This is a genomic window from Alteriqipengyuania abyssalis (assembly GCF_019857185.1).
In the GTDB taxonomy this organism is placed as follows: Bacteria; Pseudomonadota; Alphaproteobacteria; order Sphingomonadales; family Sphingomonadaceae; genus Alteriqipengyuania; species Alteriqipengyuania abyssalis.
In genome coordinates this window covers 442,970-671,060 of the sequence record NZ_JAHWXP010000002.1, presented here as the reverse complement: position 1 = coordinate 671,060, position 228,091 = coordinate 442,970, and the positions used below count along the sequence as shown (strand labels likewise).

The following is a 228,091-nucleotide window of genomic DNA, read 5'->3' as shown; positions in this document are numbered from 1 at the left end:
AGAGAGCATGCCCGCGCCGATGGGGCACGCCTTCCGCTACGTCAATCACTCACCCGCCGCCGAACGAGCCGAGCAGGAAGGCGAGCACCGCGCCGATCGCGGTGGCAATACCCGCCCAGTAATCGTCCTCGCGAAAGGCTTGCGGGAAGACTTCGATCGCCAGGCTGGCGATCACCGCCCCTGCGGCGAAGCAGCGGATTGCGCCCAGATGCGTCTCGCTCGCGCCTTCGAGCAAGAGGTTGCCCGCAATTGCCGCAGCGGAGAGCAGCACGGCGGTGCCCGCCCACAGCGCGAAGATCTTGCTCCGCGACCGGCCGTCGCCGCGCATTTCCTTCGCGCCGCCCGCCGCCTCGGGCAGGTTGGACAGCAGGATCGATCCGGCCAGCGCGGCGACCTCCATCGGCCCCGCGCCGATCAGCGCGACGCCCAGCGCGAGGTTTTCCGGAATCCCATCGAGCGTGATCGCAGCCAGCAACCCTCCGCCCGAGCCGCCGCCCCATTTTTCCTTCACCAGCCAGTCGGCGAGCGTGAACACGCCCGCGCCCGCCAGCACGGCGAGCCCTGCAACCATCAGCGATCCGCGCTCTATCGAAGGCTGGATCAGTTCGCTGGTGACGGACAAAAGCAGCGCGCCCCCGGCCAGCGCGACCAGAAAGCCCTCGGTCTTCTTGTTCAGCGGCGCATAGAGCCCCCAGGCCGCGCCCAGCAGCAGCGCACCAGAGACGACCGCAACCACGATCAGTGTCATCATCATCGCTACACTTACGGCTCTACCCGGACAAAGTGCCCGTCCGGCACCGCCCACCTCGGGGAAAAGCCGTGTTTTTCCTTGCCGAAAGGTTTGGGAATCGCGCCATCAGCGCCTATATTCGCCCGATGGACGAGAACACGAAGAATGGCCGGAATACCGGCGAATATGGTGCGGATTCGATCAAGGTGCTCAAGGGCCTCGACGCGGTTCGCAAACGCCCCGGCATGTATATCGGCGACACCGACGACGGTTCGGGCCTGCACCACATGGTGTTCGAAGTGTCGGACAACGCCATCGACGAAGCGCTGGCGGGCCACTGCGACCTCGTCCTGATCGAACTCAATCCCGACGGCAGCGTCTCGGTGGAAGACAATGGCCGCGGCATTCCGGTGGACATGCACAAGGGCGAAGGCGTCTCCGCCGCCGAAGTCATCATGACCCAGCTGCACGCGGGCGGCAAGTTCGAGAACACCAGCGACGACAATGCCTACAAGGTCTCGGGCGGGCTGCACGGCGTGGGCGTGTCGGTGGTCAACGCGCTGTCCGAATGGCTCGAACTGGTCATCTGGCGCGACGGCAAGGAGCACTGGATGCGCTTCGAGCATGGCGATGCGGTCGCCAGCCTCGAAGTGCGCGGGGACGCCCCCCCGGTCGATGCGAACGGCGACGAGAACGGCCTGAAGAAGGGCACGCGCGTCACCTTCAAGGCCAGCGAAGAGACGTTCAAGAACGTCACCGAGTTCGATTTCGAGAAGCTCGAGCATCGCTACCGCGAACTCGCCTTCCTCAACTCGGGCGTGCACATCAAGCTGCGCGATCGGCGGAGCGAGGACGTTGTCGAGCACGACCTGTTCTACGAGGGCGGGATTGCCGCCTTCGTCAGCTATCTCGACCGCAACAAGGATGCGCTGATCCCCGAGCCGATTTCGGTCTCGGCGGAGAAGGACGGGATCGGGATCGACGTCGCTCTCGAATGGAACGATTCCTATTACGAGAACGTGCTCGCCTTCACCAACAACATCCCGCAGCGCGACGGGGGCACGCACCTGGCGGCCTTCCGCACCGCGTTGACCCGCACGCTCAACAACTACGCTGCGTCCTCGGGCCTGCTGAAGAAAGAGAAGGTCACGCTCTCGGGCGAAGACATGCGCGAAGGGCTGACCGCAATCGTTTCGGTCAAGCTGCCCGATCCCAAGTTCAGCTCGCAGACCAAGGACAAGCTAGTCTCGTCGGAAGTCCGCTCCCCGCTGGAAAGCCTGATGGGCGACAAGATGACCGAGTGGCTGGAGGAAAACCCCAACCACGCCAAGACCATCATCCAGAAGATCGTCGATGCCGCCGCCGCCCGCGAAGCCGCACGCCGCGCGCGCGAGATGAGCCGCAAGGGCGCGATGAGCGTCGCCAGCCTGCCCGGCAAGCTGGCCGACTGCCAGGAACGCGACCCGAGCAAGTGCGAACTCTTCCTGGTCGAGGGTGACTCGGCCGGCGGCTCTGCCAAGCAGGGCCGCGACCGCAAGACGCAGGCGATTTTGCCGCTGAAGGGCAAGATCCTGAATGTGGAACGCGCGCGGTTCGACCGGATCATTTCATCCAAGGAAGTCGGCACGCTGATCCAGGCGATGGGCACCGGCATCCGCGACGATTTCAACCTCGACAAGCTGCGCTACCACAAGATCGTCATCATGACCGACGCCGACGTCGATGGTGCGCATATCCGCACGCTGCTGCTGACCTTCTTCCACCGCCAGCTGCCCGAGATCGTCAAGAACGGCCATCTCTTCATCGCGCAGCCGCCGCTGTACAAGGTCGCGCGCGGGCGCAGCGAGGTGTACCTGAAGGACGAGCGCGCGCTCGACCGCTACCTCGTCGCCGAAGGATTGCAGGATCGCGTGCTCGACAGCCCCACCGGCGTGCGCGCCGGGGCGGACCTTTCCGCGCTGGTCGATCACGCGCTGCGGATGCGCAACCTGCTCGCCTACGCGCCGCGCAAGTACGACACCGCGATCGTCGAAACGCTGGCAATGGCGGGCGCGTTCGATCCGGAAAACCTCGCAGCCGCCGACGCGCTCGACCGCGCGGCAGCACGCCTCCAGATGGGCGACACCGAAGCCAAGTGGAGCGGCGAGCGTTCGCCCGATGGGGGGATCATGCTCAGCCGCCTGTGGCGCGGGGTGACCGACACGCACCTGATCGAGGAAAAATTCCTCGAAAGCGCCGAAGCGCGCAAGCTGCACAAGGTCGCCGCCGAGAACCTCGACGCCTACGAAAGCGCGGCAAAGCTGGTGAAGCCGAGCGCGGTCGAGGATGCTCCCGAGGCCGACAGCGAAGATGACGGCGGCACGCCCGATCTCTCGGCCACCGCAGGACAGGGCACGATCATACGCCCGACCCAGCTGTTCGACGCGGTGATCGCGGCTGGCCGCAAGGGGCTGTCGGTCCAGCGCTACAAGGGTCTTGGCGAGATGAACGCGGAACAGCTGTGGGAGACCACGCTCGACCCGGACAACCGCGCGCTGCTGCAGGTAAAGATCGAGGATGCCGACGTAACCGACGAGATCTTCAGCCGCCTGATGGGCGACGTGGTCGAGACCCGGCGCGAGTTCATTCAGGACAATGCGCTGAACGTCGCGAACCTCGATATCTGACCTGTGTCAGGCGGGTGCGCCCTCGCGCGCGCCCACCAGCAGGCCCCAGCCGCGCTGCTGCGGACGCACACCGTTGAGCAGCCACAGCGCCAGTGGGCTGCGGCGGATCATCCGGTGCGCGGCATAGGGCAGCGCGAATGCCCCCAGGCAGATCGCGACCCACGCCAGCAGCGGCGGAACCGCGGCGGTGATGCACAGAATCGCCAGCCCGACCACGACCGGGTGGTGCAGCAGGTAGATCGTGAAAGAGGCGTCGACCAGCCGGTCGACCCGCGCGGAAGGCTTGCTGAACAGGCGCAGCAACAGCGCGAGGATGGTCTGCACGAGGCACACCGACGACAGGCCGTCGAACAGGATGTCGAGCGCGATCCCGATCGTCGAGCGGTCCTCCCACAGGCCGACATGCAGGACCAGCGCGAGCAGCCCGATGATCGCCACCGCCGGATCGAACCGGGCGAAGCGATTCCACAGCGCGGGCGACCGGCGCAGCGCGACACCCAGCGCAAAGAACGGCAGGAAGATCGCCAGCGAGCGCAGATCCAGATATCCGCCGAGCAAGCTCAGATCGCTGTGGAGCAGATGCTCCACCACGGTCAGGCCCAGCTCGTACACCGCCAGCGCTGCTGCCAGCGCGATCACCGGCGGCGCGGCGAAGGATCGCGCGCGCGCGACCAGCGGCCACACCGCCGCCAGCAGCGCGCACAGGATCAGCAGCGTGGGCAGGAACCACAGGTGCGCCAGCGGATGGGCTGCGGCAGCGGGATCCACGATGCCGCGCGGCGCATACTGCAGGATGGCCGCCTGCAGCGGCAGGATGATCGCCATCCCGGTCAGCAGCGGCACGCCCAGACGCTCGGCCCGGCCCTTGAGCCACGCGCCGCGAGAGCGCCGCTCCAGCAGCATCGCGGCAAAGAACCCGGCGATCAGGAAGAACCCGGGCATGCGGAAATCGCTCAGCAACGGCGGGATGACGGCTAGCACCGGATCGCGCGATCCGCTCATCACCAGCCAGTGTCCGCCCGCAAAGGCGAGGCTCGCATGGAAGGGAATGCCCAGCAGCATGAACAGCGCGCGCGCGGCGTCGAGATGGTGGTAGCGCTGCGCGCCGGAGGGCGACTCGGGGTCCATGGATCGCCCTTGTACCGCCCCCGACGCAATGTCGCGCGCGCGAAATGCACCGTCTCCGGATAGGACGATGCGCGCGCCAATCCCTACCGCCGCTGCTCGACATGCGCGCGGGGAAGGTCCACGGCGCTGGTCCATGGATCATGATGCAATCATCCTCGGCGCTGGGGCCGCCGGACTGTTCTGCGCAGCCGTCGCAGGCCAGCGCGGGCGGCGCGTGCTGGTGCTCGAAAAGGCCGACGCGGTGGGGAAGAAAATCCTCATCTCGGGCGGCGGACGGTGCAATTTCACCAATCTGGGCGCGGGGCCGGAGAACTACCTTTCGGCCAACCGCCATTTCGCCAAGTCTGCGCTGGCCCGCTACACGCCGCGCGATTTCCTCGATCTGGTCGAGCGCCACGGGATTGCGTGGCACGAAAAAACGCTCGGCCAGCTGTTCTGCGACGGGTCGGCGAAACAGATCGTCACGATGCTGCTGGCCGAGTGCGAAAAGGGCGGCGTCGAGATCCGCACCGGGCAGGAAATCGGCAGGATCGCGCGCGACGAGGCAGGCTTCTCGGTCGAGGCGAATGACGAAACCCACCGCGCGCCTGCGCTGGTCATTGCCACGGGCGGCCCGTCGATCCCGAAGATGGGCGCGACCGGCTTTGCCTATGATCTCGCGCGCCAGTTCGGCCTCAAGGTGGTCGAGCCGCGCCCCGCGCTCGTCCCGCTGACGCTGGGCGGCGAAGATGTGCTGTTCCGCGAACTGTCGGGCGTCTCGGCCCCGGTCGAAGCCACCGCCGGCCAAGGCAAAACGGCTGCGAGATTCCGCGAGGCCGCGCTGCTGACGCACAAGGGCCTGTCCGGCCCCGCGATCCTGCAGGCCAGTTCCTACTGGCGGCATGGCGAAGTGCTGCGGATCGACTTCCTGCCCGACCTCGCCCCCGGCTGGCTGAGCGAACGCAAGGCGAAGTCCCCGCAGGCGAGCATGGCGCAGGTGCTGCGCGAGCATCTGCCCGAGCGACTCGCGGTCACGCTGGCCGAGCGGCTCGGCATCTCCGGCCCGCTCCAGGGCATGTCCGACAAGGCGCTGGTCCAAGCGGAGGAGCGGCTGCGCGGCTGGCAGTTCCACCCCAACGGCACCGAGGGCTTCGCCAAGGCCGAGGTTACCGCAGGCGGCATCTCCACCGCCGAGCTTTCCTCGCAGACGATGGAGGCCAAGAAGTCCCCCGGCCTGTTCGCGATCGGCGAGGCGGTGGATGTGACCGGATGGCTCGGCGGCTACAATTTCCAGTGGGCCTGGGCGAGCGGGCAGGCCTGCGGCGAGGCGCTGTAGCGCGCGCCCTTCGGGCCGGAACGCTGCACTGGTTCTTGAACTTGCAACAGCACGCGCGCATGCGGGGCGGATGACCGCAAAACGCATTCTGCTCGCCCTCGCGCTCCCGCTCTATCTGGGTGCCTGCGCCACCGTCCCCGACCAGCGCGCAGCCGAGCCGGTTACCATCGGCATCGTCGGGCTCAACGATTTTCACGGCAATCTGGAGCCGATCACCCGGCCCGTGAAACTGGGCGACGGACGCGAGGCGAAGGCCGGCGGCGCGGCCTGGCTGGCCTCTGCGGTCGATGCGGTGCGCGCGAAGCACAAAAACACGATGGTGATCGCAGCCGGCGACCTGATCGGGGCGAGCCCGCTGGTCTCCTCGCTGTTCCTCGACGAGCCGACGATCGGCGCGATGAACCGCATCGGGCTCGATTTCAACGCTGTCGGCAATCACGAATTCGACAGGGGCTGGCGCGAACTCAGGCGCGTGCAGGATGGCGGCTGCGAGAAGCTGACCCTGCGCGATCCGTGCGCGGTAGAGCCCGATTTTGCCGGCGCGGACTTCGCCTTCCTCGCCGCGAACGTCGCGATGGAGGATGGCGGCACGCTGTTCCCCGCCTACGGGATCAAGACGTTCGAGACCCCCGCGGGCGAGATAAAGATCGGCGTGATCGGCCTGACGCTGAAGGAAACCCCCACGCTGGTGACGCCCAGCGGGGTCGACGGGCTGACCTTTGGCGACGAGGCGGCGGCGATCAACCGCACCTTGCCGCTGCTGGAAGAACAGGGCGCGGATGCGATCGTGGTCGCGATCCACCAGGGCCTGTACACCGATGTCGGCTTCAACGACAAAAGTTGCGGCGGCGTTGCCGGGCCGCTGATCGACATTCTCAAGCAGGTCGATCCGCGGGTAAACCTGGTCCTCTCGGGCCATACCCACGCCGCCTATGTGTGCGATTTTTCGAAGATCGACCCGGCGCGCAGCTTCCTCGTCACCAGTGCAGGCTATGGCGGTTCGCTGCTGACCGACATCACTCTCGATTTCGATCCGGCGACACATGATGTGGTGGGCGTCACCGCAGACAACGTCGTGGTGCAGAGCGCCGCGCCGCAAGACGCGAACCCCGACTTCGCCACACTGATTCCGCGCAGCGACCTCATCGAATATGTCGCGCGCTACAGCAACGCGGCGAGCGCGGCGGAGCAGCGCCCGGTCGGCCGGATCAGCGGCAATCCAGCAGCGCCCGGCCCCGCGACCGAGGAAACCCAGCTGGGCAATTTCATCGCCGACGCGCAGCTTTTCGCGACCCGCGACGCGGGCGCGCAGATCGCCTTCATGAACAATTCGGGCATTCGCGGCGCGGGGCTGGAGTCTGCGGCGGACGGCACGATCACCTTCGGCAGCATCTATTCGGTCCAGCCCTTCGGCAACACGCTGGTGACCAAGACCTTCACCGGCGCACAATTGCTCGCGCTGCTCGAACAGCAGTTCGACGATGATGGTTTCGTGCAGACCTTCAGCCCGTCCGAAGGGTTCGCGCTCGTCTATGACATGAGCCGCCCCGTCGGATCGCGCGTCGTCTCGGTCACGCTCGACGGCAAGCCGATCAATCCCCAAGCCGATTACCGCGTCACGATGAACAGCTTCCTCGCCGCGGGCGGCGACAGCTTCACCGTGTTCAAGGATGGCACCGACGTGGTCACCGGCCCGGTCGATCTGGACGCGATCGAGGCCTACCTGGCGGGCAAGGACATGGTCGCGCTGCCAGCTACCGGGCGGATCACTGCGGTCGAGTAGGCAGACTGCCCGGGCCCACGGGGCGGGCGATCGCCCCGCCCGGGCCGACCTTCAGGCAACCGATTTTCCTACCTGCGTCCGGGGCGCTAGGGTGCGGACGGCTCTTTCCCATCGTCGTCCCTCACCCTCACAAATCCGCACCGCGTGAAAACCGTAAAAGCGTCACCCGAATGCAGACATCCCTCTGATTTCACGGAGACTTTGCAGAGTGCCACATGGGTGACACGTGTCACCCTTGTCAGCCACAGCGTCGCTACATCCGGAAGACACCGAAGCGCGGGCGATCCTCGATCGGCGCTTCCAGGCAGGCGGCGAAGGCGAGGCCCAGCACGTCGCGAGTCTGCACCGGGTCGATCACCCCATCGTCCCACATGCGCGCGGTGGCGTAGTAGGGATTGCCCTCGTCCTCGTACTTCTGACGGATGGGGGCCTTGAACTCCTCGGCCTGCTCCTCGGTCCACGAATCCGCATCGCGGTGGACCGTGGCGAGCACCGAAGCGGCCTGTTCGCCGCCCATCACCGAGATGCGGCTGTTGGGCCAGCTGAACAGGAAGCGCGGGGAATAGGCGCGGCCCGCCATGCCGTAATTGCCCGCGCCGAAGCTGCCGCCGATCAGGATGGTGACCTTGGGCACGCTGGCGGTGGCAACGGCGGTCACCAGCTTCGCACCGTGCTTGGCGATGCCTTCCGCCTCGTACTTGCCCCCGACCATGAAGCCGGAGATGTTCTGCAGGAACAGCAGCGGGATGCGCCGCTGGCAGGCGAGTTCGATGAAGTGCGCCCCCTTCACCGCGCTTTCCGAGAACAGCACGCCATTATTGGCGAGGATCGCCACCGGCATGCCCCAGACATGCGCGAAGCCGCACACCAGCGTGCTGCCATAGTCCTTCTTGAATTCGTGGAACTCGCTGCCGTCGACCAGCCGCGCGATGACCTCGTGCACGTCGTAGGGTGCGCGGACATCCTCGGGGATCAGCGCGTAGAGGTCTTCCGCGTCGAACTTCGGCGGCACCGGCTCCTGAAGGTCGATATTGGTCGCGGCATCGGTGTTGGCACCCAGATGGCTGACGATATCGCGCACGATGGTCAGCGCGTGTTCGTCGTTCTCTGCCAGATGGTCGACCACGCCGGATTTCTTGGCGTGCAGGTCACCGCCGCCCAGATCCTCGGCGCTGATTTCCTCGCCCGTTGCGGCCTTCACCAGCGGCGGCCCGGCGAGGAAGATCGTGCCCTGATTGCGCACGATCACGCTCTCGTCGCTCATCGCGGGCACATAGGCCCCGCCCGCGGTGCAGCTGCCCATGACGCAGGCGATCTGCGGAATGCCGAGGCTGCTCATCTGCGCCTGGTTGAAGAAGATGCGCCCGAAGTGCTCCTTGTCCGGGAAAACCTCGGCCTGATAGGGCAGGTTCGCGCCGCCGCTGTCGACCAGATAGATGCACGGCAAGCGGTTTTCCTGCGCGATTTCCTGCGCACGCAGGTGCTTCTTGACCGTCATCGGGTAGTAGGAGCCGCCCTTCACGGTCGGATCGTTGCACACGATCATCACCTGCCGCCCGGACACGCGCCCCACGCCGCAGATCATCGAGGCGCCGTTGACGTCGCCTTCGTACATCCCATTGGCGGCGAGCTGGCCGATCTCGAGAAAGGGCGAGCCGGGATCGAGCAGCCGCTCGACTCTTTCGCGGGGCAGCAGCTTGCCGCGCGAGACATGCCGCTCGCGATGCTTCTCGCTCCCGCCCAGCGCAGCCTCGGCGACCTTTTCGCGCAATTGCTGCGCCAGCGCCTTGTTGTGATCGAAGCGCGCCTTGGCATCGGGCGCTTCACGGTCGAGCATCGAGGTGAGTACGGGTGCGGTCATATTTTCAATCTCAGCGTTTCTTCACGAACTCGGCGCGCAGCACTAGGCCCTTGATGCCGGGGTATTTGCAGTCGATCTCCTGCGCGTCGCCGGTCAGGCGGATCGATTTGATCAGTGTGCCCTGCTTGAGCGTCTGGCCCGCGCCCTTCACGTCGAGGTCCTTGATCAGCGTCACCTGGTCGCCGTCGGCAAGCAGGTTGCCGACCGCATCGCGCACTTCGACGGTGTCCGCCGCAGCCTGCTTTGCCGCCAGCTCCGAGGCGGGCATCCACTCGCCGCTTTCCTCGTCGTAGACGTAATCTTCGCTATCGCTCACCCTGCGGCTCCTATCAGTTCGCGGCCGATCAGCATCCGCCGGATTTCATTGGTGCCCGCGCCGATGTCGAGCAGCTTGGCGTCGCGCATGTAGCGCTCGACCGGCCAGTCGAGCGTATAGCCCGCCCCGCCCAGCGCCTGCACGCTCTCCGCCGCGACGCGGAACGCGTTCTCGCTCGACAGCAGGATCGCGCCCGCCGCGTCGAAGCGGGTGGTCTGGCCCGCATCGCAGCTCTTGGCCACGGCATAGGTGTAGGCCCGCGCCGATTGCAGCGCGACGTACATGTCCGCGACCTTGGCCTGCATGAGCTGGAAAGACCCGATCGGCTTGCCGAACTGCGTGCGCTCGCGAAGATAGGGAATCACGGTGTCGAGGCAGGCCTGCATGATGCCCAGCTGGATGCCGGAGAGCACCACGCGCTCGTAATCGAGCCCGCTCATCAGCACGCCCACGCCGCCGCCGACCGGGCCCATCACGCGATCCTCGGGGATGCGGCAGTCGTCGAACACCAGCTCGCTCGTCGGCGAGCCGCGCATGCCGACCTTTTCGATCTTCTGGCCGATCGAGAAGCCTTCATCGCCCTTCTCGATCAGGAAGGCAGTGATCCCGCGCGATCCCGCCTCGCTGTCGGTCTTGGCATAGACCACCAGCGTATCGGCATAGGGCGCGTTGGTGATCCAGAACTTGGTCCCGTTCAGGCGGTAGCCGCCCTCGACCGCGTCGGCCTTCAGCTTCATCGAGACAACGTCCGAACCCGCGCTTGCCTCGCTCATCGCCAGCGAACCGACGTGTTCGCCACTGATCAGCCCGGGCAGATACTTCGCCTTCTGTTCCTCGTTGCCCCAGCGGCGGATCTGGTTGATGCACAGGTTGGAGTGTGCGCCGTAGCTGAGCCCCAGCGAAGCACTCGCCCGGCTGACTTCCTCGACCGCGATCACATGTTCGAGATAGCCGAGGCCAAGCCCGCCATCCTCGGGATCGACGGTGATGCCGTGCAGGCCCAGCTCGCCCATCTGCGCCCACAGCGCGTCCTTGGGAAACCAGTCCTCGCGGTCGATCTTCTCTGCCAGCGGAGCGATCTGCTCGTCGGCGAAGCGGCCGACGCTCTCGCGGATCATCTCCGCGCTTTCACCAAGCTGGAAGTCGAATTCAGGGGTTGCGCGCATGGGGGTATCCTTCTGTTTGCGGGTGCGCATAGCAAGCCCGCGAGCCCCCGCAAACCGGCCGGCAAAGTTTAACAAATATCATGCAATATAAACCTTTGGTGGCGGAACCGGTGCTGATGGTTATATCCTGTCGCTGACGGGATCATGGACACTCTTTTCGAAACCAAGAGCGCGGACGCGAATCGTCCGGATGCAGCGGCCAGTGCGCCGGGGGACCGCGCGCGTGAGCTTGCGCCCTTCGGTATCGATTCGCTGGAAGACGATTTCGAGCTCGAATCGATCGCCGCCTTCGCCGCGAAACTGTGCGGCACGCCAAACGCAAGCGTGACCATCGTCGAGGAACGCCGCCAGCGCTTCCTCGCCCGCCATGGGCTCGAAAGCAACGAGACGCCGCGCTCGGTCAGCTTCTGCGCCCATGCGATGCAGGGGGACGAGCTGTTCGTGGTGCCCGATGCCACGAAAGATCCGCGCTTTGCCGATAATGATCTGGTCACGGGCGAGACGCACCTGCGCTTCTATGCGGGTGCCCCGCTGGTGACCGAGGACGGGACCGAGCTGGGCGCGCTGTGCGTGATCGACACCGAGCCGCATCCCGAGGGCCTGAACGAATTACAGCAGGAGGGGTTGCGTGTGCTCGCCCGTTCCGCCGTGCGCCGCTTCGTCAACGAGCGCGAGGCACTGCGTTCGCGCGACCAGGCGAAGGAGCGCGCGCGGATGCTCAATCTGGTGCTCGATTCGGTGCCGGGCATCGCGTGGTCGGCCGACGAGGATCTGACCTTCGATTTCTTCAACGCACGCTGGGACGAAGTCACCGGAGCCACCCCGCCGCGGTCAGCGGACGACTGGCAGGCGCATATCCACCCGGACGAGTTCGACCAGAGCCGCCTCAAGCTGCAGGAGGCGGCGCGCGCCAAGCAGGTTTACGAGGACGAGTGGCGGCTGCGACTGGCCGACGGATCATACCGCTGGGCGCTGAGCCGCGCGGTGCCGATCCAGCTGGGCAATGGCCGCTGGCGGTGGGTCGGCACGATCATCGATATCGACGATGCGCATCGGCTGTCCGAAAGCCGCGACCTGCTCGCGCGCGAGCTGTCGCACCGGATCAAGAACATCTTCGCGGTGGTCGCCAGCCTGATCACCCTGTCCGCGCGGCGCGATCCGGACCTGCGCTATTTCGCGCAGGAGATGACCGACAAGATCGCAGCGCTGGGCCGTGCGCATGAATTCGTCGCGCCCACCGGGATGGTCCGCGAAAATACGCTTCATGGCCTGCTCGATCAGATTTTCGCGCCGTATAATTCGCAGCATGAACAGCGGATCACGGTGACCGGCTCCAACCCCACGATCCAGGGGCGCGCGGCGACCCCGCTGGCGCTGGTGTTCCACGAACTGGCGACCAATTCGGCGAAGTACGGCGTGCTCGCGAACGAGGAAGGCGTGGTCGACGTCACCATTTCGCAGGCGGATCACGACATGCTGCGGATCGAATGGCACGAACCCGGCGTGGCTCCGCTGGAGACCGGCGGCGAAGGCTTCGGTTCGCGCCTGCTCAAGATGAGCGTCGAGGGGCAGATGCAGGGGCGGATCGACCGCCAATGGAGTGAGGACGGCCTGTCCGTGGTGCTCGACCTGTCGCTCGCCGCGCTGGCAGGATAACGGCCCGCCGCATGGCAGCATCGCTCACGTTCGACAGCGTCACCAAACGCTATGATACGACCGAGGCACTGGCCGGTATCGACCTGACGATCGAGGCTGGCAGCTTCGTCGCGCTGGTCGGCGCATCGGGATCGGGCAAATCGACCCTGCTCAAGACCATCAACCGCCTGGTCGAACCGACCACCGGGCGCGTGCTGCTGGATGACGAAGACGTCACCACGCGCGATGCCACCGCGATGCGGCGCCAGATGGGTTATGTCTTCCAGCGCATCGGCCTCTTCCCCCACATGCGCGTGGGCGAGAACATCGCGATCGGCCCGCGACTGGTCGGCGACAACCTGAGCCGGGAGCGGATCGGCGAACTGCTCGAACTGGTCGATCTCGACCCCGCGATGGCCAGCCGTCTGCCCGAGGAACTCTCGGGCGGCCAGCAGCAGCGCGTGGGCGTGGCCCGCGCGCTCGCGGGCGATCCCGATCTGCTGTTGATGGACGAACCGTTCGGCGCGCTCGACCCGGTCACCCGCGATGCGCTGGGCACCCGCGTGCGCGATCTGCACGACCGGCTCGAACTGACGACGCTGATGGTTACGCACGACATGGCCGAGGCGCTGATTCTCGCCGACCGCGTGCTGGTGATGGATGCAGGGAAGATCGTCGCCGACGAAACCCCGCAGGCACTCGCCAGCGGTGGCGGCGGAGAGGTCGCGCAGGGGCTGGTCGCGGTTCCGCGGCACCAGGCCGAACGGCTCAAGGAGCTGGAGAGATGAGCGGCGTGTGGACCGCGCTGATGGGGCTTGGCGGCGTGCTCGCCCAGCATGTCATCCTGGCTGCCTGCGCGATCGGCCTCGGCATCGCGGTCGCGCTGCCGCTGGCGGTGTGGGCGAGCCGGAGCCAGGCGGTCTCGCGCGCCGCGCTGGGCTTTGCCAGCCTCGTCCAGACGATCCCCGCGCTCGCGCTGCTGGCGCTGTTCTTCCCGATCCTGCTGAGCCTGCGTGCGGTCTTCGGCGAAGACCTCCCCACGCTCGGCTTTCTGCCCGCGCTGCTTGCGCTGGCGCTCTACGCGCTGCTGCCGATCCTGCGCAACGCGGTGACGGCGCAGGCCAATCTCGACCCCGGGGTGATCGAGGCGGCCGACGGCGTGGGAATGAATTTCTGGCAGAGACTGCGGCTGGTCGAGGCACCACTCACCGCGCCCTATATCATGGCGGGCATCCGCACCGCCGCCGTGTGGACCATCGGCGCGGCGACGCTTTCGACCACCATCGGTCAGCCCAGCCTGGGCGATCCGATCTTCGCCGGGCTGCAAACGCAGAACTGGTCGCTGGTGCTGGCGGGCTGCATCGCCAGCGCGGGGCTGGCGATCATCGCCGACGCGCTGCTCGGCACGATCGAAGCAGGCTTCCGCCACCGTGACCGGCGCCTGTGGTTGGGCGGTGCGATTGCGGTCGCCATCGGGGTCGCAGCGGCCTTCGTCAGCCAGGTCGACTGGAGCCGCGACGACGGACGCGACACGGTGGTCATCGGGACCAAGCAGTTTTCAGAACAGCTGATCCTCGGACGGCTAGTGGGCGCGCAGCTGGAGCAGGCGGGCTACAACGTCGAATATCGCGAAGGCCTGGGCTCGGCAGTGGTCGCGCAGGCCGTCGCCGATGGGTCGATCGACCTCTATTTCGACTATACCGGCACGATCTGGGCCAACCAGATGAAGCGGACCGACAACCCGGGCCGCGATGCGATGTACGACGCGATCCGGAAATGGGAGCGCGAGGTGCAAGGCTCCCGCGTGCTCGGCAAGCTGGGGTTTGAAAACGCCTATGCCTTCGCGATGCGTGAAGATCGGGCAGACGAGCTGGGCATTCGCACGATCGAGGATCTGGCGCGCGCAGCCCCCCGGCTGGTGGCGGGCGGCGATCCGGAATGGTTCGAACGGCCCGAATGGTTCGCGGTGCGCGATGCCTATGGTCTGAAATTCGCCAACCAGCGCAATTTCTCGCCCACCTTCATGTACGACGCGCTCCGCTCCAGCGAAGCCGACGTGATCACCGCCTATACCTCGGACGGTCGGATCGCCGCCGATCGCCTGCGCGTGCTCGAAGATCCGCGTGAGGCACTGCCCAGCTACGACACGCTGATCATCCTCTCGCCCGAACGCGCGAACGACGAACGGCTTATCAATGCGCTGCGCCCGCTGCTGGGCACGATCAACGTCGAGGCTATGCGCGAGGCAAACTTTTCGGTCGACCGCACCGATGGCGAGAAGAAGACGCCGCAGGAGGCGGCGCGCTGGCTGGCGGAAGAAGTCGGGCTGGAATAGCGGGTTTCCAGATCGGGCCGGTCAGCCCGCGTGGGAAAGCCGTCAGGTCAGGGCCGCGTCCACACCTGCGTCTGGCAGAAGACCGTCACGCAGCCTTTCACCTCAAGCTTGTTGGGGCCCTTACGCTGGATCACCGAGCGGTAGGTTTTGCCGGACTTCGGATCGTAGATTTCGCCGCGCCACTCGTCGCCGTCCTGCCTGAAGCCGGTCAGCACCGGCAGACCCATCAGCTTACGACTGCGCAGCGACTTGTCGTTATTGTGGATGTCGCGCTGATCGGCCCCACCGGGCGGCGTCTTGAGAAATTTGGTGATCTTGCCGCACACGCTGCCGCCGCAATCGCCGATTGTGACGACCGCGTCCTTGTCCTGCGTTACCCATTGCCCGCCGATCGGATCGGCGGCCAGGGCGGGAACGGCGAGCGCGGCCAGACCGGCGGCACCTGCGAGCATGGCGGGGAGAAGTTTCTTCATAATGGCCAAACATCTATCAGAACACGGCGTTCCGCAAGATGAACGGCCTGAAGGCGAATGTCAGCCCGGCCCGGCGCCTGCGGGCCATTCAGGGTGGGCAATCGCCAGCACCTTGAACAGATCGCCCATCTGTTCGCCCGAAACCAGCCTATGGCGCGCAGTTTCGATCTCGCCTGCGCGCTGCGGAGCGGCCTTGGCCAGCGCCGCCGCGCGCGCATCTATCCCGAGCGCGGACAGGAACGCGCCCTGCGTTGCGCTGCCCAGCACCCGTGCGCCCTCCCGCTGCGCGACCTCGGCCAACGCGGCGAAATCGACATGTGCGGTCAGGTCCGCCGCACCCGGCGTTGCCAGCGGATCGACCTTCTCGTGCCGCGCGATCGCCTGCAAGGTCGAGCCGGTGCGGGGGGTGAGATGGCCGTAATCGATCATCAGCGCCGCCCCGCCCTGCGCCGCGAGCCGCTGCGCGACGTCCTGCAGGATCGCGGCCGCCGCAGGGCATGTCTCCACGATCGTGCCGACCTCCGCATCGGCGCGATCGGCGGGGACCACGCTGTCCATCGGCTGATCGCCTGCGACGAAGCGGAAATCGTCGTCTTCCGACAAGCCGACCATGCGCTCGCGCCAGCCTTGTTCTGTACGCACCAGCTGGCGGACCGGCAGCGCGTCGAAGAACTCGTTCGCCACCAGCAGCAGCGGGCGGCCATCCGGCAGGCTGGTCGGGTCGTCGTGGAACCGCGCGCCAGGCACGGCTGCGGCCTGCAATGCCCGCAGCGGCGGCGATCCCTCGACGAAGTGCACCTCCGGCTGCAGGCCGAAGCGCGCCATGCTGCGCAGCGCGTCCGCCGCCAGAGTGCCCCGACCCGGCCCCAGCTCGACATAGATCGCACCGGGCGGACTGCCCGCGCGGGTCCAGATGTCCGCCAGCCACAGGCCGATCAGTTCGCCGAACATCTGGCTGATCTCGGGCGCGGTGGTGAAGTCGCCCGCGCTGCCCAGCGGATCGCGCGCGGCGTAATAATGCGCGTTGCTCTCCCCCATGAAGCGCGCGACCGGCATGGGTCCATGCGTCGCGATCAGCCGCCGGAACCGTTCGCCCAGATCGCTGTGCTCGCTGCGCTCGGTCAGGATTCGCTCGCCGCGGGCGCATCGACGCGGCCCGTCTTGTTCTGCATCGCGTAGACGATCACCACGATCCCGACGAGGATCATGGGGATGCTCAGCCACTGACCCATCGACAGCCCGGTCCGCATCGCGAATTCGGTCAGCTGTGCATCGGGCTGGCGGAAGAACTCGTTGATGAAGCGAGCGGTCGCGATTCCGGCGGTGAACACGCCGACCAGCAGGCCGGGCTTCCAGCGAGCTTTGGTGAGCCAGAACAGCGACAGCATGATTGCCATCATTGCCAGCCCTTCCAGCCCCGCCTGATAGAGCTGGCTGGGATGACGCGCGAGCTGGCTGGGGTCCGAAGGGAAGACCATTGCCCACGGCACATCGGTCGGGCGGCCCCACAACTCTCCGTTCACGAAATTGGCGAGTCGGCCGAAGAACATTCCGAAGGGCACGTTGACCGCGATGTAATCCGACACGCGCAGCCAGTTGAGCTTGTTGCGATAGCTCACCCACAGCAGCGCCAGAACCACGCCGATCACCCCGCCGTGGAAGCTCATCCCGCCATCCCACAGGCGCGGCAGACCCCATGGCATCCAGCCTTCATGGCTGAAATCGACGAACAGTTCGGGGCGGTAGAAGATCGCGTAACCCAACCGCCCGCCGAAGATCACGCCCAGCGTACAGTAGAACAGCAGGTCGTCGACATGGGCCTGATTCATCGGCGTGCCGGGCGCCTTGATCATCCGCGACAGGTGCCAATAGGCGAGGACAATGCCCGCGATATAGGCCAGCGAGTACCACCGCAGCGTGAAGAAGCCGAGGTCGATCCCCGGCGTCAGGCCAAGGTCCGACCAGTAAATCGGCTGGTTTGCAGCTTCTGCCAGTAGTGACAGCATTCCATCGACCCCTTAGAGATGCGCCCGAACGATCCCGCCTTGCGCCAACGCGGGTTGCATTGGCACAGGCGGATGTCAGAAAAAAGGACATTGCTCGCACGGCCACAGCGGTCGGCGGGTCACCCGGAGAGAGGAAATCAATGGCGACCGAGCTCGACACTACGCTGGATACGATCATGGACGGGCTGGTTGCGCCCGGCGGCCCTGCGGAGACCGTGCCGTTCACCCGCAACGGCGTCGCCATGCCGGCGTTCAAGAACGCGCCGCCCAGCCTGGCGCACTATTTCGCCCACTACTGCAACGAGCACCGGGACAAGGAATTCCTCGTCGATGATGGCTGCCGCCTGACCTTCGGCGAAGCCTATGATGCCGCGCGCCACGTCGCAGCGGGGCTGCTGTCGCAGCACAAGCTGATCAAGGGCGACCGGATCGGGATCGCCGCGCGCAACTCGGCCAACTGGATCATCGCCTATATGGGGATCACCATGGCCGGCGGATGTGCTGCGCTGGTCAACGGCTTCTCCAGCGGCGAGGAAATGGCCGACGCGCTCAAGATGGTAGGCTGCCGGATCGTGCTGGCCGATCGCAAGCGGGCCGAACGGCTCGAAGGCACGACGCACGGCGCGCAGATCGTCCCGCTCAAGCATGACTGCAATCCGGCCGATGGGCTGGAAGCGGTCTGGGGCGATCCCGCGGCGACCGCGCTGCCCGAACTCGGGCCGGACGACTACGCCACCCTGCTGTACACCTCGGGTTCGACCGGGCGGTCCAAGGGGGCCTATTCGGACCATCGCGGCGTGATCCACGGCACGATGAGCTACGTCATGCAGAGCCTGATGGCGCTCACCTACCTGTCGGGCAAGGGCGAAGCACCGTCGTTGCAGCCCTGCGCGCTGGTCGCTGTGCCGCTGTTCCACGTGACCGGCGAAATTCCGGTCTTCCTGCAAAGCTTCGCACTGGGTCGCAAGCTGGTGCTGATGAAGAAGTGGGACGCAACCGAGGCGCTGCGCCTGATCGAGGCCGAGAAGGTGACCTATTTCACCGGCGTGCCGCTGATGAGCTACGAAATTGCGACCCATCCGGACCGCGACAAGTACGATACCTCGACCTGCACGTCTTTCGCCGCAGGCGGCGCGCCGCGCCCGACCGACCATGTCGAGAAGATCCACAAGGCCTTCCCCGGCGGGTTCCCGCTGCTCGGCTATGGCCTGACCGAAACCAACGCGATCGGCTGCGGCAATTTCAACGAGAACTACCTGGCCAAGCCGACCAGCACCGGCAAGGCCAGCCGCCCGCTGGTCGATCTGGCGATTCTCGACGATGCGGGCAACAAGTTGCCGACCGGCGAAATCGGCGAGGTTTCGATCCGTACGGTCGCCAACTTCCTTGGCTATTGGGACAATCGCGAGGCGACGCAGGAAGCCTTCACCGAGGATATGTACTTCCGCACCGGCGATCTCGGCCGGCTGGACGAGGACGGCTATCTGTTCATCGTCGATCGCAAGAAGGACATCATCATCCGCGGCGGCGAGAACATCAGCTGCCTCGAGGTGGAAGAGGCGATCTACGCGCATGACGACGTTGCCGAATGTTCGGTCTTCGGCCTGCCCGACGACCGCTACGGCGAGATCGTCGGCGCGGTCTACCTGACCCGCGACGGCGCAAGCCTGAGCGAGGCGGAGCTTGCCGCGTTCCTCGAAACGCACCTTCCGCCATTCAAGCGGCCCGCGCATATCTGGCAGGAGCATGGCAGCCTGCCCCGGCTCGGCACGCAGAAGATCGACCGCAAGGCGCTGCGCGAGCAATACAGCAAGGACTTCGCCGCCGCTTGAGCGCTCCGCCACTCTCCAACCAGCGCGCCATCGTCGACCGGCGCAAGCTCGCCCAGAGAATCGGTGAAACGATCGGCGAGGCGGACGGCGATGGCCGCAGCGCGCGTGACGCGGTGCTCGCCCTGCTGCGCAAGGCGTTGGAGAACGGGCGGACGGAACTTTCGCGCCGGCTGGCCGAACATCCCTCTGCCGGCCACGCGCAATGCGGGGGGCAAAGCTTCCTGATCGACCAGCTACTGCGGCTGATCCACGATTTCGCGAGCGACCACCTTGCCCCCGTGCCAGAGGGCAAGCGTGCGCGGGCGATCACGCTGGTCGCGGCCGGCGGCTACGGGCGCGAGGAACTGGCCCCGCATTCCGACATCGACATCGCCTTCTTCGTCGAGCAGGCGGACGACCCGCGTACGGTTAAGCTGATCGAGGCGATCCTCTACCTGATGTGGGATCTGGGGCTGACCGTCGGCCATTCGGTGCGCACGGTGGACGACATTGTGAGCATGTCGAAATCCGACGGCACGATCCTCACCTCGCTGCTCGAATGCCGTTACCTGTGGGGCGATGAAGCGCTCTACGAAGAGGCACGGCGGCGCTTCTACGCCGAGGTCGTCGACGGGACCGAGCGGCAGTTCGTCGCCGACAAGCTGCGCGAGCGCGATGCCCGGCATAAGCGGATGGGCGACACGCGCTACGTGGTCGAACCCAATGTGAAGGAGGGCAAGGGGGGCTTGCGCGACCTTCAGGCGCTGTACTGGATCGGCAAGTATATCCACCGCGTGCGCGACGCCGCCGAGCTGGTCGACGCAGGGCTTTTCACCAAGGCCGAATATCGCAGCTTCCGCCGCGCGGAGGGCTTCCTGCTGGCAGTGCGCTGCCACTTGCACGAAATCACCGGCCGGGCGGAAGACCGCCTCACCTTCGACCTGCAGAAGGAAATCGCGCGGCGGATGCATTTCGCCGACCGGCAGGGCAAGGCTGCGGTCGAGCGGTTCATGCAGTACTATTTCCTGCAGGCGAAGCGGGTCGGCTCGCTGACCGGCGTGTTCCTCGGCCAGCTGGAAGAGCAATTCGCGAAGAAGCGCGCTCGGCGCGGCCTGCTCGCCGGGTTCAACGCGCGCCCGCGCATGGTCCGCGGCTACACCGCCTTCGCCGGCAAGCTCGCCGCGCCGGGTGACGACTGGTTCCGCAAGGACCCGATCCGCCTGATCGAGATCTTTCAGGTGGCCGAGTCCGAGCAGCTCGAGATCGACCCGCGCACCATGCGTCAGGCCGATCGCGACAGCGGGCTGATCAACGACGAGGTGCGCGAATCCCCGCGCGCCAACGCGCTGTTCCTCGATCTGCTGTGCGGGCGTAACGACCCCGAAACCGTGCTGCGGTGGATGAACGAGGCGGGCGTGTTCGGCCGCTTCGTGCCCGATTTCGGGCGGGTCAACGCGCAGATGCAGTTCAACATGTATCACCACTACACGGTGGACGAGCATACCATCCGCGCGATCGGCTTCCTCAACGCGATCGAGAAAGGCTCGCTCTCGGAGGAGCATCCGCGTGCGAGCAGGGAGATCCACCGGCTCAAGAGCCGCCGCGCGCTGTTCGTGGCAACGCTGCTGCACGACATCGCGAAGGGGCGCGGGGGCGACCACTCCGTTCTGGGTGCCGAAGTGGCGGAGAAGCTGTGCCCGCGTTTCGGCCTGACCGAGGATGAAACCGCGCTGGTCGCCTGGATGGTGCGCCAGCATCTGCTGATGAGCCACACCGCCTTCAAGCGCGACATCGCCGACCCCAAGACGGTCGAGGATTTCGTCGCCGAGGTCCAGACGCTGGAGCGGCTGCGCCAGCTCGCGATCCTGACTGCGGTCGATATCCGCGCGGTGGGGCCGGGCACGTGGAACAGCTGGAAGGGACAGCTTCTGGGCGAACTCTACGACCTCTCGCACGAGCGGTTGCGGCTGGGCCACGCGACCAGCGGGCGCAAGGGCCGCGTCGCCGCCAAGAAGGAGGCGGTCCGCGCCGAACTGGGCGACAAGGCCGCGCTGATGGACACGCATGAGAACCTGTTCACGGCCCCCTACTGGATCGCCGAACCGCCCGACATCGCCGCGCGCAACATCGTCCAATATACGGTCGCGCGCGAGCTGGGCGAGGCACTGTCGGTCCATTGCGAGGCGGACGAGGAACGCGGCGCGACGCTGGTTACCGTGATCGCGGCGGACCATCCGGGCATCTTCATGCGGATCGCGGGCGCGATCCATCTGGTCGGCGGCAACATCATCGACGCGCGCATTCACACCACGCGCACCGGCTATGCGGTCGACAATTTCCTGGTGCAGGACCCGCTCGGCCGCCCCTTCGGGGAGGACGACCAGCTTGCCCGGATCGAGCGCAGCATTGCCGACGGGCTGACCGGCGGCGTGCAGCTGGTGCCCAAGCTGGCCAAGCGCCCGCTGCCTCGGCGCGGCGCGGGCGCGTTCGAGGTGCGGCCCTCGGTCGCGTTCGACAACGACGCCTCGCACCGCTTCACGGTGATCGAGGTCGGCGCACGCGACCGCCCCGCCCTGCTCAACCGGCTGGCGCGCGCGCTGTTCGAACAGCACGCGATGATCCGCTCCGCCCACATCACCCACTACGGCGAGCGCGCGGCGGACACCTTCTACGTAACCGATCTGACCGGCGACAAGATCACCGACCCAGGCCGCCTCGAGGCACTGCGCACCGCGCTCTCCGACGCGGCCAGCGACGAAATGCAGGCCGAGCTGGAGCCTGCTTAGGGTCCGGTGGGACGCTCGCTTGCGCAAAACGCAAGTTGATGAAGCACATGCAGCGCAGTGCGTTTGAAAGAGCGCGCCTGGAAGCGGCGCGAATTACCATGTGAAAGAGCGGGCCAGCGACGCGAGCATCGGGTGCGCGAGGAGGAAAATGCGGGTGTGGGGATTGGGGTGGGAAGGAGGATGGCGGGTTTGCGAGCTCAAAGGCGCCGTTCGAGGCTCGCATCTTCAATACTGAAAGCGGTCGTTCGACCCGCCGGATTTCGCAGGCCGATGCTGCCGGGCGTTGACTATAGCTGCCCATCTGTCTCTGCAGCGAGGAGAGGCGCGATCTGTTCTTGCCAGACATGAAACAGCGGTCGGCACGTTAAGCCAAATATGAACCAGCATCCAAATATCGTGGAGTGATGAAAGAAGGCACCCCAAGGCAGCTTCCCATGCGCCGCCTCATTTCGGAGGGCAGGCCCCGGCCTGAAATTAAATAAGATATCGATCTCGTCGACGACATCCTCACCTAGGATGGCTTCGAGCTCCCCGCGGTTGACCTCGAGCAGTTGTGAAAGCGCGCGGTCGCCCTGGATCAAATCCTGCTCGATTTTGGACGGGTCGCGGTTCGAGAGCATGAGAATGTGGCGCAGGGAGTTCTCGAGTTGCGGCAGCAGGAGATGCGCCGCAGTAGCGTAGTCGCCTTGGAACATGCGCGCGAACCCCATGGCGAATAGTGGTTCCCGTCCTGGGGGCACGAACACGCTCGCCTCCGCGATCGGCAAAAGGTGGCGTTCCTGTATCGAGATGCGCTCGACGAGGGAAAGCCGCGCAGGTTCGATCTTTCCTCGCACCTGCTGGAACATGAGCACATCCATGTATCTAGCCCCCTCGGCCCTGAACCAGTTCTCGGAGGGACTCCCGTCGGAGGGCATGGCCGGCGCACGGGCAGCCTCACGACCCTCGGCGTCGTAGTAACTCGACGAGATCATCGCTCCAAGCGGATCCTTCCGAGCGAGCTCCAGGACGGTGTCGCGAAGTTCCTGTTTTGATGGCGCCTCACTCATATGGTAGAATTGGACACAGGCGTCCGCGAAGGAAATGCCAACGAAAAGAGCTTCGATCTCACGCCTTGTCTCGCTCAGATCCATGGGCGTCGTGAAAGAGCCGAAGTCATCCTGAGCAGCCATCTGAAACGTTCGAAGCTCGTTTCTTAGCTGCTCAATCCGGTCGCGTGTTCCGGACAGATGACGCATTTCACCAAGCGCGGCCTTCGTCCAGTGCGCTTTCACGGCGGGCTGGTTCGACTCATCTCGCATCTTGAGCGTCTGTTCAGCAGCCTCAACCCGGCAGCGGTTGGCGTCGTCCTTGTTGTTAAGTCGATCGTGACTGCTTGCGGCGATGATCCACACGCGCTTCACCGCTTCCGGATAGGTTCCTGGCGGGGCGTTTCGTGCAAGTTCTTCGGCATCGCGCGCGACCTGACTTGCCTCCAGGATGCCGTGCCAGATTCCGAGCTCAGCAATCTTGACGAAGACGACATAGTGGCAGCCCGCTAAGGCAGCATCATAGCAAGCCTGTAAGGTTTGGCGGACCAAGACGGGGATGTCGCCGCGCTTCTTGGTCAGACGTGTCAGCGCAGTCGCGCGTGCAAGAGGCTCGACCACGTCCATGATCGAATCCGCAGGTCGAGATGGACGCGGCTTGATTGTGTCATCAAGCCTTCCTCGGGCGATCTCACAATAAGCATCGATAGCCGTCGCAGCCGCTTTCCAGTGCTTGCGACTGTTGTAGAATACGATGTCACCAACCTTCGCGCGCAGATGCGGGTTGGGCAACGTCTCGACGATCTCTGCCAAGATGGCTGACTGCTCGCCGACAATATCGTCGGGTATCATGCTTCGACGGCCGTCCATGACGAGCTTGGCCGTGAAGGGGTTCGCCTCGTCGTCGGGGCGGACTGCTATAAACATGATGGAAGCGAACAGCTCGAGCGCATCGGCGCGATCTACGTCACCTGCCTCCGTTGCTACTTTCTCGGATGCGCGCAGCTGTTTTTCGACTGCATCGTCGTCTTGATCAGCGACCGCCGCGAGAACTGCGCCAAGGTCGGTCTTCGCGATCATCTCGGCTGTGACAAGTCTTCGGGCGGGTGCGGCCTCATCCCGCTCGCCCTCACTTGAATCTACCAGATCGTCTTCATTCGTTTCATTGGCCATGATTCTCACCTGAGAGGATCATGGCTTCCGAGATTGCGGCGATCAACAAAAAGCGGGCTGAAAGCACAGGGGCGAAAGTGATGAGGTTGCAGGTCCGTACCTTTGCGCTCTTAGAGTGTCCGCTTTGGCAAATGTCACCCTAAAAGCCGTCTGTCACTTAGCGGCACAATAGCCGCCCCTACCCCATCACCCCCGCTCACCAAAAAGCGCGGACCCCACACGGATGTGGGTCGCGCCGAGCATGATCGCGGTCTCGTAATCGCCGCTCATCCCCATGCTCAGGCCCCAAGCACCCGGTTCGGGCTCGTGCCGCCGCGCCAGTTCGCCGAGCAGTGCGAAGAACGGCGCGGGCTCCTTGTCGGCGGGCGGAATGCACATCAGCCCGAGCAGCGGGATGTCCGCCTCGCGCGCCTGCGCGATCAGGTCGGGCAGGTCGGCAATCGCGCAGCCGCCCTTCTGCTCTTCCTCACCGACATCGACCTGGATGAAGCACGGCACGCGCCTGCCCAGCTTGTCATACGCCTTGGCGAGCGCCTTGAGCAGACTCGGCCGGTCGAGCGAGTGAATGACGTCGAACAGCGCAGCGGCATCTTCCGCCTTGTTCGATTGCAGCTGGCCGATCAGGTGCAGCTCTACATCGGGGTACTGCTCGCGCAGCGCGGGCCACTTGTCCTGCGCCTCCTGCACCCGGTTTTCACCGAACAGGCGCTGGCCTGCTTCCAGCATCGGTTCGATCCGCTCGACCGGGTGGGTCTTGCTGACCGCGATCAGGTGGACCTCTTCCCGCTCGCGCTTGGCGATTGTGCAGGCGCGGGCGATCCGCTCTTCGACGTGTGTAAGGGCTGCTGCGCTATCCATCGCGCGCCGCTATAGCGGCTGGACGATGCCGATCCAGCCCCGACCCGAAGAACTGCCACGTCTGTGGCTGATGTCAGATGCCCGCAACGACGCCGTGCTGGAAGATGCCCTGGCGCGCCTGCCGGAAGGCTCCGCGCTCGTCTTCCGGCACTATCATCTGGGCAGCGTGGCGCGGCGGGAGCGGTTCGAAATGCTGCGCAGCATTTGCCGCAGCAAAGGCCTGCGCCTGATCCTGTCGGACCGCGCGTCGGAGGCGCGTGCGTGGGATGCGGATGGTGTCTACGGCCCGCCCGACAGGCTCGGCGATGCTGCGGACATGCTGCGCGTCACGACCGCGCATGATGCCGCCGAGCTTGCCGCTGCCGGGGCCGCAGATGCGCACGCCGTCATGATCTCCCCCGTGTTCGCCACGCGCAGCCACCCCGGCGCACCCGCATTGGGTCCGGAGGGCTTCCACGATCTCGCGCGGCGCACGTCAGTGCCCGTTGTCGCGCTGGGCGGGATGACGGCAGAGCGCGCCCGCGACCTTGGCGTCGTGCGCTGGGCGGCGATCGACGGGCTTTCCTGAGGCTCGCCGCGGCCCAAAAGCCTTGACCCGGCACCAGCCGAGGATTCATGATGCGTTCCTGTATTCCCCCCGCCCTTCCCTCGGGAGACTTCGCAATGGCCAGCAAGGCACTCGTTACGACCGAACAGGTCGACTGGCGCGACGCGCTGCGCCACTCGGTCAAGCGCGCGCTGCAGATGACCGGCGCGGTGATCCTGCTGGGCGCGATGCTGTTCCTCGCGCTGTCGCTGATCAGCTACACCCAGACCGACCCCAGCCCCTCCACCGCCGCCGCGCCAGACGGGCCGATCGGCAACTGGATGGGCACTGCCGGAGCATGGGCGGCGGAACGTGCGCTGTTCCTGTTCGGCTGGATCAGCGTGCTCGCCCTGCCGCTGCTCTATATCGGCGCGCGCGGGCTGTGGCGTGCGGCGAGCGACGACGAGACGGTCGAGCGGCACACGCGCTGGTGGCGCCCGGCCGCCGCGCTCCTGCTGGCGATGACGCTGCTCTCCACGGTGGCCGCGCTGACCTTCGCCGATGCAGCGATCGCGCTGCCTGCGGGGGCAGGCGGACTGACCGGGCTGCTCGGCGCGACTCTGACCGAGGGGATCGCGACGCGGCTGGTCGGGCCGGCGGCAGGCTGGCTGATCCTGGCCGTCGCACTGGTCTTGCTGGCCATTGGGACGACGCTGGTTGCGCGGGTCTTCGCGATCGACTGGCGCGGGCTGCTGACCCTGCCCAGCCTGCCCCGCCGGACGCAGCGCGAGCGGGCGGAGCCTGCTCCGGCCAGACCCAAGCCTGAGCGGCGCACGGCGAAGCGCGCCCCGGTCGACGAACCCGCGATGGAAGAGCCTGCTGCCGAGCCTGCCGCAGCCCGCCGCGCGCCTAGGATCGTCGACCCCAAGGTCGCCCCGCGCAAGGCCGATGGCCACGCGATCACGCGGCAGAAGGACATGTTCGCCGCGTTCGACCTGCCCAGCCTCGAACTGCTGTCCGACCGAGGGGAGGCCAATGTGGTCCCGCTCGACCGGCAGGCGCTGGAGCGCAATGCGCGGCTGCTCGAATCGGTGCTCGACGACTTCAACGTGAAGGGCGAAGTCACCGCCGTGCGCACCGGCCCGGTGGTGACGATGTACGAGCTGGAGCCCGCGCCCGGCACCAAGGCCGCGCGCGTGATCGGCCTGTCGGAAGACATCGCCCGCAACATGAGCGCGGTTTCCGCGCGCGTCAGCACGGTGCCAGGCAAGACCGTGATGGGCATCGAACTGCCCAATGCCGAACGCCAGATGGTCGGCTTCAAGGAGCTGGCCGCCTGCGCCGACTTCGTCGATGCGCCGGGCGACCTGCCGATCATCCTGGGCAAGGACATCGCGGGCGAACCCGTGATCGCAGACCTTGCCGCGATGCCGCACCTGCTGGTCGCGGGGACCACGGGCAGCGGTAAATCGGTCGGCCTCAACACGATCATCCTCTCGCTGCTCTACCGCTTCACGCCCGCCGAGTGCCGCCTGATCATGGTCGATCCCAAGGTGCTGGAGCTCAAGAGCTACGAGGATATTCCGCACCTCCTCTCGCCCGTCGTCACCGAGCCGGAGAAGACCATCCGCGCCTTGAAGTGGACGATCGAGGAGATGGAGCAGCGCTATCGCAAGATGAGCGAGGTCGGCGCGCGCAACCTGACCGGCTTCAACGAACGCGTCCGCGCGGCCAAGGCCAAGGGCGAGCCATTGGGGCGGCGCGTACAGGTCGGCTACGATCCCGAAACCGGCGAGGAGATCGTCGAGGAGAAGGAGCTCGATTACGAAGAGCTGCCGCTGATCGTGGTGATCGTGGACGAACTTGCCGACCTGATGGCGGTGGTCGGCAAGGACATCGAGATCCTGATCCGTCGCCTGACGCAGAAGAGCCGCGCGGCGGGCATCCACCTGATCATGGCGACGCAGCGCCCTTCGGTGGACGTCATCACCGGCGTCATCAAGGCCAACCTGCCCACCCGGATCAGCTTCAAGGTCACCAGCCGGATCGACAGCCGCACCATCCTGGGCGAACAGGGCGCGGAAACGCTGCTGGGCAAGGGCGACATGCTGTTCAAGCCCAATATCGGCAACCTGACCCGCGTCCACGGCCCGTTCGTGAGCGACGAGGAAGTGGAGGCCGTGGCCGAGCACTGGCGCCAGCAGGGCTCGCCTGCCTATGTCGACGCGGTCACCGAAGAACCGATGGACGGCGGCGGCGGCTTCGCCTTCGAGGACGAACTGACCGCGAGCGACAATCCCGAAGAGCGCAAGTACCGGCAGGCATGCCAGGTCGTGTTCGAGAACCAGAAGGCGAGCGGCAGCTGGCTCCAGCGCCAGATGGGCGTGGGCTACAACACCGCCGCCAAGTGGATCGAGCGGATGGAGAGCGAAGGCCTGGTCGGCCCCGCCAATCACGTCGGCCGCCGCGACGTCTACCGCGACAAGGACGGTAACCCGCTCTAGCGCTGACACACCTGACACACTGTCCTGGGGGAGAAAATCTCGCCCCGTGTGAGGCGAGATTCCGGCGAAGGATCGACAGTGTGAAAGAACCGCGCTCAGGCTAGCGCCGCGGGAGCGTGTAGGACAGCGCGCACGTCATGCGACCGAGCGGCGTAAACGCGCACGCCGCAGTCGGTCAGCCCCCGATCCCGTCGAGCCGCGCGACAGCCTCTTCCGGCAGAGCGAGATTGGCCGCAGCCACGTTCTGCCGCAGGTGTTCGACCGAACTCGTGCCCGGAATCAGCAGGATATTGGGCGAGCGCTGCAGCAGCCAGGCGAGCGCGACCTGCATCGGGGTTGCGTCCAGACCCTGTGCCACGCTTTCCAGCGCTTCCGACTGCAGGGGATCGAACCCACCGAGCGGGAAGAACGGGACATAGGCAATGCCCTCGCTCGCAAGATGGTCGATCAGATCATCGTCGCCGCGATTGGCGAGATTGTACATGTTCTGCACGCACACGATCTCGGTCATCGAACGCGCCGCTTCGACCTGTTCGGGCAGGGCGTTGCTGATCCCCAGCGCGCCGATCCGGCCCCGTTCCTTCAGCGCGATGAGCGGTTCGAGCATCGGCCTCACATCACCGGGGGTAGGCCCCGCGTCGCCGCCGCCGAACATCAGACGCAGGTTTGCAATCTCGATCCGCTCGATCCCGAGGTTGTCGCAATTGCTTTCGACCGCATCAATCAGTTCCTGCGGCTCCATCGCCGAAATCCACGCCCCCTCGTCGTCGCGGAGCGCACCCAGTTTGGTCACGATCGTCAGATCATCCGGAACGGGCGCAAGCGCATCGCGGATCACGCGGTTGGTGTGGTGCGGGCCGTAAAAATCGCTCGTATCGATATGGTCGATGCCGAGCGCGAGTGCTTCGCGCAGCACGGCGATCGCGCCCTTGCGGTCCTTCGGCGGGCCGAACACATGCGGTCCCGCAAGCTGCATCGCGCCGTAGCCCATCCGGTGGACGGTGCGGTGGCCCAAGGCGAATGTGCCCGAATTGGCGACGGCGTTGTCTGTCGTAAGCATTGGCAGTTCCTTTATTCCTGATTGGTGTGGGGAGCCGGAGCCAGTGCGGCCGCGAGCACGTCGCGCAGCGGTGTGGGTTTGCGGCCGAGGAGGGTTTCGAGCGTCGGATCGACCGTGGTGAAATCGCCCCGGCGAGAGGCGCGGAATGTGCCCAGCAGCATTTCGGCGTAGTGCTCGGGCACGCCGGCAGCGACCTTCGCCGCTTTCCATTCCGCGTCCGAAACGACGGTATGGCGAATCTCGCGGCCCGTGATTTGCGAGGCGAGTTCGGCAATCTCGCTCATGGTCCAAGCGCGCGATGCCGTCAGCGGCGGGGTTGCCCCGTCGAAGGTCGCCTCGCCCGCCAAGAGCGCCGCGTCCACCCCTGCCAGATCGTCGCGCGCGGTCCAGCAGACCGGGCCATCCTCGGGCACGCGCAATTCGCCGCGCTTCAGATCTTCGCCGATCATCTGGAGACAGCTCTCGGCATAGAAGCCATGCCGCAGCGCCGTGAACGGCGTGCCGCTCGCCTCGAGGTCCGCCTCGCTCCCGGCGTGCTGGTCGGCGGGCGGAAACGGCGATCCCTCGCGCGCGCCGGCATGGGAGGTGTAGAAAATGCGTTCGACTCCCGCGTCGCTGGCCGCAGTGATCGCATTGCGGTGCAATGCGCGCGCCTCCTCTCCGAGCTTGTCGACCGAGACGATCTCGATCCGCTCGATCCCCGCGAAAGCGCCGGGCAGACTGGCCGGATCGGCGAAGTCCGCGCGCCGCACGGCGACCCCATCGGGTGGCGAGAGCGCCCCCGGCTCGCGCGAAGCGGCAATGATCTGCGCCGGTCCCATGCGGTCCGAAAGATGTTCGACGATACCGCGACCAAGGTGACCATTGGCGCCTGTGACGAGGATCATGGCTGCGCTCCTTCCGCTGATATGACCTGTTTGTTATCAGTGATAACAGGCATACGCAATCGACGCTATCATTGTTCCCGTATCGTCGATAATGATTGGCCATGACGATGGACGAAGCCACCGACACCGCTACCGATACGGACACCAGGCGGGCAGTGCTCGACGCCGCTGCCGAGCTGATTGCGAGCGGCGGAACCGCGGCACTCACGACGCGCGCGGTCGCGGCGAAAGCGTCGATCCAGCCGCCCACGCTCTACCGCATATTCGGCGACAAGCGCGGGCTGCTCGACGCGGTGGCGCAAGACCGGCTGGCGCGGTTCGTGGCGGAAAAGGAAGCGCATCCGCCGCATCCCGATCCGGTCGAGGACTTGCGGCAGGGGTGGAGCCGCTACGTCGCCTTCGGGCTCGAGAATCCGGACGTATTCGCGATCATGAACGAGATCGGCTCACCTTTGGCGCAGTCGCCCGCGTCGCTGGCCGGGCTGGCAGCTTTGCGACGCCGCGTGGCGCAGATCGCGCGGGCGGGCCGGCTTCGTGTCGCGGAAGAGCGGGCCGTCGCACTCATCCATGCGTCCGCGGTCGGCATCGTGACCACGTTTCTGGCCCTGCCACCGGCCGAACGGGACGAGCAGATGCTCAGCCTCGCCCGCGATGCGGCCATTGCTGCGATCGTGGACGAGACGGCAGCTTCGCAAGCATCCGGCCCGGTGCCGCACGCCATCGCCCTGCGTGCGCACCTTGATGACACCGCCGGGCTTTCGACGGCGGAAAAATCGCTGCTGCGCGAATGGCTGGAGCGGCTGATAGAACGCTGAGGAATATCCTCGCGGCGCAAAACCACGAGATTGACGCGTCATGTGGGTGCAGAACGTGAGCCAGAGGAGCGGCCGCTGGCAAGCTGAGTGCCCCTCACACATGCCCTCCGTGCAACCCGCGTAGCCTTCATCGCAATTGCGCTCTGCGCGCGAAACCTGCATCGCCCGGCATCAAGTCCCACCCCACTTGCACAGGATCGGCGCGGAAGCGCCGGGAGGCGAGAGATGAAACTCGAGATCAACGAACATGCCGCATGGGTGTTCAAGTCCGGCTGGAAGGGGCTTTGCCCGCGGTGCGGCAAGGGCAAGATGTTCAAGTCGTGGCTCAAGGTCAGCGACAGGTGCGACGTGTGCGGGCTCGATTACCGCTTCGCCTCGCCCGACGATGGGCCTGCGTTCTTCTCGCTGTGCTTCGTCGCCTTTCCGCTGGTCTTCCTGATGGTCTGGGTGCAGGTGGCGCTGGAGCCCCCGATATGGCTGCTGCTGATCATCGCGGTGCCGCTGATAAGCCTCGGCTGCCTGCTGCCGCTGCGCCCGATCAAGGGCTGGCTGGTCGCCTCGCAATATGTGAACCGCTCGGTCGAGGCGGGGACGGAGAAGCTGTGGGCGGAAATGCACGCGCGCGAGGACGAGCAGAAGCACGGCCAGCGCCGCGACTGAGCGGCACGCGCCCCGCCCGCGCGCTCAACCGCCGAACCAGCGCCTGAGGCCGGCCGATCGCAGGCCGATCGCCACGCCGGCAATCACCAGCACCGCCGCGACACCCGTCGCGATGGCAACCGGCTCCGCGCGCTGTCCGCCCGCGGCGTAGATCGCCGAAAGCGCCCACAGGAACACGATCGCGTAGAACGGATTGCCCCGCCCCCTGACGAGCGCGAGACAGGCGATGATCCCGCCGGTCAGCACCACCAGCGCCGAAATCAGCGGCGCGGCCTCTCCGCCATCGACGCCGTAGAACAGCAGCGTGGCGGCAATGTTGACGATGGTTGCGGCAGTCAGCCACGCGGCCAGCGCGCTCAATGGCAGGACCGCGAGCCAGCGCTCGCCGGTCGAAAACTTCGGCTCCCAACGGGCGAACACGCGGTAGATCGCGATCAGGCAGGCGAGCGTGGCGGCGATGATCGCCACCGAAAGCACCGCCAGCCCGAAGCCCTGGGTGTAGAGCGCCCAGACCGCATTGCCGAGAAAGGCACCCGCCGCAGGCAGGCGTATGCGCAACAACAGCGCGTTCGTCCGCTGCGAGGGCCGCGCCTGATAGATCGCGAAGATGATCGTCCCCGCGAACAGCGGCCCCCAGATCGAGAATGCCCAGCCCGCAGGCGTGATCAGCGTGCGGACCGCGTTCGACTGCGAGCCGATCGGATCGCCGATCCCCAGCGCTGGCAGCGAGGTGGTGAGAAACTGGAGAAGCGCCGCGAGGATCACGGCAAGGACGACGGCCGGATGGCCTTCGATCCGGGTTTCGCTGGGTTCCATTATGTCACACGCTCTGCTGTTTCGAATCTGTGAACCCGCGTTCGCCGGGCATTGCAAGCGGATCTATCAGGTCGTCGATGAACAGTGCCAGCAGCATGGTCTGGTTGGCGACCCCGGCCTTGGCATAGACCTGGCTCAGCTGCGATCGCACCGTACCCTCGGCACTGCCGCGCAGGCGGGCTATGTCGGGAATCGTGCTGCCCTTGATCGCGAACAGCGCGACCTCGCCTTCCGAGCGGGTCAGGTTCCATTCGGCGAAGCGCAATTCGATCAGCTGCGCCATCGCGCCGCGCGCCATGCCCAATGCCTGCTCGCTGCGCCGCGCATCGGCCAGCAGGCGCTGCGTGTAGCGCGCGCCGAGGATGGTGCCCGCCAGCAGGGCGATAGCGATGATGCATTCCATGATCGGTTCGACGCCGATGCCCGAACGCATCTGCGCCGCGATGTCGTCGATCCCGTCGCCGAGGAAATAGAGCGCGGCGATCCCCTGCAACGCCACGAAGGCGGAGGCGGCGAGCGCGGCCCGGCGCTGGTTTCGTCCCGATCGCGTGGCCTGTCGCGGGGTCTGGGGCAAGGTTGCAACACTCCTAAGCACACGCGGGAACAGCGCCGCATAAGCGCGTGCTTATAGATTAGGGCGCGCCGCCGTCCAACCTGTCGCCACGGCACGAAAGCGGGCCGGGCAGATGGAGATGGCGAGATGACGCGAGACGCAATGATCGAAACCGCGGCGAAGGTGCCCGCGGTCACCCTGGGGTTCTGGATCATCAAGATCCTCGCGACCACTCTGGGAGAGACGGCGGGCGACACCGTGAGCATGAGCTGGCTGGGCGAAACCTCGGTCAGCGCCGGACAATCCGGTCTGAACGGCTATGTTGTCGGCACCGCGATCTTCGGAGCAGCGCTCGCGATCTTGGCCTTCTTCCAGATCCGCGCCCGACGGTTCCACCCCTGGCTCTACTGGGCGACGATCATCGCCTCGACCACCGCAGGCACGACGCTGGCGGACTTCGCGACGCGATCGCTCGGCATCGGATACCCGGGCGGATCGATCCTGCTGTTCTCGCTGGTCGTCCTGTCCCTGATCGCGTGGCACCGGACGCTCGGCGGGATTTCGGCGGCCTCGGTCCATACCCGCGAGGCGGAGCTGTTCTACTGGATCACGATCACCTTCTCGCAAACGCTGGGCACCGCGCTGGGCGACTGGGTCGCGGACGGGCCGCTGGGCTATCTCGGCGCGGCGGGTATCTTCGGCGGCGCGCTCGCGCTGGTGGCACTGGCGCACTACACCACGCGCATCTCCAAGCCGCTGCTGTTCTGGTCGGCCTTCATCCTGACCCGCCCGCTGGGCGCTGTGGTCGGCGATTTCCTCGACAAGCCGGTGGCGCATGGCGGCCTCGAACTGAGCAGGCTGGCGGCATCGGCCGTGCTCGCCGCGGCGATCGTGCTGCTGGTAACGCTGCTGCCGCAGCGGCCCGAGACGGTCACGCAGCAGGAGCGGCTGGCGAGCTGACCCGTCGCGCCAAGGCACACGAAAAGGCCGCCACGCTCGACAGGAGCGGGCGGCCTTTGTGTTAGCCGTGGTGGCGGTGGGCCTTACTCGGCCGCTTCGCCCGGCGTGCCGTTGGCGGTCTGCGCCTCGGCCCGCTCCGCCTCGAGCACGCTGTCGTTCTCGAGATCGGCGGCGGTCAGCTTGGGGTGCTGTTTGATGCGGCTGGCCATTTCTTCCATCGTGCCGGCAGGCAGCGCGACGAGGCCGATCTTGGCCAGCGGACCATCCTTGCTCCACATGTCCATCCACTGGTCGAGATAGGCCTGAAGACCCGGAATCGCCTGCAGGTGGGCCAGCTTGACGTAGATGTAGAGCGGGCGCGCGCCCGGGTACTTGAAGCTCGCGATGTTGTCGTAGGTCGGCTCGACCCCGTTCATCGGCAGGCCCTGCACCTTGCCCTCGTTCTCTTCGAGGTAGGAATAGCCGAAGATGCCCACGGCGTTCTTGTTGCCCTGGATCTTCTGGACGATCAGATTGTCCTGCTCGCCCTGGTCGACATATTTGCCGTCGCTGCGGACCTCGGTGCAGGTCCGCTCGAACGCGTCCTCGTCGCTGTCCTTCAGGGCTTTCATCGCCGGGTCGGTTTCGCAACCCGCGGTCAGGACCAGTTCCTTCAGCGCATCGCGCGTGCCGCTGGTCGACGGCGGGCCGTAGACCAGGATCGGGGTCGCGGGCAGCGAGGGGTCGACATCGGCCCAGGTCTGGCTGGTCTGTTCCTTGCCGTAAGGATTGGCGGCGAGCGCCTTGTACACGATTTCCGGCGTCAGGTTCATCATGATCCCGCCCTGCGCGCTGGCAAAGGCGATCCCGTCGAGCCCGACCTGAATCTCCGTAATCTCGTTCACGCCGTTCGACTGGCAGGTTTCGAACTCGCTGACCTTCATCCGGCGCGAGGCATTGGCCATGTCGGGCGTATCCGCGCCCACGCCCTTGCAGAACAGCGCGATGCCGCCGCCGCTACCGGTCGATTCGATCAGCGGCGAACGCATGCCGGGATTGGCGCGCGAGAAGCTCTCCGACACCAGCTTGGCGAAGGGATAGACGGTGGAGGATCCGACCGCGCGGATCGATTCGCGGGTGCCGCCGCCGCTGTCGCACCCGGTCAGCATCAGGCCGGCAGCCGCCGCCATCGCCAGAACATGCGTGATTTTCATTGGGAAACGCCTTTCTCTCAAATTGGTAAGGCCTGCAGAGCCGGGACGGCTAGAGTGCAAGTGTGACACTCATATGACCACCCCGGTGGCGATCGCTCATCCTCGTCCCGTCGCGCGCCTGCCCGCTTTGCCTTGCCGTGGACCGCGCGCCAACCTAACGAGCGCGACGTAACGGAAAAAAGGCTTTTCTCACTCATGCGCATCGGATGCCCGAAGGAAATCAAGAACCACGAATACCGGGTCGGGCTGACCCCTGAAAGCGCCGGCGAGCTGGCGCGCCACGGCCACGAAGTGTGGATCGAAAGCGGTGCCGGCCTCGGCATCGACGCGACCGACGCGGAGTACAAGGCCGCCGGTGCGCGGATCGTCGACGGGCCCGACCCGATCTTCGCCGAGTGCGAGATGGTGGTGAAGGTGAAGGAACCCCAGGCGGTCGAGCGCAAGAAGCTGCGCGAAGGCCAGATCCTCTATACCTACCTGCACCTCGCGCCCGACCGCGAACAGACGGTCGATCTGGTCGATGCGGGCGTCACCGCGATCGCTTACGAAACGGTCACCGGGCCCAACCGCTCGCTCCCGCTCCTGAAGCCGATGAGCCAGGTGGCCGGGCGGATGAGCGTGCAGGCAGGGGCCACCGCGCTCGAGAAAGCACATGGCGGGCGCGGCGTGCTGCTGGGCGGCGTGCCGGGCGTGATGCCGGGCAAGGTCGTGGTGATCGGCGGCGGCGTGGTCGGCTTCAACGCGGCGCAGATGGCCGCGGGCGTCGGCGCGGACGTGACCATCCTCGACCGCGATCCCGAAGTGCTGGAGCGGGTCGGCACCCATTTCGAAACCCGCGCCAAGACGCGCTTCTCCAACGCCGCCAACCTGCATGACGCCGTGTGCGAGGCGGATCTGGTGATCGGCGCGGTGCTGATCCCCGGCGCGGCTGCGCCCAAGCTCGTCACCCGCGAGATGCTGCGCGACATGCAGAAGGGCGCGGTGCTGGTCGATGTCGCGATCGACCAGGGCGGCTGCTTCGAAACCAGCCAGGCGACCACCCACGACAACCCGACCTATGTGGTCGACGACATCGTCCACTACTGCGTCGCCAACATGCCGGGCGCGGTCGCGCGCACCAGCACCTATGCGCTCAACAACGTGACCCTGCCCCACGCGCTGCAGATTGCGGACAACGGCTGGAAGGCCGCGATGCGCGCAAATCCGCACCTCGCGGAAGGGCTCAACGTGTGGGACGGCAAGGTCACCTACAAGGCGGTGGCCGAAGACCTAGGATACGAATATGTTCCGGTCGAAAAGGCGCTTGCCTGACACGACAATGACCTGAGCGGGAGAGAGACGATGGGCATCCAGCAACCGGTGAATTCGGGCTTCGGCCGGACGAGTGAACCGCAGGAGGTGCTGGACGGCATCGATCTCTCCGGCAAGGTCGCGATCGTTACCGGCGGCTATTCGGGCATAGGGGGCGAGACCGTGCGCGGGCTCGCCGGGGCGGGCGCGAGAGTGATCGTGCCCGCGCGCGACCATGCCAAGGCGGTGGGCAACCTCTCCGATGTGGCTGGCGACGTCACCATCATGGCGATGGACCTCGCCGAGGTCGCCACGGTGCGCGCCTTCGCTGCCGAGTTCATGGCGCAGCACAACCGGCTCGACCTGCTGATCAACAATGCCGGGATCATGGCCTGCCCACTCACCCGCGTCGGCCCCGGATGGGAGCAGCAGTTCGGGGTCAATCACCTCGGTCACTTCGCGCTGGCACAGGCGCTGATGCCGCTGCTGGTCAAGACTGCCGCTCTGCCCGGCAGCGACGTGCGCGTGGTCGCGCTGTCCTCCACCGGTCACAAACTCTCGGATATTCGCTGGGACGATCCGCACTGGAACGAGGGCGAATACGACAAGTGGCAGGCCTACGGCCAGGCGAAGACCGCCGACGCGCTGTTTGCCGTGGGCATGAACACGCGGCTGGCCGAGCACGGCGGACGCGCGTTCTCGGTCCATCCCGGCGGGATCATGACCCCGCTACAACGCCACCTCGACACGGAGGAGATGGTCGCAATGGGCTGGATGAACGAGGATGGCGAACCGTCCGAACGCGCGGCGAAGATGTTCAAGACCCCGACGCAGGGCGCCTCGACCACGCTGTGGGCCGCGACCAGCCCTGCGCTGCGGACACGCGGCGGCGAGTATTGCGAGGACTGCGACATCGCCGCACTGGCCGACGCGGACGAGCCCAGCCGGTTCGACAAGGTGCAGACCTACGCGGTCGACGAAGCCAGCGCCGAGCGCCTGTGGGCGATGAGCGAGGAGATGGTCGACGGCGCGTAGCCAGACATCAAAGGATGGGACGCCTATCGATCCGCGGCGATCTGCGCCTGCCACTGGGCAAACCGCACGGTCCAGGGATTGTCGGGGTCGATAAGCTCGAGAAGATCGCTCATCAGGCCGACGTCTTGTTCCATCGGCCCGGCCAGCAGGACAACGATCCCATCGCCGTCGGTCCGGTCGATCACCGCCAGCGTCAATTGCGACCAGTCGCCGCCCTCGTGCCCGATCCAGTGAGACTGTGGGCCATCGACGCGGAGCATGCCAAGGCCGTAACCCTGTGCGAGCGGGCATTGGGTCGGTGCCAGCGTGCAATCGACAACTGCCTCGGTTCCGCGGTCGGTAACGATCCGGTCGCGCTCTTCGGCCAGCGCGTCATCGTAGCCATCTGCGGAACCGACCGAAATCAGGATCCGCGCCAAATCTTCCAGTGAGATCTTGAGGCCACCGGCTGCTGACCAGTCGCCTGCGGGCCAGCAGAACCCGGGGCGGCAATCGGGCCGCAGCCATTCGCCCTCCGGCGTGCGGTTCCAGACCATCGCCGGGCCGACCTGCTCTTCGAAGCCCACGACCGCGTCGTCGATGCCCAGCGGCACCAGCAGATAACGCTCGACCATCTGCGGGTAGGTGAGGCCGGTCTTACGTTCGAGCGCCCGGAAGAGATACTGAAACCCCTCGCCGGAATAGCCGTAGCGGGCGCCCGGATCGGCTTCGAACGCCAGCTTCCCGTCGGCCCGGAAGAAGCGCCAGTTGGGAAAGCCCGTCTTGTGGGTCAGCACATGGCGGGCGGTGAGCATCTGGAGCCGGGGGTCTCCGGCAAGATCGGGGTCGGTCCAGTAATCGGCGAGCTTCATGTCGAGCGATGCGTCGCCGGCCGCGACCATCCGCAGGAAGGTTTCTGAGGCGATCATCTTGGAGACCGAGGCGACCTCGAACCGGCTGGCCGCATTCACGGCAACCCCTTCGCGCTCCTGCCCGAAATAGTATTCGCGATAGAGATGGCCGTCTTTGATGATGCCGATCGCGGCCGCCTGCGGGCGATGCTCGGCAAGGACGCGTTCGAGGGCCTCTCGCTGGGCGCGCATCCCGGCATCGACTTCGCCGACAGGAACTCCACCGGGTGGAGACGGCGTGGCGCAGCCCGCCGACATGAGGGATGCGCCGAGGAGGACGAGCAGCGAACCTGCGGTTCCGGGAATGAATTTGTTCACCCCCCATCCCTGCCCCTTGCGGCCCGCAATCTTCCCATTTTTCCGTGAAGAGACCCTGGCCGCCGGTGAACGATCCTAACGCACCAGTGCGCGCAGACGCTTGCCCCCGTCACGGCTGGTGGTCACCGTATCCCGATTCGCAAGATGGATTTGCAGACGCCCGTTGCCCGCCGGCTCGGTCCGTTCGATCGCACCGAGGCGGACGAGATGCGAGCGGTGGACGCGAAGGAGTTCGGGCGAAAGAGTCTCTTCGAAATGGTCGAGCGACTTGGTGGACATGAAGCGCGCGCTTCGCGTCACGATCTCCGCATAATCGCCCGCGCCGGATATCCTGACGATCTCGTCGGGCGAAATGCGGACCATCTCGTTGCCCTGACGCAGGAGGAGGTGCTCGGCCTCGGCGTCGGACTCCGAATCGGGCGAACGCGACGCGATCGATCGCGCATCGCGTTCCGCCCTCCACGCGCGATACAGGATCAGCATCCCATACATCATCGCGCCGTAATGGAGCTGCCAGACCATCGTGTTCTCGGTAAAGGCCCGCGCCGCCACGCCGTCTCTGAGCCAGCCGCCGCCGATCGCAAATCCGGCGAGGACGAGGGCGTACCAGCCGAAGGTGAACAGGATCGCGAGGATCACGTGTGCCACCATGCGCACCGCCAGTTGTCGCCGCGCGGGTGCAAGAGCGTCGAGTATCGCCGACGCGATGGCGAAGCAGGCAAACAGCGCCGCGACATTGACCGCTGCGGAATAGAGGTGTCGGGCGTCTAGGCCCGCCGCGATCGTCATCGTGATCGCGTAGATCGCGAAAATTCCAAGCGCGCTCAGCGCGGGAAACGCGCGGGTGTCGATCATGCGACCGTGATAGCCTTGCGGAACGGTGAGGCAATGGATTGCGGTTCACAGGTGCCGCGCAATCCCGAAACGCATGCGCCTCAATTCAACCGAGTCGAGCGCAGGGGATGAATCAGCGACCCGCCATGAACGGCGCCGCGATTTCCGCGGTAACGCGCGCGGGACGCAAGGTTTGGGCATCGAGCATCGCCCAGCGGGTGAGCGCGGAGACGAGCACCTTGCCTGCATCGTCCACGAACTGCACCTCGCGGTCGAACTGCGCGCCGCGCGGTTTGCCCGAAACGCGGGTGCTGCCGTGCGCGACCTCGCCTTCGCGGATGTTGCCGCGATAATCGATCTCGTGTCGGGTCACGACCCAGATGTATTTCTCGCGGTGTTCGTCGGGCGCGACCGCGTGCCAGTGCGACACCGCGATGTCCTGAATCCAGCGGACCCACTCGGCATTGTTCACATGGCCGAGTTCGTCGATGTGCTCAGGCGCGGCGGTGTAGTCGCGCTCGAAGGCCCAGCTATTTTCGGAAGTCTCGTCGCTCACGCCATCCTCCTCATGCGGCCTCCAGCCTGGCGTCCGGGTCGACGCCGATGCTGCGCAGGTCCGCTTCCGCCTGCGCGGTGGTGGTGAACACGAAGCTTTCCATCCCCACCGCCTTCGCGCCTGCCACGTTCTTGGGCAGGTCGTCGAAGAACACGCATTCCTCCGGCACCAGATCGTAGGTCTCGGTCAGCCAGGTATACATGCGCGGATCGGGTTTGAGCGTGGAGTGATCGGCGGAAACGCATGCGCCATCGAACAGCGGCCAGAAGTCGTAGCGCCCGCGCAGGTAGGCGACGATTTCGTGCACATTGTCGGTGATCGCGTAGATGCCGTAGCCGCTCGCCTTGAGGCGGCGCATCAGCCTGGGTGTCTCCTCGATCAGCACGAGGCTTTCGAACAGCGCGGAGACCAGCCGGTCGCAGGTCTTGCGGTCGAAGCCGTGGCGTTCACCGAACATGCGCTGCGTCTCGGTCAGGCTCATCGCGCCGCGGTTGAGCGCGCGGAAGATGTCGCCGCCGAACAGGTCCTGGCTGGTGATCCCGGCGGGCAGATCGTGACCGAAGGCGAGCTCGACGATCGTCTGCGGCTCCCACCGGACGATCACGTTGCCAACATCGAAGACGACGTTGCGGATGGGCGTGGTGCGCTGGGTCATGAGGGGCTCGCTGAGGCTGGAGGGTTCTGGTCTCAGCCGGTCCCATAGAAGCGCGGCGCGCGCCGATCCACCGCTCAGTGGGCCACCGCCGCGCATCCCGGATCTGCGCGGTCCACGCGGGCGAGCATTGCGCACAGATCGCCCTGCGGATCCTCGGTGCCCTGATAGACGAAGGCCTTCACCTGCGCCGCCAGCTCCTCATCGCCACTCTCCGCGACCAGCTGGCCGAGCCAGTCGTCGACCGAGACGACACCGTCGCCGCCCGCATCCTCGCGGTTGGCGGCGACCAGTGCGGCGATGAAATCGAAGAAATCGCGCCCGCCATTCTTCTGCGCCGCGCCTTCGGCGATCATGCCGAGCACTGTGCCGCAGGCGTAATTGGCGTCGTAATCGCGGCGCTCACTCGCTCCGGCCAGCGGCTTGTCGACCGACAGCGCGAGGCAGGTCTGCCATTTGTTCGCGAGCGTCGTGCCGGCGTCGTAATCGGGGTCGATCCGCTCGATCAGCCGGAAGGCGAGCAGGTCCGCACCGCCCTCCATGATCCAGGCATCAGCGTCGGTTTCGTATCCGACCGTCTGGCCGAGCCAGAAATGCGCGCCTTCGTGGGCGATGAACCAGCGCATCCCCTGCAGGGCCTGCGTGCTCTCATTGACCAGCCCCTCGCCCTCCAGCCGTACGGTCAGCAGGCCCGGAAGCACGCTGCCGCCCTGGCTGTACAGCTCGGGGGTCGGCCCTGCCCAGCTGGACAGCACCATGGGCTTGCCGCCGCCCGCCCGCTCGCCCAGCCGGTCGGCATAGATCGCGAAGGTCTGCGGCAGGAAGTCGAGCATCTCGCGGCGCAGCCAGGCGGGCGTCTGCGGGTCGATGATTGCGGTCAGGTGATCGGTGCTGATCGGCTGCGGATCGCCGAAGACCACGTAGGTGGAATCGTCGCGCGTGGTCGCGCTGTCGTAGGGCAGGCCCTGGTAAAGCAGCGGGCCATCCGCATCGCGGAAGATCATCTCCACGACCGGCCCGTCTTCGGCCATCTCCTGCGTATCGCGCAGCCACGGCATGACCGAAAAGTGGCCGGTAAACAGCGCCAGCGTGCCGTCGGTGAACTGCAGCGCGGGGTCGTAATCGGCCATCAGATCGTCGGCGAAGGGCACGAAGCGCACGGTCACCTCTTGCGGCAGCGCCCCGCCATCATCGGCCAGCAGCACGTCGGTCTCGTCGATCCGCTGGAGCGAGACGCCGTCGGTCGCGACCGTCCAGCTCAACTCGCGCCAGCCCGTGTCCTGCCGCCGCGCGCGGTTGGAGCGGGGGAAGGCCCAGCCCTGCGCATCGCGCGGGAAATGGAACGTCGCACTCCAGCCGTCCGCGTCGTGCAGCACCTCGACGCGCACGGGCGCTTCGTCGGACACCTCCTGCGCAGAGCTGACGGCAGGAAACAGCAGCGCGATCAGCGCGCCGACGACAACCAGCAGCCGCGTCATGTTACTCGCCCTCGACCACGCCCATCTGCGTCAGGATGAAGGCGAATTCCTCCGCCGTTTCGTACAGCGAGGCGAAGCGGCCGGACTTGCCGCCGTGTCCTGCGCCCATGTTGGTCTTGAGCAGCAGCGCGTTGGTATCGGTCTTGGTCGCGCGCAGCTTGGCGACCCACTTGGCGGGCTCCCAGTAGGTGACGCGCGGATCGTTGAGGCCGGCGGTGACCATGAGCGGCGGGTAATCCTGCGCCACCACCTGATCGTAGGGGCTGTAGCTGAGCATGTAGGCAAATGCCTGCTTGCTCTCGATCGGGTTGCCCCATTCGGGCCATTCGCCGGGCGTGAGCGGCAGATCCTTGTCGAGCATGGTGTTGAGCACGTCGACGAAGGGCACATCGGCGACCACCGCGCCCCACAGGTCGGGATCGGTGTTTACCACCACGCCCATCAGCTCGCCCCCGGCGCTGCCGCCGCTGGCGCTGATCTTGCCCTTTTCGGTGTAGCCCGCGTCGATCAGGCCCTTGGCCACGTCGACGAAGTCTTCGAACGTGTTGGTCCGCTCGTTCAGCTTGCCCTGCAGGTACCAGCGGCGGCCCAGATCGTCACCGCCGCGGATATGCGCGATGGCGTAGGCCATGCCGCGATCGACCAGGCTGAGGCGGCTGGTCGAGAAGCCCGGCGGCACCGCATAACCATAGGCGCCATAGGCATACAGGTGCAGCGGGCCGCCCATCGGCCTGTCCTTGCGCATCACCACGCTGACCGGCACCTGCGTGCCGTCGCGCGCGGTGATCGTGAGCCGCTCGGTCTTGTAGAGCGTTGCGTCGTAGCCGCTCGGGATTTCCTGCTGCTTGAGCAGTTCGAGTGCACCGGTCTTCACATCGTAGTCGTAGACCGAACCGGGCGTGACCATGCTCTGGTACGACAGGCGCAGCTTCTGCACGTCGTATTCGGGATTGTTCGACAGACCCGCGACGAAGCTCGCCTCGGGGAAGCGAATTGGGGTCATGTCGTCCGCGTCGTCGTAGGCGCGCAGCTGGATCTGATCGAGCCCGGCGAGCCGCCCTTCGGTGACGTAGAAATCCTTGAACAGCTCGAAATCGGTCAGGTAGAAATCGTCCGAGCCTTCGATCAGCGTGGTCCACTCGCTTGGCGCTGCGAGCGTGGCGGTCGCGAGGCGAAAGTTGATGTGATTATCGTTGGTGTGGACGAACAGCGTGCCGTCGCGCACGTCGACGTCGTACTCCACGCCCTTCTGGCGCGGTCTGACCAGGATTTGTCCGCCGGTCGGATTGTCGGCGCTGACCAGGCGGATTTCGCTCGTCTCGTTGTCGCCGGTCGCGATGACCAGCCAGTCTTCCTGCGCGCTCAGCCCGGTGCCGACACTGAAGCTTTCATCGGCTTCCTTGTAGAGCGTCACATCGCTCGCAACCGGCGTGCCGATCACATGGAGCTTGGCCTCCAGCGTGCGCCATTCTTCGGTCGACGGGCCGTAGACGAGCGCGCTGTCGTTCGCGACCCAGGTCAGACCGCCGCGCAGGTTGGTCAGCTCGTCGGGCAGCAGTTCACCCGTCGCGAGATCCTTGATCCGCGCGGTGTAGCGTTCGGACCCATTGTCGTCGGCGGAATAGGCAAGGAAGCGCGCATCCTTGCTGATCGAGAACGAGCCGAGACGGAAATAGTCCTTGCCTTCCGCCAGCTGGTTCTCGTCCAGCAGCAGCTGTGCTTCGCCTCCGCCAACCGGCTTGCGGTAGTGCAGGCGGTATTCCTTGCCCTCTTCGAATTCGGACCAGTAGAGCCAGTCGCCATCCTTCTGCGGCACCGTGGAATCGTCTTCCTTGATGCGGCCCTTCATCTCCTCGAACAGCTCATCCACCAGCGCCTGATGCGGGGCCATCTGCGCCTCGAACCACGCATTCTCCGCCTTCACGTAGGCAAGCACGTCCTCGTCATCGACGGTGGGGTAGGACGGGTCCTTCAGCCAGTGATAGGGATCGGTGAGGGTGATCCCGTGGGTGGTAAAACTGTAATCGCGCCGCTCCGCAACGGGGGGAGAGGTCGGCGCCTGTTCGCTCGAATTATCGCTCACGCTGGTGTCGGCTCCGTTGGATTGCGCCACTGCGCCGACCGGCAGGGAGAGCGCGGTCAAGGCGATTGCGGCGGTGAAAAGCTTGCTCATTGATGTCGGTCCCCCTGTGCGCGATGGCTCACGGCTTTGAAAGCCTTGCGTTGCTGGGGTATGACCCCAGATCGGGGGCAGAGCCAGACACTAGAACCACAGGATCGACAAAATGCTGATGCAGACCCACGAAGCCCGACTCTCCGCCCTGCGCGAGGAACTCAAGCGGCGGGGTCTGGACGGATTCTTCGTGCCGATCGCCGATGCGCACATGAGCGAATATGTCGGCGAGGATGCGCAGCGACTGCGCTGGCTGACCGGCTTCGGCGGCTCCGCTGGCAGCGCGGCGGTCCTCCTCGACAAGGCGGCGATCTTCGTCGACGGGCGCTACACCGTTCAGGTGCGCGACCAGGTGGAAGAACGCCTGTTCGAATATCGCGGCGTGCCCAAGGACAATCCGGCGAACTGGCTCGCCGAGAATGCCGGTGAAGGCGCGAAGATCGGCTACGACGCATGGCTCGCGACGCCGGGCTGGGTCCGCTCGACCAGCGCTGCGCTGGAGAAGGTCGGCGCGAAGCTGGTCCCGGTCGACGGCAACCCGATCGACGCCGTGTGGCAGGACCAACCCGCGCAAAGCGATGCCGAGGCGCGCGTGCATACGGACACGCATGCCGGCCGCAATGCGCAGGAAAAGCGTGCCGCGATCGCCGACTGGCTGGGCGAGGAAAAGCTCGACGGCGTGGTGCTGAGCGCGCTCGATTCGGTCGGCTGGGCGTTCAACATCCGCGGCGGCGACATCGCGCACACGCCGGTGACCATGGCCTTCGCGCTCGTTCAGCAGGACGGCACGGCGCAGCTCTTCATCGACGAGAACAAGGTCGGGCCCGAGCTCAAGCAGCACCTCGGCAATGCGGTGACCATCCGTCCACGCAGCGAGTTCGAGAGCGCGCTGGGTTCGTTCGAAGGCAAGCGGATCGCGCTTGATCCCGAATATGGCGTGGCAGCGATCGCGCAGGCGCTCGAAGAGGGCGGCGCGAAGGTGGTCGAGACGCGCGATCCCACCATTTTGCCGCGCGCGATCAAGAACGAGGCCGAGATCGACGGCCATCGCGATGCGCAGGCGCGCGACGGTGCGGCAGTCTCCCGCTTCCTCGCCTGGATCGAGGCCGAAGCGCCTTCGGGCGAGGTCGACGAACTGACGGCGGCAGCCAAGCTGCTCGAATTCCGCAGCGTGGACGGCGGGCTGAAGGACACCTCGTTCGACACCATTTCGGCCGCCGCAGGCCACGCCGCGCTGCCGCACTACAAGGTGGACGAGGACAGCAACATCACCATCCCTCCGGGCAGCATCTTCCTGTGCGATTCGGGCGGCCAGTATATCGGCGACGAGCGCGCGGGGACGACCGACATCACCCGCACCGTGTGGGTCGGCAGCGCCGACGGCAAGGCCGAGCCGAGCGCGGAAATGAAGGACCGCTTCACCCGCGTGCTCAAGGGCCATATCTCCATCGCGCGCGCGGTCTTCCCCGAAGGCACCACCGGCGGCCAGCTCGATACGCTGGCGCGCATGCATCTGTGGGAAGCGGGCTGCGACTATGCGCACGGCACCGGCCACGGCGTCGGCAGCGCGCTCGGCGTGCACGAAGGCCCGCAGCGGATCGCCAAGACCACCGGATCGCAGGGCGGCACGATGGAACCCCTCGCCGCGGGCATGATCTGCTCGAACGAGCCGGGCTACTACAAGGCGGGCGAGTACGGCATCCGGATCGAGAACCTCGTCCTGATCGAGGAGCGCGCGATCGAGAACGCGGACGAGGGCACGTGGTTCGGGTTCGAGAACCTGACCTGGGTGCCAATCGACCGCGCGCTGATCGACATCGACCTGCTGACTCCCGAAGAACGCGACTGGGTCGACCACTACCACGCCTGCTGCCGCGAAATTCTCAAGCAGCGCGTCGCCGAGACCGGCGACGAGCGGGCGGCCGACTGGCTGGAGCGGCACACCCAGCCGCTCTGAAGCCGGCTTGCGAATCGGCATTTGTTCTTGTAATGTTCCAACTCTGAGGGTCGCTACTCGGGAGACAGGACGATGATCGGTTACGTCACGCTGGGCACCAACGACCTGCAGGGCAATGCGCCCTTCTACGATGCCATCGCGAAGGAGATGGGCGTGGGGCGGATGATGGACTTCGACAGCTTCATCGCGTGGGGCGAGCCGGGCGGCGCAGCAGGCGTGGCGCTGACCAAGCCCTACGACGGCAACACGGCGACCGTCGGCAACGGCACGATGGTCGCCTTCGAGGCGAAGGATAAGGAACAGGTCCGCCGCCTGCACGAGATCGCGCTGGCCAATGGCGGCACCGACGAGGGCGCACCCGGCCCGCGCGGCGATGCGGACGAGAACGGACTGGTGTTCTACGCCGCCTATTTCCGCGACCGCGACGGCAACAAGCTCAACGCCTTCTGCATGTCACCCGCCGATGGCTAGGGCGCGCAGGCTGGCCGAACACCCGGTCCACCTCGGCCTCGGCGCGACCGCGGTGGCGCAGCCGGCCTTTACCGGCATGGACTGGTACGAGGATTACGGACAGCGCAATGCGAGCGACGGCGCCGAAGGGCGGCTGGTCTCGCTGCACAGCTTTTCCGAAAGCTGGGACAGCTGGGAAATGCATCCGAAAGGCGACGAACTCGTGGTGTGCACCGCAGGTTCGATCACGCTCACGCAGGAACATCCCGACGGGCGTGTGGAGCAAGTGACGCTCGGCCCCGGCGACTATGCGATCAACCCGCCGGGCGTGTGGCACACCGCCGATGTCGAGGCGGAAGCGACCGCACTGTTCATCACCGCTGGCGAGGGCACGCAGCACCGCCCGCGCTGAATGCCCTGCGAGACCCGGGCTCCCGCCCCGCTCCATTGCACCCGGGTGAACGGGGCACCGATCCTGCGACAATCCGTTACAAAGACGCCGGTTCGTGGCAAACCCGCGCGACAATGCGCGGGTAGAAGAGGTGTCATGAGCTGCGAGGCGGGTTTTCGATCTCCCCAACCCCCTGCCCGTCTCGCAGCTCTTCCACCAACAGGAGCACCCCCGATGAAAACCCCCATTCTCGCCCTCGCAGGCATTTCGCTGCTGGCGGGCACCGCCGCGCTGGCCCAACCCGGCGACCGCAGCCCCGGCCCGATGACCCGCGCCGAAGTCTCCCAGAAAGCCGCCGAGCGCTTCCAGAAGATGGACCTGAACAAGGACGGCGTGCTCGATCTCGCCGACCATGAGCTGCGCCGCGAACAGCGGATCGCGCGCCTCGATACCGACGGCAACGGCGCGATCAGCAAGGCCGAACGCGATTCTGCCCGCGAAGCTCGCCAGGAACGGCGCGCCCAGCGGATGGCCGAACGCGGACAGAGCGCCGATGCGGGTGAACGTCGCGGGCGTGGCAAGCATCATCGCGGGATGCGCGGCTGGCATCGCGGCGGCGGCATGATGGCCAAGGCCGACACCAATGGCGATGGTCGCCTGACGCTGCAGGAGTTCCAGGCCCATGCGCTGGCCCGGTTCGACCGCGCCGATGCGAACAGCGACGGCACCGTGACCCAGGCCGAACGCAAGGCCGCGCGTGAAGCGATGCGCGCCCAGATGGCCGAGCGCCGCGAAGCGCGCCGTGCCGAGCGTGCAGGCCAGTAACCCGATGACGATGGCCGCGCACGCAGCCGACACGGCCGTCACCATCCTGCTCGTCGATGACGAGCGCACCTTGCGCGAACCCCTGGTCGACTATCTCGTCGGTCAGGGGTTCGTGGTGCTTGAGGCGGACAGCGCAGCGAGCGCGCGCAGCATTTTGCGCGAGAAGAAGGCCGACCTCGCGCTGGTCGATATCATGATGCCGGGCGAGGACGGCCTCTCGCTGACCCGCCACCTGATCGAAACGCAGAACCTGCCCACCATCCTGCTAACCGCGATGGGCGAGGCGACCGACCGGATCGTCGGGCTGGAAATCGGCGCGGACGATTACGTGACCAAGCCCTTCGAGCCGCGCGAGCTGGTCGCGCGGATTCGCTCGGTCCTGCGCCGCGCGGGCCGCACCGCTGCCGGGGACGAGGGCGAGGACGCGCATTACCTGTTCGAGGGCTGGCGGCTCGATCCGCTCAAGCAGCGACTGACCGATCCGGACGGCGCGGTGATCCCGATCTCGACCGCCGAGTTCCGCATGCTGCGCGCCTTTCTCGATCACCCGCGCGCGGTGCTCGATCGTGATCGCCTGCTCGACATGGTGCAGGGGCGCGAGGCGCATCTGTTCGACCGCGCGGTCGACAACCAAGTTTCGCGCCTCCGCCGCAAGATCGAGGACGACAGCAAACAGCCGCATTTCATCCAGACCGTGCGCGGCGGGGGCTATCGCTTCGCCGCCGATGTCACCCGGGTGCCGGGCTGAAACCATTGGCACGCGTCTTCCCGAAAAGCCTGTTGGGCCAGAGCCTGCTTGCGATCGCGGTCACCCTGCTTATCGGGCAGGCGGTTTCGGGCCTGCTACTGTACCGCGCGGCGCAGGATCGGCGCGATGCGGCGACCGTCAATGCCGCCGCGTTCCACCTGCTGCGGATGGTCAACCGCGAAACCGATTCGCCGCGCGACATCCGCCGCGCGCTGCGGCGCGCAGAGCCTGAGGGACGGATCGATATCGGGCGCGGCAGGGGCGAGCGGCGACGCGGCCTTCCTCCGCGCCTCTCCGGCATGATTGCCGATGCTTCACCACTGCTGCCCGGGGAGCGGTGCGCAGCGGGCGAGGAGGCGCAGCTGCGCGAGATACTGGCACGGCAGGGCGTCGCTGCGGAGACGCTCGTGGTCACTATCCGCCCCGTTGCACAAGATACGCTGCTCGCCTCGCTTGCGGACGAATTCCCGCGCTTCCGCGCCCGCTGGCGCGATGGCCTGAGCGAGCGCGAGGTGATGGTCGCCGCGCTGCGCATGCCGGGCGAGAGTCGCTGGATCGTCGCGCGCGCGCTGCGCCCCCCGGTGGAGGCGGGCGTGCTGTGGCTGATCGCGGCGCAGACCGTGCTGCTGTTTCTGGTGCTGCTCGCCGCGACCTATCTGGTGCTGCGCCGGATCACCCGCCCGCTCGCCCGCCTGACCGAGCGGGTCGAGAGCTTCGCGCGCACGCACGAGGCACGCGAACCGCTCCCAGAACGTGGGCCGGAGGATGTCAGCCGGCTGATCGCGGCGCACAACCTGCTCGAAAGCCGGATTGCCGCGCTGCTGAACGAGAAGGATGTGATGCTCGGCGCGATCGGGCACGATCTCAAGACGCCGCTCGCCGCTCTGCGGGTGCGGATCGAATCGGTTACGGACGAAACCCAGCGCACGCGGATGGCCGAGACGATCGAGGATCTGCGCCGCTCGCTCGACGATATCCTCTCGCTCGCGCGGATCGGACGCGCGAAAGACCCGCCTGAGGCGACCCAGCTCGCCGCGCTGGTCGAAAGCGTGGTCGAGGAGTTCGAGGACATGGACCGGCCCGTCGCCATCGCGCACACCGATCGGATCGTCGCCCCGGTGCAGGTCACCTGGCTGCGGCGCGCGCTTCGCAACCTGATCGAGAATGCGCTGCGCTACGGCGGCACCGCGCAGGTCTCGCTCACCCGCGAGGGCAGTGCTGCGGTGATCGCGGTGGAGGACGAAGGCCCGGGCATCCCGCCGGAAGACATGGCCGCGATGCTCGAGCCTTTCAGGCGGGGCGAGGCGAGTCGCAATCGCGGGACCGGCGGTGCCGGGCTCGGCCTCACGCTGACCCGCGCGATCCTTGCCGAACATGGCGGAGAGCTGCGGCTCGCCAACCGCACGCAGGGCGGCCTGCGCGCCGAGATGCGGCTGCCGCTTAGTTAGGTATTACGGGGCCTAACGCATCAACCCGCCGACGAGGTTGCGCACGAAGCTGCCGACCACCGGTCCCGCTAGATCGGTCGCGATCGAACCCGCAGCCGAGGTAACACCCGAGGCCATCGGATTGGCGCGCGATTTCTTGCCCAGCACGGTGCGCGCGGCCATTCCGGCGGCAGAGCCAGCCGCGACCTTGGTGCCGCGCGAGATTGCCTTGCCCCAGATGCTGGTGCTCTTGCGCTCCCGCTTGCGGACCTCGGCTTCGCCCTTTTCCTCGACCTCGGCAGCGGTTGCGGCGGCATCGACCATCTTCTGCGCGATCACTTCCGCCGCGCTTTCGCGGTCGACCGGCATATCGTACTTGCCCGCCAGCGGGCTCGCGCCGAGGATCACCGCACGCTCGCCCGTCGATAGCGGGCCAAGGCGGCTTTGCGGCGGCTTGATCAGCGTGCGCTGGACTACGGACGGCGCGCCATCCTCGCCCAGCGTGGAGACCAGCGCCTCGCCCGTTTTCAGCTCGGTGATCGCGGTCGCGACGTCGAGCTCGGGATTGATCCGGAAGGTCTGCGCCGCGGCCTTGATCGCCTTCTGGTCGCGCGGGGTGAAGGCGCGCAGCGCGTGTTGCACGCGGTTGCCGATCTGCCCCGCAACATCGTCGGGAATGTCGATCGGGTTCTGGGTGACGAAGAACACGCCCACGCCTTTCGATCGGATCAGGCGCACAACCGTCTCGATCGTATCCTGAAACGCCTTGGGCGTGTCGTCGAACAGCAGGTGCGCCTCGTCAAAGAAGAACACCAGCTTGGGCTTTTCCGGGTCGCCCACCTCGGGCAGCGTCTCGAACAGTTCGGCGAGCAGCCAGAACAGGTAGGTCGCGTAAAGCTTGGGGCTGCGCATCAGCTTGTCTGCGGCGAGGATGCTGATGAACCCGCGCCCGGCGGCATCGACGCGGAAGAGGTCGTCCACCTCCAGCGCAGGCTCGCCGAAGAACTTATCCGCCCCCTCGCTCTCGAAAGTCAGCAGCGCGCGCTGGATCGCGCCGATGGAGGCCTTGGTGACGCGGCCATATTCGCCCGAGACTTCGTCCGTATGGTCCGCCGCCCACGCGAGCAGGCTGCGCAGATCCTCGAAATCGAGCAGCAGCAGGCCGTTATCGTCGGCATGGCGGAAGACGATCTGGAGCACGCCCTCCTGGGTCTCGTTCAGGTCGAGCAGGCGCGCGAGCAGCAGCGGGCCCATTTCGGAGACGGTGGTGCGCACCGGATGGCCCTGTTCACCGAACAGGTCCCAGAAGATCACCGGGAAATCGGCATAGGCATAATCGTCCATCCCCAGCTCGGCCGCGCGGCCTTCCAGCTTGTCGGCATGCTTGAACTTGGCCGAACCCGGCACCGCGAGCCCCGCGAGATCGCCCTTCACATCGGCAACGAACACCGGGACTCCGGCGGCGGAAAAGCTTTCGGCGAGGCCCTGCAAGGTCACCGTCTTGCCCGTACCGGTCGCGCCCGCGATCAGGCCGTGGCGGTTGGCGCGGTCGAGCCGCAGCTCCTGCGCCTCGCCATCCTGGTTGCGCCCCAGAAAAATCGTGCTCACGCCGCCGACACCCTTCTCTCACAATCGTTCGACGGTCTTCGCGGGGCACCTGCGAAGCGTCAAGGTGGTTCCAATTCGCGGACGCTTCGATAGAGCGGATCACGAATGGCAACGGCGGACCCCTTCATCCTGCTCGACGATGCGCGGCCTGCGCATGATGGCGGCGCACGCCTGTTCGAAAGACCGGTCGAGGTGTTCCGCGCGCTGCGCCCGGACGAGGTCGAACAAACGCTGGCCGCGGCACAGGCCGCGCAAGGGACACGCGGCGGCACGCTGGCAGGCTACCTCGCCTACGAGGCGGGGCTGGCGTTGGAGCCGAAGCTGCATCCTATGGCCGATGCGCGCACGGGCGCGGCTGGGCCGCTCGTGTGGCTGGGGCTGTTCGATGCCGAGCAGAGAATCGCGGCGGACGCGGTCGGGGACTGGCTGGCCCAGAGCGCGCCCGGCCCCGCTACGCTGGGCCCGCTCGACCCGGCAATCTCTCCCGGCGAATGGCAGGAACGCTTCGCCGCGTTGCAGGAGAATATCGCGGCGGGCGACATCTATCAGGCGAACCTCACCCTGCCGCTGACCGGCGCATTCCGCGGCGATCCGCTGGCGCTCTATGCGAGCCTGCGCAAGGCCTCCAGCGCAGGGCACGGCGGCGTCGTGTGGGATGGCAGCCACGCGGTGGTCAGCCTCTCCCCCGAATTGTTCTTCGAACTGGCCGATGGCGGCCTGACCGCGCGCCCGATGAAGGGCACCCGCCCCCGGCACGCGGATGCGCAGGCCGACCGGGCAGCGGCGCAGGAGCTGGCCGACTCGGAGAAGGACCGCGCCGAAAACCTGATGATCGTCGATCTGATGCGCAACGATCTCTCGCGCATCGCCGTGCCCGGGTCGGTGCGGGTCGACGAGCCGTTCAAGGTCGAGAGCTTCCCCACCGTGCACCAGATGGTCAGCACGGTGCATGCGCAGATGAAGCCGGGCACGGGCCTTGCGCAGATCGTCGCGGCGCTGTTCCCCAGCGGATCGATCACGGGCGCGCCGAAGATCCGCGCGATGGAGATCATCGACCGGCTGGAGCGCGATGCGCGCGGGCCCTATTGCGGCGCGATCGGCGCGTTCGATGCCGATGGCAGCGCCAGCTTCAACGTCGCGATCCGCACGCTGCGCCTCACCCCGACCGAGAATGGCCACGGCACCGCCGTGCTGGGCGTGGGCGCAGGGATCGTCGCGGACAGCGATTCGCTGGGCGAATGGCGCGAAGCGCAGATCAAGGCGGGCTTCGCGCGCGCCAGCAGTCCCGAATCGCGCGCGCCCGCCTTCGACCTGATCGAGACGATGCGGTTCGACCCCGAAGAGGGCGTGCCCCTGCTCGAAGGGCATCTGGCGCGGATTTCCGCCAGCGCGAGCGAGCTGGGCTTCGCGTTCGATCGGCACGCCGCGCGCAACCAGATTCAGGCGCTGTGCTTCGACCTCGCCGATCCGGCGCGCGTGCGGCTGGTCTGCGCGCGTTCCGGTACGACCGCGATCGAGGTGTCGCCGCTGCCCGTCACGCCGAGCGAGCCGCTCGACTGCATCGCCCTCCCCCTGCCGGTCGATCCCGGCGACTGGCGCCTGCGCCACAAGACCACCGACCGCGGGTTCTACGCCGATGCGCTGGCTGCCGCGCGAGGTCTGGACGCGCACGAGGCGCTGCTGGTGCGCGACGACGGGCTGGTCACCGAAGGCAGCTGGACCAGCGTGTTCGTCGAGCGCGACGGCGTGCTGGCAACCCCGCCGCTCGCGCTCGGCCTGCTGCCCGGCGTGCTGCGCGATTCGCTGATCACCGAAGGCCGCGCAATTGAGGCCGAACTCACGCTGGACGACCTCGGACACGGGTTCTGGATCGGCAACGCCGTGCGCGGGTTGATGCGCTCAAGACTCATATAAAAAGCCCCGATTTCACATGACCGATACGACCATCCCGATCCTCTACGAAGACGGCGAGGCATTGGTGATCGACAAGCCCGCAGGCCTGTCGATCGACCGCCCGCGCAAGGGCGGGCCGTGCCTCGACGATTATCTGGAGCAGCTCAAACTGGGCTTCCAGCGCCCGCCGAGCGCGGTCCACCGGCTCGACACGGATACCAGCGGCTGCCTGCTGCTCGCGCGCAATCCCAAGGCGCATAAACGCTTTTCCGCCGCGTTCGAGGCGCAGCAGGTGACCAAGGTCTATCACGGCATCCTTGCGGGAATTCCTGCGCAGGAAGAGGGCGTGGTCGAACTCGCGCTGTCCAAGATCAGCAGCGCGGAAAAGGGCTGGCGGATGATCCCGGCGAAGAAGGGCAAGCCTTCGGTCACCGCGTGGCGGGTGGTCGCGACGCACGAGGGCCGCGCGCTGGTCGAGTTTCGCCCCGCGACCGGGCGCACGCACCAGATTCGCGTCCACGCGGCAAGCGGGATCGGCATCGCGCTGGTCGGCGACCCGGTCTACGGCACGAAGCAGGGCGCGCCGCGCACCATGCTCCATGCCAGCGCGCTGACGGTTGAGCGCGAGGGCAAGACGGATATCGCCGCGACCAGCCCGCTCCCGGCGGATTTCCAAGCGCTCGGCTTCGGCGGCGAAGGGCCGGATGCTCCCTGACGATCTGATCTCTCGCGCGCATGCGCTGGCGGAGGAACGCTTCGTCGCAGGCTCCGGACCGGGCGGGCAGAACGCCAACAAGGTCGCCACCGAGGTGCAGCTGCGGGTCAACGCCTACAAGCTGCGCCTCTCGCCCTTCGCGTTCCGGCGGCTGGGCGAAGTTGCGGGCAGCCGGCTGACCGATTCGGGCGACATCCTGATCGTCGCGCGAGAGCACCGCACGCAGGAAGCGAATCGGGCGCTGGCGCGCGAAAAGCTGGAGGATCTGCTGCGCGAGGCGCATCGCCGGCCCAAACAAAGGGCCAAGACCCGGCTCAACCGGGTGGGCAAGACCCAGCGGCTCAAGCAGAAGAAGGCGCGCGGCGCGGTCAAGGCCAATCGCGGGAAGCCCAGCCGCAGCGACTGGTAGTGCGACTGCTTGCTTGACTTTTCCGGGTCTCGCGGCCAATAGCGCGTGCGATCGGGCGGTGCCGCGTGCGCCGCCTGTTGTTTTTTCACCCGATGCACATCGTGACGCTCCTCTGGGGCAAACCACCGATGGCCGGGCCTTTGAACTGGCAGGATTGAGTTATGGCGAAGCCGACGACCGTCAAGATCAAGCTCGTGTCGACCGCGGACACCGGCTTCTATTACGTGACCAAGAAGAACCCGCGGAACATCACCGAGAAGATGACCTTCCGCAAGTACGATCCCGTCGTGCGCAAGCACGTCGAGTTCAAGGAAGCGAAGATCAAGTAAGGGTCGGGAAGCCGCCGACGGCTTCTCCGGTGCCGATTCGTCTGACAATGGCGGAACCGGCACGCTCACGCACGGTTCACTCCGAAACCATTACGGAGGCCGTCATGACGACCACTTACAAAGCACTTCGCCGCCCGCTCGCCGGGCTTGCCAGCATTGCCCTGATTGCCGGTGCGCCGATCACCGCAGCGACCATCGCCCTGCCCGCCCCTGCGCTTGCGCAGGCGGGCGGTACGCTGGACGATGCGGTCGCGGCGCTGCGCGGCATCGAGACCATGCGCGCCAGCTTCACCCAGACCGACCGCAGCGGCCAGACCGTTCGCGGGACCATGACGCTCAAGCGGCCGGGCAAGATTCGCTTCGAATATTCGAAGGACGTGCCGCTGCTGATCGTGTCCAACGGCAAATCGCTGACCATGGTCGATTACGAGGTCAACCAGGTGCAGCGCTGGCCGATCAGCAATTCGCCGCTGGGCGCGCTGCTGGACCCCAATCGCGACGTCAAGAAATACGGCAAGCTGCGCAATACCGGCAATCCCAACGTGCTCTCGGTCGAGGTGCGCGATCCCAAGAAGCCCGAATACGGCGTCATCACGCTGATCTTCGTGCGCAAGGCCGGTGCGCCAGGCGGGTGGGAGCTGACCAACTGGGTCTCGCTCGATGCCCAGAACAATCGCACCACGGTGCGGCTGGCGAATCAGCGCTACGGCGTGTCGGTGAGCGACTCCACGTTCACCTATAAGGACCCGCGCCGCGCATCCCGTCGCCCCCGGTAAACCGTTCGTCGAGCGATGCCCCGTATGAGCGATGGAATGACCGTCACGTTCATGGGCAAGCAAGGCTGGGGGACCTAGTTTCATTCTTGCAAGGCCTGATGAACCAGCGGGTTTCCCCCCTGTTGCCCCGCGGTTCCCCTCAAACACAGGCCTTGTCGCAAGCGTGACGAACGCGCGTAAGGAACCCCCGTGCCACAGCCCCCGGCGCGGGGGTTTTCTGCGCCTCCCACACCCGGCAGTGGGCAGCGGCACGCGCCGACCCGGCGAATCACGTCCAGACGCGAGCCGAAGGCGAGGGCAAGGGCGACCGGCCGCCGACCGGTAGGTCGCCGCCGCGGAGGTGGTGCGCGCCAGCGCACTCACCGCGAGCGAAAGACACTCACTCTTCCCAGCCGAATGCCTTGCGCATGATATCGGCGACCACGTTCTGCTCGATCACGCCGTGGACCCGCTGCGATCCCGGGCCGGTGGCGAACAGCGCGACATCCTCGCCCCCATGGGTTTCGGAGCCGAGCGGAACCAGCGACTGCTGCTGCGCCTGCGCGCCCGTCTCCGGCTCGTCGCGCTCTCCCTTCACCGCGCCCGGGCCATTGGCATAGCCGAGCGTGGTGTACGGCTGGCCGTCGTCTGCAATGACGGCCTCGTCATTGGCCGCACCGGGATGATCCTCGTCCCCGCTGGCAGGCGGATGGACCAGGCCCAGGATCGGATTGCCCCGCTTGGGATAGCCTGCGATCGTGAACACGTGGCTGTGATCGGCGGTGACAAGGATCAGCGTCTCGTCCGGATCGGTATTGTCGACCGCGTACTGGATCGCGCGGGCGAACTCGATCGTCTCCTCCAGCGCGTAGCCTGCCTTGCCCGCGTGGTGGCCATGATCGATCCGGCCACCTTCGACCATCAGGTAGTAACCTGCCCGATCGTCGGACAGACGGCGCAGGGCCTCGGCGGTCATCTCGGTCAAAGTCGGCTCGCTCGTGTCCGGCTTGCGGTCGAGCTGGTAGGTCATGTGGCTGGGCGAAAAGAGCCCCAGCACCGGCTTGTCGAGCGGTGCTTTGCGCATCGCCTGCGTATCGGCCACGAAGGTGCCGCCCGTGCGCGCGGCCCACTCGGCGGGCAGATTGGCCCCGGCGTCCTTGCGTTCGCCACCTTGACCGGTGCCCAGGAACTTGCGCGATCCGCCGCCCAGCGCGAGGTCGAAGGGGAATTCGACCAGCTGCTGCGCGAAGTCGGTGCACCCCAGCGCCTGCTGCTCGGCCGGCATGTCGGCGTCCGATTCCCAGTTGCGATCCGGGTTGTGACCGTAGACCGCCGCTGGAGTCGCATGGGTCAGCCGCGCGGTGCTGACGATGCCGACCGCCTTGCCATGCTCGAGCGCCTCTTGCGCGACCGTTTCCATCCCGTGGCCCTGCGCCGCAGCGCAATCGCCGCGCGGCACGTCGGGCGCGGTGTTGATCACGCCGATGCGCGTCTTGGTGCCGGTGTTGAGCGCGGACGCGGTGCCCGCACTGTCAGCGACCTGCGCGTCAGTGTTGTAGGTCTTGACCAGCGCGACATTGTCGAACTTTTCGAAGCTGAGCGAATTTTCCTCGCCCGTTTCGCCCCTTTGCTGCCCATCCAGAATGCGCGCGGCAGTGATCGTGGAAATGCCCATCCCGTCACCGACGAACAGGATCACGTTCTTCGCCTTGCCCTGCGCCACTTGGCCCTGCGCCACTTGGCCCTGCGCCACAGGCGCGGCGGACTGCACCGCCGGGTCCGCGCCGTAATAATTGGTGGTCGAGCTGCACGCCGCCAGCGGCAGCGCGATCAGCGCAAGGGCGGCGGCCCAGCGCCGGTGCGGGCGGGCGGAATGGCGGATCATGGCAGGCTCCCTCAAGCGAATGGCTGAAACGAATGGCCGAATCGGCGTTCCCATGCCCCTCGCCGAGGAATGAGACAAGCGTGCGACCGGTTGGCGCTTGTGATTCGTGCGCCTTGCGGGGGCCGGACCCCGCGCCTAAGTCCGCCGCCATGGTTTCTGTCACCACCTGGAATATCAACTCGGTCCGCCTGCGCATGCCGCTGGTCGAGCAGTTTCTCACCCAGCACGCCCCCGACGTGCTGTGCCTGCAGGAGATCAAGTGCGTCGAGGAGCAGTTCCCTGCCAAGGCGTTCCGCGATCTCGGCTATGATCACATCGCGATCCACGGGCAGAAGGGCTATCATGGCGTCGCCACGGTCAGCCGCCTGCCGTTCAGGGAAATCTCCCGCTACGATTGGCAGGATAATGGTGAGGCACGCCACATCGGCGTACAACTGACCGATCCCGCGCATCAGGGCATGGTGATCGAGAACGTGTACGTGCCCGCAGGCGGCGACGTGCCCGACCGGGAGGTGAACGCGAAGTTCGGCCAGAAGCTCGACTTCCTCGAACGCATGGCCCGCTGGGCCGACAAAATCGACCAGCCGACGCTGATCGTGGGCGACTTCAACATCGCCCCGCTCGAAAGCGATGTGTGGAGCCACAAGCAGCTGCTCAAGGTGGTCAGCCACACGCCGATCGAAGTGGAGGCGCTGCAACGCTTCATGGACGCACACGGTTGGACCGATATCGGGCGCGAGCACGTGCCCGCGCCGGAGCGGTATTACAGCTGGTGGAGCTATCGCAATCCCAACTGGCAGACCAACGACAAGGGCCGCCGGCTCGACCACATGTGGGCCAGCCCCGATCTGGCGAAGCAGGCCACGCGGCACCGCATTCTGGAAGAGGCGCGCAATTGGGAGCGACCTTCGGACCATGTCCCGCTGACGACGGAGTTCGAACTCTGAGCGCGCAGGGCGCCGGCGGCAGCGCCCGCGCGCTGGCGCAGGCGATCGATGCCCTGCGCCATGGCTGGCCGATCCGCGTGGATGGCGGGCCCGTATTGCTGCCGGTCGAGACTGCGGCAGAGCCCGATGCGAGCGGCGCGCGGATGCTGATCGCCGCGGCGCGCGCGCAGACGCTCAAGCTGGCCAACCAGCGTGAAGCCGCCGTCCCCCACGCACCGGTGCTGATCGAGGGGAGCGAACGCTTCACGCTCGATCTTGCACGCGCGGTGGCGGACCCGGCGCTCGACCTTGCCAACCCGATGAAGGGCCCGTTCCGCGCGGTTGCCCTGCCCGAGGCCCAGTGGCCCGCGACCGCGCTGGAGATCGCCCGGCGCGCAGGCGTGCTGCCCGCCTTCATGATCGACCCGGCACCGTGCGAAGAACCGCTCGATGTGACGAGCGCCGATCTTGCCGCATTCTCCGCGCCTGAGACGCTGCGGATCGCGGCACGCTCCCGCCTGCCGACCGCTGCGGCCGAACAGGCCGAGATCGCGGTTTTCCGCTCTCCCGCAGACCTGCGCGAACATGCCGCGCTGATTATCGGGCGGCAGAACGCGGACCGGGTGCCGCTGGTGCGCCTGCACTCCGAATGCCTGACCGGCGACGTGTTCGGCAGCCTCAAGTGCGATTGCGGCCCCCAGCTCGATGCCGCGCTCGCCACTTTCGCGCAGGAAGCGGAAGACGGCGGCTATGGCGTGGTGCTGTACCTGCGGCAGGAAGGGCGCGGCATAGGCCTCGTCAACAAGCTGCGCGCGTACCAGTTGCAGGATCAGGGGCACGACACGGTCGAGGCGAACCTCCGGCTCGGCCTGCCCGACGAGGCGCGAGACTTTCCCATTGCGGGACGCATGCTTTCACTACTGGGGATTCCACGCATACGTCTGCTGACCAACAACCCGGCGAAGGTTACCGCGCTGGCCGAATCAGGCATCACCATCGTCGAAAGGGTTCCCTTGAGCGCGGGCATCAACCCCCACAACACACGCTATCTTGCGACCAAACGCGATCGTTCCGGCCACCTCTTGCCATGAGGTTGCCGACCATCCGGGAAGAGGTCGAAAAAGACATCCCGGCGATCCGAGCCCTCTCCCGCGCAGCCTTTGCGCGGGCGCAGCGGCCGCGGGGTAACGAGCCGGAGATCGTCGACGCGCTGCGCCGGGACGGAGACCTGGCGCTGTCGCTGGTGGCGACCAATATGGACGAGGCGGTGATCGGCCACCTCGCGTTCTCGCCGGTCACGATCTCGGACGGGACGCAGGGCTGGTACGCAGCCGGGCCGATCGCGGTGATGCCGACCCGGCAGCGCACGGGGATCGGTGCGCATCTTGCGACCCAGAGCATCGTCTGGCTGACGGAGATGGGTGCCAAGGGCATCGTGCTGGTTGGCGATCCGGGCTATTACGCCCGCTTCGGGCTTCATCCCGATCCGGACCTCATCCTGCCGGGGGTTGCGCCGGAGTTCTTTCAGGTCCGCATGCTGGCAGAGGGCCCGCGCCCCAAGGGCACGGTGACTTACGCGCCGGCCTTCGGCGAGATGCCAGGGAAGCTCTAGCGCCGCTGGAAGGGCGTGAGGCCGGCACCCAGCCGGTTGTCGTCGATCCGGAGGTTGGCCCCGGTCCAGTCTGCCACGAAGGCCGACTGGCGCGACAGCGAAGGCACGAAGCGCGCGTCGTTGCCCGCGATCACCAGCCCGTCTGAACTATGGGTCTGCTCTTCGGCACCCACTGCGATGAACGCGGAGTAGTTCTCCTTGTCCTCGCCCTGGACGAACCAGTTATTGGTGATCTGACCGCGCGCGCCCTGCGGCAGGTCGATCATGTAATTGGTTTCGCGGCCGTTCGAATCGTCGAAGCTGGAGGCCGCGATCTCGACCATCGCCGCGCGCGCCTTCACGTAATGGCCTCCGGTGCCCTGTTCGAACCGGCTGCGGGTCACCCGCAGGTGCCCGATATCGCCGGTATAGATCGAATGGGCGCAGCCGCCCGAATTCTCGCAGGTGCCCAGCCGGGTGAAGGTTGAACGGTCGACCACCAGCCGCATCTGATCGTCATGGCCGGTCAGAATGCCCTGCTGGCTGTCGCGGAACCAGGAATTGGCCACGGTCAGCGTGCCCGCTTCCTGGCGGATGCCCGCGCCATTGCCGTCCGCGACCGCGATATTGCTGAAGATCAGGCCCGAAACGCTCGCCTCGGTGCCGCGCAGGACCAGCGCCGCCTTGCCTTCGCACGCAGCGCCGGTGAACTCTGCGCTGCCCGGCTCGGTCGCGAGGTAGGCGATCCTTCCCGCCTGCTGCACCGCGCACTGGCGATAGGTGCCCGGCGCAATGGCAATGCTGCCCTCGCCCGATCCGATCGCATCGACGGCGGCCTGCAAGGTGGGGTAGCCACGATTGGTCTCGACCACGACGAAGGGCGCGGGCACCGGCTGCGCCATCAGCGCGGCCAGCGGGATCAGCGCGATCGCCGCCACCGCGACCAGCGTGGCCAGAAGCATCGACGGTCGGCCAAGCACGGGCCGGTCGACGAACGTGGGGCTGATGCGGTCGCTATCGTGGGTCATGGGCGACAGGCGTAAGATAGAATGGTTAACAAGCCGCAAAGCCTTTGCGTGCTGCATGGGCCGCATTTCCCTTTGCCCCGGACGCGCTGCTCTGCTTAGTTTGCGCCAGCGCGCGCGGCGCATGCCTGCCGCCCCGCGCGGCATATTCCAACGGAGGATCCGCACATGAAATTCACGACCCGGATGGGGCTGGCTGTGGTGACCGGCGCGAGCGCGCTGGCGCTGGCCGCCTGTGGCGATTCGAACGACGCGAGTGACGAAGTCGTCGCCGAGGATGTCGAGGTCGTCGCTGACGACGCGATGGACGGCGTAGCCGACGAGCCGATCGAGGACGACTCGGCCATGCCCGAAGCGCCGCCGCCCGCCCCGGCGAGCGAAGGTCCTACCGCCGAAGAACGCGCCGAGGCCGATCGCGAGAAGATGCAGAGCGATGCCGAGGCAGCTGAAGCCGCAGCCGCCGACATCCAGGCTGAACTTGACAACATGAAGACTGAAAACTGAGTATGACTCGGGGCGGCCCGCATTCCGGGTCGCCCCGGCTTTCTGCCGCGATTAGAATATAAGGGATGATCATGTCGGGAATGGATGCCGAGGTCTTCGACCAGTTTATCGAACAGCTGTGGCGCTACGTGCACGAACGGCTGATTCCTGCTGAGAAAGACGTGATCGCGGCGAACGCGATTCCCGAAGATATCCTCGACGAGATGCGCGAGATGGGCCTGTTCGGCCTGACTATGCCCGAGGAATACGGCGGCGCAGGGATGAACACCTCGCAATATGTCGAGACGATCCGCGTCCTCTCCTACGCGCTGCCCGCCTATCGTTCGATCACCTCGATCAACCTCGGCATGGTGTGCACCGCGCTCAAGAAGTCGGGCACAGAAGCGCAGAAGGCCGAGTGGCTGCCGCGCCTCGCCGCGGGCGAAATCGCCTGTTTCGGCCTGACCGAGCCGGGCAGCGGCAGCGACAGCGCCGCGATGCAGACCACCGCGGTGAAGGATGGCAACGGCTATCGTCTGAACGGCTCCAAACGCTACATCACCAACGCGCCCTTCGCGAAGCTGGGCCTGATCATGGCGCGCACCAGCAAGGAGCCGCTGCCCAAGAACGCGCACGTTTCCGCCTTCCTGGTCGATATGGAAAAGGCGGGCGTTACGGTGGGCAAGCCCGACAAGAAGATGGGCCAGGAAGGCAGCCAGATCGCCGACATCTATCTCGACGATGTGCATGTCGATGGCGATGCGCTGCTCGGCGGCGAGGAAGGCCAGGGCTTCCGCACCGCGATGATGAGCCTGGACAACGGGCGGCTTTCGGTTGCGGCAGCAAGCGCGGGCTACGCGCGCCGCATCCTCGACACGGCGATGCGTTATGCCCAGGACCGCAAGGCGTTCGGCGAACCGATCAACCAGTTCCAGCTGATCCAGGCGATGCTCGCGGATAGCGAGGCGGAAATCTACGCTGCCGAATGCATGCTCAAGGACGCGACCGCCAAGGTCGATGCGGGCGAGCCCTCGCTGCTGCCCGCCGCTTCGACCAAGCTCTTTGCATCGGAAATGTGCAACCGGGTCGCCAACCGCTGCGTGCAGATCCATGGCGGAGCGGGCTATCTGGCGGAATACGAGGCGGAGCGGTTCTATCGCGACAGCCGGATTTACACGATCTACGAAGGGACCAGCCAGATCATGCAACTGGTGATCGCCAAGGCCATGCTCCGCAATTTCGCGGCCGGGGGCCAGGCATGAGCGAACTGCGCCGCGCCGCAATCGTCTCCCCACTGCGCACCCCGGTCGGGCGCTTCCTCGGCACGCTGACCCCGCTGGAGGCAGGTCCGCTCGCCGCGATCATCATCAAGGCGCTGGTCGAACGCTCGGGCGTCAATCCCTCGCGCGTGGACGACGTGGTATTCGCGCAGGGCTATGGCAGCGGCGAAGCGCCCGCGATCGGACGCTGGGCCTGGCTCGCCGCCGACATGCCGATCGAGACGCCCGGTTTCCAGCTGGACCGGCGCTGCGGGTCGGGCCTGCAGGCGGTGATCGAGGCGGCGATGATGGTCCAGACTGGCGCGGCGGACTGCGTGCTGGCCGGCGGCGTCGAGTCGATGTCCAATGTCGAGCATTACACGACCAAGGCGCGCCACGGTGCGAAGATGGGCGATCTCTCGCTCTACGACCGGCTGACGCGCGGTCGCCTGATGAGCCAGCCGATCGAGCGGTTCGGGGTGATCTCCGGCATGATCGAGACGGCGGAGAACCTCGCGAAGGACTACGACATTTCGCGCGAAGCAGCGGACGAATACGCGGTCGCTTCGCACCAGAAGGCTGCCGCCGCGTGGGACGCAGGCAAGTTCGATGCGCAGCTGGTGCCGGTCGATGTGCCGCAGCGGCGCAAGGACCCGATCCGCTTCGACCGTGACGAGGGCTTTCGCCCCGATGCTTCGATGGAAACCCTCGGTGGACTGCGCGCGATCGAGAAGGACGGGATCGTCACAGCGGGCAATGCCAGCCAGCAGAACGATGCCGCCGCCGCGTGTCTGGTGGTCACCGAAGACAAGCTGGACGAACTCGGCCTTGAACCGCTGCTGTGGTTCGAAGGCTGGGCCGCCGCCGGGTGCGATCCGGCGCGCATGGGGATCGGCCCCGTGCCCGCGACCGAACGCCTGTTCGCCCGTACCGGCAAGGGCTGGGATGATATCGACCTCGTCGAGCTGAACGAGGCCTTCGCGCCGCAGGTGCTTGCCGTGCTCAAGGGCTGGGGCTGGAGCGAGGACGATTCGCGCCGCGACATGCTCAACGTCAACGGCTCGGGCATCTCGCTCGGCCACCCGATCGGCGCCACCGGCGTGCGCATTCTCGCGGATATGGCACACGAGCTGCACCGGCGCGAAGGGCGTTACGCGCTCGAGACGATGTGCATCGGCGGCGGACAGGGCCTCGCCGCGCTGTTCGAACGCGCGGCCTGATGGCGAACGACTGGTCGGACTGGATCGGGCGCGAGGCGCGCGCTGCCGAACGCCTCGACGAGTCGCTGGCGGCGCGCTGGCTCGCCACGCTCGACCTCACTGCGCCTGAGGGTGCCGCGTTGCCGCAGGGCGTCCACTTCGCCCTGTGCACGCCGCAGGCACCGACCGCGATGCTGGGCGAGGACGGGCATCCGGCAAGGTCGGACGATCCGGCAAGCCTCTACCCGCCGATCGACCTGCCCCGGCGGATGTGGGCGGGCAGCGAGATCACGTTCCTGCGCCCCTTGATGCTGGGCGACCGGATCGACAAGCTCAGCCGCGTGGTCAGCCTTTCGGAAAAGGAAGGGCGCAGCGGTCGGCTCGCCTTCCTGGAGCTGGAGCACGAGATCGCGGCCAATGGCGAGCCCGCGATCCGCGAGCGACAGACGCTGGTCTATCGCGAGGCCGCCGCGCCCGATGCGTCGCTGGTGCCGCCGGTAGTGGGCGAAAAGCTGTTCGATCCCCAGGCGTGGGACCGGGTTCAGACGATGGTGCCATCCGAAGCGCTGCTGTTCCGCTTCTCCGCACTCACCTTCAACACGCACCGGATCCATTACGACGCTCCCTATGCGCGCGAGGTGGAGCGCTATCGCGGGCCAGTGGTGCACGGACCGCTGCTCGCGACTTTGCTGCTACAACTGGCGGCAGATGTCGCGGGACCGGTCGGCTCCTTCGGTTTCTCCGCGCGTTCGCCCGCGATCGTGGGTGACACGCTTCACCTTGCCGTTCGCGAGCAGGGCGATACGCTGGAACTCGCCGCGCTCAACGATGCAGGCGCGGTGTTGACCACGGCCCACGCAAGCCGCTGAGTCTCCCGCGGTTCGTCGTTAAAATCGGCATAAATTGTTTCGTTACCCGCGAAGTGCTATCTGCACAGGCATGGAAGCAGTACTCGAACGCAAGCCCGATTTTTCCCAGATACCCGTCATGCCCGACGACGTATTCACCGCGCCGCTCAAGCGGCCGGCGCATGTCGGCGAGGACTGGCTGGAGCCCAAGCAGACCGAGTACGACAGTGAAGACGACCGGATCTGGGACGATCTGTTCGCCCGCCAGATGGAAATCCTCCCCGGACGCGCGGCGACCGCTTTTCTCGAAGGGCTGGAGCGACTCGATCTGGGTGCGGGCGGTGTGCCCGAATTCGGTGAGCTGTCAGAGTCTCTGAACAAGCTGACCGGGTGGAGCGTGGTGCCCGTGCCGATGCTGATCCCAGATCACATCTTCTTCTGGCATCTCGCCAACCGGCGCTTTCCCGCAGGCAATTTCATCCGCACGCGCGAAACCTTCGATTACATCCAGGAACCCGACGTGTTCCACGATGTGTTCGGCCACGTGCCGATGCTGACCAATCCGGTGTTCGCCGATTACATGCAGGAATATGGCCGCGCGGGCTGGCGCGCGATGAAGCATAACCGCCTGAAGGCGCTCGGCGCGCTGTACTGGTACACGGTCGAGTTCGGGCTGATCATGGAAGGCGGCAAGGATCTGCGCGCCTATGGCGCAGGCATCCTGTCAGGCCCGACTGAAGCTGTGTTCTCGGTCGAGGCAAAAAGCCCCAACCGAATCATGCTCAACGTCGATCGCGTGATGCGGACCGATTATGTGATCTCGGACCTGCAGCCGACCTATTTCGTGATCGAAAGCTTCGAGGATCTGTACCGCAAGACGGTGGAGCGCGATTTCGAGACGCTTTACCAGAAGCTGCCGCCGTCCTTCACCTACGCCAATTCGGCGGTGATCGACGTGGACAATGTGGTCAATGTCGGCACGCAGGAATACCTGCTGCGCGGCGGGCGCGGCAGCAGCGCACGGCCCGTCTAGCGCTCTGCCCGCCCGCACCCGGCGCGGCACCTTTCGGACAAACAAAAACCGGCCCCGAATCGCTTCGGGGCCGGTCGAAAATCATCCGACGGATGAGCTGCGATTACTCGGCAGCTGCGGTTTCGTCGGCGGTTTCTTCTTCGGCGGTCGCTTCGTCAGCGGCGTCGGTCGCCATGGTGTCTTCAGCCATCGCGTCGTCGGTTGCTTCGGTCGCCATCGCGTCTTCAGCCATCGCATCGTCGGCGGCGTCGGTCGCCATCGCGTCTTCAGCGGCGGTGTCTTCGGTGGTGGTGTCTTCGGCGGTTTCGCCGCAAGCAGCAACGCCCAGGCCCAGAACGACGGTCGACGCGATCAGAGCGGCTTTGAAAGTCTTCTTCATGATTCTTCCCCTAGATTGGTTGGGGGTTCCGCATAGCCACGTTTTCGCCACACGGATACCCTGAATTTGCCTCAATCAGGACGGGATATGCAGTTTTCTGCGGATCAGCGGCGGGCGTGCGCGGCCGCAAATGACACAATTGCCAGCACGGCCAAGCCTATGGCGATCGCCACGAGCAGCGCGTTGGCCCCCAGCGACTCGATCAGCGAGGCTTCGCTAACGGCCATTCCCGACACCACCGTAGCCCCTGCCCCCAGCGCGATTCGCAGCCATGCCGAGCGGGCATCATCGGCACCGGTGACAAGCGCGACGATCCAGCCGATGACGCCGCCGCTACAGATGAGGATCAAAAAGCCCATCGCTCGATTCAACAAAAGTCAGGTTTCTGCACTTTTGTCGAACAGGTGGACGCGGGCTTGGTTCCCGCCTGTTTACCCCGCCACCCGCAGCAAAGCGCGGTTCTGGTGGCCGGGGGCAAGGGCAAGCCCCTCGTGGGCTAGAATGCGAAGAGCCAGATCAGCGTGACCGAACCGATCAGAATCCGGTACCAGGCGAAGGGTGCGAAGCCCCGCTTGCTGACATAGGCCACGAACGCCCGCACAACGACCAGCGCGACCAGGAAGCTCGCGACGAAGCCCAGCGCAATATGCGTCCAGCCGATCGTCGCGGTCCCTGCGAGCAGTTCCGGCTCCTGAACAATCTTGACTACCGACGCACCGAGCATGGTCGGCACCGCGAGGAAGAACGAGAACTCGGCCGCAGTCTTGCGCCCCACGCCCATCGCCAGTGCGCCCATGATGGTCGCGCCCGAGCGGCTGGTGCCGGGGATCATCGCAAGGCACTGGACGAAGCCGATTCCGATCGCCGTCTTCCACGACAGCGCCTCGACCCCCTGCTCCTCGCGCGTGGGGATGGTCTTCTCCAGCACGAGGATCGCGATCCCGCCCACGATCAGCGCGATGGCGACCACGGCGGGGCTTTCCAGCATCGCGTCGATCACGTCGAGGATCAGCAGCCCGATCACCGCCGCGGGCAGGAAGGCGAGCAGGATGTTGCGCACGAACAGGATCGCCTTGCGCTCTCCGCGCAGCAACCCAGTGCCCATGGTCCAGAAGGTTTTGAAATAGGTCACCACCACCGCGAGGATCGCGCCCAGCTGGATGATGATGTTGTACTGCCGCCACAGCGCGGGGTCGTAGCCGAACCACGCCTGCGCGAGGATCAAGTGACCGGTCGAGGAGACCGGCAGGAACTCGGTCAGCCCTTCGAGGATGCCGAGCAGGATCGCGGTTACGATGGTGTCCATGGGCGACACGCTCAAAGACAAGGGGCCGCGCAAGTCAAGCTCGCGCGGCCCCACAGTGTCAGGATGACAGGCTTATGCCCGCTTACCAGATCCGGATCCGCTCTTCGGGCGGCAGGTACAGATCGTCCTGCGGGGTCACGTTGAACGCGTCGTACCACGCATCCATGTTGCGCACGATGCCGTTGACCCGGAACTCTTCCGGGCTGTGCGGATCGGTCAGCAGGCGGGTGCGGGCCGCCTCCTCGCGCTGCTGGCTGCGCCATACCTGCGCCCAGGCGAGGAAGAAGCGCTGGTCGCCGGTCAGCCCGTCGATCACCTTGTCTTCCTTGCCATTGAGGCTGAGCTTGTAGGCGCGGTAGGCGAGGCTGAGCCCGCCGAGGTCGCCGATATTCTCGCCCAGCGTCAGGCGACCGTTCACGCAGGTCTCGCCATCGTCGAGCGGGCAGTAGCTGTTGTACTGCGCGACCAGCGCATCGCCCAGCTTGTCGAACGCGGCGCGGTCGGCGTCGGTCCACCAGTTGCGCAGCATGCCGGTGCCGTCGGACTTGGAACCCTGATCGTCGAAGCCGTGGCCCATTTCGTGGCCGATGACGCCGCCGATCCCGCCATAGTTCACGGCCGGATCATTGCTCAGCGCGAAGAACGGCTGCTGCAGGATTGCGGCGGGGAAGACGATCTCGTTCTTGGTCGAGTTGTAGTAGGCGTTGACCGTCTGGGGCAGCATGAACCACTCGGTCCGGTCGATCGGGCCGCCCAGCTTGGAAAGGTTGTCCTTCCACTGCCAGCGGGCCGCAGCCATCCGGTTGGCGATCGGATCGCCCGGAGTGATGGTGAGCCCCTGATAGGTTTCCAGATTGTCACGGTAGCCGATCTTGGGATCGAAGCTGTCGAGCTTGTCGAGCGCTTCTTCCTTGGTCGCCTCGCCCATCCAGTCGATCTCACCGATCGACTGGCGCAGCGCGACGCGCAGGTTGGCCACCAGGTCTTCCATCGCGGCCTTGTTCTCCGCCGGGAAATATTCCGCGACGTAGGACTTGCCGAGCAGCTCGCCCAGCAGGCCTTCGGTCTCGTCGATCGCACGCTTCCACCGGGGGCGCTGTTCGGGCGTGCCCTGCAGCACCTTGCCGTAGAACGCGAAATCCGCCTCGTCGAAGCGCGAGGGCAGGACCGAGGCGTTGTTTTCGAGAAATTCCTTGATCGTCCAGGCCTGCAGCACCTCGACCGGGGTGTTCACCGCCAGCTCCATCAGCGCGGGCGTGCCGCCGCCGATCTTGTCGAGCGTCTCGTCCGTCAGGCCGAGCTCCTTCGCCTGCTCGAGGCTGGGCGGAAGGTCGCCGACGATGAATCGGTCGGTGTCGGCAAAGCCGCTCGCGGTGAGCAGCGCGGTCAGCGGGAAGCCACCCGCCAGCGCGCCCAGTTCTTCAGGCGTCAGTGCGTTGTAGGTCAGGTCGCGGTTGCGGCGCGTCGCGCGGTCCCAGGAGACCTTGCGGGCGATGCTGTCTTCGAAGTTGTAGACCGACTGGGCCATCGCGGCAGGATCGTCATAGCCTGCCTCTTTCAGCAGGAAGGTCAGGTATTCGCGATACTTGGCCTGGATCTCGCGGCCCTTGTCCGTCTCGTCGAGATAGTAGTCGCGGTCCGGCAGGCCGAGGCCGCCCGATCCGACATAGACCGAATAGCGGGTCGGCTCTTTCGAATCGACGCTGACGCCGCCGCCCATCGGCGAGGAATAGCCCGGCGTGCCCCACAGCGTGGCGAGCTCCGCCAGCGTGCCCGCATCGCGGATCTTGTCGAGGTAGGGCTGCGCAGGCGCGAGCCCTGCGGCATTGATCGCGTCGGTGTCGAAATAGGAATTATAGGCGTCGACGATACGCTTCTCGTCCGAAGTCAGCTGCGCGGCGGGCTTCTTGAGCAGGCTGTCGACCAGCGTGTTCACATCGCTGGTCGATTTCTCGCGCAGCAGGTTGAACGCGCCGAAGCGGCTGTATTCGGGCGGCAGCGGGTTCGCATCGAGCCACTTCTGATTGACGTAGGCGAAGAAGTCGTCGCCCGGATCGATCGTGTCGGACAGCAGCGAGGTGTCGACGCCCCATTCGCCGAAGCTCATGGTCGGCGTGGCGGTTTCGCCCTCGGTCGAGCCATTGTCCTGCAACAGCATCTCGATCCCGTCGGGCGCGTCGCCCTCATGGGCGGCGGCGGGCGCGGCGATCGCCAGCGCGGCGACGCTAGCGGTGGCTAGGAAGGTTCGGATCATGATTATGCCCCTTGTTCAAAGATTTGCTTCTATCGCCGCCCGCGATGAACGGCGGATTGCGCATGGTGCCGTCATACGCCCATGCGGGCCAGGTACAGCGACGCTCGTCGGGCCGAGTCTGTCGCTCGTCGATTGAGGCAGCGCCGCAATCAGGCGGTGTCGCTGCGCGGCGCGTCGAATTGCAGCTTGGCCAGCTGCGCATAGAGCCCGCCGCGTGCGACCAGTTCGGAATGGGTGCCCTGCTGCACGATCCGGCCACCGTCCATCACCACGGTCCGGTCCGCCTCGCGCACGGTGGCGAGGCGGTGCGCGATGACCAGCGTGGTCCGCCCGCGCATCACGTGGGCGAGCGCTTCCTGCACCAGCCGCTCGCTCTGCGCGTCGAGCGCGCTGGTCGCCTCGTCGAGCAGCAGGATCGGCGAATCGCGCAGGATCGCCCGGGCGATCGCGAGTCGCTGCTGCTGCCCGCCGGACAAGCGCGTGCCGTCCTCGCCCAGATTGGTGTCGAGACCCTGCGGCAGCGCTTCGATAAAGTCGGCCGCATTGGCGAGGCGCGCGGCCTCCCAGATCTCCTCATCGCTCGCATCCCAGCGGCCGTAGCGCAGGTTGTCGCGCGCATTGCCGGAAAACAGCGTGCCGATCTGCGGGACGAAGGCCATCCGCTCGCGGATTTCAGCCGGATCGGCGCTCGGCAAGGCAATCCCGTCGAGCCGGATCGTGCCCTCGTCCGGGTCGTAGAACCGCTGGGCGAGCATGAAGAGCGTCGACTTGCCCGCCCCCGAAGGGCCGACCAGTGCGACGGTTTCGCCGGGCTCGATCTCCAGCGTCAGGTCGTCGATCACGACCTCGCCGGGGCGGCTGGGATAGGTGAAGCTGACATTGCGGAACGACAGGCTGCCGCGCGCGGGCACGGGCAGCGGCTGCGGTTTGGGCGGCGGGGCGATGGCAGGCTCCGCGTGCAGCAGTTCGGCCAAGCGGTCCGCCGCGCCTGCGCCGCGCAGCAGGTCGCCATAGACCTCGGTCAGCGACCCGAACGCGCCCGCGACCAGCCCGCCGGTAATCACGAAGGCGGTGATCGTGCCGCCGGTGATAGCGCCTTCCGACACAGCGATGGCCCCGCGCCACATCACCAGCGTGATCCCGCCGAAGATCAGCACGATGACGATGGAGGTCATCGCCGCGCGCAGCAGGATGCGGCTCTTGGCACTATCGAAGGTCCGCTCCACAACGCCGGCGAAGCGCTTGCTCTCGCGCTTTTCCTGACCGAAACTCTGGACGATCGGCATCGCGCCAAGCACTTCGGTGACATAGGCGCCGACATCGGCGACCCGGTCCTGGTTGGAGCGCGAGACCGTGCGGATCTTGCGCCCAAAGAACACGATGGGCGCGAGCACCAGCGGAATCCCGATCAGCAAGCCCAAGGTCAGAGACGGCGCGAGATAGAGCAGAAACAGGATGCCGCCGATCGCGGTCAGGCTGTTGCGCAGCGCGACCGAGACCGTCGTCCCGACGACCGTCTCGATGATCGCGGTGTCTGAGGTCATCCGGCTCGAAATCTCCTTCGGGCTGTTTTCCTCGTAGAAGCTCGGCGACTGCCGCAGCAGGTTTTCCTGGACCTTCAGCCGGATATTGGCGACCACCCGCTCGCCCAGCCAGCTGACGAAATAGAACCGCAGCGCGGTGCCGATCCCGAGCACGACGACAATCATCAGCAGGTATTCGAAGGCGTGCGCGATCTGCTCGGCCCCGGCACCGCCACTGAAGGCATCGTCGACGATCACCTTGAAACGCCAGGGGATTGCCAGCGTCGCGGCGGCGGTGGTGATCAGCGCGGCGGCGGCAAAGGCGATCTCTCGCGGGTAGCGGGCCGCCTCGCGATAGACCATGCGCAAGGGAGCGAGCGAGCGAGCCTTGGGCGGGCCGGCCGCGTCGTCCGGTACGCCACCCCGCCGTCGCCGGCCTTTGTGAGTCTGATCTTCGCGAGCCATGTGTGCTCCCGCCTAGCCGCCCGGCCGAGGGAAATCCACGGTCGATGGACACCTCATCCACCTCGTACGTTGGCTATAGTACATTGTGCGTTGCACAACGGCATGAACCCGGGCAGGCTATCGGCCAACCCGGAGGCGATTTTCGCCCCGACACTGAATGTAAGAGGCTCCCCGTGCTCTACCACGCCTATGAACTGCAGGCCGCCTGGCTCAACAGCGCCAGCGCCATGGCCTCGATCGGCTCCGAACTGCTGACCAATCCGCGCAACCCGATGGCCTATACCGGCATCGGACCGATCGCTGGCTCTGCACTGGAGGTGTTCGCGCATGCAACGATCCGGCGCGGCAAGCCGGAATTCGACATCGAAAGCGTCACCGTGAAGGGCAAGGCCGATCCGGTGTCCGAAACGCTGGTGCTTCACCGCCCCTTCGGCGATCTCAAGCGCTTCCGCCGCGCGAACCTGCCCGACGATGCGCCTGCAGTGCTGATCGTCGCCCCGATGAGCGGCCATTTCGCCACGCTGCTGCGCGGCACGGTCGAGCGGATGGTCGAAAATGCCGAGGTCTACATCACCGACTGGCACGATGCGCGCGACATCCCGCTCGCCGAAGGGCGCTTCGATCTCGACGACTATATCGATTACATCGTCGAGTTCCTGCAGGAGATCGCGCAGCGCAACGATGGCAAGGCCGCGCATGTGGTCGCGGTTTGCCAGCCCTCGGTTCCCGCACTCGCCGCGACCGCGCTGATGAACGGCGCGAAGGACAAGGCCTCACCCAAGACGCTGACCATGATGGGCGGGCCGATCGACACGCGCGAAAGCCCGACCACGGTCAACGACATGGCGATGAAGCGGCCGCTCAGCTGGTTCCGCCAGAACGTGATTGCCACCGTGCCCGCCCAATATGCGGGCAGCGGGCGGCGCGTCTATCCCGGCTTCATGCAGCTGGCGAGCTTCATGAGCATGAACCTGGGCGGCCACATCCTCTCGCATTACGAGATGTACAAGCATCTGGTCGCGGGCGACGATGACAGCGCGCAGCAGACCAAGGATTTCTACGAGGAATATCGCAGCGTCTGCGACATGACGGCGGAATTCTATCTCCAGACGGTCGAAGAAGTGTTCCAGAAGCACTCGCTGCCCAACAACGAGCTGGAGCATCGCGGCAAGGTGATTGACCTGGGCGACATCACCACTACCGCGCTGCTCGCGGTCGAGGGCGAGCGCGACGATATCTCGGGCATCGGCCAGACGAAGGCCGCACTGCCGCTCGCGCGCAACCTGTCCGAGAAGAAAAAGCGCTACTACCTCGCAGAGGGCGCAGGCCATTATGGCATCTTCAACGGCAGCAAGTGGCGCACGAAGATCGCGCCGGTGGTCGAGGAGTTCATGGGCGAACACGGCTGATAGAGCCGCAGCCGGTCGGGCGCGCTAGGCTGCGTCTGGCTTCGGCGTTCGCTTGAGGACGCGCCTCACGGTCCGCCCCACGACCACGATCAGCACGATGCTGAGCACCAGCAGCACGGCGGCGATCACCGCCGCGATCACCGGGTTGGCGAAGGCCAGCGCGAGCAGGCCGACGGTGGCAACATCCTCCGCGGTCGAGGCGACGACATTGCTGACCGGTTCGGGACTGGTGTTGATCGCGGCGCGCGCGCTCGCCTTGCCCGCATGGGCAGCGAAGGCCGCCCCGCCGCCGAGCAGGAAGGCGATGACCTGCCATGTCGGATCGGACGGATCGACAATCGCCAGCGCCAGCAGCGCGCCCCCGACCGGTCGGATCAGCGAATGGACCGCATCCCAGATCGAATCGAGCCACATGACCTTGTCGGCGAGGAATTCCATCACCACTCCGACGCCTGCGACGCCCAGCACCCACGGATTGGCGAGGACATCGAGCACCTGAAGCTGCTCGGGTAACGGCACCCATCCGGTCCGCATGGCGAGCCCGGTGACCAGGATCGTGGCGTAGAGCCGCCAGCCCGACAGCAGGCTGACACTGCCCGCAAGACCGAGGAGTTCGATGATGCCCATGGGCGCGCTATAGCACGATCACTCGGTTTGCATCAGCGGGCGTTGCCCACGGTCGCCGGTTGGCTCTCGGTGCAGTCGAACCCTGCGGCGGCACGGTCCGCGAACTGGCGGGCGCGAACATTCGCCTCTCGCGCGCTCCCTGCCACCTGCGCAATGGTGCAGCCCGGCTGCTGTGCCGTCCCGATCCGCTCGACCATCAGCACGGTGCGCCCCGCGCCTTCGGGGGTGGCGTCACTCAGGCGGTAGATGATCGCGAAGGGCACGCCGTCCTTCATCCGCCATTCGATCGTGTCGGGTGGATCGTTGAAAGCGCCCAGAGACTGAAACGCCTCGTTGCGCACGCCCGCGTCGATGTCGAAGCGTCCATCGCCGTCGTCCACGAACAGCGAGACGCCGCGATAGGCGGGGCAGGTCCGCTCCGCCCACTGGCCCTCCTCGCTTTCCGAGTCGGTCACCTCGCAGGCCGCGAGATCAAGCGGAGTGTAATGCGATGAAAATTCGTCCGAATTGGCTGCTGGCGTGTCCCCATCAGCCACGCCTGGCGACGATGAGGCGGGCGTGAGCCCTTCGCCGGTCTGCGCGGGCGCGGCGGCGTCTTCGTCCGGCTCGCCTTGTCCCTGACAGCCCACCAGCGCCATCGCGGCGAGCGCCAATCCGATCGTCCTCACCATCATAGAAACCTCCACCCGCCTTCCGCCCAAACGAAAAGGGCGGCGCCCGGTTTCCCGAGCGCCGCCCATGTTCCGCACATTCGCGAGGCGTCAGAGGACTTCGAAAATCCCCGCTGCGCCCATGCCGCCACCGACGCACATGGTCACGCAGACATACTTCGCACCACGACGCTTGCCTTCGATCAGCGCGTGGCCGACGCAGCGTGCCCCGGTCATGCCGTAGGGGTGGCCGATCGAGATCGAGCCGCCATTGACGTTGAGGTCTTCGTCGGGGATGCCGAGCTTGTCGCGGCAGTACAGCACCTGCACCGCGAAGGCTTCGTTCAGTTCCCAAAGGCCGATATCGCTCATCTTGAGGCCGGTGCGTTCGAGCACGGCGGGAATCGCGAAGACCGGGCCGATGCCCATTTCGTCGGGCTCGGTGCCCGCAACCGCCATGCCGACATAGCGGCCGAGCGGGGTCAGGCCGCGCTTTTCGGCCAGCTTTTCTTCCATCAGGATGCTGGCGGACGAACCGTCGGACAGCTGGCTGGCGTTACCGGCAGTGATCGTGCTGTCGGGGCCGAGCACGGGCTTGAGCGACTGCAGCCCTTCCAGCGTGGTCTCGGGCCGGTTGCCCTCGTCCTTGGCGACGGTCACTTCCTTCTCGGAAACCTCGCCGGTTTCCTTGTCCTTCACCTTCATGGTGACGGTGACGGGCACGATTTCGTCGTCGAACTTGCCCTCTTCCTGCGCCTTGGCGGTGCGCTGCTGCGAGCGCAGCGCGTATTCGTCCTGCGCGTCACGGCTGATGCCGTAGCGCTGGGCGACCGTTTCGGCCGTCTGCAGCATCGGCATGTAGACCGCGTTGTGCATCGCCATCAGTTCGGGATCGGGCATGACGCGCATTTCGGGGGTCTGGACGAGGCTGATCGATTCCTGCCCGCCGCCCGCGACGATATCCATGTTGTCGACGATGATCTGCTTTGCAGCGGTCGAGATCGCCATCAGGCCCGACGAGCACTGGCGGTCGATCGTCATGCCCGAGACGCCGATCGGGCAGCCCGAACGCAGCGCGACCTGGCGGCCGAGGTTGCCCGCCTGCGCACCCTGCTGGAGCGCGGCGCCCCAGATCACGTCGTTGATTTCGCCGGCTTCGATCTTGGCGCGCTCGATCGCGGGGGCGAGCGAGTACGAGCCGAGGGTCGCGCCCTTGGTGTCGTTGAAGCCGCCCTTGTAGGCGCGGCCGATGGCGGTGCGTGCGGTGGAAACGATGACTGCACTACGGGTCATGGGAAGGGTCCTCTTGCTGAGTCCCAGCGAAAGCCGGGACCTCTTAATTCTTGCTGCCTGGTCGCGTGAGGTCCCGGCTTTCGCCGGGACCTCACGCCAGGGATTTAAACGAAGAACATCGTCATCCATTCGCAGATCAGGGCGGGCTTATCCTCGCCTTCGATCTCGATCGTGATCTCGACCGTCTGCTGCCACTGGCCGGGGCGCTTCTCGGTCATCTCGAGCAGCTTCCAGTGGCCGCGGATCTTCTTTCCGCTCCGCACCGGGTTGATGAAGCGCGTCTTGTTGCCGCCGTAGTTGACGGCCATCTTGATACCGTCGGGCTTGGGCAGGTCTGCCTCGGCGCTGAGATAGGGAATCATCGACAGCGTCAGGAAGCCGTGCGCGATGGTGCCGCCGAACGGCGTCATCTTGGCCGCTTCCTCGTTCACGTGGATGAACTGGTGGTCGCCGGTTGCCTCGGCGAACTGGTTGATCCGTTCCTGGCTGATCTCAACCCAGGGGCTGGTGCCGATCTGTTCGCCGACCTTTTCAGCGATATCCTGCGGGCTCATGCGCGCCTCTCCTTTGCGTGGATTTGTGCGCGCTCCATGCCGTATGCCGGGCGCTAGCGCAATGGAGCCGGGCCTGTCGCTACGGCATCGGGAGCGGCGGCGCGCCGCTGTGCGGCCAGCCGCTCTCCCACAGTGGCACCCTGCGGCGAATCATAGCGCTTCGCATAGATTGCCAGCGCGATCTGGAGCCCTGCCAGCATCATGATGAAGGGCTGCCACGCGATCCCCTGAAACAGCGCCCCGACCAGATAGATCAGCTGCGCATATTGGAGCGCGATGGCCAGATGGCCGAGCCATTCGACCTGTGGGTCTGCCCGCCTGCGCATTCGCCGCCGGACCAGTTCCATCTGCAACAGGCCCAGCGCCTGGAGCAGCAGCCACGCGATCAGGCCGGGCCAGCCCTGTTCGCCCAGCATCTCGAAGATCGCCGAGTGATAGGCGCGACCCTCGTCCACCACCTTCTCGAACCGGGTGGTGGTCATGTTCCCCTCGCCCGTCGTCTGCGGCATGCGATAGGTGAAGCTGTTGGCGCGATAGGCCTCGAACCCGCCGCCCAGCGGCCGGTCCCTCGCGTAGTCGATCGTCCATTCCCACACCGCCATCCGGGTCGAGGCGCTTTCGTCCTCCTCCGCAGTCATCATCGTGGCCATGCGGTCGGCATAGGATTGCGGCAGGAACGGGAAGGCTGCGACGCACAGCAGCACGCCGCCGACCGCGAGCAGCAGCTTGTGGCGGCTTTCGCGCAGGATCAGCAGGCCGAGCATGGCAATGCACAGCAGGCCAGTGCGCGCCTCGGTCCCGATCGGGATCAGCAGGCAGGCCCCTGCCAGACAGGCCGCGAAGATCTTGACCGGCAGGCTAGGGGGAAAGATCGTTCCGTAGCGGGTGAACCAGTAGATCAGCGGAATGATCGCGATCGCCACGGTCGAGATGGTCGAGCTCTCGTAGATCCCGCTATTATCGTTCACGAACAGCGACAGCGTGCCGTAACCGCCGCCGCCGAACACGGTCTTGATCCCGCCGGAAATGATGATCGCCCCGGCCGTCAGCACCATGATCAGCGCGGCGGCTTCGAAGCGCAGCTTGGTGGTCACGGTGAACGGCAGGAAGATCGCGAACACCAGCGTCTTCCACACCCAGTCCCACTTGGCGAGCGCGGGCTCGGTAAATTCGGCCCCCTGCAGCGTGAACCAGCTCCACACCAGCAGGAACGCCAGTAGCCCCTGACGAAAGGTGAAGGTGAGCTTCGTCTTCTTGTCCATCAGCAGCCAGCCACCGAAGGCCGCCGCGAAGGCGATCAGCGAGACCGGCACGCTGGTGATGATCCCAAAGCCCATTTTCTGCGGGGCGAGGATATCGACATAGAGATAGGCGCAGACCCACAGGAACGGGCGCTTGAGCCCGAACAGCAGGAGAAGGCCGAAAAAGCCGAGGAGAAACAGGTCGGTCATGCCGCCGCGTCGCCCGTGCCTCCCTGGTCGAGCGGCGGATCTTCATCGAGATCGTCGCGCAGCATTAGCCGATAGGCCGCCAGCAGCAGCAATCCGTGGATCGAAACGATGACGGCCATATCGATCACGGCGTGAATGCTCCATCGGGCAGGTGGCAGGCACGGAGGTTTCCGGGCCATCTGGCAGCCGCGCTATCAGGGGCGAGTTGACGCGACGTTAAGGACACCGCGCTAGGCACAGCCTGCCATGCGCGTCCTTCACGTCCTCGACCACTCACTGCCGCTGCACAGCGGCTACGCCTTCCGCACCCGCGCCATCATGCGCGCGCAGCTGGCGGCGGGGCTGGATGTGCGCGGGCTCACCGGTCCGCGCCACAGCGCCGACGGCCCGCAGGCGGAAACCTGCGAAGGGCTCACCTTTCATCGCAGCGAGGGTGCGGCAGGCGGCCCGCCGCTGATCGGCGAGTGGCGCGAGGTGCAGGCGCAGGCCGATGCGATCGTGCAATTGGCGAAGGAATGGCGGCCCGATGTGATCCACGCGCATTCGCCTGCGCTGTGCGGCCTCGCCGCAGTCAGTGCGGGCAGGAAGCTGGGCATCCCCGTGGCGTACGAGATTCGCGCCTTCTGGGAAGACGCAGCGGTCTCCAACGGGACCGGGCGCGAAGGGTCGGCCAAGTACCGCCTGACCCGGCTGCTCGAAAACCATGTCGTGGCCCGCGCGGACGCGGTCTTCACGATCTGCGAGGGGCTGCGCAGCGATCTGGTCGGACGGGGATTTCCGCCGGGCAAGATCGGCATTTCGCCCAATGCGGTCGACCTGACCCAGTTCGGCGAGCCCGCGCCGCGCAACGCCGCACTCGCCGCCCGACTCGGCCTCACCGACGGCCCGGTGATCGGCTTCATCGGCAGTTTCTACCCTTACGAAGGGCTCGACGATCTGATCGCGGCGCTGCCCGCGCTGCAAAGTCGCCACCCGGATGCGCGCCTGCTGCTGGTCGGCGGCGGGCCGGATGACGCCGCTCTGCGCGCACAGGCAGACGGATCGAGCGCGATCGACTCGATCATCTTCGCAGGCCGCGTCCCGCATGGCGAGGTGGCCGATTACTATTCGCTGATCGACATTCTCGCCTTCCCGCGTAAGCGCAGCCGACTGACCGAGCTGGTCACGCCGCTCAAGCCGCTGGAGGCAATGGCGCAGGGGCGAGTCGTCGCCGCCTCTGATGTCGGCGGGCACAAGGAACTGATCGATCACGGGCGGACCGGGCTGCTGTTCCCCGCCGACGATCCGCACGCATTGGCCACCGTGCTCGGCGACATGCTCGATCGGCAGGACGAATGGCCCGCGATCCGCGAAAGGGCGAGCAAGTATGTTGCGCTCGAACGCGACTGGGCGATAAATGCGCAGCGTTATCAAGCCATTTACCATCGCCTGCTAGGCAGGCCTTTGGATCGGTCGCCCGAAGGCGCGGCGTGGGCAGTTCCCGCTGGGAGAGTCCGCGCCAGCCAGGGCGGCACGCGATAGAGGACAAGCAGGGTGACCGAGAGCGATCACACCGCACAGACACACACCGGCAAAGCTGCCGGATTTACGCACAGCACGGCCTTCGTCGTCATCGTCGGCCTGTGGTTCGCCGCGCTGTTCGGCGGCGGCTGCCTGCTGCTGCCTCCGGTATTGTTCGACGCGGCATTTTCCGGCGCACCGCCGTTCGGCCCGAACACGCGCATCGTCTTTGTCGCCGCCGCTGCCGTCATGGGGCTGCTGCTGGGTCTGTTCATCGCGAGCCGCGTGCGCAGCGATGACGAGCAGGCCCCGCGCTCCATCGAAGCCAGCGCCGAACCGGAGCGCAAGACCCGCAAGAGAAAGGCGCGCGCGCCGCTCGATATTCGCGCGGCGCTCGGCATGGTGCGCGGCGTCGAAGACGAAGACGCGGACGAGGTGGCCGAGGAGAAGAAGCGCCCCGCCCCGCCGCCGCAAGACGCCGACTACGAACTGACCGACGAGATCGGCCCGCCGATCGACGATCCCTATTTCGCCTCGGCATGGAGCGATTCGGGTAGCCACGATGCCGATATCCCGACCGGCGAGACAGAGGATGCCGAGCAGGACGAATCCGTGCCGCTGCCCGGGCACGATCCGCAGGTCTTTGGCGCTGACGTGTCCTCGGACGACGGGAGCGACGACGCATGGCCGGTCGAGCAGGAAATCGCTCAGCCGACGCCCGTCCCGCAACCCTCGCGCTACAACCCTTTCGCCGATTTCGTCTCGAAGGAAGAGCCGGTGGACGCAGAGCCGCGCCGCAAGGAAGCGCCCGCCGCCCAACCGCTGTCTTTCGCGCCCGCTGCACAAGCACTGCCCCCCCTCGACCTCACGCAGATCGAGCTGATGATGTCGCGCCCCACCGCGCCGCCTCCTCCGCCGGTCTGGCCCACGCCGCGTGCCGAGGAGCCTGAATTGCAGGAGCTGGGGGTTGCCGAACTGGTCGAACGTCTCGCCCGCGCCCTGCAGGGTGAGGCCGAGGCGCAGGCTGGCCATGGCATCCCGCCGCGCACCGGCGCACATCGCCACGAATCGGCGCTGGCGCCGAAATCCGTGCCCGATGAAAGCGATATCGACCGGGCGTTGCGCGTGGCGCTGGACCGGCTGACGCGACTCGACGACGTCGCCTGAGCGCGCGCGGAGTCGCTCAGGCGATCTGCCAGTCGACCGGGCCTAGGCCGACCTGTTCCAGAAACGCATTGGCGCGGCTGAACGGCTTCGAGCCGAAGAACCCGCGATGCGCCGAGAGCGGGCTGGGATGCGGCGAGCGAATCACGCAGTGGCGCGTCGGCTCGTTCAGCTCCGCAATCCGCGACGCTTTCTTCTGCGCATGGCTGCCCCACAGGATGAACACCGCCGGCTGTTCGCGCGCCGCCACCGCCGCGACGCAGGCATCGGTGATCGCGTCCCACCCGCGCCCCGCATGGCTGCCCGCATTGCCCGCCTCGACGGTCAGCGTGTTGTTGAGCAGCAGCACGCCGCGCCGTGCCCATGCGGTCAGGTCGCCCGACGCGGGTGCCGGGATACCGCAGTCGTCCGCCAGTTCCCGGAAGATGTTCCGCAGCGAGGGCGGATGCGGCACGCCATCGGGGACGGAGAAGCTCAGCCCCATCGCCTGCCCCGGCCCGTGATACGGGTCCTGCCCAAGGATGACGACCTTGACCTGGTCGAGCGGGGTCAGCTCCAGCGCGCGCAACCGGCAGCCCTGCGGCGGATAGATCGCCTTGCCCGCTGCTTCCTCCGCGCGCAGAAAGCCGCCCAGCTTGCGCGCCTCCGGCGTGGCGAGCACCGGGGCCAGCGTGTCTTGCCAGCTATCGGGTAGGTCTTGGCCCATGCCCCCTCGCTATTGGTCCGGGGGCGCAGAGGCCAGATGCCCTTCCCCTCTTTCCCCAATATGCCTAGGGAACGCGCAAGGGGCGGGCTGGCACCAGACGAAGAAAGTTCTCCATGGCCGTATATTTTCACGAGGAAGACCTGCCCGAGGGCGTGCTCGCCGAAGGCGCGGTGGCGGTCGATACCGAGACGATGGGTCTCATCACCCGGCGCGACCGGCTGTGCCTCGTGCAGATCAGCGATGGCAAGGGCGACGAACACCTGGTCCGCTTCGGCGTCGACAGCAGCTTCGATGCGCCCAATCTCAAGGCGGTCCTCGCCGATCCGGCGCGGACCAAGCTGTACCACTTCGGCCGCTTCGATCTCGCGGCGATCGAGTACTGGCTCGGCGTCACCGCCGCCCCGGTGTTCTGTACCAAGATCGCGAGCAAGCTGACCCGCACCTATACCGACCGCCACGGGCTCAAGATGCTGGTCAGCGAACTGCTGGGCGAGGATATCTCCAAGCAGCAGCAAAGCTCCGACTGGGGCGCGCCCAAGATCAACGACGCACAGCGCGAATATGCCGCGTCGGACGTGCGTTACCTCCACCGGCTGCGCGATATTTTCGAAGAGCGGCTGGCACGCGAAGGGCGCACCGAAATCGCGCAGGCCTGTTTCGATTTCCTGCCGACCCGCGCGCGGCTGGACATTGCCGGCTGGCCCGACACCGACATCTTCAGTCACGAGTAAGCCCGGTTAGGGTCTGAACCCATCATGCAGCACGATCAGGTGGAAGAAACGAGCGAGGCAAGCCGGCAGCGCCGCGGGCGGCAACGCCAGGCCGCGCCCGGCGGGTTTCACGATCGCCTGATCAAGATCCTCGCGGTCGCCCTGCCGATGGCGACCGGGGTGATCGTCGCCTTCCTCGTGATCGCCCCCTTCTCGCCGCGCGACGAGGTTTCCTTCGTGCTCGATCGCGACAAGGTGCAGGAAATCGACGAGCGGCTGAGGATCGACAACGCGACCTATCGCGGGTCCGACAATCAGGGCCGTCCCTTTTCGCTCACCGCGCGCGAGGCAGTCCAGAGGTCGAGCAAGGAAGGGATCGTGCGGCTGGACACGGTCATCGCCCGGATCCTGCTGCAGGGGGGGCCCGCGCAGCTGCGCGCGGAGGGCGGCGCGTACAAGATTTCCGACGAAGTGCTCGATGTGACCGGCCCGATCATCCTCAACGCGGCCGATGGCTACAACCTGGTCGCGCGCGGCGTTTCGGTCGATCTGCGCGACCAGACTCTTGTGGGCGACGAAGGCGTATCGGGCGCCGTGCCCGCGGGCACCTTCTCCGCCGACACCCTGCGGGTCGATCTGGAGACCCGAACGATAACGCTTGACGGCGATGCGCGCCTGCGCATGGTGCCGGGCCGATTGGAGACCATGCAGTGATCCCGCACCTCATCCGCCAAAATTCCCGGCTGGCCGCCCGATCCGGCGTGGTCGGCTTCGCGCTGGCCGCGTGCACTCTCACCGGTATCCAGCTGCATGCGCAGGCGATTGCGGCGCACAATTCCAACGCGCCGGTCGATTACGCCGCCAACCGGATCGAGCTGCAGGACCGGCAGAACCGTGTGGTCCTGTCGGGCAATGTGGTGATCGAACAGGCCGACCTGCGGATGACTTCGGCGAGCACCATCGTCGACTATTCGGACGCCGGATCGCTCAGCATCCAGCGCATTTCCGCGACCGGCGGGGTCACCGTGACCCGCGGCAACGAAAGTGCGCGCGGCAATGTGGCGGTGTACGATTTCAATCGGCGGGTGATCACCATGACCGGCGATGTCCGGCTTAAGCGCGGATCAGACACGCTCAATGGCGGGCGGCTGACGATCGATCTGCGGACCGGTCTTTCCAGCGTGGACGGTGCCGGCGGATCGGATAATGGCGGCCGGGTGACCGGCTCCTTCTCAGTCCCCGAGGACTGATTTTCCTGTACCTACGGCTCCAGAGCGGGCCCCTACCGCATTAGATTAGCGCGAAGCGACTCGCGCGATCCACGCGATTTCCTGGCTCAGAAGCAGTTCGGCCTGCTGGCTGTTGGCGAGCAGCGCCTGATGCAGCGCGGTCAGGCGCGAGACCAGCCGGTCGAGCCGTTTGCCACGCCAGATCCGCAGCTGTTCCGCCAGATCGCGCTCGTCCTTGAAGAAGATCCGCCGCGCGCGCTTTTGCGCATCGACGAAAGAGCCGACATCCTCGCCCGGACGCATCCGTGCGGAAAGCTGCGCCAACTGCGCCGCGCGCCGCTCGAACGCCAGCGCCACGCCGACGGGGTTGAGCGCCAGCGTATGAAGCCGCGCCAGTTCGCCGGGCAGCCGCTTGGCATGACCGCCCAGTGCCGCATTGACCAGCGGCATGAAGCCGTCCTCCTCGCTCGACGCGCCGATCGCGTCCCATGCGGCGGCATCGGCGGTCTTGGGCGTGTCGGGCGCTGCATCGAGGTATAGCGCCAGCTTCTCCACCTCGGCCTCGGCCAGCCGCCGGTCGAGGCCGGAGGCGCGGGCGATCCGCTGCGCCAGATCGCCGCCGAGCCGCAGCCCCGCCCGGTCGGCGAGATCGCGCACGGTGTTGGCCATGTCGCCCAGATTGGGCGGATAGAACATCGCGACCAGCGTGCCCTTCGCACCCGCCACCAGCTTCGCGCTGCGCGACTTGTCAGTCGCGTTGACCGCAATGACGAGCACCGGGCACGCCTCGCCCTCTGCCTCCAGATGGAGCTTGAGCGCATCATGCGCTTCCTCGCCGGTGGCGCGCACCAGAATGTGGCGCGCATCGCCGAACAGCGAGCAAGAGCGCGCCTCGTCCGCCAGCCTTACGGGATCGCGGCGCAGTTCCGCCCCGGACAGATCGACCCGCTCTCCCGCATCCGCCAGATTGCCCACGATCGTCGCGGCTGCGGCGGAGGCGGCGCTTTCGTCGGGCCCGCACAGGAAGAAGGTGTGGCACTCGCGCGCCGCCTGCCCGGCGACCCGGCCGAAGGTGTTCTGATTGGCCTTGAGGGATTGCTGACGCGCCGCCGCCATGCGTCCGCGCGCCTCAGTCTTGCGCGCGCAGCGTCAGCGAGACTCGCGTCACGATCTGGTCGGCGACGACCTGGGCCAGCCGTTCGAGCGCCGCGCGCTCTGCGGCGATGGTGGCATAGTCGCTCGACACGACGTCGATGCCTGCATCCGAACCGGCGGTCGAATCGAGCAGGATCGCCCCGCTCGACAGGTCGACCAGCTGATAGCGCGCGCGCAGCGTGCGCCGCTCGCGGCTGACGGTTTCGTCGCTCAGCAGGCCGAGGCTGCCCAGCTCGTCGTCGAGCAGGATATCGAGGCGATAGCGCGGGGTCTGGCCCGCCGGGCCGATCGACAACCGATCTTCCAGCGCGGTGGCGACCAGCCAGCCGTCGCGGCCCTCGATCGGGGCGATTTCGATAGCCGAAAGGTCGGCAATCGCCGCCTTGCCATTGGCTCCGGCATAGATCGGCTGGAGCCCGCAGGCCGAAAGCGCGAGCAGCGCGAGAAAGGCAAACGCGAATCGCATCAGGTGACGATATTCACCAGACGGTCGGGCACCACAATGACCTTGCGGATCTCGGCTCCGTCGATCGAGCGCTGGACCTTGTCGCTGGCCAGCGCCAGTTCCTCCAGCGTCTCTTTCGATGCGCCCTTGGGCACGGTCAGCGTGTCGCGCAGCTTGCCCCTGTGCTGAACCGCAATGGTCACCTCGTCCTCGACCAGCAGGCTCTCGTCGACCTCGGGCCACGGCGCGTTCGCGATGAGGCCCAGCTGGCCGATGGAATGCCACGCCTCTTCGGCGAGGTGCGGCATCATCGGCGCGACCAGCTGGAACAGCGTCTGGATTCCCCGGGTGCGCGAAGCAGACGGCGCGGCTTTTTCGAGCGCACCGACCAGTTCGTAGAGCTTGGCGACCGCCTTGTTGAAGTGCAGCGCCTCGATCGTTTCGGCGACGTCGTGCACGCTGCGCGCGGTCTTGCGCGCCAGATCGGCATCCTCGCCCTGCGCCGCCGGATCATGTTCGCCGACCAGACGCCACACCCGCTGGACGAAGCGCGCGCAACCTTCGATGCCGCTTTCGGACCATGGCAGATCGCGTTCCGGCGGGCTGTCGGACAGCATGAACCAGCGCACGGCGTCGGCGCCATATTGCGCGATGATCGTATCGGGATCGACCACGTTGCGCTTGGACTTGGACATCTTGACCACGCGGCCGATGCTGACCGGGAAGCCGTCTTCCTTGAGCACCGCGCTCTTGGCGTCGCGCGCGATTTCTTCGGGCGCGAAATAGACCATCCGGCCCGAATCGGGCTCGCGCCGGAAATAGGTCTCGTGCGTGACCATGCCTTGCGTGAACAGGCTGGCGAAGGGCTCGGTAAATTCGACCATGCCCAGCCGGGCGAGCGCCCGGGTCCAGAAGCGTGCGTAGAGCAGATGCAGGATCGCATGCTCGATCCCGCCGATATACTGCTCCACCGGCAGCCACTTGGCGACCTCTTCCGGTTCGAACGGGCGATCCGCGGGCTGGCTGGCAAAGCGCAGGAAATACCAGGAGGAATCGACGAAGGTGTCGAGCGTGTCGGTTTCGCGCACTGCCGCGCCGCCGCATTTGGGGCAGGTGGTGTTCTTCCAGCTCTCGTGCCGGGCGAGCGGATTGCCCGGGGTCGCAAAGTCGATATCCTCGGGCAGGGTCACCGGCAGATCGGCCTTGCGCACCGGCACCACGCCGCAAGCATCGCAATGGACGAAGGGGATCGGCGTGCCCCAGTAACGCTGGCGCGAAACGCCCCAGTCGCGCAGGCGCCAGACGGTCTTGCCCTCGCCCCAGCCTTCGCGTTCCGCCCGGTCGATTACCCACTGCTTGGCGCTGTCGACGTCCATCCCGTCGAGCGGGCCGGAATTGACCAGCACGCCCTCGCCCGGCTCCGCGGTCGTGCCCAGCGGGCGGTCCGCATCGGCGGCGCTGACGCCGACCACGCGCAGGATCGGCAGGTCGTATTTGCGCGCGAAGTCGAAATCGCGCTGGTCGTGGCCGGGCACGCCCATCACCGCGCCGGTGCCGTAATCCATCAGCACGAAGTTGGCGATGAACAGCGGCAGCTCGCTGCCCAGCAGCGGGTGGCGCGCGGTCAGGGCGGTCAGATACCCCTTCTTTTCCGCCGTTTCGAGGTCGGCAGCAGTGGTCCCGCCGCGTTTGCATTCCTCGATGAAGGCAGCCGCGCCTGGATCCTTCGCGGCAACCGCCTGCGCGATCGGATGATCGGGCGCGACCGCGACGAAACTCGCACCGTAGATCGTGTCGGGCCGGGTCGAATAGACCGCTACCCGCCCGCCGTCCGAGAGATCGAACGCAAGCTGCAGGCCCCGGCTCTTGCCGATCCAGTTTTCCTGCATCAGGCGGACCTTGTCGGGCCACTTGTCGAGGCTTTCGAGCCCGTCGAGCAGCTCTTCGGCGAAATCGGTGATCTTGAGGAACCACTGCGCAAGCTTGCGCTTCTCGACCTCCGCGCCGGAGCGCCAGCCACGGCCTTCGATCACCTGCTCGTTGGCGAGCACGGTCTGGTCGACGGGGTCCCAGTTGACCTCGCTTTCCTTGCGATAGACCAGCCCTGCCTCGAACAGGTCGATGAACAGCGCCTGCTCGTGCCCGTAGTACTCGGGCTCACACGTGGCGAGTTCGCGGCTCCAGTCGAGCGCGAAGCCCAGCCGCTTGAGCTGGGCCTTCATCGATTCGATGTTCTCGCGAGTCCACTTGCCCGGGTGGACGCCCTTTTCCATTGCCGCGTTTTCCGCCGGCATGCCGAACGCATCCCACCCCATCGGGTGCAGCACCTCGTGTCCGCGCATCGCCTTGTAGCGCGCCAGCACGTCGCCCATCGTGTAGTTGCGCACGTGCCCGATATGGATCCGCCCCGAAGGGTAGGGAAACATTTCGAGCACGTAGCTCTTGGGCCGGTCGCTGGCGCTGTCCGCACGGAAGCACTCGGCCTCGTCCCATGCCTTCTGCCAGCGCCCGTCGGCACTCGACGGGTCGAAACGCGTGTCGTTCATAGGTACGTCTTTTCGCGAAACAGGCGGATCAGCTCGAAATCGCCTGGCGGCGCAGTTCGCGCGCCTTGGTCAGAATAATGTCTTCCAGTTTCTGCACGGTCGCGGCCTGTACCGGCGCATCGACCCAGGTGCCGCCCTGGTTGACCTGCCGGCTGGCAGCGACGCGCAGGGCATCGGCGCGCAGATCCTGGTCGAGGATGGAGATGGTGAGCTTGACCCGCTCGCCCGGATTCTCGGGATTGGCGTACCAGTCGGTCACGATCACGCCGCCTGCACTGTCCGCCTGCAGCAGCGGGGCGAAGCTGATCGCTTCGAGGCTGGCGCGCCAGAGATAGGAATTGACCCCGATGGTGGTCACCTGGCTCGCTGCCAGATCGGCATCGGGCAGTTCGTTACCGCCGCTCGCGCAGGCGGCAAGCGCGGCGCACGCCCCGGCAAGCAGGCCGCAGCGAATCGCGGTGGAGGCGGAACGGGTCGAGGAGCGGCGCTGGATCATCTGTGCTGGCTTTCCACTGAAACTGGCCCGGAAAAATCGTAAGGGCCCCATGAGAATGGCGTAAGGATCGGTCGGCAGACCGCGCGTGTACAGCCTCTATCGCCGCGCAACGGGCGCAGCAAGTGCGCGCCTGCCTTGCCACGTAAAGCAGCGCCACGCGGCTTTACGCATCATGAACCCGGATTACGATTGTGTGCCGCGTGCAACACCTGACATGCAAGTGCGCCGGGCCCTGTGGAAAAGCTAGCATCCGTCCGGGCGCTGTCCTAGTGTTCAGGGGAACCATTGGTCTGGGCAAAGCGCTTCCAGCTTTGTTCATCCTGCCGTAAATCGTGCGGCGCTAGAGTGAGTGTAATGAGCGTCAAGGTCGCCTCAGGACTACGCAAGCTGATCGTGCCCGCCTTGGGCGGCGCGCTGGCGCTGGTCGCGATTCCGGTGGTTGGCGTTGCTCTGGCAGAGGCCACGTCGCCCACGCTCGTCAGCACCATCGGCGAAAACGCGGGTCGTTTCACGCCCGCCTCGGTCGACCCTGCGCTCGCCCGCCGTGTGGCTGAACGCTACGCCGCCCGCCAGCAGCCGCTGCCTTTCACCCCCGCCGCAGGCAAGACGATTCCCGATCGCATGGTGACCGTGGCCGTTCGGGTAGACAATGATTTGGCGCGCGCCGTTTCGGTCCGCTCGGCAATCGAAGCAGCCCGTGGCGAGCCCGGTCGCCGCGATATCGCCATTGCGCCCTCTGCGTTCGACCTGGGCGTTGCCCGTGGATACCAGAGCTTCGCGAAGCCTGCGGCCGAGCTGCCCAAGTCCGTGTCGCGCATTTCCGTGCCCGACCTGGCCGAGTTCCGCCCGTCGAAAGGCGCGAAGGAAGAACCGAGCCGCTTCCAGCCGCGGGTCTCGATTGATCAGGACCGGATGCGCGGTCGTACTTCGCGCACCCTCGATGGTCGCAGCGATCGCGAAGTCGACCTTGGCGGTGCCTACCGCGTCACGCGCAATTTCGACGTGACCGCAGGCGTCCGCCTGTCGGACGAGAGCGACCGTCTTTCGCCGCTGACCAATGGTGCGGAAGACAGCCAGTCGGTCTACATCGGAACCCAGCTGCGCTTCTGACGCCCGGCAGATCCTCGCGCACGCGACGCGGCGCAGAACTCTTCCCCTATCTGTTTTGCTTTGCCCGCCGCTGCGGGTGGGCTACGTCGGCGTGAATAAGATAAGAAATACAGGGGAGAGAGAGAATGGCACGTGTCGCTGTGGTGACGGGTGGAACCCGGGGTATTGGCGAAGCGATCAGCCTTGCGCTGAAGGAACAGGGCCGCACGGTCATCGCCAATTATGCCGGCAATGACGAACGCGCGCAGGAATTTGCGACTCGCACCGGAATTGCCGTGATGAAGTGGGACGTGGGCGACCATGAGGCCTGCCTCGAAAACATTTCGCGAATCACCGAAAATCACGGCCATGTAGAAATTCTGGTCAATAATGCCGGAATCACCCGCGACGGAACGCTGGCCAAGATGAGCTTCGACGACTGGAACGAGGTGATGCGGGTCAATCTGGGCGGCTGCTTCAACATGGCCAAGGCGTGCTTTCCCGGCATGCGCGAGGGCAAATGGGGGCGGATCGTCAATATCGGGTCGATCAACGGTCAGGCGGGCCAGTACGGGCAGGTCAACTACGCCGCCGCCAAATCGGGCATTCACGGCTTCACCAAGGCGCTGGCACAGGAAGGCGCGCGCTTCGGCATCACGGTCAACGCGATCGCGCCCGGCTATATCGATACCGACATGGTCGCCGCGGTCCCGGAAGAGGTGCTGGCCAAGATCGTCGCCAAGATCCCTGTCGGCCGGCTCGGCCACGCGGAGGAGATCGCGCGCGGCGTCGCCTTCCTCACCGCCGACGACGGCGCCTTCGTCACCGGATCGACCATGAGCATCAATGGCGGGCAGCACATGTATTGACGGCGCGCGGGCGCGCCGCGATGGCGCGCCCGCATCCGCTCAATTGATGAAATAGCCGACGACCCGCCAGCTGCCGCCGTCCTCCTGCTCGAGCGTCACCGATTCGGTCACGCCCTTGCGGTTTGCAAAATCGCTCCGGAACTGGACCACGCGATAGCCGCGCGGCGGCGCATTGACCGACTGATAGCCGACCGCCTCGCGTTCCATCACCGCGCCCAGCGGAACCCGTGCCGCCTGCGAGGCAGCCTCCCAGCCTGCGACCGTGTTCTGCTCCCGGAACTGCTTTCCGGCCGCGGCGAAGCTGGCGCTCCAGTCGCTCGCGTCGACCATGGCGAGCCATGCGCGCGCCGCCTCCTCGGTCGCGTGATCGAGCGCCACCTGTTCGGGCGGGCTGTCTGTCACGGGCGGTTTATCGGCCGCCACAGCGGCCAGGGCGAGTGCAAGAATAAGCGACATGAGAAGACATCCTCCGATGATCCAGCCGCGCAGCTTGCTGGCGGCACGGGGGCCGGGATGGCGCCCGTTCGATGGATCGAAGGTATCGGCGCCCTCCGCCGTGTTGGCTTCCCCCAACGGATTGTGCCCAAGGATTTCGGGGCCTTCATCTTCGAGCAGAATCCGCGCCGCCTCCCGGCTGCTGGTGACCGCAAGCTTGCGCCGCGCCGCACGCAGGCGATCGTTGACCGTATGGACCGACCGGTCGAGCTCGCGCGCGATCGACTTCGCGTCGTGGCCGCGCAGCATCAGGCGCAGTGCCTGCTTTTCCTTTTCGGTAAGTGCCTGGAGCCCCTCTTGCATGACGGGTTAGTCTAGGCCGCCAAAGGGTTTCCAGACACCCCAAATTCTTGGGGGCACACCATCCGAAGGGCTTACCGGGATTGCTCTTGCAGAAAACACCGCGCACACCTGACGCATGGTCCTTACGAGAGAGCGCGCCGGGTTTCCCGGCCTATTCGCCCTGTGCCTCCTCGGCCTTTGCGCGCTGCTGGTCTCGACAGCGGCGACTGCAGGACCGGTTTCCAGCCGGGTCTACGAGCCCGTTTCGCTCGCCGACACCCAAGTGGAATTCCGGGGCGAGCCGCCACAGGCGATCACCGTGCAAACCGCAGACGGTTTGACGCTTGCAGGGGCCTACTGGCCACCGGACGAGGGCGTGGACCAGATCGTGGTCGTGTTCCAAGGCAATTCGTACAACCACCTCGTCATGGCGGTGCGTGCCGAGCCCTTGCGGGTCGGCGGGCGCGGGGTGCTGCTCGCCTCCTATCGCGGGTTCGGCGACAATCCGGGCGAGCCGTCCGAGGCCGGCCTCTATCGCGATGCAGAGGCATGGATTGCGCAGGCGCGCACATTGCAGCCCGATGCCCGGCTCTACCTCTTCGGCTTCTCGCTCGGCGGTGCAGTCGCGCTCGAGATGGCCGCCCGACACGACGTGACCGCGGTAGCCACAATGGGCGCGTTCACCAGCCTCAAGGATGCGGCACCCGCTCTGCTGCGCCCCTTCGTGACCGAGCAATACGACAATCTCGAAACCATCACGCGCGTGAATGAGCCGATCCTGCTGCTGCACGGGACAAAGGACGAGACGATCGACCCGCGCATGGCCGAACGGCTGGAGAAAGCCGGCGGTGCCAACGTCACCCGCGTCAATCTGACAGGAGGCGGACACTGGGTGCCCCTCGATTCGCTCGCCGAGAAGATCTGGCAGCAGTGGGAAGCGGCGGAGGCGGAGAATCCTGCGGTAGCCGGGAAGGCCCCATGAAATATCATCCGCCCGTCAAACGATCGGTCGAGATTGCCGGCCATAAGACCAGCATCACGCTGGAGCCGGTTTTCTGGGAGATGCTGCGCGATGCCGCCCGCGCGCGCGGCGTGCCGGTCAACGCGATCGTCGCGCAGATCGACGCCGAGCGGCTCGATGCGGCCGAGCCCACCGGCCTCGCCAGCGCGATCCGGCAATGGTTGGTTGGCCGCTTGCAGGCCGGGTAGTCGTACTTACGAAAATAAACCCGCTTGCAGGATCCCTCTGATTGGATCAGCCTTGCCGGAGGGTCGCCCACCTCGGGGGAATGGGCTGTGAGAAAATCAAGGACACACCATATCGGCAGGGCGCTGCCCGCCGTGATGCTGGCATGCATGATCGTTCAACCTGCGGCGGCGCAGGAGTTGAGCTACCGCCTGCCCGACGGAGCGGCCCTTGCGGGATATTCTGCGCGCATCACGCAATGCCCCGACGCGAACGGCGAGAATACGCAGATCGTCCACGGCCCCGCGATCCGGGGGAGCTACACGCCCGGGCCCCACGTGCGACTCAACGCCAACAGCTCGTTTCTGGCGAGCAAGTCGATCGCACTGGAATACTTCGAGGACGGGACGCTCAAGACGATCAATTCCGAAAGTGCGGGGACCGGAGGCGAGGTGCTGGCGGCCATCCTGAAGGTCGCAGCGGGGATGGTGGGCCTGAAGTCCTCGCTATTTGACGCTCCGGCACAATGCACCGCGAAGATCGAGAGCCTGGTGGCCGAGCGCCAGAACGCGGCCGAGAGTATCGCCGGGCTGGAGGCCCAGCTGGCGCGGGGCGATGTGTTGAGCGCGCAGGCCAAGGCTCTTTACGAAGGCAACACCGCGCGGCTGGTCGAGATCGACAAGGCGCTGACGATCACGGTCTCGAAAAAGTTCGCGCCGACTGGCCCGAGCGATCTGCCTAACGGATCGAGGACTGCGCTTGGTCGACTGAAGATCGAGGATTGGTTCGACGGAGGGAAGGTGCCGGCGGTCTCAGGCCTTCCGAAAGAGGTGTGCGTATCTGCGAAACTCGGTGACGATGCGAGGGCACAGATCGCGCGTGGCGGAACCGCGAACCCGCCCTTTGATGCGAACCTGCGGCAGGACCGGTTTATCTACCGCACACCGCTGCCATTGCAGGTCACGGTCTACACGGGCGACAGTTGCGACGCAGCCGAACCGGTCAAGACGGCATCCGTGCTGATCCCGCAGCTCTCCCCGTTCCAGGCACTGCCCATCTCGGCGAAAGTGCTGGGCAAAAAGAGTCTCTCTGCGGAATTCACCAAGGAAGGACGTCTGGTGAAGATCAAGTATTCCGAAGGCGGCACGGGGTCGGACGTTGCAGCCGCGCTTACCGGAGCGCTCGCCGCCGCAGAGACGTTACGCGACGCGGAAACGGCGTCGCTCGCGCGTGAAGTTGCCCGGATCAAGGCGCAGAACGAGCTCGATGCTCTGCGGGAAGCGGCCGACGGCGACGGGGGCTAGGCGCGCCCGCCGCCGGTCGGCGTCCAGCGCTAGTACTTTGCGGTCGCGTCGCTCGCCGGGAAGGTCTCGTCGAGCGCCTCGTCGGTGCGGCTCATCTTGTCGCCCTTGGTCGCCGTGGCGGAGGAGCCTGCGTTGCGCACGCCTCCGCTCGGCTGGCCATCGGCAAAGGCGACGCCGTTCTCGTCCTTGTGGTTCTTGTAGGCCTTGTAGCCGAGATAGCCGAGGCCACCGAGGATTGCGGTTCGAATCAAACCCATGTCACGTCTCCAATAATATTCTTATCTGGCGAACGTGGGAGAACGGGTTTGGGTCCGAATAATCGGCGCTAGTCGTCGCCGACCCGTTCGATCTGCGCGCCGATCGCCTGCAACTTCTCTTCCAGCCGCTCGTACCCGCGGTCGAGGTGATAGATCCGGCGGATCTGGGTCTCGCCCTCGGCAGCGAGCGCGGCGATCACCAGGCTCATCGAGGCGCGCAAGTCGGTCGCCATCACTTCCGCGCCGGTCAGGCCCGGCTGGCCCTGCACGATCGCGGTGCGCCCCGACACTTCGATATTCGCGCCCATGCGGCTCAGTTCGGGCACGTGCATGTAGCGGTTTTCGAAGATCGTTTCGGTCAGCACGCTGGTGCCCTCGGCCACGGTCAGCAGCGCCATCAGCTGGGCCTGCATATCGGTCGCAAGGCCCGGATACGGCGCGGTGGAAAGGTTGACCGCCTTCAGCTTGCCATCGGCTGCGATGTTCACGCCCTTGGCATCGCTTTCGACATGAACCCCAATATTGCGCAGCGCGTGGAGCGTGGCGGACATGTCGTCGGCCTTGGCCCCTTCGAGGCGCGCCTCACCGCCGGTGATCGCTGCGGCGCAGGCGTAGGAGCCGGCCTCGATCCGGTCGGCCATCACCTTGTAGGTCGCCCCGTTGAGCCGCTTGACCCCGTGGATGACCAGGTCCGACTGGCCGATATTCTCGATCTCGGCACCCATTGCGACCAGTAGGTTGCACAGGTCGATGATTTCCGGCTCGCGCGCGGCGTTGCGCAGGGTCGAGGTTCCGTTGGCGAGCACCGCCGCCATCAGCGCGTTCTCGGTCGCGCCGACCGAGACGACGGGGAAGTCGAACTCGCCGCCCGGCAATCCGCCATCGGGGGCGTGCGCGCGGACATAGCCCTGCGCCAGCTCGATCCGCGCGCCGAGCGCTTCGAGCGCCGAAAGATGCAGGTCGATCGGGCGGTTGCCGATCGCACAGCCGCCCGGCTGCGACACGGTCGCCACGCCGGCACGCGCGAGCATCGGCCCCAGCACGAGGATCGAGGCGCGCATTTTGCGCACCAGATCATAGGGCGCGGTGGTCGAGGTCAGCCGCGTCGCTTCGAAGGTGACCACCCGGCCGAAGTCATCGGGCCGCGTGCCTGCGATGTTCACCGCCACGCCGAACTGCGTCATCAGGTGCTGGAAGCCGTCGATATCCGCCAGCCGCGGAAGGTTGCGCAGCGTGAGCGGTTCGTCGGTCAGCAGCGCGCAGGGAATCAGCGTGAGCGCGGAATTCTTGGCACCGGAAATCGGGATCGTGCCGGAGAGCCTTTGCCCTCCGATAATGCGTAGTTTGTCCATGCCTTCGTCGTGTAGCGGTCGCGCGCGCCAACACAAGCCGCACTCGCGCGCACGCACCTGCCGCTAACCATTGTTGGCTTTGGCGGCGCGGCATTGACCGACCCGCTAGCCATCCGCATACCCCTGCCTCATGGCGCACAAACCGATCCGCAAAGCCGTTTTCCCCGTTGCCGGTCTCGGCACCCGCTTCCTTCCCGCGACCAAGGCGATTCCCAAGGAAATGCTGGCGATCGTGGACCGCCCGCTGATCCAGTACGCGGTGGATGAGGCGCGGGAGGCGGGGATCGAGCAGATGATCTTCGTCACCGGGCGCGGCAAGACCGCGATCGTCGAACATTTCGATATCGCGTTCGAGCTGGAACAGACGATGGAGGAGCGGGGCAAGGATCTCTCGATCCTCGATTCGACCCGCGCCACGCCCGGCGACATCATCACCGTCCGCCAGCAGGTGCCGCTGGGCCTCGGCCACGCGATCTGGTGCGCGCGCGCGATCGTGGGCGACGATCCCTTCGCGATCTTCCTGCCCGACGAACTGATGATCGGGAACGAGGGCGGCACGGGCTGCATGAAGCAGATGGTCGACGCCTACGAAAAGGTCGGCGGCAACGTGATCAGCGTGCTGGAAGTGCCGCAGGAAAACGTATCGAGCTACGGCGTGATCGATCCGGGCAAGGAAGACGGCACGCTGACCGAGGTGAAGGGCCTGGTCGAGAAGCCGCCGGTGGCCGAAGCTCCGTCGAACAAGATCCTCTCGGGCCGCTACATCCTCCAGCCCGAAGTGATGCGTGTGCTGGAAAATCAGGGCAAGGGTGCAGGCGGCGAAATCCAGCTGACCGACGCAATGGCGCGGATGATCGGCACCCAGCCGTTCCACGCGGTCACCTTTGACGGCGCCCGCTACGATTGCGGCAGCAAGACCGGCTTCGTCGAGGCGACACTGGCGCTGGCGCTGCAACGCCCCGACATGGGGGATGAGGTTCGCGCGATGGCGGAGCGCCTGCTCAAGGCGTAATGCCTGCGCCAACCCCGGGGCGGGGTCGACGATTTTCCTACCGTGGAGCGCTTTGCTAGGGCGAAATCCGCTCTTTCAAACCGTCAATCATCCACGCGCGCCCGCCTGGCGACTGGGCTGGGCGTTAATGCGCCCCCGAAACAGGCACTATGTCGCCCTGGCCCGTTCGAGCCGGAAAAAAATCGCCTGTTCCCAGTGACCTAGGGCGATGAGGCGGAGGGTGACACCCGGGTGACGCGTGTCACCCTGTCACGGCCTCGGCCTTCCGCGCATATTCGTCACGCAGTTCGCGCTTGTAGAGCTTGCCGTTCGCCTCGCGCGGCAGATCGGGCCGGAAGTCGAACTGGCGGGGCATTTTGACCCGGCTGAGTTGAGGCTCCAGATAGGCGCGCAAGCTCTGTTCGAACGCGTCTCCGGCCTGCGCCATGTCGACCGGCTGGATCACCGCGACCACGCGTTCGCCCAGATCGGGATCGGGCGCGCCGATGACCGCCGCATCGAGTACGTCCGGATGCGCGACCAGCAGGTTCTCGATCTCCTGCGGATAGATGTTGACCCCGCCCGAGATGATCATGTGGCTCTTGCGGTCGGTCAGGAAGATGAAGCCGTCCTCGTCGACATGGCCGATATCGCCCAGCGTCATCCACCCGCGATCGTGCATCGCCTCCTCGGTCTTTTCCGGGTCCTTGTGGTAGCTAGGGAGGGTTTCGTTCTCGAAGAACAGCAATCCCGTCTCGCCGGGGGGAAGTTCGCTCCCGTCGGGCGCGCAGACATGCACCTTGCCGTGGACCATGCGCCCCACCGTGCCCGGTCTGGCGAGCCAGTCCTCGCTCTTGACCAGCGACATGCCGATCATTTCCGACCCGGCGTAGTATTCCTGGATGATCGGCCCCCACCAGTCGATCATCGCCTGCTTGATCGGTACCGGACACGGCGCGGCGGCGTGGATCGCACGAGCGTGGCTGGAGAGGTCGTAGCGGGTCCGCTCTTCCTCGGGCAGCTTGAGCATCCGCACGAAGTGGGTCGGCACCCACTGGCTGTCGGTCACGCGGTATTTCTCGATCGCGGCGAGCGCGCCCTCGGGCGTGAACTTCTCCATAATCACCACCGTCCCGCCGAGACGGTTAACCGTGGTGCACCAGCCGAGCGGTGCTGCATGATAAAGCGGCGCGGGCGAGAGATAGACGAGGCTGCCATCGGTCGGCATGCCCACCCCCATTGTCGCGAGGCCGACCAGCGCGTTGGGCGCGGTAATGTCCTCGCTCGGTGGCGGAGGGGGCACGATCCCCTTGGGTCGGCCGGTCGTGCCCGAGGAATAGAGCATGTACTGGCCCGGTACGGGATCCTCGATCACCTCGGCAGACTGCGCCGCAACCTCCTGCTGAAAATCGTCGCCGTCGACATCGACGATCCGCAAATCGGGCGCGATCTGCGCCAGCTCCTGCGCGACCTCGGCAAAGGCGGGCGAGGTCAGCAGCAGGCTGCACTCAGCATCGGCGAGGATATAGGCGATTTCCGGTGCGGTCAGCCGGGTGGAGATCGGCACCAGCATCGCGCCCATCCGCTGCGCTGACCACACGATCTCGAGATAGAGCGGGCGATTCTCCAGCAGCAGGCCCACGTTGGTGCGCCGCCCGATGCCCTGCGCGCGCAGCCAGCGAGCCATGCGATTGGCGAAGGCCTCCAGCTCGCCATAGGTGACCTGTTCGCCGGACGTGGCATTGATGATCGCGGCATGGTCCGGCCGCGCCGCGGCATGTGTTATCGGATGCATATGTCTCTCCCGCCGCGCAGTCTTTCGAATGGACAGGGAGCACGCAAGAAAAAAGGCGGCACCGAAGCACCGCCTTTTCGTAAAACTCGGTTCTGGAGGAGGCCGGAGGCTTACTCTTCCTCGTCGCCGCCGCCGATGCCGCCGGGGCCCATCGCGAGACGGAAGGCTTCCTGCGCTTCGGTCTCCACCATGAAGGGGCGCGGGTCGACCGCGCGGCCGTCGATACGGACTTCGTAGTGGAGGTGCGGGCCGGTCGAGCGGCCGGTCGAGCCGACATAGCCGATCAGGTCGCCCTTGCGGACCTGCTGACCGTCGGCGACGATGATCCGCGAGAGGTGCGCATAGCGCGTCTCGATCGCGTTGCCGTGGCCGATCTGGATATAGTTGCCGTAGCTGCTGAACCAGTTGGCGCGTTCGACCGTGCCGTCGGCAGTGGCGTAAATCGGCGTGCCGCTCGGCGCGGCAAGGTCGATACCCTTGTGGTTGGCACGCTTGCGCAGAACCGGGTGGTCACGCATGCCGTAGCCGCTGGAAACACGGGCATTTTCAAGCGGCATCCGCGAGGGGACCGAAACGGTCGGGATCGCTACCGCCGGGGTGGTCCGTTCCACATCCAGCGTCTGCCAGCTGGCGAACAGCTGTCGGAACTGCGCGTCGCCATTGCCGAGCGGGCTCTGCGCCTGCTCGGCGGCGTCCGAGACATCGACCGCTGCCGCGGCGCTGCTGCTGTTGGCTTGGGCGGGGGTGGCTGCGATTGCGAAAGCGGCACCGCATACGAGGCTGGCGCGCAGGAAAAAGCGATCAGTGGTCAGCAAAATGTCCGTCCCTCTGTCGGCGGCGAAGCATCCTGCTCCGCCCGTTCCGATCCCTGGCGTATCTTCGATCCGTGAGATCCGCCGAGACCCCTAAAAAATGACGGGAACCACTCCCGCCCTCGTCTGTTTAGTTTGATAGGCCGGTCCCGGTTTACTTGCCAAGCGGGTCTTGGGCCCTGCGCGACGGACCGGCTGCATTGCGGGTTGAGTCGTTGAACCGCCGCTTAATCCACCCCGAAAATAGTCGATTAACCTCCCGAAGGTCCGCTTTTCTGCGGCTGCTTGGCGATTCTGTGCAGGCTGCGGCGAAATGCCTTGCGCGGTTCGTCGCGCGGGCAATCAGGCGGTCAAGCGAATGCGGAGCCTTTTGCACCGCATCCGCCCTGCAGAGATTCAGAGTGCCTTGACCGCGGCGAGCACGTCTTCCGCGTGACCCGCAACCTTCACCTTGGGCCAGATACGCGCGACCCTGCCCTGCTCGTCGAGCAGGTAGGTGCTGCGGACCATGCCCATGAAGGTCTTGCCGTACATCTTCTTCTCGGCCCAAACGCCCAGTTCGTCTGACAGCCCGCCTTCCTCGGCATCGGTTGCAAGGTCGACCGTCAAATCGTGCTTGGCGATGAAGTTCTGGTGCTTCTTGGTCGAATCCTTGCTCACGCCGAGCAGCGCACAACCCGCCGCCTCGAATTCATCCTTAAGTGACGAGAAGTCCTTCGCCTCGGTGGTGCAGCCGGGTGTGTTGTCCTTGGGGTAGAAGAACACCACCAGCTTGCGACCGCGATAGTCGGACGGCTTCACGCTCTCGCCGTCGTGCCGCACCATCGCGATATCGGGCATCTGCTCGCCTTCGGTCACGCTCATCGCTCATATCTCCAGTCGTTCGTCGAACATCGTCTGCCAGGTTCGCGCGACCTCCTGCCGCGCCTCGGCCATGCGGTGCAAGAGCGCATCGATATCCGCGCACCCGCACGCCCGCGCGAGCGCTTCGCCCGATGGGCCCTGCGACACCGCGAGATCGGGCGCGAGCAGCCGCGCGGCGACGATCAGCCGGGTGAGAAAGTCGTGCGCCTCGGCAAATTCGCGCGTCAGCGTGCCCGCGTGGACCAGCGTTTCGCACACCTTCGCCAGCCGCGGGTCGAGCGCGACGCGATCGCGCAGCTGGATGAAGTGGAGGATGAACTCGATATCGACCAGCCCGCCGCGCAGCAGCTTGGCGTCAAGCGGGCCCTTGGCCGGCTTGTGCTCCGCCATGTCGGAACGCATTTTCAGGATGTCCTGCCGCAGCGTGACCGGATCGCGCGGCGCGCACAGCACGTCGCGGATAATCTCCTCTACCTGGGCGCGCGCGGAGAAAGAGCCTGCGACCACGCGGGCACGCGCCAGCGCCATATGCTCCCACGTCCATGCCGATTCGCGCTGGTAGCGGGCGAAACTCTCCACGCTCACCGCGAGCGGCCCCTGCGCGCCCTGCGGTCGCAGCCTGGTGTCGATTTCGTAAAGCGGGCCTTCGGCGGTCGGGACGCTCATCGCCACGCTCACCCGCTGGGCGAGGCGATTATAATAGCGCGTCGCGCTGACGGGACGCTCACCGTCGCTCTCCGCCGCGTGGTCGCCGGTGAACAGATAGATGATGTCGAGGTCGGAGGCATGGGTCAGCGCCTCTCCGCCCAGTCGCCCGAGGCCGAGGATCACCATCTCGCTGTCGGCGATGCTTCCGTGGGTCCGCGCGTAATCCGCCACCGTCCCATCGAGCGCAGCCTGCAGCGCCGCCTCAGCCACGGTCGCGAACCCGGTCGCGATTTCGAGCGGGTCGTGCACCCCGCCGATCAGCTGCACGCCGAGGGCAAACCGCTGTTCGCCGGTGACCACCCTGATCCGGTCGAGCAGCGCCTCGTAATTACCCTGGGGCTCGGCCCGCATCATCCGGCGACGCAGCGTGGGGACGCTCTCGGGAAGGTCGAGTGCGGAGCGATCGATCAGCGCGTCGAACAGGGCCGGGCGTAGCGCGAGATCGTTGGCCAGCGGCGGGGCAAGCGTGATGATCGAGAGCAGCTGGTCGAGCAATGCCGGGCGCGCTTCGAGCAGGCGGAACAGGTTGATCCCGCTCGGCAAGGCTTCCAGCAATCGCTCCAGCCGCACGATCGCGCGATCGGGTTCGGACGAAGCGGCCAGCGCGTCGAGCAGTGGGGGCAAGATACGCCGGAAAGCGTTCTGCGCATCGGTGCTGCGCAGCGCGCGGTAGCGCCCGTCGAGCCAGCCGGACACGCGATCCGCCATCGCCGATTCGTCCGCCAACGGGCTCGCCGCAACCAGTTCGCGCACCGGGCGCTGCTTGGCGGCGCCCGTCTCGCTCGCTTCGAGCAACCGGTCGAACGCCTGCGCGGTGGCGCTCATATGCGGTTCGAGGTCGGCCAGCAGGCCTGCGCCATCGGCAAACCCGTCGAGATGCGCAAGCCGCTCCAGCGCCTCGCCTTCGGGCACGGTGTGGGTCTGCCGGTCCTCCATCATCTGGATGCGGTGTTCGACTACGCGCAGCCGGGCGTAGGCATCGGCGAGCTGCGTTGCGACGTCCTGCTCGACGATATCCGCGCGGGCGAGCGCATGCAGCGCGGCACGCGTATCGCTGCTGCGCAGACGCGGAAGGCGCCCGCCGTGGATCAGCTGGTGGGTCTGCGCGAAGAACTCGATCTCGCGAATGCCGCCCCGCCCGCGCTTGAGATCGAAGCCGGGGCCAAGCTTCGGCTCGCCGCCATAGGCCTCGCGAATCCGCACGCGCAGCTGGGCGATGTCGTCGATCGCGCCGAAATCCACGCTCCGCCGCCACACGAAGGGGCGAATGCTGGCGAGAAACCGCTCGCCCCGCTCCACGTCCCCCGCCGCCGAGCGTGCGCGGATGAACGCGGCGCGCTCCCACGCCAGCGCCGCGCTTTCGTAATGCGAGGCGGCTGCGTTGACCGACACAGCCAGCGGGGTGACCTCCGCCGCCGGGCGCAGCCGCAGGTCGACCCTAAAGACGTAACCTTCGTCGGTATGATCGGCGAGCAGGCGGACGATATCGCGCGCCATGCGCTGCGCCGTTTCGGCAGGTGAAGAGCGCTCGCCATGCGCGAGCACAGCAGGATCGAACAGCAGGATCGGGTCGATATCCGAACTGTAGTTGAGCTCGCCCGCACCATGCTTGCCGAGCGCGAGCGCGAAGAATCCATCGACACTGTCCATCGTCGTGCGCGCGCGCGCCGCCTCCGCGATCGCGCGGTCGAGCGAGCGGTCGGCAAAGGCGGAGAGGCGCGCCATCACCTCATCCAGCGACAACACCCCGGCCAGATCGCCGATCGCGAGCGTCAGCGCGAGGGCCAGCCGCTCTCGCCGCAGGGCAACGCCGATATCCGCGCCATCGCCCGCGTGCGCACAGTAGTCGAATGCGGCATCCAGATCGCCCGCCGCCAGCAGAGCGGCCAGCTCCGGCAGGCGTTCGAGGCTGCGTGCAAGGAAGGGCGCGTTGCGCTGCGCCCGGTCGATCGCGGATTGCCATTCGCCAGCCATTGGTTTGCCCTGCCCGTTGCCTCGGGTGGTGGCAAGCGCACTGTGGCAGCCCTCTCGCTTGCCCTGCGGCGCACAGTTTGCAACAAGCGCGCCGAAGCGAACTCCCCGGAGAACCTGAGATGAAACGCATTCTTGTCGTGGCGGCCGCCGCCCTCGCCCTTGCCGGTTGCGATGCCGCCGTATTGTCCGGTTCGGACGGGAATGACGACACGCTCGACATTCCAGAGATTGCCGATGGCGACATCTCCGAAAAGACGATGGTCGATGTCACCCGCGAGCTGTCGTCCGACGAGTTCGAAGGCCGCATGCCCGGCTCCGAAGGCGAGAAGAAAACCGTCGAACTGCTGACGCAGCGGTTCGAGGCGGCCGGCCTCCAGCCTGGAAACGACGGCAAGTGGACGCAGGACGTCCCGCTGGTCGAAATCACCGGGAGCGATTTCGCGCCGCTTTCCATCACCGGCGGCAAGGACGGCGGGATGGCGTTCGAATATGGCAAGGACTGGGTCGGTGTAAGCTATCGCGAGACCCCGCGCACCCGGATCAACAACAGCGAACTGGTGTTCGTCGGCTACGGCATCAACGCGCCCGAGCGCGGCTGGAACGATTACGAAGGGCTCGACATGAAGGGGAAGACCGCGGTCATCCTCGTCAATGATCCCGATTTCGGTGCCGAGGATCTCGAAGGGCCGTTCAACGGCAAGGCGATGACCTATTACGGGCGCTGGACCTACAAGTTTGAAGAGGCCGCCCGGCAGGGAGCCGCAGCCGCGCTGATCATCCACGAGACCGAGCCTGCCTCCTACGGCTGGAACGTCGTCGAAAGCAGCTGGTCGGGCCCGCAGGCCTACCCCCAGCGGGGCGAGAACGCGCCGGCGCTGACCGAGATGAACGGCTGGATCCAGAACGATGTCGCGCAGAAAATCTTCGCTGCGGCGGGCAAGGATCTCGCCAAGCTGAAGGAAGCTGCGCGCAAGAAGGATTTCAAGGCGGTGCCGCTGGACGTGCAGGCGTCGACCAGCTTCGCCAACGAGACCCGCGAATACATGTCACAGAACGTGATCGGTATTCTTCCGGGCACCAAGCGGCCTGAGGAATACGTGCTCTACACCGCGCACTGGGATCACCTTGGCCGGTGCACGCCTGCCGATGACGGCGACGACATCTGCAATGGCGCGGTGGACAATGCCACCGGCACAGCAGCGCTGGTCGCGCTGGCCGAAGCGCAGGCGAAGGCGGGCGCGGCGGATCGCAGCATGGTGTTCCTCGCGGTGACCGCAGAGGAACAGGGCCTGCTCGGCTCGACCTATTACGCGCAGAACCCGGTCTTCCCGCTCGACCAGACGGTTGGCGGGGTGAACATGGACGCCTTCCTGATCGCTGGCCCCGCGCGCGACGTGACGGTGGTCGGCCCGGGCAAGTCGCAGCTGGACGAGTTCCTCAAGGCCGCGCTCGATAGCGATGGCCGGATAGCGACCGACAATCCCAATCCGGAAGCGGGGTACTACTACCGTTCCGACCACTTCCCCTTCGCCAAGCAGGGCGTACCGATGCTTTATCTCGACGGCGGTGAGGATCTGGTCGAAGGCGGGCGTGAAGCCGGGGCGGCGGTTGCCAAGGAATACCGCGACAACCGCTACCACGGCCCCAAGGACGAGTTCGACGAGAACTGGGACTGGTCGGGCGTGATGGCCGATCTTCAGCTCTACTACCGTCTCGGCCGGATGATGGCGATGTCGACCAGCTGGCCCAACTGGGTCGAGGGTGACGAATTCCGCGGCATTCGTGACGAAAGCTGCGCCGCGACCAACGCAGGTTGCTGATCGGCTCGTGACCCAGGAGCAGGTGCGCGCAATGCGGCTCCCCGCAGAGTGGGAGCCGCAGGACTGGCTGTGGATCGGCTTCCCGCATGATCCCGACGAGTGGGGCGATGCCTTCGCCCCCGCGCAGGAGGAGATCGCAGCCTTCGCCAATGCGGTGGCCGAGAGCGGGCAGGAGGTCCGCCTGCTGGTCCGCGATGCCGCCAACGAAGGGCGGGCGAAGGCGCTGGTGACGGGCGCGGTCGATCTCGAACGGCGCACCTATGGCGATGTCTGGCTGCGCGACACCGGCCCGCTGACCGGCTTCGACGGCGCCACGCGCCGCGCGGTGCGCCCCGGCTTCAACGGCTGGGGCGGCAAATACCTGATGAAGGGCGACGAGGCGATCGGGGCGGAACTCGCCGGGGACGAGGGCCTGCCGCTCGACCGGCCCGACTGGATCCTCGAAGGCGGTGCGATCGACACTGACGGACAGGGCACGGTCCTGACCACCGAGCAATGCCTGCTCAACCCCAATCGCAATCCCTCGCTAAGTCGCGAGCAGATCGAGCAGCGGCTGGCGCGCGATCTGGGGCTGGATCGTGTGGTGTGGCTCGGCGACGGGCTGCTCAACGACCATACCGACGGCCATGTCGACAACCTCGCGCGGTTCGTCGCTCCGGGTATGGTCGCGCTGGCCGAGCCCTTCGGCAGCGACGACCCCAACGCGGATGTTTATGCCGACGCCAAGGCCCGGCTCGAAGCCGCGGGGCTGACGGTCGCGGCGATACCCTCACCCGGCCTCGTCACGCGCGGGGACTGGGTCGAGCCTGCCAGCTACGCCAATTTTCTGATCGCCAGTTCGATTGTCGCGGTGCCGACCTTCGGTGTGCCGCAGGACGAAGGCGCGGTCGCGGCGATCGATGCGTTGTTTCCGGATCGCTCAGCGATCGGCCTGCCGATGCGCGCGGTGCTGGCGGGCGGTGGCGGCTTCCATTGCGCCAGCATGCAGATGCCCAGCGCTCCGACGCGGTAGGACTTTCTTAAGGCGCGCCCGCCAAGCTGGTGCGCATGACCCGCCCCATCGCCATCGCCCGCCGGTTCGAGGCGCTTTCCGCCGCCCGCACGATCATCGTATCGGCCTGCGCGATCGCGCTGATCGTGGCCGAGCGCTTCGTCCCGGTCTTCTAGACGACCAGCTTGAGCAGCGCGGCCAGCGCCGCTGCCGCCAGCACCAAGCCTACGAAAATACGCCACGCACGGTCGGACACATGCCCGTCCGCCTTGCGCCCCAGCCATGTGCCCAGGATCACGACCGGCAGCAGCATTGCGCCCAGCAGCGCCAGCCGCCATTCCATTCGCCCGAGCGCAATGCCCGATCCGATCCCGATCAGCGCTGCGAAGGTGAAGATCAGGATCATCGAGCTTTTCGCCATCTGCCGGGGAATCGCACGCCCGACATAATAGGGCACCACCGGAGGCCCGGGCATCCCGGCAAAGCCTGTCAGAATACCGGTCGCCACGCCGGTCAGCCCGGTGGTCACCATGCCGGGCCGCTCCGGCTCGCGGACCGGGAACAGCATCGCGACAAAGGCGGAAAGCGCGACCAGCGCAATCAGCAGGCGCGCGATGTTCGGCGGAGTCGCGGCGAGCAGCGCGAGCCCCGGCAGCGTGGTCAGCAAGACCAGCACGATGATCGTCCACACGCTGCGCTCCGCCTCGCGCAGCAGGCGCGGCAGTTCGAGCCCGCCGATCAGCAGCGCGACCACATTGGTGGTCAGCACCGCCTCGACCGGGCTCAGCGTCAGCGCGAGAACCGGCACCAGCAGGATCGCGAGCCCGAAGCCCGCCAGCCCGCGAATGAACGCGGCCGTGAGCCCCGTGCCCAGCGCGACTGCGAGTTGCAGCCAGGTGAAACCGGCGAAGATCTCCAAGGGGTCAGTCGCGCAGATCAGGCGGGGTGGCGCCGTCGCGCAGCATCGCGATCGCCTCGTCGAGGCTCATCACCCGCTGTTCCTTCTCGCCCAGCGTGCGGACCGCGACCGTGCCTTCCTCCGCCTCGCGCTTGCCGACCACCAGCAGGTGCGGGACCTTGGCGAGCGAGTGCTCGCGCACCTTGTAGTTGATCTTCTCGTTGCGAAGATCGCTCTCGGCGCGAATTCCTGCCGCCCGCAGCTTGGCCAGCGCTTCACTGGCGTAGTCGTCCGCATCCGAAACGATCGTCGCGACCACCGCCTGCGTCGGCGCGAGCCACACGGGCAGCTTCCCGGCGAAATGCTCGATCAGGATGCCGATGAAGCGTTCGTACGAACCGAAGATCGCGCGGTGGAGCATCACCGGGCGGTGCTTCTCGCCATCCTCGCCGATATAGCTCGCGTCGAGCCGTTCGGGCAGAACGCGGTCGCCCTGGATCGTGCCGACCTGCCAGGTCCGCCCGATCGCGTCGGTCAGGTGCCATTCGAGCTTGGGGGCATAGAACGCGCCTTCGCCGGGCAGCTCTTCCCAGCCGTATTCCTCGTTCATCATGCCCGCTTCGGCCACCGCATCGCGCAGTTCCTGCTCGGCCTTGTCCCAGTCGGCATCCGAGCCGAAGCGCTGTTCGGGGCGCAGCGCCAGCTTGATCGCGTATTTGAAGCCGAAGTCGCGATAGACCGCGTCCGCCAGCTCGATGAAGGCGCGCACTTCCTCGACCACCTGTTTTTCGGTGCAGAAGATATGCGCATCGTCCTGCGTGAACTGGCGCACGCGCATCAGCCCGTGAAGCGCGCCGTGCGGTTCGTTGCGGTGGCAGCAGCCCATCTCGCCCAGCCGGATCGGCAGTTCGCGATAGGAGGTGATGCCCTGCTTGAAGACGAGCACGTGCGCGGGGCAGTTCATCGGCTTGAGCGCCATCCAGTCGGCGTCCTTGGACACCAGCTCGCCCTCGTCCTCGGTATTGGGCACCTCGTCGGGGATGACGAACATGTTCTCGCGATACTTGCCCCAGTGGCCGGACTGCTCCCACTGGCGCGCGTCCATCACCTGCGGGGTCTTGATCTCGCGATAGCCGGCACCGTCCATCTTGCGGCGCATGTAGGCTTCGAGCTGCCGCCAGATCTTGTAGCCTTGCGGGTGCCAGAACACGCTTCCGTGCGCCTCTTCCTGAAGGTGGAACAGGTCCATCTCGCGGCCCAGCTTGCGGTGGTCGCGCTTGGCGGCTTCCTCCAGCCGGTGGAGATGCTCGTTCAGCTGCTTCTTGTTGAGCCAGCCGGTGCCGTAGATGCGGCTGAGCATCGCGTTCTTCTGGTCGCCGCGCCAGTAGGCACCGCTCACGCGCGTCAGCTTGAACGCCTGTGGGTCGAGCTTGCCGGTGCTGGCAAGGTGCGGCCCGCGGCACATGTCGAGCCAGTCACCCTGGCGGTAGATCGTCAGTTCCTCGCCCTCGGGAAGCTCGGCGGCCCATTCGGCCTTGAAGCTCTCGCCATGGTCCTTGAACCACTGGATCAGCTGCTGGCGGGTCCACACCTCACGCTCGAGCGGCGTATCCGCCGCGATGATCCGGCGCATCTCCTCCTCGATCTTCGGCAGGTCTTCCTCAGTGAAGGCCCCGCGTCCCTCTGCGGGAGCGAAGTCGTAGTAGAAGCCGTCATCGGTCGCCGGGCCGAAGGTGATCTGCGTGCCGGGGAACAGGTTCTGCACCGCTTCGGCCAGCACGTGCGCATAGTCGTGCCGGGCCAGTTCCAGCGCCTCGTCGACATCCTTGCTGGTCACCAGCGCAAGCTCCGCGTCGCCTTCGAAGGGCCGCGTGATGTCGCGCAGTTCGCCGTTCACGCGGGCAGCGATCGCCGCCTTGGCGAGACCGGGGCCGATCGCGGCGGCGACATCCGCCGGAGTCGAGCCTTCCGGCATTTCGCGCACGGAGCCGTCGGGCAGGCTGATCTTGAGCAGTTCGGTCATTGTATCGTGCTTTCGTCCGAGCAGTGTTCGGGAGAATGAGGTTCAAGCGCCTATGGTCGGCACAGCGCGGCTAGGCAACGGTGCTCTCGCCGCAAGTATTGCGAAGCAGGGCCAGGTCGGCCTCCTCCATGCCGCCCCGCTCGCCAGACAGATTGCATTCCACATAGGCCGCCAGCGCCTGTGCATCGGCGAGCGCGTTGTGCGGCACCGCACTCGCGCCAGCGGTATCGAAGCCGGGCAAGCTGAGCAGCAGGCAAGCATAGCGGAATGGATCATTGCGCTTGCCCTGATCGCGCAGCAGCATGCGGTTGAAGTGCACAAGGTCTTCGGGCCAGTCGGCGATAAAAACATGCGGACCTTCCTCTTTCCTGAGGAACTTCTGCATTTTCTTGACCGCCTGCAACCGCGTGACCGGCTCCCGGTCGAAATACGGCACGACATGCTCTTGCACCCACGGCACGATCAGCTCGTGCGCATGCAGAACCTCGTAGAAATGCACACCATCCTGACGGACGAGCGCAAGGCTCAGCAGCTGGCCGTCGGTGCCGTTGAATTCGGTGTCGATGTAATACCGCATGGGATCCCTGCCGCGCCGTCAAATCCGGTTGCAGGTTCGGGAAGCCGGCGCAGCGCCACCCGAACCCGGGTGGCGGTAATCGCGTCTCAATACGCGACCATCCGCCCCCGGTTGCCCGAGGTCGTGGTGGTCGTAGTCGAGGCGATCACGATGGCCATGGGCCGGAATATAGGCCGCAAGCGCGCGAGGTCCAGCACGATATTTGACAAGGGCGCTTTCATATATGGAAAGGGTGGTTGACACAGCGCGTGAGTCGTGACAAGTATGCTTTCCATAGAAGAAAGGAACCTTGACCATGAAAGCCATCGCACCTGTCCTCTGGGGCGCCGCCATCATCATCGTCGCGCTGCTCAACATCGCCGACGTGCTGCCCGACTGGGCGACCATCGCCGCCATTCTGACCCTGCCGTTCCTGGCAGTCGCCACCGGCACGCGCTGCAGCCTGAGGAAGTCGTCGTGAGCGAGGCGGCCCGGCTCCCGCTGCGTCGGCGCCCGGCCTTCTGGGCTGCGGGCATCTTTGTCGCCTTCGGGATCATCTCGGTCCTGCGCATGACCGATGCGATAGGCAGCACTACCGGTTTCATCCTGATGGTGATCGCGATGCTGCAGATCGTTCCGCTCACCCGGGCGAGCCTCGCCAAGCAGCGCTCCACCGGTCATCTCAGCCCGGCGATCGTTCGCTACACCCGCCGCTTCCTGCTTGCCAGCTTCGGCTACATGCTGGGGCTCGGCATCGCGGTGACGATCGCGGACCGGGTCGATCTGAGCGAGATCGAGAGCTTCCTGATCGCCTTGCTGCCCGTCATCCCCGTGCTGGGCATGATCTGGACCATGGCGCGCTACCTGATCGAGGAAGAGGACGAGTTCCTGCGTCATCGTGCGATCATGGCGAGCCTGTTCGGGCTCGGCGGAGTGCTGACGCTGGGCACTTTCTGGGGCTTTCTCGAAACGTTCGAAGTGGTCCCGCACATCTGGGCCTGGTGGGTCTTTCCCGTCTGGGCGATCGGCATGGGGCTCGGCCAGTGCTGGATGGCGCTGGCGGACCGGCGCGCCAATGATGGCCTGGGCGACGAGTCATGAAGAACCGCCTCAAGGTCCTGCGCGCCGAGCGCAACTGGAGCCAGCAGGCACTCGCCGAGGAACTCGGCGTCAGCCGCCAGAGTGTCAACGCGATCGAGACCGGCCGCTACGACCCCTCGCTCCCCCTAGCCTTCCAGATCGCCGAGGTGTTCGAACTCACGATCGAAGAGATTTTCCTGCGGGACTGAGCCCGCCACCAACCAAGGACCAGACCGATGAAACGATTCTGCCCGGCCATCGCGACCGCAACCCTTGCGCTCGCCCTGATGGCACCTGCCGCACCGGTCTATCACGCCCATGCCCAGCAGGCCGCCCCGGCCGACGACGCGGTGCAGCACGACCACATCCGCACCCGCCTCTACGGCAGCACCGGCCCTGTGGTCGTGCTGATCCCCGGCATGTCGACCCCGGCTGCGGTGTGGGACGACACGGTCGCCTCGCTGGCCGACGACCACCGCGTGCTGACCGTCGAGGTGCGCGGGTTCGCAGGCGAACGGGGCACAGCGAACGAGAGCGCGGGGGTGATCGACGGGATCGTGGCGGACATCTCCGCCGATCTCGCCGCCCGCAATCTCGGCCCTGCCACCATCGTCGGCCACAGCCTTGGCGGGCTGATCGCGATGGAATTCGGGCTGGCCCATGCGGATCAGGCGAAGAGCCTCGTCATTCTCGATTCGCTGCCCTTCTTCGGCATGGTCTTCGCGCCCGACATGACGCTGGAGAAGGTCGAGCCGCAGGCGAAGCAGATGCGCGACATGATGATCGCGGGAGCCGAGCAGATGCGCGCGGCGGGCCTTGCCAACGCCACCAGCGGCGCGGGCGCGGCGGGCATGTCGATCGACGAGGCGACCCGCGTGCGCATCGCCAACTGGTCGCTCGACGCCGAGCCGCTGGCGGTCGCAGAGCTGGTGTACGTGGATACCATGACCGACCTGCGCAGCGAAATCGCAGGCCTCGAGATGCCGGTCACCGTCGTCCACATGGCCAACGGCCAGTACCGCGAGATGGCGATCGAGCGCTACGCGACCGACTATGCCGCGCTGCCCGGCGTCCGCCTGGTGCCGGTCGACAACTCGCTGCACTTCGTCCAGCTCGACCAGCCGGAGATCGTCCGCGCCGAAATCCGCGCGGCCGCCGCCAAATAGCTAACCTTACCCCATGGCGAGCGTGTTCGACCCGAGCGCGCTCGCCATATTGTGCGTGCCGCCCAGCGCGGTGCCGCGCTGGCGCACACCCGAGACGAAGCGCCATTCGCAGCTCGCCGCCTGCGGGGTCAGCTCGACCGCCATGTAGCCACGCCGCGAGGTATCCGCCCATTGCAGCTGCGGGTTGGCGTCGACCAGAGCGCGCTCCAGGAACGGCGTCGGGATCTGCGGCAGATAGCCTTCGAAGCCGGGCGAGGTCACCGAAGACACGCCGAACTCGACGCCCACCGGCGTGCCGTCCTGCGCGAGGTCGAACGCCCAGCCGTTATGCGTATCGCCTGCCAGCACCACCAGATTGGCATCGGCGGCCAGCGCGGCGTCGAACACCCGCTTGCGCGCGGCGGGATAGCCGTCCCACGCGTCCATGTTGAACGGGATGCCCGCAGCAGAGGCCATCGCCCCCGCCATCAGCCGCTGGCGCAGCGCATCGGGCATCGACTTGGGCAACGCGTCCGCCAGTCCGGTCGGCGTGTTGAGATTGCCCATCAGCACCTGCTGGACCAGCACCTGCCAGCGCGTGCCGCTGCGGGTCGAGGCTTTCAGCCCGTCGGCCAGCCACGCCTCCTGCGCCGCACCCATCATCTGGCGCGACGGATCGGCCCAAGCGCCATCGTGGAACGCCTTGAGCGCAGCCATCATCTCTTCGGGCGTGGACTTGCCCGCCAGCACCTTCGCCACATCGAGCTGCTCGGACCGCGCGGTGAGCCGCGTTTCGAGCCGGAACAGCGTGGCGAGATCGCCGACCTGATAGGCCTTCCACGGATCGTCCGAGACCGGCAGCCATTCGCGATAGGCGCGCATCGCGGCGGCCTTGCGCGCGTCCCACGGCCCTTCGGTTTCGGGCTGGTGGTTCTCCGCCCCGCCTTCCCACGAATCGTTCGCGGTCTCGTGATCGTCCCACACCAGGATCATCGGATAGAGCTGCGTCAGCCGCTGGAGGTCCGGATCGGCGCGATAGGTCGCGTGGCGCAGGCGGTAATCGGCCAGCTGCACGATCTCGTTCTCGGGCGCGTCTACCCGGCCCGGCACGATCTGGTCGGGGGTCGGGTAATGCTGTGCGTCGTATTCGTAGTAATAGTCGCCCAGATGCACCAGCAGGTCGAGGTCGTTGGCCTGGGCCGCGTGGCCATAGGCGTTGAAATAGCCGAAGCCGAGGTTCGAGCAGGAGAACACGCCCATCCGGAACCGGCCGGTCGGCCCCTGCGGCAGGGTGCGCGTGCGCCCGGTGGCGGAGCGGGAGCCATCCGGCCCGATGAAGCGGTAGTAGTACCAGCTATCGGGATCGAGCCCGCTGACCTGCGCCTTGGCGCACCAGTCCTTGCCCGGCGTGGCGAGGGTCTCGCCCTCCGCCAGCACGCGGGTGAATTCGGCATTGTCACTCACCTGCCACGCCAGCTTCGCCTCGTTCGAGCCGACGAAGCGGGTCCACAGCAGCACGCCGTCCTGGCTCGGTTCGCCGCTGGCGATGCCGTGGGTGAAGCCCTTCGCGCCAACCTGCGCGGAGAGCGGCATGGCGAGCAGGCCGGCCCCCATGATGCCACCCGCAAGCAGGCTGCGGCGATCGAGTGAAAGGGCGGAGCGGGCAGTGCCGCTGGCGGGGGGAGGAGCGAGGAGGTTCGACATGGCATCCGCCTAGACCGGGTTCGTGAAACATCCGAGACACGGCCTGTCGCAGACCGGCAACGTCTGACACACCTGACACACTGTCCAAAGGCAAAAAAACCCAGCCCCCGCCCAGCCCTGCGTTCAACCGCCACGCGAAGCGCAGGAACAGGGTCGGCAAGGGCGGGCGCAACTGGCATGGCCCCACTGCTAGCGCGGCGGGTGCAAGTAGGAAAATCCGGTGCAGGTCCGAGCGCGCTGATCCGCCCGCGGGGAATGGACAGGCCCCTGCCCCGCCCGTACCGCACACGGATGAGCGACTATCATGCAATGCCCGACGGGCGGCGGATCGCCTACCGCCTGACGCAAGGCTCGGGCACCGCGCCCGCGATCGTCTTCCTGCCCGGCTACATGTCCGACATGGCGGGATCGAAGGCCAGTGCGCTGTTCGACTGGGCGGAAGCGAACGGCCACACCTGCCTGCTGCTCGACTATTCGGGTTGCGGCGAATCGGATGGCGACTTCGCCGATGGCACGCTGTCACGCTGGCGCGACGAGGTGCTCGCGCTGATCGAGACGAAGCTGAGCGAGCCGGTGGTGCTGGTGGGATCGTCGATGGGCGGCTGGCTGATGCTGCTGGTCGCGCTGGAGCTGACCGCCAGGGCCCCCGACCGGTTGGCCGGGCTGGTCGGCATCGCCGCCGCCCCCGACTTTACCGACTGGGGATATGACGACGCGCAGAAGGCGCAGCTGGCACGCGGCGAGACGGTGCTGGAAGATAACCCCTACGGCCCCGAGCCGACCCCGACGCATGCCGGGTTCTGGGCCGATGCGCGCCAGCACCTGCTGCTGGGCGCGCCGATCCCGATTACCTGCCCGGTCACCCTGCTGCAGGGCCAGCGCGATGCGGAGGTGCCGTGGGAGACCGCGCTGCGCCTCGCCGAGCGGCTCGATTCCGACAAGGTGCTGGTTCAGCTGGCAAAGGATGGCGACCACCGCCTGTCGCGCGAAGAAGATGTTGCGCGGCTGCTGGCCACCGTCGGGCAGCATCTGCTGACCGCATGATCGATGCCGCGATCCTTGCGGGCACTCGTGCGACCATCTAACGGCGGCGATGGAGAGGCAGTGCCGTAACGGCACTGATGCACAACCAATGTCCCGGCAAAGCCGGGCGCGGAAGACAGGACCGATACATGGCAGCCGACCACAGGCAGTCCGAAGCCGATTTGTTGCAGCAACTGGCCACCCGGATGCGCGAATCCCTGCTGCCGGTCGACCGGCCTTTTGACGAGGGCGAGATCGAGGCCGCCGCATCGCTGGTGCTGGAGACCGCCGAGCAACGCCAGCCGGGCGAGCCTGCCATCGCGATCACCAGCGTCGAATCCGGCACCCGCAGCAAGCTGCGGCTGGCGCTGGTCAACGACGACATGCCGTTCCTGGTCGATTCGATCTCCGCGCAGGTCGCCGAGTTCGGCCTCTCGATCGACCGGCTGGTCCACCCCGTCTTGCGGGTCGAACGCGATGCGCAAGGCAAGCTGGAAGACCTTCCCGGCAAGGGCAGCAACGCCCCGCGCGAATCGATGATCTTCCTCGAAACCGACCATGCCGACGACGAGGTGCAGGGCGAGCTGGAGCAGGCGCTCACCGCAACGCTCGCCGATGTGCGCGCCGCGGTCGCCGACTGGGAGGCGATGCGCAAGGCGATGCAGCACGACGCGACCAACCTTGCCGACAAGGAAGGCTCCGCGCTGCTCGACTGGCTGAGCGGCGGGATGCTGACCCAGCTGGGCCATCTGGTCCGCCATGCCGACGGGCGCGAGGAAAACACGCTGGGCATCTGCCGCGCCAGCGCGCGCGAAATCCTCGCCGACCAGTCCTACGCCCGCGCGTTCGACTGGTTCGACGATCCCGCCAACGCGACCGCGCGGATGCCGCTGATCGTCAAGGCCAACCGCGTCTCCAACGTCCACCGCCGGGTTCCGCTGGACCTGTTCCTGGTCCCGATCCGCGAAGGCGGCAAGGCCGAGGGCAAGACCGTGGCGATCTCGATCCATGCCGGTATCTGGACCAGCGCCGCGCTGACCACCGATCCGCACGCGGTGCCGCGCCTGCGCCGCCAGCTGGGCGAGCTGATGGACCAGCTCGAATTCGATCCGGGCGGCCATGCGGGCAAGGCGCTGGTCCACGCGCTGACCGCGCTGCCGCACGACCTGCTGATCGGCTTCCGCGACGAGGACGTGCGCCGGATCGCGACCACCACGATGACGCTGAACGATCGCCCCCGCCCTCGGGTCGCGGTGGTCGAGGCGCCGCTCGCGCGGCACCTGTTCGCCTTCGTGTGGCTGCCGCGCGACATGATGTCGACCGAGGTGCGCCACCAGATCCAGGCCCTGCTGGAAGACCAGACCGGCTCCACCCTGCTCGACTGGAGCGTGGAGATCGAAGGCGGCGCGCTCGCGCTGCTGCGCTTCGTGCTCGATTTCCGCGAAAGCACCACCGCCTATCGCGAGGAAGACATGCAGGCGCGCGTGCAGGAAATGCTGCGCGGCTGGTCCGAAGCGGTCGAGACCGAACTCGCCAAGGCCTTCGAGGAGAAGGACGCGCAATCGCTGGCGCAGCGTTACGCGGACAACTTCCCCAGCTTCTACCGTGCCGATAGCGGCGCGGGCGAGGCCGCGCTCGACATTGCGCGGATGCGCGATCTGGCAAGCCACGCGGGCGAGAGCGGCGATGACGCGCCCGACGAACGCGGGGTCCGCCTGCGCCGCAGCGAGGCCCAGCACGGTGGCAACCTGCGCCTCAAGATCTATCAGCACGAAGGCACGCTGCCCTTGTCGGAAGCGGTGCCCGCGCTGGAGAACTTCGGCCTCAAGACGATCAGCGAAGTGCCCACGCTGCTGGACGGCGGCGCGCTGGGTGCGATCCACGACTTCAACTGCGACCTAGGCCCCGGAGTCGACCCGGCGGAGCTGCTGGCCCGCGCGGAGCCGATCGAGACCGCGATCGCGGCGGTGCTCAACGGCCATGCCGAAGACGATGCGTTCAACCGCCTGGTGCTGAGCGTGGGGCTGGATGCGCGCGAGGCGGAATGGTTGCGCGCGATCTATCGCTACCTGCGCCAGACGGGGATGAGCTTCACGATCTACACCGTGGTCGATGCGCTGGCGAAGGCCCCGGCGGTGACCCGTGCGCTGATCGACCTGTTCGTCGCCCGCCACGACCCCGCGTTCGAGGGCGATCGCAAGACGGCCGAAAAGACCGCGCAATCCGCGATCAAGGACGGCTTGCAGAACGTCGCGGCGATCAACGACGACCGGCTGCTGCGGCTCTATCGCAGCGTGATCGAGGCGATGCTGCGGACCAATGCGTTCGCGCTGCATCCGGGGATCGCGCTGTCCTTCAAGTTCGATTCGGAAAAGGTGCCGGGCCTGCCCAAGCCGATCCCGTATCGCGAGATCTTCGTCTATTCGCGCCGGGTCGAAGGCATTCACCTGCGCGCCGGCCCGGTCGCGCGCGGCGGGCTGCGCTGGTCCGACCGGCGCGACGACTTCCGCACCGAAATCCTCGGCCTGATGAAGGCGCAGCGGGTCAAGAACGCGGTCATCGTGCCGACCGGCGCGAAGGGCGGCTTCTACCCCAAACAGCTGCCCGACCCCGCGCATGATCGCGATGCGTGGGCCGCCGAAGGCAAGGCGAGCTACCAGATCTTCATCCGCTCGCTATTGTCGATCACCGACAACATCGTCGAGGACGAGGTGGTTCACCCCGAAGGCATCCGCATCCTCGACGAGGCGGACCCCTATTTCGTCGTCGCGGCGGACAAGGGCACGGCGAGCTTCTCCGACGTCGCCAACGCGATCGCGGAAAGCGCGGACTTCTGGCTCGACGATGCCTTCGCCAGCGGCGGCAGCCACGGTTACGACCACAAGGCGATGGGCATCACCGCGCGCGGCGCGTGGGTCTCGGTCCAGCGGCACTTCCGCGAAATGGGCGTCGACGTGCAGAGCGATCCGGTGAAGGTCGTGGGCTGCGGCGACATGTCGGGCGACGTGTTCGGCAACGGCATGCTGCTGTCGAGGTCGATCCGGCTGGTCGCCGCGTTCGACCACCGGCACATCTTCATCGACCCCGATCCCGACGCCGAGGCAAGCTGGCAGGAACGCAAGCGGCTGTTCGACCTGCCCCGCTCCAGCTGGGACGATTACGCCAAGGAACTGATTTCGAAGGGCGGCGGGGTGTACCCGCGGACCGAGAAATCGATCACCCTGTCCAAGGAAGCACGCTCCGCGCTCGGCGTAGACCGGGCGGAGTTCGATCCTGAATCGCTGATCTCCGCCATCCTCAAGGCGCCTGCCGACCTGCTGTGGTTCGGCGGCATCGGCACCTATGTGAAAGCCGAGAGGGAGAACAACATCCAGGTCGGCGACCCCGCCAACGACGCGCTCCGCATCAATGGCGAAGACCTGCGCGTCAAGGTGATCGGCGAAGGCGCCAACCTCGGCGTGACGCAAGCGGGCCGGATCGAGTTCGCGCTGAACGGCGGGCGGCTCAACACCGACTTCATCGACAACTCGGCGGGCGTCGACTGCTCGGACAACGAGGTCAACATCAAGATCGCGCTCGCCGCGGCGCGCCGCGCGGGCGAATTGTCGGAGGAAGAGCGCAACACGCTGCTGTCCGAAATGACCGCCGAGGTTGCCGCGATCGTTCTGGAAGACAACCGCCTCCAGGCGCTCGCCGTGTCGATCGCCGAACAGGGCGGAGAGCAGGCGACCGCATCGACCATCCGCCTGATCGAGACGCTGGAAGATGCCGGCATGCTCGACCGACGGACCGAGGGCATCGGCGAGAACGAGGTCTTCACCCGCCGCGCGGGCGAAGGCATCGGCCTGACCCGGCCCGAACTCGCGGTGCTGCTGTCGAGCAGCAAGCTGACCCTGCAAGACGCGATCGAGGCGGGCAGCCTGACCAGCGATCCGGAGATGGAAAGCACGCTGTTCACCGCCTTCCCGACCCCGCTGCGCACGCGCTTTGCCGAACAGATCCGCCAGCACCGCCTGCGCAACGAGATCATCGCGACCGCGCTCGCCAACCGGATCGTCAACCGGATGGGCATGGTCCATCCGTTCGAACTGGCGGAGGAAGAGGGCGTCGGCCTGCACGAGGTCGCGAGCGCCTTCGTCACCGCCGACCGCCTGTTCGACGTGACCAAGATCTGGGAAGCGCTGGACGAGGCCGCGATGCCCGAAGACGCGCGCCTCACCCTGTTCGACCGGGTGGCGATGGCGATGCGGATCCAGATGGCGGACGCGATCCGGGTGTGCGGCGACACCGCCAGCCCGAGCGCGATCGTCGAGGACCTGCGGCCCACGCTCGACATCTTGTCGCAGGGCACGGTCAACCTGCTGGGGGCGGAAAGCCGCCAGCGCTCCGCCCGGATGCGTGCCGAATTCGCCAAGGCCGGCGCGCCGGAGGATATCGCAGCCGCGGTCGCCCACCTGTTCGACCTCGATGGCGGGATCGGCCTCGCCCGGCTGGCCAAGGATCTGGACGTGGACCCGCGCGAGCTGGCCCGGGCCTTCACCGATCTGGGCGGCGAGCTGGGCCTCGACTGGGCGCAGGGCACCGCCGCTCTGATGAGCCCGTCCGACGTGTGGGACCGTCTGCTGGTCGCCGGGCTCGCCCGCGATTTCCAGCACATGCGGCTGGAATTCCTGCGCCGCATGTTCGCGCAGGACGACGATCAGGCGGGCGATCCGGCGGCGATCGTCGCCGCGTGGCTCGAACGGCACGAGGCGGCGGTTCGCCAGTTCCGCGGCATCATCCGCCGCGCGCAGGCGCAGAACCCGGTCGCCCCCGCCACGCTGGCGCAGATTGCCAGCCAGGCGCGCAACCTGCTGGGCCGGTAAGGGGAGCGAGGGGATGAGCTTTGCGGATGTCCTGATCGTGGGCGGCGGCCACGGCGGCGCGCAGGCCGCGCTAGCGCTGAGGCAGCGCGGCTTCGAAGGCTGCATCACGATCGCAACCCGCGAGGCGCATCCCCCTTACGAGCGGCCGCCGCTGTCCAAGGATTATCTCGCGGGGGAGCGCCCGTTCGAGAAGATTTTGATCCGCCCAGAAAGCTTCTGGGCGGAGCGCAAGATCGACATCCGCACCCGCACCCCGGTGGTGGCGATCGATCCGCAGGCACGATCGGCCGAACTGGGCGATGGCAGCACGCTCGATTACCACACGCTGATCTGGGCCGCGGGCGGCGATCCGCGACGCCTGCCGTGCGACGGCGCGGATCTGGACGGGGTGCATTCGATCCGCACCCGCGGCGATGTCGACCGGATTCGCGCGCAGCTGGGCGGCGGGGTCAAACACGTCGCGGTGATCGGCGGCGGCTATATCGGGCTGGAAGCAGCGGCGGTGTTCCGCAAGCTGGGCCTGCCCGTCACGGTGATCGAGCGCGAGGACCGCGTGCTCAGCCGGGTGGCCGGGCCGGACCTGTCCGCCTTCTACGAGGCCGAGCATCGGCGGCAGGGCGTCGAGCTGCTGCTGGGCCACAATGTCGAATGCCTGCTGGGCGACGATCAGGGCCGGGTGCGCGCGGTCGCGATCGAATCGGGCGATGGCAACCGCAGCGAGATCGAGGCCGATCTGGTGATCGCCGGGATTGGCATCGTCCCCGCAGTCGGCCCGTTGCTGGCGGCGGGCGCGGCGGGCACCAACGGCGTCGATGTCGACGATTTCTGCCGCACCACGCTGGACGATACCTACGCGATCGGCGACTGCGCGGCGCATTCCAACCCTTACGCGGACAACCGCGTGATCCGCCTCGAATCGGTCCAGAACGCGACCGACATGGCCAACACCGTGGCCCGCCACATCACCGGCGAGCCCGAGGCGTACAACACCGTCCCGTGGTTCTGGTCCAACCAGTACGATCTCCGGTTGCAGACGGTCGGCTTCTCCCGCGACGACGACGATACGGTGCTGCGCGGCGATCCGGACAGCCGCAGCTTCTCGATCGTGTATCTGCGCGAAGGCCGAGTGGTCGCGCTCGATTGCGTCAACGCCACGCGCGACTATGCGCAGGGGCGGCGATTGATCGAGGCGCGCAGCGAGCCCGATCTGGACGCGCTCGCCGATCCCGAGGTGGCGCTGAAGACGCTGCTTTAGGTACCTCACTCACGATATAATCGTCACCCCGGACTTGATCCGGGGTCCCGCTACCTTTGAGAACGCCGCACGAAGAAAGCGGGATCCCGGATCAAGTCCGGGATGACGGGACGGGGGCGGTGTGCATGAGCCGCGCCGCCGCCCACTGTGCCGCTTCCGCCACCACCGGATCGGGGTCGCTCAGCAGCGGCTCGACCTGCGCCAGCAGCGCGCCCTCCCCGCTATTGCCCGCCGCGATCAGGCAGTTGCGCACGAAGCGATCGCGCCCGATCCGCTTGATCGGCGACTTGCTGAACAGCGCGCGAAAACCCGCATCATCCAGCTGCAACAGGTCGGCGAGCGCCGGGCGCACCAGTTCGGCGCGCGGCAGGAAGGCGCGGTTGGCCGCCGCGCTGCTCGCGAACTTGTTCCATGGGCACACGCTCAGGCAATCATCGCAGCCATAGATGCGGTTGCCCATAGCCTCGCGGAATTCCTCGGGGATCGGCCCCGAATGCTCGATCGTGAGGTAGGAGATGCAGCGCCGCGCATCGATCGTGTAGGCGTGGGGAAAGGCGTCGGTCGGGCACGCATCCTGACACGCGCGGCACGATCCGCAGCGGTCCTCGTGCGGGCCGTCGGGCGTGAAGGGCAGCGTGGTGTAGACTGCGGCGAGAAACAGCCAGCTGCCGTGTCCCATGCTGACCAGATTGGTGTGCTTGCCCTGCCAGCCCAGCCCCGCGCGCTGCGCCAGCGGCTTTTCCATCACCGGCGCGGTGTCGACGAACAGCTTCATCCGCGTCTCGCCCAGCCCGCGCTTCTCCGTCTCGGCGACCAGCCAGCGCGCGAGCGCCTTGAGCGCTTTCTTGAGCACGTCGTGATAATCCTGCCCCTGCGCATAGACCGATATGCGCGCGCGGTCTTCCGGCTCGGCCGCGTTCAGCGGATTGTCCGCCGGGGCGTAGTTCGCCCCCAGCGCGATCACGCTGCGCGCCTCGGGCCACATGCCCTGCGGGCCGCTGCGCACGGCAGGATCGCGCTCCATCCAGCCCATCGACCCGTGGTGGCCCGCCTCCAGCCATGCAGACAGCCGCTCGGCCATACGCGGATCGTCATGCGCGTCGGCAAAGCCGATGCTGGCAAAGCCCAGCTCGCGCGCCTTTTCGACGAGCTCGGTTTGCAGTTGGTCGATTTCAGAGCGTTCGCTCATCGACGGGCTTGCTCCTTCATGCGGACCACGGCACGCTCTGCGGTGATGACCGACCTGCTAGACCAAGCGCCCGCCAGCGACAAACCCGCCGACAAACCTTTCGAAAGCCACGACTATGCGATCGAGGCGCGCGGGCTGGTCAAGCGCTTCGGCGAGACGCTGGCGGTGAAGGGCGTGGACCTGACCGTGCCGCGCGGGGCGATCTACGGCATCCTCGGCCCCAACGGCGCGGGCAAGACCACCACTTTGCGCATGATCCTCGGCATTATCGACCCCGACGAAGGCGTGCGGCGCATCTTCGGCGAGGATCGCCCGCAGCGGATCGCGCGCCGAATCGGCTACCTGCCCGAGGAACGCGGGCTCTATCCGGCGATGAAAGCGCCCGACGCGATCGCCTTCATGGGATCCTTGCGCGGCCTGCCCCGCGCGGAGGGCCGCAAGCGCGGCATCGCGATGATGGAGGAATACGGCCTCGGCCACGCGGTCGACAAGAAGATCAAGGAATTGTCCAAGGGCATGGCGCAGACCGTCCAGCTGCTGGGCACGCTGGTGCACCGGCCCGAACTGGTGATTCTGGACGAACCGTTTTCCGGCCTCGACGCGATCAACCAGGGCAAGCTGGAAGGGCTGATCCGCCAGCTGGCAGCCGATGGCACCACGGTGATCTTCTCGACCCACGTGATCCACCATGCGGAACGCCTGTGCAGCGATGTCGCGATCATCGCGGGCGGGCAGGTGCCCTATGCCGGATCGGTCGAGGTCGCGCGCGACCGCCTGCCCCCGCAGGTGCGGCTGGAGACCAAGAACGAGAGCGGCGCGTGGCGCAATGCCCTGCCCGCCAGCGCCACGCGCGACGGCGATGCGTGGATCTTCGAAGTGCCGGACACCGGTATCGAGCCGCTGCTGCGCGCGCTTATCGAAGGCGATGCAGGCATCCGCTCGCTCTCGATCGAGCGCGCCGGGCTGCACGACGCCTTCGTCCAGATCGCGGGCGAGGCCGCGGCCGAGGCGATGCGAAGCGATGCCCCCGCTGAGGAGGTTGCGGCATGAGCAGTTCGGCACGTCTCTCCCTGTGGCAGGCTGCATGGGTCATCGCCCGCCGCGACTTTACCGCGATCGTGTTCAGCAAGGTGTTCCTGCTGTTCCTGATCGGCCCGCTGTTCTTCCTCGGGATTTCGGCAGGCGGCGGCTATGTCGGCGCGATGGCGGCGGACAGCGCGGACGAGCCGCAGCTCGCAGTCGCGTTCACGCCCGATGCCAACGCGGCGATCGAAAAGGCGCGCGACGAGCTGGAGCCGCTGGTCGGTATGCCCGAGGTGACGCTGGTCGATCGGGCCGACGGGGCCGATCCGCGCGCGCTGCTGGAGGACGAGGACCGCAATCTGCTCGGCGTGCTGTCGGGCAGCCTCGCCGATCCGCTGCTGACCGGGCCGAAGGAAGACGTCGAGCGGTGGGAAGGCGAAGTCGCCCTCATGGTCGGCGCGGCGCGCGGCGAAGCGATCCCGCAGGCGAACATCGCGATCGACATGACCGACGGCGCGATCAACCGCCAGACCGCGCAGGATGCGACCGCGCGCGCAGGGATCGTCATGCTGTTCATGCTGACGATCTTCCTCGCCGGCATGGTCCTGTCCAACCTGGTCGAGGAGAAGGGCAACAAGATCATCGAGATCCTTGCCGCTGCAATCCCGATGGACGCGGTGTTCGTGGGCAAGCTGTTCGCGATGCTCGGCGTCAGCCTGGTCGGGCTGACCGTGTGGGGCGCGGCCGCCGGGGTGATCCTGATTCTCGGAGCGGGCGCGCTGCCCGTCATCCCCCCGCCCGCGGTCGGCTGGCCGCTGTTCTTCGCACTGTTCGTGATCTATTTCGCGATGGCCTACCTGCTGATCGGGTCGGTGTTCCTTGCGGTCGGCTCGCTCGCGCCGACCGTGCGCGACGTGCAGACGGTCAGCATGCCTGCCACGATCCTGCAGCTGGTGATCTTCTTCCTCGCCAATTTCGCAGTCGGCCAGCCCGGTTCCGCGCTGGAGATCTTCGCCGCGATCTTCCCGCTGTCGAGCCCGTACATGATGGTCGCGCGCGCAGCGAAGGAAGGCATCCTGTGGTGGCACCTCGCCGCGATCGCGTGGCAGGTGCTGTGGGTCGCGATCTTCGTGAAGATCGGCGCCAGCCTGTTCCGCGCCAAGGTGCTCAAGTCGGGCACCGCCGGGCGCGAGAAGGGCGCGGGGCGCAAGGGACTTCTGGGGCTGTTCGGCAGCGCCTCCAATCAGTCCTGATTAGGAACCTACCTTGACTTGAGCCCAAGGTAGGGCAGGATGCCCCTCACGTCACGGTGCGCCCATGCAGGCGCGCCGGACGCGAGAGAGGAATGCCCATGGCTACCATCGCCCAATCCCCCGCTGGCACGCACCAGTGGAGCCGATCGCCCAGCCCGCACGAAGCGCTGGAGGCGCACTACGCGGCTAATCCGGACACGCGCCCACCGCATCCGCACAAGTGGGACACCAGCCGCAGCGACATCTATTTCGAGAATCGGTGGGAGCCGATCTTCAAGGAGATGCGCGCGGCGGGCCCGGTGCATTACATCCCCGAAAGTCCCTTCGGCCCCTACTGGTCGGTGGTCGGCCACAAGGCGGTCCAGCATACCGAGGCGTTGCCCGAGATCTTCTCCTCAAGCTGGGAATATGGCGGCATCACCATCCTCGACGATCTGCCCGACATCCCCGAAGAAGAGCGGATGCGGCTGCCGATGTTCATCGCGATGGACCGGCCCAAGCATACCGGCCAGCGCAAGACCGTGGCCCCCGCCTTCACCCCGGCGGAGATGAAGCGGCTGGAAGACGACATCCGCCAGCGCACCGGCGAGACGCTGGACGCGCTGCCGCGTGGCGAAGTGTTCGACTGGGTCAACACGGTCTCCATCCCGCTGACCACCGGGATGCTGGCGATTTTGTTCGACTTCCCGTGGGAAGACCGCGACCTGCTGACCCACTGGTCCGACTGGGCGGGCGATACCGAACTGGCGACCGTGCGCGCGCTCGACGAGACGCGGCGCGGGATGCTTCACGAAATGGCCGCCTATTTCCAGCTGCTGTGGGCCGAGCGGGCGCAGAAGGGCGAAGCCCCGGACCTGATCAGCCGGATGATCCATTCGCCTGCGATGAACCAGATGGAGCCGCAGGAATTCATGGGCAATCTGGTGCTGCTGATCGTGGGCGGCAACGACACCACGCGCAACACCATGAGCGGGATCGTGCATGCATTCGATCGCTTCCCCGATCAGCGCAAGCTGTTCGAGGAAGACGCAAGCCTGATCCCCAATGCGGTGCAGGAATGCATCCGTTACCAGACGCCGCTCAAGCACATGCGCCGCACCGCGACGCAGGATACCGAGCTGTTCGGCCAGAACATCGCGGCAGGCGACAAGGTGCTGCTGTGGTACAACTCCGCCAACCGGGACGAGAGCGTGTTCGAGGATGCCGAAAAGCTCGACATCCGGCGAGAGAACGCGCGGCGACACCTCGCGTTTGGCTACGGCATCCACCGCTGCGTGGGCGCGCGGCTTGCCGAGCTACAACTGCGCGTGCTGCTGGAGGAGATGCACAAGCGCCGCCTGCGCGTGCATGTCGCGGGCGATGTGCAGCGCGTGCGCGCCAATTTCGTCGAGGGCTTCCGCAAGCTGGAGGTCGAAGTCACCGAGTTCTAGCGGGGTCGGTGCATCCGATGCGGCGCGCGCTTCGTATCTCCTTCAGCGTTCCTACATGAGCACTATGCGAGAGGATGAACCGATGACCCGACCGACCGCCAATCGCCGTTCCGCACTCGCCCTGTTTGGGGGCGGTGTCGCCAGTCTCGCACTTGTCGCCTGCGGGCGCAGCGCCGAAGCGAAGAGCTTCCCCGTCTCGCTCAGCGAGGCGCAGTGGCGCAAGAAGCTGACCAAGGAAGAGTTCTACGTGCTGCGAGAAGAAGGCACGGAGCGCGCGTACAGCTCTCCGCTCGACAAGGAAAAGCGCGCAGGGCTCTATGCCTGCGCGGGATGCGGCAACCGGGTCTATTCCTCCAAGAACAAGTACGACAGCGGCACCGGCTGGCCCAGCTTCTGGAAAGCGATCAGCAGCAGTGCGATCGGCACCTCCACCGATTACAAGATCGGCGTGCCCCGCACCGAAGTGCACTGCGCGCGCTGTGGCGGGCATCTGGGCCATATCTTCAACGATGGCCCGAAACCGACGGGCAAGCGGCACTGCCTGAACGGCGTCGCGCTGGATTTCAAACCCGCCTAGTTCCGCACTTTCCAGACGCGGAAGCTGGCGGGCGCGCCGGTTTCGACCTTCGCCAGCCACGCGGGCGCATCATCGGCCAGCAACCGCGCGGCAAGGCTGCGGCTGCCGCCACGCTTGGCGTAAAGCGCGGGTTCGGCAAGATCGTCGCATAGCACCAGATAATCCGCGCCGTAGCTGCGCAGGATCTCTCGCGAAACCTCGGGCTTGACCAGAAATGCCCCGATCACGTCGTGCATCGCGGCCTCTGCGCGGTGGTGCCCGGTGGCCACCACGCGGTGTTCGGTTTCCAGCAGCACCGTCGGCCCGATGTCGAGCGGGGCGAACACCGTGCCACGCGGCAGCGCCGCCAAGCGATTCGCACTGGCCTGAAGGTCGCACGAGCTTTCCGCAATCAGCGAGACCGGTTCTTCGCTCGCGACACCGCCGACCTGCGCCGTAAGGCGCGGCGCGGGTGGCTTGGTCGATGCGAGGTTTTCCGCCAGCGCGACCGGCGCCATCGGCAGCAGCGCGAGAACCGTCGCCACCCCGACCGCAAGCTTGGGAATTGCCTTTCGCGCGGTGCGGAGACGATGCAGCGCCTCGCCCAGCAGCCACGCGACTGGAACCGTCGCCAGCAGGGACGCAAAAGCAAGCGAGCGCGAAACCAGCAGACCCAGTGCCAGCGTGCCCGCGAACAGCAGCAGGAATTCGCACAGCTGCGCGCGCTGTTCCATCGGCGCGCGCAGCCACAGCCGTACTGCGACTGCAAAGGCGAGCGCGAGCTGGAGCAGAGCGGGGATGATCGTGGCGCTCTGTTCCCACACCGGTCGCCCCTCGCTCACATGGACATACCAATAATCGTGTACCAGGGGGTCGAGCGAGCCGAACGGCGTGGCCAGGCACGCGGGCGAGGCTGCGCCGAACAGCGCGACGCCGCCTGCGCCAATCGCTCCCAGCGCGCCGAGCACCGCGATCGGCGGCAACGGGCGCGCATGGCTCAGCGCACTGGTGCCGAGCGCGACCACCAAGAAAAATCCCAGATGCGCCGGGGTGATCGCATCGCAATATTGCGCAACCTGCGGCCAGCCCCGGGTCGCGAGATAGAGCACGATCAGCCCGCCTGCGAGCGCCTGCAGATAATGGGTCAGGCCAAGGCGCGTCGAAGGATCGCGCAGCCAGCGCAGGGCGAGGATCGCACCCACCAGTGCGGCCAGCGGCAGCGTCTCGATGGAGATCATCAGCCCGCTCGCCATCGCGATCCCTGCGACAATCGGCCCGCGCGCGCGCTCGCCCTGCGACAGGCCCCAGAAGGCGGCGGCGAAGCAGGCGATCTGCCAGCCGTGATGGTCGATCCGCAGAGGTTGGAACTGATAGGAGAGCAGCGGCATCATCCCTGCGACCAGCACCGTCCACCCGCCGGTCTCGCGCCCGAACAGGCGGATCGCGACCGGCGCGACGAACGCCATCGCGACCAGCAGCGTCAGCAGCGGCACCGCAATCAGTGCGACGCCTTCGGCAGCGCCTTGCCCGACCAGCGGGGTCAGGGCGCCGATAACCAGTGCGAGCGGGATGTCGACCAGCCGCGACCAGTGCATCGGCACCTCGCGCAGGGGATCGATCCGGTGCTGGTCGAGATCGAACCAGCCCTGCCCGCCCAGCAGATCACGCACCTGCACGAGGCGCAGGATGTCGTCGGGATCGGGGAACTGCCAGTGCGCGATTCGCCCGGCCGATACCAGCAGGAGAATGAGCGCGAGCAACGCCCACAGCCGCACGACATGCGGCATATCGGCGAGGCTTGTGCGCGGCAGGCTGGTGCCCGCTCTAGGCGAGCGCACGAAACACCACCACGTTACGCAGCCACCAGGTGAGCGCGAAGCTGAGCACGATCGCGACCAGCTTGCCCGCACGCGGATCGATCGACAGCGCCTGCGCTGCGGCGACGACCCCGGTGGTCAGCGCCAGCCCGGCGAGTGCGGAGACGACGAACAGCACCTTCTGGCGCGTGCGTGCGATCCCGCTCTGTGCGACGCGCCCGGTAAAGACCGCGCGGCTCGACAGCAGCCAGTGCGCGAGGATGCCCAGCGTGTAACCGGCCGCCGACGCAGGCGTCGCGGCGAGGCCCAACGCCATCAGGCCGAGGAAGGAACCCATGTCGACCGCCAGCGCCCCCACGCTTGCGAGCAGGTAGCGCAGGATCGTCAGATCGCTCAGCCGGTGCAGCATGGCCTGCATGTGCGTGCCCTTCCCAGTAGCTCGTCAGGCGGCGCGGCGCTTGTCGGCGTCGCTTTCGCCATCCTCGACGATGCGGGTCGGCACATCGCGCATCGAATTGAGCGCGGCGGCCTGATCGCTCGTCACGGATTCACGGGCAGGCAGCGCCTTGTCGGCACCCTCGTCGCCCGCTTCGTGGTATTCGGCATCCTCGTTGACGCACCAGATGTCGTACACACGCTGCCCGGCGAGGATGTTCTCGACCGTCAGCATCGCGGTCATCATCGCGTGGTCCTGGTTGTTGTAGCGGTGCATGCCGTTGCGCCCGACCAAATGCAGCGTCGGATATTTCGCCTCCAGCTCGCCGCGCATCGCGGCGACGTTGGCAGCGTAATCCTCGTCATAGACGGGATAGGCTTTTTCCTGCCGCACGACCGCGCCGCCCTTGACCTTCTTCGGGTCGAGCAGGCCGAGCACCTTCATCTCGGTGGTCGCCAGCGCGATCAGGTCGGCATCGTCCATCGACCACAGCCCGTCGCCTTCGAAGCAGAAATATTCGAGGCCGACGCAGGCCATCTCCGCGTCCGGGATCATCTCGGGCGACCAGCTGCGGAAGTTCTGCACGCGGCCGACCTTCACCTTGCTGTCGTGGATGTAGATCCAGTTGTCGGGGAACAGGTCTTCGCCTTCGACCATCAGCGCGACGGTCAGGAAGTCGCGGTAGCGCAGATTGCTGCCGTTCCAGCTGGTCTCGGGCAGCGGATGCAGCCGCGCACCCAGTTCGCGCATCGGCGCGGAGCTGATCGCGTGGGCGGCGTTGACGACGATCTTCGATCCGTCCTTGGCAATCGCGCTCATCCGCCAGCCACCCTCACCATCGCTGGCAAGCTGTTCGAGGCCATGGCCCATGATGACCTGCCCCTTGCCACTGGCGATAATCTTGTCGCGCGCGGCCTCCCACATCATGCCGGGGCCCTGGCGCGGATAGCGGAAGCTTTCGAGCAGGGTCTTGGCCTGCATCCCGTCATTGGGTTTCTTGTTTAGGCCGAGGCTGCGCTTCAGCCCGTCGACCACCGCGCCCATCAGCGACAGGCCCTTGATCCTCTGGGCTGCCCAATCGGCGCTCATTTCATCGCACGGCATGCCCCACACCTTCTCGGTGTAGGTCTTGAAGAAGATCGAATAAAGTTTCTTGCCGAACTGGTTGGTGGTCCAGTCCTCGAAGCTCTTCACATTCCTGTTCGGGAAGGCGCGCACCCACAGGTAACTCGCCATGCACATGGTCGAGCGCCACAGGCCCAGATTGCGCAGCGCCTCGAACGCGCGCAGCGGGTAGGAGTAGAACTTGCCCTCGTAATAGATGCGGCTCATCCGCGGGCGCTCGATGAAGTCGTCGGGCAGGATCTCGTTCCACAGGTCGACGACCTGCTGACTCTTCGAGAAGAACCGGTGCCCGCCGATATCGAAGCGGTAGCCCTCATGCTCCACGGTGCGGCTGATGCCGCCGACGTAGGTTGCGTCCTTCTCGATGATGGCCACGCTCTTGCCCGCCTTGGTCAGCAGGTAACCTGCGGTGAGCCCTGCGGGGCCTGCACCGATGATCGCCACGTCTACATCGAGTGACGGGACATTGAGAGCTGGTCGGTTCGCTTCGGTCATCAGACCCCCCGGTTGCTGTTCGCTTGACCGGGGAGTGAAGGAAAATGGTTAGGGAGCCGTAAACGAAAGCCCTGGCCGCGCGACTACGCTATTCGAGAATTTCGAGCATCCGCTCATACGCGGGGCGCCAGTTTCCGCCCCATTCGGCCAGCCATTCCTCGCTGTAATAGGTCGAGGCGTAGCGTGCGCCGTCGTCGCACAGCAGCGTGACGATGCTGCCGGTCTGCCCGGCGGAGGCCATTTCCTCGATCAGCTGGAGGCAGGCGAACAGGTTGGTGCCGGTCGATCCGCCGACCTTGCGGCCCAGCGTCTTCGACAGGGCGAACATCGCGCCGATCGAATCGGCATCCTGCACCGCGATCATCCGGTCGATCACGCCCGGCTCGAAACTCGGTTCGACCCGCGCGCGCCCGATCCCCTCGATCCGGCATTCGCAGCGCCCCTCCAGCGTCTCGACCGTGCGATCGGCGTAATGGCGATGGAAGACCGAGCCTGCCGGATCGGCGACGCACAGCTGCGTCGGGCGGCGCTGGTAACGGATGTAGCGGCCCAGCGTGGCCGAGGTGCCGCCGGTGCCCGCGCCGCACACGATCCACGCAGGATCGGGATGATCCTCCTCGCTCATCTGCGAGAAGATGCTCTGCGCGATGTTGTTGTTGCCGCGCCAGTCGGTCGCCCGTTCGGCGTAGGTAAACTGGTCGAGGTAATGCCCGCCGGTCTCCCCCGCGAGCCGCTCCGATTCGGCGTAAACCATGCCGGGATCCTCGACCGGGTGGATCTGCCCGCCGTAGAACCGGATCTGCTCCAGCTTCGCCTCGGCGGTGCTCGCGGGCACCACCGCGATGAACGGCAGGTCGAGCAGCTTGGCGAAATAGGCTTCGGAGACCGCGGTCGAGCCCGACGAGGCTTCGATCAGCGTGGTGTCCTTGCCGATCCAGCCGTTGCACAGCCCGTAGAGGAACAGCGACCGGGCGAGCCGGTGCTTGAGGCTGCCCGTGGGGTGCGAGCTTTCGTCTTTCAGATAAAGCTCGATCCCCCGGCAATGCGGCAGCGGGACACGGATGAGGTGCGTATCGGAGGAGCGGTTATAGTCCGCTTCGATCAGGCGGATTGCGCGGTTGAGCCATGTTTCCCGGGTCATGCGCGCGCCTGTGCGACATGCGCCTGGCGAGGGCAAGGCCCCGGCAATGGTGCGGGTGGTGGGACTCGAACCCACACGTCCAGAGGACAGGGGATTTTAAGTCCCCGGCGTCTACCATTCCGCCACACCCGCGCAGCCGGAGCGCGCGCGAATAGCCCTGTTTTGCTGTTATGGCGAGCGCCCGATGCGTCTCGGGCGACGGTCCGGTAGATCAGTCCGGATTGAGCGCGTTGCGCATTTCCTTGCCCGGCTTGAAATAGGGCACGCGCTTCGCCGGCACGTCGACCGCTTCGCCGGTGCGCGGGTTGCGCCCGGTGCGCGCTTCGCGCTCACGGGTCGAGAAGGCGCCGAAACCGCGCAGTTCGATCCGCCCGCCTTCGGCCAGACGCTGGGCGATTTCCTCGAAAAAGATGTCGACCACCTGCTCGACTTCCTGGGCGCGCAATTCGGGGTTGTCCTGCGCAAGCTTCTGCAAAAGCTCGGATCTGATCATGCCTCGCGCCTCCCGTCTAAAGCGTGCCCGGCCGGTTCACCCGCGAATGCGTCCCGGCTCTTCAATACGATGACCCTATGTGGGGCCTTCGTGGCAAAACCGGTCCGATTTTGCAATGCACCAACATGATAAATGTGAATTTTAGTCCGACGAAGGGCATGTCGGGCCCCACGGCGTCTCAGGCGTCGGCGGAGTCCAGCAGCTCGCGCGCGGACAGGCCCAGCCGGTCGAGCCGCTCGCGGATCGCGGGCCATTCGTCCTTGAGGAAGCTCTTGCGCTCCGCCGCGCGCAGCTTTGCCGCCGCGCCCTCGCGCACATACATGCCCACCCCGCGGCGCACCGCGATCAGGCCATCGGTCTGGAATTGCTGGAAGGCCTTGGCGACGGTCAACGGGTTGGCACCATGCTCTGCCGCAAAGGCGCGGACCGAGGGTAGCATCTCCCCTTCCGCGAACACGCCGTCCATGATGTTTGCCGCAATCAGGTCGCGCAGGCGCAGATAGACGGGTCGCTGGGAGGTGGGGCCGGTGCTTGCCATGGTGGTTCAGTGACATAACACAGCGGGTCGGGTCAAGGTTCCTGCGCGCCACGCTGCGCGCGCTTGTTCAGCGCAGAATCAGACATGTAGGCGTCACTTGGGCTTCACACGGCGGTTTTGCACGCTAGGGTGCGCGCCATAATGGGCCGGAGAAGAGGCGGCCCGACAGATTCTTCGGGGAAGCAACTACATGAAAGACATGGCTTTGTGGAACGAGGGCGACTGGATCGCCGTAATCGCTTCCGTAATTCTGGCCGCGTTTCTGGTAATCGGGGCGCTCGCCATCTCCAGGCCAAAGGAAGAGGTCTTCGGCCATCCCAAGGGCCTCTACGTCCTGTTCTTCGCCGAAATGTGGGAGCGTTTCTCCTACTACGGCATGCGCGCCCTGCTGGTGCTCTATCTCGTCAAGCACTGGCTCTATTCCGATGGCGGCGCCAGCCTGATCTACGGGGCCTACACCAGCCTCGTCTATATTACCCCGGTGCTCGGCGGCTGGCTCGCCGACCGCTATCTCGGCCAGCGCAAGGCCGTGCTGTTCGGCGCGGTGCTGCTGACGGCGGGGCACTTCTTCATGGCGTTCGAGGGCGATGGGTCGGGCTATGCCAACGATCCCGCGCTCAACATCTTCTGGCTCGCGCTGGCGCTGATCATCGTCGGCTCCGGCTTCCTGAAGGCCAATATCTCGGTGATCGTCGGTCAGCTCTATCCGCGCACCGACGTGCGCCGCGACTCGGCCTACACGATCTTCTATATCGGGATTAACCTCGGCGCGGCCGCCGGTACGATCATCGCGGGTTACCTGGGTGAGACGATCGGCTGGGCCTACGGCTTCGGCGCGGCAGGGATTGGCATGCTGCTCGGCCTCGTCGTGTTCGTCCTCGGCAAGCCGCTTCTGCGCGGCCAGGGCGAACCGCCGGTGCCCGCGAAGCTCAAGGAAAAGGTCGCAGGCATCAACCTCGAGTGGATGCTCTACGCGATCGGCCTGCTCGGCGTGGCGGTGATCTGGGCGCTGATCCAGTTCCAGGAAGCCATTGGCTGGATCCTGCTGGTTTCGGGTGCAGCCTTGCTGCTCTATGTCCTCAAGGAAGCCTTCAAGCTCGACAATGACTCGCGCGACCGGGTGTTCGCGATGATCTGCATCATCCTGCTCATGCCGCTGTTCTGGGGTCTGTTCGAGCAGGCGGGCGGTTCGGTGAACCTGTTCACCGATCGCTATGTCGATCGTCAGGGCGTGCCGACCTCGCTGTTCCAGTCGATCAACCCGATCTATATCATCCTGCTCGGCCCGCTTTTTGCCGGCCTGTGGCAGTTCCTCGGCAAGCGCGGGTGGGAACCCAACACCTATGCGAAGATGGGTCTGGGCATCGTCCAGATGGGTCTGGCGTTCATCGTCCTCGTTCTGGGGGCCAATGCCGCCGGCTCGCAGGCGCTGGTGCCGGTGCTGTTCATCTTCCTGTTCTACCTGCTCTCGACCACGGGTGAGCTCTGCCTCAGCCCGGTCGGTCTGTCGGCGATCAACCGCCTTTCGGTGCGCCACATGGCCAGCCTGATGATGGCCGCGTTCTTCTTCGGCACCGCCGGAGGCAACTACGTGGCCGGCTTCATGGGCACGCTGATGGGTGAAGGCGGCGAAGGCGGCGAGATCACCCGTCAGGGTGCGCTCGACGTGTACTGGAGCATGGGCCTGGTGGCCGCTGGTATCGGTGCCTTCGTCGTGCTGATAAGCCCGCTGGTGAAGAAGCTGATGCACCTGGATACGCTGACCGACGACGAAATCGGCGACGATCTGGAAGGCCAGCGCGAAGGCCCGGGCGAGGCGCAGGGTGCGGGTATCCACCCGACCACGCGGCCTTCCCACTAAGTCGGCGCAGAGGGGGGAACGATGCGCACACGGACACTGATCGCAACCGCCTGCGCACTCGCGCTGGGGGCCTGTACGGGGATGGACAGCGGCACGGGGGGCGAGACGCGCAGCGCGTCCGCCGCCTCGCCGTCGGTGGGTGCAGACGGGGGCACGCCCTACGCCTCGACCTACCAGCGCTATCCGGGGCGGCCGACCGCGCTGGTGGGCGCGACCGTGTTCGACGGGGCGGGCAACCGGTTCGACAATGCGACCGTGCTGCTGCGCGATGGCGAAGTGGTTGAGGTCGGCACCGGGCTGTCGACCGACGGCTACGACGTGATCGACGGCACCGGCAAGTTCGTCACCCCTGGGGTGATCGACATCCACTCGCACCTCGGCGACTATCCCACCCCGTCGGTCCAGGCGCATAGCGACGGGAACGAGGCGACCAGCCCGACCACGCCCGAAGTCTGGGCCGAACATTCGGTCTGGCCGCAGGACCCGGGCTTCAGCCGCGCGCTCGCCAATGGCGGGGTCACCGCGCTGCAGATTCTCCCCGGTTCGGCCAACCTCACCGGCGGCCGCTCGGTCACGCTCAAGAACGTCGCCTCGCGCACGGTGCAGGGGATGAAGTTCCCCGGCGCGCCCTACGGCATGAAGATGGCCTGTGGGGAGAATCCCAAGCGCGTCTACGGCAGCCGTGGGCGGATGCCCTCCACCCGGATGGGCAACTTCGCGGTCAACCGGCAGATGTGGCTCGACGCGCGCGCCTATGCTGCGGGTGACCGCTCCAAGCGCGATCTCGCCAAGGAGACGCTGGCCGGCGTGCTCGACGGTGACATCCTGATCCACAACCACTGCTACCGCGCGGACGAGATGGCGCTGGTGATGGATATGGCCAAGGAGATGGGCTACAAGGTCACCGCCTTCCACCACGCGGTCGAAAGCTACAAGATCGCCGATCTGCTGCGCGAAAACGACGTGTGCAGCGCGATCTGGGCCGACTGGTACGGCTTCAAGATGGAAAGCTACGACGGCATCCGCGAAAACGCGGCGCTGCTGTGGAAGTCGGGTGCCTGCGTGGTGATCCACTCGGACGACGAGAACGGTATCCAGCGCCTCAACCAGGAAGCCGCCAAGGCGCAGGCCGCCGGGCGACGCATGGGGCTCGACATTCCCGATGCCGACGTGGTCGGCTGGTTCACGCTCAACGCCGCCAAGGCGATGGGTATCGACAAAATGACCGGCAGCCTCGAACCCGGCAAGATGGCCGATGTGGTGCTGTGGAACGGCGACCCGCTGAGCGTCTATTCACGGCCCGAAAAGGTCTGGATCGACGGCGCGCTGCTGTACGATGCGCTGGATCGCAGCCGTCGCCCGGTGAGCGATTTCGAACTCGGCCAGCCCGGTGCGGGAGACGTCAAATGATCCGCCTCGCTCTGCTGGGCAGCGCCGCCGCGCTCGCCCTTGTCGCTCCTGCCGCCGCGCAGGACTTCACCATCACCAATGCGACCGTCGCAACCGGCGACGGCTCCGAACCGGTCGAGAACGCCACCGTGGTGGTCCGCAACGGGCGGATCGTCGCGGCGGGCACTGGCGTCACCGCGCCAGCGGGCGGCGAAGTGATCGACGGCACCGGCAAGTGGGTCACCCCGGGGATCTTCTCCGCAGTCACCGATCTCGGCCTGTCCGATGTCGATGGCGTGAGCGAGAGCAATGACACCGCGGCGGGCAATTCGCCCTTCAGCGCCGCGCTCGACGCGTCGACCGCGCTCAACCCCAATTCGCAGGACGTGCTGGTCGCGCGCGCCGACGGGATCACCCGGGCAAGCGTTTCCACCCGCCCCTCCGCCTCGATCTTCGGCGGCCAGGGTGCGGTGATCGATCTGGGGGCCGATCCGGACATGGTCACCCGTCCGCGCGCGTTCCAGCTGGTCGATCTGGGCGAGACCGGCGCACGCATTTCGGGCGGCAGCCGCACCAGCGCCCACGCGCTGCTGCGCAATGCGCTGCGCGAGGCGCAGTCCTACGGCGATCGCGCTGCCATTGGCGCTGCGACCGCACGCCCTTCGGACACCAGCTTCGGCGACGACGTTCCGCTCGACCCGCGCCTCTCGGGCCGCGACAGCGAGCGGGCGGGCGACGTGTTGCTGACCCGCTTCGATGCGGCCGCACTGGTGCCCGTCGTGCGCGGCGAGCAGCCGCTCTATGTGGTTGCAGAGCGCGCTTCGGACATTCGCGAGGCAATCAGGCTCAAGCGGGACTTCCCCCGGCTCGACCTCGTCATCCTCGGCGCGAGCGAGGGCTGGCTGGTCGCGAACGAGATCGCCGCCGCCAATGTCCCGGTGATCGCCGACCCGCTCGACGATCTGCCGACCGGGTTCGACCAGCTCGCTGCGACGCAGAGTAATATCGGGCGGATGCGCGATGCGGGTGTCACCGTCGCCATCGGGCGGATGAGCGGCGGGACCGGCGAACAGCCGCGCAACGCGCGCCAGTATGCCGGCAACCTCGTCGCGCTGTCGCGCGTGCCGGGTGCCACAGGCCTGACCTGGGGCGAGGCGCTGGCCACGATCACCTCGATTCCGGCGCGCATTTCCGGCTTCGGCGGGCGTCTGGGCACGCTTAGCCAGAACGCCGCCGCCGATGTGGTGATCTGGGATGGCGACCCGCTGGAGGTGGGCACGGTGCCCGAAGCGGTGTTCATCGACGGCGTCCGCCAACCGACTGACACCCACCAGTCGGGCCTGCGCGAACGCTATCGCGATCTGAACGAAGCCGATCTGCCACAGGCCTACGACTGGTGAGGATCGCGCTCGCCCTCGCAGCGCTGGCGCTGCCCTGCGCGGCCATTGCGCAGGATGACGCCGCGACCGACCAGCCCGCGCACGATCTCGCGTGGCACAACCGGCAGCAGGCCGCGATTGCCGAGCTGAAGGCGGAGGACGGCTGGCAGGTGTTGCCCGGCGGGCTCAAGTGGCGTCGCCTCGCCGGGGACGGCAGCGGGCCGAAGCCGACGGTCGAGGATACGGTCACCGTGCACTATGCCGGGCGTCTGCTCGACGGGACGCAGTTCGACAGCTCCTACGACCGGGGCGAACCCGCGACCTTCCCGCTCGGGCGGCTGGTGAAGGCATGGCAGCTCGCGATTCCGCAGATGGGGGTGGGCGATACGATCGAACTCTATACCCCGGCGGATCTGGCCTATGGCCCGGTCGGCAAGGGCCCGATCCCGGGCAATGCGACGCTGGTCTTCAAGGTGGAATTGCTCGGTATCGAATAGCCGCATTGGCGCAGGGAGGGATTGTGATGGTCGACCCGCTGATTTCGCTGATAGCCGCAAGCATCGCCTTCGTCGGCACGCATTTCGTTATGTCGCACCCCTTACGCGCGCCGATGGTCCGCCTGCTGGGCGATGGCGGCTTCATGATCGCCTATTCGCTGGTCAGCGCCGCCACGATGGCGTGGATGTATTTCGCCTTCGTCGCCACGCCTGCGGGCGCGCCGCTATGGGGCGGCTATGGCGACGGCGTGTGGATCGCGGCGAGCATCATCACGCTGCTGGCGCTGGTGCTGTTCGCGGGTTCGCTGATCGGCAATCCGGCCCTGCCCGCCCCGGGCGCGGAGAAGGCCGCGCTGCAGGCGCCGTCGGGCGTCTTCAAGGTCACCCGCCACCCGATGATGTGGGGCTTCGGCCTGTGGGCGTTCGCGCACCTGATCGCCGCACCGACATCGCGCACCGTGGTGGTCGCCCTCGCGATCGGAGTGCTCGCACTGGTCGGCGCACGCCTGCAGGACCGCAAGAAGGAGCTGCTGATGGGCGATGCCTGGCGGCAGTGGGAGGCGAACACCAGCTACTGGCCCCGCCTCGGCCGCATCTTCTCTGTCGGGATCGTGCCATGGATCGGCGGTATCGCAATCTGGCTGGGCGCGACCTGGTGGCACACGATGGATGCAGGCGTATGGCGCTGGGTCTGAGCGCCCCGCGAGCAACAGCTACTCGCCCCTGAAATCGGCCCCGCGCTTTTCCAGCAGCGCGGCGACGCCTTCCGCGTGATCCGCCGTGTGGTGCATCAGCCCCTGCGTATTGGCCGCGAGTTCGAGCGCGCCGTCATAGCTCAACCCGCGCGACTGGCGCAGCAGCATCTTGGTCTGCCGCAGCGCGGCGGGCGGCATGGCGGCAACCTTGGCGGCGAGCGTCTGCGCCTGTTCCATCAGCGCGTCGGGTTCGACCACCCGGCTGACCAGACCCCAATCCTGCGCGGTGGCCGCGTCGATCACATCGCCGGTGAAGAACAGCTCCGCCGCGCGCGCATCGCCGATCACGCGCGGCAGCAGCCACGTGCCGCCGTCGCCCGGCACCAGACCGAGCTTGAGAAAGGTCACGCCGAACTTCGCGCTGCTGCTCGCGATGCGCATGTCGGCAAGGCAGGCGAGATCGCAGCCCAGCCCGATCGCCGGGCCGTTGATCGCCGCGATCAGCGGAACGCGCAGGCCGTGCAGCGCGCGCAGGATGCGGTGGATATTGTCGCGATAGCCGTCGGCGATGGTCACCGGCGATCCGGCGAAATTGCCGGTGCGGTTCTGCATCGCCTTCACATCGCCGCCCGCGCTGAACGCACGCCCCGCCCCGGTCAGGATCGCACAGCGGATGGTGCTATCGGCATTGATCGCGTCGCACGCAGCCGCAAAGGCATCGCCGTCCCCCGCCTGGCCGAGAGCATTCATGCTCTCCGGCCGGGTGAGGGTCAGCGTGGCGATTGCGCCGGTGGCGCTATGGTCGAGAACGGACATGCGCCTGCCTAGCGCGCTGTCCGCCGGTTCGTAAACCGCTACGCCAGCGCGCAGTCGCGTCCGCTAGAACACCGCGATGTCGTTGCTCAGCGAGACGAAGGTGCCGTCGGCGCCAAACCCGATCAGGTCGGCGTGGCCATCGCCGTTCACATCAGCAACGATTCGCGGGAAGCGATCATTGCTGCTCCACCCGCCCGCACTGTCGCTCGAACCGAAGGCTTCGAGCGCCTGCTCCCACGCGCCGAAGGTGCCATCGCTCTGGCCATAGGCAACGTAGACGCCATCACGGCCGAACCCGACGATGTCGGCCCGTCCGTCGCCGTTCACATCGGCAACCTCGCGCGGCAAGAGGTCGTCGCTGGACCACCCCCCCGCGCTCGCGGCGGTGCCGAATGCATTGGTCGCGAGGAAGTAGTCGCCGAAGGTGCCGTCCGTCTCGCCGAGCGCGACGAAGGCACCCGCCGACCCGAAGCCGACGAGATCGGCACGACCATCGCCATTCACGTCCGCCACGGTGCGCGGATAGCGATCATTGCTGGTGAAGCCGCCTGCGCTGGGCGATTCACCGAAGGCGTCGATGCCGAGGAAGTATTCGCCGAAGGTTCCGTTCGCCTGACCGAGCGCGACGTAGGTGCCATTGGCAGCAAAGCCGACGATATCGGCCCGGCCATCGCCATTCACATCGCCCATGACGCGCGGATAACGATCCGCGTTGACCCAGCCGCCGGCTTCGCTGTTGGTCCCGAAATTGGCCGTTGCGAGCAGCGTAGCACCGAAGCCGCCATTGCCATCGGCCAGCGCGACATAGGTGCCGGCTGCCCCGAAACCGACGATGTCGGCATTCCCGTCGCCGTTCACGTCGGCAAGCATGCGCGGATAGCGGTTGGCATCGACCCAGCCACCGGCTTCATCGGCCGCGCCGAAGCCCTGATAGGCCAGAGTGACCGCACCGAAATTGCCATTGGCATCGGCCAGCGCGACGTACACGCCTGCCGATCCGAAACCGATCAGATCGGCGCGCCCGTCTCCGTTCACGTCCGCTGCGGTGCGCGGATAGATGGTGTTGTTGACCCAGCCGCCGCCGGCGTCCGAATAGCCGAAGCTTGCGATCGCCAGGGTCGGATCGCCGAACAGGCCGATATTGATCGTACCGTCGTCGAACTGCGCACGCTCCACATCGGACAGTGTATCGACGCCATCCGCGCCGGTGATCCGCACCCGCCCGTCACTCAGACGCTCGATCGAGTACTCGCTGCTGTTGCCGCTGAAGCGGGCCACATCGTTGCCGGTGCCGCCGAAGATTTCATCGTCGCCCAGACCGCCAACGAGCAGGTCGTTGCCCGCTTCGCCCCATAGCCTGTCGTTACCGCCACCGCCGAAGAGCTGGTCGTTCCCCGCGCCGCCATCGATCTGGTCATCGCCGAGCAGGCCGGAGAGAATATCGTCGTCTTCATAGCCGAGCAGGATGTCGCGCCCGTCACCGCCGGTCAGCGTGTCGGGGTTCGGGGTGCCGAAGAAGCGATCGGGAAGGTCGTAGACATATTGCGTATTCACCGCCGGAAAGCCGCTGTTGATGAACAGCTGACCGGTCTCGGCATTATACTGCAGAAGCTGCCCCTCGGTCTGCTCGGCGGCATAGAACGGGTCGCCCAGGGCATTGCCGGAGGGATCGAAGAGCTGGATGATCGCGCGGTCGGTCTCCGCGTCCTCCGGACGGGACCAGACGATCGTTCCGTCGGGCAGCACCGTCACGCTTCCGCCCGACACGTCGGGAACCACGACCTCGGTTCCGACCGGCTGTCCATCGGTTCCGTAGCGGCGGACATGCAGTCCCTCGTCGCCCCAGACGACAGCCACGGTGCCGTCGGCAAGAGCGAAGACATCGTTCAGGTAGGTGTTCGCCGAGGGTGCGATGCCGGTTGCGATGGTGAAGCTGGTGCCCACGCGCACGCCCGATTCATCGACGCGCTCGCCCACCAGGTTGAAGGTGCCATTGCCGCCCTGCGGCCCGGCATCCAGCCAGATGACAAAGGCGCCGCTGCCCAGCTCCGCCGCCCGCACATATTGCTGAACGCCCGAAGGGTCGGAGACGAGGTTGCGAGTGGTGGTGGTGCCATCGTCGAGAATCGCGACGCGAACGTCCCGGGTCTCGACCCCTTGCTCGGTTCGCACGAGATAGTCGTAATAGACCTGTAGCGACCCATCATCGAGCCGGATCATGTCCGTCAGATCGGAGGCGAAGGCCGGCCAAGTATATTGGTGCAGAAAAGTGCCATCGGGCGCAAAGTCGAAGATGTACCGCGGCTGGTTGGTCACTTGCGACACCTGGAACGCGAAACTGCCGTCCTCGAACACCTGCCCGGTGAGCCCGAAAAATCCGGTGAATGTCACGCTCGCTGCCGTACCGACCTGCGTCGGTCCGCCCAGGGCATTTCCGGCCGCATCGTAACGCTGCACATACAGAGTATGATAGACGTCAGGCGATTCGTTGCGCGACCGGGTGAGCTCGTAGAAGACGACCGTTCCGCCGTCCGGCATGGCAAGCTGGAAGCGGGCTCCGATCGAGTAGGTATAATTGCTGGAGGGCGGCGGCGGCGTAGGCACCAGAGTGCGCGATCCATCCTCGACAATATACTGGATATCACTCATCAAACCATCTCCCCAGAGGCGCCTAGCAGCGCAAGGCTGCATACCTTCTACAGCAAAGGTCGGTCAGATATAAGTCTATAGCCCGCCTCGCCTTTTCGGCAGGGACGCAAGGCGCGCGTGCGCCCGCTCCGGTTCGCCTCCCCCGCCGGGTGATGGCCCGGCGCGGCCCCGACAGCGTTTGTCGGCAAGCTCAGCGCGTGGACGAAAATGCGATCCGGTACGGCATGGCCGACATGCCGGTTTCGGCGGAGCGGAAATTCATGAAGCTGCCGTGATTGGCCCAGATCACATACCGCTGCCCGGGCGCGGCGACACACTCCATCGAGAAGGTCCGCCCGTCGTCGGACGCCCGCACATTGCCATCGCATTGCGGCGGCGCGTTCTCCGGACCGGTCGCGAAGCTGAAGCTGTCGCGCCGCATTTCGCGATCGAACGTGACCGACAGCGTGAAAGGACCGGGTTCGACGACCCCGCCGTCTGCCGGGCTGCTCGATACGACTTGCGGCGCGGTCGAACCCGAAGCCGCAGGCTTGCCGCCCGTCGACAGGCTGCCGGACGCCATGAGTATGATGAGAACGGTCAGTGCCACGATAATGCCTCCAATGATGAACGGCCACGGTCTTGACCGCCGCGGGGCGGCCCCGTCCATCACGGAAATCTCGTCACGATTTTTCTGGGCGGCGTAGATCCGCGCGGCCTCGCGGCTGCTGCCCACGCCCAGCTTGCGCCGGGCGCTGCGCAGCAGTTCGTTGGCCGCCGCTTCGCTGTCGCCGGTATGCGCGATCGCGCTTTTGACGGTGTGCCCTTCGGCCAGCAGGCCGAGGATGGCGCGCTCCCGGTCGGTCAGTTCGCCGGGTGCCGCCATCATTCGCGCTCTAGGCCCGCGCCTCTTCGACCCCTGCCGAATTGTGGCGCAGCGCAGCCAGCACGGTGTCGAGGATGTTCGCGGCGTTGAGCCCGGCCTCGTCGTACTGCTTCTTCGGGTCGTCCTGGTCCTGGAAGATATCGGGCAGACGCATGGTGCGCACTTTGAGCCCTTCGTCGAGCAGGCCGGAATCGCTGGCGAAGGTCAGCACGTGCGCGCCGAGCCCGCCGATCGCGGCCTCCTCGATCGTCACCACGACATCGTGATCGCGCATCGCCTTCTCGATCAGCGCGGTGTCGAGCGGCTTGGCGAAGCGCATGTCGGCCACGGTGGTCGACAGGCCGCGTGCCTCCAGCTGCTCCGCCGCGTCGAGCGCTTCGCCCAGACGCGTGCCGAGCGAGAGGATCGCGACCTTGCTGCCGTGCTTGACGATGCGGCCCTTGCCGATCTCCAGCTTTTCCAGCTTCTCGGGGATCTCGACGCCGGTGCCCGAGCCGCGCGGATAGCGGAAAGCGATGGGCCCGTCGTCGTATTCGGCGGCGGTGTAGGTCATGTGCGCCAGCTCCGCCTCGTCGGCGGCGGCCATCACCACCATATTGGGCAGCGTGGCGAGATAGGTGACGTCGAAGCTGCCCGCGTGGGTCGCGCCGTCCGCGCCGACCAGTCCCGCGCGGTCGATCGCGAAGCGCACCGGCAGGTTCTGGATCGCGACATCGTGGACCACCTGGTCGTAGGCGCGCTGGAGGAAGGTCGAATAGATCGCGGCGAAGGGCCGCATGCCCTGCGCGGCGAGGCCGGCGGCGAAGGTCACCCCGTGCTGTTCGGCGATGCCGACGTCGAAGCTGCGATCCGGATGCGCAGCCGCGAACTTGTCGACGCCCGTGCCGCTCGGCATGGCGGCGGTGATCGCGACGATCCGCTCGTCCGTCTCGGCCAGCTTGGCGAGGGTTTCGCCGAACACGTTCTGGTAGTTGGGCGGCCCGCCCTTGCTCTTCTTCTGCTCGCCGGTGATGACGTCGAACTTGGACACGCCGTGGTACTTGTCCGCCGACTGCTCGGCGAACTTGTAGCCCTTGCCCTTCTCGGTCACCACGTGGATCAGCACCGGGCCCTGTTCGCTGTCGCGCACGTTCTCCAGCACCGGCAGCAGGTGGTCGAGATTGTGCCCGTCGATCGGGCCGACGTAGTAGAACCCCAGCTCCTCGAACAGCGTGCCCCCGGTGACCATGCCGCGGGTGAATTCCTCCGCCTTGCCGAGCGAGGAATGGATGCGGCGGTGCATCTTCTTGGCGACCTTGGAGGCAAGGCTGCGCAGGCCGAGATATTCGCCGCTGGAAACCACGCGCGCGAGATAGGCGGAGAGGCCGCCGACCGGCGGCGCGATCGACATGTCGTTGTCGTTAAGGATCACGACCAGCCGGTTCCCCGCCTGCTCGGCATTGTTCATCGCCTCGTAGGCCATGCCGGCGCTCATCGCGCCGTCGCCGATCACCGCGATCCCGCGGCCCGGCTTGTCCTGCAGCTTGTTGGCGACCGCGAAGCCCAGCGCGGCCGAGATCGAGGTCGAGGAATGCGCCGCGCCGAAGGGGTCGTATTCGCTCTCGGTGCGCTTGGTGAAGCCCGACAGGCCACCGCCCTGGCGCAGCGTGCGGATCCGGTCCCGCCGCCCGGTCAGGATCTTGTGCGGGTAGCACTGGTGGCCGACGTCCCAGATCAGCCGGTCCTCGGGGGTGTTGAACACGTAGTGGATCGCCACGGTCAGCTCGACGACGCCGAGCCCGGAGCCCAGGTGCCCGCCGGTGGTGCCGACCGCATCGATCATTTCGGTGCGCAATTCGTCGGCCAGCTGGCGCAGCTTGCCGCGCTCGAGTTTCCGGAGGTCGGCGGGAAGATTGACCTGGTCGAGCAGGGGCGTTTCGGGACGTTCAGACATAGCGTCCATATCTAGACGCGCCCTTTCGGCTTGTCGATTCAAAGCCAGTCAGCGGCTGCATTCCGCGCACAGGCCGCGCAGCTCGATCACCGGGCGCACGTCGGAATAGCCCGCATCCCGGCCCGCTTCGCGCAGGGCACCGGTCACCCGGTCGTCGTCGATATGGTCCGCCGCTCCGCAATCGTCGCAGATCAGGAAGATGCAGTCGTGCCGGCAACCCGGGTGCGAATTGACGAGGAATGCGTTTGCGCTCTCGATCCGGTTGGCGAGGTTGCCGCGCACGAAGATGTCGAGAATGCGGTACACGCTGTTGGGCGCGACCCGGCTGCCGCGCTGCTTGCTGAGGTTTTCGGCGATGTCGTAGGCCGAAACGGGCCGGCTATGCTTGGCCAGTTCATCGAACACCTCGGCGCGCATACCGGTCCAGCGTTCGCCCTGTTCTTCGAGCGAGCGTTTCGCGGCCTCGGCAAGGGCCTCGCCCTCGTGTTCCTTGTGCGTGTGTCGATGTGCAGTAGCCATGGCCGACTAGATAGCGTGCCGCGCAGCGCCTTTCCAGCTCGCGCGTGCAGGGCCGCTTCAATCCTTCAGGAAGCTGGCGCGGTAGACCGCCGGATAGAATTCCTTGAGCGCGGCGACCTTGGGGGCATCCCAGCGCAGGATATATCCGTGGCGCGGGTTCTTGAGCGCGAAGTTCTGGTGATAGTCCTCCGCCGGATAGAAGGCCTGCGCGCGCACGATGTCTGTCACGATCGGCTTGTCCCACACGCCGGAGCGTTTCATCTGCGCCAGATAGGCCTTGGCCACGCGCAGCTGCTCGGCCGAGGTCGGGGCAAGCTCAGCATTATACTGCGCGCCCCGATCCGGCCCCTGCTGGTTGCGCAGGGTCGGGTCGGCGACGACCGAGAAGAAGATGCGCAGCAGCTGGTCGTACCGGATCTGCGAGGGATCATAGGTGATCTTCACCGCCTCGACATGGTCGGTCACCCCGCTGGAAACGAGCTTATAGCTCGCCTGCCGCTCGGTCCCGCCGTGATAGCCGGCGACCGCGCTCTTCACGCCTTTGACGTGGCTGAACACCGCCTCGACACCCCAGAAGCACCCGCCTGCGAAGATCGCGGTCTTGAGCCCGCTTTCCTTCGCCTTGGTCTGGGCGATCGGCGCGCGGACGTGGTTTTCCGCGGCCATTGCCTGCCCGCACCCGGTCAGCGCGAGCGATCCCGCAAGCAGCAGGCCGAGCATGCCGGAGGCAAGGCGAGGACGGCGTGCGGCCATCAGAAGAGCCCCAGCGCGAGGCCTTCGATACCCTCGAACCGGGTGACCAGCAGGGCCACGGCACCAAGGCCGAAGCCGATGCCGAAATTGCGGAAAAGGTCGGAACTGAAGAACTTCATGGGACTGCTCGTTCGTGTGTCTCAATAGCTACGTGAGCAACAGATGTAGGGATGCATCCCTGTCGTCGCGGTGAATTCGACGAACAGCGACGGCTAACCGTGCAAGGCCTAGGACGGGGCACGCCCGCCCCGGCCCAATCAGTGGCGGAAGTGGCGCATTCCGGTGAAAACCATCGCCAGACCGGCCTCGTTCGCGGCGTCGATCACTTCCTGGTCGCGCATCGAACCACCCGGCTGGATGATCGCGGTCGCACCAGCTTCGGCCGCGGCCAGCAGGCCGTCGGCGAAGGGGAAGAACGCATCGGAGGCGACTGCACTGCCGAGAGTGCGCGGCTCCGCCCAGCCGTATTCCCCGGCGGCTTCGGCGGCCTTGATCGCGGCGATCCGGCTCGAATCGCGGCGATTCATCTGGCCCGCGCCGATCCCTGCGGTCGCGCCATCCTTGGCGTAGACGATCGCGTTGGACTTGACGTGGCGCGCGACGGTCCACGCGAACAGGCAGTCCTTCAGCTCCTGCTGCGTCGGTTCGCGCGTTGTCACGACTTTCAGATCGTCGGTCGAAATGGTCGCGTTGTCGCGGCTCTGCACCAGCAGCCCGCCGGTGATCGGCTTGACGCTGAGCCCCTCGCGCCGCGGATCGGGCAGGTCGCCGACAGTCAGGAGGCGCAGGTTCTTCTTCTTGGCGAAGGCCTCGCGCGCCTTGTCCGAAACACTGGGCGCGATCACCACCTCGGTGAAGATCTCGCAGATCGCCCGCGCGGTCTCGCCGTCGAGCTCGCGGTTGACCGCGACGATCCCGCCGAAGGCCGAGACGCTGTCGCAGGCGAGCGCTTCGTTCCAAGCATCGATCAGCGTGCCTCGCTGGGCCACGCCGCAGGGGTTGGCGTGCTTGACGATCACCACCGCGGGCTCCTGCCCGGCGAATTCCGCGCACAGTTCCAGCGCGGCGTCGGCGTCGTTGTAATTGTTGTAGCTCAGTTCCTTGCCCTGCAGCTGCTCGGCCTGCGCAATGCCCTGCGCGTGCGGCCCGGTCGGCGTGTAGAGCGCGGCCTGCTGGTGAGGGTTCTCGCCATAGCGCAGCACGGTGGGCGCCTTGCCCCCGACCGAGAGGTAGTCGGGAAATTGCTGCTGCTGGTCGGCAAAGGCGAACCACTGGCTGATCATCGCGTCATAGGCGGCGGTTGCGGCGAAGGCCTTGGCCGCCATCTTGCGCCGGAAATCGAGGCTGGTGCCGCCCTTGCCGCTTTCCAGTTCCGCGATCAGCGTGGGATAATCCGCCGGATCGGTGAGGATGGTCACGAACTGGTGGTTCTTCGCTGCCGAGCGGACCATCGAAGGCCCGCCGATATCGATATTCTCGATGACCTCGAGCCGGTCCGCGCCCTTCGCAACGGTCGCCTCGAACGGGTAGAGATTGACCACCACCAGATCGATCGCGCCGATCTCGTGCTCCTGCATCGAGGCAACGTGATCCTCGTTGTCGCGCAGCGCCAACAGCCCGCCATGGACCTTGGGGTGGAGCGTCTTGACCCGCCCGTCCATCATCTCGGGGAAGCCCGTCAGGTCGGAGACATCGCGCACCTCCAGCCCCGCATCGCGCAGAGCCTTGGCGGTGCCGCCGGTCGATACGAGCTCCACGCCCCTGTCGGCGAGGGCGCGGCCAAGCTGGGGCAATCCCTCCTTGTCGGAAACCGAAAGGAGAGCCCTGCGGATAGCGATGTCAGTCACGTGTTATCCCATCTTCTTGAACAGCCAGGCGAAGCTGCCGCCGCTGCGCGGAGCCATCCCCTGCAATACGAGCTGTTGGATCGGCTGCGGCCGACCCTGTCCGTCGACGAAGAGGCTGTCTTCGATCGAGAGTGTGCCCGTATATTCACCCGCGACGCGGAATTGCCAGTGCGAACCGTCGGGCAGTGCGAGTCCTGCGCCCTTGCGGTCTTCGGAAAGCCGCGCGAGGATGCCCGGGCCGAGGTGGAAACGGATCGCGTAGCCCACCTTGCCGCGCTTGCCGCGCTTGCTTGCGGGCAGCAGCACGTCTTCCCCGGCCAGCTCCGTCCCATCCTCGCGCAGCACCAGCACGCGCTTGTGGTTGAGGCCGAAGCGTCCGGCATAGCCGTCATGCGTCGCCTCGATCCGGGTCGCGCCGCCGCGCGTGCCGCCAACCGTGCGCCGGTCGACCTCGACCTCGCCCACACCCGCGCCAAGCTTGCCCTTGATCAGGATCGCGGTCGAATTGACGTCTTCGAGAACCAGCGTGGAGTGAGCCGCAGTCGCGCGCAGACCCTGCTCGATCCGCGCGGGTACCTGCCCCCCGGCCCACGCCGCGCCGCCGCAATTGACGATCAGCCGCTGGCCTGCGGACGAAAGTTCGAAGGCGAGGGTAGAGGCGCAGCCCGACCGCGCGTAGCGGGCCAGAGGCGGCGGGGCCGCATCGAACTGCAGCACCGCCTTGCCCGCATGCGCCCTGTGATAGCCCCAGCCGCGCGGCTCCTTCAGCGGGCGGGTGCGCACCCCGCTCGCGCCGATCAGCTCGCTGACCCGCTCGGAGGCCACGGCACCCGCGCCCTGCCAGTTGCCCAGCCCCCCCTCGCCATGAACCACCGCAAGCAGCGGCGGGACCAGCAGTTCGGAGACGGCGCCGACGAACTTGGGCGGCTCGATCTTCATCGAGCGATAGCAGGCGGCCAGCTCGGTCAGCAGTTCGAGCATGTCCATCTGCGACAACGGGCTGCGCGATTGCACGCCGCCATCCTCGCCCACGAAATCGCCCAGCGCGCGGGCCAGCCCGGCTTCGGCATAGAGGCGGCGCGGCTTTCCTTCGGGCAGCAGCAGCCCTGCGGCGACCAGCCCGGCCCAGGCATGAATCTCTGCCTCCCGGTCGGGTGCCTTGGTGACATGCGAATCGAGCCAGTCAGCCGTCTTGTCCAGCGCGGCCAGCGTGCGCCCGCGCACCGCCTTGTTCGACAGGATCAGCGGCGCGTGGACCAGCCAGGCAAGCAGCCGCCTGCCCGCCGCCTCGACCTCCCACGCATGGCCCTTGCCCGGTGTGGCGAAGGCATCCAGCCACATGCGGTGGATGCGCAGCGCGGTCGCTTCGACCTGCGGCCGCGCGCCCGATCCTGCGAGATCGCGCAGCCAGAGATAGGAATGCACCGCACGCTCCAGCGGCGGGGCCATCCGGGTGCCGTTCTTGAAGTCGAGCTGGGCGATCGGCAGCTTGACCCCGTGGACGAGGAAATGCCCGGCCCGCAGCGCAATTCCCGCCGCCCGGTCACCCGGCAGCGGGGGCGTGACGGTCGCGAGCACGCGGCGCTTGGCAGGCTTCGAGAGCGGCGAGGTGATCAGCCGCCCGCGGATGCCGGCAGCATAGGCGATCCGGACCAGCCGCTCGCCCGCACTCACCCGCGGCGCGCCGATTTCCTGCGGAACCAGCGCACGCGAGGGGGCCAGAACTTCGACCTGCGGGATATCGCGAGACGCGGGCGGGGTTTCGGCCGATGCCATGGGGAGCGGTGCGGGTGGGTCTTCGGGCGCACTCAGCGCGGTCGGCTCGGGCTTGTCGGCCAGCGTCATGATCAGCTGGCGCGCGGCGCGTTCCTCACGATCGGGCACCTCTTCATGCGCGTCGTCCTGCGCGCTTCCTGCCGGACTATGCCCCACCCGTTCGACCATCAGCTCTCCCTGCCCTTCAGTCTTTCGATATTGGCGGCGTAGCGATCGGGCCCGCCTCTGAACGTCGCCGACCCTGCCACCAGCACATCGGCCCCGGCGGCGACGCAGCGCGGCGCGGTCTCCGCATCCACTCCGCCGTCGACCTCCAGCCAGATGTCCCGCCCGGTCGCGTCGATCATCGTCCGGATCGCCTCGATCTTGCGCAGCTGGCTGTCGATGAAGCTCTGCCCGCCGAAGCCCGGATTGACGCTCATCACCAGCACCAGGTCGACCATGTCGATCAGGTATTCGAGCACGCTTTCCGGCGTGCCCGGGTTCAACACCACGCCCGCCTTCTTGCCCAGCGAACGGATCGTCTGCAGCGTGCGATGCGTGTGCGGCCCGGCCTCTGGATGGATCGTGATGTGATCGGCACCCGCCTCGGCAAAGGCTTCCAGCCACTGGTCGACCGGGCTGACCATCAGATGCACGTCGAACGGCTTGTCGCTATGCGGGCGAAGCGCCTTCACCACGCCCGGACCGATCGTGAGGTTTGGCACGAAGTGCCCGTCCATCACGTCGATATGGATCCAGTCCGCTCCCGCAACATCGACGCTGCGCACCTCTTCCCCAAGCCGGGCGAAATCGGCGGAAAGGATGGACGGGGCAATCAGCGGTACGGTCATCTTGGCGAAATCGGCTTGTATGACAGGCGGGAGCTCGGGCTCCCCTTAGCGCGCGGCGAATCGGAAAGAGACAGCCACAACCACGTTTTCCCCCGCGAGTCGTCGTTTTGCCGCAAGTAAAAGCCAGTTCATGGCCAATTCAGTGCCTTGCCGATACTGGACAGCTCGAAGGGCAGGCTTGCGACAGCGTCGCCAGCGCCCCAATTCCACACTCATGAACGGACATAGATCGATGCGTTTCAGCCCCGTTACCCTTGCCGCGCGCGCCGCGTGCGCCGCGTGCGCCGTCGCGCTGGGCAGCCTGGCCCTCTCGCCGGTGGCGGCGCAGCAGGTCACCTACGCCAAGGTGATCTTCAACGACTTGAGCAAGTGCAGCAGCGGCGCAGGCCCTGCAATCCGGATCACGGTCACCGGCCTGCGCTCGAACGAGGGCGGCCTGTACGTGCGCACGTTCCGCGCGCGCGGTTCGGAATGGCTGCGCTCGCAGCGCTATCTGACCCGGCTCGAAACCAAGCCGCGCAGGGGCACGATGACGGTCTGCGTGCCGGTGGACAACGCGGGTGATTACGCGCTGACCGTGCACCACGATGTCAACGACAACCGCAAGAGCGACCTGTCGGTCGACGGCGGCGGCATCTCGAACAATCCCGAGGTCAAAACCCTTCTCGGCATCCCCCTCCCCCCGTCGCTGAGCAGCGCACGCTTTACGGTCGGCTCGGGCGTCACCAACCTGCGGGTCGACATGCACTACAAGGATTGAGAACGCCTGGCCGCATTATCCGCCATGCGATCCTTGCGCTTGAGATCAAATCTCTGTTTGACCGGCGGTCAGTCCGCAGACTGAGGATGACTCATGGCCACGAAGACGAAGCCGGGGATCGAACCGGACCGTATCAGCTTGCTCGAAACGCTCGACCGTCGGCTGCGCTGGCTGTCCTCGTGGACGATACATAACGCCAATAATATCCGCGAGAGCCGCGACCAGCTGAAGGTCGGCGGGCATCAGGCCAGCTGCGCCTCGATCAGCAGCATCATGGCCGCGCTCTATTTCCATGCGCTGGGGCCTAACGACAAGGTCGCGGTGAAGCCGCATGCCGGGCCGGTGCTGCATGCGATCCACTATCTGCTCGGCAGCCAGTCGCGCGAACAGCTGGAGGCGTTTCGCGGCTTCGGCGGCGCGCAGAGTTACCCGAGCCGCACCAAGGACCGCATTCCGGTCGATTTCTCCACCGGCTCGGTCGGGCTGGGTGTGGCGGTAACCGCCTTTGCCAGCCTGGTGCAGGACTATCTGGTCGCCCACGGCGCGCTCGCGCCCGAGAAGACCGGACGCATGGTCGCCCTGATGGGCGATGCCGAGCTCGACGAAGGCAATATCTACGAATGCCTGATCGAGGGGTACAAGCACGACGTGCGCAATTGCTGGTGGATCGTCGACTACAACCGCCAGTCGCTCGACCATACCACCGCCGATCGCATGTTCCGCCGCTTCGACGACATCTTCCGCACCTGCGGCTGGCGGGTCGTCACGCTCAAATACGGCAAGCTGATGGAGGAGGCTTTCGAGGAGCCCGGCGGCGAGGCTTTGCGCGAGTGGATCGACACCACCTCCAACGCCGAATATGCCGCGCTGACCTATCAGGGCGGCGAGCAATGGCGCGCGCGCCTGACGAAGGACATCGGCCATCACAAGGGCGTGGCCGAGTTGCTGGAGCGGCGCGACGACGAGGCGCTGGCGCGGCTGATGACCAACCTCGGCGGCCATTGCATGGAAAGCCTGACCGAAGCCTTCGACGCGGCCGACGACGACACGCCGACGCTGTTCATTGCCTACACGATCAAGGGCTACGGCCTGCCCTTCGCGGGCCACAAGGACAATCATGCCGGCCTGATGAACACCGGCCAGATCGAGGCGCTGCGCGATCAGCAGGGCATCGCCGAGGGGAGCGAGTGGGAACCCTACGCCGGGATCGGCGACAATATCGAATCCGCGCTGCGAGATCTGGTCGAAGGGACGCAGATCGCCCGCGAGAAGGCGAACGCACATGCTGCCACCTTCGATGTGCCTGCGATCGCCGCGCCCGAAGGCAGCGAGCAGGCGACGCAGACCGCTTTCGGCAAGATCCTGCTCGACCTCGCCAAGGGCGGCTCGCCGCTCGCGGACCGGATCATCACCACCTCGCCCGATGTGACCGTGTCCACCAATCTGGGCGCATGGGTCAATCAGCGCGGTCTGTTCCGCCGCCAGCAGATGGAGGACGTGTTCCGCAAGGCACGCATCCCCTCGGCCCAGAAGTGGGAGGGCGACACGGCAGGCCAGCATCTGGAACTGGGCATTGCCGAGAACAACCTGTTCCTCGCACTGGCCGCGATGGGGCTGTCGGGCGCGCTGTTCGGCGAAAGGCTGCTGCCGATCGGGACGGTCTACGATCCGTTCATCGCGCGCGGCCTCGATGCGCTGAACTACGGCTGTTACCAGGATGCGCGGTTCATGCTGGTCGCAACCCCGGCGGGCGTGACGCTGGGCCCGGAGGGCGGCGCGCACCAGTCGATCAACCCGCCGCTGATCGCTATGGGCCAGCCGGGCCTGCGCCATTACGAGCCCGCCTTCGTCGACGAACTGGCCCTGCTGATGGAAGAGGCGTTCGCGCTTCTGCAGGCGCCCGACGGGGAATCGGTCTACTTCCGCCTCACCACGCGCGCCATCCCGCAGGTCGAGCGCACCGACGATGCGTGGAAGGATGGCGCGAAGAAGGGTGCCTACTGGCTGCGCGCACCCGGTGAGGGTGCCGAGGCTGCGATCGTGACCATGGGCGCGGTGACACCCGAGGCCATCGCGGCCTGCGATGCGATGGCCGACGATCTGCCCGGACTCGGCCTGCTGGTGGTGACCTCGCCCGATCTGCTCCACCGCGAATGGAGCGCGCGCATGGCGCGAGGGGATGCGGGGCCTCCCCACATCGAAAGCCTGTTGTCGCAGCTCCCTGTCGGCGCACAGCTCGTCACCATGCTCGACGGATCGCCGGGCGCACTCTCCTGGATTGGCAGCGTTGACGGGCGCCGCGTCTCGCCCCTGGGCGTAGACCGCTTTGGCCAGACCGGCGACCTGGTCGATCTGTATCGCGAATATCGCCTCGATCCCGACGCCATCATCGCAGCGATGGCAAAGCTGTTCGGAGGCTGAGGCAAGCACGAGCGAAAAAGCCACGCCCGCCCTTCCCCCAAGATGGAAGAGAGCAGGTTCGCCAGGCGCTTTGCAGAAAAGGGCGACAGCATCACTGTCTCTCGCAGGCCGACGCCATCAGCTTGCACCAGACATGTAGCGCGGTGTCAGCACACTGGAAGAGACTTTGGGAAAAGCCGTATTGGCTCGAAAAGAGCGACGCGCAAACGCTGCGTCCAGCCCGAGACACCAGCATATGTAGAATCTGAAGTAATGGTGCCCAGAAGAGGACTCGAACCTCCACGACCTTGCGATCGCCGCCACCTGAAGACGGTGCGTCTACCAATTCCGCCATCTGGGCACACATGGCAGGCCGGTCATCGAAGGCGCGGCCGCCGGGTAGGCGCGGGCCACTAACCGAGGGAGGGCATGCCTGTCAACGCAAATAGAGAACACGCATGCCAGCCTTGCGAGGCTCGTCGCCATCCGGCAAAGCGGCGCTGCATATCAACCGCCCAATTGCTCCCTTCGGAAAGGCCTACCCGATGCCCATCACCAATCCGCTCGCCGACAAGGTGGTGACGATCTTCGGCGGCAGCGGCTTCATCGGCCGCCACGTCGCCGAAGACCTGCTGCAGCAGAATGCGCGCGTGCGCATCGCCGCGCGCCATCCGGAAGAAGCGTTCTCGCTCAAGCCGCTGGCCAAGCTGGGCCAGCTGCAGTTCGCCCGGTGCGACATTCTCGACGAGCGCAGCGTGCGTGCCTGCGTCGAAGGGAGCGATGCGGTGGTCAACCTGGTCGGCACCTTCGAAGGCGACCTGATGAAGCTGATGGGCGAGGCTGCGGGCAATCTGGCGCGCGCGGCTAAGGTCGCGGGAGCGAGCCGCTTCGTTCAGGTCAGCGCGATCGGCGCGGACCGCAACGGCCCCTCCACCTATGCGCAGGCCAAGGCGCTGGGCGAGGAACTGGTGCGCGATGCCTTCCCCAAGGCGACGATCCTGCGCCCCTCGATCATCTTCGGCCCCGATGGCGGCATCCTCAACCTGTTTGCAGACCTGATTTCGAGCCTGCCGGTGCTGCCGGTCTTCGCGCCCGATTCGCCGCTGCAGGTGGTCCATGTCGACGATGTCGCGTCGGCGATCACCAGGGCGCTGCTCGACCCGTCCGAGTTCGGCGGCAAGATCTACGAGCTGGCCGGGCCGGACAAGTGGACGATGATGGAGCTCAATCAGCGGATCGCCAAGGCGCAGCGGCGCAAACGCACCTTCCTGCCGATGCCCGACGCCGCCAGTGCCGCTTTTGCCGCGCTGCCCGGCACGCCGATGGGGACGGACCAGTGGCGCATGCTCAAGGCGGGCAGCACCTCCTCTGAAGGGGTGCCTGGCTTCGCTGCGCTTGGTATCCAGCCGCGCCCGCTGGAGCTGGTGATCGACCACTACATGGTCCGCTATCGCAAGCACGGCCGCTTTGCGGAGAAGATGGACAGCGTGGGCTGAGAGCGCCCGCACGCGCGGTCAGCCGTCGGCAGGCGTTCCGTCGGTATCCTGGGCCTTGGTCTCGGCGATTAGGGGAATCGGTTCGACCAGCAGGATCGCACCGTCATTGCCACTGATCCGCACACGCTGCCCGGCCGGAGTGTCGGGCCCCCGGGCGATCCACTCGCTGTCGCCCAGCCGCACGCGCCCGCTGCCGCTCTCGATCGGCTGGACGACCAGAGCCGTCTCCCCGACCATCCGCCCGCCACGCTGGTTGAGCAGCGGATCGCTGCTGACGATCGGCTTGTCATTGAGATAGCGGCGCGCGCTGTACACCGCGATCAGCGAAAGCGAGACGAAGCTGACGATCTCCAGCGGCCAGCCGAAGGGCAGCACGAACGCCAGCGCGCCCGTGACCAGCGCCGCGACGGCGAGCCAGATGAGGTAGACCCCGGGCACCAGCAGTTCGAGCACGGCCAGGAAGAGGCCCAGCGCGATCCATATCCAGTAATGGTCGATCCCGTCGATCATCGCCGCTTACCGATCACTGCGGATCGCCACGGCCCGCACGGGGCACGGAGGCGCGTTCGCGGGTCACCGGATCGCGCTCGCGGGAGAGCGGCACGCCGTTATTGCCGCCGACCGGCGCCTTCTCGCCCGGATTGATGGCATCGCGCACCAGTTCGCCGATCCCGCCGAGCGAACCGATCAGCTGGGTCGCCTCGACCGGGAACAGGATCGTCTTGGCATTGGGGCTATCGGCGAACTTGCCCACCGCCTTGGTGTATTCCTGCGCAACGAAGTAGTTGATCGCCTGATTGCCCGAGGATGCGATCGCGTCGGACACCATCTGGGTGGCCTTGGCTTCGGCTTCGGCGGCACGCTCGCGCGCCTCGGCGTCGCGGAACGCACTCTCACGCGCACCTTCGGCCTTCAGGATCGCGCTCTGCTTCTCACCCTCGGCGCGCAGGATGCGGCTCTGGCGATCGCCCTCGGCTTCGAGGATTTCGGCGCGCTTGAGGCGTTCGGCCTTCATCTGCCGGGCCATCGCTTCGGAAATGTCGCGCGGCGGGCGGATATCCTTGATCTCGACCCGGGTGATCTTGATCCCCCACGGCGAGGTCGCGTGGTCGACCACGCTGAGCAGGCGGGCGTTGATCTCGTCGCGCTTGGACAGCGTCTCGTCCAGATCCATGCTGCCCATCACGGTGCGCAGGTTGGTGGTGGTGAGCGCCATGATCGCGGGGTGCAGGCCGGAGACCTCGTAAGCCGCCTTGGGCGCGTCGAGCACCTGGAAGAACACCACCGCATCGACCCCGACCATCGCGTTGTCCTTGGTAATGATCTCCTGCCCCGGGATATCGAGCACCTGTTCCATCATGTTGATGCGGTGGCCGACCCGGTCGATCAGCGGGAAGATGATCGTCAGGCCCGGATCGGCAGCCTTGGTGAACTTGCCGAACCGCTCGATCGTGTAGACGTAGCCCTGCTTCACCATGGTAATGGCGGTCATCAGGAAGACGAGCAGCAGGAACACCAGCAGCCCGAGAACGACAATTCCACCCATGCGATCCACTCCTGATTTTTGCAGGGGTTCAGCCTAGCGGGCAGGATCGGGGAGGCCAAGCGAAACCGGGGCTTGGGAACGGGTTGGCTTGGCTCGGGCCGGGTTGGACCAGGCGACAGGACGACGCGAAAAAGGGGAGCGGCCCGCTCGGGCGCCCCCCTTTTTGTATCTCAAGGTCCGGTAGGACCGAGCGTAGCGGCCTTAGGCGCTGATCGGAGTGTCGTCGTCCGAATCGGTCAGCGCGACAGCGCCCGCGATAACACCGGCGATAAGCGCCAGCGCGATGAACTGGGTGCCGTAGCTGAGCCCGGCGATTTCACTTTCTTCCGACGCCGGAGCGGCGGTGCGGACAGGTTCCGCCTGAGCGGCGATCGAACCACCGGCGAGAGCGAGCGCGGCGGCGGCAGTCAAAGTCTTGGCAATACGCACGTATCTTCCCCTCTTAAGAAGCTTCATCCAGCCCCATGCACAAGCGCCAACGCCAGCACAAGCCTATGGATTCCCCTGCGACATACGATTTCGGGCGCTGTCGCATTCTTGCAACAGCGCACGACCTCATAAGGCCGCTGCGTACAGCGCCATCAGATCGGCGAAGGCCTTTTCCGCAGCGGGCTCGGCATAGGCCGGGCTGTCCGGCACGGTCCAGCCGTGATCGCCATCATAGACCTCGATCTTGGCCGGACGCCCCGCCTCTGCCGCAGCCTCGCGCAGAATGCGCTTGTGATCGGGCGCCTCCGCATCGTCGTTCTTAGCGATCGCCACGAGGTAATGCGCCTGCGTATCGTCGAAGGTACGATGCGGGCTCATCGGATCATCCTCGCGCACCAGCCCGCCGCCGTGGAAGCTGGCGACGCCCTTCACCCTTGCGGGCACCGCCGCCGCGGTCCAGAAAGTGAACGGCCCGCCCATGCAATAGCCCTGCGTGCCGATCCCGCGCGCGGTATCGACTTCCTTTTGCGCGTCGAGCCAGCCGACCGCTGCCCCCGCATCGCTCATGATCGCTTCCGCAGTCAGCTTGTCACGCCACGGCTTGACCTTCTGGAAGCCACCATTGCCCGCGAAGGTGGCGAAATCGGCGAACTGCTCGCCTGCGACGTCGCGGTAGTAGGGATTGACCACCAGCACTGCGTATCCACGCCCGGCCAGCCGCCGCGCCATGGCGCGCTTGGCCTCGCGCAGGCCGGCAATATCGGGCCAGAACAGCACGCCGGGGGCCGGGCCAGAGGCAGGCGCGACGAAGAAGCCGTCCATCGTGCCCGCAGGCGTCTCGAAGGATACCTGCCGCTCGGTCAGTGCCGGCAGGGCAATATCGCCGTCGGAGCCGCCCGCCATCGGTGCGCAGGCTCCGATCGCGGCCACCCCGCCGAGGATGCCGAACTGCCGCCGGTTAAGCCCCTCTTTCGCCCACTGGGCCAGCTTCGCCTCATCGCACATACGCGTGCCTCCCCTGATATGAGCCGCGGCTCGGGCCCGCAGCGCGCCCGGTTATCGTGCTTGCCTACTGCTTTTCGAAGGCGGCGCTGATCTTCAGTTCGACCTCGTCGCTCACCAGCGGAAGCGCGTAGTCGACCCCGAAATCGGACCGCAGGATCGTCGCGGTGCCTTCGAAGCCGATCGTTTCGACCTTGTTCATCGGGTTGGAGCCTGCGCCGGTAAAGCGGGCATCGATGGTCACCGGCTTGGTCACGCCGTTCATCGTCAGATCGCCGGTAATGCTGGCACTGGTGCCATCCGCGCCGACGTCCACACTGGTCGAAACGAAGCGCGCAGCTTCCGGCTCGGCGCCGAAGAAGTCGGGGTCGCCGCCATCCTTGCCGGGGCGCAGAAGGTGATCGCGTAAGCCATCGCTGACCACGGTAACGCTGGTGATCGGGATGGTGACGTCGACCTTGGCGGAGGACAGATCGGCAGGATCGATCTGCAGCGTGCCGTCAACGTCGCCGAACGCGCCGAAATAGCTGTTGAAGCCGAAATGGTTGACCGTCCACGCGACCAGCGTGTGCGCAGGATCGGTCACGTAGGTGCCGCCGCTGACCCGGCTCGCATCCATCTGGCCGGGCACCTGCGGCGCGCCTTCCTGAAGGGCAAGAGCAGGAACGGTGGCCAGGCCGACGAGAGCGGCCACGGTGAGAGACTGGATCATGCGCATGGAAGAACCCTCCGGAAGGTGTGATGGCGAATGCGGGGCGGCTCTCGCGCAGATGCGCGGGTTTCGCGCGCGCGTGCCTCCCGGCATAAAGCGCCAAACCGCCCGTGGTTCCCGTCGTAGAGGGCCGGTGCGTGAGTTTAGCGCCGGGTCAGCGCCTCTTCGCTCTCCGCCATCAGCGTGGCGATGATCTGCGCGACCGGCTCCTCTTCCTTGACCATGCCGACCGATTGCCCGGCCATCAGGCTGCCGTTCTCGACATCGCCGTCGATCACCGCGCGGCGCAGCGCACCCGCCCAGTAGTGTTCGACCTGCAGCTGCGCCTCGGCCATCGCGATCTCCTCGCGGTCGAGCAATCCGGCGATTTCGCGCTGCTTGGCGGTGAATTCCTCGGTGCCCTTGTTCTTGAGCGCGCGGACCGGGATCACCGGCAGACGCGCATCGACCTGCACGCTGGCAACCGCTTCGCGGGCGGAGGCACGGAAGAAGGCTTTCTTGAAGTTCTCATGCGCGATGCTCTCGGTCGCGCAGGCGAAGCGGGTGCCCAGCTGCACGCCGCAAGCGCCCATCTCCAGATAACCGGCAATCGCACTGCCGCGCCCGATACCGCCCGCCACGAAGATCAGATGGTCGGCCGACAGCTCGGGCAGCATTTCCTGCGCCAGCACGCTCGTGGAGACCGGCCCGATATGGCCGCCTGCTTCCATCCCCTCGATCACCAGCGCATCCGCGCCCGAACGCAGCAGCTTCTTGGCGAGCGCCAGCGTGGGCGCGAAGCAGATGACCTTGGCGGGGTTCTTGCCGCCCTTGATCGCCTCGACACTGCCCTTGGGCGGGATCCCACCCGCGAGCACCACGTGCGTGACGGCGTGCTTCTCACACACCGCGATCAGATCGAACAGCTGCGGGTGCATGGTGATCAGGTTGACGCCGAAGGGTTTGTCGGTCCGCTTCTTCGTCTCGGCGATCTCGGTATCGAGCAGCTCGGGCGTCATCGCACCGCAGGCAATCACGCCGAAGCCGCCCGCGTTGGAGATGGCGGAAACGAGGTTGCGTTCGGACACCCAGCTCATCGCGCCGCACAGGATCGCGTATTTGCTGCCGAGGAATTGGGTGCCGCGCGCCATCAGCGCGTCTGTCTTGGGAGTGTTGCTCATGCTGGCGCGGTTACGAGCCAACCGCGCGGTGGGCAAGAACTACAACCAGCCCGCGTCTTTCAGCTCAGCGACACGGGCGCGAGAGACGGGTGCCTCCAGCCCGCCGGTTAGCACCAGCTGCAGGTTGCGCCCCTCGCGCTTCACATCCTCGACCGCGTCGCGCGCGACCCACCAGCTGCGGTGGACCTGCGCCCCCTCGATCCCGCCCAGCTCGGCCACCGCGTCGCGCATCCTGAGCAGGATCAGTTCGGAGCCGAGCGCGGTATGCACACGGACGTAGTGATCCTCCATTTCCAGCGCGAGCAGGTCGCTGCCGAGATGGGCGGACAAACGGTCGAGAAAGCGGGCCTCTGGCGCAGGCGGATTTTCGACCTGCGGCTCTGACGGCCTTCTCAAATCCCCTGCCATCGGCGTCGCCTTGCGCCGCTCGATCTGGTGGAACAGCACGGTCACGCCGCTGCCGACCAGCAGCACGTAGGGGTAGGTCCGCGCGAAGGTCTCGAACGAAGGCAGCGAGAAGGGGCCCGGCAGCTGACCCGCCCAGAAAACCGCCAATGTCACCGGCACGCTCGCCAGCAGGCACGCCGCGATCCATAGCGGCCATTCCGGCAGATCGAGCCGGGGGCCGAGGCTGGTGACCAACGCGCCGATCGGTCGGAAGCAGGCATATCCTGTCACCGCGAGACCGACCCAGTAGACCAGCCGGACGGGCAGCGGCATCTGGAAGCTGCCGAAGGGGCCCATCACGGCCAGCACCACGCCGAGCACCACCATGATCGACAGGTCGATCAGCACCTTGCGCAGCACAGGGTGCTGGGCGGTGTCGTCGGTGCGGCGCTCGCTGGTGTCCATCGGCGCAAAGTGGCGGACCATTCGCGCTTCGTAAAGTGGCAAACACACGCGAATCCGGCGCTTTCACGAAGGGCTTGCGTCGTCCGCGAAGGCCGCGTTGCGCGCGAACGGGCCTGAGGCATCCAGGGGACAGACAGAGACCCAGGAGACCTTCTCATGACCACCCTCGCCGCCCCCGCCACCCGCTCGAAGCCCCGGTTCGACAACGGGCCGTTCCTCAAATCGATCATCACCATTGCCGGCGCGCTGATGACCGCTGCCATTGCAGTGGCGGTCTTCAAATTCGTGGCCGGCCTCGCACCCGACGACGGTCGCTATCGCAACACCGCGATTGCGATCCACATCGTCACCGTGCTGCCCTGCGTGCCGCTGGGCGCGTACCTCCTGCTCTCTACCAAGGGGACGAAGCTGCACAAGATGCTGGGCAAGATCTGGGTCGGCCTGATGGTCGTCACCGCCATCGCGATCACTTTCGTGCGCGGCGGGACGGACTTTAGCTGGATTCACATCTTCGTGCCGCTCACCCTGCTCGGCGCATGGCAGGTGGTCCGCACCGCCCAGAAGGGCGACATCGCGAGCCATCGCCAGAACATCACCCGGATGTACCTCGGCGCGCTGATGATCCCCGGCCTGTTCGCCTTCCTGCCGACCCGCCTGATGGGCATGTGGCTGTTCGGCTGAGCGCTCAGTCGTAAGTCAGCGTGACCCGGTCCGCCGCTTCCTTCGCGAGGCGGCGGGCTTCATCGGTGTCGCCAGCGGTAGCCAGCGCGACGCCCATGCGTCGGAAGGGCCGCGTCACCGGCTTGGCGAAGATGCGCAGGTCGGAGCCATTGGCCATCGCGTCGGCGAGGCCATCATAGGAGACCTTATCGCTCTCACGGTCGGCGAGGATCACCGCGCTGGCGGCAGGGCGCGCGCGGACCGTGTCGGGCACGGGCAGGCCAATCACGGCGCGGGCATGGAGGTCGAACTCGGTCAGGTTCTGGCTGACCAGCGTCACCATTCCGGTGTCGTGAGGGCGCGGCGAAAGCTCGGAGAAGATCACCTCATCGCCGCGTACGAAGAACTCGACCCCGAACAGGCCATGGCCGCCCAGATTATCGACCACCTTGCGCGCCATTTCCTGCGCGTCGGCCAGCGCGGCCTCGCTCATCCCGTGCGGCTGCCAGCTTTCCTGGTAGTCGCCGCGCTCCTGCCGATGGCCGATCGGCGGGCAGAAGGTGATGCCGCCGGAATGCCGCACGGTGAGCAGCGTGATCTCGTAATCGAAGTCGATGAACTGCTCGACGATCACCCGTGCCCGGTCGCCGCGCATATTGGCCACCGCGTAATCCCACGCGGCCTCCAGCCCTTCGGCGTCCTGCACCGTGCTCTGGCCCTTGCCGGAGGAGGACATGACCGGCTTGATGACGCAGGGAAAGCCCGTGTCGCTCGCCGCCGCGCGCACTTCCTCTAAGCTTGTCGCATACCCGTAGCGCGAGGTGCGCACGCCCAGCTCCTGCGCCGCCAGATCGCGGATCGCATCGCGGTTCATGGTCAGCTGCGCGGCACGCGCGGTCGGCACGACATGCACGCCCGCCGCCTCGACCTCGGCCAGCACTTCGGTACGGATCGCCTCGATCTCGGGCACGACATGGTCGGGCTTGTGCTTCTCGATCACGCTACGCAGCGCATCGCCATCGAGCATCGAGAACACCTCGCGCGCATCGGCCAGCTGCATCGCGGGCGCATTGTCGTAGCTGTCGCAGGCGATCACGTAGGCGCCCAGCCGCTTGGCCGAGATGACGAACTCGCGCCCCAGCTCGCCCGAGCCGAGCAGCAGGATTTTGGCGGTGTGGCTCATGCTGGCCGCGATAGGCCTGCTGGTTTGGCCCTACAAGACCTGGATCATGTCCCTCGTGGCACGAGGCGTGCCGGCACGCCTCCGACCGGACGGGTCGCGACCTTGAGCGAGACCGCCGGACGCTCTTCGACCTCGATACGGAAGCGTCCTGCGATCCGATGCGCGATGGTAAGGATTTCAAGCTCGGCGAACTGCGCGGCTATGCACATCCGCTCACCGGTCCCGAAGGGGAGGTAGGCGACCTGTCGCGGAGCTCCGGGCCCAAAGCGCGAAGGATCGAAACTGTCGGGGTTGTGCCAGTGCGCGCGATGGCGATGCATGGCATAGATCGACGCCACAATCGTTTGCCCCTTGCGTACGCGATGGCCGCCCAGCGCGTCATCCATCGCCGCAGTACGGACCAGGTGCGGACCGGGCGGGAAAAGCCGCAGCACCTCCCTGACGAATGGCCGCAGGGTATCCGGCCCGGATTCGGGGCATCGGCTCTGCCAGTCGGGCATCGTTGCGAGACAGTACAAGGCCCACGTCAGACCCGCCGCCGTCGAATCCATGGCCGCTGGCAGTAACCCGCGAATATTGTCCTCCACCGGCCCCACCGGCGCGAGCATGTCTATCAGGTCGTCGCTGCGCTCCTTATCCTTGCGTGCCGCTGCGATCGCATGAGAGATCGCAGCAATGCGCGTCGTCGAACGCGCATTGTGCAGGCCGCGCAGGCCATCTATCCAGCTTTCGGGCAGAGGTGCGAGATCGGCGGTGCCGAAGGCAGCAACCAGTGCCACGTATTCCGGCATGAGATGCGCGATCTCGTCCGCATCGGCTTCATCCCCGGCCGCGACCAGTTGACCGAAGACCACGCGGGCGACGATGCGACGCGCCAGCGATGCCAGCTCGACCGACCCGCCATCGGCATACTCCACCAGTACGTCGTCCGTCGCTCGTGTGAAGCCTTCGGCTTGTGCTGCGATGGCAGCAGGGCGGAAGAACGGGGCCGCCGCGCGCCGCTGCGCCTGCCACGATTTTCCTTCGGCAGCAGCGAGACCCGTACCCCAGGTCCGCCGGAACAGGCGGCGCATCATGCGGTTGCGCGCGAAATTGCCTGCCCTGTTGCCCAGCAATTCGCGCACCAATTCCGGATCGGCGACCACCAGCGGCGCGCCCGGACCGGGCAGCTGCACCGCCGGTTCTTCAAGAATCGTCGCCGGGATGACCGCAGCGAGATCCGCCACCCCGTGGCGCAGCATGTCGAGCAGCGAGGGAGGCGTTGGCCTGAACCGATAGCCGGGCACGCTCACCGCGGTCGGCACCCTGCACGCGTGCCCTAGGCCGCATCCTCCGCGTCGAGGCCGTAGGCCGTGTGCAGCACGCGCACGGCGAGCTCGGTCTCGTCCTCGTCGATCATCACGCTCACCTTGATCTCGGAGGTGGTGATCGCCTGGATGTTGATCCCGCGGTCCGCCAGCGCGCGGAACATGTCGCTCGCGACGCCAGCGTGGCTCTTCATGCCCACGCCCACGACGCTGATCTTCGCGATATGGCTGTCGGTGATGATCCGGTTGTAGCCGATCGATTCGCGCTTGTCCTCCAGCAGGGCCTGCGCGCGGGCGAGGTCGGTCTGGGGAATCGTGAAGGTCACGTCGGTCTCGCCCTTGTCGCGGCCCACGTTCTGGATGATCATGTCGACATTGATGCTGGCCTCGGCCAGCGGGCCGAAGATTTCCGCCACCGCGCCCGGCTTGTCGGGCACGCGGGTGAGGATGATCTTGGCTTCGTTCTTGTCGTGCGCGATGCCGGTGACGAGCTTGCGTTCCATTTTTCCCTCTTCGACCATCCGCTCCATTTCTTCCTCGGAGACGATCAGCGTGCCCGGCAGGTCGTCTGCCGGGGTCGCGCTGTCGTCCACGAAGCTGGAGAGCACCTGTAGCCTCACGCCTTCCTTCATCGCGAGGCTGACAGAGCGGGTCTGCAGCACCTTCGCGCCGACGGAGGCAAGTTCGAGCATTTCCTCGTAGGTAACCGCCTTGAGCTTGCGCGCCTTGGCGACGATCCGCGGGTCGGTGGTGTAGACCCCGTCGACATCGGTGTAGATGTCGCACCGGTCCGCTTTGACCGCCGCCGCGACTGCAACCGCACTGGTGTCCGACCCGCCGCGGCCGAGCGTGGTGACGCGGCCTTCCGCGCTCAGTCCCTGGAAGCCCGGGATCACCGCAATCGTGCCCTCGGCCATGCTGGCGAGCAGCGCATCGCTGTCGATCGCATCGACGCGCGCCTTGGCATGGGCCTCGATCGTGCGAATCGGAAGCTGCCAGCCGAGCCAGCTGCGCGCCTTCTGCCCCAGCGACTGGAGCGTCATCGCGAGCAGGCCGGAGGTGACCTGCTCCCCGCTCGCCACGACCACGTCGTATTCCGCAGGGTCGTAGAGCGCATGGGCCTCGCGGGCGAAGTTGACCAGCCGGTCGGTCTCGCCCGCCATTGCTGAGACGACCACCGCAACCTCGTTCGCTGGCCCGCCGTCTTTGGGAGCCGCCTGCTTGCGCACGATCTGCGCCACACGCCGAATGCGCTCGGTCCCCGCCATCGAGGTCCCGCCGAATTTCATCACGATCCGCGCCAAGGGCGAAGCCTTCCTCGCTGGTGCCACTTTCGGCGCGGTGTTAGGGAGCGGGGATGAGCGATGCAACAGCAACCATTCGCCCCGATGAAGCCGCCCATTTCGGCGCACTGGCAGCGGACTGGTGGGACCCGAAGGGCTCCTCCGCCATGCTCCACCGGCTGAACCCGGTGCGGCTGGGCTTCATTCGCGAGTCGATCGACCGCCACTGGGGCGGCGATATCGAGAGCGCATCGCCGCTTGCGGGCAAGGACGCGGTCGATGTCGGCTGCGGCGCGGGCCTGCTGTGCGAACCCTTGTCGCGCCTCGGCGCCGAGGTGACGGGCGTCGATGCCGCACCCGAGAATGCCGCCGCCGCCGCCGCCCATGCGGAGGCGGCCGGGCTCGATATCCGCTACATGGCGGGCGAGATCGGCACGCTGGACCTCGGCAGTTTCGACCTCGTCACCTGTATGGAGGTGATCGAGCATGTCGCGGACAAGCCCGCCTTCCTCGCCGCGCTCACCACCAGGCTTGCCGATGACGGCCTCCTCATCCTCTCCACACCCAACCGCACCGCCGCCAGCCGCCTGCTGCTGGTCGGCGCGGCGGAGGCGGTCGGCGCGGTGCCCCGGGGCACGCACCACTGGGACGACTTCGTGACGCCCGAGGAGCTGAGCGGCCTGCTCGCCGATGCAGGCCTGACCGTCACCCAGACGCAGGGCATTGCCTGGCGTCCGGGCAAGGGCCTGCACCTGAGTGACGACATGAGCCTCAACTACATTCTGGCCGCGCGGCGCGCCTAGTCCCCCCGCACCATCCCGGGATCGTCGGTGAAGTAGCCGTCGACTCCGGCAGCCTTGAGCAGTTTCACCAGCCCCCGGATATCGCCGATACCGTTCTCGCTCGTGTCCGATCGCAGCGACGCGGGCAGGAACACGTTTTCCTTGCGCACGGTCCACGGGTGGACCTTCAGCCCCGCCGCATGGGCATCGCGGACCAGATCGGTCGGCGTGCCGTCGTCGCGGAGCACATGGCCCATCCACGGGCCGATCCCGTCGGCATAGGTCGCCACTTCGCCGAGTCCGGTCGGGGTCATGAGTCCCGCCCAGGTCATGCCCGGCTCGTCATAGGGGCCACCTTCGGGGCGGATCAGCAGGATCAGCGGCGCGTCGATCATCTTGTCGAGCCGTTGCAGCGGCGCGATGTCGAACACTTGGACGAACACGTCCGAGTCCGCGCCATCCAGCCCTTCCTGCTTCAGCTGCCGGACCAGCAGGTCGACCGTGTCGATCCCGCTTTCCTGCAACAGCCAGGTCGGGTGCTTGAGTTCGGGATAGAGCCCGATCTTGCGGCCGGTTTCGGCTTCCTTCGCACGCTTGAGCGCGATGATGTCGGCAAAGGTCGGGATCGCGTACAGCCCGTCGAAGCGCGCATTGGCCGGGCGCAGAGCGGGCATCCGCTCCTTCGCGCGCAGCGTCTGCAACTCGGCGAGCGTGAAGTCCTCCGCGAACCAGCCGTTGACCATCTGGCCTTCGATGTTCTTGGTCCGGCGGCGGTCGGCGAACTCGGGATGGTCGGCGACGTTGGTCGTCTCTCCGATCTCGTTCTCGTGCCGGGCGACCAGCACCAGATCCTTGGTCACCACCAGATCGGGCTCGATATAGTCCGCGCCTTCGTCGATCGCGCGTTCGTAACTGGCGAGCGTGTGTTCGGGCCGTTCGCCGCTCGCGCCGCGATGCGCAATCACCAGCATGTCGCCATCGGCATTGACGGGGGTCAGGTCAGCCACGCCTTGCGCGCTCGCACAAGCGGGTGACAGGGCGATGGCCAGTGCCCCAAGCCATTTCAGCACAATTCATCCTTCCATTCCGGTTCCTTGAAGCCGACCAGCAGGCCGCCCTCATGTTCGAGTACGGGGCGTTTGATCAGGCTTGGATGTTGCACCATCAAGGCAATCGCCTTCTCTTGGCTGAGATTGGCCTTGTCGCCCTCGCCCAGCTTGCGAAATGTCGTGCCGCGCTTGTTGAGCAGCACCTCCCAGCCCGCGGCATCGGCCCAGCCGCCGATCTCGTCGGCGCTCGGCGCGTCCTTCTTGAAGTCGCGGAAGCTGTGCTCGATGCCCTGCGCCTCCAGCCACTTCCTCGCCTTCTTGACCGTATCGCAATTGGGAATGCCGTTGAGCGTGGTGGTCATGCGTCCTCTTCGTCTGGCTCATCATGTTGATAGTGGGTCACCTGCGGGTCGAGGCAGGTGAACATCGTGTACCCGGCATAGTGGTGTGTCCTGCCCGCGTCCTGAACGCCGGCATGGTCCGGATGGCAGCGCCACGCCTTGGCCGCCTCGCGCGTTGCCCATTCGGAGATCGTCACCGTCTCGCCATCATCGGCGGCGTAGGTCTTCACCGCGAGGAAGCCGGGCTGCTCGCGCGCGAGCGCCTCCATCGCATCGGCGTGTTCGGCATAGGCCGCCGCGTCGTAGCCGGCGCGTTTGCGGCTGCGGAAGACGACCAGGTACATCAGGCGATTCGCCCGCCAGCCGCCGCGCGCCTGACACACCTGACACACAGTCCAGAGACACAAAACGCCCCGCCGGGCAGGTGCCGTGGCGGAGCGTCTGGCAAGCGGTGGGCGTGGCTCGACATGCGCGGAGGTCTAGCGCGCCCGCCACGATTAGGACAGCGCCATGCGCCGCCACGCCCGATGATTTCGCCTAGCCGAAGCGGAAATCGATGATCCGGCCCGAGGCGCTGAACTGGCAGGTGAACTGGTCGCGCGACCGGTCGCGCACGGCGATGCGGCCCTGCACGGTATAGACGCCGCGATCGCGTTCCTCGGCATAGGTGATCTCGACCCGGCCCGTGCGGCTCGCCTCGCGCCCGCAGGCGTTCACCGCCGCGCGCTCGAACTCGCTGTTCTGGCGGTAGGAATAGCCGTAGCCGTCTCCATAGCCACTACCATAACCGTCATTATAGCCGCCGCCCGGCCCGTAGCCATCGTTGTAGCCATAGCCCGGACCATAGGCGCAGCCGCCCAGCAGCAGGGTGCCGGCGAGCAGAGCGGGTATCGTGAGTTTACGCATGCAAATTCTCCCCATTGAATCGCGAGGCCACCAATCCCGCACCTGGAATGGAGACTCTACGATCGGGGAAATCCTGTGTTCCCGCCGTGGCTTAGCCGCGCCGATCTAGGGCGCGTGGGCATCGGCGATGGCGACCGCCAGCGCATCCGCCGCGTCCGCCCCGGCGATGGTCACCCCGGGCAGCAGCACCTTGAGCATCGCCTGCACCTGCCGCTTCTCCGCCGCGCCCGTGCCGACCACCGATTTCTTGACGTAGCGCGCGGCGTGTTCGCGCACGTCGAGTCCGTGCGCGCCGCACGCGGCCAGCACGCTGCCGCGCGCCTGCGCCAGCTTGAGCGTGGATTTGGGATTCTTGTTGAGGAAGATTTCCTCGCACGCCCCGCGCGCGGGCTGATAGCGAGCGATCACCAGCGCCAGCTCGCGCTGCAGCTGCGCCAGCCGCTCGGTCATCGGAGCCTTTGTGTCGGTCGCGATCTGCCCGTTGGCGATGTGGGAGAGGCGCGATCCCTCGCTGCGGATCACGCCCCAGCCGGTGCAGGTGAGCGAGGGATCGAGGCCGAGGATGATGGTCATTGTCTCGTCCCCAAACCGTCATGCTGAACTCGTTTCAGCATCCAGTCCCGCCAACCGCGCCGATATGGAAGGTGGCAGGGCTGGACCCTGAAACAAGTTCAGGGTGACGCCCCCTCCACCAAAAGGTGCGGCCTAGTCCATCTTCTCCATCACCTCGTCGGAGATGTCGTAATTGCCCCACACGGTCTGCACGTCGTCGTCATCGTCGAGCGCGTCGATCAGCTTCAGGAGTGTGCCCGCGTTCTTCTCGTCCATGTCGACGGTCAGGTTGGGTTTCCACGCCAGCTTGACGGTCTCGGCCGAGCCGAGAGATTTTTCGAGCGCTTCGGCGACCGCGTGCAGATCGTCGGGCGCGGTCCAGATTTCGTGGCCGTCATCGGTGCTGGCGATATCTTCCGCGCCCGCTTCCAGCGCGGCTTCCAGCACCTTTTCCTCGTCCCCCGCATCGGCGGGATAGACGATCAGGCCGAGCCGTTCGAACCCGTGCGCGACCGAACCTTCGGTGCCAAGGTTGCCGCCGTTCTTGGAGAACGCGGTGCGGATATTGGTGGCGGTGCGGTTGCGGTTGTCGGTCAGCGCCTCGACGATGATCGCGCTGCCGCCGGGGCCGTAGCCTTCGTAGCGCACTTCCTCGTAATTATCGCCGTCATTGGCGGAAGCCTTGTCGATCGCGCGCTGGATATTGTCCTTGGGCATCGACTGCGCTTTGGCCGCGTTGACCGCGAGGCGCAGGCGCGGGTTCATGTCCGGATCGGGCATGCCCATCTTCGCCGCGACGGTAATTTCGCGCGAAAGCTTGGAAAACAGGTTGGACCGTTTCTTGTCCTGCGCACCCTTGCGGTGCATGATGTTCTTGAATTTGGAATGGCCTGCCATTTTTACCCCAAAAAGTGATACTTTTTGGGGACCCCGGAGTGGGGCCCCATCAGACAGACGGCACTAGCGAAGGTCGGCGCGCGGGACAACGCCGTGTCGCTTTCACGTGTCGACTGGACTCGAGGACTAGATCCGCACCGCCGTGCCGCTCGCCGAAACCATCAGCATCGAGCCGGTGTCGCCGATCACCTCGTAGTCAAGATCGACCCCGACCACCGCGTTGGCGCCCAGCTTCTGCGCCTCGGCCTGCATTTCCTGAATCGCGTCGTGGCGCGCTTCCTTCAGCACCTTTTCATAGGAGCCTGCGCGCCCGCCCACGATGTCGCGGATCCCCGCGAACAGGTCGCGGAACATGTTCGCCCCGATGATCGCCTCTCCGGTCACAATGCCGAGGTAATCCTGCACCGGGCGCTCCTCCACCGTGGGTGTGGTGGTGACGATGATGCCGCTCTCGGCGGTTCTCCACGGGCTAGCCATTGACGATGATTCCTCCGTTGGGGTGCAGTACCTGGCCCGACATATAGGACGAATCCTCGCACGCAAGGAACAGGAACGCGGGCGCGACCTCGTTGGGCTGGCCGGGGCGGCCCATCGGCGTATGCTCGCCGAAATCGTCCATGTTCTCGGGCGGCTGACCGCCCATCGGGTTGAGCGGGGTCCAGATCGGGCCGGGCGCGACCGCGTTCACGCGAATGCCGTCGCCGACAAGGTTTTCCGACAGCGAGCGAGTGAAGGCGGTGATCGCGCCCTTGGTCGCGCTGTAATCGAGCAGGATCGGCGCACCCTTGTACATCGTCACGCTGGTGCAGTTCACGATCGCCGCGCCTTTCTTCAGATGCGGGCGCGCGGCCTGCACCAGGTAGAACTGGCTGAAGATGTTGGTCTGGAAGGTGCGCTGCAGCTGCTGCGCGGTGATGTCGGTCACCTCCTTGTCGGGATGCTGCTCGCCCGCATTATTGACCAGCACATCCAGCCCGCCAAAGCGGTCGATCACCGCATCGATGAGCCCCTGGCAATGATCCGGATCGCCGAGGTCTCCGGCGGAAAGCATGACCTCGGCCCCCTCGGCCTCGCACGCTTCGCGGGTGATGTTCGCATCGTCATGCTCTTCGAGATAGGCGATCGCGACATTGGCGCCCTCGCGCGCGAACAGCACCGCGACCGCGCGGCCGATGCCGCTGTCGGCACCCGTGACCAGCGCGGTCTTGCCCTTGAGCCGCCCCGATCCGGGATAGCGCGGCTGCCACTGCGGCTTGTCGTCGAGGTCGGTCTCGTGCCCCGGCATCCGCGGTTCTTCGGATGTCTCGGGGACGAAGGCGGTGTCGGTTTCGGTCGGGTCGGGCATGGCGAGATGTGTCCTTGAAAAAGAGGGGAATTCTCCTTTTCAAATGGCCCCGGCCCGATGGGTTCCGGCACCCGCTTATGTTAAGCGGCAGCCGCCGGCTCAGCCCATGCCGAGCGCGGCCTTGTAGGTGTCGAGGATCATTTCCTGCTCGCTGCGGTCGTCGGGCTTCATCTTCCGCAGGCGCACGATCTGGCGCATGATCTTGGGATCGTAACCGACCGCCTTTGCCTCGGCATAGACGTCGCGGATATCGTCGGCGATGCCCTTCTTCTCTTCTTCGAGGCGTTCGATGCGCTCGATCAGCAGGCGCAGGCGGTCGTCAGTGGTCTCGGCCATTTGGGGGTAATCTCCGGTAAGGGGTAGAATCGGTTGGCCGCTGGGTAGCCAGCAGGCGCCGGATCGTGAACCCGGCGCGTGCCTAATCCACGCGATTCTTCTTGAGGCTTTCCTCCATCCGGTCGAGCTGCTCCTGCGTGGCGGGGGTCTGGCGGGTCGCCTTCCACTCGTCCTGAGGCATCCCGTGGATCAGCTCGCGGGCCTCGGCCTTGTCGCCGTCATAGCCCGCATCGCGAATCCAGTCGGCCAGGCAATTGCGGCAGAAGCCGGACAGGCCCATCAGATCGATGTTCTGCGCATCGTGGCGATGGCGCAGGTGGCGCACCAGCCGGCGGAACGCGGCGGCGGCGACCGCATCGTCCAGCTGGTCGAGGGGATCGGGTGATTGCGCCATGGCTGGGCTCCTTTGGCTCTTGTCTTGCAACATTCCCCTGCCATAGCCGTGGGCCATGCCCAAGCCCGATCCCCAGCTCAGCCCCAGAAGCCGCAAGGTAAAAATCCTCGCCACTATCGGCCCCGCCAGCAGCGATCCGGAGATGCTGCGCCGCCTGTTCCGGGCCGGCGTCGATGCGTTCCGCGTCAACATGAGCCATGGCGAGCAGGCGACTCACGCCGAGACCATCGCCGCGATCCGCGCGCTGGAGAAGGAATTCGACCGCCCGATCGCGATCCTCGCCGACCTACAGGGCCCCAAACTGCGCGTCGGCACCTTCAAGGACGGCAAGGCGGTGATTCGCCATTCGGGGCATTTCACGCTCGATCGCGATCCGACGCCGGGCGACGAAACCCGCGTGCACCTGCCCCACCCCGAGCTGTTCGGCATTCTCGAAAAAGGCCAGCGGCTGCTGATCAACGATGGCAAGATCCGCCTCAAGGTGATCCGGGCGGACGAGGACGCGATCCTGTGCTCGGCCGAAGTCGGCGGGGTCATTTCCGACCGCAAGGGCGTCAACGTGCCCGACGCCGAGGTGCCGATCCCCGCGCTGACCGACAAGGACCGCAAGGATCTGGCCTTCGCCTGCCAGCAGGGCGCGGACTGGATCGCGCTCTCCTTCGTGCAGCGGCCCGAAGACGTGGCCGAAGCGCGCAAGCTGATGACCGCGACCGACGGGATGATGCCCGCGCTGTGCGCCAAGATCGAAAAGCCCAGCGCAGTGCGCCGCCTGTCCGAAATCGTCGACCTTTCAGACGGGATCATGGTTGCGCGCGGGGATCTGGGCGTGGAGCTGGACCCCGAAGACGTGCCCCCGCTGCAGAAACGGATCGTCGACATGACGCGGCAGGCGGGCAAGCCGGTGATCGTCGCCACGCAGATGCTCGAATCGATGATCGAGAGCCCTGCGCCGACGCGCGCCGAAGTCTCCGACGTCGCCAATGCAGTGTACGACGGCGCGGATGCGGTGATGCTCAGCGCCGAGACGGCGGCGGGCGAATGGCCCGAGGAAACCGTCGCGATCATGGACCGGATCGTGACCAAGGTGGAGCAGGACGAGGGCTATCGCGCGCGGATGAAGTTCCTCGAGACGAAGGCCGATCCGACCACCGCCGACGCGCTCAGCCATGCATGCTCGACCATCGCCGAGACGGTCAGCGTGGCGGCGATCACGGTGTTCACCTTCTCCGGCTCGACCGCGCGGCGCGTCGCGCGCGAGCGGCCATCGGTGCCGATGCTGGTGCTGACCCCGCAGAAACGGGTCGCCCGGCGGGTCGCGCTGCTGTGGGGCGCGCACGCGGTGGTGACGCGCGACATCCTCAGCTTCGAAGAGATGATCGGCAAGGGCAAGCGGATGGCGCTGCGCCACGGGTTCGGCAAGGCGGGCAACAAGCTGATCGTGCTGGCGGGCGTGCCCTTCGGCACCCCGGGCAGCACCAACCTGCTGCATGTCGTCTCGCTCAGCGGGGACGAGCTGAAGGGGCGGTAGGGGGATCAGCCGAGCCAAGCGGGTTGCCCATCACAGGGATGACGCTACTGTCAGGGCAAGGCGCGGCCCGCGCCTCCTCCCTCCCGTCGGGGCAGCATCTTCAATGCAGGGCGCTTTACCATCTGTCGAACCGCTTAGTTCGGGCACATGCATAAGGAGGGGTTGCGCGCATTCGCCCGGGCAGGAGGAACCGACATGCCACTCTCCCAACCGATCTATAAGTTGAAACGCCGTGCGAAGCTGCTCGCGCGCGAGGCCGGAATACCACTCCATGCAGCGCAGGACCGTATCGCACGGGGCGAAGGCTACCACACGTGGAGCCTGCTTTCGGGAAAGCACGCCGAGCCAAGCCGCGCTGCTCCAATCCTGCCCGGCCTTGCGAACGGCGATCTGGTGCTGCTCGCCGCCCGCCCACGTCAGGGCAAGACGCGGATCGGGCTGCGACTGCTGGTCGATGCCGTACGCGCGAGCAGACGTGCGGTATTCTTCACGCTGGAATTCACCGAGGCACAGACACTCGCCCTGCTGGCGGAGATGGGCGCGGGCGACGACCTTCCGGAGATCGTCGCAACCGACGATATCGACGCGGCAAGCATCGGCGAACACCTCGCCGGAGCTGCCCCCGGCAGCGTCGCGGTGATCGACTATCTGCAATTGCTCGACCAGCGACGCGAGACGCCCGTGCTTGCCGATCAGGTCGCCGCACTGCGCGACTTCGCACAGACGAGCGGCGCGATCCTGGCATTCATCTCGCAAGTCGACCGCGCCTTCGAACCGTCGGTCGCGCAACTTCCCTGCCTCGCCAACCTGCGGTTGCCCAATCCTGTGCCGCTCGAATTCTTCGCCAAGGCCTGCTTTGCCCACGCAGGCGAAACGCAGGTGCAGGCGATCTGCTAGATATGTGCGGGGGGCGGTTCAGTGCGTCCCCCGTCCATCCCTCGTAGAAACGCGGCGAGGTTACCCCCCAGCGCGTCGACCGCGTAGCCGCCTTCCATCACCACCAGCGTCGGCAGGTCGAGCGTGGCGATCGTCCCGCCCATCGCGGTATAATCTTCGCGCACCAGCCTGAAATGCGAGATCGGGTCTTCGGCGAAGGTGTCCGCTCCGTAGGAGACGATCAGCAGGTCCGGCCCATGCGCGCGCACCGCGTCCAGCGCCGTATCGAGCGCGGGCGCGTAGCCCGCCCAGTCGGTGCCCTGCGGCAATGGCAGGTTGAGCGTCGCGCCCTCGCCCTGCCCGCTCCCGCGCTCGTCCGCATGGCCCCAATAGAAGGGAAAATCGGTCTTCGGGTCGGCGTGGATCGAAGCGAACAGCACTTCGCCATCATCGTAGAAGATGTCCTGCGTGCCATTGCCGTGGTGGTAGTCGACATCGAGGATCGCGATCCGGCGCACTCCGCGCGCCTGCGCGGCGCGGGCGGCGATGGCGGCATTGTTGAGGTAGCAATAGCCACCCATGTAATCCGCCCCGCAATGGTGCCCGGGCGGGCGGCACAGCGCGAGGGAGGCTGCGTCGCCTGTCAGCACGGCGTCGAGCGCGGTCAGCGCGCTTTGCGCTCCGCCATAGGCGGCTGCCCACGTTCCGGCGGCGATCGGCGTCGAGGCGTCCATCGAGAAGGCCCCGATCTTCGCGTCGATCCGGTCTAGCGCGAGCGCGCGGCGTGCGACGACCGGGAAGACGTAGCCCATCGCATCGCCTTCCCGCCCCGCAGCACGCCACAGGTCGTGCGCCTCGCGCAGGAAGGTCACATAGGCGGGGTCGTGAACCGCGAGGATCGGCTCGATCCCGAAGTCGCGCGCGGGTTCGCCGGGGCCGAGCGCGTCGAGCAGCGCGGCGAAGCGCGCGGGGCTTTCGGCAAAGTCCATCCACCCGCCATTGTGCAGTTCGCGGATGGGCGCGTGGTGGGCCTGCGCGGGGTCGGAGAAGTGCCGCATTGGGAAGCCTAGCGAGCCGCCCGCTCCAGCCGGGCGCGGGCTTCGTCTTCGCCGATCAGCGGCAGCAACTCGCCCATGTCGGGGCCGTGGTCCATGCCGGTCAGCGCCTGCCGCAGCGGCAGGAACAGCGGCTTGCCCTTGCGCCCGGTGCGCTCTTTCAGCGTGGAGGTCAGCGCGCCCCACGGGTTGTCGCCCCATGTCAGCACCTGCGCCGCCTCGGCCAGAAACGCACGGTCTTCGTCCGAAAAGGCAGGCTGCTCGATCGGCCCGGTAACCAGCCGCCACAGCTCGGCGGCCTCGCCGACATGCGACAGGTTGGGCCGGATCGCGTGCCAGCCGGCCTCGTCGATCCCCTCGGGCAGGCGATCGCGCACCTGCGCATAATCCATCTGGTGGACGATCGCCGCGTTGAGCCGCTCGAGCTCCGCCTCGTCGAACTTGGCGGGGGCACGGCCGAAGCTCTCCAGATCGAAGCCTTCGATCAGCGCCGCGCGATCGGCGATGGGCTCGACCGGCTGGCTGGTGCCCAGACGCGCCAGCAGCGAGAGGATCGCCTCCGGCTCGATCCCCTGCTCGCGCAGCGCCTCGCACGACAGCGAGCCGAGGCGCTTGGACAGCTTGCCTTCCTTGCCCACCAGCAGCGCGGTGTGGCCGAAGCGCGGGAAGCTGTCGATCACGGCGCAGTGATCCGGCCCGACCCCGGCGGCATGCAGCGCGGTGAACATCTGCACCTGAACGGCGGTGTTGGACACATGGTCTTCGCCGCGCAGCACGTCGGTTACGCGCATGTCCATGTCGTCGATCACGCTGGGCAGCATGTAGAGCCAGCTGCCGTCGGCGCGGCGGATGACGGGATCGGAAAGCTGCGCAGGATCGAATTTCTGCGGCCCGCGCACGCCGTCTTCCCATGCAATCAGCTCGTCATGGTCGAGCTTGAAGCGCCAGTGCGGGGCGATCCCTTCGGCTTCCTTGGCCGCGCGCTCTTCCTCGCTCATCGAGAGTGCCCCGCGGTCGTAGATCGGCGGCAGGCCGCGGCCCAGCGCGATCTTGCGCTTCAGCTCCAGCTCTTGCACAGTCTCGTAGGCGGGATAGACCCGGCCCGCGTCCTTCAGCTTGGCAAAGGCATTCTCGTACAGGTCGAGCCGCTGCGACTGGCGAAACTCGGCATCGGGGGACAGCCCCAGCCAGGCGAGGTCTTCGCGGATCGCGGTGACATATTCCTCGCGGCTGCGCTCTGCATCAGTGTCGTCGATCCGCAGCAGGAACTTGCCCTGTCCCTCGTCATCGCCCTTGCGGGCAAGCAGCCAGTTGTGAAGCGCGGTGCGCAGGTTGCCGACGTGGAGGCGGCCCGTGGGTGAAGGCGCGAAGCGGGTGACGATCATGGCAAGCAGCGCTACTCGCGCGCTCGCGTGCCTTCAAGCGTATGTCGCGCAGGGGGCTAGGCCAGCTGGCAGCGGATCGGGTGGACGTTGGAGGCGATTTGCTCCGGCGCGGGCAGCTGGTCGGGCCCGGACTCTTCCCGCGATGCAGCGGGACGCGCCGCCATCTCGCTCTCGAGCGGGCGCGAGATGTAATAGCCCTGCGCCTCCAGGCAGCCGTGCCGCCTGAGCCAGTCGTACTGCTCCTTCGTCTCGACCCCTTCGGCAGTGGTTTCCATGCCCAGCGCTCGGGCGAGCATGATGACGTTGCGCACGATCGCGCGACAATCGGCGCGCTCCAGCATTTCGGAGACGAAGCAGCGGTCGATCTTGATCTTGTCGAAGGGAAAGGCGCGCAGATAGTTGAGCGAGGAATAGCCCGTCCCGAAATCGTCGAGCGCGATGCGCACGCCCAGATCGCGCAGGCGGTGGAGCAGCTCCACATTGGTCTCGCTGTCGTGCATCAGCGCGCTCTCGGTGATCTCGATCTCGACCCTCTGCGGGTCGATCTGCGCCTCGGCGATGGCATTGGTCAGCACGGTGACGAGGTTCGGATTGCACATCTGCACGGGCGAGAGGTTGATCGCGATGCGATGCGGCTCGTCCCAGCTGGCGGCTTCCTCGATCGCCTGGCGGATGATCCATTCGCCCAGCGGGATGATCAGCCCGGTGTCCTCCGCGATATCGATGAACTCGCCCGGCAGGATGCGCCCGCGCACGGGATGTTCCCACCTGACCAGCGTTTCCTTGCCGGTCCACTCGCCAGTCTTGAGGCACACCTGCGGCTGGTAGACCAGCGTGAACTGCCCTTCGGCAATCGCCGTGCGCAGGTCCAGCTCCAGATTGCGGCGGGCATGTTCGTTGTGATTGAGCGAGGGGTCGTAGTCGGCGAAGGTCGATCGCCCGGCGCGCTTGGCGGCATAGAGTGCAAGGTCGGCCCGGCGCATCAGTTCCTCGCCATCGACGCCCTCATCGGGACTGTAGCCGACCCCGACCGAGGCGGACACGCGCACGGTCTGCCCGTCGATATTGAACGGCTGTGCCATCGCGTCGACGATCCGCTCCGCACACTGGTGAACCGTTTCGAGATTGCTCACCCGGGTCAGCAGCACAGCGAATTCGTCGCCCCCCAGCCGCGCGGCGAGATCGTGTTCGCGGACCACGCCGAGGATCCGGCGCGCCGCCGCCCGGACCAGCCCGTCGCCGACATGATGGCCGAGCGTGTCGTTGACCGACTTGAAGTGGTCGAGATCGATATAGAGCAGCGCGATCCGCCGCCGCCTGCCGTTCCCGGCGAGCAGTTCGGTCAGGCTTTCGTTGAACAGATGCCGGTTGGCGAGCTCGGTCAGCTGGTCGTAACGGGCCATCCGCGCGACCCGCTGTTCGGTCTGGCGGCTCTCGGTCACATCGCGCAGCACACCGCGCACGGAGCCGTCGCTGGTCGGATTGCCGGAGATGGTCCACCAACGCTTTTCTCCGCCCGCGGTGATTTCCAGCGCAAGATCGCGGAACGGCACCCGGTCGAGCAGCAGCGTCGCCAGCCTCTCGCGCGCGGGGCCGGCATCGAACAGGCCGACCAGCTCGCGCCCTTCGAGGAAGTCGCGGTCGACCCCGGCCGCATGGCCGAAGCGTTCGCACACGTTCATCAGGCAATTGCCCTCGTCGACCTCCCACAGCCAGTCGGAGGAGGACGCCTCGTATTCATGCAGCAGCAGCTTGACCGTTTCGGCGGTGCGCTGCTGGTCGAACTGTTCGCGGCAGGACTGTTCGAACTGGCGCCCCTGCCGCCGGGTCGAGCGGATGAGCGCGTAGCCAAAGACGAGCGCAAGCACGAGCGAGGGCCACGAGAATTCGTCTCTCATCGTGAAGGAGAGCACTGCCGCCGCCAGCATCGCCCCGCCCAGATAGCTGGTCAGCGGCGCGGGCATTGAGCGGTAGGCGATGACCGAGGATGCCAGCAGCCCCGCGGTCAGCACCGCGAAGAACACCGGATGCGCGTGGAACAGGGTGGGAAAGAACACCACAGCGCCCAGCACCCAGAACGCGGTTTCGGTGTTCGCCGCGATCTGCAGTTCGCGATGGAACTTGTGCAGGTGCGTGACGTCGATCGTGTCGGGATAGAAATCCAGCGAAAGCCGCCACTGGCGGAAGTTGCACAAGGCGATCATTGCCGCCCACGGAAGGCCGTAGGTTGCGGCGGGGTGGCCCCACAGCGCGACCACGCAGGCTACCGCCGCGAAAGAATGGAGCGCGCACAGCGATGGCAGATGGGACGTCAGTTCACGCAGGCGCCAGGCGAGCAGAAGATTACGCTCACCCAGAATCGCCATCTGTTTATCGATCACACAGCGTCCCTCCTCGAGGGAACCGACTAGCCAGCAAGTCTTAAAGGACCATCAAACACACTGTCCTGTTTTTGAAACAAAAGTGCTTGTTGGCGACACTTTTTCTGCTGTGAATTGGGCCGTGTGTGGAATGTCCGCGCACGGGCGCAGCGCGAATCGGGCGGGCGCGCCTCTTCCCGCGAGCGTCAGCCCGCTCGCCATCGCCGAACCTCTACTGACCGAACAGCGTCAGGCTGCGCCCATGGCCGGACAGGCGCACGCCGTTGTGCTGCGTTCGCTCGATCCGGTCGGCGGCGCGGATCGCGTCCATCACCTCGGTGAGACGCGGCGGAGGCGCAATCTTGCAGACAAGCGCTGCCGGGTCGGAGCGGGTGTCGCTCGCGATCACTTCGAAGCGCGCGCCAGAGATGCGGTAGGTCACATGCGCCCCGGCGCAGCGCGGGCTCCACCAGATTTCATGCTCGTCGGCGCTCAGCGCGATGCCGTAGGGTTCATCGAAGTCCTCGCCATCGATCCCGGCCACCCGCCACTCCCCTGCGAGCGTCTTTGGCGCGGCAGGGATTGCGGGGTGGAGCGCGATGCTCGCCCCCGCCCGTGACAGCATTACCGAACCGTCTGCAGCTTGTGCCACGCTCCACCGGCCTTGGAGCGCATCGAGCACGCGCGGCAGATCCTGCGGGTAACCGATCTCGCAGACGACCTGCTCGCGATCTCGCTCGGGCCGGGAGAATTCGATCCCGCTGCCCGCTGCGCGGTAGGAGATCGACTGGCCCGCGCAGTCCGGTTCCCAGACCAGCGAATCGCCCCGGCCGGTCAGCGCGATCGGATGGGGCAAGGTCCGGCCATCGATGCTTGCAATCACCCACTTGCCGGAAAGGTCGGGCAAGGATGCGGCGTCCGGCGCGCCATTCGCCGCCGCCGCAGCGCGCGCTCCGCCCTCTCCGGACTGTCCGGCGGGGCCGACGCAGGCGGTGGCCACCAGCATTGCGGCAAGAAGGGCGGACGAACCGGCAAGGCGGACGGATCTGGTGTGCATGGTCTGTATCCCGTGTGCCGGGGGAACGCATTCCGGCGTGAAAAAGGCCCCGGAAGATCGCTCTTCCGGGGCCCCTTTCTCTTCGCCGTGGCGTGAACCTGCGCTTACTCTTCGGCAGCGCCCGCTTCATCTTCGCCGGTCTGCAGGTATTCGCCCGCATCCGCGTCGGTGCCGTGGGTAGCGCCTTCCATCTTGGCGAGCGGATCGTCTCCGGTCGCCGCTTCCGGACCCTGCGCCAGTTCGGCCTTGCGCTCTTCTTCCGCGGTTTCGGCGGCGAGGATCGCTTCCTGAGCCTTCTTCCACGAAGCCTTGAGCGCGGCGTCCCGGCTCGACGCGGTGACCCGCATGCGGTTCATGGTCGCGCCCGTGCCCGCCGGGATGAGGCGGCCCACGATGACGTTTTCCTTGAGCCCGATCAGAGAGTCGCGCTTGCCCTCGACAGACGCCTGGGTGAGCACGCGGGTCGTTTCCTGGAACGACGCGGCCGAGATGAACGAACGCGTCTGGAGCGAGGCCTTGGTGATGCCCAGCAGAACCGGCTTGCCCTGCGCAGGCTGCTTGTTCCGGCCGAGCTTCGCGTTGACCGCGTTCATTTCTTCCAGATCGACCTGTTCGCCCGGCAGCAGCACGGTGTCGCCGCCATCGGTGATCTCGACCTTCTGCAGCATCTGACGAACGATCGTCTCGATGTGCTTGTCGTTGATCTTCACGCCCTGCAGTCGATAGACTTCCTGGATTTCGTTCACGAGATACTCGGCCAGCGCTTCCACGCCCAGCACGTCGAGGATGTCGTGCGGGTTGGGCGAGCCCGAGATCAGGGTGTCGCCCTTCTTCACGAAGTCGCCTTCCTGAACGTCGATCACCTTGGTCTTGGGGACCAGGTACTCGACGGCTTCACCCTCCTCGGGAACGATCGCGATCTTGCGCTTCGCCTTGTATTCGCGGACGAATTCGATCCGTCCCGAAATCTTGGCGATGATCGCGTTGTCCTTCGGAATACGCGCTTCGAACAGTTCGGCAACACGCGGCAGACCGCCGGTGATGTCGCGCGTCTTGGCGGCTTCGCGGCTGGCACGGGCAAGGATGTCGCCCGCCTCGACCGTCTGGCCGTCCTCGACCGAAAGCGTGGTGCCCGGGGCCAGCATGTAGCGCGCGGCCTCGGTCTCGTCCCCGGCATCGTTGAGAAGGGTGAGGCGCGGACGCAGCTCTTCCTTCTTCTTGCGGCCGGTGGCGCGGTTTTCGGTCACGACGCGCTGGGCGATACCCGTCGCATCGTCGACGCGTTCTTCCAGGGTCGAGCCTTCGACCAGATCCTGGAACTTCACCACGCCCGACTGTTCGGTGATGATCGGCAGCGAGAACGGATCCCACTCGGCCAGACGATCGCCTTCGGAGACCTTCTCGCCATCCTTGTGCATCAGCACGGTACCGTAAGGCACCTTGTGGATCTCGCGCTCGCGGCCTTCCTTGTCGATCACCGCCAGTTCGCCATTGCGGGCGAGCGACAGGATACGGCCCTTCTTGTCGGTGATCGTGGGCATGTCGCGATAGACGACCTTACCGTCGGACACCGAGTCGAGGTGGCTGGTTTCGTTCAGCTGCGCCGCACCGCCGATGTGGAAGGTACGCATGGTCAGCTGCGTGCCCGGCTCACCGATCGACTGCGCCGCGATCACGCCGACCGCTTCGCCGATATTGACCGGCGTACCGCGAGCAAGGTCGCGGCCGTAGCAGGTGGCGCACACGCCCTGGTCGGCTTCGCAGACCAGCGGCGAACGGATCTTGGCGACCTGAACCTCGGCGGCCTCGATTTCCTTCACCATCGGTTCGTCGAGCAGGGTGCCCGCCTTCACGATGACTTCGCCGGTCGCCGCGTTGACGATGTCTTCCGCGGTGGTCCGGCCAAGGATACGCTCGCCGAGCGAGGCGATCACGCTGCCGCCCTGGACGATTGCGCGCATGTCCAGGCTGTTTTCGGTCTTACAATCCTCGACCACGATCGTGCAGTCCTGCGACACGTCGACCAGACGACGCGTGAGGTAGCCCGAGTTGGCGGTCTTCAACGCGGTATCCGCAAGGCCCTTACGGGCACCGTGGGTCGAGTTGAAGTATTCGAGGACGGTCAGGCCTTCCTTGAAGTTCGAGATGATCGGCGTTTCGATGATCTCGCCCGAAGGCTTGGCCATCAGGCCGCGCATACCCGCGAGCTGCTTCATCTGCGCGGGCGAACCACGCGCACCGGAGTGGCTCATCATGTAGATCGAGTTGATCTGCGCTTCCTTGCCGTTCTCGTCGATCGGGCGCGACTTGATCTTGTCCATCATGGCGTCGGCCACCTGGTCGCCGCAACGGCTCCAAGCGTCGATCACCTTGTTGTACTTTTCCTGCTGGGTGATCAGGCCGTCCTGATACTGCTGTTCGTAATCCGCGACGAGGGACTTGGTCTGTTCGACCATGCCTTCCTTCGACTCGGGGATTTCCATGTCGTCCTTGCCGAAGGAGATGCCGGCACGGAACGCGTAGCGGAAGCCGAGCGTCATGATCGCGTCGGCGAACAGCACCGTGTCCTTCTGGCCGGTGTGGCGGTACACCTCGTCGATCACGTCGCCGATGTCCTTCTTGGTCAGAAGGCGGTTGACGATGTCGTAGGGTACCTTGTGGTTCTTCGGCAGGCACTCGCCGATCAGCATGCGGCCCGGGGTCGTGACGAAGCGCTTCATCTCGACCTTGCCGCTCTCGTCGGTCTGCGGAACGCGGGTGATGATCTTGGAGTGCAGCGTCACCGCATTGGTTTCGAGCGCGTAGTGAATTTCGCTCATGTCGGTGAAGCGCGGCAGCTTCTCGATCTTCTCATCGCCCTCTTCGATGAACTCGGGCGTCTTCTCCTGCCGTTCCATCGACAGGTAGTAGATCCCCAGAACCATGTCCTGCGAGGGCACGATGATCGGCTTGCCGTTGGCGGGCGAGAGGATGTTGTTGGTCGACATCATCAGCACGCGCGCTTCAAGCTGTGCTTCGAGCGACAGCGGCACGTGGACGGCCATCTGGTCACCGTCGAAGTCGGCGTTGAAGGCCGAGCAGACGAGCGGGTGCAGCTGGATCGCCTTGCCTTCGATCAGCACGGGCTCGAACGCCTGGATGCCGAGGCGGTGCAGCGTCGGCGCGCGGTTCAAAAGAACCGGGTGCTCGCGGATCACCTCGTCGAGGATGTCCCACACTTCCTTGCGCTCGCGCTCGACCCACTTCTTGGCCTGCTTGAGCGTCATCGACAGACCCTTGGCGTCCAGACGCGCGTAGATGAACGGCTTGAACAGTTCGAGCGCCATCTTCTTGGGCAGGCCGCACTGGTGCAGCTTCAGTTCCGGCCCGGTCACGATGACCGAACGGCCCGAATAGTCGACGCGCTTACCCAGAAGGTTCTGGCGGAAGCGGCCCTGCTTGCCCTTGAGCATGTCGGACAGCGACTTGAGCGGACGCTTGTTGGCGCCGGTGATCACGCGGCCGCGACGGCCATTGTCGAACAGTGCGTCGACCGATTCCTGCAGCATGCGCTTTTCGTTGCGCACGATGATGTCCGGCGCGCGCAGCTCGATCAGGCGCTTCAAACGGTTGTTACGGTTGATGACGCGGCGATAGAGGTCGTTGAGGTCAGACGTCGCGAAACGGCCGCCATCCAGCGGCACCAGCGGGCGCAGCTCGGGCGGGATCACGGGGACGACTTCGAGGATCATCCATTCCGGGCGGTTGCCCGATTCGATGAAGCTTTCGACGACCTTGAGGCGCTTGATGATCTTGGCGGGCTTGAGCTTGGACTTGGTGGTCTCCAGCTCTTCCAGCAGATCGGCCTTTTCCTGTTCGAGGTCGAGGTCCATCAGCAACTGCTTGACGGCTTCCGCGCCGATCCCGGCGGTGAAGGCGTCTTCGCCGTATTCATCCTGCGCTTCGAGCAGCTCGTCTTCGGTCATCAGCTGGTAGCGTTCCAGCGGGGTGATGCCCGGCTCGGTGACGATGTAGTTCTCGAAATAGAGCACCCGCTCGAGCACCTTGAGCTGCATGTCGAGCAGCAGGCCAATGCGCGAGGGCAGCGACTTGAGGAACCAGATATGCGCGACCGGCGCGGCCAGTTCGATGTGGCCCATCCGTTCGCGACGGACCTTGGTCACGGTCACTTCGACGCCGCACTTTTCGCAGACGACGCCCTTGTACTTCATGCGCTTGTACTTGCCGCACAGGCACTCGTAGTCCTTCACCGGGCCGAAGATGCGCGCGCAGAACAGGCCGTCACGCTCGGGCTTGAACGTGCGGTAGTTGATCGTTTCGGGCTTCTTGATCTCACCGAAGGACCACGAACGGATACGCTCGGGGCTGGCGATGCCGATCTGGATCTCGTCGAAGGTTTCGGGCTTCGCGAGCTGGTTGGTGAATTTGGTCAGTTCGTTCATTTCTCACATCCCTTTGAGGGGAAAACAGGGGGCGGAGGGGACGGGCGACCCGCGAAGGGCCGCCCCGCCTCCCGTCATTCAGCCGCGATCTGCATGCCGTCTTCGTCGTCCTCGTCCGAGATGGACTTGAGTTCGACGTTGAGGCCCAGCGAGCGCATTTCCTTGACGAGCACGTTGAAGCTCTCCGGAATGCCCGCTTCGAAGGTGTCGTCGCCCTTGACGATCGCTTCGTAGACCTTCTGGCGGCCGACCACGTCGTCCGACTTGACGGTGAGCATTTCCTGCAGGGTGTAGGCTGCGCCGTATGCCTGCAGCGCCCACACTTCCATTTCACCGAAGCGCTGGCCGCCGAACTGCGCCTTACCGCCCAGCGGCTGCTGGGTGACGAGGCTGTACGGGCCGATCGAGCGGGCGTGGATCTTGTCGTCGACGAGGTGGTGCAGCTTGAGCATGTAGATGATGCCCACGGTCACCTTGCGGTGGAAGGCATCGCCCGTGCGTCCGTCGAACAGGATCGACTGGCCGTCCGCATCCAGACCCGACTTGGTCAGCTGGGTGGTCACGTCGCTTTCGCGGGCACCGTCGAACACCGGGGTGCCCATCGGCACGCCGCGGGTCAGGTTGCCCGCCAGCTCCGCGATTTCCTCGCCCGAGCGGCTGTCGATCGAGTCGTGGTAGTCCTCGCCGTAGATCTCCTTCAGCTTGTCCTTGATCACCGCAGGCGGTTCACCGGGCTCGGCATCGGGGTTCTTGGCACGCCAGTCTTCCAGCGCATCCTTGATCTGGTGCCCGAAGCTGCGGGCCGCCATGCCGAGGTGCGTTTCGAAGATCTGGCCGACGTTCATGCGCGAGGGCACGCCGAGCGGGTTGAGCACGATGTCGACCGGGGTCCCGTCGGCGAGGAACGGCATGTCCTCTTCCGGCAGGATGCGGCTGATGACACCCTTGTTCCCGTGGCGGCCGGCCATCTTGTCGCCCGGCTGCAGCTTGCGCTTAACCGCAACGAAGACCTTGACCATCTTGAGCACGCCCGGGGCGAGTTCGTCGCCGCGTTCGAGCTTTTCCTTACGGTCCTCGAACTTGGCGTCGATCACCTTCACGGCGTCGTCGTACTGGCCCTTGATCGCTTCGAGCTGGGCCTGGCGATCATCGTCTTCCACCGCGAACTTGAACCATTCGTGGCGGTCGACGCTCTCGATCACCTCGTCGGTCAGCTCGGTGCCCTTCTTGATGCCCTTGGGCGCGGCCGAAGCGGTCTGGCCGACCAGCATGTCCTTCAGACGGTTGTAGGTCGCCCGGTTGAGGATGGCGCGTTCGTCGGCGCTATCCTTGCGCAGACGTTCGATTTCCTCGTTCTGGATCGCCCGCGTACGGTCGTCGATCTCGATCCCGTGGCGGTTGAAGACGCGCACTTCCACGACCGTGCCGGCCACGCCCGGCGGCAGGCGGAGCGAGGTGTCGCGCACGTCGCTGGCCTTTTCGCCGAAGATCGCGCGCAGGAGCTTCTCCTCCGGCGTCATCGGGCTCTCGCCCTTGGGCGTGATCTTGCCGCACAGGATGTCGCCCGGGTGCACTTCGGCCCCGATGTAGACGATGCCCGCCTCGTCGAGGTTGCGCAGCGCTTCCTCGCCCACGTTGGGGATGTCGCGGGTGATGTCTTCCGGCCCGAGCTTGGTATCGCGCGCCATCACCTCGAATTCCTCGATGTGGATCGAGGTGAACACGTCGTCCTTCACGATGCGTTCGGAGATGAGGATACTATCCTCGTAGTTGTAGCCGTTCCACGGCATGAACGCGACGAGGCTGTTCTTGCCCAGCGCCAGTTCGCCCAGATCGGTCGAGGGGCCGTCGGCAATGACGTCGCCCTGCTCGACCGTTTCACCCACCTTCACCAGCGGGCGCTGGTTGATGCAGGTGTCCTGGTTGGAGCGCTGGAACTTCTGCAGCGTGTAGATGTCGACGCCCGACTGGCCGGGTTCGACATCGCCGATCGCACGGATGACGATACGCGTCGCGTCCACCTGGTCGACGATGCCGCCACGGCGGGCGGTGATCGCCGCGCCGCTGTCACGCGCCACGGTTTCTTCCATGCCCGTGCCGACCCACGGCGCCTCGGCCTTCACCAGCGGCACCGCCTGGCGCTGCATGTTGGCGCCCATCAGCGCGCGGTTGGCGTCATCGTTTTCCAGGAACGGAATGAGCGATGCACCGACCGAGACGAGCTGCTTGGGGCTCACGTCCATCAGCGTGATGGTTTCACGCGGAGCCATCAGGTTGTCGCCGCTCTGACGGGCGGAGACCAGCTCTTCCACGAAGCTGCCGTTCTCGTCGAGTTCCGCCGAAGCCTGCGCGACGGTGTGCTTCTGCTCTTCCATTGCCGACAGGTAGACGACGTCGCTGGTCACCTTGCCGTCCACAACCTTGCGGTAGGGAGTCTCGATGAAGCCGTACTTGTTGACGCGGCTGAACGAGGCGAGCGAGTTGATCAGGCCGATGTTCGGGCCTTCCGGCGTTTCGATCGGGCAGATGCGGCCATAGTGCGTCGGGTGAACGTCGCGGACTTCGAAGCCCGCACGCTCACGGGTAAGACCACCCGGCCCGAGCGCCGAAACGCGGCGCTTGTGGGTGACTTCCGAGAGCGGGTTGGTCTGGTCCATGAACTGCGAGAGCTGCGAGGAACCGAAGAACTCGCGCACCGCGGCCACGGCGGGCTTGGCGTTGATCAGGTCGTTCGGCATCACGGTCGACACGTCGACCGAGCTCATGCGTTCCTTCACCGCGCGTTCCATGCGCAGCAGGCCGACGCGGTACTGGTTTTCGAGCAGCTCGCCGACCGAACGCACACGGCGGTTGCCGAGGTTGTCGATGTCGTCGACTTCGCCCTTGCCGTCCTTCAGGCCAACCAGTTCCTTGACCACGGCAAGGATGTCTTCCTTGCGCAGCGTGGTCACGGTGTCTTCGGCGTCGAGTTCCAGACGCATGTTCAGCTTCACGCGGCCGACGGCGGACAGGTCGTAGCGCTCGCTATCGAAGAACAGGCCTTCGAACAGCGCTTCGGCAGTTTCCTTGGTCGGCGGTTCACCCGGACGCATGACCTTGTAGATCGCTTCCAAGCCTTCGTCGCGGTTCTCGGCCTTGTCGGCCTTCAGCGTGTTGCGGATCCACGGGCCGGTGTTGACCTCGTCGATGTCGAGCAGTTCGACCTGGTCGACGCCGGCGGCGTCGAGCACTTCGAGGTGCTCGGGCGTCACTTCGTCGCCCGCCTCGATATAGATGCGACCAGTCGATTCATCGATCATGTCGCGCGCGGCGTAGCGGCTGAAGATTTCCTCGCTCGGCAACAGCAGCGTTTCGAGGCCGTCCTTTTCCGCCTTGTTGGCGGCACGCGGGCTGATCTTCTGGTTGGCGGGGAACACTTCTTCGCCGGTCTTGGCGTCGACCAGGGGGAAGGTCGGCTTCGCGCCGCGCCATTGTTCCGCAACGAACGGAATGGTCCAGCCGTCCTTGGCGCGCTGCCATACGACGGTGTCGTAGAAGTGGTGCAGGATTTCTTCGCTGTCGAGGCCGAGGCCGTAGAGCAGCGAGGTAACCGGCAGCTTGCGCTTGCGGTCGATCCGGACGTTGACGATGTCCTTCGCGTCGAACTCGAAATCGAGCCACGAACCGCGGTAGGGAATGACGCGCGCGGCGAACAGCAGCTTGCCCGAGCTGTGGGTCTTGCCACGGTCATGGTCGAACAGGACGCCCGGCGAACGGTGCATCTGCGAGACGATCACACGCTCGGTACCATTGACGATGAAGGTGCCGTTCTCGGTCATGAGCGGCATGTCGCCCATGTAGACTTCCTGCTCCTTGATATCGAGCACGGAACGGGCTTCGGTGTCCTGGTCCACTTCGAACACGATCAGGCGCAGGGTAACGCGCATCGGCGCGGCATAGGTGATCCCGCGCTGGCGGCATTCGGTGGTGTCGTACTTGGGCGGTTCGAGTTCGTAATCGACGAAGTCGAGCTCGGCCGTGCCCGCAAAATCGCGGATCGGGAACACGCTGCGCAGGGTCTTCTCAAGGCCCGAGACGTAGTCGATCTGCTTGTCGGAGCGCAGGAACTGCTCGTAGCTTTCGCGCTGAACCTCGATCAGGTTCGGCATCTGCACGACTTCGTGAATATCGCCGAAGATCTTGCGGATGCGGCGCTTGGCAGTGCCGGTCTTGGCCGTGCCGCGCTTCATCGGAAGCTTGGCGTCGTCGTTCGCGCTCTTGGTCGCCATAAGTCGAGAGAACCTCTTCTGCCGTTCGCACGCGAGACCGAAGGCAAAAGGCCCTCGCCACGCGCGAGTCATGAAAATATCGCTGCACGAGGGGAACAGGCCATGACGCGGGCGGCATATCGGCAGGCGCACCATGCGTCTGCCGTTGGGGTCATACCGCCGCGAGGGTCTGGCCGCGCCGCTTCCTTCCGTAGGATCCGAATCTCGCGCGTGATTCGGCCTTGCTCGAAGCTGACGTGTCCGCGCCATATAGGAATCTGCACGCCAAGTGTCAAAGGCAGGGCGAATTTTTCGTTTATCGATCAGGGATTTATCGTTTTCCGATATTTATCGATTGACGATAAGTGCGGGCGGGATTATTGAATATCGATATCGGACAACAAGGAGATCGATAAATGACCGACACCGCCAAACACATCACCGCTGCCCTCGCCGCGATCATCATCGCCGCCACCAGCATGACCGCCGTGGTCACCGTGCCTCCCGCCGAAGACGGCATGGTCGCCACCGTCCACACGATCGAAGTCGCCTGAGCCGGCGCTTCGACACTACCTGAAAAGAGAGCCCCCATCATGCCCAAGCTTGCCCAGAACCTCTTCGCCCTCGCCGTCGCCGTGCTGGTCGCCGGCACCAGCCTGACCGCGATCACCACCGTGCCACCTGCACAGGATGGCACCGCCACCACCTACGCCAGCCTCTTGCACAGCCCGCGCGAACTGGCCTGACCCGACACCCGACGCCCGCCCCACCATGGGGTCCGACAACAGGGGAGAACCATCATGACCAATGCCCTCAATGATCCGCTGCTGCTGATTGGCAAGATCTTCTGCATCTTCCTCCAGGCCGTCATGGCGCTCGGCGCGATCGCCCTCGCCATCGCCATTCCCGTGGTCCTGTTCGCGCAAGGGCCGATCCAGGCGGAAATCGTCAAGGAACTGCCTGGAGTGACCGAGCAATTCCCCGGCCTGCTGATCGCCGCGATCATGGCCATCGGCTTCGCGATCGTCGCCATGCTGTTCGTCTTCTTCGGAAAGCTGCGCCGGATCATCGGCACGGTCGGCGAAGGCGATCCCTTCCAGCCGCAGAACGCCACGCGGCTGAGCCAGATGGGCTGGCTGATGCTGGGCACGCAACTGGTCATCATTCCCGCCGGGGTCATCGCGATGCAGCTGGCGAAATACGCCGACGCGATCGAGAAGGCGGGCGCAAAGGACTTCCACATGTCCTTCGACGACGGCGGCTTCGATATGACCGCGCTGCTGCTGACCGTGATCCTGTTCATCCTCGCCCGCGTGTTCCGCCACGGCGCCGCGATGCGCGAAGACCTGGAAGGAACCGTGTGATGCCTCCCTCCCCCGACACCCCCGACGGAGCTGCCATCATGGTGAAACTGGACGACCTGCTGCACGAACGCCGCATGACCCTGACCGAACTGGCCGAGCGGGTCGGCATGACGCTGGCCAACCTCTCGATCCTCAAGACCGGCAAGGCCAAGGCGATCCGGTTCTCCACGCTCGAGGCGATCTGCCGCGAACTGGAATGCCAGCCGGGCGACCTGCTCGCCTACGATACCCGCAGCGAAACCGCCTGAACCCCCGCGCGAAGCTCCCTGCACCCCCATCCGCACGGGAGCTTCGCCTTTCCCTCCAAGGCAGCGATCCAGAGAAACACGCTAAGTCCCTGAACAATATTGCTTGGCGCGGGAACCGCGATGGAGCATGGGCAGTTGCCACCAAATCCGAGTGCCGGGGGAATGGTCTCCCGGATCGAGAAAACAGGGGGAATTACCTTGAAGAAGATCATCGCAACCGCCGCCATCGCCACCTTCGCGCTCTCGCTCGCCGCATGCAACGGTGCCAACGAAGAAGCCGGCGAACAGGCCGACGACGTCACCGAAGCGCAGGGCGAAGTCCTCGACGCGCAGTCGGGCGTGACCGAAGCCCAGGCCGATCTGGCTGAAGAAAAGGGTAACGAAGCCCAGGCCGAGCAGCTTGAAGAAAAGGCTGACCAGCAGGAAGAAACCGCCGACGAGATGTAATCTCGCCGGGTTTTCGGGCCTGACAGATGCGGCCGCGCCATCCTTCGGGATTGCGCGGCCGTTTTGCGTCGGGCCGCAATCAGCTCTCGCGGCAGCGGATCCAGTGGTGTCTGCCCTGGTAGAGCACCGATCCATCATAGGCATCGCCCTCGCGCACGGCCTTGACCACCGCCAGCCGCTCGTTCGCCTGCGGGTCGGTCAGCACCAGCCGCAGTTCGCCGTCGTCGAGCCACCATTGCGGCGCTTCGACGGGCACGTCCCTGCCATCGACCTGCAACCTGTGCGCGAACAGCGCCGAACCCGCCGTGTGGCCGAAGCCGAGCGCGATCTCGATCGCCGGTTCGGAGGCAGTGCGGCACACAAAGCCCCCGGTCGCATGGGCCGGGCTTGCAAGCATCGCGAATACGGGCAGAGCGATAAGGAGACTGCGCATGGCACGCTGTTGCCCAAGCCCGCGTGAACCGACGGTGGACACCGCGCGCCACCCGCTTTTGCTTGACTCCGCCCACGTTCTCGCTAAGTGCCCGGCCCGACCGCTCCGGCCATGTGCCCTGCGGTCATCCGTCCGAGACAGTTGGTGACCGGAACATGCCGGTCTTAATTTCCAGCCTAGACGGGGAAACGAGATTTACAGCGGCCCGCATGTCCCCATGCGCCGCCTTTCGCATCCGATAGCCGGATGCACCTCCTTCCCCAGAAACGGACCCATGGCCTCGCAGCTTTTGCGGCGGGGTCGAACGTGAGCCGGTCGTCTCCGCCTGTGCGGGGTCGGCCATAGTGAAGGAGTAAGCATGGATCGTTCGCAAAAAACCGATGCGGTCGCTCAGCTGAACAACGTCTTCAACGAGGCGGGCGTGGTGGTCGTCACCCGCAACCTCGGCCTGACGGTGGCAGAGTCCACCGATCTGCGCGCGAAGATGCGGGAAGCCGGCGCGACTTACCAGGTTGCGAAGAACCGTCTTGCCAAGATCGCCCTCAAGGACACCGACTACGCGGGTATCGAAGAATACCTGTCCGGTCCGACCGCCCTCGCATACAGCGAAGATCCGGTCGCCGCGGCCAAGGCCGTGGTGGAGTTCGCGAAGACCAACGACCGTATCGAAGTGGTCGGTGGCTCGATGGGCTCGCAGGTGCTCGACGAAGCAGGTGTCAGGGCTCTCGCCTCGATGCCGAGCCTCGACGAACTGCGTGGCAAGCTCGTTGGTCTGGTCAACGCCCCCGCGACGAAAATCGCGCAGGTCGTCAATGCCCCGGCGAACAAGCTCGCTCGTGTCTTCGGCGCATATGCCGCCAAGGACGCTGCGTAAGACGTTTTTCCGCACGACATATCCGGCCGCGGCATGAGCCCGGCCACGCTATTTTTTGGAGTGAATTATCATGGCTGACATCGCCAAGCTCGTTGAAGAACTTTCGAAGCTGACCGTCCTCGAAGCAGCTGACCTCGCCAAGGCTCTTGAAGAAGAGTGGGGCGTGAGCGCCGCTGCCGCCGTTGCGGTTGCTGGCCCGGCTGCCGGTGGCGACGCCCCGGCTGCTGAAGAAAAGGACGAATTCGACGTCATTCTTACCGGCGACGGTGGCAAGAAGATCCAGGTCATCAAGGAAGTCCGCGCCATCACCGGCCTGGGCCTCACCGAAGCCAAGGCTCTCGTCGAAGGCGCGCCCAAGCCGCTCAAGGAAGGCGTCAACAAGGCCGAAGCCGAAGAAGTCAAGAGCAAGATCGAAGCCGCTGGCGGCACGGTCGAGCTCAAGTAAGCTCTTCTCGCTTCCGAGCGAAATCGAAGGGGCGGTGCCAGCGATGGCGCCGCCCTTTTTCATTGGCCGAGCGAACGGCAGCTTCCACATCCTTCGCGCGACTTGACGAGTGAGCTTGGTTGGGCTCGAAGTGCGCCGAGCTGGGAGAACAATGTTGCAACCCGTCAAAGCCTGCCTTGCAGCCCTCGCCCTTTGGCCCTTGCTCGGGTCAGCCCCTGCTCAGCTCCCGCTTACCAGAACGTCGGGTGCGGTATTCGCCTTGCTCGACGAGAATGAATGGTGCCCCGCCGGATCGGTTTACGTCGATCTTCAGACGGGTGAGTTCATGCTTCACCCCCGTCTCCAACGACCGAACTGTTACGATGCGAGTTCTGTTGCAGAGATCGAAAAAGGGAAGCTGGGTTCTGACGACCTTGACCGACTGAGGAAGGCTGTCGCCAAAGCTGTCGCAAGCGGTCTACGCCGCAAACCTTGCTCCATCATCATTTCGAATGGCGGTCCGCGCCAGCTGGTCATCACCCTTCCCGGTTACTCTGCTACAACTCCGGAAGATTTGGGATGTTGGTCCAAAGAGGCTGGGGAGCTGCACGACGAATTGTTCGGCATCTTCGGCTGACGCCAGCGATCGGTCTGCGCTAAAACCTCACATTCCCCTGCAGCACAGATCCGTGCGGAGGCCGCTGGTCGGGTTCGTCCGTCACTCGGAAACTGCTTCCCTAGGGGCGCTCTACGTCATTCCACGGTCGCCGCGCAGCACGTTGCGTTCCTTGCCCGCGTGCAGATCGTCCGCATCGATCTGGGCCTGCAACCGCGCCATGTCGTTCTCGCGATAATCCTGCTCGAGCTGCTCGATCGCGCGCGCGTCGGTGTCGAGATGCTCCAGCACGGCGCGGCCCATTGCGATCGCGCTTTCGCGCAGCTCACGCACCTGAAACGCGATCTGTGCCGGGGCCAGCTTCATGACGTGCCGCCGGTCGAAGGTGCGCACGAACAGCGCGGCGTCGGGAAACGCCTCGCGTACCGAAGCGAGGAATTCGGCGTCGATCTGGTCGCCATCGATGCAGAAGCAGATCAGCTTCGCCTCGCGCGCTCCGGCCTGGCGCAGCATGTCCATCCGCAACCCGTCGCCGAAAAACACCTTGATCCCGAACTCCTCGGCAGTGTCGATCTGCGGCACGTTCCTGTCGATCATCGTCACGTCGAGCCCGGCGGTGGCGAGCATCTGCGCGACCGTTTGCCCGAACCGGCCGAAGCCGATCACCAGCGCCTGCGGCGTTTCGCCATCCGGCCCCTCGCGCTCCTCCCGCGCACCGGGGGCGGGCGTGCGCAAACGCGCGGTCGCCATCATCAAGAACGGGGTGGTCGCCATGGAAAGCGTGACGATCGCGGTGAACAGGCTGGCGGTCTGTGCATCGATCACCCCGCCGCTTTGCGCGGTATTGAACAGCACGAAGCCGAACTCGCCCCCCTGGCTGAGCAGCAGGCCGAGAGCGAGGGCGCTGCGCCACGGCAGTTTCACCGCTATGCCCAGCCCGGTGATGATCGCGGTCTTCGTCGCCACCAGCGCCGCCGCCATCCCGATCACGAACAGCGGCTGCGCGGCGATCGCCTGCAGGTCGAGCATCATCCCGACCGAGATGAAGAACAGCCCGAGCAGGATCGAGCGGAACGGCTCGATATCGGCCTCCAGCTCGTGCCGGTAGGGCGTATCGGCCAGCATCACCCCGGCGATGAACGCGCCGAGCGCGGTCGACAGGCCGATCGCCTCCATCACCGCAGCCGAGGCGACCACCGCGAACAGCGCGGCGACGACGAACATCTCGCGCTCGCCCAGCCGCCCGATCAGCCGCAGCAGAGGGCGCAGCGCGAACCGCCCGGCGAGCACCAGGGCGACACAGACACCCAGCGCGATCGGCAGCTGGACCCATCCGCCGGTGCCGCCATCCTCGCCCCCCTGCACGCCGAGCGCGGCGACGATCGCGAGCAGCGGGATGATCGAGAGATCCTGAAACAGCAGGATGGAGAACGCCCGCTCCCCCACCGGGGTGCGCAGGTTGCCGCCCGACTGCAGCATCGGCAGCACCTGCGCGGTGGACGACAGGCCGAGCGAGAGGCCCACCGCCAGCGCCGCGGCCATCGGATAGCTGGTCGCGAGCCAGATCACCCCCGACACCGCCAAGCCGCACAGCGCAACCTGCGTCAGGCCGAGGCCGAAGATCGCCCCGCGCAGCCGCCACAGCCTGCTGGGTGCCAGTTCCAGCCCGACCACGAACAACAGCATGACGATGCCCAGCTCCCCGAAACTGAGCGTTTCCTCGCCGCTGCCCGCCAGCCCCAGTACCTGCGGGCCGACTACCGCGCCTGCGACAAGGTAGCCCAGCGTCGCGCCCAGCCCCAGCTTGCGGAAGAGGATCACGAACAGCAGCGCGGCGGCCAGCAAAACGACACCGCTTTCGAGCGCTACGTGCGCGGAGGCTTCGCCATGTTCCATGCCAGTGTGTTCCCCGGGTATCAGGTCGATCCGCAAAACCCATGGAGCGCATGCTCCCCCTAGGCAAGCGGCACGCGCACCAATATCCGGGCCGGCTTTTTATGGCTTACGAACCCAACCCTTCGCAGGATCCGTCCCCCTGGCGTACCGAGATATTCGCCACGCTCCGGCTCAGCTGGCCGCTGGCGCTCGCCAACCTGCTGCAAATGCTGACCTATGCGATCGATGTGATCTTCATCGCGCGGCTGGGGGAAGAGCCGCTGGCCGCTTCCGCGCTGGCGGTGTCGGTGTTCGGCCTGATCGTGTGGGCGCTATGCTCGATGACGGGGATGGTCGCGGCGGTGATCTCGGCGGAGCTGGGGGCGCGGGCACCCGCCTTGCGGCCCGTGCGCCGCGCGACCCGCATGGCGCTTTGGCTCGCGGTGCTGAGCGGCGCGGCGGGGATGATCGCGTGCCTGGGGTTCGAGCAGTTTGCCCTGCTGACCGGGCAGGAGCCCGCGCTCGCCGCGCTGGGCCAGAGCTACATGCTGATCCTCGTGTGGTCGGTGATTCCGTTCATCGTCAACAACGTGTTGCGCAGCTTCGTCTCCGCGCTCGACCGGCCGATCTTCGCGACGGCGATCACCGCGCTCGGCATCGGCGTCAACGCGATGGGCAATTATGCCTTCATCTTCGGCAACTGGGGCGCTCCTGCCCTGGGCCTGCCCGGCGCGGCGGTCGCGACGCTGTTCACCTCGCTGTTCACCATGCTGGCCTACGTGGTCGCCATCCGGCTCGACCCCAAGCTGCACCGCTACCATATTTTCGGGCGCTGGTGGGTGCCCGATTGGCCGGTGTTCTGGCAGATCGTGCGCAAGGGCACGCCGATCGCGCTGATGGTGAGCGCGGAGGCCGGGGTGTTCAGCGCGGCGGCCTTCCTGATGGGCAATATCGGCGCGGCGCAGCTGGCTGCGCATACGCTCGCGCTGCAGATCGCCGCGCTCGCCTTCCAGGTGCCCTTCGGCGTGGGACAGGCGAGCACGATCCGGGTCGGCTATTTCTACGGTGCGCGCGACAGCGACGGGATGGCACGCGCAGGCTGGGCGGGGATCGGCATCGCGCTGCTGTTCATGAGCGTGACCTCGAGCGCGATGGTGCTGGTGCCCGACTATCTGCTGTCGATCTATATCGACCCGTGGGCGGCGGCGAACGTCGCGATGGTCGCCTTCGCCACCCGCTATCTGCTGGTCGCCGCCGCGTTCCAGCTCGTCGACGGGGTGCAGGCGGTCGCGGGCGGAGCGCTGCGCGGGCTGCAGGACACGCGCATGCCGATGTGGATCGCGGTCTTTTCCTACTGGGTGCCGGGGTTCGGGACCGCAGTGGTGCTCGGCTTTTGGACCCCGCTGGCGGGCGTCGGCGTATGGCTGGGGCTGGCCACCGGTCTTGCCTTCGCCGCCGTGCTGCTGACCTGGCGCTGGGCGCGGCGCGAGGCTCTGGGCCTCACGCGCGTCCAGCCGAATGCAAAAAGGGTCAGGCCGCCTTCTGCGTGATCTCGCGCTGCGGGAAGGGAATGGTGATCCCCTTGTCGTCGAAGGTCGCCTTGGCTGCCTCGGTCAGGTCCCAGGTCAGCTGCATGTAATCGCCGGTCGCGCACCATACGCGCAGGCCGATCCCGACCGAGCTGTCGTCGAGCGACGCGACGAAGGCCTGCGGCTCAGGATCTTTCAGCACCCGCTCGTCCGCTGCGGCCAGACCGAGCAGCGTCTCGCGCGCCTGCTGCATGCTGTCGTCGTAGCCGATGCCCACGATCAGTTCGATCCGGCGGGTGGGATGGCGGTGCAGGTTGACGATCGGCTGATTCCACAGTTCGGAGTTGGGGACCATCACGAACAATCCGTCGAACTGCTTCAGCTCGGTCGTGAACAGGCCGATCCGCTGGACGGTCGCTGTGAACCGGTCGACGCTGATCGCCTCGCCGACCACGAAGGGCCGTTGCACCAGGATCATCACGCCCGAGGCGACATTGCTGAGCGTGCCCTGCAGCGCGAGGCCCACCGCCAGCGCCATGCCGCCCAGCGCGGCGATGATGCTGGTCGTCTCGACCCCGAACTGGCTGAGCACGGTGACCAGCACCACCGCCCACAGCGCATACTTGACCATGTTGGACAGGAAATTGGCGATGGTCGGTTCGAACTTGGAGGATTTGGACAGAGCACGTTCGGCCCAGCGCGACAGCACGCTGGCGATCAGCAGGCCGATCACCAGCACCGCGAAGGCGCCGATGATCTGCATGATATTCGCCTGCAACCACTCGATGATGCTGGTCACGAAGCTGAGGTCCACGCCGGGCGTATCGGCGCGCGGGGTCGGTGTTTGAGAAGCCATGCCTGTCCTGTTACCTGGGGTCCTGATCGAAATGCGGTGGCCCGCACTTATGTGGGCTACGCACGAGCGGCCCAGCCGGTCCCGCGGGGCCCGGTTCGCAGGCCGCCGCTCTCAGGCAACTTTTTATCCGGGCGACCGCTTGACGCGCCTTTGGCGGCTGCACATATGCCCCTCGCTGGCACTCTCCATGCGGGAGTGCCAACACCCGTTTTTCACCCTATCAAGAGGTATCAAGCATGGCATTTCGTCCGCTGCACGACCGTGTTCTGGTCCGTCGCATCGAAGCCGAGGAAAAGACCGCCGGCGGCATCATCATCCCCGACAGCGCTCAGGAAAAGCCGAGCGAAGGGATGATCGTTGCGGTCGGTTCGGGCGCCAAGGCCGACGACGGCACCGTCACCCCGCTCGACGTCAAGGAAGGCGATCGCGTCCTCTTCGGCAAGTGGGGCGGCACCGAGGTCAAGATCGACGGTGAAGACCTGCTGATCATGAAGGAAAGCGACATCATGGGGATCATTTCCTGATCCGCTGATCGCAACGCTTCCTACCAATACCCTAATTTCAGGAGACAATTACAATGGCAGCCAAGGACGTAAAGTTCGGCCGCGAAGCACGCGAAGGCATCCTGCGCGGCGTCGACACCCTCGCCAATGCAGTCAAGGTCACGCTCGGCCCCAAGGGCCGCAACGTCGTGATCGACAAGAGCTTCGGCGCTCCGCGTATCACCAAGGACGGCGTCACCGTCGCCAAGGAAATCGAACTTAAGGACAAGTTCGAAAACATGGGCGCGCAGATGATCAAGGAAGTCGCATCGAAGGCGAACGACGCCGCCGGTGACGGCACCACCACCGCCACCGTGCTGGCCCAGGCCATCGTCAACGAAGGCATGAAGTCGGTCGCAGCGGGCATGAACCCGATGGACCTGAAGCGCGGCATCGACATCGCCGTGGCCAAGGTCGTCGAAGACCTCAAGGGCCGTTCGAAGGACGTCTCCGGCTCCAGCGAAATCGCCCAGGTCGGCGTGATCTCCGCCAACGGCGACAAGGAAGTCGGCGAGAAGATCGCCGAAGCCATGGAAAAGGTCGGCAAGGAAGGCGTCATCACCGTCGACGAATCGAAGGGTCTCGAGTTCGAACTCGAAACCGTCGAGGGCATGCAGTTCGACCGTGGCTACCTCTCGCCCTACTTCATCACCAACCCCGACAAGATGACCGTCGAGCTGGATGATCCCTACATCCTGATCTTCGAAAAGAAGCTGTCGAACCTGCAGGCGATGCTGCCGATCCTCGAAGCAGCGGTGCAGTCGGGCCGTCCTCTCCTCATCATCGCGGAAGACATCGAAGGCGAAGCGCTGGCCACCCTCGTGGTCAACAAGCTGCGCGGCGGCCTGAAGGTTGCTGCGGTCAAGGCTCCGGGCTTCGGCGATCGTCGCAAGGCGATGCTGCAGGACATCGCGATCCTGACCAAGGGCGAAATGGTCAGCGAAGATCTCGGCATCAAGCTCGAGAACGTCACGCTGAACATGCTCGGCCAGGCCAAGCGCGTCACCATCGACAAGGACAACACGACGATCGTCGACGGTGCGGGCGAACAGGCCGACATCGAAGCGCGCGTCAACGAAATCCGCACCCAGATCGACAACACCAGCAGCGATTACGACAAGGAAAAGCTGCAGGAACGTCTCGCCAAGCTGGCGGGCGGCGTTGCCGTGATCAAGGTCGGCGGTGCCACCGAAGTCGAGGTGAAGGAGCGTAAGGACCGCGTCGACGACGCGCTGCACGCAACCCGTGCCGCGGTCGAAGAAGGCATCGTCCCGGGCGGCGGTACCGCGCTGCTCTACGCGTCCAAGGCTCTCGAAGGCCTCAAGGGCGACAACGAAGACCAGACCCGCGGCATCGCGATCGTCCGCAAGGCGATCCTCGCCCCGATCCGTCAGATCGCGACCAATGCCGGTCACGACGGTGCGGTGGTCTCGGGCAACCTGCTGCGCGAAGGCGACGAAACGCAGGGCTTCAACGCCGGGACCGACACCTACGAGAACCTGGTCAAGGCCGGCGTGATCGACCCGACCAAGGTCGTGCGCACCGCGCTGCAGGGCGCAGCCTCGGTTGCCGGTCTGCTGATCACCACCGAAGCGGCTATTTCGGAAGTTCCGGAAGACAAGTCCGGTGGCGGCATGCCCGACATGGGCGGCATGGGCGGCGGCATGGGCGGCATGGGCTTCTAACCCCTCCCCCAACCCCACCTGCCATTACGGCAAAGAAAAGGCCCCGTCGGAGCGATCCGGCGGGGCTTTTTGGTGGCGGCTTGCGCGCGGCGGGAATGCCCGGCGGCTACCCGCCCTTGCGACTGGCTTCCACTGCCGCGAGCACGTCCTCGGGCCAGGTTACCTGCGTCTGGGTCTGCGGATTGAACACATCGCCCGGATACTGCGCCGCCTCGGCTGCGGCGATTTCCTCGGCGGTGAGGAACTCGCTCGGCTCCAGAGCGAACACGTCGAGCCCGCGGGCGATCTCGGTCGCGTAGATGCGGCCATTGTACCAGTAGGCGCTCCAGTAGCCGCCGGTGATCAGCTGCTCCGCATCCACCGGGCCGCGATCGAAATAGGCGATCTCGACCGGGTTATCGGCGTCGGTGAAGTCTATCACGCTGATCCCGCCCTGATACCACGCCTGCACGAAGATATCGCGCCCGGGCACCGGGATGATCGAGCCGTTGTGCGCGACGCAGTTTTCCTTGTCGCTCTGCGGCGCGGGCAGTTTGTAGAGGCTGTCGAAGCTAAGCTTGCCGTCCTTGAGCGAATAGATCGCGTCGGCGCCCCAGTTGCGCGGATCGCCCGCCTGGCATCGCGGCCGCCCGCCGCCGCCCCATTCATCGGTGAACAGCACCTTGGTGCCGTCGTTGTTGAAGGTGGCCGAGTGCCAGTAGGCAAAGCCCTTGTCCGTCACATCATCGATCCGCACCGGCTTGAGCGGGTCGGAGATGTCGAGGATGATTCCATTGCCCGAGCATGCGCCCGCCGCGATGTTCTTGGCCGGAAACACGGTGATGTCGTGGCACTGGTTGGTGACGTAAGTGTCCTGCGTCGGCTCGCCCGCCTCGGTCACCCCGTGGTCGCCGCCGCGCCACAGGCCGGCGATCTGGCCATCCTTGGCAAAGACACGCGGGGAATCGACGATCCGCGACTTCGCCGGGTCGGCCAGCGGGATCTCGATCACGTCGATGCTGAACAGCGCGGTCTCGTCACCCGCCGTATCGAAGCAGCCCGCCAGCTCCGCGTCGTCGCGGACGTAGCTCGTGCCCGAGTTGTAGACCACGATCCGGCGATCATCCGCCGCCACGACGGAGTGCGTGTGGCTGCCCCGGCAGGTCTGCACCAGCCCCACCTGACGCGGGTTGGTGATGTCGGAAATGTCGAAGATCCGCAGGCCGCGGAAGCGATCCTCGCTCACCCGGCCCTCGACCCCCTGCAACCCGCAATCCTTGCGGGCGCGGCTGTCCTGCACGCTCATGATAAGAATATCGCCGACGATGCTGACATCGCCCTGCCCGCCGGGGCACACCACCGAGGTGACGAGGTTCGGCACCCCGTCCTCGCCCAGCCGGTAGGCGTTCCACCCGTGATAGCTGCCCGCGACCAGCAGGTCGCCGGAGAACGCCATGTCGGTATTTGCGAAGCTGAGGAGCGATCCGCGCTGGCCGAAGCGGTCTTCGCTCTCCTCGTCCTCATCGCGCGGATCGGCCTTGGTCGCATCGACCAGCTCTGCCTCTTCCGCCTCGTCTTCGATCCGCGGTTGCAGCTGCGCGGGGTTGGCGGGATCGAAGAAGCCGGTCGGCTTGGGCATCTCGGTAACGATGCGCAGGTTGGAAATCGCCTCGCCTGCATCGCGGAAGCCCGGGGCGAGGCCCGCGCGCGGATCGGTGGAGAGCTTCGCGCCGACCGCATTCATCCGGTCGATCTCGCCCTGCTGTTCGACTTTGATGTCGTTGACGAATTCGAACATCACCGGGTCGTAGGCAGTGCCCGGCTGGTCGAGCAGATCGTCGACCATGCGGATCGCACCCTGATGGTGGCGGATCATCAGTTCGAGGAACAGCGCATCGAATGCAGTGCCTTGCAGCGAGGCGAGGCGCTTCATCTGGTCCGGCGTGGCCATGCCCATCGCGGCCATGTGCTCGGCATGGGTCATCCCGCCCATATTGGCGGCGGTGTGCTGCATCGTCGCAGGCAGCCCGCGCGAAGAGAGCCAGTCGCGCATGAAGGCGATCTCGTCGCCCTGCCCGGCGTCGATCCGGCCCGCGATCTTGACGATGTCCGGGTTGCTGGTGCGCCCTTCGACCAGCTGGGTCATTTCGGTCGCCTGCTGGTGGTGCGGGATCATCATCTGCATGAAGCGCGCATCGGCCGGGGCGAAGTTCGTCCCGGCCAGCTTGCTCGCATCTTCTGCCTTGAGCGACCTGTTCTCCTGCCCGGGCGCGCCGGGCTGGATGATCGGCGCATCCTGCGCCGCGAGCGGAACCGCCATCGTCGTGACCAGAGCAATAAGGCTGGCGGCGGTCGCCATGGTGCGGATGGTCATGCTGGTATCTCCCCTGTTCGGACGGAAGCTTACCGCTTTTGCCCTTCATGAAAAGGCGGATCTGCTCGCCTTTGCCCGCAACGATCCGCGCGCTGGCGTGTTGGTGGAGGGAAAGGAGAGAATTGCCCCTATGAAACTACCCCACAACGCCCATGTCGCCGTCGTCGACGGCAACCGCTTCATGCTCCTCCGGAACACCGGCAAGCCGTTCGAGCCGACTCTGGAGAAGGTCGACCAGCCCGAACTCGATCCGAGCAATTTCAGCGCGGGCGTGCGCCATCAGGACGATGCCAGCCAGCGCAGCGGCGCGACCGATCTGAACGAATTGGCACATGGCGCCGCGGTGAGCGAATGGCTCAACGCCAAGGCCGTCTCGGGCGACCTCACGCAGCTGATGGTGATGGCCGACCCCAAGACCCTGGGCGAGATGCGCCGCCACTATCATTCGGAACTGGAACGCATTCTGGTCGGCGAGATCGACAAGACCGTAACCGGCGAACCGCTTGAAAAGATCGCAAAAGTGATCGCCGAAAGCTGATCGAACGCGATTGGTTTCACGCTTTACCGCAGGATTGGCATGGTCGACCGTGCCAATCCTGCGCAAACGCCATTTTGGGCTTGAGCCACTGTTAAGTGAGCGCATTAATGCTCTGCACACGAGTCACGGGCTATGGGGCAGAGCATGCTTAGGAAACTTGGGTCGACATTTGCACTGGCACTGGCAGCGGGCGCACTGGCGCAGGCACCAGCTGCCGCGCAGGACGCACAAAGTGCCTCACTCGACGCGCAGGTTTCGCTCGAATCGCAATTCGACAGCATGCTGGGCACCGAGCTTCGGGCCCCCAAGACTTTCGAAGCAGTCTACGATTCCTCTTTCGAACGGCAGGTTGCCGCGCTTGCCGACGGCTCTCAGGGCCGGATCGGCGTCTACGCGGTCGATCTGACCACCGGCGCTGAGGTCGGCGTGCTTGCCGATCAGCGTTTCCCGATGGCCAGCACCAGCAAGGTTGCGATCGCGGCGACCTTCCTCGCCGGGGTCGACCAGGGCCGCTGGAGCCTGTCGAGCGAGTTCGAGCTGCCCGGTCGCGGAACCTATATTTCCGCACGCGAACACCTCAATCTGATGATTACCCGCAGCTGCAATGATTGCACCGACGCGTTGCTGAACGCCGTGGGTGGCCCGCAGGCGGTCAATGCGTGGATGCGCAGCGCGGGGATTCTCGACTTCCAGTTGACCCGCAACATCGCCGCGCTGGTGCGCGAGGATGGCCGGACCGACCCTGCAACCGAAATCGATCTGCGCGACAGCGCCACGCCGCGTGCGATGGGCCAGCTGCTCGCCGGGATCTATCAGGGCCGGTGGCTCAGCCCCTCGTCCCGGCAGGTGCTGATGAGCGCGATGGGCGACACGGTAACCGGCAAGCGGCGGATGACCTCGGCCCTGCCGATGAGCGCCAACCTCGCCCACAAGACCGGCACGCTGAGCCGGACCGCCAGCGATATCGGCATTTTCTACACGCCCGACGGCCGCCCGATCGCAGCCGCGATCTACGTCACCGGGCAGAGCGCGTCGATGGCGATTGAAAACGGCAGCCGTGCGGAAAAGCTCAACGCGCGCCGCCTGCGTGACGAGCGGATCGCCTCGATCACCAGCGCGCTTTACAACGGCTTCGGCCAGCAGCGCGAGCCGACCGACGGCCGGGTCTGGGCCACCGCCAATTACGGGGCCGGCGGCCAGTAAGTTTCACTTTCTTCGGACAAAAAAAGGGCGGCACTGTGAGGCGCCGCCCTTCTTTTTTCGCTGAAGCGCTGGCCTTAGTCGGCAGCGGCTTCGGTTTCGGTTTCGCCCTGGATGTCGGCTTCCGCTTCGGTCGCTTCGTTTTCAGCAGCGTCGGTCGCGTTGTCGACGGCTTCACCGGTGTCGTTGGCGGCGTCTTCGATGCCTTCGCCCATGGCGTCGACATTGGCTTCGGTGTCGGCAGCGGCGTTTTCGACGGTGTCGCCAGCGGCGTCTTCAGTCTTTTCCGAGCAAGCAGCGAGGCCGAGAGCGGAGACGGCGATGGCCGAAGCGAGAACGATCTTGCGCATAATCTGTAATCCTTTTCCAGATGGATCCTGCCGCGGTTTGAGCGCGGAGAGGATGAAACCTCCGGGTTCCGGCGGCTTCTGAGTCGTAGATAGTGGCAAGAATGTGGCGCGGCAAGCCCAATTTCGCCACAAACTGTGGCAAGCGCCTTTTTCCGGCCATTTTTCGGGGAATAATTTGCCGCGCGTAAGCTGCTGACGCCCTCTCGCCACACTGCTAGCAGGGGGCATGGCCGACAAGCAGCACCTCTATCTCGTCGACGGTTCGGCGTATATCTTCCGCGCGTATCATCGCCTGCCCCCGCTGACCAATCCGGAGGGCACGCCGGTGGGCGCGGTCTATGGCTACACCACCATGCTGTGGAAGCTGGCAGAGGATCTCGACAAGGCGGAGGGGCCGACGCACCTCGCGGTGGTGCTCGACAAGTCGAGCCAGAGCTTCCGCAACGAGATCTACGACCAGTACAAGGCCAACCGGCCCGACCCGCCCGAAGATCTGGTCCCGCAATTCCCGCTGATCCGCGACGCGACCCGCGCGTTCAGCCTGCCGATGATCGAGGAACCCGGCGTCGAGGCGGACGACATGATCGCCTCCTACGCCCGCGCCGCGGCAGCCAAGGGGTGGGACGTCACCATCGTCTCGTCCGACAAGGATCTGATGCAGCTGGTCGGCACCAGCGAGCAGGGCGGTACGATCGACATGCTCGACACGATGAAGAGCGCGCGGATCGGCCCCGCCGAGGTCGAGGAGAAGTTCGGCGTCGCGCCCGAACTGGTGGGCGACGTGCTCGCGCTGATGGGCGATTCGGTCGACAACATCCCCGGCATCTTCGGGGTCGGCCCGAAGACCGCGACCAAGCTGATCCAGGATCACGGATCGCTCACCGCCGCACTCGACGCGGCTCCCGAGATGAAGAAGAGCAAGCTCAAGGAACGCCTGCTCGAACATCGCGCCGATGCCGAACTCAGCCGCATTCTGGTGACGCTGAAGGAAGATTGCGAACTGCCGATCGCGATCGACGACATGAAGCTGGGCAAGATCCCGCCCGAACCGCTCGCCGCCTTCCTCACCCAACATGGGTTCGGCAGCCTGCTGAGGCGGCTCGAGGGCGGTAATGGCGGCCCCGGCCCGAAGACCCAGCTGCACCCAGCCAAGCCGCAGAACCCGGACGAGGCCCATGCGCCGCAGGGCAACAGCCAGCCGCTGCCCGAAATGCCCGCGATCGACCGCAGCGCCTACGCGTGCCTCCAGAGCGTCGAGCAGCTCGACCAATGGATCGAGAAGGCCTTCGCCGCGCGGCTGGTGGCGGTCGATACAGAGACCAGCGCGCTCGATGCGATGCAGGCGGATCTGGTCGGCGTCAGTCTTGCGATCGGGCCCAATCAGGCCTGCTACATCCCGCTCGGCCATTTCAACGAAGGCGGCGGCGGGGACGACATGTTCGCCGAGAAGCCGCAGCAGATCGCGCGTGAGACCGCGCTGGCGATGCTCAAGCCGCTGCTGGAAAGCGATGCGGTCCTCAAGGTCGGGCAGAACATCAAGTACGATCTCAACGTGCTTGCACGCCACGGCATCGCGGTCGCGCCCATCGAGGACACGATGATCGTCAGCTTCGCGCTGGATGCAGGCCGCTCGCAGGACGGGATCGGCGGCGGCCACGGGATGGACGAGCTGGCGCAGCGCCATCTTGGCCACACCTGCCTGACCTTCAAGGAGATCTGCGGCACCGGCAAGAAGGCGATTCCCTTCGGCGAGGTGCCGATCGACCGCGCGACCGAATACGCGGCGGAGGACGCCGACGTGACCTGGCGACTCTATACCCACCTCAAACCGCGGCTGGCGGTCGAGGGCGGTACGCGCGTCTACGAGCGGGTCGATCGCCCGCTGATCCCGGTGGTCGCGGGGATGGAGCGGCACGGGATCAAGGTCGACCGCCAGCAACTCGCTGCCCTGTCGGAGCGGTTTGCCCGCGAAACCGCCCGTCTCGAAGGCGAGATCCATGAAATTGCCGGGCAGGAATTCACCGTCGGCAGCCCCAAGCAGCTGGGCGATATCCTGTTCGACAAGATGGGGTACAAGGGGGGCAAGAAGGGCAAGAGCGGGCAATACTCGACCGACCAGTCGGTGCTGGAGAAGCTCGACGCGACCGGCGCGCCGATCGCCACGAAAGTGCTCGAATGGCGCCAGCTCGCGAAGCTCAAGTCGACCTATACCGACGCGCTGCAGCAGGCGATCAACCCGAAAACCAACCGCGTGCACACCAGCTACAGTCTGGTCGGCGCGCAGACCGGGCGCCTCTCCAGCACCGATCCCAACCTGCAGAACATCCCGATCCGGACCGAGATCGGCCGCGAGATTCGGCAGGCCTTCGTCGCGGAAGAGGGCAACGTGCTGCTCGCCGCCGACTATTCGCAGATCGAACTGCGGCTGGCCGCGCACATGGCCGATGTCGCCCCCTTGCGTGAAGCCTTTGCCGCAGGCGAGGATATCCACGCGCGCACCGCGCAGGAGATGTTCGGCAGCGTCGACCGCGATACCCGCGCGCGCGCCAAGACGATCAACTTCGCGATCCTCTACGGCATTTCGCGCTGGGGCCTCGCCGGGCGGCTGGGGATCGAGGCGGACGAGGCGCAGGACCTGATCGACATCTACTTCGCCCGCTTCCCCGGCATCCAGCGCTATATCGTCAACACGATGGAGACCGTGCGCGAGTGCGGCTATTCGCAAACCCTGTTCGGGCGCAAGACGTGGTTCCCGCGGATCAATTCCAAGAACCAGGCCGAACGGCAGGGGAGCGAGCGTGCCGCGGTCAACGCGCCGATCCAAGGCACCAGTGCGGACATCATCAAGCGCGCCATGGCCCGGATGGGCCCCGCGCTCGCCGAAGCGGGCCTGAAGCCCGATGCGCCCGACGGGGTGCGGATGCTGCTGCAGGTGCATGACGAACTGGTGTTCGAAATGCCCGAGGGTCTGGTCGAACAGGCTAGGCCGGTAATACAGTCGGTGATGGCCGATGCCGCCGGACCGGCAATCGAACTCACGGTTCCGCTGGGGGTCGAGATCGGCACCGGGCGCAACTGGGACGACGCGCATTGACCGGGTCGTCCCCCTCCTCATCGCGGTTCGGGCTTTTGCGCGTGTTCATCCGCCGGTGGTTCAACTGGCTGGTGCTGGGCGCGATGGCGGGCGCGATCCTGGGCGCGGTATTGCTGTTGCTCTCCACCGGCGCGGCCGAGCGTGCCGAACGCAATCAGGTCGAGCGGCTGGGCGACGTGCTGCTGATGCTCGACCGGATCGAACGCGCCGCCCTGTCCGCCGAAAGCGCGCAGCGCGGTTACTACATCACGCTCGATACGCGCTATCTCAAGCCTTACCGGACGTCGCGGCGCGATGCCGAGACGGCGATGGAGAGGCTCGCACGGTCGATCGATGACCGGATGACCGACGAACAGCGTGCCGAGTTCGTCGCGATCGAGGATGCCCTCAACGACAAGTTCGCCGAGCTCGACCAGACCATCGGGCAGGTCGAACGCGGCCAGCTGCGCGACGCGCGACGCCAGATCCTAGAGGGTGAGGGCTATGATGCAATGCAGCGCCTGACCGCCGCGATCGACCGGCTGGCGCAGATCGAGAACCGCCTGCTCGACGAACAGAGCGCACGCGCGCAGGCCGCCGAAGCGCGCATCCTGCCGCTGCTGGGCCTGCTGCTGCTGCTGCTGGTGAGCGCGATCGTGCTCGGCGCGGTGCTGGTCGCGCGGACCGCGCAGGCGGAGACCGAGGCGGCGCAGGCCCGCGAGCTGGAGGTTGCGCGCGACCGCGCGAACCTGCTGGCGCAGGAGCTCAACCACCGGGTCAAGAACCTGTTCGCGATGGTCCTCGCGATCATCCAGATGAGCGCGCGCGAGGCGACCGACGTGACTGCCTACAAGGACCGCATCAGCGCGCGTATCCACGCGCTGCTGACCGCGCACGAGGTCACGCAGGGCCACGGCACCGCTGCCGACCGGCTGAACCGGCAGGGCGGTGCATCGCTGCGCGCGCTGGTGGAGGCGACGGTCGAGCCGCACGTGTCGCAGGACAAGCGGCTGGTGCTGGAAGGCGATGATGTCCCAATCGACCGGGTGCAGGTCACCCCGCTGGGGCTGGTGCTGCACGAGCTGGCGACCAATGCGGTCAAATATGGCTGCTGGCGGGATGCCGGCGAGCTGACCGTGCGCTGGACGCGCAAGGGCAACCTGCTCCATCTCGACTGGCAGGAGGACTGGGATACGGCAGGCCAGAAGGACGGCGAACAGCCCGCGCAAAGCCAGGGCGGCTTCGGCAGCACGCTGATGATCGGTGCCGCGCGGCAGCTGGGCGGCGAGATCGAACGGACCTTCGGCCCACGAGGCGTGACGGTCAGCATCGCGTTTCCCGCCCAGCCCGGCACAGCGGCGGCCTGATAGATGTCGATCCTTGCCTCCATCCCCCTGCCCGACCTGCGCAGCTGGGCGGTGCCGGTCGAAGACATCGCCATCGCCGCCGCCATCCTCGGCGTGTGCGTGATCGTCGCGGTGGCGGCGCATCGGCTCGCTTTCGGCATCATCCGCAAGGCAACCGCGCATGGCCCGGCGCGTCACGGCCAGCCGGTGGTCGAGGCGATCCGCGCACCGGCGCTATGGCTGGCGGTGACCATCGCGATTTCGGCGGCGGCGGAGCGGGCCGAAGTGATCCGCCCGGCGTGGGATGCGCTTTCGGATTTCGTCGCGCCGATCATCCTTGGCTGGCTGGTACTCGCCTTCGTGACCGGCTGGGCCACCGCACACGAACGGCGGATGGAACGCCGGCTCGACCCGATCCACATGCGCAGCCGCAAGACCCGGATCGAGATCTTCCGCCGTACCGCGTCGAGCCTGATCATCGTCATCACCATCGCGCTGGTGCTGGTGAACATCCCTGGCGTGCGGCAGGTCGGCGTCACGCTGATGGCCTCGGCCGGCCTTGCCGCGCTGGCCATTGGTGCCGCCGCGCAGCCCGCGCTCAAATCGCTGATCGCGGGCATCCAGATGGCGCTGACCGAACCGATCCGGATCGGCGACATGGTGGTGGTCGACGGGGTGACCGGCCGGGTCGAGGAAATCCGCATGACCTTCGTCATGATCCGCGCGTGGGACGAGCGCGTGCTGGTGGTGCCCACAGGCAAGTTCTTCGAGGAAAGCTTCGAGAACTGGTCACGCTCCGCCGACCGGCTGACCGGGGTGGTGATGCTGCACCTCGATCCGATCGCGGACGTCGCGCCGATCCGCCAGGCGTTTCTCGATTTCCTGAAGGATCATCCGCTCTGGGACGAGCGTGACGCGGCCGCGCTGGTGACCGACGCCTACCCGGAAAGCATCGCGCTGCGCCTTTCGATGACCGGGGCGACGATCGGCGATGTGTGGGATCTGCGCTGCGCGGTGCGCGAATACATGCTGCAATGGCTGCGCGAGAACCAGCCGGTCGCACTGATCCGCCACCGGCTGGAGGTCGAGGCGGCGAACGAACGGGGCGGCTAGGCGCGCGTTCACTGTCCCGTCACATCTTCGGCCTAAACTTGCGAAAGCCTTTACAAACCAGCCAGTTGGGATCGACCATGATCGCACGTCGCAGCTTCCTTGCCACCACCGCTGCGATGGGGGCGGTTGCGCTCTCCCCAGCCCGGCTGCTGGCCCAATCGAACACCATCACCATTCCGATCCGGCTGACGGACGATCGGGTGCTGATCGACTGCCTGCTCAACGGGCAGGGGCCGTGGCCGCTGGTCGTCGATACCGGAGGGTCGGTCGGCCTGATGGAGCAGGCGATGGTGGATCGGCTGGGGCTCAAGACCGTCGGCAAGAGCCCGCTCGGCCTGATTGGCGCGCACCGGGTGTACGATATGGTACTGGTGGACGAGCTTTCGCTGGGCGGCGTGGTGCGCCAGGCCGGCGCGCTTTTCGCCGCGACCGATCACGTCAATTTCATTGAGGATGCAGTCGGATCGCTCGCGGCCGGGGTGGTCACCACCGTGGACAGCGAGCTGGATTTCGGTGCGTCGCAGTTGCGGCTCTATCCCTCCGGAGCGCCCGACCGCAGCGACTGGACCCGGGTCGAAGATGCCTTCGTGCTCGAAGGCAACCGCTACGGCTCCAGCTGGATGTTCGCGCCGGTCACCATCGCGGGCCAAGCCTTCCCCATCGGCCTCGACACCGGCTCGCCGAACGAATTGCGGTTGAGCGGCAAGGCGCTGGAGAAAAGCGGCTTGTGGGATTCGCCCCGCTGGGCTCCGGGATCGCCCGACGGGAAAGGCCGGATCATACGGTTACCCAAGATCGAATTTGGCGGCACTGTCCTGACCGACTTGATCGCAACGCTCACACCGAAAAGCCCGTGGACGTATTTCGAACACGGCCTCGTCGGCCTGCCGATCCTGCGCCGGTTCGACATCGCCACCCGGCCGTCGACGAAGGAGCTGTTCCTGCGCCGCAACACCCTGCCCGCACCCGCGCCGGAATATAACCGGGCGGGCATGTGGATCGATCGCGCAGGCAAAGACGTAAAGGTGGCGGTGGTCGGCCCCGGCAGCCCCGCGGCGGTCGCGGGGATCGTGCCGGGAGACCGGCTGGTCGGCGCGGATTTCCAAGGGCTTATCGCGGCCATGCAGGGGCCCGCCGGAACGGTCCTGCCGCTGGAGGTCAGGTCGAAGGCGGGGGGCACCCGCCGGATCGACCTGACCCTCGCCGACTTTCTCTAGCCGCCGGGCGTATTATCCCCGGCGATCAGTCGCCGTGCTTCGATTCGCGAGTCGATTCGACCATGCCTTCGGTGATGAAGCCGATCGGCATGGGCTCCGCCGCGCGCTTCTTCAGCTCGCCGCGCATCTTCCTGTATTCCTCTTCCATCTTGGCGGTGACCGACGCGCGGCTGTCCTTCAGCGCTTCGGTGAAGTCGGCCATGGTGACCTCCTGCACGTCCGCGCCCGCACGATGCAGCGCGACCAGCCCGGCGCGGCGAACCACGTCTTCCAGATCGGCCCCGGTGAAACGCTCGGTCTCCTCGGCGATCTTCGACAGGCTGACATCCTTGGCCAGCGGCATGTTGCCGGTATGGATGCCGAGGATCTGCTCGCGCCCCTTCACATCGGGCGTGCCGACATAGACCAGCTCGTCGAACCGGCCTGGCCGCAGCAGCGCGGGGTCGACCAGCGTGGGGCGGTTGGTTGCCCCGATCACCACGACCGACTGAAGCTCTTCCAGCCCGTCCATCTCGGCAAGGATGGTGTTGACCACCCTGCCGGTCACCTGCGGTTCCATGCTGCCGGACCCGCGTGCGGGCACCAGAGAGTCGATCTCGTCGATGAAGATCACGCATGGCGAGACCGCACGCGCGCGACGGAACATCTTGGCGATCTGCTGCTCGCTCTCACCATACCATTTGGACAGCAGGTCGGAGCTCTTCATCGAGATGAAGTTGGCATCGGCCTCCTTGGCGACGGCCTTGGCCAGCTGCGTCTTGCCCGTGCCCGGCGGGCCATAGAGCAGGAAGCCCTTGGCCGCGCGGATGCCGAGGCGGTGGAACGCCTCGCGGTTCTTGATCGGCAGCTCGATCCCTTCCTTCAGCTTTTCGATCGCGTCGTCGATCCCGCCCAGATCGCTCCAGCTGACATCGGGCACCTGGACCATCACCTCGCGCATGGCGGAGGGCTGGACACGCTTGAGCGCGGACAGGAAATCGTCGCGCCCGACATGCAGGCCTTCGAGCACTTCGGGCGGGATCGTCTGCGCATCGAGGTCGATCTGCGGCATGATCCGGCGAACCGCGTCGATCGCCGCCTCGCGCGCAAGCGCGGCGATATCCGCACCGACGAAGCCGTGGGTGACGCGCGCCAGTTCCTTCAGGTCGACGCCTTCGCCCAGCGGCATGCCGCGGGTGTGAATCGCGAGGATTTCGCGCCGCCCGGTCTCGTCCGGCACACCGATCACGATTTCGCGGTCGAACCGGCCGGGGCGGCGCAGCGCCTCGTCGATCGCGTCGGGGCGGTTGGTCGCCGCGATGACCACGATATTGGCCCGCGATTCGAGCCCGTCCATCAGCGTCAGGAGCTGCGCGACGAGGCGCTTCTCCGCCTCGCCCGGCACGCTGTCGCGCTTGGGCGCGATCGAATCGATCTCATCGATGAAGATGATCGCGGGGGCGGCCTGGTTGGCGCTTTCAAACACCTCACGCAGCCGCTTCTCCGATTCGCCGTAGCCCGAACCCATGATCTCGGGCCCGTTGATGGCGAAGAACTCGGCATCGCTTTCATTGGCGACGGCCTGCGCCAGCCGCGTCTTGCCGGTTCCGGGCGGGCCGTGCAGCAGCACGCCCTTGGGCGGGTCGACACCCAGCCGGGTGAACAGTTCGGGATAGCGCAGCGGCAGCTCGACCATTTCGCGCAGCTGCTGGATCGTCTCCGAAATGCCGCCGACATCGTCGTAGTTGACCACGGACCGGCCCGCCTTGGGCTCTTCGAAATCGGGCCGCAGCTCGATCTCGGTATTCTCGTCGATATGGACGATTCCCTTGGGCGCGGTGCTGATCACGCGCAGGCGGATCTGGGTGAGTGCATAGGCGGGCGCGTTGAACATGCGCTGCACTTCGGGCGGCATGTTCTGGACCGGCTGCTGCCCGGTGGTCGCCACCAGATCGCCGCTGACGATCGGCTTGCGGAAGAAGTTGCGCTTGAGCGCTTGGGTCGGCCCTTGCAGCCGCATCTCGCGGCTTGCGGGTGCGAACACCACGCGGGTCGCGGGGCGCGATTGCGCGGCCTCGATCTTCACGTGCTCGCCCGATCCGACCTCGGCATTGGCGCGCTGCAGACCGTCGAGGCGGACGACCGCAAGCGCCTGATCCTCGTCATGCGCCGCGATCACAATCGCGGCGGTCGAGCGCTTGCCCGAAAGCTGGACCACGTCGCCCTCGGTCACGCCGAGCGTCTGCATCGCGCTGCGCGGCAGGCGTGCAACGCCGCGGCCGCTCTCTTCCTGGCGGGCCGCAGCCACCTGAAGGCGGACGATTCTTTCTTCGGTGGCGGTTTCGCTGTCGGCCATGTGTGCGGTTTCTCCCGGTTGTCGCCCATATCGGGGGGTATGGCGACCCTACATAAGTTGCGCTGCGGCTTATGGAATGGGCGAGCACGCGCTTGGGTCCGCACGACGCTGCGATTCGGCAGGCCGCGGCGGATTGCAGGCAAGAAAAAACCCGGCTGGCGAACCAGCCGGGTATGAAGTTTGGGAGAGGATGCCTGAAAGGCTCCATTGTTCTGCCGCAACGCAGTATATTTCGCAAGTGCGAAAAAGACATCGGGCGTTGCAAAAGTTGCAATTCTTTTAGACCTTTGATTTTAGACACTTTTTATCTGTTCGAGCCCATCTTCGTCCTGCTGCGCCGCACCATTTTGCGTTTTGCGCACGGGATGACAAGGCACGCGCGAGGCCTTAAACCCTCTCCAAGCCTCACCCCAGACCTGCCGGAGTCCCATGCAGAAACTCTACCCCGATGCCGCCGCCGCACTCGACGGTGTGCTCAAGGACGACATGCTGATCGCCAGCGGAGGTTTCGGCCTTTGCGGCATCCCCGAAAGACTGCTCGACGCGATTCGCGACAGCGGGGTGAAGAACCTCACCTTCGCCAGCAACAACGCAGGGATCGATAACGAAGGCATCGGCAAGCTGCTGCGCACCAAGCAGGTGAAGAAGATGATCAGCAGCTATGTGGGCGAAAATAAGGAGTTCGAACGCCAGTTCCTCTCCGGCGAGCTCGAGGTCGAGTTCTGCCCCCAGGGCACGCTGGCGGAGCGGATGCGCGCAGGCGGCGCAGGCATTCCGGGCTTCTACACCAAGACCGGCGTCGGCACCCAGGTGGCCGAAGGCAAGGAGGTGAAGCAGTTCGACCGTGGCGAAGGGCCGGAGGATTACATCCTCGAGCACGGAATCTTCGCCGACCTCGCCATCGTGAAAGCGTGGAAGGCGGACGAGACGGGCAATGTCGTGTTCCGCAAGACCGCGCGCAATTTCAACGTGCCCGCCGCCACCTGCGGCAAGGTGTGCGTGGTCGAGGTTGAGGAAATCGTGCCGACCGGGTCGCTCGATCCCGATTGCATCCACCTGCCCGGCGTGTTCGTGCAGCGGATGATCGTGGGCGCGCCCTACGACAAAAAGATCGAATTCCGCACCGTGCGCGAGGCGGCCTGACCGCCGACCAGCGATGAAACGCCTGCTCGCCCCGCTCCTGCTGTTTGCCATCGCACCCGGCCTGTCGGGCTGCGTTGCCGCCGCTGCGCCGATCGCGGCGGGGCTGCTGCTGGGCAAGCGCATGACCGACGACAAGCCCAGCGGCTATGATCGCCCCGGTGTGCAGAGCGCTAGCGCAAAAAGCGAGATGGAGGACGAGAATGTGGCGATGGCGGCACTGCCCGCTCCGTCGAGCGCCGCTCGCCCTGGCAAAGGCTCGCCGACGGAAGGGGCAGGCCCCGCCCAAACCGAGACAAGCAGCGCGACCCTGACCAACCTTACCGCCCTGCCTCCGCCCAGCGGCACGCCCGCTGGACAGGCGACGGGTGGGTTCGAGGGGCTGTTCGCCGCCGCCACGGCGATCGCCCAGCGCGATCCTTACGCGACCGAGCCGCGCCTCTCCGCGCTGCTCGCCGAACCGGGCCAGCTGAAGCCGGAACGTGCGCCATGCGCCTTTGCGCAGACCGCCGTGCTGATCGATCTGGACCCCGGCGACGGCGAGGCCCCGCTGACCGAGGATATCGCCGCCCCCAACGGGCTGGTCCGCGTGCTCGCCGCGCTGCGCGCGCAGGAAGTCGCGGTCCTGTGGCTCTCCCGCCATACCGCCGATCGCGCGGGTGCGGTTCGCAAGGCGCTGCTGCGCACCGGGCTCGACCCGCGAGGCGAGGACGAGCTCTACCTCGTGCGCTACGAGAACGAGAGCAAGGATTCGCGCCGCCAGGATGCCAGCGGCGATTACTGCATCGTCGCGATCCTGGGCGACCAGAAGCGCGATTTCGATTCGCTGTTCGGATACCTCAAGAACCCGGACGATGCCTTCGCGCTCGATCCGCTGATCGGTGAGGCGTGGTTCCTCGGCCCGGCTCCGATCACCGCTGCGACCGGCGCACCCATCACCGCCCAGACACCTCCTTCACAAGGCTAGAGACATGACCGAGCAGACCCCCGGCTGGACCCGCGACGAAATGGCTGCGCGCGCCGCGCGCGAGCTTCAGGATGGCTATTACGTCAACCTGGGCATCGGCATTCCCACGCTGGTCGCCAATCACATCCCCGAAGGCATGCACGTAACGCTGCAGAGCGAGAACGGCATGCTCGGCATCGGTCCCTTCCCGCTGGAAGGCGAGGAAGACGCCGACCTGATCAATGCGGGCAAGCAAACGATCAGCGAACTGGACCACTCCGCCTATTTCGACAGCGCGACCAGCTTCGCGATGATCCGCGGCGGGCATATCGACCTGACCGTGCTGGGCGCGATGGAAGTGGCCGAGAACGGCGACATCGCCAACTGGATGATTCCCGGCAAGATGATCAAGGGCATGGGCGGCGCGATGGATCTGGTCGCGGGCGTCAAGAAGATCATCGTGGTGATGGACCACACCAGCAAGCACGGCGACCCCAAGTTCATCCCCGAATGCACGCTGCCGCTGACCGGCACCGATGTGGTCGACATGGTCATCACCAACCTCGGCGTGTTCCAGCGGCCCGATCACGACAGCGCCTTCCGCCTGATCGAACTCGCGCCCGGCGTCACCGAAGACGACATCGCCAAGAGCACGACGGCGAAATACGAGGTCGCGCTAGAAACCGCGTGATGAAGTGGTGGATCGCGGGGCTGGCGCTGTCGGCTGTGCTGGCAGTGGGCGTGGCCATCGCGTTTACCTCGCCCCCGAAGCTACTTTCGATCATCGATCGGATTTCCGGCGGGGGCACCGACACGCATCGCGCGGGCACGGCGATCCCCTTCGGCAGTCATGACCAGACGCTCGACGTGTGGGTGCCCGACGCGGCGAGCGAGACACCGCGTCCGGTAATCGTGTTCTTCTACGGCGGCGGCTGGGTGAAGGGCGATCGCGATGCCTACGCCTTTGCCGGGCGTGCGCTCGCCAGCCGGGGCTTCGTGGTGGTCATCCCCGATTATCGCAAGGTGCCGCAGGTGCGCTTCCCGGCCTTCGTCGAGGACGGGGCCGAGGCGGTGCGCTGGACTCGCGACAATATCGCCCGCTTCGGCGGCGATCCCGACAGGATCGCGCTCGCAGGCCACTCGGCGGGCGCGCATACCGCCGTCACGCTGGCGCTGGACCCGCGCTGGCTGACAGCTGCCGGTGTGGCACCCGATGCCGTGAAGGCCGCGATCGGCCTGTCCGGCCCTTACGACTTCTACCCCTTCGACAAGAAGCGGTCGATCGACGCGATGTCGCACTGGCCGGCCCCGCGCGACACGCAGCCCATCGAATGGGCACGCGCCGATGCCCCGCCGATGCTGCTGGTCACGTCGAGCAAGGACACCGTGGTCCGGCCCTACAACACGGAGAACCTCGCCGCGAAGCTGCGCGAACTCGGCGCGCCGGTGCAGACGGAGAACTATGAGGGCCTGAGCCACGAGGATGTGGTCGTGGCGCTGTCCAAGCCGTTTCGCGGCAAGGCCCCGGTGCTCGACCGCAGCGTGACCTTCCTCGACCAGGCGATGTGATCCGCCCGGCTTGACCTCGCCACCGCGCTGGCCCAGCGAAGCGTCCATGTGGCTCGATAAACCCCGCAACCCGCACGCACCGCTGGCTGGCCTCAAGGTGCTCGAACTCGCGCGCATCCTCGCAGGTCCCTTCGCCGGGCAGACCCTGGCTGACCTCGGCGCGGACGTGATCAAGGTCGAGGCACCCGAGGGCGACGGCACACGTCTGTGGGGCCCACCTTTCGTGGAGCGCGAGGACGGCGCGCGCGAGGCGGCCTATTATCATGGCTGCAATCGGGGGAAGCGCGGGATCACCGCGGATTTTCGCAATGCGGACGATCTCGCCCGGGTGACCACTCTCGCAGCCGAAGCCGACGTGGTGCTGGAGAATTTCCTGCCCGGCAAGCTGACCAAGTTCGGCCTCGACTACGCCAGCCTGTCCGCCTCCAATCCCGCTCTTGTCTACTGCTCCATCAGCGGCTTCGGACAGGACGGGCCGCGTCGCGATGAGCCGGGCTACGACTTCGTGATCCAAGCGATGAGCGGCTTCATGGCGCTGACCGGCGAACCCGAGGGCGAGCCGATGAAACACGGCATGTCGATTTCGGACCTGTTCTGCGGGCTCTATTCGACCATCGCGATCCAGGCCGCGCTGGCGATGCGGGCGCGCACTGGAACAGGCCAGCATATCGACATGGCGCTCTACGATTGCTCGGTCGCGCTGCTCGCCCATCAGGCGCAGAGCTTCTTCGCGACCGGTGAGAACCCGCCACGCATGGGCAACATGCACGCGCAGGTCAGCGCCTATGGCGTGTTCCCGACGAAGGACGGCCCAATCGTGCTCGCGCCCGCGAACGATCGGCTGTTCCGCAGGCTGCTCGAAGTGTTCGGGCGGCACGACCTGCTGGGCGACGAACGCTTCGCCACCAACGAGGCGCGGATCGCCAATCGGAGCGAGATCGACGGGATCATCGCCGCCGAGACCGCTGCGTGGGATCGCGAAGCGCTGCTTGCTGCGTGCCGCGAGGCCAGCGTGCCCGCCGGTCCGATCTACGAGGTCTCCGAAGTGTTCGAGGAGCCGCAGGTGCAGGCACGCGGGATGACCTTCCCGATGGCCGAAGGGCTGACCGGCCTGCGCAGCCCGTTCAAGTTCTCCGATGCCGAGCTGGCTCTGGGCGTGCCTTCGCCCATGCTCGGGCAGGACGACTAGCGCCCGATCGGGCCGAAGCGCCCGCGCGCGATGCCGCGCCACAGCCACTCGAACGGGCCCTGCCGGAAACGCGCCAGCCAGAGCGGCGACCACAGCATCATCAGCGCGATCGGAACGGCAGCGATCGCGAACGCTCCGCCGCGCGATAGCGTGCCGTAGAGGCCCAGCCCCCACGAATAGAACAGCAGCGCAAGCACCGCGCTGGTGAGCAGGTAGTTGGTGAGCGACAGCCGCCCGGTCGCGGCCAGAACGCGGCGCAGGGCGCTCTCGCGACCGGCAAACAGCGCCATCACCAGCGCGGCATAGGCGATCGCCAGCAGCAGATCGAAGGGCAGCGACCAGAACAGCGAGACCGGGCCGACCACTGCGCCGGTGAAGCCGCTCCACCTGTCCACCAGCATCAGCAGCACCAGCGGCGGCAGGACGATCAGCGCCAGCCTTCGTGCCAGAGCAAGGCATCGTTCGCGTGACCAGCTTCCCTGCAGTAGACCGCTTCGCCACAGGCCCGCACCCACGAGCATCGTGCCCAACGTGGACGGGATGGCGGGGACTTGTGTCGCCAGCGCCGGTCCGAATCCCGTGATGCGGCGCGCCAGCCGCTCGGCAAAGCTCTCGGTGCCGACCATATGCCCGTAGCGCAGTGCCTCAGGATTTGCGCCGAAGGCCGAGGCGGGCAACAGCGCCTGCTGGGTGCCCGGCTCTGCGCTCAGCCACTGATAGGCGATCAGCGTGCCGCCGACCACGTGCACAACCATCAGCACGCCGCCCATGACGAGCAGCCGGCGCGTGTCGAGCCGGAGGAAAAGAGGCAGGAACAGACCGGCCATGGCATAGAGCCGCAGCACGTCGTTGTTCGCGAGCAGGATCGCGTGCGCACCGCCGATCGCGAACAGCACCAGCATGCGCAGCGCATGATCGCGCAGCGGGTGACCGTTTTCGATCTGCTGCGCCCGCTCGAACAGGATCGCGACCCCTGCGCCGAACAGCATCGCGAACAGGCTGCGAAACTTGTCCTCCACGAAGACGAAGCTCAGCCCCCAGACGATCCAGTCGAGCGCGCTTTCACTGCCCGCCGCCGCCGGGTTGAAATAGGCCGCCGGCGGCAGCGCATAGATATAGACGTTCATCAGCGCGATGCCCGCCACGGCAATGCCGCGCAGCGCATCGAGCGCGACGACCCGCTCTCCCGAGGGACCGGGCGCGGTCAGTACGGTGCCGCGCCGGTCCACCGGATTACTTGCCGACGGCAGCCTTCAGGTCGTCGACCAGGTCGGTGCGCTCCCACGGGAAGGCGTCGCCCGCTGCCGTGCGACCGAAGTGGCCATAGGCCGCGCTCTGCTTGTAGATCGGCTTGTTGAGGCCGAGATGCGTGCGGATGCCGCGCGGGGTCAGTCCGCCGAGCTTGGTCATCCCGCGAATCGCATCTTCCAGCGCCTCTTCGGAGACCGTGCCCGTGCCGTGTAGGTCGACATAGACCGACAGCGGCTCGGAAACGCCGATCGCGTAGGACAGCTGGATGGTGCAATGCGTGGCGAGCCCTGCTGCCACCACGTTCTTCGCCAGATAGCGGGTGATGTAGGCGGCCGAGCGGTCGACCTTGGTCGGGTCCTTGCCGCTGAACGCGCCGCCACCGTGCGGGGCCGCGCCGCCATAGGTATCGACGATGATCTTGCGGCCCGTAAGCCCGGCGTCACCGTCCGGCCCGCCGATCTCGAACGCGCCGGTCGGGTTGATGTGCCACACCGTGTCGCCGTCGATCAGGCCATCGGGAAGCACTTCGCCCACGGCCTTCTTCACATAGGCCTTCAGTTCGGCTTCCTTGTCGCCCTGGTCGTAACCCTTGGCGTGCTGGGTCGAGACGACGATCGCCATGGCCTTTACCGGCTTGCCGTTTTCGTAACGCAGCGTCACCTGGCTCTTGGCATCGGGTTCGAGGAACGGCGCCGCGCCCGACTTGCGGTCGTCGGCCAGCCGCTGGAGGATCTTGTGGCTGTAATCGAGCGTCGCGGGCATCAGGTCCGGCGTCTCGTTGCAGGCATAGCCGAACATGATGCCCTGGTCGCCCGCGCCTTCGTCCTTGTTGGACCCGTCGGTCCCGGCGTCCACGCCCTGCGCGATTTCGCTCGACTGGCCGTGCAGGTGGTTTTCGAACGTAAACGTCTTCCAGTGGAAACCGGTCTGTTCGTAGCCGATTTCCTTCACCGTATCGCGCACGACCTGCTCGATCTCTTCGGCAGCGCCCGGCTTCCACTCGCCATTATCGTACATCGGCGTGCAGCGAATCTCCCCCGCGAGCACGACGCGCTGCGTGGTGGTGAGCGTTTCGCAAGCGACTCGCGACTCGGGATCCTTGCTGAGCATCAGATCGACGATCGCGTCCGAAATCTGGTCGGAAACCTTGTCCGGATGGCCTTCGGAAACGCTTTCGGAGGTGAAGATATAGCTGCTGCGCATTGGTCTGCGTTACCTCGATATAAAGAGTTCTTTAAGTCTCGATGTGCGCCCTAAACCCGCCTGCGCCGGTTGACAACTAGGGAGCCGCCGAGGAGTGCGAGCGCCCAGATCAGCGCCAGCCAGTTGCCCAGCCGCGCGAACAGCGTCGGTGCGCCTGCGGGCGGCACCTTGCCTTCGATCCGCGCCTGCTCGCCCATTCCCATATGCTGGCGGACTACCCCGCGTGCGTCGATCACCCCGCTGATCCCCGTGGTGGTCGAGCGGAGCACCGGCAGGCCTTCCTCGATCGCGCGCATGCGGGCCTGCGCCAGATGCTGCGGCGGTCCGGTCGGCCCGAACCAGCCGTCGATCGAAGGGTTCACGATGTAATCGGGGCGGTTGGCGCGATCGACCACCTGACCGGAGAAGATGATTTCGTAGCAGATCTGCAGGCCCGCGCGGCCATAGGCACCAAGGTCGAGCGTCTGCGGGCCCGGGCCGGGATGGAAATCGATCGAGCCCGCCACCAGCCGCGACAGGCCGAGCGGTTCCAGAACGTCGCGAAACGGCAGATATTCGCCATAAGGCACCAGATGCGCCTTGCGGTAGCTGGCGGTGATTTCGCCCTGGTCGTTCAGCACGGTGACGACGTTGTAGGCCCCCGTCACGGTGTCGCCGTCCACCTCGAGATCGGTCGTCCCGGTCAGCAGCAGTCCGCCCTCGCCGATCACACGGGCGAGCCGGGCTCGCGCGAAAGCGGGGTCGCGCCCGGCGGTGGTCGCGGCGTAGAAACGCTCTGGGTAACCCTCGCGCAGATAATCCGGCAGAACGCCCTCGGGCCACAGCACCAGCCGCCTCTCGGGCTCGCTCGCTGGCGGGCGGGCGGACAGCGCGGCGAGGGTGAGGAAGCTCGGCTCGTACTGACGCGGATCGTTCAGCTCGTCCTGATCGAGATCGGGCTGGACCAGCGTGTAGTCGAGCGCACCCTCGCGCCCAGCCCCCACCGGCCAGTACATCGCAACCGCGAGCAGGACCGATGCGATCGCGAAGCGCAGCCATTCGCGGCGCAGCACCTGCTCGACCAGCATTGCGGCCAGCACCACCGCGATACCCGACAGCGCGTAGGTGCCGGTCAGCGGAAGCAGTCCGGCCAGCCCCGGCCGGTCGAACGGGCCGAGCATGGCGAGGCTGAACGGACCCCAGGCATATCCGGTGAACAGGGTCGCGCGCAGCCACTCGGTCAGCACCCAGGCCCCGCCCAGTGCGAGCGCGTAGGCCAGCGTGCTGCGGCCACGCGCCAGCCGGTAGGCGGCGGCAAAGGCGATCGCGGGGTAGAGCGCGAGGAAGGTCGACAGCAGCGGCACCGCGAGCCAGCCGAGAATGGCGGGCATCCGGTCCTGATGGGTGAAGGCGGTCGCGATCCACGTGTTGGTGACGGTGAAGTGGGCGAGCGCGAACAGCCATCCGCGCAGGAATGCACCCCGCACCGTCGGGCTGAAGCGGATCAGCACCGCAGCCGCGCCCAGTGCCAGCAGCGCGAGCGGCCACAGGTGGAACGGCGGGAAGCCCAGCGCGGACAGCCCGCCCAGCACCAGCAGGGTCAGGCGTGGGCGCGCCAGGGCGATCGGCAGCGCGCGGTTCAACACGGGCTGTGCCCGCGCTGTGCCGGGCGGGTCGCAGGCCCACTGCCCGCCCCGCCGCGCGACCGGAAAGGTCGGGCCACCCGCATTGCGATGTCAGCCGACCGCGCTCAGCGCCTCGTCGTCGCCATCATCGGATGCCTTGCGGGTCCGCCGGCGCGGCTTTGCCGCGGCCTTGGCCTTGACCGGCTTGGCATCCTCGTCACCGTCGCCCGCAGTGGCGGCAGCGATCGCCGGCGGCAGGACGGTGGCGTCGATTTCGCCCTGACCGTCATTGCCGTTATCGTCATCGTCCCGGTCCGCCTTGCGCGTGGTCTTGCGGGCCTTCGGCGCGGCGCGGCGCGGTTCGCTGCTGCGCTTGCGCACGAAGGGGTTGTCGTCGCTTTCGAACTCGTCGTCGCCATCATTGGCGTCGGAATCGGCATCGGACGAGCTGTCGTCATCGTCGGAGCGATCGCGACCGCGCTGGCGTTCGCTGCGGTTGCCCTTCCTGGGCTTGCGCCGTTCGTCGTTGCGATTGTCGTCGCCACGATTGCCGCTGCTGCGGTTGTCGTTGCCACGATCGTCATCGTCGTCTTCGTCGGTATCGTCGTTCGCACGGTCGCGCCCGGTGTCGCGCTTGGCGCGCTGTTCGTCCTGGCGGGCCTTGTTGTCGGCGATGACGCGGAAATAGTGGTCCGCGAACTGCAGATAGTACTCCGTCTGCACGCGGTCGCCATTGTGCTGGGCGTCCTGCGCGAGCTTCTTGTACTTGTCCAGCAGCTGGGGTGCATTGCCCCGTGCGCGGCTGTCGATCCGGTTGGAGCTGTTGCCGCCCCCGCCCTGATTGCGATTGCCGCGGCCGCGCCGCCGGTTGTTGTTGTTGCGATTACTGTTGTTGTTCAAGGAATTAGTCTTCCCTCGTGGTCGGGCCAATAGATGCGGCGTCGCAGCTGTGCTGGGTCCGCGGCCCACCTGTCCCTAAGCATGATCTTCGAACTCTTGCCGATCGCAAGCCCTTGAAGGAGCCTGGTCCCACCGCAAATGTCGGATCGCGACCCGGGCGAGAAACCGTCCATTTCTTGCCAGGTCGAGACCGGACTTACCGGTTGGCTTTCCCTTTGCCAACCCCTTGCGACATAATCATTGCGCGCGGGTGACCGTTGAGGTCCCGGCGCAGCGTGCTTTCAAGCCCTTGATTTTGCGCGAGTGCGGCGACGGCATCGTGCTGCGTACTGCCGATTTCGAAGATGGCGATGCCATCGCGCGTCAACAAGGGCGCGATTTGCGGGAGCAGGATTCGATAATCATCGAGGCCTTCGGGCCCCGCAAACAGCGCCGATCCCGGCTCGTGCTCGCGCACGCACGGGTCAAGCGATGCGTCATCCTCTACATAGGGCGGGTTGCACAGGACCAGATCGAACTGACCGAGGTCGCGCCGCCAGCCGTCCCGCCGCCAGCTGCGCCGCAGGAACTTCGCGCGCTCCGCCAGACCCAGCTTCGTCGCATTGCACTGCGCCACGCGCAGCGCGGGCATCGAGGCGTCGAGGGCAACGCCGTCCGCCTCCGGCCACTGGCAAAGCGCCGCCAGCAGCAGCGCGCCCGATCCGGTGCCAAGATCGAGGATGCGCTGCGGCGGCTCGCCCGTTGCGAAGTGATCCTGAGCCGCGTCGATCAGCGTCTCGCTGTCGCCGCGCGGGATCAGGACGGCGGGCGTGACCTTCAGCTCCAGCCCGTAGAACTCGGCGCTGCCGGTGATGTAGGCGACCGGCTCATGTCCCAGCCGCCGCGCGAACAGCGGGGCGAAGCCATCGGGCGCCGGATCGCGCATATGGTGCAGCAGCATCGCCGAGCGTGAGCATCCCAGCACGTGCGCCATCAGCAGCTCGGCATCGATCCGCCCCCATTCGACGTCGAGCAGGCTCGCCGCCTCGCGGATGACCTCGCCGACACTGCCCTTCAGGTCGACGGCATCACTCATTCATCGCCGCGAGCCGCTTGGCCTCGTCCTCGGCGATCAGCGCGTCGACCAGCTCGCCAAGGCCCGGCCCGGCGATGATCTGGGGGAGCTTCTGGAGCGTCAGGCCGATCCGGTGATCGGTCACGCGGCCCTGCGGGAAGTTGTAGGTGCGGATGCGTTCGGAGCGGTCGCCCGAGCCGACCATCGCCTTGCGCGCCTCCGCCTCGGCCCCCTGCGCGGCATCGCGCTGCTGTTCGTAGAGCCGCGCGCGCAGCACCTGCATCGCCTGTTCGCGGTTCTTGTGCTGGCTGCGCCCGTCCTGGCAGGTGACCACCAGCCCGGTCGGCAGGTGGGTGATGCGGATTGCCGAATCGGTCGTGTTGACGTGCTGCCCGCCGGCTCCGCTCGCGCGATAGGTGTCGATCTTCAGGTCGCCCGGATCGACCTGCACGTCGACCTCGTCGGGCTCGGGCAGCACCGCAACGGTCGCCGCCGAGGTGTGGATGCGCCCGCCGCTCTCGGTCTCGGGCACGCGCTGCACGCGGTGCACGCCGCTTTCGAACTTGAGCTTGGCGAACACGCCGGTGCCGGTGACGTGCGCGACGATCTCCTTGAACCCGCCGACTTCGGACGCGCTCATGCTGACCGGCTCGACCTTCCAGCCCTGCTCGCCCGCGAAGCGTTCGTACATGCGGTAGAGATCGCCCGCGAACAGCGCGGCTTCATCACCGCCCGTGCCCGCACGGATTTCGAGCATGGCGGGCTTGGCATCGGCGCTGTCGCGCGGGAGCATCGCGACGGCGAGCTGCTGTTCGATCTCCGGAATGCGCTGGTTGAGAGCCTCCAGCTCCTCTTCGGCCATCGCCTTCATTTCCGGATCGGCGAGCATCTCCTCCAGCCCCGCGACTTCCTCGCGCGCCGCCTTGAGCTCCAGCGCGAGCTTCGCGACCGGCTCCAGCTCCGCATAGTCGCGGCTCGCCTGCACGAATTCCTCGCCCTCCAGCTGGCCAGAGGCCATGCGCGCCTCGATCTCTGCGAAGCGGTTGGCGATCTGGTCGAGGCGTTCGGGAGGGATGGGCAATGGTCGTTCCGGTAGGATTTCTGGCACACCTGACACACAGTCCAGGGGTTAGAAAGTGGGCCCTGCGCGAGGCGGCTATTTCGGCAGGTGAATGTCGGGTGCGTTGGCGATCATGCAAGGCGCATTAGCGCGGGAAGGATGGAGTAGGAAAGCCATCCCCACACCGTCATTCCCGCGAAGGCGGGAATCCCGCTTATTTTGACACATGGGCGGAAGAAGCGGGACCCCCGCCTTCGCGGGGGTGACGAGAGAGGAGTGCGAACACCGTCTGCCTCTCCGTCATGCTGACGAGTTGGCGCAGTCCCCTCCACCTTCGTCATCCCGGGCTTGACCCGGGATCGGGCTTCTTTTGGCTTGGCTTGCGCGGAAGGAAGCCCTGCCCCGGATCAAGTCCGGGGCGACGATGATTGGATGAACTGTGTGGATCGAGAGAGCAAATCGCCAACGCGATTAACGAGTGCTTCGTCATCACTACGCACCGGCGCGGCAAGCGAGCCCTGTCCGCCCAGCGATACAATCGCTCGAGGGCCCGCCTTCGATGCCTTGTCAAACCGTTTGCGGGGCGAACCCGCTGCCATCAGTTCAGCGCTCAACCCATCGCCCCGAAGCAATCCGAGGGCGACGAAAGCTTGCGACATGAAATCATCATCCTCCACGACTACGATAACGTCTGCGTTGGGCTCACCCTTCTCCCCCACCAGCATCGCCAGCCGCTCGATCCCCGCGGCCCAGCCGACGGCAGGCGTCGCCGGACCGCCGAGGCTCTCGATCAGTCCGTCATAGCGGCCCCCGCCCAAGATCGTACTCTGCGAACCCAGCGCGTCTGCCGCTGCCGAGCCGTCATCGGGAATGAACTCGAACGCCGTGTGGCGGTAGTAGTCGAGCCCGCGCACCAGGCTCTCTGCACGCACCCACTTCACGCCCGCCGCATCCAGCCCACTGGTCACGGCGTCGAAAAAGCCGCGCGCCTCGTCGGTCAGGAAGTCGTCGATCTTCGGCGCATCGGCCACGAAGCGCTGGTCGCGCCGGTCCTTGGAATCCAGAATTCGCAGCGGGTTCTTCTCCAGCCGCTCCTGCGATTCCTCGCTCAGCTCGTCCTTCACGCTGCGGAAGTGCTCCACGAGAGCCGCGCGCCATGCCTCGCGGCTGTCGCCATCGCCCAAAGTGTTGAGGTGCAGCGTCACGCCCTCGATCCCGAGCTCGCGGATCACCTGGTCGGCCATCGCCAGCAGCTCGACATCGGCCTGCGGTTCCGCCGCGCCGATGATCTCCGCGTCGATCTGGTGGAACTGGCGGTAGCGGCCCTTCTGCGGGCGCTCGTAACGGAACAGCGGACCGTGCGTCGCCAGCTTGACCGGCGCGTGCTGCTGCCAGCCGTTCGTCAGATACGCGCGCGCAATCCCCGCCGTAAACTCGGGCCGCAGCGTCAGCGATTCCCCGCCGCGATCCTCGAAGGAATACATCTCCTTGGAGACGATGTCGGTCGTCTCGCCGATCGAGCGGGCGAACACTTCCGTCTTCTCGAACACGGGCATTTCCGCGCGGCGGAAGCGGTAGAGCTTGCGCACCCGTTCGAAGGTTTCGACCACGAAGGCGAAACTTTCCGCCTCGGCCCCGAAAATGTCCTGCGTGCCGCGAATTGCCTGCGGTGTCTTTGTCTTTGCCATGATGGGCGAGCGCTTAGCGTGCGCGGCACCCAAACGAAAGCGGGCCAAACGAAAGCGGGATACATTATTGCATGCGCGCGCGATTGCCCGCATGAACCCCGTCCATGAAGCATCCCGCCCTCAGCGCCGCCCTCCTCCCCTTCCTGCTGGCCACCCCGGCCCTTGCGCAGGGCGACATCCGCCCCGCGGGCAACACCGCGCCGGAGCAGGCGCAGCTGGACGACGCGACGCCGCTGCCCGCCGATACGCCGTGGCCGGGCGGGACGATCGCGCTGGATATCGACGCGACCGATACTGAGCGCGGCGTCTACCGCGTGACGCAGACCATCCCCGTCACCGCCGACATGCGCGAGCTGCGCCTGCTGTTCCCCGAATGGCTGCCCGGCAATCATGCCGCGCGCGGGCCGATCAACCTGATCAGCGGCATCCGCTTCACCGCGGGCGGCAAGGTGCTCGAATGGAAGCGCAACCCGCTCGACGTGTACGAGCTGATCGTCGACCTGCCCGAGGGGACCAGCGCGGTGACCGCGCAGTTCGTCCACACCTCGCCGATCACCGGCAGCGAGGGGCGGATCACGATGACGCAGGAAATGCTCAACCTGCAGTGGGAGAAGATGAGCTTCTATCCCGCCGGACATTATGTGCGACGGATCGCAATGAAGCCGACGGTCAAGGTGCCCGCAGGCTGGCAGGTATTCACCGCGCTGGATGGCAAGACGCGTGAGAACGACACGGTCACCTGGCAGACGGTCGATTACGAAACGCTGGTCGATTCGCCGATCTTCGCGGGCAAATATGCCGAACGCTGGGAAGTGGGCGAGAACGTGTGGCTGGATGCGGTGGCGGACAAGCCGAAATATCTCGACCTCGCGCCCGAAAACCTCGCCCGCTTCGAACGCCTGATCGACGAGGCCGACGCGCTGTTCGGTGCGCGCCATTTCGACCATTACGACATCCTGCTCGCGCTGACCGACCGGATGGGCGGGATCGGGCTGGAGCATCAGCGCTCGGCGGAAAACCAGTACGAGCCCACCGCGCTGATCGACTGGGACGAGATGGACTGGGACCACAACGTCGTCAGCCACGAGCTCGTCCACAGCTGGAACGGCAAATATCGCCGCCCGGCGGACCTGTGGACCCCCGATTACCGCACGCCGATGCAGGATTCGCTGCTGTGGCTCTACGAAGGGCAGACGCAGCTGTGGGGCTGGGTGCTCGCCGCGCGCAGCGGGTTGCAGACCAGGCAGACCTTCCTCGATGCCTTCGCGACTTATGCCGCGAACTATGCCGAAGGCCAGCCGGGCCGCGCGTTCCGATCGGTTGCCGATACGACCAACGACCCGATCATCAACTCGCGCCGTCCCATCCCGTATTCCTCGCTCTCGCGCAGCGAAGACTATTATGTCGAAGGCGCGCTGACCTGGATCGAGGCGGACCAGATCATCCGCCAGGGCACCAGGGGCAGGAAGGGGCTCGACGATTTCGCCAAGGCCTTCTTCGGCGTGAAAGATGGCGACTGGGGCCAGCTGACCTATGATTTCGACGAGATCGTGGCGACGCTCAACGGCGTCTATCCCTATGACTGGGCCGATTTCTTGACCACCCGCCTGCTCGAACCGAACCAGCCCGCTCCGCTGCGCGGGCTCGAAATGGGCGGCTACCAGCTGGTGTGGAAGGACGAGCCTAACAGCTACGAACAGGGCCGGATGGGCAACGGTAAATATCTCAACCTGTTCTATTCGCTCGGCGTGAACCTCGGCACCGACGGCACGGTCACGGGCACGCTGTGGGACGGGCCGGCCTTCGATGCCGGGATCGTCAACGGCAACACCATCGTCGCGGTGAACGGCATCGCCTACTCGGGCGAGACGATCGAAGAGGCGATCACCGCCGCGAAGGATAGCAACAAGCCGATCGAGCTGCTGGTCAAGCGCGGCGACACCTACCGCACGGTGGCAATCGATTACCACGGCGGCCTGCGCTATCCGTGGCTCGAACCCGTGGGCAAGGGCGACCAGCCGCTCGACCGCTTCCTGGAGCCGCGCGCGGGCGGCTAATCACCGCCAACCCTCCCGCAGTGCACAAAACGCGTTGCGGCTTGCGGGCGGCTCTACTAGGTCGCGGGCACATCCTTCCAGCCCGATCGCGCGGGTGCGTGCGCACCCTGCCGATGGCAAGAGCGAACAGAGAGTAACAATGCGCATCGACAAGATCCCGACCGGCGACAATCCGCCCGAAAGCCTCAACGTCATCATCGAAGTGCCGACCGGCGGCGAGCCCGTGAAGTACGAGTTCGACAAGGAATCGGGCGCGCTGTTCGTCGATCGCATCCTGCACACGCCGATGCGCTACCCCGCGAACTACGGCTTCGTGCCGCACACGCTGAGCCCGGATGGCGACCCGCTGGACGCGCTGGTGATCGCCCGTTCGCCCTTCATCGCGGGCTGCGTGGTGCGTGCGCGCCCGATCGGCGTGCTCAACCTCGAAGACGAGCATGGCGGCGATGAAAAGCTGATCTGCGTGCCGATCGACACGACCTTCCCCTATTACTCGGACGTCGCCGAGACGAAGGACCTGCCGAGCATCATCTTCCAGCAGATCGAGCACTTCTTCACCCACTACAAGGATCTGGAGAAGGACAAGTGGGTCCGTGTCGGCAAGTGGGGCGATGCGGCGGAAGCCAAGCAGATCGTGCTGGAAGCGATCGAGCGGGCGAAGGGTTAAAGGGCTGAAAGGACGTCCGCTTGCGACCCAATTGCGGAGATTTCGCATTCGGATAGACTGTGAGTGTGCGGACACTCAATAAACCAGTCGCAATGGCCATCTTGCTTGCCCTTTCCAGCGGTTGCGTCTCGCAACCCACTAGCATCTGTCGAATGCCGGAAAGCCGTACTTTCTGGCAGGGGCTGGATGTGTCGTGGCGCGGGGAAATTATTGATGTGATGGCGCCGCCCCACGGTGGGGGTATCTATTTCACGGACCACAGATGTGGTGCAGTCGTTGAACTCGATCCTGACGCGATTCCAAAGCTCTATTCGCAATCCGATGACTGGGGAGGCCATCTCGCAGTAGCTCAGTATCGGATAAGGGGGCGCTTGACCTACCGGAATGGAGAGGTGGTTCTTCGCCCTCGGTCGCTCAAACGACTGTCCCCCTGGGCGACGGAAGAGGCATTCGACGCTTACATGACGAA

202 protein-coding genes and 2 tRNA genes (1 of these 204 only partly in view) are annotated in these 228,091 nt (G+C 66.2%); 95 read left to right on the top strand and 109 right to left on the bottom strand.

The features are described from left to right. Together KYN89_RS08370 and KYN89_RS08365 are read right to left on the bottom strand one after the other, a co-directional pair. Positions 1–9, bottom strand: the 5' portion of a protein-coding gene (locus tag KYN89_RS08370) for an L-serine ammonia-lyase (RefSeq protein WP_222824645.1). The gene continues 1,377 nt to the left of window position 1, outside the view; the window shows 9 of its 1,386 coding nt (coding positions 1–9); the start codon lies at positions 7–9; its stop codon lies beyond the left edge, outside the window. Positions 10–49: 40 nt separating this feature from the next. Further along, entirely contained in the window at positions 50–751 is a 702-nt protein-coding gene (locus KYN89_RS08365) for a ZIP family metal transporter (RefSeq protein ID WP_248285080.1), read from the bottom strand. Between the two features lie 125 nt (positions 752–876). Between KYN89_RS08365 and gyrB the strand changes: the two genes are divergently transcribed. Continuing rightward, complete coding sequence (gene gyrB / locus KYN89_RS08360; protein WP_222824643.1) at positions 877–3,396, top strand: DNA topoisomerase (ATP-hydrolyzing) subunit B; 2,520 nt, start codon at positions 877–879, stop codon at positions 3,394–3,396. Positions 3,397–3,402: 6 nt separating this feature from the next. Here the strand turns inward: gyrB and KYN89_RS08355 are convergent, their stop codons facing one another. Then, positions 3,403–4,524 carry an acyltransferase family protein gene (locus KYN89_RS08355; protein WP_222824642.1) on the bottom strand — a complete coding sequence of 374 codons (1,122 nt, stop codon included), beginning with the start codon at positions 4,522–4,524 and terminating at the stop codon, positions 3,403–3,405. 133 nt (positions 4,525–4,657) lie between these two features. On the opposite strand from KYN89_RS08355, the gene KYN89_RS08350 reads away from it, so the two are divergent. Next, positions 4,658–5,839 carry a BaiN/RdsA family NAD(P)/FAD-dependent oxidoreductase gene (locus KYN89_RS08350; protein ID WP_222824641.1) on the top strand — a complete coding sequence of 394 codons (1,182 nt, stop codon included), beginning with the start codon at positions 4,658–4,660 and terminating at the stop codon, positions 5,837–5,839. A 70-nt stretch (positions 5,840–5,909) separates the two neighbouring features. Next, on the top strand, positions 5,910–7,622 hold the full coding sequence (locus KYN89_RS08345; RefSeq protein WP_222824640.1) for a bifunctional metallophosphatase/5'-nucleotidase: 1,713 nt from the start codon (positions 5,910–5,912) through the stop codon (positions 7,620–7,622). 253 nt (positions 7,623–7,875) lie between these two features. Here KYN89_RS08345 and KYN89_RS08340 read toward each other — a convergent pair whose 3' ends face one another. From KYN89_RS08340 to KYN89_RS08330, 3 genes are read right to left on the bottom strand one after another with little or no spacing between them, the layout of a single operon-like run. Continuing rightward, positions 7,876–9,483: a carboxyl transferase domain-containing protein gene (locus KYN89_RS08340; RefSeq protein WP_222824639.1), complete on the bottom strand. Its 1,608-nt coding sequence runs from the start codon at positions 9,481–9,483 to the stop codon at positions 7,876–7,878. A 10-nt stretch (positions 9,484–9,493) separates the two neighbouring features. Next, complete coding sequence (locus KYN89_RS08335; RefSeq protein WP_222824638.1) at positions 9,494–9,799, bottom strand: alkylphosphonate utilization protein; 306 nt, start codon at positions 9,797–9,799, stop codon at positions 9,494–9,496. Continuing rightward, entirely contained in the window at positions 9,796–10,965 is a 1,170-nt protein-coding gene (locus tag KYN89_RS08330; protein WP_222824637.1) for an acyl-CoA dehydrogenase family protein, read from the bottom strand. The genes KYN89_RS08335 and KYN89_RS08330 overlap by 4 nt, the downstream gene beginning before the upstream one ends. Before the next feature lie 144 nt (positions 10,966–11,109). Between KYN89_RS08330 and KYN89_RS08325 the strand changes: the two genes are divergently transcribed. Genes KYN89_RS08325 through KYN89_RS08315 form a run of 3 tightly spaced genes read left to right on the top strand, consistent with a single transcriptional unit; the run spans position 11,110 to position 14,935 of the window. Next, entirely contained in the window at positions 11,110–12,621 is a 1,512-nt protein-coding gene (locus KYN89_RS08325; RefSeq protein WP_222824636.1) for a sensor histidine kinase, read from the top strand. Positions 12,622–12,632: 11 nt separating this feature from the next. Continuing rightward, entirely contained in the window at positions 12,633–13,388 is a 756-nt protein-coding gene (locus KYN89_RS08320; protein WP_222824635.1) for an ATP-binding cassette domain-containing protein, read from the top strand. Next, complete coding sequence (locus tag KYN89_RS08315; RefSeq protein ID WP_222824634.1) at positions 13,385–14,935, top strand: glycine betaine ABC transporter substrate-binding protein; 1,551 nt, start codon at positions 13,385–13,387, stop codon at positions 14,933–14,935. Before KYN89_RS08320 ends, KYN89_RS08315 begins: the two co-directional genes overlap by 4 nt. Positions 14,936–14,982: 47 nt before the next feature. Here KYN89_RS08315 and KYN89_RS08310 read toward each other — a convergent pair whose 3' ends face one another. The 3 genes from KYN89_RS08310 to lgt form a co-directional block, all read right to left on the bottom strand. Continuing rightward, positions 14,983–15,408, bottom strand: a complete 426-nt coding sequence (locus KYN89_RS08310; protein WP_222824633.1) for a DUF2147 domain-containing protein — start codon at positions 15,406–15,408, stop codon at positions 14,983–14,985. Between the two features lie 60 nt (positions 15,409–15,468). Next, positions 15,469–16,446 carry a class I SAM-dependent methyltransferase gene (locus KYN89_RS08305; protein WP_248285079.1) on the bottom strand — a complete coding sequence of 326 codons (978 nt, stop codon included), beginning with the start codon at positions 16,444–16,446 and terminating at the stop codon, positions 15,469–15,471. Positions 16,447–16,529: 83 nt separating this feature from the next. Then, complete coding sequence (gene lgt, locus KYN89_RS08300) at positions 16,530–17,414, bottom strand: prolipoprotein diacylglyceryl transferase (protein ID WP_222824631.1); 885 nt, start codon at positions 17,412–17,414, stop codon at positions 16,530–16,532. Between the two features lie 140 nt (positions 17,415–17,554). Between lgt and KYN89_RS08295 the strand changes: the two genes are divergently transcribed. Then, positions 17,555–19,246: a class I adenylate-forming enzyme family protein gene (locus KYN89_RS08295; RefSeq protein WP_222824630.1), complete on the top strand. Its 1,692-nt coding sequence runs from the start codon at positions 17,555–17,557 to the stop codon at positions 19,244–19,246. Next, positions 19,243–22,011, top strand: a complete 2,769-nt coding sequence (locus KYN89_RS08290; protein WP_222824629.1) for a [protein-PII] uridylyltransferase — start codon at positions 19,243–19,245, stop codon at positions 22,009–22,011. Before KYN89_RS08295 ends, KYN89_RS08290 begins: the two co-directional genes overlap by 4 nt. Positions 22,012–22,298: 287 nt before the next feature. Here KYN89_RS08290 and KYN89_RS08285 read toward each other — a convergent pair whose 3' ends face one another. Together KYN89_RS08285 and KYN89_RS08280 are read right to left on the bottom strand one after the other, a co-directional pair. After that, entirely contained in the window at positions 22,299–24,212 is a 1,914-nt protein-coding gene (locus tag KYN89_RS08285) for a DUF4209 domain-containing protein (RefSeq protein WP_222824628.1), read from the bottom strand. A gap of 186 nt (positions 24,213–24,398) precedes the next feature. Then, positions 24,399–25,070 (bottom strand): YggS family pyridoxal phosphate-dependent enzyme, encoded by a 672-nt coding sequence (locus tag KYN89_RS08280; protein WP_222824627.1) that lies wholly within the window; start codon positions 25,068–25,070, stop codon positions 24,399–24,401. A 25-nt stretch (positions 25,071–25,095) separates the two neighbouring features. Between KYN89_RS08280 and KYN89_RS08275 the strand changes: the two genes are divergently transcribed. Next, on the top strand, positions 25,096–25,638 hold the full coding sequence (locus KYN89_RS08275) for a thiamine phosphate synthase (protein WP_222824626.1): 543 nt from the start codon (positions 25,096–25,098) through the stop codon (positions 25,636–25,638). Between the two features lie 95 nt (positions 25,639–25,733). Beyond that, entirely contained in the window at positions 25,734–28,100 is a 2,367-nt protein-coding gene (locus KYN89_RS08270) for an FtsK/SpoIIIE family DNA translocase (RefSeq protein WP_222824625.1), read from the top strand. A 175-nt stretch (positions 28,101–28,275) separates the two neighbouring features. Here the strand turns inward: KYN89_RS08270 and KYN89_RS08265 are convergent, their stop codons facing one another. Beyond that, positions 28,276–29,160: an oxidoreductase gene (locus tag KYN89_RS08265; protein WP_222824624.1), complete on the bottom strand. Its 885-nt coding sequence runs from the start codon at positions 29,158–29,160 to the stop codon at positions 28,276–28,278. A gap of 11 nt (positions 29,161–29,171) precedes the next feature. Then, entirely contained in the window at positions 29,172–30,047 is an 876-nt protein-coding gene (locus KYN89_RS08260; protein WP_222824623.1) for an SDR family oxidoreductase, read from the bottom strand. 107 nt (positions 30,048–30,154) lie between these two features. Between KYN89_RS08260 and KYN89_RS08255 the strand changes: the two genes are divergently transcribed. Then, on the top strand, positions 30,155–30,862 hold the full coding sequence (locus KYN89_RS08255) for a TetR/AcrR family transcriptional regulator (RefSeq protein WP_248285078.1): 708 nt from the start codon (positions 30,155–30,157) through the stop codon (positions 30,860–30,862). Between the two features lie 225 nt (positions 30,863–31,087). Beyond that, positions 31,088–31,522 (top strand): DUF983 domain-containing protein, encoded by a 435-nt coding sequence (locus KYN89_RS08250; protein WP_222824621.1) that lies wholly within the window; start codon positions 31,088–31,090, stop codon positions 31,520–31,522. A 24-nt stretch (positions 31,523–31,546) separates the two neighbouring features. Here KYN89_RS08250 and KYN89_RS08245 read toward each other — a convergent pair whose 3' ends face one another. Both KYN89_RS08245 and KYN89_RS08240 read right to left on the bottom strand, forming a co-directional pair. After that, the gene (locus KYN89_RS08245; RefSeq protein WP_222824620.1) at positions 31,547–32,338 is read right to left on the bottom strand and encodes a hypothetical protein; all 792 of its coding nucleotides are present in this window, start codon (positions 32,336–32,338) and stop codon (positions 31,547–31,549) included. Positions 32,339–32,342: 4 nt separating this feature from the next. Beyond that, complete coding sequence (locus KYN89_RS08240; protein WP_248285077.1) at positions 32,343–32,912, bottom strand: helix-turn-helix transcriptional regulator; 570 nt, start codon at positions 32,910–32,912, stop codon at positions 32,343–32,345. A gap of 126 nt (positions 32,913–33,038) precedes the next feature. Here KYN89_RS08240 and KYN89_RS08235 point away from each other — a divergent pair, with 126 nt between their 5' ends. After that, on the top strand, positions 33,039–33,851 hold the full coding sequence (locus KYN89_RS08235; protein ID WP_248285076.1) for a COG4705 family protein: 813 nt from the start codon (positions 33,039–33,041) through the stop codon (positions 33,849–33,851). 83 nt (positions 33,852–33,934) lie between these two features. Here the strand turns inward: KYN89_RS08235 and KYN89_RS08230 are convergent, their stop codons facing one another. Beyond that, complete coding sequence (locus KYN89_RS08230) at positions 33,935–35,044, bottom strand: substrate-binding domain-containing protein (RefSeq protein WP_222824619.1); 1,110 nt, start codon at positions 35,042–35,044, stop codon at positions 33,935–33,937. A gap of 195 nt (positions 35,045–35,239) precedes the next feature. On the opposite strand from KYN89_RS08230, the gene ald reads away from it, so the two are divergent. Both ald and KYN89_RS08220 read left to right on the top strand, forming a co-directional pair. After that, positions 35,240–36,355, top strand: a complete 1,116-nt coding sequence (ald, locus tag KYN89_RS08225; protein WP_222824618.1) for an alanine dehydrogenase — start codon at positions 35,240–35,242, stop codon at positions 36,353–36,355. A gap of 30 nt (positions 36,356–36,385) precedes the next feature. After that, complete coding sequence (locus tag KYN89_RS08220) at positions 36,386–37,369, top strand: oxidoreductase (RefSeq protein WP_222824617.1); 984 nt, start codon at positions 36,386–36,388, stop codon at positions 37,367–37,369. A gap of 23 nt (positions 37,370–37,392) precedes the next feature. Here KYN89_RS08220 and KYN89_RS08215 read toward each other — a convergent pair whose 3' ends face one another. From KYN89_RS08215 to KYN89_RS08190, 6 genes are all read right to left on the bottom strand, one after another. Then, positions 37,393–38,577, bottom strand: coding sequence for a serine hydrolase domain-containing protein (locus tag KYN89_RS08215; RefSeq protein WP_222824616.1), 1,185 nt, complete (start codon positions 38,575–38,577; stop codon positions 37,393–37,395). Between the two features lie 75 nt (positions 38,578–38,652). Next, complete coding sequence (locus tag KYN89_RS08210; RefSeq protein WP_222824615.1) at positions 38,653–39,432, bottom strand: LytR/AlgR family response regulator transcription factor; 780 nt, start codon at positions 39,430–39,432, stop codon at positions 38,653–38,655. A 112-nt stretch (positions 39,433–39,544) separates the two neighbouring features. Further along, positions 39,545–39,967, bottom strand: a complete 423-nt coding sequence (locus KYN89_RS08205) for an acyl-CoA thioesterase (RefSeq protein ID WP_222824614.1) — start codon at positions 39,965–39,967, stop codon at positions 39,545–39,547. Positions 39,968–39,977: 10 nt separating this feature from the next. Next, positions 39,978–40,622, bottom strand: a complete 645-nt coding sequence (locus tag KYN89_RS08200) for an HAD family hydrolase (protein ID WP_222824613.1) — start codon at positions 40,620–40,622, stop codon at positions 39,978–39,980. Positions 40,623–40,696: 74 nt separating this feature from the next. Continuing rightward, complete coding sequence (locus KYN89_RS08195) at positions 40,697–42,097, bottom strand: hypothetical protein (RefSeq protein ID WP_222824612.1); 1,401 nt, start codon at positions 42,095–42,097, stop codon at positions 40,697–40,699. A gap of 1 nt (position 42,098) precedes the next feature. Further along, positions 42,099–44,270, bottom strand: coding sequence for a S9 family peptidase (locus KYN89_RS08190; RefSeq protein WP_222824611.1), 2,172 nt, complete (start codon positions 44,268–44,270; stop codon positions 42,099–42,101). A 112-nt stretch (positions 44,271–44,382) separates the two neighbouring features. On the opposite strand from KYN89_RS08190, the gene KYN89_RS08185 reads away from it, so the two are divergent. The 6 genes from KYN89_RS08185 to KYN89_RS08160 all read left to right on the top strand — a co-directional run bounded on the left by KYN89_RS08185 (position 44,383) and on the right by KYN89_RS08160 (position 50,089). Further along, entirely contained in the window at positions 44,383–46,227 is a 1,845-nt protein-coding gene (locus tag KYN89_RS08185; protein WP_222824610.1) for an aminopeptidase P family protein, read from the top strand. A gap of 72 nt (positions 46,228–46,299) precedes the next feature. Then, positions 46,300–46,698 carry a VOC family protein gene (locus KYN89_RS08180; protein WP_222824609.1) on the top strand — a complete coding sequence of 133 codons (399 nt, stop codon included), beginning with the start codon at positions 46,300–46,302 and terminating at the stop codon, positions 46,696–46,698. Beyond that, positions 46,691–47,089 carry a cupin domain-containing protein gene (locus tag KYN89_RS08175; protein ID WP_222824608.1) on the top strand — a complete coding sequence of 133 codons (399 nt, stop codon included), beginning with the start codon at positions 46,691–46,693 and terminating at the stop codon, positions 47,087–47,089. The genes KYN89_RS08180 and KYN89_RS08175 overlap by 8 nt, the downstream gene beginning before the upstream one ends. Before the next feature lie 213 nt (positions 47,090–47,302). Beyond that, the gene (locus KYN89_RS08170) at positions 47,303–47,893 is read left to right on the top strand and encodes an EF-hand domain-containing protein (protein ID WP_222824607.1); all 591 of its coding nucleotides are present in this window, start codon (positions 47,303–47,305) and stop codon (positions 47,891–47,893) included. A gap of 4 nt (positions 47,894–47,897) precedes the next feature. Continuing rightward, complete coding sequence (locus KYN89_RS08165) at positions 47,898–48,641, top strand: response regulator (protein ID WP_248285075.1); 744 nt, start codon at positions 47,898–47,900, stop codon at positions 48,639–48,641. 5 nt (positions 48,642–48,646) lie between these two features. Continuing rightward, a complete protein-coding gene (locus KYN89_RS08160; protein ID WP_222824606.1) occupies positions 48,647–50,089 on the top strand; it encodes a sensor histidine kinase in 1,443 nt (480 codons plus the stop codon). Between the two features lie 12 nt (positions 50,090–50,101). Here KYN89_RS08160 and KYN89_RS08155 read toward each other — a convergent pair whose 3' ends face one another. Further along, positions 50,102–51,676 (bottom strand): helicase HerA-like domain-containing protein, encoded by a 1,575-nt coding sequence (locus KYN89_RS08155; RefSeq protein ID WP_222824605.1) that lies wholly within the window; start codon positions 51,674–51,676, stop codon positions 50,102–50,104. A 105-nt stretch (positions 51,677–51,781) separates the two neighbouring features. Between KYN89_RS08155 and pabB the strand changes: the two genes are divergently transcribed. The 5 genes from pabB to KYN89_RS08130 all read left to right on the top strand — a co-directional run bounded on the left by pabB (position 51,782) and on the right by KYN89_RS08130 (position 55,798). After that, complete coding sequence (pabB, locus tag KYN89_RS08150) at positions 51,782–53,590, top strand: aminodeoxychorismate synthase component I (RefSeq protein ID WP_222824604.1); 1,809 nt, start codon at positions 51,782–51,784, stop codon at positions 53,588–53,590. Between the two features lie 16 nt (positions 53,591–53,606). Continuing rightward, positions 53,607–54,284 carry an RluA family pseudouridine synthase gene (locus KYN89_RS08145; protein ID WP_222824603.1) on the top strand — a complete coding sequence of 226 codons (678 nt, stop codon included), beginning with the start codon at positions 53,607–53,609 and terminating at the stop codon, positions 54,282–54,284. Beyond that, positions 54,274–54,693: an alternative ribosome rescue aminoacyl-tRNA hydrolase ArfB gene (arfB, locus tag KYN89_RS08140; RefSeq protein WP_010233707.1), complete on the top strand. Its 420-nt coding sequence runs from the start codon at positions 54,274–54,276 to the stop codon at positions 54,691–54,693. Before KYN89_RS08145 ends, arfB begins: the two co-directional genes overlap by 11 nt. A 161-nt stretch (positions 54,694–54,854) precedes the next feature. Next, positions 54,855–55,022 carry a 50S ribosomal protein L33 gene (gene rpmG, locus KYN89_RS08135; RefSeq protein ID WP_129792036.1) on the top strand — a complete coding sequence of 56 codons (168 nt, stop codon included), beginning with the start codon at positions 54,855–54,857 and terminating at the stop codon, positions 55,020–55,022. A 104-nt stretch (positions 55,023–55,126) separates the two neighbouring features. After that, positions 55,127–55,798 (top strand): LolA family protein, encoded by a 672-nt coding sequence (locus KYN89_RS08130; RefSeq protein ID WP_222824602.1) that lies wholly within the window; start codon positions 55,127–55,129, stop codon positions 55,796–55,798. A gap of 379 nt (positions 55,799–56,177) precedes the next feature. On the opposite strand, the gene KYN89_RS08125 is transcribed toward KYN89_RS08130, so the two are convergent. Next, complete coding sequence (locus KYN89_RS08125) at positions 56,178–57,662, bottom strand: alkaline phosphatase (protein ID WP_222824601.1); 1,485 nt, start codon at positions 57,660–57,662, stop codon at positions 56,178–56,180. Positions 57,663–57,811: 149 nt separating this feature from the next. Between KYN89_RS08125 and xth the strand changes: the two genes are divergently transcribed. The 3 genes from xth to KYN89_RS08110 are packed head-to-tail and all read left to right on the top strand — an operon-like array spanning position 57,812 to position 60,200. Beyond that, positions 57,812–58,609, top strand: a complete 798-nt coding sequence (gene xth / locus KYN89_RS08120) for an exodeoxyribonuclease III (protein ID WP_222824600.1) — start codon at positions 57,812–57,814, stop codon at positions 58,607–58,609. Further along, positions 58,558–59,679, top strand: a complete 1,122-nt coding sequence (gene ribA / locus KYN89_RS08115; protein WP_248285074.1) for a GTP cyclohydrolase II — start codon at positions 58,558–58,560, stop codon at positions 59,677–59,679. Before xth ends, ribA begins: the two co-directional genes overlap by 52 nt. Next, on the top strand, positions 59,676–60,200 hold the full coding sequence (locus tag KYN89_RS08110) for a GNAT family N-acetyltransferase (protein ID WP_222824599.1): 525 nt from the start codon (positions 59,676–59,678) through the stop codon (positions 60,198–60,200). Before ribA ends, KYN89_RS08110 begins: the two co-directional genes overlap by 4 nt. Here the strand turns inward: KYN89_RS08110 and KYN89_RS08105 are convergent. Further along, the gene (locus tag KYN89_RS08105) at positions 60,197–61,207 is read right to left on the bottom strand and encodes a right-handed parallel beta-helix repeat-containing protein (RefSeq protein ID WP_222824598.1); all 1,011 of its coding nucleotides are present in this window, start codon (positions 61,205–61,207) and stop codon (positions 60,197–60,199) included. The genes KYN89_RS08110 and KYN89_RS08105 overlap by 4 nt on opposite strands. Positions 61,208–61,372: 165 nt before the next feature. On the opposite strand from KYN89_RS08105, the gene KYN89_RS08100 reads away from it, so the two are divergent. From KYN89_RS08100 to phhA, 5 genes are all read left to right on the top strand, one after another. Beyond that, complete coding sequence (locus tag KYN89_RS08100; RefSeq protein WP_222824597.1) at positions 61,373–61,708, top strand: hypothetical protein; 336 nt, start codon at positions 61,373–61,375, stop codon at positions 61,706–61,708. Between the two features lie 65 nt (positions 61,709–61,773). Then, positions 61,774–62,949, top strand: coding sequence for an acyl-CoA dehydrogenase family protein (locus KYN89_RS08095; RefSeq protein WP_222824596.1), 1,176 nt, complete (start codon positions 61,774–61,776; stop codon positions 62,947–62,949). Continuing rightward, on the top strand, positions 62,946–64,166 hold the full coding sequence (locus KYN89_RS08090) for an acetyl-CoA C-acetyltransferase (RefSeq protein ID WP_222824595.1): 1,221 nt from the start codon (positions 62,946–62,948) through the stop codon (positions 64,164–64,166). Before KYN89_RS08095 ends, KYN89_RS08090 begins: the two co-directional genes overlap by 4 nt. Then, entirely contained in the window at positions 64,166–65,014 is an 849-nt protein-coding gene (locus tag KYN89_RS08085; RefSeq protein ID WP_222824594.1) for an HTD2 family dehydratase, read from the top strand. The genes KYN89_RS08090 and KYN89_RS08085 overlap by 1 nt, the downstream gene beginning before the upstream one ends. A 118-nt stretch (positions 65,015–65,132) precedes the next feature. Beyond that, positions 65,133–66,026, top strand: a complete 894-nt coding sequence (phhA, locus tag KYN89_RS08080; RefSeq protein ID WP_197635246.1) for a phenylalanine 4-monooxygenase — start codon at positions 65,133–65,135, stop codon at positions 66,024–66,026. Between the two features lie 103 nt (positions 66,027–66,129). On the opposite strand, the gene KYN89_RS08075 is transcribed toward phhA, so the two are convergent. From KYN89_RS08075 to KYN89_RS08055, 5 genes are all read right to left on the bottom strand, one after another. Further along, a complete protein-coding gene (locus KYN89_RS08075) occupies positions 66,130–66,405 on the bottom strand; it encodes a hypothetical protein (RefSeq protein ID WP_222824593.1) in 276 nt (91 codons plus the stop codon). Between the two features lie 104 nt (positions 66,406–66,509). Continuing rightward, positions 66,510–66,776, bottom strand: coding sequence for a hypothetical protein (locus tag KYN89_RS08070; protein ID WP_248285072.1), 267 nt, complete (start codon positions 66,774–66,776; stop codon positions 66,510–66,512). Positions 66,777–66,901: 125 nt separating this feature from the next. After that, positions 66,902–67,711 (bottom strand): undecaprenyl-diphosphate phosphatase, encoded by an 810-nt coding sequence (locus KYN89_RS08065; protein WP_222824592.1) that lies wholly within the window; start codon positions 67,709–67,711, stop codon positions 66,902–66,904. 82 nt (positions 67,712–67,793) lie between these two features. Further along, positions 67,794–69,965 (bottom strand): M13 family metallopeptidase, encoded by a 2,172-nt coding sequence (locus tag KYN89_RS08060; RefSeq protein WP_222824591.1) that lies wholly within the window; start codon positions 69,963–69,965, stop codon positions 67,794–67,796. 149 nt (positions 69,966–70,114) lie between these two features. Then, on the bottom strand, positions 70,115–71,851 hold the full coding sequence (locus KYN89_RS08055) for an ABC transporter transmembrane domain-containing protein (protein ID WP_222824908.1): 1,737 nt from the start codon (positions 71,849–71,851) through the stop codon (positions 70,115–70,117). Positions 71,852–72,126: 275 nt separating this feature from the next. Here KYN89_RS08055 and KYN89_RS08050 point away from each other — a divergent pair, with 275 nt between their 5' ends. After that, complete coding sequence (locus KYN89_RS08050) at positions 72,127–73,362, top strand: polyhydroxyalkanoate depolymerase (RefSeq protein WP_222824590.1); 1,236 nt, start codon at positions 72,127–72,129, stop codon at positions 73,360–73,362. A gap of 24 nt (positions 73,363–73,386) precedes the next feature. On the opposite strand, the gene KYN89_RS08045 is transcribed toward KYN89_RS08050, so the two are convergent. From KYN89_RS08045 to KYN89_RS15445, 6 genes are all read right to left on the bottom strand, one after another. Next, positions 73,387–73,989 carry a DUF4126 domain-containing protein gene (locus tag KYN89_RS08045; protein ID WP_222824589.1) on the bottom strand — a complete coding sequence of 201 codons (603 nt, stop codon included), beginning with the start codon at positions 73,987–73,989 and terminating at the stop codon, positions 73,387–73,389. 32 nt (positions 73,990–74,021) lie between these two features. After that, positions 74,022–74,663, bottom strand: coding sequence for a hypothetical protein (locus KYN89_RS08040; protein WP_222824588.1), 642 nt, complete (start codon positions 74,661–74,663; stop codon positions 74,022–74,024). 87 nt (positions 74,664–74,750) lie between these two features. After that, a complete protein-coding gene (locus KYN89_RS08035) occupies positions 74,751–75,932 on the bottom strand; it encodes an acetyl-CoA C-acyltransferase (protein WP_222824587.1) in 1,182 nt (393 codons plus the stop codon). Between the two features lie 104 nt (positions 75,933–76,036). Next, positions 76,037–76,486: a MaoC family dehydratase gene (locus KYN89_RS08030; protein WP_222824586.1), complete on the bottom strand. Its 450-nt coding sequence runs from the start codon at positions 76,484–76,486 to the stop codon at positions 76,037–76,039. Positions 76,487–76,539: 53 nt separating this feature from the next. Then, positions 76,540–77,937 (bottom strand): DUF5935 domain-containing protein, encoded by a 1,398-nt coding sequence (locus KYN89_RS08025; protein ID WP_222824585.1) that lies wholly within the window; start codon positions 77,935–77,937, stop codon positions 76,540–76,542. After that, positions 77,934–78,065 carry a hypothetical protein gene (locus KYN89_RS15445; RefSeq protein ID WP_283248531.1) on the bottom strand — a complete coding sequence of 44 codons (132 nt, stop codon included), beginning with the start codon at positions 78,063–78,065 and terminating at the stop codon, positions 77,934–77,936. The genes KYN89_RS08025 and KYN89_RS15445 overlap by 4 nt, the downstream gene beginning before the upstream one ends. Before the next feature lie 118 nt (positions 78,066–78,183). Between KYN89_RS15445 and KYN89_RS08020 the strand changes: the two genes are divergently transcribed. Continuing rightward, positions 78,184–79,458: a TIGR04063 family PEP-CTERM/XrtA system glycosyltransferase gene (locus KYN89_RS08020; RefSeq protein ID WP_222824584.1), complete on the top strand. Its 1,275-nt coding sequence runs from the start codon at positions 78,184–78,186 to the stop codon at positions 79,456–79,458. Between the two features lie 12 nt (positions 79,459–79,470). Next, positions 79,471–80,604: a hypothetical protein gene (locus KYN89_RS08015; protein ID WP_222824583.1), complete on the top strand. Its 1,134-nt coding sequence runs from the start codon at positions 79,471–79,473 to the stop codon at positions 80,602–80,604. A 16-nt stretch (positions 80,605–80,620) separates the two neighbouring features. Here the strand turns inward: KYN89_RS08015 and ung are convergent, their stop codons facing one another. After that, the gene (ung, locus tag KYN89_RS08010) at positions 80,621–81,307 is read right to left on the bottom strand and encodes a uracil-DNA glycosylase (protein WP_222824582.1); all 687 of its coding nucleotides are present in this window, start codon (positions 81,305–81,307) and stop codon (positions 80,621–80,623) included. A 113-nt stretch (positions 81,308–81,420) separates the two neighbouring features. On the opposite strand from ung, the gene KYN89_RS08005 reads away from it, so the two are divergent. Genes KYN89_RS08005 through KYN89_RS07995 form a run of 3 tightly spaced genes read left to right on the top strand, consistent with a single transcriptional unit; the run spans position 81,421 to position 83,267 of the window. Next, on the top strand, positions 81,421–82,038 hold the full coding sequence (locus tag KYN89_RS08005; RefSeq protein ID WP_222824581.1) for a ribonuclease D: 618 nt from the start codon (positions 81,421–81,423) through the stop codon (positions 82,036–82,038). Between the two features lie 24 nt (positions 82,039–82,062). Continuing rightward, positions 82,063–82,731 carry an LPS export ABC transporter periplasmic protein LptC gene (gene lptC / locus KYN89_RS08000; RefSeq protein ID WP_222824580.1) on the top strand — a complete coding sequence of 223 codons (669 nt, stop codon included), beginning with the start codon at positions 82,063–82,065 and terminating at the stop codon, positions 82,729–82,731. Next, positions 82,728–83,267, top strand: coding sequence for an LptA/OstA family protein (locus tag KYN89_RS07995; protein ID WP_222824579.1), 540 nt, complete (start codon positions 82,728–82,730; stop codon positions 83,265–83,267). The genes lptC and KYN89_RS07995 overlap by 4 nt, the downstream gene beginning before the upstream one ends. 45 nt (positions 83,268–83,312) lie before the next feature. Here the strand turns inward: KYN89_RS07995 and holA are convergent, their stop codons facing one another. The 4 genes from holA to KYN89_RS07975 are packed head-to-tail and all read right to left on the bottom strand — an operon-like array spanning position 83,313 to position 87,888. Next, complete coding sequence (holA, locus tag KYN89_RS07990) at positions 83,313–84,362, bottom strand: DNA polymerase III subunit delta (protein ID WP_222824578.1); 1,050 nt, start codon at positions 84,360–84,362, stop codon at positions 83,313–83,315. Positions 84,363–84,375: 13 nt separating this feature from the next. Beyond that, on the bottom strand, positions 84,376–84,867 hold the full coding sequence (gene lptE / locus KYN89_RS07985; RefSeq protein WP_222824577.1) for an LPS assembly lipoprotein LptE: 492 nt from the start codon (positions 84,865–84,867) through the stop codon (positions 84,376–84,378). Further along, a complete protein-coding gene (leuS, locus tag KYN89_RS07980; RefSeq protein WP_222824576.1) occupies positions 84,867–87,392 on the bottom strand; it encodes a leucine--tRNA ligase in 2,526 nt (841 codons plus the stop codon). The genes lptE and leuS overlap by 1 nt, the downstream gene beginning before the upstream one ends. A 28-nt stretch (positions 87,393–87,420) precedes the next feature. Next, positions 87,421–87,888, bottom strand: a complete 468-nt coding sequence (locus tag KYN89_RS07975) for a DUF3576 domain-containing protein (RefSeq protein ID WP_222824575.1) — start codon at positions 87,886–87,888, stop codon at positions 87,421–87,423. 354 nt (positions 87,889–88,242) lie between these two features. On the opposite strand from KYN89_RS07975, the gene KYN89_RS07970 reads away from it, so the two are divergent. Together KYN89_RS07970 and phbB are read left to right on the top strand one after the other, a co-directional pair. Beyond that, complete coding sequence (locus tag KYN89_RS07970) at positions 88,243–88,998, top strand: hypothetical protein (RefSeq protein ID WP_222824574.1); 756 nt, start codon at positions 88,243–88,245, stop codon at positions 88,996–88,998. Positions 88,999–89,123: 125 nt separating this feature from the next. Next, the gene (gene phbB / locus KYN89_RS07965; protein WP_222824573.1) at positions 89,124–89,846 is read left to right on the top strand and encodes an acetoacetyl-CoA reductase; all 723 of its coding nucleotides are present in this window, start codon (positions 89,124–89,126) and stop codon (positions 89,844–89,846) included. Between the two features lie 39 nt (positions 89,847–89,885). Here the strand turns inward: phbB and KYN89_RS07960 are convergent, their stop codons facing one another. Next, positions 89,886–90,644, bottom strand: coding sequence for a helix-turn-helix domain-containing protein (locus KYN89_RS07960; RefSeq protein ID WP_222824572.1), 759 nt, complete (start codon positions 90,642–90,644; stop codon positions 89,886–89,888). 115 nt (positions 90,645–90,759) lie between these two features. Here KYN89_RS07960 and KYN89_RS07955 point away from each other — a divergent pair, with 115 nt between their 5' ends. From KYN89_RS07955 to KYN89_RS07945, 3 genes are read left to right on the top strand one after another with little or no spacing between them, the layout of a single operon-like run. After that, positions 90,760–91,605, top strand: a complete 846-nt coding sequence (locus KYN89_RS07955) for an alpha/beta hydrolase (RefSeq protein WP_248285071.1) — start codon at positions 90,760–90,762, stop codon at positions 91,603–91,605. Then, entirely contained in the window at positions 91,602–91,832 is a 231-nt protein-coding gene (locus KYN89_RS07950; protein ID WP_222824571.1) for a ribbon-helix-helix domain-containing protein, read from the top strand. Before KYN89_RS07955 ends, KYN89_RS07950 begins: the two co-directional genes overlap by 4 nt. Positions 91,833–91,856: 24 nt before the next feature. Further along, entirely contained in the window at positions 91,857–93,113 is a 1,257-nt protein-coding gene (locus tag KYN89_RS07945; RefSeq protein ID WP_222824570.1) for a hypothetical protein, read from the top strand. 29 nt (positions 93,114–93,142) lie between these two features. Here KYN89_RS07945 and KYN89_RS07940 read toward each other — a convergent pair whose 3' ends face one another. Both KYN89_RS07940 and murA read right to left on the bottom strand, forming a co-directional pair. Further along, positions 93,143–93,370 (bottom strand): hypothetical protein, encoded by a 228-nt coding sequence (locus KYN89_RS07940; RefSeq protein WP_222824569.1) that lies wholly within the window; start codon positions 93,368–93,370, stop codon positions 93,143–93,145. 68 nt (positions 93,371–93,438) lie between these two features. Then, positions 93,439–94,722, bottom strand: a complete 1,284-nt coding sequence (gene murA / locus KYN89_RS07935; RefSeq protein WP_222824568.1) for a UDP-N-acetylglucosamine 1-carboxyvinyltransferase — start codon at positions 94,720–94,722, stop codon at positions 93,439–93,441. A gap of 130 nt (positions 94,723–94,852) precedes the next feature. Between murA and galU the strand changes: the two genes are divergently transcribed. Then, the gene (gene galU / locus KYN89_RS07930; RefSeq protein WP_222824567.1) at positions 94,853–95,734 is read left to right on the top strand and encodes a UTP--glucose-1-phosphate uridylyltransferase GalU; all 882 of its coding nucleotides are present in this window, start codon (positions 94,853–94,855) and stop codon (positions 95,732–95,734) included. A gap of 241 nt (positions 95,735–95,975) precedes the next feature. Here galU and KYN89_RS07925 read toward each other — a convergent pair whose 3' ends face one another. The 4 genes from KYN89_RS07925 to KYN89_RS07910 form a co-directional block, all read right to left on the bottom strand. Further along, a complete protein-coding gene (locus tag KYN89_RS07925; protein ID WP_222824566.1) occupies positions 95,976–97,508 on the bottom strand; it encodes an acyl-CoA synthetase in 1,533 nt (510 codons plus the stop codon). Between the two features lie 110 nt (positions 97,509–97,618). Next, positions 97,619–98,323: a M23 family metallopeptidase gene (locus tag KYN89_RS07920; RefSeq protein ID WP_010233309.1), complete on the bottom strand. Its 705-nt coding sequence runs from the start codon at positions 98,321–98,323 to the stop codon at positions 97,619–97,621. Between the two features lie 393 nt (positions 98,324–98,716). After that, positions 98,717–99,184 carry a peroxiredoxin gene (locus tag KYN89_RS07915; RefSeq protein WP_222824565.1) on the bottom strand — a complete coding sequence of 156 codons (468 nt, stop codon included), beginning with the start codon at positions 99,182–99,184 and terminating at the stop codon, positions 98,717–98,719. Positions 99,185–99,187: 3 nt separating this feature from the next. Then, positions 99,188–101,866 (bottom strand): bifunctional [glutamine synthetase] adenylyltransferase/[glutamine synthetase]-adenylyl-L-tyrosine phosphorylase, encoded by a 2,679-nt coding sequence (locus KYN89_RS07910; protein WP_222824564.1) that lies wholly within the window; start codon positions 101,864–101,866, stop codon positions 99,188–99,190. Between the two features lie 119 nt (positions 101,867–101,985). On the opposite strand from KYN89_RS07910, the gene KYN89_RS07905 reads away from it, so the two are divergent. Then, positions 101,986–103,686: a M28 family metallopeptidase gene (locus KYN89_RS07905; protein ID WP_222824563.1), complete on the top strand. Its 1,701-nt coding sequence runs from the start codon at positions 101,986–101,988 to the stop codon at positions 103,684–103,686. A 31-nt stretch (positions 103,687–103,717) separates the two neighbouring features. Next, a complete protein-coding gene (locus tag KYN89_RS07900) occupies positions 103,718–104,698 on the top strand; it encodes an agmatine deiminase family protein (RefSeq protein WP_222824562.1) in 981 nt (326 codons plus the stop codon). 151 nt (positions 104,699–104,849) lie between these two features. Here the strand turns inward: KYN89_RS07900 and KYN89_RS07895 are convergent, their stop codons facing one another. From KYN89_RS07895 to KYN89_RS07885, 3 genes are all read right to left on the bottom strand, one after another. Continuing rightward, positions 104,850–105,596, bottom strand: a complete 747-nt coding sequence (locus KYN89_RS07895) for a sulfite exporter TauE/SafE family protein (protein WP_222824561.1) — start codon at positions 105,594–105,596, stop codon at positions 104,850–104,852. A 4-nt stretch (positions 105,597–105,600) separates the two neighbouring features. Next, positions 105,601–107,598, bottom strand: a complete 1,998-nt coding sequence (gene thrS / locus KYN89_RS07890) for a threonine--tRNA ligase (RefSeq protein ID WP_222824560.1) — start codon at positions 107,596–107,598, stop codon at positions 105,601–105,603. Between the two features lie 70 nt (positions 107,599–107,668). Beyond that, positions 107,669–108,175: a hypothetical protein gene (locus KYN89_RS07885; protein WP_222824559.1), complete on the bottom strand. Its 507-nt coding sequence runs from the start codon at positions 108,173–108,175 to the stop codon at positions 107,669–107,671. Positions 108,176–108,470: 295 nt separating this feature from the next. On the opposite strand from KYN89_RS07885, the gene KYN89_RS07880 reads away from it, so the two are divergent. The 4 genes from KYN89_RS07880 to KYN89_RS07865 are packed head-to-tail and all read left to right on the top strand — an operon-like array spanning position 108,471 to position 110,400. Then, the gene (locus KYN89_RS07880) at positions 108,471–108,635 is read left to right on the top strand and encodes a hypothetical protein (protein WP_197635209.1); all 165 of its coding nucleotides are present in this window, start codon (positions 108,471–108,473) and stop codon (positions 108,633–108,635) included. After that, a complete protein-coding gene (locus KYN89_RS07875) occupies positions 108,632–109,255 on the top strand; it encodes a hypothetical protein (RefSeq protein WP_222824558.1) in 624 nt (207 codons plus the stop codon). The genes KYN89_RS07880 and KYN89_RS07875 overlap by 4 nt, the downstream gene beginning before the upstream one ends. After that, a complete protein-coding gene (locus tag KYN89_RS07870) occupies positions 109,252–109,443 on the top strand; it encodes a helix-turn-helix transcriptional regulator (RefSeq protein ID WP_197635207.1) in 192 nt (63 codons plus the stop codon). The genes KYN89_RS07875 and KYN89_RS07870 overlap by 4 nt, the downstream gene beginning before the upstream one ends. Positions 109,444–109,470: 27 nt before the next feature. Then, entirely contained in the window at positions 109,471–110,400 is a 930-nt protein-coding gene (locus tag KYN89_RS07865) for an alpha/beta fold hydrolase (RefSeq protein WP_222824557.1), read from the top strand. A gap of 6 nt (positions 110,401–110,406) precedes the next feature. On the opposite strand, the gene KYN89_RS07860 is transcribed toward KYN89_RS07865, so the two are convergent. Further along, on the bottom strand, positions 110,407–112,083 hold the full coding sequence (locus KYN89_RS07860; protein WP_248285070.1) for an alkaline phosphatase D family protein: 1,677 nt from the start codon (positions 112,081–112,083) through the stop codon (positions 110,407–110,409). Between the two features lie 291 nt (positions 112,084–112,374). Here KYN89_RS07860 and KYN89_RS07855 point away from each other — a divergent pair, with 291 nt between their 5' ends. The 3 genes from KYN89_RS07855 to KYN89_RS07845 all read left to right on the top strand — a co-directional run bounded on the left by KYN89_RS07855 (position 112,375) and on the right by KYN89_RS07845 (position 119,226). Next, the gene (locus tag KYN89_RS07855) at positions 112,375–113,127 is read left to right on the top strand and encodes an alpha/beta hydrolase (protein ID WP_222824556.1); all 753 of its coding nucleotides are present in this window, start codon (positions 112,375–112,377) and stop codon (positions 113,125–113,127) included. Positions 113,128–113,255: 128 nt separating this feature from the next. Beyond that, positions 113,256–117,971: an NAD-glutamate dehydrogenase gene (locus tag KYN89_RS07850; protein ID WP_222824555.1), complete on the top strand. Its 4,716-nt coding sequence runs from the start codon at positions 113,256–113,258 to the stop codon at positions 117,969–117,971. Between the two features lie 13 nt (positions 117,972–117,984). Further along, the gene (locus tag KYN89_RS07845; RefSeq protein ID WP_222824554.1) at positions 117,985–119,226 is read left to right on the top strand and encodes an NAD(P)/FAD-dependent oxidoreductase; all 1,242 of its coding nucleotides are present in this window, start codon (positions 117,985–117,987) and stop codon (positions 119,224–119,226) included. A gap of 91 nt (positions 119,227–119,317) precedes the next feature. Here KYN89_RS07845 and queG read toward each other — a convergent pair whose 3' ends face one another. Further along, positions 119,318–120,415, bottom strand: a complete 1,098-nt coding sequence (gene queG, locus KYN89_RS07840; protein WP_222824553.1) for a tRNA epoxyqueuosine(34) reductase QueG — start codon at positions 120,413–120,415, stop codon at positions 119,318–119,320. Between the two features lie 18 nt (positions 120,416–120,433). Here queG and KYN89_RS07835 point away from each other — a divergent pair, with 18 nt between their 5' ends. From KYN89_RS07835 to msrB, 4 genes are all read left to right on the top strand, one after another. Further along, positions 120,434–121,465, top strand: coding sequence for an ABC transporter ATP-binding protein (locus tag KYN89_RS07835; RefSeq protein WP_222824552.1), 1,032 nt, complete (start codon positions 120,434–120,436; stop codon positions 121,463–121,465). Next, on the top strand, positions 121,462–122,691 hold the full coding sequence (locus tag KYN89_RS07830; RefSeq protein WP_222824551.1) for an ABC transporter permease: 1,230 nt from the start codon (positions 121,462–121,464) through the stop codon (positions 122,689–122,691). Before KYN89_RS07835 ends, KYN89_RS07830 begins: the two co-directional genes overlap by 4 nt. A 98-nt stretch (positions 122,692–122,789) precedes the next feature. Then, positions 122,790–124,121 carry a cytochrome P450 gene (locus KYN89_RS07825; RefSeq protein WP_222824550.1) on the top strand — a complete coding sequence of 444 codons (1,332 nt, stop codon included), beginning with the start codon at positions 122,790–122,792 and terminating at the stop codon, positions 124,119–124,121. A gap of 82 nt (positions 124,122–124,203) precedes the next feature. Beyond that, complete coding sequence (gene msrB, locus KYN89_RS07820; RefSeq protein ID WP_222824549.1) at positions 124,204–124,698, top strand: peptide-methionine (R)-S-oxide reductase MsrB; 495 nt, start codon at positions 124,204–124,206, stop codon at positions 124,696–124,698. Here msrB and KYN89_RS07815 read toward each other — a convergent pair. From KYN89_RS07815 to KYN89_RS07785, 7 genes are all read right to left on the bottom strand, one after another. After that, positions 124,695–126,515 carry a hypothetical protein gene (locus tag KYN89_RS07815; RefSeq protein ID WP_346727214.1) on the bottom strand — a complete coding sequence of 607 codons (1,821 nt, stop codon included), beginning with the start codon at positions 126,513–126,515 and terminating at the stop codon, positions 124,695–124,697. The two genes, msrB and KYN89_RS07815, sit on opposite strands and share 4 nt — an antisense overlap. Continuing rightward, the gene (locus KYN89_RS07810) at positions 126,502–126,912 is read right to left on the bottom strand and encodes a GtrA family protein (protein ID WP_222824548.1); all 411 of its coding nucleotides are present in this window, start codon (positions 126,910–126,912) and stop codon (positions 126,502–126,504) included. Before KYN89_RS07810 ends, KYN89_RS07815 begins: the two co-directional genes overlap by 14 nt. 24 nt (positions 126,913–126,936) lie before the next feature. Then, a complete protein-coding gene (locus tag KYN89_RS07805) occupies positions 126,937–128,550 on the bottom strand; it encodes an NAD(P)/FAD-dependent oxidoreductase (protein WP_222824547.1) in 1,614 nt (537 codons plus the stop codon). An 88-nt stretch (positions 128,551–128,638) separates the two neighbouring features. After that, the gene (locus tag KYN89_RS07800) at positions 128,639–129,691 is read right to left on the bottom strand and encodes a PLP-dependent cysteine synthase family protein (RefSeq protein ID WP_222824546.1); all 1,053 of its coding nucleotides are present in this window, start codon (positions 129,689–129,691) and stop codon (positions 128,639–128,641) included. Positions 129,692–129,738: 47 nt separating this feature from the next. Continuing rightward, positions 129,739–129,823: transfer RNA gene (locus KYN89_RS07795), tRNA-Leu, on the bottom strand. 79 nt (positions 129,824–129,902) lie between these two features. Next, on the bottom strand, positions 129,903–130,184 hold the full coding sequence (locus tag KYN89_RS07790) for an integration host factor subunit beta (protein ID WP_010233238.1): 282 nt from the start codon (positions 130,182–130,184) through the stop codon (positions 129,903–129,905). 178 nt (positions 130,185–130,362) lie between these two features. Beyond that, positions 130,363–130,722, bottom strand: a complete 360-nt coding sequence (locus KYN89_RS07785; RefSeq protein ID WP_222824545.1) for a GntR family transcriptional regulator — start codon at positions 130,720–130,722, stop codon at positions 130,363–130,365. Positions 130,723–130,912: 190 nt separating this feature from the next. Between KYN89_RS07785 and KYN89_RS07780 the strand changes: the two genes are divergently transcribed. From KYN89_RS07780 to KYN89_RS07760, 5 genes are read left to right on the top strand one after another with little or no spacing between them, the layout of a single operon-like run. After that, positions 130,913–132,583: a peptide MFS transporter gene (locus KYN89_RS07780; protein ID WP_222824544.1), complete on the top strand. Its 1,671-nt coding sequence runs from the start codon at positions 130,913–130,915 to the stop codon at positions 132,581–132,583. 21 nt (positions 132,584–132,604) lie between these two features. Continuing rightward, positions 132,605–133,993, top strand: coding sequence for an amidohydrolase (locus KYN89_RS07775; protein WP_222824543.1), 1,389 nt, complete (start codon positions 132,605–132,607; stop codon positions 133,991–133,993). Continuing rightward, on the top strand, positions 133,990–135,372 hold the full coding sequence (locus KYN89_RS07770) for an amidohydrolase family protein (RefSeq protein ID WP_222824542.1): 1,383 nt from the start codon (positions 133,990–133,992) through the stop codon (positions 135,370–135,372). Before KYN89_RS07775 ends, KYN89_RS07770 begins: the two co-directional genes overlap by 4 nt. Beyond that, complete coding sequence (locus KYN89_RS07765; protein WP_222824541.1) at positions 135,369–135,848, top strand: FKBP-type peptidyl-prolyl cis-trans isomerase; 480 nt, start codon at positions 135,369–135,371, stop codon at positions 135,846–135,848. Before KYN89_RS07770 ends, KYN89_RS07765 begins: the two co-directional genes overlap by 4 nt. A 26-nt stretch (positions 135,849–135,874) precedes the next feature. Continuing rightward, positions 135,875–136,543 (top strand): NnrU family protein, encoded by a 669-nt coding sequence (locus KYN89_RS07760; RefSeq protein ID WP_222824540.1) that lies wholly within the window; start codon positions 135,875–135,877, stop codon positions 136,541–136,543. An 18-nt stretch (positions 136,544–136,561) separates the two neighbouring features. Here the strand turns inward: KYN89_RS07760 and KYN89_RS07755 are convergent, their stop codons facing one another. From KYN89_RS07755 to rpe, 9 genes are all read right to left on the bottom strand, one after another. Next, positions 136,562–137,359: a crotonase/enoyl-CoA hydratase family protein gene (locus tag KYN89_RS07755; RefSeq protein WP_222824539.1), complete on the bottom strand. Its 798-nt coding sequence runs from the start codon at positions 137,357–137,359 to the stop codon at positions 136,562–136,564. 63 nt (positions 137,360–137,422) lie between these two features. Further along, positions 137,423–140,008, bottom strand: coding sequence for an FG-GAP-like repeat-containing protein (locus KYN89_RS15440; RefSeq protein ID WP_283248518.1), 2,586 nt, complete (start codon positions 140,006–140,008; stop codon positions 137,423–137,425). A 190-nt stretch (positions 140,009–140,198) separates the two neighbouring features. Further along, entirely contained in the window at positions 140,199–140,873 is a 675-nt protein-coding gene (locus tag KYN89_RS07745; RefSeq protein WP_222824537.1) for a helix-turn-helix transcriptional regulator, read from the bottom strand. A gap of 10 nt (positions 140,874–140,883) precedes the next feature. Continuing rightward, positions 140,884–142,806 (bottom strand): 1-deoxy-D-xylulose-5-phosphate synthase, encoded by a 1,923-nt coding sequence (gene dxs, locus KYN89_RS07740; protein ID WP_222824536.1) that lies wholly within the window; start codon positions 142,804–142,806, stop codon positions 140,884–140,886. A gap of 48 nt (positions 142,807–142,854) precedes the next feature. Continuing rightward, entirely contained in the window at positions 142,855–143,325 is a 471-nt protein-coding gene (locus tag KYN89_RS07735; protein WP_222824535.1) for a Fur family transcriptional regulator, read from the bottom strand. 57 nt (positions 143,326–143,382) lie between these two features. Next, the gene (msrA, locus tag KYN89_RS07730; RefSeq protein ID WP_248285069.1) at positions 143,383–144,078 is read right to left on the bottom strand and encodes a peptide-methionine (S)-S-oxide reductase MsrA; all 696 of its coding nucleotides are present in this window, start codon (positions 144,076–144,078) and stop codon (positions 143,383–143,385) included. 257 nt (positions 144,079–144,335) lie between these two features. After that, positions 144,336–145,925 carry a bifunctional phosphoribosylaminoimidazolecarboxamide formyltransferase/IMP cyclohydrolase gene (purH, locus tag KYN89_RS07725; protein WP_222824534.1) on the bottom strand — a complete coding sequence of 530 codons (1,590 nt, stop codon included), beginning with the start codon at positions 145,923–145,925 and terminating at the stop codon, positions 144,336–144,338. Between the two features lie 3 nt (positions 145,926–145,928). Continuing rightward, entirely contained in the window at positions 145,929–147,869 is a 1,941-nt protein-coding gene (locus KYN89_RS07720) for a heparinase II/III family protein (RefSeq protein WP_222824533.1), read from the bottom strand. Further along, positions 147,869–148,534: a ribulose-phosphate 3-epimerase gene (gene rpe, locus KYN89_RS07715; RefSeq protein WP_222824532.1), complete on the bottom strand. Its 666-nt coding sequence runs from the start codon at positions 148,532–148,534 to the stop codon at positions 147,869–147,871. The genes KYN89_RS07720 and rpe overlap by 1 nt, the downstream gene beginning before the upstream one ends. A gap of 214 nt (positions 148,535–148,748) precedes the next feature. Between rpe and KYN89_RS07710 the strand changes: the two genes are divergently transcribed. Both KYN89_RS07710 and KYN89_RS07705 read left to right on the top strand, forming a co-directional pair. Next, entirely contained in the window at positions 148,749–149,294 is a 546-nt protein-coding gene (locus tag KYN89_RS07710) for a DUF2141 domain-containing protein (protein ID WP_222824531.1), read from the top strand. Positions 149,295–149,387: 93 nt separating this feature from the next. Then, complete coding sequence (locus KYN89_RS07705; RefSeq protein ID WP_222824530.1) at positions 149,388–151,715, top strand: transketolase; 2,328 nt, start codon at positions 149,388–149,390, stop codon at positions 151,713–151,715. Positions 151,716–151,968: 253 nt separating this feature from the next. On the opposite strand, the gene KYN89_RS07700 is transcribed toward KYN89_RS07705, so the two are convergent. Next, positions 151,969–152,055: transfer RNA gene (locus tag KYN89_RS07700), tRNA-Leu, on the bottom strand. A gap of 184 nt (positions 152,056–152,239) precedes the next feature. On the opposite strand from KYN89_RS07700, the gene KYN89_RS07695 reads away from it, so the two are divergent. Further along, a complete protein-coding gene (locus KYN89_RS07695; RefSeq protein WP_222824529.1) occupies positions 152,240–153,190 on the top strand; it encodes a complex I NDUFA9 subunit family protein in 951 nt (316 codons plus the stop codon). A gap of 18 nt (positions 153,191–153,208) precedes the next feature. Here KYN89_RS07695 and KYN89_RS07690 read toward each other — a convergent pair whose 3' ends face one another. The 7 genes from KYN89_RS07690 to KYN89_RS07660 form a co-directional block, all read right to left on the bottom strand. Beyond that, positions 153,209–153,700, bottom strand: a complete 492-nt coding sequence (locus KYN89_RS07690; protein ID WP_222824528.1) for an NfeD family protein — start codon at positions 153,698–153,700, stop codon at positions 153,209–153,211. Between the two features lie 13 nt (positions 153,701–153,713). Then, positions 153,714–154,736 carry an SPFH domain-containing protein gene (locus KYN89_RS07685; RefSeq protein WP_222824527.1) on the bottom strand — a complete coding sequence of 341 codons (1,023 nt, stop codon included), beginning with the start codon at positions 154,734–154,736 and terminating at the stop codon, positions 153,714–153,716. Between the two features lie 201 nt (positions 154,737–154,937). Beyond that, a complete protein-coding gene (locus KYN89_RS07680) occupies positions 154,938–155,165 on the bottom strand; it encodes a hypothetical protein (protein ID WP_222824526.1) in 228 nt (75 codons plus the stop codon). A gap of 126 nt (positions 155,166–155,291) precedes the next feature. Continuing rightward, positions 155,292–156,170 carry a dienelactone hydrolase family protein gene (locus tag KYN89_RS07675; protein WP_222824525.1) on the bottom strand — a complete coding sequence of 293 codons (879 nt, stop codon included), beginning with the start codon at positions 156,168–156,170 and terminating at the stop codon, positions 155,292–155,294. 64 nt (positions 156,171–156,234) lie between these two features. After that, positions 156,235–156,885: a YceI family protein gene (locus KYN89_RS07670; protein WP_222824524.1), complete on the bottom strand. Its 651-nt coding sequence runs from the start codon at positions 156,883–156,885 to the stop codon at positions 156,235–156,237. Positions 156,886–157,022: 137 nt separating this feature from the next. Next, complete coding sequence (locus tag KYN89_RS07665) at positions 157,023–158,039, bottom strand: NAD(P)H-dependent flavin oxidoreductase (RefSeq protein WP_222824523.1); 1,017 nt, start codon at positions 158,037–158,039, stop codon at positions 157,023–157,025. A gap of 39 nt (positions 158,040–158,078) precedes the next feature. Further along, a complete protein-coding gene (locus KYN89_RS07660) occupies positions 158,079–158,891 on the bottom strand; it encodes a LytTR family DNA-binding domain-containing protein (RefSeq protein ID WP_248285068.1) in 813 nt (270 codons plus the stop codon). A 156-nt stretch (positions 158,892–159,047) separates the two neighbouring features. Between KYN89_RS07660 and KYN89_RS07655 the strand changes: the two genes are divergently transcribed. Then, the gene (locus KYN89_RS07655) at positions 159,048–159,572 is read left to right on the top strand and encodes a DUF2306 domain-containing protein (protein ID WP_222824521.1); all 525 of its coding nucleotides are present in this window, start codon (positions 159,048–159,050) and stop codon (positions 159,570–159,572) included. A gap of 4 nt (positions 159,573–159,576) precedes the next feature. On the opposite strand, the gene purT is transcribed toward KYN89_RS07655, so the two are convergent. Genes purT through KYN89_RS07640 form a run of 3 tightly spaced genes read right to left on the bottom strand, consistent with a single transcriptional unit; the run spans position 159,577 to position 163,345 of the window. Continuing rightward, complete coding sequence (gene purT, locus KYN89_RS07650; RefSeq protein ID WP_222824520.1) at positions 159,577–160,734, bottom strand: formate-dependent phosphoribosylglycinamide formyltransferase; 1,158 nt, start codon at positions 160,732–160,734, stop codon at positions 159,577–159,579. 44 nt (positions 160,735–160,778) lie between these two features. Continuing rightward, complete coding sequence (locus KYN89_RS07645; RefSeq protein ID WP_222824519.1) at positions 160,779–162,038, bottom strand: cytochrome P450; 1,260 nt, start codon at positions 162,036–162,038, stop codon at positions 160,779–160,781. A gap of 14 nt (positions 162,039–162,052) precedes the next feature. After that, entirely contained in the window at positions 162,053–163,345 is a 1,293-nt protein-coding gene (locus tag KYN89_RS07640) for an aspartate kinase (RefSeq protein ID WP_429699542.1), read from the bottom strand. Between the two features lie 53 nt (positions 163,346–163,398). Here KYN89_RS07640 and ubiG point away from each other — a divergent pair, with 53 nt between their 5' ends. Next, positions 163,399–164,127: a bifunctional 2-polyprenyl-6-hydroxyphenol methylase/3-demethylubiquinol 3-O-methyltransferase UbiG gene (gene ubiG, locus KYN89_RS07635; RefSeq protein ID WP_222824517.1), complete on the top strand. Its 729-nt coding sequence runs from the start codon at positions 163,399–163,401 to the stop codon at positions 164,125–164,127. Here the strand turns inward: ubiG and KYN89_RS07630 are convergent. From KYN89_RS07630 to KYN89_RS07585, 10 genes are all read right to left on the bottom strand, one after another. Next, complete coding sequence (locus tag KYN89_RS07630) at positions 164,124–165,113, bottom strand: glycerophosphodiester phosphodiesterase (protein ID WP_222824516.1); 990 nt, start codon at positions 165,111–165,113, stop codon at positions 164,124–164,126. The genes ubiG and KYN89_RS07630 overlap by 4 nt on opposite strands. 56 nt (positions 165,114–165,169) lie before the next feature. Next, complete coding sequence (locus tag KYN89_RS07625; protein ID WP_222824515.1) at positions 165,170–165,517, bottom strand: arsenate reductase; 348 nt, start codon at positions 165,515–165,517, stop codon at positions 165,170–165,172. Then, positions 165,514–165,840: an antibiotic biosynthesis monooxygenase family protein gene (locus KYN89_RS07620; RefSeq protein ID WP_222824514.1), complete on the bottom strand. Its 327-nt coding sequence runs from the start codon at positions 165,838–165,840 to the stop codon at positions 165,514–165,516. Before KYN89_RS07620 ends, KYN89_RS07625 begins: the two co-directional genes overlap by 4 nt. A gap of 193 nt (positions 165,841–166,033) precedes the next feature. After that, entirely contained in the window at positions 166,034–166,402 is a 369-nt protein-coding gene (locus tag KYN89_RS07615; protein ID WP_222824513.1) for a hypothetical protein, read from the bottom strand. A 105-nt stretch (positions 166,403–166,507) separates the two neighbouring features. Beyond that, positions 166,508–166,975 carry a crossover junction endodeoxyribonuclease RuvC gene (gene ruvC, locus KYN89_RS07610; protein ID WP_222824512.1) on the bottom strand — a complete coding sequence of 156 codons (468 nt, stop codon included), beginning with the start codon at positions 166,973–166,975 and terminating at the stop codon, positions 166,508–166,510. Between the two features lie 132 nt (positions 166,976–167,107). Next, positions 167,108–167,851: a YebC/PmpR family DNA-binding transcriptional regulator gene (locus KYN89_RS07605; RefSeq protein WP_222824511.1), complete on the bottom strand. Its 744-nt coding sequence runs from the start codon at positions 167,849–167,851 to the stop codon at positions 167,108–167,110. A gap of 126 nt (positions 167,852–167,977) precedes the next feature. Next, positions 167,978–168,328 (bottom strand): heavy metal-binding domain-containing protein, encoded by a 351-nt coding sequence (locus KYN89_RS07600; RefSeq protein WP_222824510.1) that lies wholly within the window; start codon positions 168,326–168,328, stop codon positions 167,978–167,980. Next, the gene (locus tag KYN89_RS07595) at positions 168,321–169,196 is read right to left on the bottom strand and encodes an SDR family oxidoreductase (RefSeq protein WP_222824509.1); all 876 of its coding nucleotides are present in this window, start codon (positions 169,194–169,196) and stop codon (positions 168,321–168,323) included. Before KYN89_RS07595 ends, KYN89_RS07600 begins: the two co-directional genes overlap by 8 nt. A 99-nt stretch (positions 169,197–169,295) precedes the next feature. Then, positions 169,296–169,532, bottom strand: coding sequence for a DUF2312 domain-containing protein (locus tag KYN89_RS07590; RefSeq protein ID WP_010233163.1), 237 nt, complete (start codon positions 169,530–169,532; stop codon positions 169,296–169,298). Positions 169,533–169,614: 82 nt separating this feature from the next. Beyond that, positions 169,615–169,926 carry a DUF1244 domain-containing protein gene (locus KYN89_RS07585; RefSeq protein ID WP_222824508.1) on the bottom strand — a complete coding sequence of 104 codons (312 nt, stop codon included), beginning with the start codon at positions 169,924–169,926 and terminating at the stop codon, positions 169,615–169,617. Positions 169,927–169,981: 55 nt separating this feature from the next. On the opposite strand from KYN89_RS07585, the gene pyk reads away from it, so the two are divergent. Both pyk and KYN89_RS07575 read left to right on the top strand, forming a co-directional pair. Continuing rightward, positions 169,982–171,454: a pyruvate kinase gene (pyk, locus tag KYN89_RS07580; RefSeq protein ID WP_222824507.1), complete on the top strand. Its 1,473-nt coding sequence runs from the start codon at positions 169,982–169,984 to the stop codon at positions 171,452–171,454. A 195-nt stretch (positions 171,455–171,649) separates the two neighbouring features. After that, positions 171,650–172,351 carry a DNA helicase gene (locus KYN89_RS07575; protein WP_222824506.1) on the top strand — a complete coding sequence of 234 codons (702 nt, stop codon included), beginning with the start codon at positions 171,650–171,652 and terminating at the stop codon, positions 172,349–172,351. Here the strand turns inward: KYN89_RS07575 and KYN89_RS07570 are convergent. The 6 genes from KYN89_RS07570 to rpoB form a co-directional block, all read right to left on the bottom strand. Further along, positions 172,348–173,388, bottom strand: coding sequence for a histone deacetylase family protein (locus KYN89_RS07570; protein WP_222824505.1), 1,041 nt, complete (start codon positions 173,386–173,388; stop codon positions 172,348–172,350). The two genes, KYN89_RS07575 and KYN89_RS07570, sit on opposite strands and share 4 nt — an antisense overlap. A gap of 8 nt (positions 173,389–173,396) precedes the next feature. Further along, the gene (gene gltX, locus KYN89_RS07565) at positions 173,397–174,770 is read right to left on the bottom strand and encodes a glutamate--tRNA ligase (protein ID WP_222824504.1); all 1,374 of its coding nucleotides are present in this window, start codon (positions 174,768–174,770) and stop codon (positions 173,397–173,399) included. A gap of 56 nt (positions 174,771–174,826) precedes the next feature. Beyond that, positions 174,827–177,151: a putative bifunctional diguanylate cyclase/phosphodiesterase gene (locus KYN89_RS07560; RefSeq protein ID WP_346727211.1), complete on the bottom strand. Its 2,325-nt coding sequence runs from the start codon at positions 177,149–177,151 to the stop codon at positions 174,827–174,829. 211 nt (positions 177,152–177,362) lie between these two features. Continuing rightward, positions 177,363–178,187 (bottom strand): hypothetical protein, encoded by an 825-nt coding sequence (locus KYN89_RS07555; RefSeq protein WP_222824503.1) that lies wholly within the window; start codon positions 178,185–178,187, stop codon positions 177,363–177,365. A 104-nt stretch (positions 178,188–178,291) separates the two neighbouring features. Further along, positions 178,292–182,629, bottom strand: coding sequence for a DNA-directed RNA polymerase subunit beta' (rpoC, locus tag KYN89_RS07550; protein WP_222824502.1), 4,338 nt, complete (start codon positions 182,627–182,629; stop codon positions 178,292–178,294). A 74-nt stretch (positions 182,630–182,703) separates the two neighbouring features. Then, on the bottom strand, positions 182,704–186,858 hold the full coding sequence (gene rpoB / locus KYN89_RS07545) for a DNA-directed RNA polymerase subunit beta (RefSeq protein ID WP_222824902.1): 4,155 nt from the start codon (positions 186,856–186,858) through the stop codon (positions 182,704–182,706). A 434-nt stretch (positions 186,859–187,292) separates the two neighbouring features. On the opposite strand from rpoB, the gene KYN89_RS07540 reads away from it, so the two are divergent. The 5 genes from KYN89_RS07540 (at position 187,293) to KYN89_RS07520 (ending at position 188,935) form a co-directional block, all read left to right on the top strand. After that, on the top strand, positions 187,293–187,430 hold the full coding sequence (locus KYN89_RS07540) for a hypothetical protein (protein ID WP_010233135.1): 138 nt from the start codon (positions 187,293–187,295) through the stop codon (positions 187,428–187,430). Positions 187,431–187,469: 39 nt separating this feature from the next. Then, complete coding sequence (locus KYN89_RS07535) at positions 187,470–187,622, top strand: hypothetical protein (protein ID WP_222824501.1); 153 nt, start codon at positions 187,470–187,472, stop codon at positions 187,620–187,622. A 54-nt stretch (positions 187,623–187,676) separates the two neighbouring features. Next, positions 187,677–188,240 (top strand): DUF2975 domain-containing protein, encoded by a 564-nt coding sequence (locus KYN89_RS07530; protein ID WP_222824500.1) that lies wholly within the window; start codon positions 187,677–187,679, stop codon positions 188,238–188,240. Between the two features lie 38 nt (positions 188,241–188,278). Then, positions 188,279–188,488, top strand: coding sequence for a helix-turn-helix domain-containing protein (locus KYN89_RS07525; protein WP_010233128.1), 210 nt, complete (start codon positions 188,279–188,281; stop codon positions 188,486–188,488). Positions 188,489–188,608: 120 nt separating this feature from the next. Beyond that, positions 188,609–188,935 carry a hypothetical protein gene (locus tag KYN89_RS07520; RefSeq protein WP_222824499.1) on the top strand — a complete coding sequence of 109 codons (327 nt, stop codon included), beginning with the start codon at positions 188,609–188,611 and terminating at the stop codon, positions 188,933–188,935. A 79-nt stretch (positions 188,936–189,014) separates the two neighbouring features. Here the strand turns inward: KYN89_RS07520 and KYN89_RS07515 are convergent, their stop codons facing one another. Then, a complete protein-coding gene (locus KYN89_RS07515) occupies positions 189,015–189,368 on the bottom strand; it encodes a hypothetical protein (protein ID WP_222824498.1) in 354 nt (117 codons plus the stop codon). Positions 189,369–189,726: 358 nt separating this feature from the next. On the opposite strand from KYN89_RS07515, the gene rplJ reads away from it, so the two are divergent. From rplJ to KYN89_RS07500, 3 genes are all read left to right on the top strand, one after another. Then, positions 189,727–190,242, top strand: coding sequence for a 50S ribosomal protein L10 (rplJ, locus tag KYN89_RS07510; protein WP_010233120.1), 516 nt, complete (start codon positions 189,727–189,729; stop codon positions 190,240–190,242). Positions 190,243–190,312: 70 nt separating this feature from the next. Continuing rightward, positions 190,313–190,687: a 50S ribosomal protein L7/L12 gene (rplL, locus tag KYN89_RS07505; RefSeq protein WP_010233118.1), complete on the top strand. Its 375-nt coding sequence runs from the start codon at positions 190,313–190,315 to the stop codon at positions 190,685–190,687. A 259-nt stretch (positions 190,688–190,946) separates the two neighbouring features. Next, complete coding sequence (locus KYN89_RS07500; protein WP_222824497.1) at positions 190,947–191,303, top strand: hypothetical protein; 357 nt, start codon at positions 190,947–190,949, stop codon at positions 191,301–191,303. A gap of 111 nt (positions 191,304–191,414) precedes the next feature. Here KYN89_RS07500 and KYN89_RS07495 read toward each other — a convergent pair whose 3' ends face one another. After that, positions 191,415–193,178 (bottom strand): cation:proton antiporter domain-containing protein, encoded by a 1,764-nt coding sequence (locus KYN89_RS07495; protein WP_222824496.1) that lies wholly within the window; start codon positions 193,176–193,178, stop codon positions 191,415–191,417. A 101-nt stretch (positions 193,179–193,279) separates the two neighbouring features. Between KYN89_RS07495 and KYN89_RS07490 the strand changes: the two genes are divergently transcribed. Further along, positions 193,280–194,707 carry an MATE family efflux transporter gene (locus KYN89_RS07490; protein WP_222824495.1) on the top strand — a complete coding sequence of 476 codons (1,428 nt, stop codon included), beginning with the start codon at positions 193,280–193,282 and terminating at the stop codon, positions 194,705–194,707. Here the strand turns inward: KYN89_RS07490 and KYN89_RS07485 are convergent. Continuing rightward, positions 194,688–195,542 (bottom strand): mechanosensitive ion channel family protein, encoded by an 855-nt coding sequence (locus KYN89_RS07485; RefSeq protein ID WP_248285067.1) that lies wholly within the window; start codon positions 195,540–195,542, stop codon positions 194,688–194,690. The two genes, KYN89_RS07490 and KYN89_RS07485, sit on opposite strands and share 20 nt — an antisense overlap. 236 nt (positions 195,543–195,778) lie before the next feature. On the opposite strand from KYN89_RS07485, the gene groES reads away from it, so the two are divergent. Together groES and groL are read left to right on the top strand one after the other, a co-directional pair. Then, the gene (groES, locus tag KYN89_RS07480; protein ID WP_010233108.1) at positions 195,779–196,066 is read left to right on the top strand and encodes a co-chaperone GroES; all 288 of its coding nucleotides are present in this window, start codon (positions 195,779–195,781) and stop codon (positions 196,064–196,066) included. Between the two features lie 53 nt (positions 196,067–196,119). Continuing rightward, a complete protein-coding gene (groL, locus tag KYN89_RS07475; RefSeq protein ID WP_222824494.1) occupies positions 196,120–197,769 on the top strand; it encodes a chaperonin GroEL in 1,650 nt (549 codons plus the stop codon). A 106-nt stretch (positions 197,770–197,875) separates the two neighbouring features. Here groL and KYN89_RS07470 read toward each other — a convergent pair whose 3' ends face one another. Beyond that, entirely contained in the window at positions 197,876–200,122 is a 2,247-nt protein-coding gene (locus tag KYN89_RS07470; protein WP_222824493.1) for a DUF305 domain-containing protein, read from the bottom strand. On the opposite strand from KYN89_RS07470, the gene KYN89_RS07465 reads away from it, so the two are divergent. Continuing rightward, positions 200,115–200,660 (top strand): baeRF12 domain-containing protein, encoded by a 546-nt coding sequence (locus KYN89_RS07465; RefSeq protein WP_248285066.1) that lies wholly within the window; start codon positions 200,115–200,117, stop codon positions 200,658–200,660. The genes KYN89_RS07470 and KYN89_RS07465 overlap by 8 nt on opposite strands. Before the next feature lie 132 nt (positions 200,661–200,792). Next, positions 200,793–201,863: a serine hydrolase gene (locus KYN89_RS07460; protein WP_222824492.1), complete on the top strand. Its 1,071-nt coding sequence runs from the start codon at positions 200,793–200,795 to the stop codon at positions 201,861–201,863. A gap of 74 nt (positions 201,864–201,937) precedes the next feature. Here the strand turns inward: KYN89_RS07460 and KYN89_RS07455 are convergent, their stop codons facing one another. Further along, positions 201,938–202,210, bottom strand: coding sequence for a hypothetical protein (locus KYN89_RS07455; protein WP_222824491.1), 273 nt, complete (start codon positions 202,208–202,210; stop codon positions 201,938–201,940). Between the two features lie 226 nt (positions 202,211–202,436). Here KYN89_RS07455 and polA point away from each other — a divergent pair, with 226 nt between their 5' ends. The 4 genes from polA (at position 202,437) to KYN89_RS07435 (ending at position 208,959) form a co-directional block, all read left to right on the top strand. After that, complete coding sequence (gene polA / locus KYN89_RS07450) at positions 202,437–205,304, top strand: DNA polymerase I (protein ID WP_222824490.1); 2,868 nt, start codon at positions 202,437–202,439, stop codon at positions 205,302–205,304. Continuing rightward, positions 205,301–206,650: a sensor histidine kinase gene (locus KYN89_RS07445; protein ID WP_248285065.1), complete on the top strand. Its 1,350-nt coding sequence runs from the start codon at positions 205,301–205,303 to the stop codon at positions 206,648–206,650. The genes polA and KYN89_RS07445 overlap by 4 nt, the downstream gene beginning before the upstream one ends. A 3-nt stretch (positions 206,651–206,653) precedes the next feature. Further along, the gene (locus tag KYN89_RS07440) at positions 206,654–207,742 is read left to right on the top strand and encodes a mechanosensitive ion channel family protein (RefSeq protein WP_222824489.1); all 1,089 of its coding nucleotides are present in this window, start codon (positions 206,654–206,656) and stop codon (positions 207,740–207,742) included. 77 nt (positions 207,743–207,819) lie between these two features. Continuing rightward, entirely contained in the window at positions 207,820–208,959 is a 1,140-nt protein-coding gene (locus tag KYN89_RS07435; RefSeq protein WP_222824488.1) for an aspartyl protease family protein, read from the top strand. A gap of 25 nt (positions 208,960–208,984) precedes the next feature. Here KYN89_RS07435 and KYN89_RS07430 read toward each other — a convergent pair whose 3' ends face one another. After that, positions 208,985–211,294, bottom strand: a complete 2,310-nt coding sequence (locus tag KYN89_RS07430; RefSeq protein WP_222824487.1) for a CDC48 family AAA ATPase — start codon at positions 211,292–211,294, stop codon at positions 208,985–208,987. A 429-nt stretch (positions 211,295–211,723) separates the two neighbouring features. Between KYN89_RS07430 and KYN89_RS07425 the strand changes: the two genes are divergently transcribed. From KYN89_RS07425 to KYN89_RS07405, 5 genes are read left to right on the top strand one after another with little or no spacing between them, the layout of a single operon-like run. Then, positions 211,724–212,437 carry a CoA transferase subunit A gene (locus tag KYN89_RS07425; protein WP_010233085.1) on the top strand — a complete coding sequence of 238 codons (714 nt, stop codon included), beginning with the start codon at positions 211,724–211,726 and terminating at the stop codon, positions 212,435–212,437. Between the two features lie 13 nt (positions 212,438–212,450). Further along, positions 212,451–213,401 carry an HAD family hydrolase gene (locus KYN89_RS07420; protein WP_222824486.1) on the top strand — a complete coding sequence of 317 codons (951 nt, stop codon included), beginning with the start codon at positions 212,451–212,453 and terminating at the stop codon, positions 213,399–213,401. A 4-nt stretch (positions 213,402–213,405) separates the two neighbouring features. Then, positions 213,406–214,071 (top strand): 3-oxoacid CoA-transferase subunit B, encoded by a 666-nt coding sequence (locus tag KYN89_RS07415; protein WP_222824485.1) that lies wholly within the window; start codon positions 213,406–213,408, stop codon positions 214,069–214,071. Next, positions 214,071–214,949 (top strand): alpha/beta hydrolase, encoded by an 879-nt coding sequence (locus KYN89_RS07410; RefSeq protein ID WP_222824484.1) that lies wholly within the window; start codon positions 214,071–214,073, stop codon positions 214,947–214,949. The genes KYN89_RS07415 and KYN89_RS07410 overlap by 1 nt, the downstream gene beginning before the upstream one ends. Positions 214,950–214,995: 46 nt before the next feature. Next, the gene (locus KYN89_RS07405; protein WP_222824483.1) at positions 214,996–216,138 is read left to right on the top strand and encodes a CaiB/BaiF CoA transferase family protein; all 1,143 of its coding nucleotides are present in this window, start codon (positions 214,996–214,998) and stop codon (positions 216,136–216,138) included. Here the strand turns inward: KYN89_RS07405 and KYN89_RS07400 are convergent. From KYN89_RS07400 to hisS, 7 genes are all read right to left on the bottom strand, one after another. After that, positions 216,135–217,367 (bottom strand): DUF418 domain-containing protein, encoded by a 1,233-nt coding sequence (locus KYN89_RS07400; protein ID WP_222824482.1) that lies wholly within the window; start codon positions 217,365–217,367, stop codon positions 216,135–216,137. The genes KYN89_RS07405 and KYN89_RS07400 overlap by 4 nt on opposite strands. Before the next feature lie 4 nt (positions 217,368–217,371). Beyond that, complete coding sequence (metK, locus tag KYN89_RS07395; RefSeq protein ID WP_222824481.1) at positions 217,372–218,592, bottom strand: methionine adenosyltransferase; 1,221 nt, start codon at positions 218,590–218,592, stop codon at positions 217,372–217,374. A 50-nt stretch (positions 218,593–218,642) separates the two neighbouring features. Next, the gene (gene lnt, locus KYN89_RS07390; protein ID WP_222824480.1) at positions 218,643–220,217 is read right to left on the bottom strand and encodes an apolipoprotein N-acyltransferase; all 1,575 of its coding nucleotides are present in this window, start codon (positions 220,215–220,217) and stop codon (positions 218,643–218,645) included. Positions 220,218–220,307: 90 nt separating this feature from the next. After that, positions 220,308–221,096 (bottom strand): DUF4167 domain-containing protein, encoded by a 789-nt coding sequence (locus tag KYN89_RS07385; protein ID WP_222824479.1) that lies wholly within the window; start codon positions 221,094–221,096, stop codon positions 220,308–220,310. A 196-nt stretch (positions 221,097–221,292) separates the two neighbouring features. Next, on the bottom strand, positions 221,293–222,171 hold the full coding sequence (prmC, locus tag KYN89_RS07380) for a peptide chain release factor N(5)-glutamine methyltransferase (RefSeq protein ID WP_222824478.1): 879 nt from the start codon (positions 222,169–222,171) through the stop codon (positions 221,293–221,295). Then, a complete protein-coding gene (gene prfA, locus KYN89_RS07375) occupies positions 222,164–223,231 on the bottom strand; it encodes a peptide chain release factor 1 (protein ID WP_222824477.1) in 1,068 nt (355 codons plus the stop codon). Before prfA ends, prmC begins: the two co-directional genes overlap by 8 nt. Positions 223,232–223,617: 386 nt before the next feature. Beyond that, the gene (gene hisS, locus KYN89_RS07370; RefSeq protein WP_222824476.1) at positions 223,618–224,898 is read right to left on the bottom strand and encodes a histidine--tRNA ligase; all 1,281 of its coding nucleotides are present in this window, start codon (positions 224,896–224,898) and stop codon (positions 223,618–223,620) included. A gap of 104 nt (positions 224,899–225,002) precedes the next feature. Between hisS and KYN89_RS07365 the strand changes: the two genes are divergently transcribed. Next, complete coding sequence (locus tag KYN89_RS07365; RefSeq protein ID WP_222824475.1) at positions 225,003–226,955, top strand: M61 family metallopeptidase; 1,953 nt, start codon at positions 225,003–225,005, stop codon at positions 226,953–226,955. A gap of 139 nt (positions 226,956–227,094) precedes the next feature. Next, the gene (ppa, locus tag KYN89_RS07360) at positions 227,095–227,622 is read left to right on the top strand and encodes an inorganic diphosphatase (RefSeq protein WP_010233053.1); all 528 of its coding nucleotides are present in this window, start codon (positions 227,095–227,097) and stop codon (positions 227,620–227,622) included. Positions 227,623–228,091: the final 469 nt, after the last annotated feature.

Coding starts and splice junctions, on each gene's coding strand:
- KYN89_RS08365 (WP_248285080.1), bottom strand. CDS start 751: ATGATGACACTGATCGTGGTTGCGGTCGTCTCTGGTGCGCTGCTGCTG.
- gyrB (WP_222824643.1), top strand. CDS start 877: ATGGACGAGAACACGAAGAATGGCCGGAATACCGGCGAATATGGTGCG.
- KYN89_RS08355 (WP_222824642.1), bottom strand. CDS start 4,524: ATGGACCCCGAGTCGCCCTCCGGCGCGCAGCGCTACCACCATCTCGAC.
- KYN89_RS08350 (WP_222824641.1), top strand. CDS start 4,658: ATGGATCATGATGCAATCATCCTCGGCGCTGGGGCCGCCGGACTGTTC.
- KYN89_RS08345 (WP_222824640.1), top strand. CDS start 5,910: ATGACCGCAAAACGCATTCTGCTCGCCCTCGCGCTCCCGCTCTATCTG.
- KYN89_RS08340 (WP_222824639.1), bottom strand. CDS start 9,483: ATGACCGCACCCGTACTCACCTCGATGCTCGACCGTGAAGCGCCCGAT.
- KYN89_RS08330 (WP_222824637.1), bottom strand. CDS start 10,965: ATGCGCGCAACCCCTGAATTCGACTTCCAGCTTGGTGAAAGCGCGGAG.
- KYN89_RS08325 (WP_222824636.1), top strand. CDS start 11,110: ATGGACACTCTTTTCGAAACCAAGAGCGCGGACGCGAATCGTCCGGAT.
- KYN89_RS08320 (WP_222824635.1), top strand. CDS start 12,633: ATGGCAGCATCGCTCACGTTCGACAGCGTCACCAAACGCTATGATACG.
- KYN89_RS08315 (WP_222824634.1), top strand. CDS start 13,385: ATGAGCGGCGTGTGGACCGCGCTGATGGGGCTTGGCGGCGTGCTCGCC.
- KYN89_RS08310 (WP_222824633.1), bottom strand. CDS start 15,408: ATGAAGAAACTTCTCCCCGCCATGCTCGCAGGTGCCGCCGGTCTGGCC.
- KYN89_RS08305 (WP_248285079.1), bottom strand. CDS start 16,446: ATGGGGGAGAGCAACGCGCATTATTACGCCGCGCGCGATCCGCTGGGC.
- lgt (WP_222824631.1), bottom strand. CDS start 17,414: ATGCTGTCACTACTGGCAGAAGCTGCAAACCAGCCGATTTACTGGTCG.
- KYN89_RS08295 (WP_222824630.1), top strand. CDS start 17,555: ATGGCGACCGAGCTCGACACTACGCTGGATACGATCATGGACGGGCTG.
- KYN89_RS08285 (WP_222824628.1), bottom strand. CDS start 24,212: ATGGCCAATGAAACGAATGAAGACGATCTGGTAGATTCAAGTGAGGGC.
- KYN89_RS08280 (WP_222824627.1), bottom strand. CDS start 25,070: ATGGATAGCGCAGCAGCCCTTACACACGTCGAAGAGCGGATCGCCCGC.
- KYN89_RS08275 (WP_222824626.1), top strand. CDS start 25,096: ATGCCGATCCAGCCCCGACCCGAAGAACTGCCACGTCTGTGGCTGATG.
- KYN89_RS08270 (WP_222824625.1), top strand. CDS start 25,734: ATGGCCAGCAAGGCACTCGTTACGACCGAACAGGTCGACTGGCGCGAC.
- KYN89_RS08265 (WP_222824624.1), bottom strand. CDS start 29,160: ATGCTTACGACAGACAACGCCGTCGCCAATTCGGGCACATTCGCCTTG.
- KYN89_RS08260 (WP_222824623.1), bottom strand. CDS start 30,047: ATGATCCTCGTCACAGGCGCCAATGGTCACCTTGGTCGCGGTATCGTC.
- KYN89_RS08255 (WP_248285078.1), top strand. CDS start 30,155: ATGGACGAAGCCACCGACACCGCTACCGATACGGACACCAGGCGGGCA.
- KYN89_RS08250 (WP_222824621.1), top strand. CDS start 31,088: ATGAAACTCGAGATCAACGAACATGCCGCATGGGTGTTCAAGTCCGGC.
- KYN89_RS08245 (WP_222824620.1), bottom strand. CDS start 32,338: ATGGAACCCAGCGAAACCCGGATCGAAGGCCATCCGGCCGTCGTCCTT.
- KYN89_RS08235 (WP_248285076.1), top strand. CDS start 33,039: ATGACGCGAGACGCAATGATCGAAACCGCGGCGAAGGTGCCCGCGGTC.
- KYN89_RS08230 (WP_222824619.1), bottom strand. CDS start 35,044: ATGAAAATCACGCATGTTCTGGCGATGGCGGCGGCTGCCGGCCTGATG.
- ald (WP_222824618.1), top strand. CDS start 35,240: ATGCGCATCGGATGCCCGAAGGAAATCAAGAACCACGAATACCGGGTC.
- KYN89_RS08220 (WP_222824617.1), top strand. CDS start 36,386: ATGGGCATCCAGCAACCGGTGAATTCGGGCTTCGGCCGGACGAGTGAA.
- KYN89_RS08210 (WP_222824615.1), bottom strand. CDS start 39,432: ATGATCGACACCCGCGCGTTTCCCGCGCTGAGCGCGCTTGGAATTTTC.
- KYN89_RS08200 (WP_222824613.1), bottom strand. CDS start 40,622: ATGACCCAGCGCACCACGCCCATCCGCAACGTCGTCTTCGATGTTGGC.
- KYN89_RS08195 (WP_222824612.1), bottom strand. CDS start 42,097: ATGACGCGGCTGCTGGTTGTCGTCGGCGCGCTGATCGCGCTGCTGTTT.
- KYN89_RS08190 (WP_222824611.1), bottom strand. CDS start 44,270: ATGAGCAAGCTTTTCACCGCCGCAATCGCCTTGACCGCGCTCTCCCTG.
- KYN89_RS08185 (WP_222824610.1), top strand. CDS start 44,383: ATGCTGATGCAGACCCACGAAGCCCGACTCTCCGCCCTGCGCGAGGAA.
- KYN89_RS08180 (WP_222824609.1), top strand. CDS start 46,300: ATGATCGGTTACGTCACGCTGGGCACCAACGACCTGCAGGGCAATGCG.
- KYN89_RS08175 (WP_222824608.1), top strand. CDS start 46,691: ATGGCTAGGGCGCGCAGGCTGGCCGAACACCCGGTCCACCTCGGCCTC.
- KYN89_RS08170 (WP_222824607.1), top strand. CDS start 47,303: ATGAAAACCCCCATTCTCGCCCTCGCAGGCATTTCGCTGCTGGCGGGC.
- KYN89_RS08165 (WP_248285075.1), top strand. CDS start 47,898: ATGACGATGGCCGCGCACGCAGCCGACACGGCCGTCACCATCCTGCTC.
- pabB (WP_222824604.1), top strand. CDS start 51,782: ATGGCAACGGCGGACCCCTTCATCCTGCTCGACGATGCGCGGCCTGCG.
- KYN89_RS08145 (WP_222824603.1), top strand. CDS start 53,607: ATGACCGATACGACCATCCCGATCCTCTACGAAGACGGCGAGGCATTG.
- arfB (WP_010233707.1), top strand. CDS start 54,274: ATGCTCCCTGACGATCTGATCTCTCGCGCGCATGCGCTGGCGGAGGAA.
- rpmG (WP_129792036.1), top strand. CDS start 54,855: ATGGCGAAGCCGACGACCGTCAAGATCAAGCTCGTGTCGACCGCGGAC.
- KYN89_RS08130 (WP_222824602.1), top strand. CDS start 55,127: ATGACGACCACTTACAAAGCACTTCGCCGCCCGCTCGCCGGGCTTGCC.
- KYN89_RS08125 (WP_222824601.1), bottom strand. CDS start 57,662: ATGATCCGCCATTCCGCCCGCCCGCACCGGCGCTGGGCCGCCGCCCTT.
- xth (WP_222824600.1), top strand. CDS start 57,812: ATGGTTTCTGTCACCACCTGGAATATCAACTCGGTCCGCCTGCGCATG.
- KYN89_RS08110 (WP_222824599.1), top strand. CDS start 59,676: ATGAGGTTGCCGACCATCCGGGAAGAGGTCGAAAAAGACATCCCGGCG.
- KYN89_RS08105 (WP_222824598.1), bottom strand. CDS start 61,207: ATGACCCACGATAGCGACCGCATCAGCCCCACGTTCGTCGACCGGCCC.
- KYN89_RS08100 (WP_222824597.1), top strand. CDS start 61,373: ATGAAATTCACGACCCGGATGGGGCTGGCTGTGGTGACCGGCGCGAGC.
- KYN89_RS08095 (WP_222824596.1), top strand. CDS start 61,774: ATGATCATGTCGGGAATGGATGCCGAGGTCTTCGACCAGTTTATCGAA.
- KYN89_RS08090 (WP_222824595.1), top strand. CDS start 62,946: ATGAGCGAACTGCGCCGCGCCGCAATCGTCTCCCCACTGCGCACCCCG.
- KYN89_RS08085 (WP_222824594.1), top strand. CDS start 64,166: ATGGCGAACGACTGGTCGGACTGGATCGGGCGCGAGGCGCGCGCTGCC.
- phhA (WP_197635246.1), top strand. CDS start 65,133: ATGCCCGACGACGTATTCACCGCGCCGCTCAAGCGGCCGGCGCATGTC.
- KYN89_RS08075 (WP_222824593.1), bottom strand. CDS start 66,405: ATGAAGAAGACTTTCAAAGCCGCTCTGATCGCGTCGACCGTCGTTCTG.
- KYN89_RS08065 (WP_222824592.1), bottom strand. CDS start 67,711: ATGGACACCATCGTAACCGCGATCCTGCTCGGCATCCTCGAAGGGCTG.
- KYN89_RS08060 (WP_222824591.1), bottom strand. CDS start 69,965: ATGATCCGAACCTTCCTAGCCACCGCTAGCGTCGCCGCGCTGGCGATC.
- KYN89_RS08055 (WP_222824908.1), bottom strand. CDS start 71,851: ATGGTCTATCGCGAGGCGGCCCGCTACCCGCGAGAGATCGCCTTTGCC.
- KYN89_RS08045 (WP_222824589.1), bottom strand. CDS start 73,989: ATGGGCATCATCGAACTCCTCGGTCTTGCGGGCAGTGTCAGCCTGCTG.
- KYN89_RS08040 (WP_222824588.1), bottom strand. CDS start 74,663: ATGATGGTGAGGACGATCGGATTGGCGCTCGCCGCGATGGCGCTGGTG.
- KYN89_RS08035 (WP_222824587.1), bottom strand. CDS start 75,932: ATGACCCGTAGTGCAGTCATCGTTTCCACCGCACGCACCGCCATCGGC.
- KYN89_RS08030 (WP_222824586.1), bottom strand. CDS start 76,486: ATGAGCCCGCAGGATATCGCTGAAAAGGTCGGCGAACAGATCGGCACC.
- KYN89_RS08025 (WP_222824585.1), bottom strand. CDS start 77,937: ATGACCGACCTGTTTCTCCTCGGCTTTTTCGGCCTTCTCCTGCTGTTC.
- KYN89_RS08020 (WP_222824584.1), top strand. CDS start 78,184: ATGCGCGTCCTTCACGTCCTCGACCACTCACTGCCGCTGCACAGCGGC.
- ung (WP_222824582.1), bottom strand. CDS start 81,307: ATGGGCCAAGACCTACCCGATAGCTGGCAAGACACGCTGGCCCCGGTG.
- KYN89_RS08005 (WP_222824581.1), top strand. CDS start 81,421: ATGGCCGTATATTTTCACGAGGAAGACCTGCCCGAGGGCGTGCTCGCC.
- lptC (WP_222824580.1), top strand. CDS start 82,063: ATGCAGCACGATCAGGTGGAAGAAACGAGCGAGGCAAGCCGGCAGCGC.
- holA (WP_222824578.1), bottom strand. CDS start 84,362: ATGGCGGCGGCGCGTCAGCAATCCCTCAAGGCCAATCAGAACACCTTC.
- lptE (WP_222824577.1), bottom strand. CDS start 84,867: ATGCGATTCGCGTTTGCCTTTCTCGCGCTGCTCGCGCTTTCGGCCTGC.
- leuS (WP_222824576.1), bottom strand. CDS start 87,392: ATGAACGACACGCGTTTCGACCCGTCGAGTGCCGACGGGCGCTGGCAG.
- KYN89_RS07975 (WP_222824575.1), bottom strand. CDS start 87,888: ATGATCCAGCGCCGCTCCTCGACCCGTTCCGCCTCCACCGCGATTCGC.
- KYN89_RS07970 (WP_222824574.1), top strand. CDS start 88,243: ATGAGCGTCAAGGTCGCCTCAGGACTACGCAAGCTGATCGTGCCCGCC.
- phbB (WP_222824573.1), top strand. CDS start 89,124: ATGGCACGTGTCGCTGTGGTGACGGGTGGAACCCGGGGTATTGGCGAA.
- KYN89_RS07960 (WP_222824572.1), bottom strand. CDS start 90,644: ATGCAAGAGGGGCTCCAGGCACTTACCGAAAAGGAAAAGCAGGCACTG.
- KYN89_RS07955 (WP_248285071.1), top strand. CDS start 90,760: ATGGTCCTTACGAGAGAGCGCGCCGGGTTTCCCGGCCTATTCGCCCTG.
- KYN89_RS07950 (WP_222824571.1), top strand. CDS start 91,602: ATGAAATATCATCCGCCCGTCAAACGATCGGTCGAGATTGCCGGCCAT.
- KYN89_RS07940 (WP_222824569.1), bottom strand. CDS start 93,370: ATGGGTTTGATTCGAACCGCAATCCTCGGTGGCCTCGGCTATCTCGGC.
- murA (WP_222824568.1), bottom strand. CDS start 94,722: ATGGACAAACTACGCATTATCGGAGGGCAAAGGCTCTCCGGCACGATC.
- galU (WP_222824567.1), top strand. CDS start 94,853: ATGGCGCACAAACCGATCCGCAAAGCCGTTTTCCCCGTTGCCGGTCTC.
- KYN89_RS07925 (WP_222824566.1), bottom strand. CDS start 97,508: ATGCATCCGATAACACATGCCGCGGCGCGGCCGGACCATGCCGCGATC.
- KYN89_RS07915 (WP_222824565.1), bottom strand. CDS start 99,184: ATGAGCGTGACCGAAGGCGAGCAGATGCCCGATATCGCGATGGTGCGG.
- KYN89_RS07910 (WP_222824564.1), bottom strand. CDS start 101,866: ATGGCTGGCGAATGGCAATCCGCGATCGACCGGGCGCAGCGCAACGCG.
- KYN89_RS07905 (WP_222824563.1), top strand. CDS start 101,986: ATGAAACGCATTCTTGTCGTGGCGGCCGCCGCCCTCGCCCTTGCCGGT.
- KYN89_RS07900 (WP_222824562.1), top strand. CDS start 103,718: ATGCGGCTCCCCGCAGAGTGGGAGCCGCAGGACTGGCTGTGGATCGGC.
- thrS (WP_222824560.1), bottom strand. CDS start 107,598: ATGACCGAACTGCTCAAGATCAGCCTGCCCGACGGCTCCGTGCGCGAA.
- KYN89_RS07885 (WP_222824559.1), bottom strand. CDS start 108,175: ATGCGGTATTACATCGACACCGAATTCAACGGCACCGACGGCCAGCTG.
- KYN89_RS07880 (WP_197635209.1), top strand. CDS start 108,471: ATGAAAGCCATCGCACCTGTCCTCTGGGGCGCCGCCATCATCATCGTC.
- KYN89_RS07870 (WP_197635207.1), top strand. CDS start 109,252: ATGAAGAACCGCCTCAAGGTCCTGCGCGCCGAGCGCAACTGGAGCCAG.
- KYN89_RS07865 (WP_222824557.1), top strand. CDS start 109,471: ATGAAACGATTCTGCCCGGCCATCGCGACCGCAACCCTTGCGCTCGCC.
- KYN89_RS07860 (WP_248285070.1), bottom strand. CDS start 112,083: ATGTCGAACCTCCTCGCTCCTCCCCCCGCCAGCGGCACTGCCCGCTCC.
- KYN89_RS07855 (WP_222824556.1), top strand. CDS start 112,375: ATGAGCGACTATCATGCAATGCCCGACGGGCGGCGGATCGCCTACCGC.
- KYN89_RS07850 (WP_222824555.1), top strand. CDS start 113,256: ATGGCAGCCGACCACAGGCAGTCCGAAGCCGATTTGTTGCAGCAACTG.
- KYN89_RS07845 (WP_222824554.1), top strand. CDS start 117,985: ATGAGCTTTGCGGATGTCCTGATCGTGGGCGGCGGCCACGGCGGCGCG.
- queG (WP_222824553.1), bottom strand. CDS start 120,415: ATGAGCGAACGCTCTGAAATCGACCAACTGCAAACCGAGCTCGTCGAA.
- KYN89_RS07835 (WP_222824552.1), top strand. CDS start 120,434: ATGCGGACCACGGCACGCTCTGCGGTGATGACCGACCTGCTAGACCAA.
- KYN89_RS07830 (WP_222824551.1), top strand. CDS start 121,462: ATGAGCAGTTCGGCACGTCTCTCCCTGTGGCAGGCTGCATGGGTCATC.
- KYN89_RS07825 (WP_222824550.1), top strand. CDS start 122,790: ATGGCTACCATCGCCCAATCCCCCGCTGGCACGCACCAGTGGAGCCGA.
- msrB (WP_222824549.1), top strand. CDS start 124,204: ATGACCCGACCGACCGCCAATCGCCGTTCCGCACTCGCCCTGTTTGGG.
- KYN89_RS07810 (WP_222824548.1), bottom strand. CDS start 126,912: ATGCAGGCCATGCTGCACCGGCTGAGCGATCTGACGATCCTGCGCTAC.
- KYN89_RS07805 (WP_222824547.1), bottom strand. CDS start 128,550: ATGACCGAAGCGAACCGACCAGCTCTCAATGTCCCGTCACTCGATGTA.
- KYN89_RS07800 (WP_222824546.1), bottom strand. CDS start 129,691: ATGACCCGGGAAACATGGCTCAACCGCGCAATCCGCCTGATCGAAGCG.
- KYN89_RS07790 (WP_010233238.1), bottom strand. CDS start 130,184: ATGATCAGATCCGAGCTTTTGCAGAAGCTTGCGCAGGACAACCCCGAA.
- KYN89_RS07785 (WP_222824545.1), bottom strand. CDS start 130,722: ATGGCAAGCACCGGCCCCACCTCCCAGCGACCCGTCTATCTGCGCCTG.
- KYN89_RS07780 (WP_222824544.1), top strand. CDS start 130,913: ATGAAAGACATGGCTTTGTGGAACGAGGGCGACTGGATCGCCGTAATC.
- KYN89_RS07775 (WP_222824543.1), top strand. CDS start 132,605: ATGCGCACACGGACACTGATCGCAACCGCCTGCGCACTCGCGCTGGGG.
- KYN89_RS07770 (WP_222824542.1), top strand. CDS start 133,990: ATGATCCGCCTCGCTCTGCTGGGCAGCGCCGCCGCGCTCGCCCTTGTC.
- KYN89_RS07760 (WP_222824540.1), top strand. CDS start 135,875: ATGGTCGACCCGCTGATTTCGCTGATAGCCGCAAGCATCGCCTTCGTC.
- KYN89_RS07755 (WP_222824539.1), bottom strand. CDS start 137,359: ATGTCCGTTCTCGACCATAGCGCCACCGGCGCAATCGCCACGCTGACC.
- KYN89_RS15440 (WP_283248518.1), bottom strand. CDS start 140,008: ATGAGTGATATCCAGTATATTGTCGAGGATGGATCGCGCACTCTGGTG.
- KYN89_RS07745 (WP_222824537.1), bottom strand. CDS start 140,873: ATGGCGGCACCCGGCGAACTGACCGACCGGGAGCGCGCCATCCTCGGC.
- dxs (WP_222824536.1), bottom strand. CDS start 142,806: ATGTCTGAACGTCCCGAAACGCCCCTGCTCGACCAGGTCAATCTTCCC.
- KYN89_RS07735 (WP_222824535.1), bottom strand. CDS start 143,325: ATGGCTACTGCACATCGACACACGCACAAGGAACACGAGGGCGAGGCC.
- msrA (WP_248285069.1), bottom strand. CDS start 144,078: ATGGCCGCACGCCGTCCTCGCCTTGCCTCCGGCATGCTCGGCCTGCTG.
- KYN89_RS07720 (WP_222824533.1), bottom strand. CDS start 147,869: ATGGTCGAACGGGTGGGGCATAGTCCGGCAGGAAGCGCGCAGGACGAC.
- rpe (WP_222824532.1), bottom strand. CDS start 148,534: ATGACCGTACCGCTGATTGCCCCGTCCATCCTTTCCGCCGATTTCGCC.
- KYN89_RS07710 (WP_222824531.1), top strand. CDS start 148,749: ATGAACGGACATAGATCGATGCGTTTCAGCCCCGTTACCCTTGCCGCG.
- KYN89_RS07705 (WP_222824530.1), top strand. CDS start 149,388: ATGGCCACGAAGACGAAGCCGGGGATCGAACCGGACCGTATCAGCTTG.
- KYN89_RS07695 (WP_222824529.1), top strand. CDS start 152,240: ATGCCCATCACCAATCCGCTCGCCGACAAGGTGGTGACGATCTTCGGC.
- KYN89_RS07690 (WP_222824528.1), bottom strand. CDS start 153,700: ATGATCGACGGGATCGACCATTACTGGATATGGATCGCGCTGGGCCTC.
- KYN89_RS07685 (WP_222824527.1), bottom strand. CDS start 154,736: ATGGGTGGAATTGTCGTTCTCGGGCTGCTGGTGTTCCTGCTGCTCGTC.
- KYN89_RS07675 (WP_222824525.1), bottom strand. CDS start 156,170: ATGTGCGATGAGGCGAAGCTGGCCCAGTGGGCGAAAGAGGGGCTTAAC.
- KYN89_RS07670 (WP_222824524.1), bottom strand. CDS start 156,885: ATGCGCATGATCCAGTCTCTCACCGTGGCCGCTCTCGTCGGCCTGGCC.
- KYN89_RS07665 (WP_222824523.1), bottom strand. CDS start 158,039: ATGAGCAACACTCCCAAGACAGACGCGCTGATGGCGCGCGGCACCCAA.
- KYN89_RS07660 (WP_248285068.1), bottom strand. CDS start 158,891: ATGGACACCAGCGAGCGCCGCACCGACGACACCGCCCAGCACCCTGTG.
- KYN89_RS07655 (WP_222824521.1), top strand. CDS start 159,048: ATGACCACCCTCGCCGCCCCCGCCACCCGCTCGAAGCCCCGGTTCGAC.
- purT (WP_222824520.1), bottom strand. CDS start 160,734: ATGAGCCACACCGCCAAAATCCTGCTGCTCGGCTCGGGCGAGCTGGGG.
- ubiG (WP_222824517.1), top strand. CDS start 163,399: ATGAGCGATGCAACAGCAACCATTCGCCCCGATGAAGCCGCCCATTTC.
- KYN89_RS07625 (WP_222824515.1), bottom strand. CDS start 165,517: ATGACCACCACGCTCAACGGCATTCCCAATTGCGATACGGTCAAGAAG.
- KYN89_RS07620 (WP_222824514.1), bottom strand. CDS start 165,840: ATGTACCTGGTCGTCTTCCGCAGCCGCAAACGCGCCGGCTACGACGCG.
- KYN89_RS07615 (WP_222824513.1), bottom strand. CDS start 166,402: ATGCGTAAACTCACGATACCCGCTCTGCTCGCCGGCACCCTGCTGCTG.
- ruvC (WP_222824512.1), bottom strand. CDS start 166,975: ATGACCATCATCCTCGGCCTCGATCCCTCGCTCACCTGCACCGGCTGG.
- KYN89_RS07605 (WP_222824511.1), bottom strand. CDS start 167,851: ATGGCAGGCCATTCCAAATTCAAGAACATCATGCACCGCAAGGGTGCG.
- KYN89_RS07600 (WP_222824510.1), bottom strand. CDS start 168,328: ATGGCTAGCCCGTGGAGAACCGCCGAGAGCGGCATCATCGTCACCACC.
- KYN89_RS07595 (WP_222824509.1), bottom strand. CDS start 169,196: ATGCCCGACCCGACCGAAACCGACACCGCCTTCGTCCCCGAGACATCC.
- KYN89_RS07590 (WP_010233163.1), bottom strand. CDS start 169,532: ATGGCCGAGACCACTGACGACCGCCTGCGCCTGCTGATCGAGCGCATC.
- KYN89_RS07585 (WP_222824508.1), bottom strand. CDS start 169,926: ATGGCGCAATCACCCGATCCCCTCGACCAGCTGGACGATGCGGTCGCC.
- pyk (WP_222824507.1), top strand. CDS start 169,982: ATGCCCAAGCCCGATCCCCAGCTCAGCCCCAGAAGCCGCAAGGTAAAA.
- KYN89_RS07575 (WP_222824506.1), top strand. CDS start 171,650: ATGCCACTCTCCCAACCGATCTATAAGTTGAAACGCCGTGCGAAGCTG.
- KYN89_RS07570 (WP_222824505.1), bottom strand. CDS start 173,388: ATGCGGCACTTCTCCGACCCCGCGCAGGCCCACCACGCGCCCATCCGC.
- gltX (WP_222824504.1), bottom strand. CDS start 174,770: ATGATCGTCACCCGCTTCGCGCCTTCACCCACGGGCCGCCTCCACGTC.
- KYN89_RS07555 (WP_222824503.1), bottom strand. CDS start 178,187: ATGCACACCAGATCCGTCCGCCTTGCCGGTTCGTCCGCCCTTCTTGCC.
- rpoC (WP_222824502.1), bottom strand. CDS start 182,629: ATGAACGAACTGACCAAATTCACCAACCAGCTCGCGAAGCCCGAAACC.
- rpoB (WP_222824902.1), bottom strand. CDS start 186,858: ATGAAGCGCGGCACGGCCAAGACCGGCACTGCCAAGCGCCGCATCCGC.
- KYN89_RS07540 (WP_010233135.1), top strand. CDS start 187,293: ATGACCGACACCGCCAAACACATCACCGCTGCCCTCGCCGCGATCATC.
- KYN89_RS07535 (WP_222824501.1), top strand. CDS start 187,470: ATGCCCAAGCTTGCCCAGAACCTCTTCGCCCTCGCCGTCGCCGTGCTG.
- KYN89_RS07530 (WP_222824500.1), top strand. CDS start 187,677: ATGACCAATGCCCTCAATGATCCGCTGCTGCTGATTGGCAAGATCTTC.
- KYN89_RS07525 (WP_010233128.1), top strand. CDS start 188,279: ATGGTGAAACTGGACGACCTGCTGCACGAACGCCGCATGACCCTGACC.
- KYN89_RS07520 (WP_222824499.1), top strand. CDS start 188,609: ATGGAGCATGGGCAGTTGCCACCAAATCCGAGTGCCGGGGGAATGGTC.
- KYN89_RS07515 (WP_222824498.1), bottom strand. CDS start 189,368: ATGCGCAGTCTCCTTATCGCTCTGCCCGTATTCGCGATGCTTGCAAGC.
- rplJ (WP_010233120.1), top strand. CDS start 189,727: ATGGATCGTTCGCAAAAAACCGATGCGGTCGCTCAGCTGAACAACGTC.
- rplL (WP_010233118.1), top strand. CDS start 190,313: ATGGCTGACATCGCCAAGCTCGTTGAAGAACTTTCGAAGCTGACCGTC.
- KYN89_RS07495 (WP_222824496.1), bottom strand. CDS start 193,178: ATGGAACATGGCGAAGCCTCCGCGCACGTAGCGCTCGAAAGCGGTGTC.
- KYN89_RS07490 (WP_222824495.1), top strand. CDS start 193,280: ATGGCTTACGAACCCAACCCTTCGCAGGATCCGTCCCCCTGGCGTACC.
- KYN89_RS07485 (WP_248285067.1), bottom strand. CDS start 195,542: ATGGCTTCTCAAACACCGACCCCGCGCGCCGATACGCCCGGCGTGGAC.
- groES (WP_010233108.1), top strand. CDS start 195,779: ATGGCATTTCGTCCGCTGCACGACCGTGTTCTGGTCCGTCGCATCGAA.
- groL (WP_222824494.1), top strand. CDS start 196,120: ATGGCAGCCAAGGACGTAAAGTTCGGCCGCGAAGCACGCGAAGGCATC.
- KYN89_RS07465 (WP_248285066.1), top strand. CDS start 200,115: ATGGTCATGCTGGTATCTCCCCTGTTCGGACGGAAGCTTACCGCTTTT.
- KYN89_RS07470 (WP_222824493.1), bottom strand. CDS start 200,122: ATGACCATCCGCACCATGGCGACCGCCGCCAGCCTTATTGCTCTGGTC.
- KYN89_RS07460 (WP_222824492.1), top strand. CDS start 200,793: ATGGGGCAGAGCATGCTTAGGAAACTTGGGTCGACATTTGCACTGGCA.
- KYN89_RS07455 (WP_222824491.1), bottom strand. CDS start 202,210: ATGCGCAAGATCGTTCTCGCTTCGGCCATCGCCGTCTCCGCTCTCGGC.
- polA (WP_222824490.1), top strand. CDS start 202,437: ATGGCCGACAAGCAGCACCTCTATCTCGTCGACGGTTCGGCGTATATC.
- KYN89_RS07440 (WP_222824489.1), top strand. CDS start 206,654: ATGTCGATCCTTGCCTCCATCCCCCTGCCCGACCTGCGCAGCTGGGCG.
- KYN89_RS07435 (WP_222824488.1), top strand. CDS start 207,820: ATGATCGCACGTCGCAGCTTCCTTGCCACCACCGCTGCGATGGGGGCG.
- KYN89_RS07430 (WP_222824487.1), bottom strand. CDS start 211,294: ATGGCCGACAGCGAAACCGCCACCGAAGAAAGAATCGTCCGCCTTCAG.
- KYN89_RS07425 (WP_010233085.1), top strand. CDS start 211,724: ATGCAGAAACTCTACCCCGATGCCGCCGCCGCACTCGACGGTGTGCTC.
- KYN89_RS07420 (WP_222824486.1), top strand. CDS start 212,451: ATGAAACGCCTGCTCGCCCCGCTCCTGCTGTTTGCCATCGCACCCGGC.
- KYN89_RS07415 (WP_222824485.1), top strand. CDS start 213,406: ATGACCGAGCAGACCCCCGGCTGGACCCGCGACGAAATGGCTGCGCGC.
- KYN89_RS07410 (WP_222824484.1), top strand. CDS start 214,071: ATGAAGTGGTGGATCGCGGGGCTGGCGCTGTCGGCTGTGCTGGCAGTG.
- KYN89_RS07405 (WP_222824483.1), top strand. CDS start 214,996: ATGTGGCTCGATAAACCCCGCAACCCGCACGCACCGCTGGCTGGCCTC.
- metK (WP_222824481.1), bottom strand. CDS start 218,592: ATGCGCAGCAGCTATATCTTCACCTCCGAAAGCGTTTCCGAAGGCCAT.
- prmC (WP_222824478.1), bottom strand. CDS start 222,171: ATGAGTGATGCCGTCGACCTGAAGGGCAGTGTCGGCGAGGTCATCCGC.
- hisS (WP_222824476.1), bottom strand. CDS start 224,898: ATGGCAAAGACAAAGACACCGCAGGCAATTCGCGGCACGCAGGACATT.
- KYN89_RS07365 (WP_222824475.1), top strand. CDS start 225,003: ATGAAGCATCCCGCCCTCAGCGCCGCCCTCCTCCCCTTCCTGCTGGCC.
- ppa (WP_010233053.1), top strand. CDS start 227,095: ATGCGCATCGACAAGATCCCGACCGGCGACAATCCGCCCGAAAGCCTC.